This window comes from Amycolatopsis sp. VS8301801F10, assembly GCF_046195355.1.
Taxonomy (GTDB): domain Bacteria; phylum Actinomycetota; class Actinomycetes; order Mycobacteriales; family Pseudonocardiaceae; genus Amycolatopsis.
In genome coordinates this window covers 8,411,162-8,637,217 of the sequence record NZ_CP176065.1, presented here as the reverse complement: position 1 = coordinate 8,637,217, position 226,056 = coordinate 8,411,162, and the positions used below count along the sequence as shown (strand labels likewise).

Sequence of the window (226,056 nt, the reverse complement as noted above, 5' to 3'; positions counted from 1 at the left end):
CCGGCCAGCACCAGCCCGCTGGGCTTGGCCGACTTGTGCTGCGCGGCGATCCACTGCACGGCGACCGGCAGCAGCGAAATCCCGATGAGCGTGATGACCGTCCCCGTCACCACCGGCGGGAAAAACCGCGTCAGCTTGGAGAAAAACGGTGCGGCGAACACTACGAACACGCCGCCGGCGAGCGTGGCGCCGTAAACGACGCCCAGCGCGTTGCCGTCGCGATGCTGCGCCGCGATGGACAGGATCGGTGCGACCGCGGCGAAAGTGACGCCGTTGACCAGCGGCAGTCTCGCGCCGAAGCGCCAGAAGCCGAGGGTCTGCAACAGGGTGGCCAGTCCCGCGGTGAACAGCGCCGCGCTGATCAGCAGCGCGAGCTGGCCGGGGGAGAGGCCGACGGCCGCGCCGATGACGAGTGGTGGCGCCACCACTCCGGCGTACATGGCCGCTACGTGCTGGATTCCTCCGAGGATCAACTGCGGCAGCGGAGGCGCCGCGTCCACGGGGTGCCGAGAAGGAGGTGCCTGTGTGTCTGACATGCGCTCTCCCGGGGAGTGTCGTGAGTGGCGTTCACGGTTAGAACCGTGATTGCCACTCACGAGGGGCGGGGCTAGAGCACGGCGTCGGTCCAGGCCGGGCCGGGCTCTTCGGCTTCGTCGCGGACCACCGTGCCTTCGATGAGGCCGTACGGGCGGTCGGCGGCGTAGAACACCTCGCCTGAGTTCTCGAGGCCGAAGGGGCTTAGATCGACGAGGAAATGATGCTTGTTGGGCAGGGAGAACCGGATCTCGGCTACTTCCGGCCGTGCCTTGAGCACGGCTTCGCCCATCGCGTACAGGGTCTGCTGCAGCGAAAGACTGTGCTTGGTGGCGAACGTTTCCAGAAGCGTCCGCCGGATCTCCCGATGGCTCTTGGCCCAGTCGATCCCGGTGAATCCCTCGTAGCGCCAGCGCGCGGTCACGGCGGTGGCGAGAATGCGGTCGTCGGTTTCGGCGAGCGTGGTGTATTCGTCTTTCGGGAAGCCGTGGAATTCGGACCCGGTGGACTTGAGCACGGTCAGACCGTCCACTCCGGACACCACCCAGGCGCGGTCGGCGTGCACGGTGACGGTCGTGGTGCGGCGCTCTCCGCCGGAACGGCTGAACGAATGGTCGTGCGGCGCGCCGTCCACCGTGATGCGGTCCCATTCCTGCTCTTCGATGGAGATCCGCGCGCCGGTGATCTTTTCCTGCGTGCGGACGAAGTGCTGGCCGAGCCGCAGCGCGAAGTCTTCGATCTCGCCGACGTCCTGCTGCTTGGCGAACGCGTACACGGTGTTCTTCTGGGTGTCGGTGGCCAGCACGGCGGAGTTGTCGCCGGTGAGGTGCGTGGCCGACAGGTCGCCGCGCAGGGCCGAGGACACCGTGAGGTCGCGCAGGTGGTGCACGCCGCCGGTGCGCCGGACGGTGACGAGGCGGACCTCGGCTTTGCCGTACTGGTTGGGGCCCAACGAGATTCCCATGTCAGCTCCCGCGATAGGTGGAATAGGCGAACGGGCTCAGCAGCACCGGCACGTGGTGGTGCGACGTGCCGTCGACGATCCGGAAAGCGATCGTGACGTCGGGGAAGAACGCTTCCGGGCCGAGGTAGCTCCCGGTGTCGAAGACCAGCCGGTACACCCCGGCCTCGAGCGTGTCCGGGCCGAGGTCGCGGATGCGGCCGTCGTCGTCGGTGCTGCCCTCGGCGATCAGTGAGCCGTCTTGGCGTTCGAAGCGCACGGCGATCCCGGCGGCGGGTTTGCCCGCGGAAGTGTCCAGAACGTGCGTCGTCACGAGGCTCATGCTGATACCGCTTTCGCCAGGCGCAGTTGCGCGATCTTGGCCAGCTCCGCGCCGGCGACGTCGAGTTCGGTCTCCGGGTCGTTGCCGAGCCGGGACCGCAGGTTCGCGAGCAGCTCCTCGCCGCTGCGCCCGCTCGCGCACGCCAGGAACACGTGGCCGAACCGGGCCTCGTACTCGGCGTTGGCGGCGGCGAATTCGTCCGCGTTGTCCACGCCGGACTGCTCCGAACGGGACCAGTCCGCGTCGCTGCCCGTGCCCTTCGGCCGTTCCCCGATTCTCGGATGCGCCGCGATCGCGTCGCGGATCTCGTTGCGGCGCAACGGGGTCGCGCTGTCCGCGGCCTTGCTCAGCGCGGCGAAATCGGCGTACGGGCGGCCCTCGAGCACCGTGTCGACCCAGCGCGGCACGGCCAGGCAGGCGGTGAGCGTCGGCCGGAGTTCGGCGGCGGGGGCGGAGTTGAACTCGGCGAGTGCGAGCGGCAACGGAATCTCCTCCGGGGAGGTGGTGTTCCGCTGACCGTACGGCCGGGCCGAGCGTGCGTCAACACTTTGTTGAATCGCAACCCGCGCCTGGTTCAGTCGGCTTCCCGGTTGAGGTAGTTGTAGACCGTGAACCGCGTGACGCCCAGTTCCTCGGCGACGGCCGAAACCGATTTCCGCAGGTTGAAGGCCCCTCGCTCGCGCAGCAGGCGGACCGCGCGCTGTTTTTCCGGGCGGTCGAGATCGCGGAGTTTCGAGCCGAGTTCGCGTTCCACGTCGGAGATCAACCGCGCCAGCGCGCTGTTGAGTTCGACGGCCGGGCTCGCGTCGGAATCGTCGGTCCGGCGCAGTTGCAGCGTCACCCGGGTGGCCCCGCCTTCGAGGGCGGCGCGGGCGATCGACGGCAACGCGGCGAACAGCTCGTCGGCGCTCCCGCGGGCCAGGGTGCCGAGCGGGCCGAAGTCGGTGTCGAGCCCGGCCGCGTCGGCGGCGTCGCGGGCGCGGACGGCGTGCTCCGGCGGCGCGCCCTCGCCGCGGAACGGCTCGCTGGTGAACTCGGCTTCCAACTCCACCGGGTGACCGTAACGTGGGAGGGACGGCGTTGACGAGCCGGGAAGGACGTGTCTAATCTCGGTGAGCGAAAGACTATTTCCGTAACGTGGAACTGGAGGGTGCCGTCGATGGACCTCGTGGTGCGGGCCGCGCGTGCGGTGACCCCCGGCGGTCTCGGGCCGGCGACGATCGGCGTGCGCGACGGCCGGATTGTCGCCGTGGAAGCCGGGGTTGTCGAGATGGCGGGCACGCGGGTCGTCGAACTGGCCGAGGACGAGGTGCTGCTGCCCGGTCTCGTGGACACCCACGTGCACGTCAACGACCCCGGCCGGGCCGAGTGGGAGGGCTTCGAAACCGCGACGCGCGCGGCCGCCGCCGGCGGCGTCACGACGATCGTGGACATGCCGCTCAACAGCCTGCCGCCGACGGTCGACGTTGCCGCGCTGGAGGTCAAGCGCAAGGCGGCGAGCGGTCGCGTGCACGTCGACGTCGGGTTCTGGGGCGGCGCGATTCCGGGCAACGAAGGCGATTTGCGCGGGTTGCACGACGAGGGCGTGTTCGGCTTCAAATGCTTCCTGCTGCACTCCGGCGTGGACGAATTCCCGCCGCTGGACGCGGCCGGCCTGGAATCGGCGATGCGCGAGCTGAAGTCGTTCGACGCGCAGATGATCGTGCACGCGGAGGATTCCGACGCGATCGACGCGGCGCCCGATCCGCACGGCGAGAAGTACCAGGACTTCCTCGGTTCCCGTCCGCGCGGCGCGGAGAACCTGGCCATCACGCACGTGATCGAGGCGGCCCGGCGCACGGGCGCCCGCGCGCACATCCTGCATCTGTCCTCTTCGGACGCTCTGCCGCTGATCGCCAGTGCCCGGCGCGAAGGGGTCGCGCTGTCGGTGGAAACCTGCCCGCATTACCTGTCGTTCGTCGCGGAGGAAATCCGGGACGGTGCAACGCAATTCAAGTGCTGCCCGCCGATTCGCGAGGCGGCGAACCGGGAATTGCTGTGGCAGGGGTTGGCCGACGGGGTGATCGACACGATCGTGAGCGACCATTCGCCGTGCACTCCGGAGCTGAAACGCTTCGACACCGGCGATTTCGGACTCGCTTGGGGCGGTATTTCCAGTCTGCAGCTCGGGTTGCCCGCGATCTGGACCCAGGCCCGGCAACGCGGCTTCAGCCTGGTCGACGTGGTGCGCTGGATGGCCGAGCGGCCGGCCGCGCAGGTCGGGATGACGCGCAAGGGCAAACTCGAAGCGGGCGGCGACGCCGATTTCTGCGTGTTCGCGCCGGACGAAGCGTTTGTCGTGGACGTCGCGAAACTCGCCCACCGCAACCCGGTGAGCGCGTACGACCAGCGTCCGCTGGCCGGCGTCGTGCGCGGCACGTGGCTGCGCGGCGAACCGGTGACCGGCGACGAACCGAGGGGGACTTTGCTGACCCGGGGCGATTGCTGAAGAGATGGAGGAGCACGTGTCCGACCGTCCGGAGTGGACTGCCCAGCCCGATCTGGCCTCGCGCCTGTTCGGGGGCACCGTGATGTGGGCGAGCGACGAACTGTTCGCCGAAAAGGAAAACCTGGTCAACCCGTGGCGGCCGGCGCACCGCGCCGAAACGTTCGGCCCGAAGGGCCAGGTGTACGACGGCTGGGAGACCCGGCGGCACCGCGAACCCGGCGACGACCACGCCCTGGTCCGCCTCGGCCTCGGCGGCGTGGTGTCCGGGGTGGTGGTGGACACGGCGTTCTTCAAGGGCAACTACCCGCCGTTCGTGTCCGTGGCGGCGACGTCGGTTCCCGGCTACCCGAGCGCGGCCGAACTCCACGACGCCGACTGGGACGTCCTGGTCGACCACGAACCGGCGGTCGGCGACTCGGAGAACTTCTACAAGGTGACGTCCCCGCGCCGCTACACCCACGTGCGCCTCACCCAGCACCCCGACGGCGGCGTCGCGCGACTGCGCGTGCACGGTTCGCCGGTGCCGGATCCGGCGTTGCTCGACCCGCGCTCGCTGGACTTGGCGGCGCTGGAGAACGGCGCGGTCGTCACCGGATGCAGCGACATGTTCTATTCGTCGCCGAACAACATGCTGTCGCCGGGTCTGGCCGCGCACCAGGCGGAGGGCTGGGAAACCGCCCGCCGCCGCGACGACGGCAACGACTGGGCGACGGTGCGCCTGGCGGGCGCGGGCTTGATCCGGTTCGTGGAGCTGGACACCAGCAACCTCAAGGGAAACGCGCCCGGCTGGGCGTCGGTGAGCGGCCGCCTGGACGAGGGCGAGTGGGTGGAACTGTTGCCGCGCACCAGGTTGCAGCCCGACACCCGGCACCGGTTCGCCCTGGCGGACGACGGACCAGAGGTAACCGAAATCCGGCTGGACATCTACCCCGACGGCGGCCTCGCCCGGCTGCGGCTGTTCGGCGAACTGAGCAAACGCGGCCGGGAAGCCATGACCGCGCGGTTCGCCGAGACGTCCGACTGAGCCTCCCGCCCCTTCCGATCTCTGCTGGCAAACGTCCGTGAGGGCCGCCTTGAGGGAATCAGATTCCCTCAAGGCGGCCCTCGGTCTGTCACTCCGCGCCGGCGGGGTCCGGATGCTCCTGGCGCCACTGTGCGTCCGAGGCCTTCCAGGCTTCCTCGGCCTGCATGTGGATGTCGGTGATCGCCTTGTCGAAGTTGATCGCGTCCTTGCCGACCCAGCCGACGAAGTTCTTGCTGCTCTTGGCGTCGGCGAGGCCCTTGAGGAAGGGGTAGACGTCCGGGTGCTTCTTGAAGTACTCCTCCGGGGCCTTGACGATGTCCTTCCAGACGTTCTTCCCGCCGGTGTACTTCTGGACCTGGGGGAGGTTGCACATGTTCTCGAGCCAGCTTTCGTGCTTCTTCATCCAGCTGAACTCGTACGGCTTGAACGGGGACTGCGGGCTGGACCCGCCTCCGCCGCCTGTGTTGCCTCCGCCGCCCGTGCCTTGGGGGTTCTCGTGGTTGCCGCCGCCCGGGGTGTCTTCGTGATTGGTGTTGTTCCCGCCTGGCGTGTCTTCGTGCGGGGTGCTGTTGCCCGGCGGATCCTCGTGGTGGTTGTTCCCACCGGGAGTGTCCTGGTGGTGGTTGCCGCCGGGCGGGTTTTCGTGGTTCGTGTTGCCGCCGGGCGGGTCTTCGTGATGGTTGGTGCCGCCAGGGGCGTCCTCGTGGTGACCGTTCCCGCCCGGGGTGTTGTCGTGGCCGGAGCTGTTGCCCGGCGAATTCTCGGGGTGGTTGCCGCCGGGGGAGTCCTCGTGGTGCGGGGTGTCGTGCGGACGGTTGGGCGGCGGGTTGAAGTGCTGGTCCGCGGCCAGCCAGGTGTCGAACGGATCGTCCTCGTGCGGCTGGTTGTTCGGCCGCTCCTCGTGCGGATTGTTGTTCCCGCCCGGCGAGTCCTCGTGATGGTTGTTCCCGCCCGGGGTGTCTTCGTGGTGGTTGCCGCCGGGCGTGTTGTCGTGGTTTCCGCCTCCGGGAGTCTCTTCGTGCGGCGTGTTGCCGGGGGCGTCTTCGTGCGGGGTGTTCCCGCCTGGCGGGTCTTCGTGGTGGTTGTTGCCGCCCGGCGGATCCTCGTGGTGGTTGTTGCCGCCCGGCGGATCCTCGTGATGGTTGTTCCCGCCGGGAGCGTCTTCGTGCGGCGTGTTGTTCCCGCCGTGCCCGCCCTGGCCGCCGGTTCCCCCGCCCCCGCCGCCGTGGTTGCCGCCCAGGTCGGTCATCTCGTGGTTGTTCCCGCCGCCGTGCGAGCCGCCGCCGCGCGAGGGCTTGACCTTCTCCGCCAGTTGCGCCAGGCGGCTCGCGGTCCGGCCGCCGAGGCCGACTATCCGGGCGATCTTGGACGTGATCGTCAGCGCCAGCGAGATCCCCGACCGGATCACGTTGCCCACCCCGACGACGATCGACGCGCCGAACGTGAACGCCGCCATCGCGAGCGCGATCAGCATGGTCGCGATGACGTCGCCGAGGAACGTCGTGATCAGGTCGCGGATCAGCGAGCGCACCACGGTGACCAGGGCCATCGTCGTCTCCACGACGTAGCCAGCGACGTCGACCGCCTGTCCGGCGCTGTCGATCTGGCCGCGCCGGTCGCCGATGTTCTTCTTGAATGCCTCCGCGCCCTCGCCCTGCCAGCTGACGACAGTCTGCTGCAGCTTGGTGTCGAGGTCCTTCGCCGCGTTGCGCAGGTTCTGCGCGGTCTTGTGCAGTTCCTCGGCCATCTTCTTGATCGCCGCGGGGTCGCCGGCCAGCTTGTCGAGGCCTTCCTTCAGGAAGGAAATGTGCTCGATCAGCCAGCCGAGCCCGGCCGCGATCAGCTTGCCGAACGGGTCGAGGACGAAGGCCGCGGTGTCCGCGATCGCGCCGACGATCGACACGCCCAGTTCGACCCCCACCGCGGCCGCGTCCGCGCCGTGCAGGTGCTGGATCTCCTGGATCGACGAGACGACGCTGTGCCAGCTGTCCGCGACGCCCGCGCCGGTGGTGCTGTTCGACTCGGTGATGGGAACGACGGCGCTCATTTCACCTGCTCCGGCTTGAACTTGTCGAACGCCTTCGCGAGGTCCTGGTCGCCCTTGCGGTACTGCTCGCTGGCCTGGCGCGTCTTGTCCGCGCTGTCGGTCACGTCCTTCGCGACGCCGTGCAGATTGTCGGAGACGGCCTTCAGCGCGATCCGCGCGGGAATGGCGAGCACCTGCGCGAGCACGACGCCGAACGCGTCGATGTCGCCGCCGTTGGCGTCGTCCACCGCCTTCGCGGAGTCGTCCACCGCGGGCACGGTCGTCTTGTCGAGGTACTCGCTGAATTTGTGCAACTCGTCCGGGTGGACGGTGAAGCCGTTCCCTGTCACCAACACTCCTTCGCCTGCCGCGATCGGGCCGCGCCGAGTAGAGCAGCGGCGGCTGAACCGGAGGCGACGTCCGTGCGGACGACGGCTGAACGGGACGATCTTCCTGCCCGAGCGTCCGGGCCGGGCTGCCCGGACGGGTCAGCCGCGCGCGCTGGGCCGGTTCAGGTAGGCGGAGAAGGACGACAGCAGAGCCGCGACGCCGACGATCGCGGTGACCCACCACGGGCCGCCAGTCACCAGGTTGAACACGAACGCGGCAGCCATCAGGACGGCGGCGACGATGTTCCTGATCTGCAGCCCGGAGGGTTTCGCCATGCCTCCACCCTCTCATGGCGGCCTTCCGCCGCCCTTGCTTGCCGTCGGCTAGGTTGCTAGCATCCTAGAATGACCGGTGAAGAGGTCAAGCAATTCAACGTCTACCTGCCGGTAGAGCTGATCAAGCAGGTGAAGTACCGGGCGATCGAGACCGAGCAGTCGCTGTCCGCGCTGGTCGCCGCGGCCTTGCGGGCTTATCTCGGCTCCCCGCCGGAACAACGAGAGGACGGCTGACATGAGCGACGGCATCACCACGCTCTTCCTGGAAACGCACAACTGGGGCAAGACCGCGAAGTTCCTGCAGCGCGTCGGTTTCAGCCTCGATTTCGAGACCGACCACAACTCGGGCCAGCTGTCGAACGGCGACGGCCCGCCGGTGTTCGTCGCCGAGGTCCCGGAAAGCCAGGAGCCGCGGACGAGCCTCGTGGTGGCGGTGCCGGACGAATCGGTCGACGCGGAACTCGACGTCGTCACCCCGTTCGAAGACACCCACTACGGCACGCGCGAGATGACCGTGCGGGATCCGGACGGCCGCACCTGGGTTCTGCGGGCCCCGAAGTGAGCGAGCCGGACCACACCGCGGTGCGCGTGGCGTTGTGGCGCGCGCTGCACGTGCTCGCCGATCCGCCGCCGCACGTGCTGGTCGACGAGATCGGCCTCCGGCTGGCCGATCCCGGTCCGGACTGGCGGTCCCGGCCGGACATGGACCTCGCTTTCACCCGCGGGTTCCGCGCGGGAATCGCGGTGCGCAGCCGGTTTGTCGAGGATCTGGTGCGCGAACGCGGGGTCTCGCAGTACGTCTTGCTCGGCGCCGGGCTGGACACGTTCGCGCAGCGCGAGCCGGAACTGGGCGTCCGGGTGTTCGAGATCGACCAGCCGGGCACGCAGGAGTGGAAGCGCGCGCGGCTGGCCGAACTCGGGCTGCCCGCGCCGCACCGCTTCGTGCCGGTCGACTTCGAATCCGGCGAACAGTGGCCGGAACGCTTGGCCGCCAACGGTTTCGAGGTCTCGAAGCCTGCCGTGGTGGCGTCCACCGGAGTCAGCATGTACTTGACGCGTGAGGCCAACGCCGCGACGTTGCGCGCGCTCGCCGGGTTCGCGCCGGGCACCGTGGTGGCGATGACGTTCCAGATGCCGGAGGAATACCTGGACGAACCCGACCGCGCGGCCCGGGCGGCGGCGATGAAGGGCGCGAAGGCGGCCGGGACGCCGTTCGTGAGCTTCTTCGCGCCGGACGAGATGCTGGATTTCGCCCGGGAATGCGGATTTGAGGACGTCCAGCACGTCAGTGCGGCCGAGCTGAGCCAGCGGTATCTGTCGGGCCGTCCGGACGGGCTGACGACGTCGGGGGAGGAGTTCCTGGTGGCGACGGTCAACTGAAGCCGGTCTCGCGGTATTCGACCGGAAACCCTTCCGCGGTGGGAAAGCGTGGAGCTGGGTACCCGGCAACCGTAGCCGCCTTGGTCAGGGTGCGGTCTGCCGCCGGGAACTGATCACCCCGGTGTTGAACCCGGCGAGATGCAGCCCGCCCGCGAAGCGCGCGTGTTCGATCTTCACGCAGCGGTTCATCACCACGTCCAGCCCAGCCTCGCGGGCGCGGTCGGCCACCGGTTCGTGCCACAAACCGAGCTGGAGCCACAACGTCCGCGCCCCCGCGTCGATGACCTCCTCGGCCACCCCGGGGAGGTCGTCGTGCTTGCGGAACACGCTCACGAGATCCAGCTCGCCCGGCACGTCCGCCAGCGACGGATACACCGGCCGCCCCAGCAAGGTGTCCAGTCGCGGGTTCACGAAGTTGACTTCATACCGCGTCGAAGACAGCAGATACGTCGCCACGAAGTAACTCGGCCGCGCCGGATTCGCCGACGCGCCCACGACCGTCACCGATTTCGTGCGCCCGAGAAGACGCCGCCGCTCGACTGCTCCGACGTCGTAGCTCACGCGTTCACCGCCTTGCCGAGGGCCTGGTCGAGGTCCCACAGCAGGTCCTCGACGTCCTCCAGCCCGACCGACAGCCGGATCAGGTCCGCGCCCACGCCCGCCGCGGCGAGCTGGTCCTCGGACAACTGCGCGTGCGTCGTCGAGGCGGGATGGATCACCAGCGTCCGCGCGTCGCCGACGTTCGCCAAGTGCGACAGCAGTTCCACCGACTCCACGAACTTCTCGCCCGCCGCGCGCCCGCCCTTCACCCCGAACGAAAACACCGCGCCCGGCCCCTGCGGCAGGTACCGCGCAGCCCGCTCGTGGTCCGGATGATCCGGCAACCCGGCGTAGGACACCCACGCGACCCGCGGGTCCGCGTTCAGGTACTCCGCGATCGCCCGCGCGTTGACGACGTGCGCGTCCATCCGCTGCGGCAGCGTTTCCACGCCCTGCAGCAGCAAAAACGCCGAATGCGGCGACAGCACCGCGCCGATGTCGCGCAACTGCTCCGCGCGCAGCCGCGTGCAGAACGCGTACTCGCCGAAGTTCTCCCAGTATTTGAGCCCGCCGTAACTGTCGACGGTCTCGGTCATCCGGGGGAATTTTCCGTTGCCCCAGTTGAAAGTCCCGGCCTCGACGACGACCCCGCCGAGCGTCGTGCCGTGCCCGCCGAGGAACTTCGTGGCCGAGTGCAGGACGATGTCCGCGCCGTGCTCGATCGGACGGCAGAGGTACGGCGTGGCGAGCGTCGCGTCGACCACGAGCGGGATGCCGTGCGAATGCGCGAGATCGGCCAGCCCGGCGAGGTCCGCGATGGCGCCGCTCGGATTGCCGATCACCTCGGTGTAGATCAGCTTCGTGCGGTCGGTCACCGCTTTGGCGTAGTCCTCGGTGTCGCCGTGCACGAACGTCGTCTCGACGCCGAACCGCGCGAGCGTCCCGGTGAGCTGGGTGACCGTGCCGCCGTACAACCCGGCCGCCGACACGATGTGGTCGCCGGCCTCCGCGAGCGCGGAGAAGGTGAGGAACTCGGCCGCCTGCCCGCTGGCCGTCGCGACCCCGCCGATAGCGCCCTCGAGACTGGCGATGCGCTCCTCGAACGCCGCGACGGTCGGGTTGCCGATCCGGCTGTAGACGTTCCCGTACTTCTGCAGCGCGAACAGATTGGCCGCGTCGGCCGCGTCCTCGAACACGAAGCTGGTGGTCTGGTAAATCGGCACCGCACGGGCCCCGGTCGTGGGATCGGGAGTGCCGCCGGCGTGCAGGGCGCGGGTGCGGAAGCCCCAGGTACGTTCGCTCATCGAGCGCCACGCTAACCCAGCGCCGGGGGTGGCGGCCATTCCTCCCGGAGAGTGATCGGACGGGCTCTCCAGACCACGGCCAGCGCCGGATCCCCGCCCGGATCCGGTTCGATCCGCTCGACCGCGAAACCTTCCCGTTCATAGAACGCAGCGGCTCGCTCGTTGGCGGCGAAGTGCTCGATGCGCAGCTGGTCGACGCTGTGCGGCAGTTGGCTGGCGAGGGCGTCGAGCAGCCGCGGGCCCAGGCCGTGGCCGCGGTGCGCCGGGTCCAGGTAGAGCTTGTAGACGACGTGGTCCGGCCCGAGCTGCCCGACGCCCACGACGCGTCCGCCGATTTCGGCGACGACGACCCGACCGTCGGCCACGGCGGCCGAGAGATGTGCTTCGTTCCACCACTGGCGGACCTGACGCTGAGCCGCCGCTTCGCCGATCAGCGGCGTGTAGTGCGGCGGGATGTGCGTTTCGCCGAACCGGCAGATCGCCTCGACGTCGTTCAGTTCGGCTTTTCGGATCCGGCTGTCCGTCATGTCACGGACCTTCCACCCGCCGCCAAGTGCTCACCGAAACCGCCAACGTCACGTCCCGCCCCTCGGCCGCTTCGAGCCGCTCCCGACGCCCGTCCCGGTCCAGATGGAACCCTGCGGGCCCCATCGCGACCACATCCCGCACCTGAGCCGCGCTGAACGTCTGCGTCCGGACCACCTCCACCCCGGACTCCCGCGCGAACAACCCGCCCAACGCCGCTTCGAGCCGTTCTTCCTTCCGCGAGTCCACCGCGAGCACCAAATCGCCCAGCTCCGCGAGGTGTCCCGGCAACGGCGACGCCACCACCAGTTTCCCGCCCGGTTCGAGCACCCGGTGGAACTCCGCGGCGTTCCGGGGCGAGAACACGTCCAGCACCACCGAAGCCACCCCGTCGCGCACCGGCCACGGTTCCCACAGGTTCCACACCGCCGCGCCCAGCCGCGGATGTGCCCGGGCGGCCCGCCGCAACGCGATCGCCGACACGTCCAGCGCGAGTCCGACCGCGTCCGGCGCGGCGTCCAGTACTCGCGAGAGGTAGTAGCCCGGCCCAGCCCCGGCGTCGATGATCAATCCAGACGCGGCACCGGCCTCGGCGACCGCGTCGGCGAGCGGCTCGTACGCGCCCGAAGACAAGAACGCCGCCCGCGCGTCCACCATCGGCGCGGTGTCGGCCGTTCCCGCCGGGATGCGCGCGTGCAGGAGGTTGACGTAACCCTGCCGGGCCAGATCGAAGGCATGCCGCCGCTCGCAGCGCAGCGTCCGGCCGGTCAGCGAGACCGGCTCCGCGCACACCGAACAGCGCAGTGCATCAATCACCCGATCAGGCAAAGACATGACGGTATTCGACCATGAGGTTGCCTGACCGGACATTTCGCCCCGGGTCCGCGGAAACGTCCCCGTAACAACCACCGCACCGGAGTTCACGCGCGGGAAACGTGAACCGAAGCCTGGCGAAACACCCGCGGCCAACACTTCCTCTGCAGTTGCCCACGGCACGGGAGGACGATTGTGCTGAACGCCGGAGACACCGCCTGGGTGCTGATCAGCGCCGCGCTGGTCATGCTCATGACCCCGGGCCTCGCGTTCTTCTACGGCGGCATGGTCCGCGCGAAGAGCGTTTTGAACATGTTGATGATGAACTTCATCGCGCTCGCGATAGTCGGGGTGCTGTGGGTGCTCTTCGGGTTCTCGCTGTCCTTCGGCGACGACGCTTTCGGCGGCCTGGTCGGGAACTTCGACTACGCCGGCCTGTCGGACGCGTTCGGCAAGCTCGTCGGACTCGCCAGCGCGGGCCCGCCGCCCGTTCCGTGGCCCGGTCCGGACGCGCTGCCGCTGCTCGCGTTCTGCATGTTCCAGCTGATGTTCGCGATCATCACCCCGGCGCTCATTTCCGGGGCCATCGCGGATCGCGCGAAGTTCTGGGGCTGGACGCTTTTCGTGGCGATCTGGGTGATTGTCGTGTATTTCCCGGTCGCGCACTGGGTGTTCTCGTTCGACGGTTTCACCGGCAAGGATTCGGTGGGCGGCTGGATCGCCAACCAGCTCAAGGCGCTCGACTTCGCGGGCGGCACGGCGGTGCACATCAACGCCGGCGCCGCGGGTCTCGCCCTCGCGCTGGTGCTCGGCAAGCGCAAGGGCTGGCCGAAGGACACCGGACGGCCGCACAACGTCCCGTTCGTCCTGCTCGGCGCGTCGCTGCTGTGGTTCGGCTGGTACGGCTTCAACGCCGGTTCCGCGCTGGGCGCGAACGACCTCGCGGGCGTCGCGTTCACCAACACCACCGTCGCGACCGCGGCCGCGGTGCTCGGCTGGCTGCTGGTGGAACAGCTGAAGTTCGGCAAGCCGACCACGCTCGGCGCGGCCTCGGGTGCGGTCGCCGGGCTGGTCGCCATCACGCCCGCCTGCGGTTTCGTGAGCCCGCTCGGCTCGATCGCGATCGGCGTCATCGCCGGGGTGCTGTGCGCGCTGGCCATCTCTCTCAAGTTCCGCCTCGGCTTCGACGACTCCCTCGACGTCGTCGGCGTGCACCTCGTCGGCGGTCTCGTCGGCACCGTGCTGATCGGCTTCTTCGCCACCAAGAGCGTGAACTCGGCCGGCGCGGACGGCCTGTTCTACGGCGGCGGCTTCAAGCAGCTGGGCATCCAGGTGGTCGCTGCGCTTGCGGTACTGGGCTACTCGTTCATCATGACGTTGATCATCGGCTTCGCGATCAAGAAGGCGGGCGGGTTCCGCGTCAGCACCGAGCACGAGGTCAGCGGCATCGACGAGGGCCAGCACGCGGAGAGCGCCTACGACTTCACCGGCATGGGCGGGCTCGGCCACTCGACGACGTTCCCGGTCAAGCCCGTCACGAAACTCGAGGAGACCAAGGCATGAAGCTCATCACCGCGATCGTCAAGCCGTTCACGCTCGACGACGTCCGCTCCTCGCTGGAGCAGCTGGGCGTGCTCGGGATGACGGTGAGCGAGGTACAGGGCTACGGCAGGCAGAAGGGCCACACCGAGGTCTACCGGGGGGCCGAGTACTCGGTGGATTTCGTGGCCAAGCTGAAGATCGAGGTCGTGGTGGACGACGCCGTCGTCGAGAAGGTCCTCGACGCGGTGACGACCGCCGCGCACACCGGCAAGATCGGCGACGGGAAGGTCTGGGTGACGCCGGTGGAGACGGTCATCCGGGTCCGCACCGGCGAACGCGGCACGGACGCGCTGTAGCCGATGACCGACGGGGGAGAACTCGCCCGAGCCACTGCGCTGCTGCTCGAAGGACGGCACGGAGCGCCCGCACTGCGGACGTCCCTGGTCGATCTTTACGAGTTCTGGCTCGGGAAAGGAGCCGCGGCGGCCGGCGTCGACACTGCGGACCCAAGTGTCGCGCTGGTCGCCGTAGGGGGGTTGGGACGGCGGGAGCTGGTGCCGTACTCCGATCTCGATTTGGTGTTGCTGCACAACGGAAACAGTCAGATCGGGAAGATCGCCGACGCGTTGTGGTACCCGCTGTGGGACGCGCGGGTCGGCCTCGACCATTCGGTCCGCACCCCCGGCGAGGCGCTGAAGGTCGCCGCGGAGGACCTGCGCACCGCGCTCGGCCTCCTCGACGCCCGGCACCTCACGGGCGACCCGGGCCTCACCGAACGCCTCGCGTCCGCCGCCCGGGACCAGTGGCGGCGCACGGCCCGCAAACGCCTTCCGGAGCTGGCCGAATCCGTCCACACGCGGTGGCGGCGCAGCGGCGAGATCGCCCAATCCGCCGAACCGGACCTCAAACACGGCCGCGGCGGCCTGCGCGACTTCGGCGTGCTGGAAGCGCTCGCGGCCGGACAGCTCACCGCGCGGCCGGGCGAAGAACTGTTGGCAGCCAAGCAACTCCTGCTCGATGTCCGCACCGAACTGCGCCGCGAATCGCGTCGCGAACGAGACATCCTCGGTGCCGCCGACGCCGACGTCGTAGCGCACGAACTGGAACTGGGCGACCGATTCGCCTTGGCACGCAAGCTTTCCGGGGCGGGCCGAACCATCGCGTACGCCGTCGACGTCGCCCTTCGGTCCACTGTGGAACAACCACGCCCACGTTTCGGCCGACGCCCGGTCCGCCGCCCGCTGGCGGAGGGCGTCGTACTTCACGGCGACGAGGTCGCACTGGCCCGAGACGCACTCCCCGCCCGAGACCCGGCACTGTTGCTCCGCGCCGCAGCCGCCTCCGCGCGTACCCGAAAGCCCATCTCACCAGGTACTTTGCGCACCCTCGCGGAGTCCGCACCCGAACTGCGCGAACCGTGGCCGGACGACGCCCGCAACGCCCTCGTCGAGCTGTTGGGCGCGGGGGAGGGCCTGGTCGACGCGGTCGAAGCACTCGACCGCACCGGCCTGTGGGCGCGCCTGTTCCCGGAATGGGGTGCCGTACGCGACCTGCCGCCACGGTCGCCAGTGCACCAGTGGACGGTCGACCGGCACCTCGTCCAAGCGTGCGTCGAAGCAGCGAAACTGACCACCACCGTGTCGAGGCCAGACCTGCTGCTGATCGGCGCACTGCTGCACGACATCGGCAAGGGCCGCGAAGCCGACCACTCCGAGCTGGGCGCGAAGATCTCCGCCTCGGTAGCGCAACGCCTTGGCCTGCCGCCCGCCGACGTCGCGACAGTGTCCGCGATGGTCCGCCACCACCTGCTGCTGCCGCACACCGCGACCCGGCGCGACATCGGCGACCCCGCGACCATCTCGCGCGTGGTGAGAACCCTGGACCGCGACGTCGTCCTGCTGGAACTCCTGCACGCCCTCACCCGGGCCGATTCGCTGGCGACCGGCCCCGGCGTCTGGACCGACTGGAAGGACCGCCTGCTGGCCGAACTGGTCAGCGGCTGCGAGGAAGCAGTGCACGGCAAGGGGTTCACCCCGCCGGAGCCGCTGGACGACGACCAGCGCGAACTCCTCGCCGAGGCCGCCCGGACCGGCGTGGGCCAAATCCGGATCTCCGCACACGGCAAGGTCGTCACGGTCCTGCTGGCCGTGCCCGCGGATCGGGAACTGCTGGCCCCCGCGGCCGGAGTGCTGGCACTGAATTCGCTGGAGGTCCACTCCGCAGTCCTGCGCGAACACTGCGGCCGAGCAGGCGTGTTCACCGCGTCCCCGAAGTTCGGTTCGCTACCTGATCCCGCGCTGTTGCGGGAACAATTCGCCCGCGCGGTAGCCGGAACAATGCCGCTCACCCAACGCCTGGCCGCGAAGGAACGCGACTACGCCACCTCGTCGCCAGTAGAGGTCAAGCCGATGGTGCGCTGGTTCGACGACGAAACAAGCGGCCCGGACGCCGTCGTGCTCGAACTGCGCGCCGCCGACCAGATCGGCCTGTTGTTCCGCGTGGCGAGCGCCCTGCGCCGTGCCGAGGCCGACGTCCACTGGGCGAAAGCCGCGACCCTCGGAGGCGCGGTAGTCGACTCTTTCGCCCTCTCGCCGCGCTCCGGCCAGGTCACTCCGTCGTGGCGAGCGAGCATCACCGACGCCGTGCTGGCCGCGGTCTCCTGAAGGCCCTCACGGACAGCTGGTCAGCGCCAGCAGACCCGGCCGGATTGCGCCATCCGGGCTCACCCGTCCGGGGTGTCGGAAGCGACAACACCGGTTCCGGTGGCAGGATGGCAGGTCCGACCAGGGGGCGAGGTGAACGCGGTGCGAGGTCACGAGAACCTGCCCGAGCTTTCGCTGCCGCCGACAGTCGTGGCCGGGCACCTGAGAACCTGCGCCGAAGAACTCTCCGCCCTCCTCCGCGGCGACGGCTCCGCGGCCACCCTCAGCGAACTCTCCGAGGTTGTCACCCAACTGGTCGCCGGGCAACACGCCCTCTCCCACGCCCTGGCGGGTCTCGCCGGCCGGATGGACGTCCGCAACCCAGCGCTGGCCACCGTCTCGCCGTCGGAAGTAGAAGTCCTCACCGAAGTCCTCCAAGCCGCGGCCTGCGCGGTCAGCTGCTCCGCCGAGGAACTCTCCGACGCCGAACCGCTCTTCGAGTTCACGAGCGACTCCGCGGGCCCCGACACCCGCGTTTGAGTAGTTCTACTCAGCCCCGATTGAGGGACTTCACGCTGCCGCGCGCCCGCACCCGGACGGCAGACTTCTCGCCAACGCCGGGTGGTCGAGGGGGAACCGCTCCGCGTGCCCGCGGCGGAAGGCCTCCTGGGGAGGTGAGCTCTTCCGCCACGGTTCCGGGGACGGCCGTGGGGAGCGGCCGCCCCGGAACTCCCGGGCCTCAGGAATCCGCGATCCGCGTCAGCAGCCCGGCCGCGAGCCGGAGCAGTTCCCGTTCGGTGGGGCTGAGCGTCCGTTCGACGGCCGCGGCCAGCCAGTTCTCCCGCGCGATCGAGTAGGCGCGCAGCTCCCGCAGCCCGGCCGGGGTGATCTCGATCAGCGACCGCCGCCCGTCCGCCGGGTCCGGGGTGCGGCTGATCCATTCGCGTTCGGCGAGCGAGGCCAGGATCCGCGTCAGCGACTGCGGATGGATCCGCTCGGCCTCGGCCAGCTCGCCCGGCGTGTGCGTGCCGCCCCGGTACAGCCGCGACAGCACCGCCAGCACGGCCGGTCCCGGGGCGGGGGAGCCCGCCTCGGAGCGCATCCGCCAGTTCAGCCGCCCGACGCCCTCGCGCACCGCCCGCGCCAGCGTCGCCAGCTCGTCGGCGGATTCGGTCTGCATAAGGCCACATTAGGCGGTTTCTCCCCGCACCAGCGCGGCATACCTGCCGTCCGCCGCGAGCAGTTCCGCGTGCGTCCCCCGCTCGACGATCCGCCCGGCGTCCAGCACCGCGATCTGGTCCGCATGCTCCACAGTGGACAGCCGATGCGCGACGGCGATCGTCGTGCGGCCCGCGGCGAGCCGGTCCAGTTCCGCCTGCACGGCCCGCTCCGTGCGGTTGTCGAGCGAACTCGTCGCCTCGTCCAGGATCAGCACCGGCGGATTGCGCAGCAGGATCCGCGCGATCGCCATCCGCTGCTTCTCCCCGCCGGAAAACCGGTAGCCGCGTTCCCCGACCACCGTGTCGTAGCCCTCCGGCAGCGCGGCCAGCGTGTCGTGGATGTGCGCGGCTTTCGCGGCGTTCTCCAGCTCCTCGTCGGTGGCGTCCGGCTTCGCGAACCGCAGGTTGTCCCGGACCGACGCGTGGAACAGATACGTCTCCTGCGACACCAGCCCGACCCCGGCCGCCAGCGACGCGAGCGTGACGTCCCGGACGTCCGTCCCGTCCACGCACACCTTTCCCTCGGTCGCCTCGTACAGCCGCGCGACCAGGTAAGCGAGCGTCGTCTTCCCGGAACCCGTCGGCCCGACCAGTGCCGTCGTGGTCCCGGCAGGCACGTCGAGATCAATGTCGCGCAACGTCCATGGCCCCTCGTCGTCGTAGCGGAACGACACCCCGCGCATCGAAACGGCCCCGCCGCGGAGAACCAGCTCACGCGCGCCCGGCCGGTCGTCGATCTCCACCGGCAGATCGAGCACCTCGAAGATCCGCCCGAGCAACGCCTTCGCCGACGCGACGTTCTGCCCCACTGTCTGCATCGCCGTCGCCGGAGCGAGCAGCCGGTTCAGCATGCTGGTGAACGCGACGACAGTGCCCAGCGAAATCGGAGCCGCACCGCCAGCGAGTTCGAGCCCGGCCGCCCAGTAGACCAGGGCCGGAACGATCGTCAGGCTCATCGTCCTCGCCGCTCGCTGCCACCGCCCGGCCAGCGCGGCACTGCGTTCCAGCGCCGCGACCTCGCGCGACTCCTCGGCGAACCGGTCGCGCATCAGCTTCGCGTTGCCCATCGTCTTGGCCAGCAGCACGCCGGTGACCGACAGCGATTCCTCGACGATCGTGGTCAGCCGCGCCATCCGCCGTGTCCGGCCGCGGGCGAGCTTCCGCTGCTTGCCGCCGAGGCGCAGCGTGAACAGCAGGAACAACGGCACGACGACCAGCGACAACAGCCCCAGCTGCCAGTCCATGACCAGGATGGCCGCCGCGATCGCCAGCGCCGTGGTGCCGTTCTGCACGATCGCCGCGGCGGTCCCGGTCACGACGTTGTCCACGCCGCCGATGTCGTTGAACACCCGAGACAGCACCTCGCCGGTCTTGGTCCGGGTGTAGAAGCCCAGCGACATCCGCTGCAGATGGCTGTACACCGCCACCCGCAGCTCGTTCATCACGCGCTGGCCGATGGTGTTGGACAGCCCGGTGGTCCGCACGCTCAGCGCGCCGGACCCGAGCGCGGCGGCGATCATCCCGGCGGCCAGCAGGCTCACCAGCAGCGCGTCGCGGTGCGGCAGCGCGTCGTCCAGCATCTCCCGCAGCAGGAACGGCGGGGTCACGCCCAGCCCGGCCTGCAGGACCAGCAGCGCGCACAGCCCGGCCAGCGCGCTCCGGTGCGGCCGGAACAGGGCCGCGATGCGCCGGAACGGGACCGGTTCGTCCTCGTCTCCTGCCGGTTCGGCGAGCGTCGGACGCCGGGCAGTAGCTGATGTCATACGCCTATGTTTACTGAAGTGCCGAGGCTGGTCGAGCAGTTTTCGCGTGGTTGACCCGTTGCCGCTCGGCCAATTAGTACGCGCTTGCGTAGTACCCTTCCCGTACCCGTGAAGGCCAGGCAGCCGGGGCGGCTACCCTCGGAAGATGCCGGGGGTGCCGAGCACCGCCCGGCACGCGAACTTTCGACCCAGCTGGAGCGTGCACCCCCGTGTTCGACACCCTCTCCGATCGGCTCACCTCGGCCCTGCAGTCGCTCTCGCGCAAGGGCCGGCTGTCCGACGCCGACATCGACGCCACCGCGCGCGAGATCCGCATCGCGCTGCTGGAAGCGGACGTCGCGCTCCCGGTGGTCAAGGCGTTCATCGCGAAGATCAAGGACCGGGCGAAGGGCGCCGAGGTCTCCCAGGCGCTGAACCCCGCGCAGCAGGTCGTCAAGATCGTCAACGAGGAGCTCGTCGGCATCCTCGGCGGCGAGACGCGGCGGCTGCACCTGGCGAAGAACCCGCCGTCGGTGATCATGCTCGCCGGCCTCCAGGGCGCGGGTAAGACGACGCTCGCCGGGAAGCTGGCGATGTGGCTGAAGAAGCAGGGCCACGCGCCGATGCTGGTGGCCTGCGACCTTCAGCGGCCGAACGCGGTCACCCAGCTGCAGGTAGTCGGCGAGCGCGCGGGCGTCGTCACGTTCGCGCCGGAGCCGGGCAACGGCGTCGGCGACCCGGTCGACGTCGCCCGCCGCGCGATCGAAGAGGCCAAGCGCGCGCAGCACGACATCGTGGTGGTCGACACCGCCGGTCGCCTGGGTGTCGACGAAGAGCTGATGAAGCAGGCCGCGGACATCCGTGAGGCCGTGCAGCCGGACGAGGTCCTGTTCGTGGTCGACGCCATGATCGGTCAGGACGCGGTCACCACGGCCGAGGCGTTCCGCGACGGCGTCGGCTTCACCGGCGTGGTGCTCACGAAGCTCGACGGCGACGCCCGCGGTGGCGCCGCGCTGTCCGTGCGCGAGGTCACCGGCCAGCCGATCCTCTTCGCGTCCAACGGCGAGAAGCTCGAAGACTTCGACACGTTCCACCCGGACCGGATGGCCTCGCGCATCCTGGGCATGGGCGACGTGCTGACCCTGATCGAGCAGGCCGAACAGCACTTCGACCAGGAGCAGGCCGAACAGGCCGCGCAGAAGCTCACCAGCGGCCAGCTCACGCTGGAGGACTTCCTCGAGCAGATGCTCGCGGTGCGCAAGATGGGCCCGATCGGCAACCTGCTCGGCATGCTGCCCGGCGCGGGCCAGATGAAAGACCAGCTCGCCGCGGTCGACGACAAGCAGCTCGACCGGCTCCAGGCGATCATCCGCGGCATGACGCCCGCCGAGCGCGCCGACCCGAAGATCATCAACGGCTCGCGCCGGCTGCGCATCGCGAACGGCTCCGGCGTGACCGTCCGCGAGGTCAACGACCTGGTCAACCGCTTCTTCGAGGCGCGCAAGATGATGGCGCAGATGGCCGGCCGGTTCGGCTTCGGCGGAGGCGGCGGGAGCAAGAACCGCAAGGGCAAGAAGGGGAAGAAGGGCAAGAAGGGCCCGACGCAGCCGAAGATGCGCGGCGGGCTGCCCGGCGGCATGCCGATGCTGCCCCCCGGCGGCGGGATGCCCGGCGGGATGCCGGACCTGTCCCAGCTCGGCGGCATGAACGACGTGCCCGGCTTCGACCCGTCCAAGTTCAAGCTGCCGAAGGACCCGAAGAACAATTGAGCCCGCTGCACCTGTCCGGCACTGTCCTCCCCGACGGCGAACCGCGTGACCTCTGGATCCACGACGGAAAGCTGTCCTTCGAGCCGATTCCCGGCGCGGAAACGCTGGCAGGCGGCGGATTCGTGGTCCCCGGGCTCGTCGACGCGCACTGCCACCCGGGCCTCGGCCCGAGCGGCGGGCTGTCGGTGGAGGAGGCGGCGGACCAGGCCGCGACCGACCGCGACGCGGGCACGCTGCTGATCCGCGACTGCGGCCTGCCGCTCGACGTCCGGCCGCTGCAATCGCGCGCCGACCTGCCCACGATCATCCGCTGCGGACGCCATCTGGCCCTGCCGAAGCGGTATCTCCCCGGGTTCGCGATTGAACTGGACGACCCGGCTTTGCTGCCCGAAGCGGTCGCCGAACAGGCCCGCGACGGCGACGGCTGGGTCAAGCTCGTGGGCGACTGGATCGACCGCGGCCAAGGCGACCTCGCCCCGCTGTGGCCGGACGACGTGCTCGCCGAAGCCATCCAGGTTGCCCACGACCTCGGCGCACGCGTCACCGCACACGTCTTCGGCGAAGCGGCGTTGCCGGGTTTGATCGGCGCGGGCATCGACTGTCTCGAACACGGCACCGCGCTGTCGTCAGACCAACTCGCCGAACTCGCGCGCCGCGACGTCGCGTTGGTGCCCACGCTCATCAACATCGAGAACTTCCCGGGCATCGCGGACAAGGCAGGCAAGTACCCGACGTACGCGGCCCACATGCGTGCACTGCACGCCGGTGTGGCCGACATGGTGTCCTCGGCCGTCGAAGCGGGCGTACGCGTCTTCGCGGGCACGGACGCGGGCGGCATGGTCGCGCACGGCCGTATCGCCGACGAGGTCGAAGCGCTCCACCGCGCGGGAATGTCGCGTACGCAGGCTCTCGCGAGCGCGTCGTGGGAAGCCCGCGAATGGCTGGGCCACCCCGGCATCGAACACGGCGCACCGGCCGACCTGATCGTGTACGCCGACGACCCGCGCGCCGATCTCGCCGCCCTGCACCACCCGACCCACATCGTCCTGGGCGGCACCGTCTTCCACTGAGCACCCGCGCGCACGGACTCCTCAGCGGAAGAGGCGGAAGAATCCGCGTACCTGGTCGACCAGTGATTCCGGTTGTTCCAGTGCGGCGAAGTGGCCGCCTCGGGGCAGTTCCTCGAACCAGCGCAGGTCGGTGAACCGCAGTTCGGCCTCGCGTCGCGATGGGCGGGTGATGTCGCGTGGGTAGATCGACAGCCCGGACGGGGCGGTGACCTGGTCCCGGAAATGGGCGAAGCTTTCCCAGTACAGGCGTGCCGAGGATGTGGCCGACGCGGTGAACCAGTAGACGGAGATTTCGTCGAGGATGGTCTGCCGGGATAGCGCGTCCTCGGGGTGTCCGTTGTTGTCTGTCCAGGCCCAGAATTTCTCGGCGATCCAGGCGGCTTGGCCTGCTGGGGAGTCGGTGAGGGCGTAGCCGAGGGTCTGCGGCCGGGTGGACTGGATGGCGGAGTAGCCGCGGCCGGTGCGTTGCATCTCTTTCTCGGCTTGGAGGTTCGCCAGTTCGGCGGGTGTCGGGTCGGCGAAGGCGCCCGCGGCCACGGATCCCAGGTTCAGGTGGACGGCGGCGACGCGTTCGGGCGCCGCTTCGCCGAGCGCGCCGGACACTGCCGAGCCCCAGTCGCCGCCCTGTGCTCCGTAGCGGTGGTAGCCCAGCGAGGCCATCAGCGTGTCCCAGGCGCGTGCGATGCGGGTGACGCCCCATCCGGTCGTGGACGGTTTGTCGCTCCAGCCGTAGCCGGGCAGCGACGGCGCGACGACGTGGAACGCGTCCGCCGGGTCGCCGCCGTGCGCGCGGGGGTTGGTCAGCGGGCCGAGGATTTCGAGGAATTCGAGCACCGAGCCCGGCCACCCGTGTGTGAGCACGAGGGGGAACGCGTCCGGTTCCGGCGAGCGGGCGTGCAGGAAGTGGATGCCCAGTCCGTCGATCGTGTCGCGGTATTGCGGGTAGGCGTTCAGCCGCTTGGCGAATCCGAAGTCGTAGTCCTCGGCCCAGCTGCGGCACAGTTCCCGCGCGTACGCCAGCGGCAATCCTTGGGACCAGTCGTCCACCGGCTCGGGCTCGGGCCACCGCGTCCGGCGCAACCGTTCCCGCAGGTCCGCGATCTCGGCGTCAGTGACGCTGACCTTGAACGGCTCGGCGGCCATGGTGGGCTCCTTTACGGGTTTTTCTCTCCGAGTACCGTGTGACACGTGAGAGCGGCTATGAGTGTCACAGTAAAGACCGGTGAGGAGACACGTCAAATGCTTGATGCGTGTTACACCGCCTCGGCGGTCCAGACGGCCGTCGACCTGGCCAACACCCTGCGGCCGGTCAAGGGCGAGGACGCGCTCGAGACCGTGGAACAGCTCCGGGACTTCCTCGCCGACCACCCCGCGGGCAATCCTCAGAGGACCGGCCTACGCCAGCTCACCCGCGCTGACCTGGCAGAAGTCCGCGCGGTGCGCGAGACAGTGCGTGAGGTGCTGGAGCTAGCGAGCGCGGACCCTGGCGAAGCTGCGGCTCTGCTCAACGACGGTCTGCGACACAGCCGTGCCACCCCGGTACTGCGCCACGAGGACGACCGCTGGCGGACCGAGGTGACCTCCGACACCGACCGCTGCGCGGCGCACCTTGCCGCGACCACGCTCAGTGCACTGGCCTCCGTGATCGCCACGCTCGGCCCCACCCGTCTCGGCGTCTGCGCCGGACCGACCTGCCGCGCCACTTTCGTGGATCTCTCACGCAACGGCTCGAAGCAGTACTGCACCCGCACCTGCGCGCACCGGGCCAGCGTCGCGGCCTACCGGAGCAGGCGCAGCGCACGTTGAAGCACCCGCCGTGCGCCGGGAGAAACGAGGCGACCCCGCCTCGATGCGCCACAGCACAGGCACATAGCGTGAACCCGTGGCCGAAGACGGTGGGGGAAAGCGAATTCTGGGCGCGCACTGGGCGTTCGCCGCGTTCTTTTTCGGAGTAGCCGGCTACTACCTCGTCACCCTCCTCACCGCGGCCGCGTTCAACCGGCACGTCGGCGAGGACGACCCGGTCGAGGCGTACGCGGGACCGTTGCTGCTGCTGGCGTTCCTGCCGAACCTGGTCCTCGGCCTCGGCCCGGCGATCTCCTCGCTGCGGTACGGCTCCGGCCTCGAACGCGACTTCGGCCTCCGCACGCGGGGCCGCGACCTCCGCGTCGGCCTCGCCTGCGGCCTGCTCGCGCTCGTCGTCGGCTTCGTGCTGAACGCCGCCGAGATCGCGGTCTTCGGCGGCGACGAGGTGTCCGACAGCCCGCTCACCGACCTGCCCGACGTGTCCGGCGGCAGCCCGGTCTGGCTCGTCGCGACCGCGCTGGTGCTGGTGGTCGCCGTCCCGCTCACCGAGGAACTGCTTCTGCGCGGCGCGCTGTGGAACGCCCTGCTGCACTACAAGATCCCGCCGTGGGTCGTGCTGGTGCTCACCTCCCTGGTGTTCGCGCTGCTGCACGGCGAGACCACGCGCACGATCGCGCTGTTCGGCCAGGGGCTGGTCCTCGGGCTGGCGCGGCATTATTCGGGCCGGACCTCGGCGAGCGTGCTCGCGCACGCGGCCAACAACCTGCCGCCAGCCGTGCTTCTCTTCACCGGACATTGAGGGAAACCGGTGACCGGTCGAGTACTGTGCGAAACCATTTCGGCCGCTAGGCTCGACCGGTGAGCAGAGCGAGCACGGGGAGGCGGGCGTGACCACATCACAGCCCCGTGAACCACTTTCTCGCGCGCTCACCCCGGAGGACTTCGTGGCCGAACCGACCGCGTTTCCGGCGCACCGCTGGGGATTCGGGGCGTTCCTGCTGGTCGAAGCCGTATTGCTGGCGTCGGCCGCGTTCATCGGCGCGTTGTCCGGTCCGACCGCCCCTGGCCGGCCGCTGCCGATCAGCACGGTGCTGCTCGGCACGATGCTGCCCACCATGATCGCCGCCGGAGCCGCGGTGCTGATCACCGTCGTGCGCGGCAACGGCCCGAAACTCGACCTGCGGCTCGAATGGCGCTGGGCGGACGTCTGGACCGGGCTCAAATTCGGCATGCTCGGCCTCGTGCTCACCTCGCTGAGCGCCTACGTGTGGACCCAGCTGGTCGGCACGGCGGACGCGACCTCGGCGATCAGCGCGCTGGTCGACGACCGCAAGATGTCCGTGCCCGCCGCCGCGGTGATGTTCGGCTACCTGTGGCTGCTCGGGCCGATCTGCGAGGAGATCATCTACCGCGGCCTGCTCTGGGGCGCGGTCGAACGGCTGCAGTGGCGCAGCGAGCGCTTCGGCCGGGTCGCCGCGTTCCTGCTGTCCACCGCGGTGTTCGCGGCCAGCCACCTGGAACCGCTGCGCACCACGCTGCTGCTGGTGATCTCCATCCCGATCGGGCTGGCCCGGCTGTCCACCGGAAGGCTCGCGGGCAGCATCGTCGCGCACGCGGTCAACAACTTCCTCCCGGCGGTCGCGATCCTGCTCGGCGCGCTCGGCGTCGCGTCCTTCTGACGCTGGTCACGCCCGCCTAACCGGGGCCTTGTGCGTGCGCCGCGCCGGGCATCTGGCAGAATGTTTGCTTGCCCGCTTCCGCCGGACCCTCTCGCCGTGTGGAAGCTCCTGACCTCCGGGCGTCGCAAGCCTGTCCCCACGGGCTCCGCGCGCGTCCTGCACCACACAGCACTGAGGAGTACCCACACCCGTGGCCGTCAAGATCAAGCTGCAGCGCCTCGGCAAGATCCGTGCGCCGTACTACCGCATCATCATCGCCGACGCGCGCACCCGCCGGGACGGCAAGGCCATCGAGACGATCGGCAAGTACCACCCGAAGGAAGAGCCGAGCTTCATCGAGGTCGACACCGAGCGGGCGCAGTACTGGCTGGGCGTCGGCGCGCAGCCGACCGAGCCGGTCCAGCGCATCCTCGAGATCACCGGCGACTGGCAGAAGTTCAAGGGCCTGCCGGGAGCCGAGGGCACCCTGAAGGTCGCCGAGCCGAAGCCGTCCAAGCAGGACCTGTTCAACGCGGCGCTGGCCGCGGCGGGCGAGGAGCCCTCCACCGAGGCCGTCACGCCGAAGAAGAAGTCGGCCCCGAAGAAGGCCGACAAGGCCGAGGCCGGCGAAGCGGCCGAGGGCGAGAAGTCCGAGTGAGCTTCCTCGCCGACTCCCTCGAGCACCTGGTGCGCGGGATCGTCGACAACCCGGACGAGGTCCGGGTCGAGCTGCTGACCACGCGTCGTGGCCGCACGCTCGAGGTGCACGTCCACCCCGACGATCTCGGCAAGGTGATCGGCCGGGGCGGGCGCACCGCGACCGCTCTGCGCACCGTGATGGGCGGCATCGGCGGCCGCGGCGTCCGCGTGGACGTCGTCGACACCGATCGCTGACCCGAGATTCTCGGAAACGGTCAGGTATGGACGTCGTAGTCGGCCGTATCGCGAAGGCGCACGGCATCCGCGGCGAGCTCGCGGTCGACGTGCGCACGGATTCGCCGCGGGAGCGGTTCGCGATCGGTGCGGTCGTCACGACGAAGCTGCGCGACGGCAGCACGAGAGAACTCACCATCGCAGCCGCCCGCGAACACAGCGGGCGGCTGCTGGTGCGTTTCGAGGAAGTGCTCACGCGCGACGTCGCGGAAACCCTGCGCGGCGCCCTGTTGCTGGCGGACACTGACGCGCTGCCCCCCACCGGCGACCCGGACGAGTTCTACGACCACGAACTGGCCGGTCTCCGCGCCGAACTGACGGACGGGACGGTCGTCGGCAAGGTCGTCGAAGTGGTCCATTCGCCGGCCGGGGAATTGCTCGAACTCGATCACGACGGACGCTCGGTGTTGGTACCTTTCGTCCGCGCCATCGTCCCGGTGGTGGACGTCGCGGGGGGCCGGGTCGTGCTCGATCCGCCCGAAGGCCTCCTCGACGCTGACTGAGGGGGAGTTCGTGAAGTTCTGGATCAAGGCCGCCTTCGCGGCAGTTCTGGCCACCGCTTTCGCCGCGCCGCCCGCGCAGGCCGCTTCGCCGGCGTACGGCGACTTTTCGCTGATGTTCCAGCGCAGCGCCGGCCAGTACGCACCGCCGGGGGAGAAGGCGTTCCAGTGGGCCTGGTCGCCGCAGTCGGCCACCGAATCGCAGATCACCTGGGGCGACCCGGTCACGTGGCCGCCGGCGACCGCCGAGCACTTCGTCCGCTCGGGCGACTGGGTGCTGATCGACGGCTGGGACGGCAACGGCACGTACTACTCGGAGCGGGTCACCGAAGAGTTCGCGTGCACCGGTTCCACCTGCACGCCGATCCCCTCCGACGGCGGCCGCCAGCACTACGTGCGCTGGACCGTGCCGTCCGCCGACTACCGGCTCATCGCGCGCGGCACGATCACCGAGCAGAGCTCGGGCAAGGTCGTGCACTTCGAACATCTGCAGACCTGGGGCGCGCCCGCTCCGTGCTCCAGCGCCCGCTTCGGGGCGCGGACGTGCATCACGCAGACCGAGACCTGGTCGGACGACAACGGGCTGCCCGCCGGGTCGCCGATCCGCAAGACGCTGCACCGCAGCATGAAGATCGCGAAGGGGCTCGGCATGGCCTTCGCGATCGACCAGGACTTCCCGAGCCCTTGGCACGCCCAGGCCACCGAGTACTGGAACTGGTAACCGCTTGCGCATCGACGTCGTCACCATTTTCCCCGAGTACCTGGACCCGCTGCGCGCCGCGCTGCTGGGCCGGGCGATCGACCGCGGCCTGATCGAGGTCGGCGTGCACGACCTGCGCGACTGGACCCACGACGTGCACCGCGCGGTCGACGACGCGCCGTACGGCGGCGGCCCCGGCATGGTCATGAAGCCGCAGATCTGGGGCCCGGCACTGGACGACGTCTGCGGCGAAGGGACCCGGCTCGTCGTCCCGACCCCGGCGGGCAAACCGTTCACCCAGGAACTGGCGCACGCCTACGCCGAGGAAAAGCACCTGGTGTTCGCCTGCGGCCGCTACGAGGGCATCGACCAGCGGGTCGTCGACGACGCGGCCCGCCGGATGCCGGTCGACGAGGTGTCCATCGGCGACTACGTGCTGGTCGGGGGAGAGGCCGCGGTGCTGGTGATCGTCGAGGCGGTGGTCCGGCTGCTGCCCGGCGTGCTCGGCAACGCGCGCTCGGCCGCCGAGGACTCGTTCTCCGACGGCCTGCTCGAAGGCCCCAGCTACACCCGCCCGGAGGTGTGGCGCGACCTGGCGGTGCCGGACGTGCTGCGCTCGGGCAACCACGCGCTGATCGACCGCTGGCGGCGCGACCAGGCACTGGAACGCACCGCGCGGCGGCGGCCGGATCTGCTGGCCCGGCTGCCCGAGGGCAGCCTGGACAAGCGGGACCGCGAGGTGCTCGAAGGGCTGGACGAGGATCCCAGCTAGACCCCCTGGCTTGGTGGCCAGCCACCAATGTCATAATGATTCGGTTGGCGTGACGCGCGACCGTTGGCACCTGTCAGGTGTCGATAACCGCGACGCCGATTGTGAATGCCATCAGCCCCGGGCTAGTCGCAGTGAGCTTCACTGCGCGCTCAAGCTGTACGTAAGCCACACGAATACGAGGACGGACCACCGATGAACACCCTGGACGCGCTGGACGCGCAGTCACTGCGTTCCGACATCCCGGACTTCCGCCCCGGCGACACGCTCAAGGTGCACGTCCGCGTCATCGAGGGCAACCGCGAGCGCAACCAGGTCTTCCAGGGCGTCGTGATCCGCCGTCAGGGCGGCGGCATCCGGGAGACCTTCACCGTGCGCAAGGTTTCGTTCGGCGTCGGCGTCGAGCGCACCTTCCCGGTGCACTCGCCGAACCTGTCGCAGGTCGAGGTCTTCAAGCGCGGCGACGTCCGCCGGGCGAAGCTGTACTACCTGCGCGAGCTGCGCGGCAAGAAGGCCAAGATCAAGGAGCGCCGCGAGAACCGCGAGACCACCTCCGCCTCCTGAGTGACGAGCCGGTTACCGGTAGCCTGGCGACGTGGTCGAACCTGTGTCGCGGAACGCCGATGAGGACGGCCCCGAACGCCCGGAGGAGGACCAGGAACGGTCCGGCGGGCGTCGGGGGTCGCACCGGCGGGGCAAGTCCTCGAAAAAGCGGTCGTTCTGGAAGGAACTGCCGATCCTGATCGTGATCGCGCTGGTGCTCACGATCGTGATCCAGGCGTTCCTCGCCAAGGTCTACATGATCCCGTCGGGGTCCATGGAGTCCACGCTGCACGGCTGTCCCGGCTGCACCGGCGACCGGATCCTGGTCGACCGCGTCACCTACGACTTCACCGACCCCTCCCCGGGGGACGTGATCGTGTTCAAGGGCCCGCCCGCGTGGACCGAGAACGAGATCGCGCCGCAGGAGTCGAGCAACATCGTCGTGCGCGCGCTGCGCGGGCTCGGCTCGCTGGTCGGCTTCGCGCCGCCGGACGAGCGGGACTTCGTCAAGCGCGTCATCGCCACCGGCGGCCAGACCGTCCAGTGCTGCGACGACCGCAACCGGGTGATCGTCGACGGCAAGGCCCTCGACGAGCCCTACATCCACTGGGAAGACCCGAATCACCGCGTGCAGGAGTCGTTCGCGCCGGTGAAGGTCCCGCAGGGCGCGGTCTGGGTGATGGGCGACAACCGCAACAACTCCGCCGACTCGCGCTACCAGGGCGGCGGCGGACCCAACGGCGCGGTGCCGGTGGACGACGTCATCGGCAAGGCCCGCGTCATCGTGCTGCCGCCGAGCCGCTGGGGCGGGATTTCGGACCACAATCCGCAGCAGAACGCCCAGCCGGTCGCGCTCGGCGCGCCCGCGTGGCAGCAAGGGCTGCCGCTCGGCATCGGCTTCGCCACCGCGGTGCCGACGCTTTTCGTCGGACGCCGGTTGAAGGCAGGCCTCCGCAAGGCGGCCGGCCGGAGACGGTAAGCGGTGCGTTCCGTCGTCCGCGACTCCCGGGTGGTGTTTCGGTGACTCTCCCTCCTCCCCGTACTCCGGCAGAACCGCTGCGCCCGCCGCGGGCAGTGGTGCGCGGCGAGCTGTTCTGGGGTCTGCAAGGCGCACTCGAACGCCGCGGTCTCGGCCCGGTCGCCGGGGTAGACGAGGCCGGTGCGGGAGCCTGCGCGGGCCCGCTCGTGGTGGCTTCCTGCGTGCTCCGTCCCGGCGACGCCGCGCGATTGCCCGAGCTGACCGATTCGAAAATGCTCACCGCGAAGGCCCGGGACCGGGTTTACGACCGTGTCCTGCAACGCGCCCTCGACTACTCGGTGATCGTCATTCCCTCCGAGCAGGTGGACCTGCTGGGCATCCGGGTGATGAACCTGGAGGGCATGCGCCGCGCCGTCGCCGGTCTGCGCACCCATCCCGGATACGTCCTCACCGATGGCTTCCCCGTTCCCGGCATCCCCGCGCCGAATGTCGCGGTGATCAAGGGAGACCGCAGTGTCGCGAGCATCGCGGCGGCGTCGGTGCTGGCGAAGGTGACGAGGGACCGGATCATGGCCGGCCTGCACGAAGAGTTGCCGGTGTACGGGTTCGACGTGCACAAGGGCTACAGCACCTCGGACCATCTGGCTGCGCTGAGTGAGCACGGCCCGAGCCCGGTGCACCGCTGGTCCTACACGAATGTCGCCACCGTCGCGCTCGCGCACGGACTCACTGCCCCGCATCCGGTCGTGCTCACCTACGCTGCACTGGAGAATGCCCTGGAAAAAGCGGGCGGGCCGGTCCGTGCCCCGGGCCGCTCGGTGGGTAAGAATGAACGCTCCGCCGCCGGAGCAGGACGAATGCGAGGAGGGGCGCGGATTTCATGAGCGCAGAGGATCTCGAGAAGTACGAGACCGAGATGGAGCTCTCGCTGTACCGCGAGTACCGCGACATAGTGGGCCAGTTCTCGTACGTGGTGGAGACCGAGCGGCGGTTCTACCTGGCCAACGCGGTGGACGTCCAGGTCCGCGACGGCGGGGGCGAGGTGTATTTCGAGGTGCGCATGTCGGACGCCTGGGTCTGGGACATGTACCGCCCCGCCCGGTTCGTGAAACACGTCCGGGTGATCACCTTCAAGGACGTCAACGTCGAAGAACTGGACAAACCCGACCTGCGGCTCCCCGAGGACGGCCCGTTCTCGGGCTGATCCCCGCTTCGGCCACAAGGCCACCCGGCACTTGCCGGGTGGCCTTCGTCGTTCTCCAGCCCCCCGCACACCGCACCGACAATCCGGCTGACTTTCTCCCTCTCCGGCCAGTGCTGATCCACAACCCCCGGGTTATCCACAGCTGCGCTGAATTCCCCTGGCGCGGGGTTTGATCACGCTGCGATGGTGACAGCACACGCACCGTGATCGGCGGTGCTCACGCTTGTCCGAGGGGGACACCATGAACGACGGCCCGCACCCCGGCGCGCATTGGCGCCGGACGTTCGGCCGCTGGGGTGAGGACCTGGCCGCCCGGCATCTGCAGGCCGCCGGCATGGTCCTGCTCAGCCGCAACTGGCATTGCCGCGAGGGCGAACTGGACCTGGTCCTGTCCGAGGGCGACCGGGTGATCTTCTGCGAGGTCAAGACTCGCTCCAGCACCGCCTACGGCACTCCGGCGGAGTCGGTCACTCCGGACAAGATCGACCGCGTCCACCGAGCCGCCATGCGCTGGCTGAAGGAACACCGGGTCGGCTGGTGCCGCGTCCGCTACGACGTCGTGACCGTCTACGCGCCGGCCGGCGAAGAGCCCGTCGTCCGGCATCTGGTCGGAGCTTTCTGATGCCCCACGCCAAAACCTGGTCCGTCGCGTTGCTCGGCATCGAAGGCCGCGTAGTGGAAATCGAAGCCGACCTGGGCGGCGGCCTGAGCCGGGTCACGCTGGTCGGCCTCCCCGACGCTGGCCTCCGCGAAGCGAAGGACCGAGTCCGCTCGGCAGTCCGCAACTCCGGCCAACCCTGGCCGGACGGCAAAATCACGCTGGCCCTGTCGCCCGCCAACCTCCCGAAAATGGGCTCCGGCTACGACCTGGGCATCGCCGCCGCGGTCCTGGCCGCCATCGGCGCTGTCCCAGCCCGCAAACTCCTGCACACGATCCTGCTGGGAGAACTGGCTCTGGACGGCCGAATCCGCCCCGTGCGCGGGGTCCTCCCCGGCCTGCTCGCCGCCAAAGCCGCGGGCCACGAACGCGCCGTGGTCCCCACCGAATCGCTGGTGGAAGCCGCCCTGGTGGACGGCTTGGAAGTCTCCGGAGCAACCCGCCTGGCCGAACTCATCGCCTGGCTCAAAGACGAAGGCGAACTGGAACCGCCCGCCGCCCCTGCCGCGGCCGCCCCCGCGGCAGTCCCCGATCTGGCCGACGTAGTAGGCCAGCCAGAAGCGAGATGGGCCCTGGAAGTCGCCGCGGCGGGCGGCCACCACCTCCTGCTGACCGGCCCGCCCGGAGTCGGCAAAAGCATGCTCGCCAGACGCCTCCCCGGCCTGCTGCCTGATCTGTCTCCGGAGGAGTCCCTGGAAGTAACCGCCATCCACTCCGTAGACGGCTCCCTGTCGAAGTCGTCGCCCCTGGTGAAAGTCCCGCCGTTCGTCGCCCCGCACCACTCGATCAGCCCGCCGGCCCTCATCGGCGGCGGCACCGGCCTGGCCGCCCCCGGTGCCATCAGCCGTGCCCACCGAGGGGTCTTGTTCCTGGACGAGGCCTGCGAATTCGGCAACCAGCGCCTCGACTCGCTCCGCACCGTCCTGGAAGAAGGCGAAGTCCGCATCGCCCGCGCCAAAGGCGTCGTCCGCTATCCCGCCCAGTTCCAGCTTGTGCTCGCCACCAACCCGTGCCCCTGTGCTCCGCCCCGAGAAACCGACTGCACCTGCTCAGTCACCACCCGCCGCCGCTACCTGTCCCGCCTCTCCGGCCCTCTCCTGGACCGAGTAGACCTCCGCGTCCGCCTGCGCCCCCTGACCGCCATTTCCGCGCACCAATCCACCACCCCCGAACCGTCCTCAACGGTCCGAGCCCGAGTCCTGGCCGCCCGAGACCGCGCCAAACACCGCTGGCGAGAACACGGCTGGCAATCCAACACCGAAGTCCCCGGCCCGGTCCTGCGCCGAGATTTCGCGCTGCCGCCGCCCGCCACCGCAGTACTGGACCGAGCACTGGACCGCGGCCTGCTGACCGCCCGAGGAGCCGACCGATGCCTGCGCATCGCCTGGACCTTGGCCGACCTGGCCGCCCTGCCCCAACCCGACACCGACCACGTCACCGCGGCCCTGGACTTCCGAGAACGCAAAACCGGCTGACCCCGTCCCGGGAGCACCGAACTCCACGCCAAGCCCGGCCCTCGAAACCCGGTGGCAGCAGCTCGCTCGGCCCAGCGGCAGGGTCCGCCCTCTATGGACCGCTGTTCTGCCATCGAGCCTTGGCCGCGGGTGTCTCGTCGCTCGACCCTGCCCGACCGCTTCCGGCTCGGGTTTCGCGCGGCTTGGGCATTGCCGCGGCGGATCGCCCGGCCGCGGCAGGTGGTTCTGGTGCTCCGCTCAGCCGCGCCTGGCGAACCCGTCCGGCGGCTGTTCGCCCCCCACCGCGGCGAATAGCCGCACCCGATCCGCCTGCCCGACCAGATGTCCTAACCCCGGAAAGGCAAACCCGCCCGGACCTTTACCGACCCGACCCCCATGGCGGACCAGATGTCCCAACGCCGGACAGGCAAACCCGCCCGCCCGGACCTTCACCGAAAGGAAAACACCATGTCCCACCGAGCCATCCCCTCCTCCTCGCCGCGCGCCCGGCACCGCAGGCCGAAGACGCCCCAGCACAAGATCGTCCGGCATCTGCATCCGGTGCGGCACCGGGAAGTCCGTCCCGAACACGACCCGGTCCGGGTTCGAGAACGGCTGGCACTGCATCGCCACCTCGCGGTCGTCCGCTCTGAAAACCCTGGCGGCCGAAGAGGTGCGGCGTGAGCATCGCCGTCGAGGACCAGACCGCGGCGACCGACTCCGAGAGGCTCGCTCGCGCCTATCTGCTCGGTGTCGCCGAACCACCGGCACCGCACTTGCTGGAGTTCGTCGGCACACACGGCCCGGTCGCGGCGGCCGAGCGGGTCCGGGCCGGGGACTGTCCCGAAAAGGTTTTCCGCGAAACGGCCGCGCGGCGGGAATCCACGATCGCGGAACAAGATCTCGAAGAGGCCGCCAAAGCCGGCGCCCGGCTCATAGTTCCGGAAGACCACGAATGGCCTGCGTGGCCGTTGTTGTCGCTGGCGGTCGCGAGCGGAAACGGCGTGAAGCACGTGGCCGCGCCACTCGGGTTGTGGGTGCGCGGCCACGCGAGCCTGGCCGAAGTCGCGGACCGCGCGGTGGCGGTCGTCGGCGCTCGGCTGGCCACGGACTACGGCCTGCAGAACGCCCTCGAGATCGGCCATGCGTTGGCAACTCGACAAGTACCGGTTTTCTCCGGTGCCGCCCTCGGCATCGACGCCGCCGCCCACCGAGGCGCGCTCAGCGGCGGCGGGGTCACGGTCGCGCTCCTCGGTTGCGCGGTCGACCACGCCTATCCCACCGGAAACAGCGGCTTGCTGGACCGCATCGTCGCCGAGGGCGGGGCGATCGTCAGCGAGTACGCGCCTAAGACACCGCCCGCGCGGCATCGATTCCTGGTGCGCAACCGCCTTATCGCAGGTCTCACCGACGGCACACTCGTTGTGGAGGCTGGGATCCGCAGCGGCGCGCGCAACACCGCCACCATCGCGGGCGCGCTCGGCAAGGTGGTGATGGCGATGCCGGGATCGGTGCATTCAGGCAGTTCAGCCGGTTGTCACGCGCTGATCCGGGAATGCAAGGCCACGTTGGTCACCTCAGTCGACGAGGTGCTCGAAACCGTGGGCCGATTCGGCACCGCGGCTCCGGCGGCCGAGCAGACTCGGCGGCCGACGGACAATCTCGGTCCGGAGGCCTCGAGGGTCTACGACGCGTTGCTGCCCCGGGCCGGACGGACGCCGGAGGAGGTCGCGGAAAGCGCGGGAGTACCCGTTTCCCGAGTTCGCGCCTTGTTGCCCGCACTGGAAATCGACGGCTTCGCGGTGCGCGGCGAGACCGGCTGGCGGCAGATAGTGCGAACGGCCAGCCGATGATGGGCGTGGCGATGCTTGACCAATGGCGATGGTTCGCGCAGCGTAATCGTCATGCCCTCAGCGAGTGCGCGCAAGGACGCGGTCCCGCGTCCGGGTGGACACCGGAAACTCCCGCCACGACCCGATCTTCGTGCTCTTCGCGCCGAATTGCCGGAGTCGGCCGAGTCGGTGGTGGCCGATTACGAACGGCATCTGTCGCTGGAGCGTGGGCTGTCGCCGCACACCGTGCGCGCGTACGTCGGCGACGTCGTTTCGCTGTTGGCGTTCCTGACCGTGGGGGAGGACGACCGTCCCGCGCGGCGCTTTGAGGACCTGGACGTCACGCAGCTGCGCGCGTGGCTCGCGAGGCAGCGCTCGGACGGTGCCGGGCGCACCACCCTCGCGCGCCGCGCCGCGGCCGCGCGCACCTTCACGGCTTGGGCGCACCGCACCGGTGTGCTGAAGTCGGACCCGGGCGGCCGGCTGGCCGCGCCGCGCACCCATCGGACGCTGCCCGGCGTGCTCCGCGCCGAGCAGGCCGACGCGCTCATGGACGCCTCCGCGAAAGGGGCAGCCGAACGGGATCCGGTTGCTCTGCGTGACCGCGCATTGGTCGAATTGCTGTATGCAACCGGCATTCGGGTGGCGGAATTGTGCGGGCTGGACGTCGGCAGCGTGGACTTTTCGCGCCGCGTGATTTCGGTGGTCGGCAAGGGAGACAAGGAGCGGACCGTCCCGTTCGGCGTCCCGGCGGCCGAGGCGCTGACCGCGTGGCTGGAGGACGGACGGCCCGCCCTGGCTGGGGAAACGCCGCCGGCGGCGTTGTTCCTGGGCGTCCGCGGCAAGCGGCTGGACCCGCGCGCGGCGCGCCGCGTGGTGCACGAGGCGGTGGCCGCGGTGCCCGGCGCAACGGACATGGGGCCGCACGGGCTAAGGCATTCCGCCGCGACGCATCTGCTCGAAGGAGGTGCCGATCTCAGGAGCGTTCAGGAACTGCTTGGTCACGCTACGCTGGCCACGACCCAGCTCTACACTCATGTGACCGTCGATCGGCTGAAGGCGATCCATGACCGAGCACACCCGCGGGCCTGAAGAGGCCGGCGGCGGCTCGGCCGGGGACGGCAGGGCCGAACCGTCGGCGCACGCGCATCCGCACGAGCACGGAGACCACACTGAGCAGCACGCCGAGAACGACCGTGCAATGACTTCCACGTCGCAGGTCACGGAAGCCGGGGCGGAACGCCCCGGCGTGCAGGACGCCGTCAATGGGGACGGTCGTCCTGGTCAGGACGTCGACGCGGGGATTCAGGCGCTGTGGCAGCAGTTCGCCGACAAACCGGACCAGACCTCGCGCGACCGGCTGGTGCTGCACTACGCACCGCTGGTGAAGTACGTCGCGGGCCGGGTCGGCACCGGTCTGCCGACGCACGTAGACGTCGGCGACCTCGTGCAGTCGGGCATCTTCGGGCTGGTCGACGCGATCGAGAAATTCGACCCGGAACGCGGCCTGCGCTTCGAGACGTACGCGATGCAACGCATCCGCGGCGCGATCCTGGACGACCTGCGCTCCCAGGACTGGGTCCCGCGCGCGGTGCGCAGCAAGGCGAAGGAAACCGCCCGAGCCCTGGAACGCCTGGGCGCCCGCCTGCACCGCACCCCGACCGACGCCGAACTCGCCGGCGAGATGGGCATCAGCCTGGACGACCTGCGCGACTTCTACGGCCAGCTCCGCCTGACCAGCGTGGTGGCACTGGAAGACCTAGTCGCCGCGGGCAAAGACGCCGGCTCGCTCGTCGACACGTTGCCCGACGACGGCGCGGTCGACCCGGTGGCCGTCCTCGTGGACCAGGACAACCGCCGCCAGCTCGCCGAAGCCATCGCGCAGCTCACCGACCGCGACAAGATCGTCGTCAGCCTTTACTACTTCGAAAGCCTGACCCTGGCGGAAATCGGCAAAGTCCTCGGCGTCACGGAATCCCGCGTGAGCCAACTGCACACCCGCGCGGTGATGCGGCTGCGCGCCAAGCTGATGGAACAGCCCAGCGGCTGACCTCCGGCCGGGATCGACCAGACCGCGACAGGCTGGCTGCTGGACCGCCGCGAGGGTTTGCAGCGGGCTGCCTGGTGCCACTCCGGCCACGGCGAAAGCGGTTTTGGCTGGAAATCACCCCGACGGCTGGAAGCCGACTGCGTTGTGACGGCCTGGCTGCCAGACCGTCGCGACGGGTTGCCGCGGCCAGCGGTGGGCCACCTTGGGTGGCGTAGGTGGTTTCGGCTGTCGGCCTCCCACGGAGTTGTCGGTTGAGGATTGGTCTGCCGGGCCGGGCGGTTTGGCTCGGGCTCGCTCTACGGTCGGCGGTCGCGAGTGGCCCCTGCCCGGTGCCCGGTGCCCGGTGGCCGGTGGCAGGCGTGGCTGGTTGTTCTGGATCGCCCCGCTGCGAATGGCCCGGTTGGTAGACGCCTGGCCAAGATTGCTCGCGGAGCAGGCCGTTGGCGGCGAGTTGGGCGCCTCTGAGACCGACCCCCCTTATCGTCTCGTTCCCTGCGCACACCTCCTTCCGGGGACTGGATTTCGCGAGCAATCTCGGCTCTGGCGGGTGGGAGTGAGCGGACCGTCACGGGCCTTCGGCCCACGGCTTGAGCCGCACCCGGCTTGGGGTGCCGACCAAGGCCAGCGGGTCGATGTATTCCGTGCCGCGGCGGGCTCCCCAGTGCAGGCAGGCGGCGGTCGGGCAGCCGGGGTGGCCTGGAGCCGCCGTTCCCAGGGGCTGGCCCCGGTAGATCTGGTCTCCGGCGGCGACCGTCGGGGTGATCGGGAGATAGGTGGTGTGGAGGCCGCCGTCGTGGTCCAGGGCGACTACTCCCTGGCCGGCTACTTGACCGGCGAACACCACTACTCCCTTGTCGGCCGCCAGTACCTGTTGTCCGGCGGCAGTTTCCAGGTCTACGCCTCGGTGGCCGGGGCCGAACGGGGTCGCGGGTGGTTCGAAGTTGCGGGTGACGTGCGGGCGGGGCGTCAGGGGCCAGGCCAGGCGGCCGGGTTCCTCTGGGGAGGGCTGGAAGGAGGCGGCGTCGGCTCGGGCGTTGATCAGGGCTGCCGAACCTGCGGACAGAGTCAAGACCGTCGCCAGGATCAGCCACGTTCGGGTGGTGCTTGTGCGGCTGCGCTGGCTGAACAACCGGAGTTCGCCGCCTGCTCCGGCCAGGCGCAGGGGCGGGTGGCCCCAGCTGAAATCGCACGGCAGGGAGATCCGGATGCTCGGCAAGAGGGTCGTTGCCGTCGGGGAGTGCGGTGGGCGGACGAGCCTCCGGGAGATGAAGAGAGTGTGGCGGGCGGCGGAGGTCGCGCGATTCCAGACGCGGCGGAAAACGGTGCGGATTCTGGGCGGTCTGGCGGGTGTTCTGCGGTGACGGCCGGTCCTGGGGAGCGGGCGCGTCGAAACGGCGGGCCGGGCGGTATCGCCTGGGTTCAGGAGAGCGGTGGCCGCGGACGGCTGCTCAGCGAGCAGCGCGGCGGTTGCCAGAACTACCGGGTGAGGCGTCTCCGGCCCCGGGGACACCAGCGGTGCCGAGGGACTGGACTCGCTGCTCGCCTCTCGGTCCGGGCGAGGTGCGGACGAGTGCGCGGCACAGGCCGCGCGCGATTTCGAAGCCGGATTCGGCGAGAGTTTGGATTGGCTGCTTGCCTCTCGGTCTGGGCGGGGCACAGGCGACGGTGCCTCGCCCGCTGTGTTCGGGGTTGGGGATGGATTCGACGAGCGGCCGGACTGGCCTCTGCCCACGCCGGGCACAGGCGAGACCTCCGCACCGGCCGCACTCGATGTCGAAGACGAACCCGGCGCGGCAGCAGCAAGGGAATCAGCGGGACGGAAACCTGCGGAAAAAGAACGAGTCGTGGTCATGTCCCCATCCTCGACCACCGCCCGACGGAAACCGGCTGATCAGCGGGGGTTGTCCACAGGCAGGCACAGTTGTGGACAACCCCCGGCGGGGCGAAGGCCGCCCGCGGGGGCGGGCCTGGTGGCAGGGGGTAGAATCAATTCCGCAGTCCACTCGCTGGGCTGACTTCGCGTGCACGTGCGCGCGTCCCCGGACGGGCCGCTTCTGGCGGGAACCCGGACGGAGGGGCGCACGGTGTCCGGCGGTCCCTGGGGGTTGCGCACTTCGAACCCGCGGGTCCGGGCATCGGTCGCGGCACCAGGGCCCATGACCTCCCGGTCGCGGGCGACTAACCGGAACAGCGCCTCCGCGGGCGGGTCGAAACCGACAGCGGGAGCGCGCGAGTACAGAAAAGGTGTGATTCCGGCAATGGCCGTCGTCACCATGAAGCAGCTGCTCGACAGCGGCGTGCACTTCGGGCACCAGACCCGTCGGTGGAACCCGAAGATGAAGCGCTACATCTTCACCGAGCGCAACGGCATCTACATCATCGACCTGCAGCAGACGCTGACCTACATCGACCGTGCGTACGAGTTCATCAAGGAAACCGTCGCGCACGGCGGCACCATCATGTTCGTCGGCACCAAGAAGCAGGCTCAGGAAGCCATCGCCAACGAGGCCGCGCGCGTGGGCATGCCCTACGTGAACCAGCGCTGGCTCGGCGGCATGCTGACCAACTTCCAGACCGTCCACAAGCGCCTTCTCCGCCTGAAGGAGCTCGAGGCCCAGGAGCAGACCGGCGGCTTCGCCGGCCTGACCAAGCGCGAGATCCTCACGCTGACCCGCGAGAAGGACAAGCTCGAGAAGACCCTGGGCGGCATCCGGGACATGGCCAAGGTGCCGTCCGCGGTGTGGATCGTCGACACCAAGAAGGAGCACATCGCCGTCGGCGAGGCTCGCAAGCTCAACATCCCGGTCGTCGCGATCCTCGACACCAACTGCGACCCGGACGAGGTCGACTACCCGATCCCGGGCAACGACGACGCGATCCGTTCCGCCGCGCTGCTGACGAAGGTCGTCGCCGAGGCCGCCGCGGCCGGGCTGATGGCCCGTTCCGGCCGCAACGGCGCCTCGGCCGACGCGAAGCCGGAGACCGGTGCTTCGGACGAGCCGCTGGCCGAGTGGGAGAAGGAGCTCCTCGCGGGCTCGGAGACCGCCGCCGCCGACGCGACCGAGGCCGCTGCCGCGACCGAGACCGCCGCCGCGGCCGAGACCGCGGAAGCGACCGGCGAGCAGGCTCCGGCCAACTCCTGATCCACCCCGTCCGGGCGGTCCGCGCAGGGCCGCCCGGACGGCGCTCACCGCACACGTACCTGAAACGGACGGATTCAACACGATGGCGAACTACACCGCCGCTGACGTGAAGCGCCTGCGCGAGATGACCGGCGCGGGCATGATGGACTGCAAGAAGGCCCTCGAGGAGAACGACGGCGACTTCGAGAAGGCTGTCGAGTTCCTGCGCATCAAGGGCGCCAAGGACGTCGGCAAGCGCGCCGAGCGCGCCACCGCCGAGGGCCTGGTCGCCGGCGACGGCGGCGTCATGATCGAGCTCGACTCGGAGACCGACTTCGTCGCCAAGAACGACGAGTTCCAGCAGCTCGCGGCGAAGATCGTCGAGACCGCGAAGGCGCTGAAGACCAGCGACGTCGAGGCGCTGAAGGCCGCTGACCTGGGCGGCAAGCCGGTCAACGAGGTCGTGCAGGAGCTCTCGGCCCGCATCGGCGAGAAGCTCGAGCTGCGCCGCGTGGTGTCGTTCGAGGGCCAGACCGCGATCTACCTGCACCGCCGCGGCTCCGACCTCCCGCCGGCCGTCGGCGTGCTGGTCGAGTTCACCGGCGACGACGTCGACGCTGCCCGCGGCGCCGCCATGCAGGTCGCCGCGCTGCGCGCGAAGTACCTGACCCGCGAGGAGGTGCCGGCCGAGATCATCGAGAACGAGCGCCGCATCGCCGAGCAGACCGCCCGCGAGGAAGGCAAGCCCGAGCAGGCGCTGCCGAAGATCATCGAGGGCAAGGTCAACGCGTACTACAAGGACAACGTGCTGCTCGAGCAGCCGTCGGTCAAGGACAACAAGAAGACCGTCAAGGCCCTGCTCGAAGAGGCCGGCGTGACCCTGACCCGGTTCGCCCGGTTCGAGGTCGGCCAGGCCTGAGCGAGGCACTGGGACTAGGTTCTGGCACTGTGCCCCGTCTCCGCGCATCGGGGACGGGGCACAGTCGGGTCTACCGAGGGGCAGGAGGCGACAGACATGGGTGAGGACCGGGTCGAGGGCGGATACCGCCGGGTGCTGCTGAAACTGGGCGGCGAGATGTTCGGCGGCGGCGCGGTGGGCGTCGACCCCGACGTCGTGCACTCCGTCGCCCAGCAGATCGCCGACGTCGCGCGCACCGGAGTGCAGATCGCGGTGGTGATCGGCGGCGGCAACTATTTCCGCGGCGCGGAGCTGTCCCAGCGCGGCATGGACCGCGACCGCGCCGACTACATGGCGATGCTCGGCACCGTGATGAACTGCCTCGCGCTGCAGGACTTCCTCGAAAAGGAAGGCCTCCCGACCCGCGTGCAGACCGCGATCACGATGGGCCAGGTCGCCGAGCCCTACATCCCGCGCCGCGCGGAACGGCACCTCGAGAAGGGCCGCGTCGTGATCTTCGGCGCCGGCGTCGGCATGCCGTACTTCTCCACCGACACCGCCGCCGCGCAGCGCGCGCTCGAACTCGGCTGCGAAGCCGTGCTGATGGCCAAGGCCGTGGACGGCGTCTACACCGCGGACCCGAAGACCGACCCGGACGCGAAGATGTTCCACGAGATCAGCCACCGCGAGGTGCTCGAGCGCGGCCTCAAGGTCGCCGACGCCACCGCGTTCAGCCTCTGCATGGACAACAAGATGCCGATCATCGTGTTCAACCTGCTCACCGAGGGCAACATCGCCCGCGCGGTGGGCGGTGAGAGGATCGGCACGCTGGTCTCGACCCCCGCCGACGAGGCGTCCGCCTAGACCTGCTGGGATCAAGCTCAGGTCCGACAACACAACACCGGGAGTAGCCGTGATCGACGAGACCCTCCTCGACGCCGAGGAGAAGATGGAAAAAGCGGTGTCCGTCGCGAAGGAAGACCTCACGTCGGTGCGCACCGGGCGGGCCCACCCGTCGATGTTCTCCCGCATCGTCGTCGAGTACTACGGTGCGCCGACGCCGCTGAACCAGCTGGCCAGCGTCAACGTGCCGGAGGCCCGGATGGCGTTGATCAAGCCTTACGACCAGACGCAGCTGAACGCCATCGAGAAGGCGATCCGCGAGTCCGACCTCGGCGTCAACCCGAGCAACGACGGCAACGTCATCCGCATCGTCATCCCGCAGCTCACCGAGGAGCGGCGCAAGGAGATGGTGAAGGTCGCGAAGGGCAAGGGCGAGGACGCCCGCGTCTCGATCCGCAGCATCCGCCGCAAGGCCAAGGAAGAACTCGACCGCATCGCCAAGGACGGCGAAGCGGGCGAGGACGAGGTCGCGCGCGCCGAGAAGGAGCTGCAGAACCTCACCGACACCTACGTGCACCAGGTCGACGAACTGGTGAAACACAAGGAAGCAGAGCTGCTCGAGGTCTGATGAGCCAGGTGAGCGAGGAACGCGACGAGCGGGTGAGCGACACCCCGCCACCGGGCCCGGCCGCCGAGCCGGACCCGGTTTCGCGGCTGGAACCGGCTCCGGAACCGCCTGCCGCGCAGCGGAAAACGGACTCCGCGGCGGATGCGCGCGCGGAATCCGGTGCTGCGCTGGGGAATCAGGCGGAGACCGCGGACCGGCTGGCGAAGGGCGCGAAGGGCGTTTCCGCGGGCGGATCGGACGAGGGCGCGAAAGGCGTTTCCGCGGGCGGGCTGGGCCAGGGCGGGAAAGCTGCGGGCGGGCCGGACACGGGCGCGAAAGCTGCGGTTGGGCCGGGCCAGAGCGGGAAAGCCGCGAGCGGGCCGGGCACGGGCGCGAAAGCTGCGGTTGAGCCGGGCCAGGGCGGGCAAGCCGCGACGGGGCCGGGCAAGGGGACGAAGGGCATTCCTGCGGGCAGGCCGGGCAAGGGCGCGAAAGCCGAAGCCCACCCCGTGAATGGCGAAAAGCCCGAACCGGAGAAGAAGGCGTCCCGGGCCGGGCGGAATCTTCCCGCTGCGATCGGCGTCGGGCTGTTGCTCGGGGCCGCGATCATCGTTTCCCTGCTTACCGTTCGGTTTCTCTTCATCGGGGTCATCGCCGCCGCGATCGCGGTCGGCACTTTCGAGTTCTCCGGGGTGCTGCGGCGGGTCGCGGACACCAAGGTCGCGCTGATTCCGGTGCTGGTCGGCGGGCAGGCGATGATCTGGCTGGCCTGGCCGTTCGGCCGGGAAGGCGCGCTCACCGCGTTCGTGCTCACCGTGCTCGCCTGTCTGCTGTGGCGGTTGCCCGGCGGCGCGAAGGGGTACGTGCGCGACGTCAGCGCCTCCGTTTTCGCTGCCGCGTACCTGCCCTTGTTCGGTGCGTTCGCGGCCATGCTCGTGCCGCCGCACGACGGGGTCGGGCGGGTGCTCACGTTCCTGATCGGCGTGGTCGCCTCCGACACCGGCGGCTACATCGCCGGCGTGCTCGGCGGCAAGCATCCGATGGCGCCCACGATCAGCCCGAAGAAGTCCTGGGAGGGCTTCGCCGGTTCGATGATCGCGGGCATCGTCGCGGGCGTGCTCACGATCAGCCTGATGCTGGACGGCCACGCCTGGCAGGGCGTCATCTTCGGCGCGGCCATCGTGCTCACCGCGACGCTCGGCGACCTCGTCGAATCGCTCATCAAACGCGACCTCGGCATCAAGGACATGGGCACCCTGCTGCCCGGCCACGGCGGCATCATGGACCGTCTCGACTCGCTGCTTCCCTCGGCCGTCGTGTCCTGGCTGCTGCTGTCGGCCTTCGTCCCGGCCTGAATCCCTCAGTCGTCGTACGGGTCGTCGACCTCGGCGCGGCCCACGTCTTCCAGCACCCGCGAGTGGTCGATCACCGCGAACACCGCGCCGTCCGGATCGGCGAGGATCGCGGTGCGGCCGAACGGGGTGTCGTACGGCTCGATCACCACCGAACCGCCCAGCATCAACGCCTCGCCCGCCGCCGCGTCCGCGCCGCGCGCGGGGTCGACCTCGAAGTACACGAGCCAGTGCGGGGGAGTGTCCCGGCGGTATTCGGGGCCCATCACGTAGCGGTACAGCACCGCCGTGTGCTCAATGGAATATTCCGCATAGTCCACGCTTTCGCCGTCTCCGACCTGACGGCTCGAGTAGTTGAACAGCTTGGTGTAGAAGTGGTCCGCGGCGACGCCGTCGTGTGTGTTGAGGTCCGCGCCGCTGAACGTGTTGGGCACGCCGCTCGCGAACTGCCAGTCCGGCGGGGCTTCCCAGAACACCACCGGCGCGCCGCACGCGTCGATCGCGTGCACGATGCTGCCCCGTTCGGGGATCGCGATCGGCCCGAGCGTCACCTGGCCGCCCAGGTGTTCCACCCATTCGGCCGCGCTCGCGGTGTGCGGCACGGCGAGCTGCAGCGTCCAGCCGGGCGCGCTGCGGGGCCCGGCTTGGTACAGACCACCGGCGGCCACCCCGTCGCTCGAGGCGATGGAGTACCGGCCGGTGGGCGACGCGGGATCGCGCCGGGTTTCGTAGTCCCAGCCGAAAAGGCGGGAGTAGAACTCTTGGGTGCGAGCTTCGTCGTGGCACGCCACCTCGATCCAGCAGGGCAACCCTGCGGGGATCGTGCGGGAGCCTGGCCAGCCGATCGACATTGCGTGTCTCCTCCCCGACGAGGGAGAAGTGTATTCGGACGGGCGGGGTTCTACGCTCTGAGCGGGAAAGCCGCCGCGCCCGCCGGCGCCCCCGAGACGGAAAGGAGTGCCGTGCGCTGGTTGTTCCGCGGTCCGGCGGCGTCCGAAGAAGTCGTTCCCAGCCCGAACATCTGGTATCACCAGCACGTCTACGACGTGGAGAACCGGGCGCAGGACGCGGACGGCGAGATTTGGCGCGTACTGCGCGAAGAGCGCGACTGGACCGGTCTCGACGTCCTCGATCTCGGCTGCGGCGACGGATACCACCTGCCGCTTTTCGCCGAGGACGCGCGTTCGGTGCTCGGGATCGAACCGCACCCGCCGCTCGCGCGGGACGCGGAACGACGGGTGCGGGACCTGGAGAACGTGCGGGTTCGCGTGGGACGAGCGCAGCGGTTGCCGGTGGACGACGCCAGTGTGGACATCGTGCACGCGCGCACCGCGTATTTCTTCGGCCCTGGCTGCGAACCCGGATTGCGCGAAGCGGAACGGGTGCTGCGGCCCGGAGGATCGATCATGATCGTCGACCTCGACGTGACCAGTGAGCCGTACGGCGGGTGGATGCGGGCAGATTTGCCGCACTACGACCCGCCTGCGGTAGAACGCTTCTTCGCCGCGCACGGCTTCAACTGTCGGCGCGTACGCACGCGTTGGCGCTTCGCGGACTTCGCCGCGGCGGAATCAGTGTTGAAGATCGAGTTCAGCGCGAAGGTCGCGCAGCGGGCGATCGCCGACACGCGCCGGTTGAACCCGGGAGCGGGCAAGGTGACGCTGCCGGTGGGCTATCGCGTGCATTGCCGCGTCAAGCCCACCGGCCTCGTCCTGCCCGGTCACTCGGCTGCCTCGCCGGAGCCCGGCTCGTCGTCTTCGACTTCGCCGAGGATCGAGTAGATCGACCGGCGTGCTTCGTTGAGCACGTCCACCGCGCGGGCCTGCTGGTTCTCGCTGCCCGCGCGCATCACCTGCACAACGGCCGCGGCGAGCGTCGCGCCTGCCTTGCGCAGATCGTGCTCGACCGGTTCGACGTCGTCGGTGAAGTGCTCCCACGGCGGGGTGCCGGTCTGCTGTTCGGCGGCGGCGCGGCCCTCGTCGGTGAGCTCGAAGAGCTTCTTGCCGCTCTCGTCGCGGCTCACGACCAGGCCCTCGTCGGCCAGCATCTGCAGGGTCGGGTAGATCGAGCCGGGGCTGGGCTTCCAGAGCCCGCCGCTGCGCTCGCCGATCTCGCGGATGATCTCGTACCCGTGCCGCGGCTGTTCCGCGAGCAAGACGAGGATCGCCGCCCGCACGTCGCCGCGCCGTCCGCGCCTGGGGCCGCGGCGTCCGCCCGGACCGTGGCCGCGCCTGCCGCGCCCGCCAGGTCCGCCCGGCCCGAAGCCGAACTCGCCGAATTCCCGGCCCCACGGCCCGAACGAGGACCGTCCGTGCCTTTCGTGCTCGCCGTGTTCGTGATGTCCGCCGGGGAACGAGCGTCCGCCGGGGAAGGGGTGTCGTCGTCGGTTCATGGTCTTGGTTCCTTTCTCGAACTGTTGCGACACGTTCACGATATATCGGAACCGGTCGGTTGGCAACCTTAGCGACAACCCGGGGACCTGACCGACCGGCGGACACCGGGGTCGGCGATACTCGAAGCACTAGCGAAAACACCCGAACGACCTGGGAGACCCGACCTCCGATGCTGGACCGTGCGGTCATCGACGCCCTGTTCCCCGCGGATCTGCCCGAGCCTGAGCACTGGGAACAGCGCTATCCGGCCCGGCAGCTGCCCGACGGCGCGAAGGTGACCCGGTTCGGCCCGTCGCCGACCGGCTTCGTGCACATCGGCGGCATCTACGTCGCGACGATCGACCAGGACGTCGCGCGCCGTTCCGAGGGCCGCTACCTGGTGCGCGTCGAGGACACTGACCAGTCGCGCGAGGTCGAGGGCGCGCTGGAGCAGTTCGAGCGCGGCTTCGCGTACTTCGGGCTGAAGGCCGACGAGGACGCGGTGCGCGGCGGCGACTACGGCCCGTACCGGCAGTCCGAGCGCGAGCAGATCTACCTCACCTACGTACGCCACCTTCTGCGCGAAGGCCGCGCGTACATCGACTTCGCGACGAAGGACGAGCTGGCGGCCATCACCGCACGGCAGCAGGCCACGAAGCTCCCGACGGGCTACTACGGCTCGTGGGCGATCTGGCGCGACGCCGACCCGGCCGACGTGCAGGCGAAGCTCGACGCGGGCGAGCCGTGGGTGGTCCGCTTCCGCGCGCCCGACGACACCGGCCAGCGCGTGCGCTTCACCGACGCGATCCGCGGCACCATCGAGGCCGAGGCCAACCGCAACGACGTGGTGATCCTCAAGAGCTCCGACCAGAGCCCGCGGCTGCCGACCTACCACTTCGCGCACGCGGTCGACGATCACCTGATGCGGGTGAACCTGGTGATCCGCGGCGACGAGTGGATCTCGTCGGTGCCCACGCACCAGCAGCTCTTCGAGGCGCTCGGCTTCGAGCCGATCCAGTACGCGCACATCGCGCCGCTGATGAAGCAGGAGGGCGGCAGCAAGCGGAAGCTGTCCAAGCGCAAGGACCCGGAAGCCTCCGTCGACTTCTACCTCGAAGCCGGCTACCCGGTCCCGGCGGTGCTGTACTACCTGCGCGGCCTGGCGAACGGCCGGCTCGCCGAGATGCCGCTGCCCGAAGCGCTCGACGCGCCGATCAACCTCGACGAATGCGGGGTCGCCGGTCCGCTCGTGGACCTGGTGAAGCTGGACGACCTCGCCGCCGACTACGTCGCGACGCTGTCCGGCGAGGAGATCCTCGCGGCGGTGCTCGAATGGGCGCAGCGGTTCGACCCGGAGCTGAAGGCGGTCCTGGAGTCTTCGCGGGAGCTGGCGTTGCGCGCGCTGGCGGTGGAGCGCGAGGGCGTCGAGAACCCGCGCAAGGACTTGAAGAAGTGGAGCGAGTTCCGCGCCGTCTACGGGTTCTTCTTCCCGCAGCTGCACCAGGCGGCGACCGGTCCCGACGACGAGCGGATCGCCGCGCTCGGCGTCCCGGCGGACGTCGTGCGCGCCGTGGCCTCGGACTTCGTGTCCGCCTACCAGCAGCTCGACGACGGCCAGGAGTGGTTCCAGCAGATCCGCGACGTCGCGGCGAAGCACGGGTTCGCCAAGAACGCCAAGGAGTACAAGAAGGATCCGGACGCCTACCCCGGTTCGATCCGCGAGGCGTCGCAGATCATCCGGATCGCGATCACCGGGTCGACTCGCAGCCCGGACCTGCACTCGATCACGCAGGCGCTGGGCGCGGAGGAAACGTTGCGCCGCTTCGGCAATCTGGTGTCGTGAGTGTTGATCACGGTTCTAACCGTGATCAACACTCACGAGTTGAGGTAGGTCAGCCGGCGATGGCCGCGTTGGACAGGCCTTCCGCCATCAGCTCCAGCACCGAACGCTCGCGTTCGGTCAGCGAGCCGAGGCGCTGATCCGGTGATCCGCTCGTGAGCAGCTTCGAGATCACCGCCGGGTCCATCGCCGTGCCGCCTGCCGCGACGCGTTCGAGGGCGTCGATGAACTGTTCGGCCTCGAAAACGCTGTCCTTCAACAGATATCCGACGCCGCTGGCCCCGGCGGCCAGCAGCTCGCGGGCGTAGAGCTGCTCGACGTGCTGCGACAGGATCAGCACCGGCAGCCCGGGCGTCTCGCGGCGCGCGGCGAGCACCGCACGCAGGCCCTCGTCGGTTTGCGTCGGCGGCATCCGGACGTCGACCACGGCGACGTCCGGCCGGTGTTCGCGCAGCACGGCGACGGTTTCCGGACCAGTCGTCGCGGTCGCCACCACCTCGTGGCCGTACGCCTGCAGGAGCCGGACGAGCCCGTCCCGCAGCAGGTAGAGGTCTTCGGCTACGACGATGCGCAGGGCACCATCATCCACGCTCGGGTCGGCCCGCCTTCCGGGCTGGTGATCTCCACGGTGCCGTCGAAGACCGCGAGGCGGCGGCGCAGTCCGGCGAGTCCGCCTGCCGGGCGGATTTCGGCCCCGCCGCGGCCGTCGTCCTCGACCTCGGCGCACAGCCGGTTTCCTTCCTGCAGCAGGGAAACCCGCACCCGCGCCGCGTGGGCGTGCTTCACCGCGTTGGCGAGCAATTCGGCGATTCCGAAGTACAGCGCGGATTCGATCGGCGGATCGAGCGGACGGGGCAGATCGGCTTCCACGGTCACGTCGAGCGGCAGGTCCATCGCCATCGCGCGGACCGCGTCGACGAGACCGCGTTCGTTCAGCACCGGCGGGCTGATGCCGCGGACCAGCTCGCGCAATTCGGCGAGCGACGTGGCCGCGCCGGCCCGGGCGTCGCGCAGCAATTCCTTGGCCTGCTCGGGATTCGTCTCCATCAGCTTCTCCGCCGTCGCCAGCGCGAGGCCGAGCGCGACCAGCCGGGCTTGCGCGCCGTCGTGCAGATCCCGTTCGATACGGCGGATTTCCGCGGCTTGCGCGATGGTCGTGTCCGCGCGCAACGCCGTCAGGGTGTCGACCCGGTCGGCCAGCTCCATGGTCGCGGACGCGCCCAGGAACCGGGTGGCCACCGGGGCGACGCTCCGCCACGCGTAGGGCGCGGTCGCGATCGTGACCAGAAGACCGGCCGCGTAGCCGCTCGGGAGGTTCGTCAGTGCCAGGAAGGCCACGACGACGCCGGCCAGCGGCACGAGCGCGACCAGGACCGCAGTACTCGCATCGGTTCGTCCCCTTGTCCCTCCGGCTTCCCGGTCCACTGTGCACCACGAACCGCCGGATTCCCGCCGCCCGAGGACAGGAGTGGGTCCAGGCCCACCTGCTCAAGCGGCCAGGCCCATACCGGGCCAGGCCGCGGCTTCCTAGCGTTGCTGGCACAACGGGAAACCACAAGGGAGAACAGTGATGCAGACCATCGAACGCCCCGCCGCACGGGACTTGCTCGGCTTGGCGAAGGGGTTCGTCGTGGCTTACGGAGCGGTGAGCGCGGTCGTGCTCGGCGCGATCGCGGCGCTGGCCCTCTCCGGCGGAGAGGTGTCCAGCTTCATGTGGATCCGGTCCGGGGTGGTGGCCGTCAGCGCCGCGGTCGCGTGGTGGCTGGTTTCGGCCGCGGCACGGGGATCGCGCAAGGCTTACGAGCGGATGCGGTTCGTCGCGATCGTCGCGCCGGTCGCGATCGTCGGCGTCGACCTGATCCCCGGCGTGTGCCCGCTCTGGTTCCTGCTGGCGCAGACCGGCTGCGCGATCGTGCTGGCGGGCGCGGCGGTTCCGCTCGTCCGGTCGCGGGCTACCTTCCCGAAGTGACCCGCGGGATCAGCCGGATGCGGGTGTCGAGGTTGCGTTCGACGGCCGGGCGGCTCGACAGCAGGGGGAACGAGCCGCCGGACGCCCACAGGTCGTTCAGGTCGCGGTAGTGCGGGCTGCGCGGGTCGCCGGACTGGCCGGGCGCGTTGATCGCCCGCGACGCGTCCCAATTGCCGACGTCGAGCGCCATTTTGAAGGTCGCGCCATTGAGCTGCTGGTAGGTGAACGGATGGAAGAACGACGGGTGGACGGTCTGGTAGTCGCCGCCTGCCGGGTTCGGGCCGACGTTCGGGCCGCCCGCCGGGTGCACGAACTCCTGGTACTGCAGCGAACCCCAGCGCCATTTCGCCGGGTCGCCGCCGAGTTTTCCGGCGACGTCGCGGAAGGCGAGCGGGAGGGTGTCGAGGATCAGCTTGTCGCGTTTGGCCGCGCCGCCCGGGCCGAACCACGCGTCCGGGTCGGCGAAGGACGCGAGCACGAGGCTGAAGTCCGGATTGATGGTGCTGGAGAGGATGTCCGCGGCGGCTTGCGGGAGCGTCGCGTGCGCCCAGCCGCTGTGGAGGTACTTCAGCAGCCAGGTTTCGTACAGCGCGGCGGGCGCGGAATCCACCGAGGCGAAGCCGTCGAAACCGCGCAGCAGGTCGAGCGCTTTCGCGGTGTCCGCGTCCGTCGAGGAGAGATTCCGCAGGAACGGGACGAGCCTCGTGGCCAGCAAGGATTTTTCGTCGCGCTGGATGGCGAGCGAATCGGCGACGCGGGCGCGCGGCGTCGACGTGATCAGCTCGTCGATCCGCTCCTTGCGATAAGGCAGCTGCCATTCGTAGTTGGACACCACCGGGAAGTTCGGCGGGAGGTTGTAGTCGTTGGCGGAGGAGAAGAATCCGGCAGGCGGGTTGTGCTGCCACGGGAGTTCGGAGTTGGCGTGGAAGCCGTTCCACTCGTAGCGGCCGTCGCCGGGGACGGGCAGCAGGCCGTCGTATCCGGTCCCGGTGCGGCGCGGGGTCAGCGCGCCGGGGACGTAGCCGAGGTCGCCGTGGACGTCGGCGTAGACGAGGTTCGACCCGGGCGTGCCCCAGGTGCGCATTCCGGCGGTGAACTCGCTGAAGTCGCGGGCCCGCTGGTAGTTCAGGCTGCCGAGATACGCCGCGCTGCCCGGTTCGGTCCACGCGGTGCGCACGGCGAACGCCCGGTGGGCCGCCTCGTCGACCTTCACGATCGGGCCGTGCCGGGTGAAGGACAGTTCGCGGGTCACCGGCTGGCCGCCGAGCACCGGGATGGTTTCGGTGATCTTGGTGATCGGCTCCCAGCCGCCGCGGTAGCGGTACCGGCCATGGTCGGCGGGGTCGAGGTCGTAGACGTAGAGGTCGGTCTGGTCGACCGGCAGGTTGGTCAGGCCGAACGCGACGGAATCGTTGTGTCCGATGGCGATGCCCGGGTTCCACGGTTCGCCCGCGCCGGTGAGGTTCAGCCCGGGCGCGGAAAGCTGGGCGACATAACGACCGGACGGCAGCGAGTCGGAGCGGCGGTGCGGGTCGCTGGCGAGGATCGGCCGTCCGGTGGCGGTGCGGCCGGGGCCGATCGCCCACGAGTTGCTGCCGCTGGTGGCGTCGGCGATGTCCTGCGACCCGGCGACGCCGTGGGGGAACGTGACGGCCGCGGTCGCCTTGTTGTAGACGGAAAGCACGTCGCCGGGGACGGAACAGGGATCGAGGCCTTCGGGCACCGCGGCCTCGTGGTCGGGGTGCAGGCTGCGGAGGTATTTGCTCGCCTTCGGCCCGGCCTGGCACACCATTTGCGCGCGGACCACCTCCCACGTGAGGTTCTCGCCGATCGCGTGCGTGCGGATGCGGACGACGTCCTCGGGCCGCCAGCGCGACGGCTGGTACCCGAGCCTGCCGAACTCCGGCGGGACGGCTTCGGGGTGCTTGGCGAGCCAGTCGACGTAGGAGTTGATCCCCTCGGCGAACCGGGTGGCGGCGAGTTTGGCCTCGGGACCGTAGGCGGCCCATTCCCGCTGCATGTCGCCGCGGTAGAGAAACAGCCGGGCCGCGCGGTCCTGGTCCACATAGGACTCGCCGAGCACCTCGCTGAGCAACCCGAGCCCTCGGCGGCGCCACGTGTCGAGCTGGAAGAGCCGGTCGCGGGCGACGGTGAATCCCTGTGCGTAGAACAGGTCCGAGGTGTTGGCGGCGTAGATGTGCGGGACGCCCCATTTGTCGACGAGCAGGTCGACCGGACGGCTGAGACCGTCGAGCGCGACGGTGCTCGTGGAGGCCGCGGCTGGGGCGGTGCCGAGCAGCGTCAGAACGAGTATCAGGACGGTAGCTTTGGACCGCATTTCCCCACCCCCGGCAGCAGTGTTGACCCCGCGCACGCTAATCGCGGCCGGGGCGGGGACCCACCCCTGAACCGGGAGGAGTAGGGGGAACCGGACTCCGGGTGCCGTACTGTCCCTGCGCATACCGAACCCCGGGGGGAATCGATGCGCAATGTGGCAGTGCCGGCCGCTGTGGTCCTGGCAGGTGTGCTGGGGCTCGCGGCCTGCGGCGGCAGCACCGAGGGAGGCGACCAGACGGTCCGGACCGCCGACCGCGGTGCCGCGCCGGACGGCAAGACCGACACCCCGCTCGCGAACACCGACCCGTGCAGCCTGCTCAAGCCCGCCGACGTGCCGGAACTCAGCCAGAAGAGCGGTGCCGCGGCCAAGACCGCCGGTCGCTGGTGCCAGGGCAGCGGCTACGGGATCTTCATCTCCGAGGTCGATCTCAAGGGCTACTTCGGCCTGTTCAAGAACCCGACGGTCAAGCCGATCCCCGACATCGCCGGGTACCCGGCGGGCACGATCGAGGTCGCCGCCTCGGGTGCCAGCACCTGCGCGGTCCTCCTCGCGGTGACGACGCACGAGGTGGTGACCGTCACCGCGGACACCTGCGACATCGGCAGGAAGGCGGCGACCGCGATCGCGGGCCGCATCCCGCGCTGAGCTACGAGACGTCCCCGATCGCCTCGTCCAGAATGGACAGTCCGAGGTCGATCTCGCCGTCGGCGGCGGTCAGCGGCGGCGCGATCCGGAACACCCCTCCCATGCCGGGCAGCTGCACGATGTTCAGGTGCAGCCCGAGTTCGAGGCACCGCTGCGTCACGCGCGCGCCGAGCTTGTCCGCGTCCGGTCCGCCGCCGCTCAGTTCCAGTCCGGCGAGCAGGCCACGGCCGCGGATCTCGCCGACCGCCTCGTGCCGCGCCGCGATTTCCTCCAGCCCGGTGCGCAGCCGGTCGCCGAGCTGGCGGGCGCGTTCGTCCAGGCGGTCGCGGAGCAGCACGTCCAGGACAGTGTTTCCGACTGCGGCCGGGAGCGGATCCGAGACGTGCGTGGTGAAGAACAGGTACCCGCGTTCGTGGGCTTCCTGCTCGATTTCCGCGCTCGTCAGCACCGCGGCTAACGGCAGACCGGCACCGAGCGTTTTGGACACCGTGAGGATGTCCGGAACCACGCCGTCGTGCTCGAAGGCGTACCAGGTTCCGGTGCGGCACAACCCGGTCTGCGCCTCGTCGAGGATCAGCAGCATGCCGCGTTCCCGGCATTTCCGTTGCAGCGCGGGGAAATAGCCCGGCGGCGGCACGAGAATTCCGCCGGAGCTGAGGATCGGCTCGACCAGGCAGGCGGCGAGGCTGCCGACCGACTGCGCGTCGATCAACTCGAACGCCAGGTCCAGCTGCTGCGGCCAGTCCGGCCCGCTGGGCACCGGAATCGCGAAGTTGCCGGGCGCGCCCGGACCGTAGCCCTTGCGGCCCGCGCTGTAGGTGGCGCTCGCCGCGGCCTGCGTCATCCCGTGCCAGGACCGGGCGAACGAGACGACCTCGTGCTTGCCGGTCACCAGTTTGGCCATCCGCAGCGCGGCCTCGTTGGACTCGGCGCCGGTGGTGAGCAGCAGCGCCTTCTCCAGCGGGTCCGGCAGTGTTTCGGCCAGCCGCCGGGCGAGGTCGACCACCGGACGGCTCAGCATCCCGCTGAACAGGTGGTCGAGCTTCGCCGCCTGCTTCCGGACGGTCTCGACGATCTCCGGATGCGCGTGCCCGAGGATCGCGCTCATCTGCCCGGACGTGAAGTCGAGGATCCGCCGCCCGTCCTCGGTGAAGACGAAGCTCCCCTCGGCGCGGTCGATGATCTCGCCGGTGAACGAGCCGGGGCCGGCGTAGCGGACGAGGTGCCGGTCGACGTCGGACCAGAAGGTGTCGGTGGCCATGTCTTCGACGGTAGAGCCGGTCCGAGCGCCGCGTCCATCTCACGGTTTCTGCTTGCTTGTGCGATGGAATCGAACAACGATGGCGGCATGTTGAACCCGTGGCGGCTGCGGCTGTTGAGCCGGCTCGCCGTGCTGGGCACAGTTCGCGCGGTGGCGCAGGACGTGAATCTCAGCGCTTCGACGGTGTCGCATCAGCTCGCGCTGCTGGAGACCGAAACCCGCACCCGGCTGCTGGAACGCACCGGCCGCCGCGTCCGGTTGACTCCCGCCGGGGAGAAGCTGGCCCGGCAGGCGCGCGCGATCCTCGACCATCTCGACGCGGTCGAGGCCGAACTGCGCGGCGACGAACCGGCCGGGCTGGTGCGGATCGGCGCGTTCCAGAGCGCGATCCACACGTTCGCCGTGCCCGCCGCGACCCGGCTCGCGCGGACTTATCCGCGGCTGGAAACCGAACTGGCGGAACGGGAACCGCACGAAAGCGTCCCCGCGCTGCGGGCGGGCGACAGCGACGTCGTCATCACCACGACCGATTTCGCCGACCTGCCGCTGGGCCCCGATCTCGAGATCATCCGGCTGGCGACCGATCCGATCGTGCTGGTCACCGCGCTCGACCGGCCGGAGCCGCCCGGACCGGCGGTGCTCGCGGACTACGCGGGCGAACCGTGGGCGCTCGACATTCCCCCGTCGTACATGGCGAATCTGACGCTGCGGCTCTGCCGGGAATCGGGGTTCGAGCCGCGCGTGGTGTGCCGGTTCAGCAACTACCTGATGACGTTGCAGCACGTCGAGGCCGGGCTGTCGATCGCGTTGCTGCCCGGGCTGGCGGTGGATCCGCGGTATCGGGTCGCGACGAGGGCGCTGGCGACGCCGGTGACGCGCACGATCGTCGCGGTCACCCGGCGAGGTTCGCCGCGGCGGGCGGCGGTGAACGCGGTGCTCGACGCGCTGCGGCAACCGGTCGAGCTTCCGGCGATGGTGGAACAGGCTTAAGGGAGTTCTGCTCTTCGCCGGCTCCGGCGGGGAGAGCCCGGCAGGGGCGCTGGGGGACGCCCCTGCCGGGAGGAATCACTCGCTGTGCTGGGAACGGCGGCGCAGGAGGAACGCGCCGCCCGCGGCTGCCGCGGCCGCTCCGCCGATGGAGAGCGCGATGGCCGGGCTTCCGTCCCCGTCGGTGTTCGGGGCGTTGACGGCGTAGCCGCCGCCCGCGCCGGTCTTGTCGTAGGTCGAGCCGGGCAGCTTGTCGCCGTAGCGTTTCTGCAGTTCGGCCCGGTAAGCAGCCAGGGTCACCCGGGTGCCCGCCGGGACGCCGGAGACCGCGCCGTCGAGGACGGTCACGGTGTTGCCGGTGACGGAGTACCACGCGTTGACCTGCGGTTCGTGCAGCAGGTAGCCGCCGTGCGCGGCCGCCGCGTGGACCTGTTCGTCGTTGCCCGAGGCGACGTTGACGACCTGCCACCCGGCCTTGCTGGGCTGCGCCCACACGGTCGCGGCGCGGCCGTCGGCGAGGTGGGCGGGGGAAGCGACGTAGGCGAGTGCGGCGGGGACGTCCGATTCGCCGGCGATGAAGGCCGCGGTCGGTTCGTAGACCGGGATCTGCGTGGTGGCGTCGGCGGCGGCGCGGGTGGCGTGCGCAGCTGCCGGCGCTGCGCCGGGGAACTTCGTGTGCGCGAGACGGGCGGCGGTGTCCGGGCTGGCGAGCAGGCCGGAGATCGCCGCGGTGTCCGACGGGGACGGTCCGGTCGGCGATTCGGCGGCGGACGCCGGGTTCGCGGCGAACACCGCGGCGGCGATGGCTCCCGATGCGACGGCGGTGCGGAGGATGGTTCGCAGCATGAGTCAGCCCACCATTCCGTAGACGGTGTGGGTCCAGGCGAATTGGTTGTTGGAGACGTAGTAGCTGTAGTTCATGGAGTTGTAGCGGTTGTTCGACGGCCACGGGTCGCCGTATTCGACGATGTTGCCGTCGGAGTCGTCGTAGCCGTAGAGGACGTGCATGTGGCCGCCGCCCGACGTCCAGCCGATCCGGGTGCCGATGGGCTGCCCGGCGTCGATCTGGTTCTTGATGCCGGAGAACGAGAGCCGGTATCCGTTGGAATTGTAGTTGCCGGCGTTGCGGAAGCCGAGGTAGCGGAAAACTCTTTGCTGGTCGCTGAGATAGCCCTGCCGGTTGGCGCAGTCGCTGCCGGATTCGTTGTGCGCGATCTGGCAGAACCGGGTCTGGGTCAGGGAATAGCCCCAGAACGCGGCGATGGTGTTGCCGCTGGCGTCCCAGCACCACTGGTCTTTCTGCTGGGCCTGCATCGAGATGTTCGTTTCTCCCGCGTCCGCGGCGGCGGGAACGGCGAGCGCGGCCGTCGCGGCGGCGGCGACCGCCGCTATCGCGCGCAGAATCGAAGAAGGCACTTTCACGGGTCCTCCAATGGGGAAGCCCGGCCGGGCCGGGGAATTCCCGGACCGGTGGGGAAGGGGAGCGATGCGCCCGGAACGCTACGCGCGCGAAGTTTGCGGAGACTACCGACGAACGGCGGTATTCCGCTGCTGTTCCCGCGGCGGCGATATTTCTACGCCGGTCGATTATGTGCGCGCCCGGCGTCGACTATAAGGCAATTCATTCCGGAAAGCATTCGGCAATCCGGCTTTCGTAGGGTGTTTTTCCGTTGAACCGCGCCCGTCGTTCGTCGGCGGCCGATCCGGCGACCCGGCGGCCGGATCGCGCCAGGTCGGGCCGCTGCCCCGGTCCGCCCGCCGCGCGCGAGGGGGAGGAGAGCCGGTTTCGGGGGTATGAGACACTTGATCGGTCATGACTGCCCTCCCTCTTGTTTTCGACGCGCCCAAGCGCGGCCTGCCGCCGCGCCATCTCGCCGACCTCACGGTGGCCGAGCGAGCCGAGGCCGTCGTCGCGCTGGGGGAGAAGGCGTTCCGCGCCAAGCAGTTGTCGAACCACTACTTCTCGCGGCTCACCGTCGACCCGGCGGAGATGACCGACATCCCGGCCGCCTCGCGCGAGAAGCTCGTGGCGGACCTGATGCCGCCGCTGCTCACCGAGGTCCGCGCACTGGCCGCGGACGGCGGCGCGACCCGCAAGACCCTGTGGCGCGCGCACGACGGGACGCTGCTGGAAAGCGTGCTCATGCGCTACCCGGACCGCGCGACGCTGTGCATCTCCAGCCAGGCCGGCTGCGGAATGGCGTGCCCGTTCTGCGCGACCGGCCAGGGCGGCCTCGACCGCAACCTCTCGACCGCGGAAATCGTGGACCAGGTCCGCGACGCCGCCGCGGTCATGCGAGACGGTTCGATGCCCGGCGGCCCGGGGCGGCTGTCGAACATCGTCTTCATGGGCATGGGCGAACCGCTGGCGAACTACAAGCGGGTGGTGGCGGCGGTGCGCCGGATCACTGATCCCGCGCCGGGTGGCCTGGGGATTGGTCAGCGTTCGGTGACGGTGTCGACGGTGGGTTTGGCTCCGGCGATCCGGAGGCTGGCGGACGAGCGGATGCAGGTTCGGTTGGCGGTGTCGTTGCACACGCCGGACGATGAGCTGCGGGACACGCTGGTGCCGGTGAACAGTCGTTGGTCGGTGGACGAGGTGTTGTCGGCTGCGCGGTATTACGCGGATACGTCGGGTCGGCGGGTGTCGATCGAGTATGCATTGATCCGCGATATCAACGATCAGCCCTGGCGGGCGGAGTTGCTGGCGAAGCGGCTGCGGAAGCACTTGGGCCAGTTGGTGCACGTGAACGTCATCCCGTTGAACCCGACGCCGGGCAGCAAGTGGGATGCGTCGCCGAAGCCGGTGGAGCGCGAGTTCGTGCGGCTGGTCAACGCGGGCGGGGTCGCCTGCACCGTGCGGGACACCCGCGGTCAGGACATCGCGGCGGCCTGCGGGCAGCTCGCCGCCGAAGGTTGAGCGAACAGTTCAGAGTGGAGTAGTTGTCTTGTTGTGTGCGCCGAGCCTGCTCGATCCGGCGGCTGAGGAACTGAAGCTGGCTGACGTCAACGGCCGCCAGACCGCGGTGGACGTGGCCCGGACGGCCCGCACCCTGCTGGGCGAGCGGTTCGATTCGGGAAGCTTCACCTACGTCCTGATGCGCGCGTTCGAGGTCGACTACCACGCGGCCCGCGAGGCCGCCCGGTGGCACGAATTCCACGGCGGAGCGGCCGCGTTGTCGGACGACGCGCTGGAGAAGCTGCTCGCACCGTGGCTGGGTCGCTGACCGTAGCGAGCACCGGCGGGCGGTGAAGCGCGCCGCGGGGGGATGGTGCCGGGTGCACCACCCGGCGCGAATCGGGGTGCGGGGTGTCGTACCCAAGCGCGAACGCGATGGCGACAGTGGGCCTCACGTTCGAGCGACAAGGACACCCAGATGCCCCCTCAACGACGAGTGCGTGGTGCTGCCGCCGCAGGCGTGGTCGCGGTCGCCACTGTTGTGATCGGAAGCTCCGTCCGCAGGCGGGACGCTTCGTACGGTCTGTCCGCTCCGCGCCGAAAAGTCCGGGTCGTGCGCGAAATCCCGCGGGTGCGGGAGCAGGCGAAGAGCCGGTGGACGGTCTTTCTCGCCTTCGGGATGCTGGCGGTCGCGAGCCAGGCGCTTTTCGTGAACTACGCGCCGGTGACCGCGGACGCCGCCCGGCATTTCGGCGTTTCCGTCAGCGATATCGGCTGGCTGTCTCAGGTTTTCCCGCTGATCTACGTGGTTCTCGCGATTCCCGCGGGGATCGCGCTCGACCGGTTTCTCCGGCCGGCGCTGATCCTCGGGGCGGTCCTGACCGCCTCGGGAGCGTTCCTGCGGCTGGTCGGCGACGACTTCACCTGGGCCTTCATCGGGCAGGTCGTCGCCGCGGCGGGCCAGCCGTTCGTCCTCAACGCGATCCCGGGTCTCGCCGTGGGGTACCTGGCCGCGAAGGACCGTGCCACGGGCATTGCCGTCGCGTCCTCGGCGACCTTCGGCGGCATGGTTCTCGGCTATCTGCTCGGCGCGTTCTTGCCTGGTGAGGGCCACATTCGCACCCTCACGCTGATCACCGCGCTGATCGCACTGGACGCCGGCCTGTGTGTGGTCGGAGCACTGCGCGTGCCACCGGCGCAGGCCAGCCCCAGTGGTGGCCTGCGGGCTTTCCGCGCGGCGTTCGGGAATCGCTACGTCCGCCGGTTGTGCGCGGTCGTCGCCATCCCGATGGGCACGTTCATCGCGCTCGCGACGTTCGCGCAACCGCTGCTGGCGCCGGCCGGAATCCCGGAATCCACCGCGGGGCTCATTCTCGCGGGCACCATGATCGCCGGGGTGCTCGGCTGCGCGGTCGTGCCGGTGTGGGCGGACCGGCGGGGCCGTGAGGTCGGGCTCATGGGCGCGGGGATCGCGTTCACGGCCGTGGCCTGCCTGCACCTGGCACTGGTGCCGAGCGTCCCGATGGCCTTCCTCGCGTTGCTGGGGACCGGTTTCGTGCTGCTGCCCGCGTTGCCGATCGTGCTTTCGCTGAGCGAACGGCACGCCCTCGACGCGGAGAGCACTGCCGCCGGGCTCATCTGGATGGCGGGCAATCTGGGCGGAGTGGTGCTGGCGACGGCAGTCGGTTTCCTCGTCGCCAGCCCGGCTCTCGCGTTCGCAGGGCTCGCCGGGGCGACCCTGCTGGCGCTTCCGGCACTGCACTGGTTCCGGAAGCTGGAGAACTCGTAGCTTCAGCTGGGGCCGGCGGTCATGACTTCCGGCGCGATGTCCAGCACCAGCAGCGCGGCCGCGACATGGGTGGGGTTGTTCTCGACCTTGACGACCGACAGCTCGTTGGCGCGCGAGACTCGCCGTTCGACGGTGTTGCGGTGGGCGTAGAGGTTCGCGGCCGCGCGCGTGGTGTTGAAACCGCATTGCACGTAGGTGAGGAGTGCCTGCCGTAGCGCCGGATCGGCTTCGGCCAGCGGGCCGAGAGTGTGGACGACGAACCGGCGGGCGCTGGCTCGGTCTTTCGTGAGGGCGTCGATCAGCTCGACGTCGGCGTAGGCCGTGAACCGCCGGTCGGAGCCGAGCCGGACGATCAGCGCCTGTGCCGCGAGAGCATCCTGGTGGCTGGACCGGAATCCGTCGAGCCCGCGGCCCGGCCTCCCCGCCGCGACGCGTACGTCGTCGGCCGTCGTCACGATCTTCTCGGCCGGGTGCAGGTCCGGGGTCTCCGCTCCGGACAGCCAGATCCAGCGCGAGGTGGCACTGGCCCGGGCGACCAGCGTGCTCCGGTCCGCGTCCGCGGAGCGCAGCGACGCGGTCGCGTGGTCCAGCGCGCCCTGCTGGCCGGGATCGTCGACCCACAGCACGAGACCCACGTGCCACCGCGCCATCCGGTAGCGCAGGCGGCCCTCGGCGAAATCCTCGGACATCGGCGCCCCGCTGGCGATCATCTGGATCAGGGAGATCGCCTCGGCGTCCGCGTTGCCCATCGCCGCGGCGAGGCTGGCCTCGCGCAGGGTCGCGACCGAGTCGAGGGCGTACTGGAACATCGACTTCGCCGACACGTCCAGTACGCCTACGAGAAGCTCGCGGTCCGCGCAGTGCGCCGTGCATTCCTCCAGCCACCGGCGCCAGCCGAGCCCCAGCGCCGCCCGCCACCCCTCGGCGAAGTCGGGCGCGATCCCGCGGGCGGCGAGATCGCCGATGTACGCGGTGATCCTCGGGCCGAGGTAAGGCTCCACCCGCTGTCCCGGGCGCTGGATGTTCGAGGTCAGCCATTGGACGAGATCCGAGCGGTTGAGTTCGCGGTCCTCCTCGCCCAGCGACGCGTCGGTGAGCACCGCCGGGTTGTACGGCACCCGGCGGGTGGACCTGGTGACGGCGTCGACCAGCGCTTCCGCGTCCGCCAGGAGTCGCTGGCACACGGACCGGATCGCCTCGGCGACCTCGGGGGGCGGCGGGGGCCACAGCTCTTCCATCCCCGAAGTGTGCCTCGCGCCCGGCGAGTCGGCACGGCCTGTGCCGGGGGAGTGCATCGTGCACCGGCTCCGGGCGAAGCCGGTGCTCGCTGTCGTTGTGACCGGCGTCGCGGCTGGCGACAGTGAAGCCTCATCAGCAGCCGGCTCAGCGAGGAGAGGCAGACATGACAGCTGAGGTGTCCGACGCGGTCGAGGAATTCGACGTCGTCGTCATCGGAGCCGGAATCTCCGGAATCGGCGCGGCGACCTATTTCAGCCGGGAACTGCCCGGAAAATCGCTCGTCGTGCTGGAGGGCCGCGACAACATCGGCGGCACCTGGGATCTTTTCCGCTACCCGGGCATCCGCTCGGATTCGGACCTGCACACCTTCGGGTACGAGTTCAAGCCGTGGCGGCACGAGTCGGCGATCGCCGACGCTCCGCTCATCCGGGAGTACCTCCAGGAAACCGTGGAGGAGAACGACCTGGGGCGGCTGATCCGGCTGCGCCACCGGGTCGTCCGGGCGGAATGGTCCACAGTGGACTCGCGGTGGACGCTGCTCGTGGAGGTCCCGGATCCCGCCTCGGGATCGGCCACGACGAAGACGATCCGGGCGAGGTGGGTGTTCGCCGCCACCGGCTATTACCGGTACGACAAGGGGTTCACCCCGGAGTTCCCCGGGCGCGAAGACTTCGCGGGGACGATCGTCCATCCGCAGCACTGGCCCGAAAACCTCGACTACCGCGGCAAAAAGGTCGTCGTCATCGGCAGCGGCGCGACCGCGGTGACGCTGGTGCCCGCGATGGCAGGCACCGCTCAGCACGTCACGATGCTGCAGCGCACGCCCACCTACATCATGGCGCTGCCCCGCGTCGACCGGGTCGCCGCGCTTCTCACGAAGCTGCTGGGAGAAAAGCGCGGATACGCCGCGACGAGGTTCAAGAACATCTGGGTCGAACACGGGACGGTCAAAGGCCTGCGGGCGTTCCCGAAGCTCGGGCGAGCGCTGATCCGGCGCGAGAACCTCAAGCGGCTGCCCAAGGGATTCGACGTCGACAAGCATTTCAACCCGCCCTACGACCCGTGGGACCAGCGGCTGTGCGTGGCGCCGGACGGAGACTTCTTCGACGCGCTCAAGGCCGGCACCGCTTCCGTCGTCACCGACGCCATCGCGAGGTTCAGCAAACGCGGCATCGTGCTGGAATCGGGCGAGGAGCTGGAAGCCGACATCATCGTCACCGCGACCGGGCTCAACCTGCGGCTGTTCGACGGCATGCCGATCGTGGTCGACGGGCGCGAGGTCGACATCGCGGACTCGGTCTCCTACCGCGGGATGCTGCTGAGCGGGATTCCCAACTGGGCGATGGCGATCGGCTACACGACCTCGTCCTGGACGCTCAAGGTGAGCCTGATGTGCCGCTACTTCATCGATCTGGTCCGGCACATGGACGCCCGCGGCTACGACCGCGTGGTCGCGGTCGCGTCGCCGGGGATGCCGCACCGGCCGGTCATGGACCTGAAGGCCGGCTACGCCAAGCGCGCCGAGAAACGGCTGCCCAAACAGGGGCAGGCGGCCCCGTGGCGGATGGCGATGTCCTACCCGGAGGACGCCAAGGCGCTGCGCGGCCCGGTCGCCGACGAGCACCTCGAGTTCGGCGCCGCCCGGCCGGCGGTGGCGCCCGGGGAGAGGCGGTCGGCCCGTGTCTGAGGAGAACCCCGACCAGTACGCCGCGCTGCCGTCCGGCATCACGATCTGCTTCCGCGACCACGGCGACCCGGCCGACCCGGCGATCCTGCTCGTCGCCGGTCTGGGCGAGGACCTCACGTTCTGGCCCGTCTCGTTCGTCGATTCCCTGGTGGCTCGGGGTTTCCGTGTCGTCACGATGGACAACCGCGACGTCGGCCAGTCCACCTTCGTGGCCGCCCCGCCGCCCGCGCTGTGGCGTCAGCTGCTCGCCCGTCCCCGCGGCGACGCCTATTCGCTGGCGGACATGGCCTCCGACGCGCTCGGTGTTCTCGACCACCTCGGGATCAGCCGGGTGCACCTGGTCGGCCGGTCCATGGGCGGGATGATCGCGCAGACGGTCGCGGCGGCCGAACCCGCGCGGGTCCTCTCCCTGACCTCGATCTTCTCGACCACGGGCGCGAAGAAGGTCGGCCAGCCGGCGCTGTCGACGATGCGGTTGCTCGCCGCCCCGCCGGCGCGGACCAGGACCGCGGCGGTGCGCGCCCACCTGCGGATCACCAGCCACATCGCCGGAACGGGATACCCCATCGACGACGCGGCCGAGGCCGCCGTCGCGGCCCGCGGCTGGGACCGTGCCGCCGGCGACCTCGCCGAGGGCACGGCCCGGCAGATCCAGGCGATCCAGGCCTCCGGGGACCGGACCGCGCAGCTGAGCCGGATCACCGCGCCCACCCTGGTGCTCAACGGCGACCGGGACCTGCTGGTCGCCCCCACCGGAGGCGCCGCGACGGTGAAGGCGATCCGCTCCGCGCAGCACGTCGTCATTCCCGGCATGGGGCACCACATTCCCGAGGCGCTGGTCGAGCCCATCACCCAATACGTCTCGGAACACGCCAAGCGCGTCACCGAAGGGGGAAACCATGCCCGGATTTCCTGAACGGAGCGCGGCCCGATGAAGATCGACAACGTCGAGTACAGCACTTTCAGCGGCTGGATCGACCCGCCCGCGGACATTCTCCCCGGCCTCGACGGCGACCTCGCGTGCGATGTCGCGGTCGTCGGCGGCGGCATGGGCGGCATGGCGACGGCGCTGCGGCTCGCCGAGCGCGGCCAGGATGTCGTGCTGCTGGAGGCCGAGTTCTGCGGCTACGGCTCCAGTTCGCGCAACGGCGGCCAGATCGCGAGCGTTCCGGGCGGGGACCTCCGGCTGCTGAGCCTCTTCTATCCCAAGAAGGTGCCCGGAATGGTGCGGCTGGCCGAGAATTCCGCGAGCTTCGCCGAAGACCTCATCAAGACCCACGGCATCGACTGCGACTACGAGCCCAACGGCCTCGCGTTCGCCGCCGTGGGACACGGGCAGATGCTCCGGACGCGGACCCTGGCGGCGATTCTCCGGCGCGCGGGCGGACGCGGTCGCGTCGGCACGAGCGAGGAACTCGGCATTCCCCGCGCGTTCGTCGGCGGCATGCGCGAGGCCGTGGGCGGAATGCTGAACCCGGGCAAGCTGAGCCGGGGAGTGCGCCGCGCCCTGATCTCGTCCTCGGCCCGGGTTTTCGAACGGACCAAGGTCACCGAGGTGCGGCGGCACGGCGGCAAGGTCGTGCTCTCGACGCCCGGCGGGACTGTGCGGGCGAACAAGGCGGTGCTCGCCACGAACGCGTATTCGGGGGAATGGGACATCACCCCCAAGCGGCTTTCGGTGCCGATGTGGCTCATCGAGATGGAGACCGAGCCGATCGCCCCGGAGCGGCTCGCCGCGCTGGGCTGGACCAGCCGGTCGGGCGTCATCACCCAGCACCAGGTCATGGAGCACTACCGGCTCACCGCACGGGGCACGATCGTGTTCGGCGTCCGGCGCGTCGAGCGCGGCAAGACTTACCCGTTGCCGGCGAAGGCCCCGGACCGGGCGATGGTCGAAGAACTCGCCGGTGCGTTCGCGACCCGGTTCCCCTCGCTCGCCGACGTCGCCGTGGCGCGGGCGTGGGGCGGCTGGATCGCGATCACCTCGTCCTGGCTGTCGATCGCCGGCCGGCTCGAGGACGACATCTACTACTCGATCGCGTGCAACGGACACGGATTGGCTCAGGCGCCGTACGTCGGATCGCTCCTGGCCGACCTGATCGTGGACGGATCTCGGCACGAGGATCTCGACGGCATCTGGGCGGAGAAACCGAAATTTCCTCCCTTCGCGATGGTCGGCCCGCTCGGCTTGCGCACGGTGTGGGCACTCGACCGCTTCACCGATCTGATCAACGGCAGCCGGCGCCGGGCCCTTCGAGCGGCCGCCCGGGTGCGCTGAACCGATTCCCTCACCTCTCACCGCACGCGAAGCCGCGTGGGCAAAGGAGAAAATCATGTCGAGTTCCCGAGCGGCCCGCCCCCAGGTCGCTTCAGTCGATGTCGTGGTCGTCGGCGCCGGGTTCGCCGGCCTGAGCGCCGCCGAGCGGCTCGTGAGCACCGGCCAGTCCGTCCTCGTCCTCGAAGGCCGCGACCGGGTCGGCGGCCGGTCGCTGTCCGGCGAAGTGGCCGGGGTGCGCGTCGATCTCGGCGCGACCTGGGTCTCCCGGCGGCACACGGCGATCCGCGACCTCGCGAGCCGGGCCGGGTGCACCCTGACCGGACAGTTCGCCGAAGGCCGCAACGTGCTGTGGATGGCCGGACGGCGGCGCACCTACCAGGGCACGATTCCCCCGGTCTCGCCCGCGGCGCTGGTCGACATGGCCCGCGTGCAGCAGGCGCTGAACAAGCTGGTCGCGAGCATCGACGCCGAAGCGGCCTGGAATTCTCCCCAGGCCGGCGAACTCGACGCGATCTCGTTCGGCGAATGGCTCGACCGGAAGCACGCGCTGGCGGCCACCCGCGCCCTGATGACCATCGTCAGCAAGGTGCAGTGGGGCTGCAGCCCGGGAGACGTCTCGCTGCTGCACGCGTTGCGCTACATCCGCGCGGCGGGCGGCGTGGACCACATGCTCGACGTGGAGGGCGGCCAGCAGCAGGAGCGGTACGTCGAAACGACCCAGGAGATCGCGAAGCGGGTCGCGGAGCAGCTGGGCGACCGGGTCGTGCTCGGGACGCCGGTTCGCCGGATCTCGCAAGACGGCCACGGCGTCACGGTGCGCACCGATTCGGCGGAAATCAAGGCGAAGTACGCGATCGTCACCGTCGCGACGCCGCAACGCGCCGAGATCGAATTCGACCCGGCCCTGCCCGAACAGGCCGAGGGACTCGCGAAAACCTGGCGCATGGGCGTGCTGAGCAAGGCGTTCGTCGCCTACGAAAAGCCGTTCTGGCGGGCCAACGGACTTTCCGGCGAGGCACTGACCGACACCGGAACCGTGTTCATCACCTTCGATGTTTCGCCCGATGCCCACGGGCCGGGCATCTTGATGACGTTCTGCGACCCTCGGGTCTTCGACGGGTTCAGTCCGCAGCTCCGGCGCGGCAGGGTCGTCCAGCAGCTCGTCCAGCTGTACGGCACGCAGGCGAGCGCGCCCATCGACTACCTGGACCACTGCTGGGGAGCGGAACCGTTCGCTCCCGGAGGCCCGAACCCGGCCGTCGCCCCTTACGCGACCACGACTTACGGCCCGGCCCTCACCGAACCGCACGGGCGCGTCCACTGGGCGGGCACCGAAACGGCGGGCGAATGGGCAGGCTGCATGAACGGCGCCGTCCTGACCGGTCAGCGCGCCGCCGAGCGCGTCGCGGCCGCCGCGGCGCGCGAACTCCAGGAGGTGCCGGTGCGATGAAGGACGTCCTTTTCCTCCTCGCTGATGTGTGGATGATTTTCTGCGGCTATTTCTTCGGCTGGAAATTCATCCGCCGCTACGGCAATTACCTGCTCGGCCTCGAATGGATGGTCGTCGCGACTTCGGGCAGCAACTTCCTCGTCTGGTCGCTGCTCGGTGCCAGCGAGGGCAGCATCCTTTACGACATCGCGTATTTCTTCGACGCCTTCTCGCGGTCGGTCGGCATCACGCTCATTCTGGTCATGGGCTTGATGAAGGTCACCCGGCACTACAAGCCGAGCCTCGCCGTCGACATCGGCGTGTTCGCGTTCGCCACCGCGGCCGGGCTGTTCCTCCGGCACTTCCACGGCGAAGACCCCTGGGTCGACCACGGTGCGTTCGCGGTCGCCGCCTTCTACGTCGTCGTCAACCTCGCCACGGCAGGCTTCCTGGCGTACTTCGTGAAGCGGCTCTGGACCGCCGGCGCGAAATGGCCGGCGATCTGGACCGGACTGGTCACCGCGGCCGCCACCACCATCGCGATCACCTACGACTTCTTCCCCTTCTCGTTCGACGACGCGAACCGCACGTTCTTCTACACCGCCGCGCTGGCGACGTGGGGCACCCAGGGCTTCGTCTACTTCTTCGCCTACCGCGCGCTGCACAACCACAACGTGGCCTCGGGCGCGAAGAAAGCGCAGGAAGCGGGTGCGGCGTCATGAACTCGCCGTCGTACGCCGTGGTCGATCCAGCGACCGGCGAGCTGGTGCGGGAGTATCCGGCCGCGACCGACGCGGCGATGGAGTCGGCACTCGAGGCGGCCGCGAATGCCTACCGCGACTGGTCGAAGCAGACCACTCTGGCTGAGCGGGCCGAGGTGCTGCGGACCGTCGCCGCCCTGCACGACGAGCGCAGCGGCGAACTCGCCCGCATCGCGCAGCGGGAGATGGGCAAGCCAGTGGCCGAGGCCGTCGCGGAGGTCGAGTTCAGCGCGTCGATCTACGCGTACTACGCCGCGAACGCGCACAAGTTCCTCGCCGACGAGCCCGTCGAGCTGCTCGAGGGGGAGGGCGCGGCGTTCATCCGCCGCCAGCCGATCGGCCCGCTGCTGGGCATCATGCCCTGGAACTATCCGTACTACCAGATCGCCCGGTTCGCCGCGCCGAACCTCGTGCTGGGCAACACCATCGTGCTCAAGCCCGCGCCGCAGTGCCCGGAATCGTCCGCGGCCCTGCAGCGGATCTTCGCCGACGCCGGCTGTCCCGAGGGCTGCTACGGCACCGTCTACGCGACCAACGACCAGGTCGCCGACGCCATCGCCGACCCCAGGGTGCGCGGCGTGTCCTTCACCGGTTCCGAGCGGGCCGGTGCGGAAATCGCCGAAAAAGCGGGCCGAAACCTCAAAAAGGCGGTGCTCGAACTGGGCGGCTCCGACCCGTTCCTCGTGCTGTCCTCCGCCGACCTGGAAGCCACCGCCCAGGCGGCGGTGGACGCCCGGTTCGAGAACGCCGGGCAGGCTTGCAACGCGGGCAAGCGGGTCATCGTCGCCGCCGATCTCTACGACGAATTCCTTGACATATTCACGAAAAAGGTGCTCGCCACCGCTGGCGGGCTGGCTCCGCTGTCCTCGGCAGCAGCCGCGGAGCGCCTCGAAGCACAGGTGCAGCGGGCTGTCGACGACGGCGCGACCCTCATCGGCGAAGGACGCCGCGAAGGCGCGTTCTTTCCTCCTGGCGTCCTGACCGGGGTGTCGCCGGATTCGCCGTCCGCCGCCGAGGAATTGTTCGGCCCGGTCGCGACGGTCTATCGAGCGGAATCCGAAGCCGAAGCAGTCGAGCTGGCCAACAGCACTCCGTACGGGCTGGGTTCCTACGTGTTCACCACGGATCCCGAGCAGGCGATGCGGGTCGCCGACCAGATCGAGGCGGGCATGGTCTTCGTCAACGGCGTCGGGCTCGAAGGCGCGGAACTGCCGTTCGGCGGGGTCAAGCGGTCCGGCTTCGGCCGGGAACTCGGCCGGGCGGGGATCGACGAGTTCGCCAACAAAAAGCTCATCCGCACGGCTCGGGCCTGAACCAGAGGGGAATCTGCGATGACCGTTGAATTCGACGCCGCCGTCTTCACCGCGCCGGACGCGCCGCTGACCATCGAGCGGGTTTCGCTCCCCAGCACGCCGCCGCCCGGCGAGGTGCTGGTGCGGCTCAAGGCGAGCGGGGTGTGCCACAGCGATCTGCACGTGGTCGCCGGGGAATGGGAGACGCCTTCGCCGATGATCCTGGGCCATGAAGGGGCCGGAATCGTCGAAAGCGTGGGCGAGGGAGTCACGAACCTGGCCGAGGGCGATCACGTAGTCCTGTCCTGGACCCCGTCCTGCCGCCGGTGCCGCTACTGCGTCAGCGGCCGTCCGGTTCTCTGCGACCTGGTCAGCCGGCACTCGGCCAACCACCTGTCGTTCGACGGCCGGACTCGGGTCGTCTCGGCGGACGGACGGGACGTCTACAGCTTCGCCGGCCTCGGCACGTTCGGCCAGTACACGCTCGTGCCCGAATCGGCCGCGATCGCGGTGCGCCGCGACGCCCCATTCGAACAGGCTGCCCTGGTCGGCTGCGCCGTGACGACCGGAGTCGGGGCCGCGGTCAACACGGCGAAGGTCCGGCCGAGCGACACCGTGCTGGTGCTGGGCTGCGGCGGTGTCGGCCTGAACGCGATTCAGGGCGCCCGGCTGTCCGGCGCGCGCACGATCATCGCCGCGGACCTCTCCGACGAGAAGCTGGAGCAGGCCCGGGTTTTCGGTGCGACCGAGGTCGTCAACAGCGGGCGGGACAACCTCGCCGACCGGGTCCGGCAGCTCACCGACGGACGCGGGGTGGACGTCGCCATCGAGGCGATCGGATTGCCGCGCACCATCGAGGCCGCCTACGAAGTGCTGGCGCGGGGCGGAAAAGCCGTCGTGGCCGGGCAGGTGCCGGACGGCGTGCGGATCTCGATCGACCCGTTCGTGATGTCCGATCAGGAGCTTTCGCTCGTCGGTTCCAACTACGGCTCGAGCCGGCCCGACGTCGATTTCCCGCTGCTGCTCGAGCACTATCTGCACCACCGCATCGACCTCGACTCGCTGGTGACGCGCGTGATCGACCTGGCGGACGTCAACGAGGCGTTCGGCGAACTCGAGCGCGGCATCGGCATCCGCTCGGTGATCAAGTACTGACGCCCGGACTTCTCCCGAAAGGCACGGACCCTCGCATGGCTCTGGAATCGTCGCGCACCGCCTTCGAACGAGCCCGCCGCAGCGTCGGCGGCGGCGTGGGGTCCGGCCTGCGGGCCGCGATGCGCCCCCACCCGCTCTTCGTGCGGGAGGCCCGGGGCGCGCACGTCTGGGACCTGGACGGCGACCGGTACGTCGACTACGTGCTGGCCTGGGGCCCTCTCGTGCTCGGACACGGCGACCCGCGAGTGCTGGCCGCCGTGTCCGAGACCGCGGCGAAGATGCAGGTGGTCGGCACCGGCCACGCGCTCGAGTACCTCGCCGCGGAGGCGGTCCTCGAAGCCGTTCCGCACGGCGAGCGGCTGGTGTGGAGCAACACCGGAACCGAAGCGGTGCAGGTCGCCCTGCGCCTGGCCCGAGCCGCGACCGGCCGCCGCCGCGTCCTCAAGTTCGCCAAGAGCTACCACGGCTGGCACGACACCGTGTACGCCGGAATGTCCGAAGAGGACAGTGACCGGCCGGCGCGGCCGGGCGGCGAAGGACAGTCGCCCAGCGTGCTGGACGACCTGGTGGTGGGGCGCTTCAACGACGTGGCTCTGGCCGAACGTCTCCTGAACGAGGCCGCCGAACGCGACCTCGCCGCGGTGCTCGTCGATCCGGTGATGAGCAACGCCGGGGTCGAGGCGCCGGCCCCGGAGTTCCTGTCCGCCCTGCGAACTCTCTGCGACCGCCGCGGCGTCGTCCTGATCTTCGACGAGGTGATCGCCGGGTTCCGGATCGCGCGCGGCGGCGCGGCGGAGAAGTACGGCGTGCTTCCCGACCTTTCCGTGTACGGGAAGGCGATGGCCGGAGGATTCACCCAGAGCGCCGTCGTCGGCCGGGCGGACCTGATCGACCAGGTGACGGCGGGCGTCACCCACGCCGGGACCTTCAACGCCAATCCGGTCGCGCTGGCCGCCGTCGAGGCGACGATGCGCGTCTTGGCCGATCCGGAAGTCTACGAGGCGCTTGAGCGGACGTCGGCCGCCTTCGAAACCCTTGTCGGCGGCGCGCTCGCTGCGGTTCCGGGCAGCGGCGGCTTCAACCGGGTCGGCTCGCTTCTCCAGTATGTCCCCGCGGGCGGGGCGACCGGGCTCCACGGGACGGGAGGGCTCTGGACGGTGCTCCTGGAAGGGATGCTGCGGGAGAAGTTCCTGTTCATGCCGTCCGGCAAGGTTTTCCTGAGCACGGCCCACACCGCGGCGGACCTGGAGGCGACGGCGGAGGCGCTGGAGAAGGTGTTGCGGCGGGCGTGAGCCGCGGGATCCGCTGGTCAGCTCGGCTGCCAGCCGGGGTCGCGGCCCAGCAACCGCAGCAACCGGTCCTGCCCGGACGCTGACTCGCTCGGCGTCCCCGGAGCGGCGAAGAACCGGTGCGTCGTCTCGGCGGCGACCGGAGACTCCGCCAGCCCGGCATAGATCGTTTCGAGATCCTCGCTGATCCACGTGACCAGGGCCGGGTCGAGACGGTCGTTGCCGCCCAAAGCCCGCGCGAGATCCCAGGCGTGGATGGTCGAATCCGCGGCCCGCACGGCCAGCGCCTGGCGGCCGGTGACCTTGCCGAGCGGGTAGTCGAGCACCTCGTCCAGCGCACCGGGACGGCCGAAGGCGACGGCGACCAGCCGCACCGACGCGGGATACGCGGTGAGCGGGTCGTCGCCCAGGGCGTCCACGTCGCGCATGCGCAGGAACTCCTCGCGGGTGCCGCCGGCCAGGAGGTCGACGTAGTTGAGGTTGCCGCGCACCAGATGGTTCACGAGCTGGCGCACGTTCCATTCCGCGCAGGGCGTCGGAGCCGCCCACTGTTCCGGGCGGACGGACGACAGCCGCTGGTCGAATTCGGTGCTGGCGGCGAGGAACCGGCCGAGGACATCGCTCATGCTCGCCAGTCTGGAACCGCCAGGACGCTCTCGCTGGCGCAAATCCGACGTGGCGTTACCCGGCGGCTGCGACGAATTCGGTCAAGGCGGCCACGACCGCGTCCGGTTGCTCGTCCGGGATGAAGTGTCCGGCGTTCGGGAGGACGACTCCGGTCGTGTTGTCCGCCCACGGACGGAGGGACGCGGCCATGTCGGGGATCGAGCCGTGGGAGCTGGAGATTCCGAGGACGGGGACGGTCAAATGCTGTCGTTCTAGCGCGGCCCGGTTCTGGCGTGCTGATTCCGCGGCCTCCCGGTAGTAGGCGAGGGACGCCCGGAGACCGCCCTCGGCGGCGAGCGCGGCGGCGTAGTGGTCGGTTTCGGTGCTGTCGAACGGGGTCAGGGATTTGGCGTTCAGGAACCAGTCGACGTACTCGCGTTCGCGGCCGGCGAGCAGGGTTTCGGGAAGGCCGGCCACGAGGTGGAACGCGAAGTGCCAGGTCTTCCAGGCTCGCTCGGGGTCCGTGGGGATGGACTCGGGGAGGGTGATTCCGGGGATGCCCGCGTCCAGCAGGGCGACTCCGTGCAGGCGGTCTTCGTGTTTCAGCGCCAGCGAGAAGGCGACCCACGCGCCGATGTCGTGGGCGGCGAGCCAGTACTTCGGCACGCCGAGCGCGGTCACCGCGGCCTGGACGCGCGAAGCGACGGTGTGCGTGTCGTAGCTGTCGTGCGGGCGCTCGGAGTGGCCCTGTCCGGGCAGGTCGATCGCGACCACGCGGAAGCGCTCGGCGAGGCCGGGCATCGCTTTGCGCCAGGCCCACCAGGTCTGCGGGAATCCGGCGAGCAGGACGAGCGCGGGACCGTCCGTCCGGCCGCCTTCCACGGCATGGATCCCGTCGACCCAGCGGTGGGCGAATCCGGGCAGGTCGGGCAGCGGCAGTTCGGGGATCGGGTTCATGTCTCGAGCGTAACCCATCTTGAACCGATCAGTTCAAGATGGTTAGCATGGACACCACGACGGAGGTGCGGAATGGCCGGGAAGAAGCAGTTCGAGATGGACGTCGTGCTCGACGCGGCGATGGTCCAGTTCTGGCGGGCGGGGTACGCGGATACCTCGCTGGACGACCTGTCCAAGGCGACCGGGTTGAACCGCAGTTCGATCTACTCCTCGCTCGGTGACAAAGACGCGCTGTACCTGCGCTGCCTGGACCGCTACGCCGCGCGTTACGGAGACAAGTACGACCAGGCCCTGTCGAACGCGGCCGAGGATCCGGTGCGGGCGGTGCGGGAGTTCTTCGAAGTCACCCTCGGCCGCATCGCCGATCCAGACGTGCCGGACGGATGTCTCGTCGCCCAGACCGCGATGGCCATCCCGGTGCTGAGCCCGGAGATCGCGGCGCGTGCTGCCGAAGCGCTGGGCCTGCAGCACGCTCGGTTGCGGACCGCGTTGCGGGCCGCGAAACTGCCGCACGCCGACGATTTCGCGGTGCACCTCGCGGCGGTGAACCAGTCGCTGGCTGTGATGAGCCGGGCTGGGACGAGTCCGAAGCAGCTCCGCGCGATAGTCGAGATCAGTCTGGAGGCGCTTTCGCGATCTCACAGAGCGAAGCCCGCAACGGAGAGCTGCCGCTGATCGGATCGCTCGGGCCTTGGCTCAGCACGAGGTTGAGGTTTGCGCTGCCTTCGCCGAACGGCGGATAGCCGGGCTGGCCGAGTTCCCCCGCGGGCTGCCACCAGCCGTGCTGGCCGCAGACGACATTCGGGCGCAGGTTGCCGTTGAACTTCGCCTTCGCGCGGACGCTCCCCAACGGCGTCTCCAGCCGTACCCAATCCCCGGCGCCGATCCCGCGGGCGGCAGCGGTTTCGGGATGGACTTCGACGGTCGGCTCGGGCGCGGATTTGCGCAGGCTGGTGATTTCCCGATGCTGGGTTTCGCAGAAGAACAACGACTTCGCGCAGGTGAGGATCAACGGGTACCGCGTCGCCAGATCCGGGCGGGAAACCGGGCTGATCGACGGCTCGGTGAAGGTCGGCAGCGGCGGATATCCGTGTTCCAGGAACGCTTCTGAGTACAACTCGACGAGGCCGGACGGGGTGCGGAAGCCGCGTTGCTCGTACTTGCGGTGGACTGTTTCCAGCGGCAGCCGGATTCCCTCCGGGGCGGCGCGCAGCCGGTCTAGCGTGAGACCGCTGGGTTCGAGCTGATATCGCCAGGCCGCCTCGATGTCTCCGTGGAAGAACTGATCGCCGAGACCGAGCGCGACGGCGAGGTCGAAGACGATCCGCAGATCCGGCCTTGCCTCGCCGCGCGCCGCCACCAGCGGCTGTCGCAATTGGACAGTCGACTGCGCGGCCTGGCTCGTCTCGAACCCGATCCGCAGCGCTTCGGCTTCCCACGCGCTGGTCGCGGGCAGCACGAGGTCTGCCTGTTCCGCGGTCGGGTTGAGGAACAAATCGGTGTGGACAAAGAAATCCAGCGCGCGGAGAGCGTCTCGGCCTCGTGCGCTGTCGCCGTGTGCCATGACCAGGTTGCCGCCGAAGTTGACCAGCGCGCGGGCCCGGTAAGGCGCGCCCTCCAGAGCCGCGCGGTAGAAATCCTCGCCGGTGACGAACTCGAACCTCGCCGGGCCGAGCGGACGGTCCTGCACCCCGATGGCCTTGGCTCGCTGCTCGGGCGACAGCAGTTCCCGGCCGTCGATCGGGTTGGTCGGCACGGGGGTGAACAGCACGTTCCCGCCGGGCGCGTCGATGCATCCGGTGAGCGCGTAGAGCTGGCCGATGGCGCGTACGGTCTGGGTCGAGTTGCTGTGCTGCTCCAGTCCGCTCCAGGTGTAGAACGCGACCGGACGTTGTTCCCGCAACAGCCGGGCTGTGGCGACGATCTGCTCCGCGGGCACGCCGGTGATTTCTTGGGCGACCTCGGGCGGATACTTCGCGCATTCCTCGGCAATGAGGTCCCATACCCGGCTCGAGGTACCGACCGGCTGCCCCGCGTTGGTCCACCGTTCGACGAATTCCTTGTCGTACCAACCGTTGTCGATCATCACGTGCGTGAGCGACAACGCCAGCGCCGCGTCCGTTCCGGGACGCACACGCAGCCATTGGTCGGCCTTGCTGGCCAGCCCGGCGCGCCGCGGATCGACCACGACGAGCTTGGCCCCGCGGCGCAGCGCGGCGGTGGTCGCGGTGGCGTGCGCGAGCCGCGAGACCGACGGGTTGTAGCCCCAGTAGAGGACGCACTGCGCGTGGTCGAGATCCGGCAGGTACGCGCCGGGCACCGGCTCGCCCCAGGTGTAGAGCGTGGCCAAGCGCCGGCCCCAGCCGCAGAGTTCCAGGTAGCTGACGAAGTTGGGACTCCCGAAGGCGCGCCGCAACCGGGTCAGCCATTCGACGGTGTCCGACATCGCCGACGTGGAGGGCGAGGAACTGCCGAACACCACCGCTTCCGGGCCGGATTCCTCGGCGATCGCGGTCAGCCGGGACGCCACGGTCGCCAGCGCCTCGTCCCAGCCGATGCGCTCCCACCCCGGGTCGGCCGCGCCTTTCGGGGCGGTGCGGCGAAGGGGATGCAGCAGCCGGTCCGGATGCGCGACGATCTCCGGCGCGGCCTTGCCTTTGACGCAGATCGCGGCACCGGTCGGATGGCCGGGCAGCGGGCGGAGCGCGAGCAGCCGCCCGTCCTCGACCGTCGCGGTGGCCCCGCACCTCGACACGCACAGCGGGCAGAACGTCGGCACTTCGGTCGCCATCGCGCACCTCCTTGCTCGTGAGTGCGCGTGCCGGTTCTAACCGGCATAGCCACTCACGAAGCCAGTACCGAAGTCTCCCACACGAATCCGTCCGGGTCCGTGATCCGCCCGGCGTCCCCGCCGATGGTCAGCAGATGCGCGCCCGAACCCTCTACCGGCACCCCGGCGTCCTTGGCCAGTGCCTTCCGGCCGTAAAGCGCCAGCTTGATCGGGCTCGTCTCGAATTCCACATACTTGCGCCCGTAGCTCTTGCCGACCGCGAGCCCGTGCGAGACGTAGAACTGCTTGGTCGCCGCGACATCCGAAGCGCCCAGCAGCAGCACCATCTGGTCGTACTCCCGGACGCCCGGGCCGGAGTCCTTCTTCGTGGAGGTCGCGACCTTCCAGATCGCGCCGTCCGGAGCCTGCACCACGCCGCCGAAACCCCACAGCGACTTGGCGGCCGGCTTCAGCGAAGTGGCCCCCGCGGCGAGGGCGGCGTCGAGGTAAGCGACGGCGTTGGCGGGCTGGGAAACGGTGAGCGACAAGGTGAATCCGCGGAACCCGGTGCTCGGCGCGGCGGCCTGCCGGAAGCGGAGCCGGTCGCCGAGGTCGAACGCGGCGGTGTAGAAGCGCTCGGCGGCGGCGACATCGGGAACGTCGAGGGTGACGAAGTCGAAGGAAGTCATGCCGTGAACGCTAAGTCCGGCACCAGCCCCGACGCTTCTTGATTCCTGATCGCTTATCGAGCCGGGCGCCCAGCCAGCCACGCCTCGCGCCGGCGCGGGGACGCCCGGGACAGCCAAGCGTCCTCGACGACCTCGGCCAGCTCCTGCCGGGTCAAGGAGCCGAGATGGGCGGCGCGGATCAGCACCGACGGGTGGCCGTCGAAATGCGGGGTGGTGAAAAACGGGCTGTCCGGGTCCTGGACCAGCGCCTGCTTGTCCGATTCGGACGGTACCCAGAACACGATCACGTCCGGGTATTTTTCCCCGGTCTCCGGATCGAACGCGTCCGGCCGCGGCGTCCGGAAGAACACGAACGACTTGCCGCCGACCTGGTAGACGGGGTTTCCTCGGGAGCCGCGCACCACCGTGACGTGGGGCATCCCCAGCGCCAGCTCGTGCACGTCCTCGACCCGCGCCCGCATGACCTGCACGATACGGCTCGAACCGCAGCGCGTCAGGTATGAACAGGGCATGGTCACGCTGGATCGGCTCGTCAACGTCCTCGGTGGGTACGGCGCGCGGTTGTGCTGCTGTCCCGTCGCGCGCGAGGTGGCGCTGCGGGACGTGGTGATGGACGATCCCGCCGACCCGCGCGGGTTGCGCGGCGACGTCTACCTCGCGGTCGGCGTCGATTCGGTGCTCGAAGCCGTCGAACGGGCTGCCGAAGCGCGGGCGTCGGTCGTGTTGGTGCGCGGAGCGACGGTGCCGGGGCCGGAGGCGGTGGCCAAGGCGGAAGACGGCCGGGTCGCGGTGCTGCTCGTGGACCCGGAAGTGTCGTGGGGACAGCTCGCGGGCGTGGTCTACGGCCTGGTGCTCGAAGGCCGCGAGACGGAATCCGGCCGCGGTCCGACCGATCTGTTCGCGCTGGCCGACAGCCTCGCCGACGCACTCGGCAGCGCGGTCACCATCGAGGACCAGCTGTCGCGAGTGCTCGCGTACTCCAGCCGTCAGCAGGGCGCGGACCGCGTGCGGCTGGAGACGATCCTCGGGCGGCGAGTGCCGGACCAGGTGCGCGAGCTGTTCGAGCGCCGCGGAGTGTTCGCGCATCTCGCCGGGTCGGACGAGCCGTTGTTCGTCGAGCCCGATCCCGAGCACGGGCTCACCGGGCGCATGGTCGTCGCGGTCCGGGCCGGGCGCGAGACGCTCGGGTCGATCTGGGTGGAGTGCGAGGAGCCGCTGTCCGACGTCCGGCGCACCGTCCTGCACGACAGCTCCCGCACGGTCGGGCTGCATTTGCTGCGGTCGCGGGCGAGCGCTGACCTCGAACGGCAGGTCGAATCGGACCTGGTGATCCGGCTGCTGGAAGGCACTCCGGACGCCGCCGCCGTGCTGAGCAGGCTCGGCTTGCCGCCCGGCCGGTTCCGCGTGGTCGCGCTCCAGGCGCACATCGCCGACGAACGGCATGCCGCGCTGCTGCTCGCGTTCGAGCGCGCGACCACCGGGTTCGGCTGGTCGCGGCCGGGCCGGAGCACGTTGTTCAGCAACACCGTCTACACCGTCCTGCCCGGCGAGGACGTCGAGACCGCTCGCGCGTGGATCGACGGGATCCGGGACGCGTTGCCCGCGCAGGTCACCGTCGCGGCGGGGATCGGCGCACCCGCGTCCACCGCGGAATTGCCCGCCAGCAGGCGGGAATCCGACGAATGCCTCGCGCTGCACGACGTCCGCCCGGAACCCGGCGCGACCGTCGCGTACGACGAGTCCTGGGACGACATCCTGATCCTCCGCCTGCGCGCCGCGGCGGCAGCGGGCCGGGCCCCGGCACGCGGTCCGATCGCCGACCTGGCCCGGCACGACGAGGCCAACTCGACCAGTTACGTCGCGACCCTGCGCGCGTGGCTGGAGACCCAGGGCGACCTCACCGAAGCCGCCGAACGGCTCGGCGTGCACCCCAACACCATCCGCTACCGGCTGCGCAAGATGGCCGACGTGACGCCGCTGCGGCTCGATCTGCCCGCGAAACGGCTGGCGATGATCATCGAACTGGCCGTCGCCGATCCGCAGGATTGACCGATCCGGACAAACCGGCCTGCGCCGATTGGCCGAACTCGACAAAGACCATCCGCCGGATCCGGGTCATCCTGGCCGCATCAGCACAACCAGCGGCACGGCATCGGCGGAGGAACACATGGGCGATCTCGACCGGAAAGGCGGCGAGCCGCGTTCGGCGATCGTGGTCGGCGCGGGCATCGTCGGCCTGTCGACCGCCTGGTTCCTGCAGGAACGCGGCGTGCGGGTGACCGTCGTCGACCGCGAGGGCATCGCGGCGGGCTCGTCGTGGGGCAACGCCGGCTGGCTCTCGCCAGGGCTGTCGATCCCGCTCAACGAACCCGCCGTCCTCCGCTACGGCCTGCGCACCCTGCTTGACCGGCAGGCTCCGCTGCACGTCCCGGCCACTCCGGACCCGAGGCTGTGGCAGTTCCTCGCCCGCTTCGCGGCGAACTGCACCCACCGCTCCTGGAACCGGGCGGTGCGCGCGAACCTGCCGTTCAACGAGCAATGCCTCGAAGCGTTCGACATCCTGACCGCGAACGGCGTGGACGCGCCGACCATCGACGCGCCGATCACCGCTCTGTTCGAAACCTCGGCGAAGGCGCAAACGCTGGTCAAGGAACTGGACCGGCTCGGCGACGCCGGGCAGAAGGTGTCCTGGACCCAGCTCGCCGGACCGGAGCTGCGCGAGCACTTCCCGCAGGTCACCGACCGGATCGGGGCCGGCATCCGGATCGACGGCCAGCGGTACGTCGACCCCGGCCGGTTCGTCGAATCGCTCGCCCGCGCGGTGGTCGGCCGCGGCGGCACGATCCGGCACCGGTTCGAGGTCGCCGCGATCCGCCGGCACGAGTACGCCTACACCGTGCTGTCGGCGAACGGCCAGACCGTCAACGCCAACGCCGTCGTGCTCGCCACCGGCGCGTGGCTCGGGCAGCTGGCGCACAAGTGGGGCGTGCGCGTTCCGGTGCGCGCCGGCCGCGGCTACTCCTTCACCGTGCCGACCGACGAGCCGGTGCCGAGCCCGATGTACCTGCCGGACATCCGGGTCGCGTGCACGCCGTACCAGGGCGGGCTGCGGGTGGCCGGGACGATGGAGTTCCGCAAGCCGGACGACCCGCTGTACCCGGCACGCGTCGACGCGATCGTCGCCTCGGCCCGGCCGCTGCTCAAGGGCCTGCGCTGGGACCGGCGCACCGACGTCTGGGTCGGCTCGCGCCCGGTCAGCGCCGACGGGCGGCCGGTGATCGGCCGGACCGGCGCGCCCGGGATGTACGTCGCGGGCGGGCACGGCATGTGGGGCCTGTCCCACGGCGCGATCACCGGGAAGCTGCTCGCCGAGCAGATCGTCACCGGCAGGCAGCCCGAAGCGCTGCGGCCGTTCGATCCGCTGCGGTGACCCGCGGTGGCTGAGCCGAGATTGCCCGCCGACCCCGCCGGTCCGCCGCTGACCGGGGACGAGCACGCCGAGCTGCTCTTCCTCCGCGCGGAGAACGCCTTGCTGCGCACCGAAAGGGACATCCTGGTGAAAGCAGCGGGCTGGTTCGCCGCCGACGCCGGCGTGCTCGACCGCCGCACCGAGCCCGAGCCCCGCTGACCGCCGCGGGACTCCTCGAAAGTCCGTGGGGGCTGGACGCCTCCTGCTTGCCCGGCCCCCACGGACGTCCTCCGAAAGGCGCCTCTCATGTCGACCACCTCTTCGCGTCCCTGGCTGACCGCCGACGCGCACGCCCGCCTCGCCGCGGAACTCGCCGCCCTGCAGCGCGAACCCGGCCTCGACGAGGGAGCGGCCGAGCACGACCGGCTCGACCGCAGGCAGCACCGGCAAGCGCGGATCCGGCAGCTCCAGGACCTGCTGCGGAACGCGGTCGTCGGCGAAGACCCGCCCGACGACGGGATCGCCGAGCCCGGGATGGTCCTGACCGTCCGCTACGACGACGGCGGGGTCGAGACGTTCCTGCTGGCCGCGCGCGCCGAGGCCGCCGCCGGTCTCGAGGTCTGCTCGCCGGACTCGCCGCTCGGGCGGGCGCTGCACGGCGCGAAGCCGGGGGAGCAGCGGGAGTACGAGGTGCCCAGCGGCGCGCTCGTGCGCGTCACCCTGGTCGAGGCTTATCCCTACGGGCGCTATCGGAACGACGGCTGAACCCGGTTTGGCGATTACCCTGACAGGGGTGACCGACGAAGAGCTCATCATCGAGTTCGCCCTCGCCCGGCTCGACAACCCGAGCCTCGACCTCGAGGAGGTCGCGGCGCTGCTCGTCCGCCGCGTCGGGCCGGACCGGATGCTCGACCTCGCCGCGCGCAACCTCGAGACGCGCGGCGAACTGCGGGGCGCGATGTTCGAGTCGGCGGTCGAACACGTCTTACGCGTCGTCCTGACGCTGCGCGGTCCGGCTGACTGAACCCTGGACAATTCGCTGACCTGCGCGGACAACCCCGGCCATTGACCGTGGACAGCCAGCGGTTGAGGACAAAACGGGCGGCGCGCTGGGATGAGTGCACCGGGATTTCCCGGCTGTACTCCATTTCCGAATCCGTCCGAGGGGACATCCATGAAGATCGGCAAGACGCTGACGGCCGCCTCCGTGCTGGGGATCGCACTCGCCGGGATCGCCGCGCCCGCCGCGTCGGCGGAGACCGCGGCCGCGGCTCCGGCGAGCGCGCAGAGCAAGCACACCGCGAGCATCAAGTGCTCGAAGCCGTCCGGGAAGAAGGCCAACTACTCGTGGGGCGACGGGTTGACGAACGTCACCGTCTACTTCAACAACCACTGCTCGCACAAGGTGTCCGCGGGCATCGTGCTGAAGGACATGGACGGCGCGTTGAGCGTGCAGTGCATGACCACCAACGGCGGCACCAGCGGCAAGAAGAAGTTCCACATCGGCGCGGACCACACGGTCGCGCGGATCCAGAAGGGCTGCAAGCTCTGAGCACCGGCCGCTGAACCGCGGGCGGGCCCGGGCTGCGCCGTCCCGGGCCGCCTGGCAACCTCCAAGGGTCGATGTCGATCACGGGAGGTGTCATGAGCGAGCCCGCGGCCGGGCAGCCCCGGGCCCGCCGAGGCCGCAAGCACATCGTGCCCGACGCCGGCGCGGGTCCGGTCGCCCGGTTCGCCCGCGCGCTGCTGGACCTGAAGCGGGAAGCAGGCGACCCGTCCTACGACCGCATGCGCACCGAACTCGGCGCGGCCGCGTCGAAGTCCGCGCTTTCGGCAGCTACGCGCGGCCGCAGCGCCCCGTCCTGGCCGACGACCTGGGAGTTCGTCCGCAGCCTCGCAGTGACCGGTCTCGCCCGCGACGAGGAGACGGTGCGGCGCGAGTGGCTGGCGCGCTGGGAAGAAGCGGTCGAGGGGCAGTTGTTCGCGGATCCGCCCGGCGCGGAGGCGCGGACGTCTTCGGTGGGCGCACCTTCTGCAGCCCCGGAATCCTCGGCTGATGCTGGTGCGCCGCCGCCCGCTCCGGAATCCTCGTCCGATGCCGGTGCGCCGTCTCCAGCCCGGGAATCTGGGGCTGATGCTGGTCTGCGGTCTTCAGCCCGGGAATCCCTGTCCGATGCCGGTCCGCGGTCTTCAGCCCGGGAATCTGCGGCCGCCGCCGGTCCGCCGCCCCCAGCCCGGGAATCCGCCGCCGATGCCGGTCCGCCGCCGCCAGCTCCGGCCTTCGCCGCCGAACCGGCCGCGGCCCAGCCCCGTCGCTGGGGGTCGATCGTCGTCGCCGCGGCCGTGCTGGTCGTGCTCGGGCTCGTGGCCGCGGTGGTGGTCCTGGCCGCTCCGTCCTCTCGCGAGCGCGGGACCGCCGCCCCGGACTACCCGCTGCCCGGCGACGCGTCCGGCTTCGGCGGCGACGGCCTGCCCGGCGACGTCACCTTCCCGGACGGCGCGAAAGCCCGCTACGGCCAGACTTTCACGAAGACCTGGCGGCTGAAGAACACCGGCTCGGTGCCGTGGCGCGGCCGCTACCTGCAGGTCGCCGGAGGCACCACCGTGCTGTGCCCGTCGCCGCCGCGCGTCCCGGTCCCGGACGCCGAACCGGGCCAGCTGGTCGAGGTGAGCGTCCCGGTGACGCCGACCGGCACCGGAATCTGCCACGTCCTATGGAAGATGACCGACGAACGGGGCGCGCTGGTGTTCCCGGACCGGACCGGGATTTTCTATCAGGTCACCGTCGCGGTGGAGTGATCGAGCGGCCAGGACAACGCGCCCGAGTCCGCAATCGCGGGTCGTCGCTGGTCACCGCCCCAGGAAAGAAAACCGTACCCTTTTCCCTGTTCGCTCGTTTCGCTCCCGCGCATTCCACTGTGGACAATTTCTGTCCGCGCCCGCCCCGTTCCCGGCGCGAATTGGCGGACCCGGAATGGGGCGGTAGCGGTCACATTACGGCGGGTGTCCGGCGCGGACCCTCCGAAGGATCACTCCTCCGGGTGGACCGAGGCGCAATCCGCCATCGGGGCCTCGGTTCCGGTAGCTCAGCGTGAGAAAACTGCCGCGAAGCCGCCGCGTTACATCACTCTTTAGTGGTGAAATTGCGATAATTGTGGTCACTGGAACCGTCCGGCGGGCGCGCTGCGCGACGGATCTTGCTTTGCGTTTCCCGGGCGCCTTGATAATGTCGCGCTCTGCCCGGGACCGGCAGTTGTGCTCGGTCACGCGTGGATTCGGGGATCCGTGCGCCGGCTTCATTCTTGATGTTCGGAAGGACAATTCATGCGTTCTGCCCTGCTGCGCGGACGGACCGTAGCGGTCGCCGTTCCCGCGCTGGCTCTGCTCGCCACCGCCGCCGCCCCGTCGGCGTTCGCCGCCGAGGCGCCCGCCGGCTCGGCCTACGGCGCTTCCGCCTCGGTCTCGCTGCTTCCCGGCGTGCTCGGAGACAAGGGGATCACCGTCGACACCGGCAAGATCGCGCCCTCCTCGACCGCGGGCCCGGAGTCCGCGCAGGTGGTGAACGTGCCGCTGAAGGGCCTGGTCACGGCCAAGGTGATCAGCAGCTCGGCGAAGCAGGACGGCAGCACCGGGCCGGTCGACTCCAAGGCCTCGATCGTCGACGCCGCGCTCCCGGTGCTCGCCCCGCTCGCCGGCTCCACCCCCACCGCCCGCGTGATCAGCTCCGAGTGCAAGTCCACTCCGGACGGCATCACCGCCTCGTCCGAGCTGGCCGGCCTCGACCTCGGCAAGATCGGCAAGCTCCCGGTGTCGACCAAGCCGAACCAGAAGCTCGGCGTCGACGGCGTGCTGCAGGTGATCGTCAACGAGCAGATCAAGCACTCCGACGGCAGCCTCACCGTCAACGCGCTGCACATCAAGCTCCTCGGCGGCGACGTCACCGGCGCGCTCGGCAAGGGCGACATCGTCCTCGCCTCGGCCACCTGCGCCAAGGTCGCAGGCAACCCGAGCACCCCGCCGACCACCACGCCGCCGACCACCCAGCCGAGCAAGCCGGGCACCCCGCCCGCCGAGGGCCCGGGCCAGGTCAAGGTCGTGCCGGTCGGCGCGCCGGAGACCGGCGACGGCACGCTGGCCGCGGTGACCGCCCGGTGACGCGTTCCCGGTTCGGGCTTTTCGCGCTCCTGCTGGCTTTCGTCGCGAACTTCGCCCTGCTGGGCTGCGGTTCGGCGGATCAGGCTCCGCCCGCCGCGGCCCCGGCGAGTGCCGCGGCGGCCGCCCAGGAGGTCGCGGACCCGGTCTCGCTCGACGTTCCCAGCATCGACGCGCATTCGTCGCTGGTGCCGCTCGGCCTCAACGACGACAAGACCGTCCAGGTGCCGCCGGTGGACCAGCCGCTGCAGGCGGGCTGGTACCACTTCGGCCCGAAGCCGGGCCAGGTCGGACCGGCGGTCGTCCTCGGCCACATCGACGGCAACCACCAGAAGGGCATTTTCTGGCGGCTGCACGAGATGAAGAAGGGCGACAAGGTCGTCATCGGCCGCAAGGACGGGTCGAAGGCCTCGTTCACGGTGACCAAGGTGGACCAGATCGCGAAGAAGACATTCCCCACCGAAGCCGTGTACGGCAACACGCCCGATTCGCAGATCCGGCTGATCACCTGCGGCGGCGCGTTCGACCCCGAGAAGAAGAGCTATCTCGACAACATCATCGTGTACGGCACGCTCGACAGCTGAGCGACTGATACCGGGGCCTCGTCGTTTCGCGCTCGGGCGAAGCGGCGAGGCCCTTCTTCATTCCCCGGAAAGCTCGTCGGTCGCGGCCCGGCCCGCTTCGGCGGTGCGGCGCAGGAATCCGGCGATCAGCAGGAGTTCGTCCTCGGTGTACCCGGCGCACAGGTCGTCCATCGCCGAGCTCATCCCGCTGTACGCGCGGAACAGCTCCTGCGTGCGTCCCGGCACCGCGCGCACGGTGACCGCGCGCCGGTCGGCCGCGTCGGGATCCCGTTCGCGCACCACCCATCCGCCGCGCTGCAGCCGGTCGAGGATGCCGGTCACGGTCGCCGGGTGCAGGCCCGCCCGGCGGGCGAGCGCGCTCGGGCTCAGCGGTCCGGCCGACGAGATCAGTTCGAGGCAGTCGAGGTCGACGTCCTTGAGCTTCAGCCGTCCGCCGACCTGGTGGTTCAGCAGCGACAGCTGATTGCGCAGTTCCCGCAGGGACTCCTTGAGAGTCACCGTGGTGCGCCGCCTGCGCCGCGCCGTCTCCGTCCCGGATGCTCCGGACGCCATCTGCTCCGCCCTCCCGTTTCTCGCCGGTCAGCGTAGCCGGGTCAGGCGGCGGCGAGCAGCGCTTCCCCGGCCGGGGTCAGCACCGCGGGCACCGGCTGGCCGAGCGGCCCCGGTTCCGCGGCGCGCAGCAGACCGGCGCGCGCCAGCGCGTGCGCGGTGAACTGGTCGCTGCACGGCAGGCCGTCCACGAACAAATCCGGTTCGCAGCTGCAGGTCAGCCGTCCGCGCCCGGCGGCGACGGCACGCAGCATCGCGATCCCGCGGCGGGTGACGGTGGTGGTCATGGCTGCCTCCTCGAAGGTCGCTCTCACCGATACGTCGGACGAGCCGCCCGGATTTCGACCTAACCTGGCGAGGAAAGCAGACCGGAAGAAGGCGGGAGCCCCATGCTGATCGACGACCTGCACACCGTCTTGCCGGACGACCGGATCGTGCGGGACCCCGACGTGCTGCGCGGCTACGCGCACGACGAAGCGGAATGGGCCCCGTACGGCGAACCGGCGGTCCTGGTCCGCCCGCGCACCGCGGACGAAGTGCAGGCGACCGTGCGGCAATGCCTCAAACACGGCACGCCGGTGGTGCCGCGCGGCGCGGGGACCGGGCTGTCCGGCGGGGCGAACGCGCTGTCCGGCTGCGTCGTGCTGGCAACCGACCGGATGACCGCGATCAAGGAAATCGACCCGGTGGAACGGCTCGCCGTGGTCGAACCGGGCGTGGTCAACGACGATCTGCGCGCGGCCTGTGCCGAACACGGGTTGTGGTATCCGCCGGACCCGGCCAGTTCGCCGTGGTCGACCATCGGCGGCAACGTCGCGACCAACGCGGGCGGCGTGTGCTGCGTGAAGTACGGCGTGACCCGCGACTACGTGCTCGGGCTGCAAGTCGTGACCGGCACCGGCGAACTCGTCCGGCTCGGCCGCCGCACCGCGAAGGGCGTGGCCGGGTACGACCTCGCCGGGCTGATGGTCGGGTCGGAGGGGACGCTCGGCGTCATCACCGAAATCACCGTGCGGCTGCGGGCGAAGCGCGCTCCGGAGGCGACCGTCGCCGGGTACTTCGACTCGACGGTCGCGGCGGGGGAGGCGGCCGCGGCGATCCGCGCGGCCGGGATCGTCCCGTCGGCGCTCGAGCTGGTGGACCGGCATTGCCTGGCCGCGGTGGACGCGTGGAAGAACATGGGCTTGTCCGCCGACGCGAACGTGGTGCTGCTCGGCCGCAGCGACGTGCCGGGCGGGCACGAGGCCGCGGTGATGGTGGAGTGCTTCGAGAAGGCGGGCGCGACCTGGGCCGCGCAATCGACCGACGAGGCCGAGGCGGACGCGTTGTTCGCCGCCCGGCGGCTGGCCTACCCGGCGCTCGAACGGCTCGGCCCGGTGCTCACCGAGGACGTCTGCGTTCCGACGCATGTGGTGCCGGAAATGCTCGCCCGGATCGACGCGGCGGCGGAACGGCACAATACGCAAATCGCCAATATTGCCCATATCGGCGACGGAAATCTGCATCCGCTGCTGATCACGCCGGCCGGGGACGACGCCGCGGAGCGCCGCGCGCAGGCCGCGTTCGACGACATCGTCGCCGACGCGCTCGAACTCGGCGGGACGGTCACCGGCGAGCACGGCGTCGGCCTGCTGAAGCGGCCCGGCCTCGAAAAAGAGCTGGGACCAGCGGTTCTCGGCCTGCACCACGCGGTCAAGAACGCCCTCGACCCGCACGGGATCCTCAATCCGGGAAAGGTCGTGGCAGGTCCCGTCCCAAGGTGATTCAGGGGCGGAGTAAATAGTCCACAAAGGATAGTCACGCGTTTGTGACCCTTGTCTCCCCATCGTTTTCCGGCATTGATTGCCTGCCGCAACCAACTTGCTTAGCCTAGCTAAGGGAAGCGGCTGGGAGAGGGGTTTTCGACAGTGGCGGAGCGCAGGACGTATTCGATCGCGGAACTCGGTCCGCGGTACAAGTGGATCGCGCTGTCCAACACGACGCTCGGGATGCTGATCGCGACGATCAACTCCTCCATCGTGCTGATCGCGCTGCCCGACATCTTCAAGGGCATCGGCATCAACCCGCTGGAGCCGTCGAACACGAGCTACCTGCTGTGGATGATCATGGGCTTCCTCGTGGTCACCGCGGTGCTGGTGGTGGCGTTCGGCAGGCTCGGCGACATGTACGGCCGGGCCAGGATGTACAACCTCGGCTTCGCCGTGTTCACCGTTTCCTCGATCATGCTGGCGATCACCTGGTTCGACGGCGACGCGGCCGCGCTGTGGCTGATCGGCTGGCGGATCGTGCAGGGCGTCGGCGGCGCGTTCCTGATGGCGAACTCGTCGGCCATCCTCACCGACGCCTTCCCGGCCAACCAGCGCGGCCTCGCGCTCGGCATGAACGGCGTCGCGGCCATCGCGGGCTCGTTCCTCGGCCTGGTCGTCGGCGGCGTGCTCGCGCCGGTGAACTGGAACCTGATTTTCCTGGTGTCGGTGCCGTTCGGCGTGATCGGCACGGTGTGGGCGTACGTCAAACTGCACGACACCGGCGTCCGCCAGCACGCGAAAATGGACTGGTGGGGCAACATCACCTTCGCGGTCGGCCTCATCGCGGTGCTGGTGGGGATCACCTACGGAATCCAGCCGTACGGCACGTCGCAGACCGGCTGGGGCAGCCCGATGGTGCTGTCCTGCCTGATCGGCGGGGCCGCGGTGCTGATCGCGTTCGTGGTGATCGAGACGAAGGTGCCGAACCCGCTGTTCCGGCTGTCGCTGTTCCGGATCCGCTCGTTCAGCTGGGGCAACCTGGCGAACCTGACGGCGTCGCTCGGCCGCGGCGGGCTGCAGTTCGTGCTGATCATCTGGCTGCAGGGAATCTGGTTGCCGCAGCACGGTTTCACGTTCGAGCAGACGCCGCTGTGGGCCGGGATCTACATGCTGCCGCTGACCATCGGCTTCCTGGTGGCCGCGCCGACGTCCGGCATCCTGTCCGACCGGATCGGCAGCCGCGCGCTCGCCTCCGGCGGCCTGGTGCTCACCGCGCTCACATTCCTGTTGCTGACGCTGCTGCCGGTGAACTTCGACTACTGGGCGTTCGCCGGGATCCTGCTGCTCAACGGCATCGGCATGGGCATGTTCTCCTCGCCCAACCGCGCCGAGGTGATGAACAGCCTGCCCGCCGACGCGCGAGGTTCCGGCGCGGGCATGATGACGACCTTCCAGAACGCGGCGATGGTGCTGTCGATCGGTTTCTTCTTCAGCCTGATCATCGCCGGCCTGTCGGATCACCTGCCGGTCGCGATGTCGCAGGGCCTGACCCAGCACGGCGTCCCCGAGGCGGCCGCGAACCAGGTCGCGCACCTGCCGGCGGTCGCGGTGCTGTTCGCGGCGTTCCTCGGATACAACCCGATCCAGGAGCTGCTGGGCGGCCAGCTCGCGCACCTGCCCGCGGACCAGGCGAGCTTCCTGACCGGCCGCAGCTTCTTCCCGAACCTGATCTCGGGCCCGTTCCAGGACGGCCTCGCGGTGGCGTTCGGCTTCGCGATCGCGGTGTGCCTGATCGGTGCGGTGGCGTCGCTGCTGACGAAGGACCGGAAGAAGGCGTCGGAGTCGGTAGGGGAGGAACTGGCCGCGGTGGCCGGGGAATCCGGTAGCGGGCCTAGCGAGCTGGTTGCTCCGCAGAGCGATCGGTAGCGGGCCATGGTGTCGTGAGTGCTAATCGCGGTTCTAACCGGGATTGCCACTCACGAGGCCCTCCGCACCAGCCACGCCGTCCCGAGCGCCCCCACCGCTCCTACGCTGATCGCCAAGAACCCCAGGCGGAATGCCGTGTCCACATCCGGCAACCGCCCCGCGATCAGTACCGCGAACACCGCGCCCCCGAGAGATCCGCCCACCCGCAGCAGGATCGTCACCTGCGCGGCAGCGTCCGGAAGCCGAGCCGGTTCAACGGTCTTGTACGCCGCGATCCCCATCGGCATGCTCACCAAAGCCACCGAAGCCCCGAACCCGGCCAGCAAAACCTGCACCAAAACCCCCGGCGCATCGACCGGCAGGAACACGAACGGCACCGTGCTCGCCACCGCCAGCACCGCGCCCGCCAAAGCAACCGGTGCGGCGCCGTACCGATCCACCGCTCGCCCGGTCATCGGCGCGGTCGCCGCCGTGGCACCGGCGAAGCCGAGCAAACTCAAGCCAGTGTCAACGAAATCCAGGTGCCGACCCAGCTGGAAGTACAGCGTTACGACGATCCCGCTGCCGAAGATCAGCGCGCCGTTGAAGGCCGCGGCCAGGCTCGCCGCGCGGTAAAGGCGGTTGCGGTACAGGGAAAAGTCCAGCAACGGATGCGGAACCCGACGGCACCGCGCCACGAACCAAGCCAGCAAAACGAGACCCGGCAACAGGATCGGCCAGTCGAGCCGTCCGGTGTCGCCCCACGTCGTGACGGTGTACAGGACCAGCGGCAACCCGGCGGCGATCAACGCCAGCCCGGCCCAATCGATCCTGCCGGTGACCTCTCGGGAGCCGCGCGGCACGTACCGGAGGCCGAGGAACAAGCCGACCGCTCCGATCGGCAGGTTGATCAGGAACAGCCACGGCCACGAAAGACCGTGCAGGATCAGGCCTCCGGCAAGCGGGCCGAGCGCGGGCGCGACGCTCACCGCGATCCCGAGCGTCGCCATCACCCGGCCCAGCCGTTCCGCGCCGACCTGTTGTCCCAGAACGGTTTGCCCGGCCGGGATCAGGATGCCGCCCGCCAAACCTTGCAGGAAGCGGAAAGCGATGAGCAGCACGACGTCCGGCGCGACCGCGCACAATCCCGACGCCACGGTGAACCCGGCCAGCGCGACCAGCCACACGCGGCCGGCGCCGAAGCGTCGGGCCAGCCAGCCGGTCAACGGAAGCGAGAGGGCGAGCGCGAGCAGGTAACCGCTCGCCACCCATTGCGTCACCGAGAGATCCGCGCCAAGGTCGCTGCTGATCGAGTCGAGGCCGATCGTCACGACGGACGCGTCGAGCCCGCTCGCGAACGCGCCGAACACGATGATCCAGCAGATCCGCCAAGTCGCGCGGTCGATCGGGGCGGCGGTGGCGGTGGTCACCGCGAGACCCGTAGGGTGCGCAGCGCGGTCGACCAGTCGACAAGTTCCCCCAGCATCCGCGTCAGGATGCCTTCGTGGTGGTCGGCGGGGGCGAAGGTACCGGGCTCGGCCAGGTCCGGAATGACGAAGTCGGTGAACAAACCCAGCGCGACCTGCGAGCGCACGCAGGCGACCTTCACCTCGGCGAGGGTGAGCCTCAGGTGTTCCACCGCGCGCGTGCCGCCGTTGGTTCCGTAGCTGACGAAACCGGCGGCCTTGTCGGCCCATTCGGAAAACAGGAAGTCGATGGCGTTCTTGAGCGCCGCGGGCATGGAGTGGTTGTACTCGGGGGTCACGAAAACGAAGCCGTCGAAGCTGTCGACGAGCTGTGCCCAGCGCTGCGTGTGCTCGTTGCGGTAGCCGCCGATCGCGGCGGGCATCGGCTCGTCCAGGAAGGGCAGGTCGATCTCGGCGAGGTCGAGCACCCGCACCTCGGCCCGGTCGCCGAGGAAGGCGGCGGCGCGGTCGCGGGTCCATTCGGCGACCTGCGTGGCCCGGCGGCCGGGACGGGTGCTTCCGGAGATGACGGCGATGCGAAGCGGTGAAGTCATGTCCCGAAGGTACAACGGCCGTTGTAGTTTTTGCAACGGTCGTTGTACTTCGGCATACTGAGCCAGTGCGGACGGACAAACAACGCGCTCTGCTCGACGGCGCCCTGCGGGTTTTCGCCCGGGACGGCTACTCGCGCGCCAGCATCGACGTGCTCGCGGCCGAGGCGGGCGTGTCCTCGCGGACGATCTACAACCACTACGGCGACAAAGCCGGACTGTTCCGCGCGGTGATCCTGGACAGCTCGGACCGGGTTGCGCAGCGGCAGATCGCGGTCGCCGACAAACTGCTCGGCCGGATCGTCGACCTGGAGGCCGACCTCGTGGAATTCGGCCTCCAGTGGGCGAAACGCGACCCGGAAACCGAACCGCACTGGGCGCTGGTGCGGCAGATTCAGGCCGACCTGGACCACATCGACCCGGAGACGGTCGCGGCCTGGAAGGAACGCGGCCCGACCCGGGTGCGGCTCGCGCTGGCCGGGCATCTGCGCAGGCTCGCCGCGGAAGGGCACCTGGAACTGGAAGACCCGTCGCTGGCCGCGGTGCACCTCGTCCAGCTCACCGCGGGCAGCGCCGCGGCGGCCGAGCCGGGGGAGGACTGGGAAACGGTGATCCGGTCCGGCGTGGGCGTTTTCCTGCGCGCTTACGCCCGGCCCTCGTGAGTGGCGATCCCGGTTCTAACCGCGATCGCCGCTCACGAGACCCAGCCCACCCGGATGCTTGACGGCCCCCGGCGAGGAGCCGGACCTCAGAAGCCGTAGGTGGCTCGCTCGATCCTGACCGGCTTGGCCGGGAGCCCGTCGAGCGGACCGCGTTCGCTCGGGATGATCCCGGCCGCCACGATCCGGTCCAGGACGTCCATGCCGCGCACCACCTTGCCGAGCACCGAATAGTTCGCCGGGATGTGCGCGAACGAGTGCACGATGAAGAATTCCGACCCGTTCGTGCCCGGGCCCTGGTTGCCCATCGCGACGGTGCCGCGTTCGTAGGTCTCCGCGCCGGTGACCTCGTCCGGGAATTTGTAGCCCGGGCCGCCCTTTTCGACCTCGTAGATGTCGCCGCACTGCAGGACGCCGAGGCGCGCGGAGTTCGTCAGCCGCCAGCACTGCGAGCGGTCGTAGAAACGCTGCAGCACCAGGCTGGCCATGTTCGCGACGGCGCACGGGGCGGCCCCGGCGCGGTCGAGCCGCACGGTGACCGGGCCGTAGTTGTAGTGGAAGGTGACGTCGACCGTTCCGCGGGTGAGCGCGAACGGCAGCGGGCGCAGCACGGGACGCGCCGCCGGGTTGTCCGGCGTCGGGGTGAAGGTGCAGCGCACCACTGGCGGCTTCATCGAGGGGGCAGCTCCGGCCGGGCTCGCGGTGCACAGGGAAAGACCGGCGATGACGGCGGCCGCGAGCGCGGCCCAGCGTGGCTTCATGGGCCCGGAAACTAGCGAAAGCGCGGTCCGGGCGCCAGGGCTTACTTGCGCCAGGCGGTGCGGCTCTTGCGCAGGTCGAGCAGCAGGAGCAGGACGATGAACGCGGCGAGTCCGACGAGCCACACGTTCTCGGTGTTGTTCTCGTGGTTGCCCTTGATCATCACGAGCAGGATGGCCGCGGACACCCAGCCGGCGATGCGGGTGGCCTTCGGGAACGAGCCGTGCCAGCCCCATTCCGCCGACGGCTCGTCGCGCGGGTCGACCTCGGGGCGCTTCTCGACCGCCTTGCCTGCCACGACCACTCCTTCACACCGCCTGACATTGTGCCCTCGCATGATCCCACACCGCTGGCCGCCGCACGGACACGACCCGGGCCATAATGCTTGCTGATGACTACTTCGCGAAGCGTCCTCGTGCTGGGTTCCACCGGGTCGATCGGGACCCAGGCGCTCGACGTCGCCGCACGTAACCCGCAGTTGTTCACGATCGCCGGCCTCGCCGCCGGCGGTTCCGATCCGGCGGCGCTCGCCGAGCAGGCGATCGCGCACGAAGTAGCGGCCATCGCCGTGACGAAGCCCACGGCGGTCGAAGACGTGCAGCTCGCGCTGTATGCCGAGGCGCAGCGCCGGGGGTACTCCCAGGGCGAGTTCCGGCTCCCGCGCATTCTCGCCGGAGCGGACGCGGTGGCCGAGCTGATCGATTCGGTCCCGGTCGACGTCGTGCTCAACGGGCTGCCCGGGTCCCAAGGCCTCGACCCGACGCTGCGCGCGCTCGCCACCGGCGCGACGCTCGCGCTGGCCAACAAGGAATCCCTCATCGCCGGCGGTCCGCTGGTGCTCGCCGCGGCGAAGCCGGGACAGCTGGTGCCGGTCGACTCCGAGCATTCGGCGATGGCGCAGGCGCTGCGGTCCGGCGACGGCAACGAGGTCGCACGGCTCGTGCTCACCGCGTCCGGCGGCCCGTTCCGCGGGAAGAAGCGCGAGGACCTCGGCGAGGTCACCGTCGAGCAGGCGATGGCGCATCCGACGTGGTCGATGGGCCGGTTGGTCACCATCAACTCGGCGACGCTGGTGAACAAGGGCCTGGAGCTGATCGAGGCGTCGCTGCTGTTCGGCGTCGAACCGGCCCGGATCGACGTCACGGTGCACCCGCAGTCGATCGTGCACTCGATGGTCACCTTCGCCGACGGCTCCACGATCGCCCAGGCGAGCCCGCCGGACATGCGGCTGCCGATCGCGCTCGCGCTGAACTGGCCGCACCGCGTGCCCGGCGCAGCAGCCGCGTGTTCCTGGGACACGGCGGCGAGCTGGACCTTCGAGCCGGTCGACAACGAGGCGTTCCCGGCCGTCGAGCTGGCGCGCGAAGCGGGCACCGCGGGCGGGTGCCTTCCCGCGGTTTTCAACGCGGCGAACGAGGAATCGGTGGCCGCGTTCCTGGCGGGCAAGGCCAAGTTCCTGTCGATTGTGGACACTGTGGCGCAGGTGGTGTCCGACGCGGGCGAATGGCGGCGCGAACCCCGCGACGTCGCCGACGTGCTCGCCGCCGAGCAGTGGGCTCGCACGCGGGCCGCCGAGCTGCTGGGATGAGCGCGACCGGTGCGCGAAGCCGCGCCGGACGATGCAACACTGGTTTCACGCTGGCGGCGGATACTTGAACCCGAAACTTCCCGGGTGGTCTCACCGCCGGAAGCCGTGGAAGACGACGAAACCTGCCGCCACCGCCTCGCGGGTCGCGGCTGAGGGGTGAGGTGCTGGGCCCGTGCTTGCCTATGTGATCGGCGTGGTGCTTTTCGCGCTCGCGATCTGTGTTTCGGTCGCGTTGCACGAAGCGGGCCACATGGTCACCGCCCGGATGTTCGGGATGCGGGTCCGCCGGTACTTCGTCGGCTTCGGCCCGACGGTGTTCTCCTTCCGGCGCGGCGAGACCGAGTACGGCCTCAAGGCGATCCCGCTCGGCGGCTTCTGCGACATCGCGGGCATGACCGCGCTCGACGAGGTCACGCCCGAAGAGGCGCCGCGCGCGATGTGGCGGTTCAAGGCCTGGAAGCGGACCGTCGTGATGTCGGCCGGTTCCATTACGCACTTCCTGCTCGGCTTCGTCGTGCTGTATGCGATGGCGGCCACGATGGGCCTGCCGAACGTCGACCAGAAGCCGATCGTCTCCACCATCTCCGACTGCGTGCGCGGCGGCACCACGGTCGCGCAGGTCAACAACCCGGTCTGCCAGCCCGGCGACCCGGCCCCGGCGAAGAAGGCGGGCCTGCTGCCCGGCGACGTCGTGGTCTCGGTGGCCGGCAAGCCGACGCCGACCTGGGACGCGATGGTGGCCCAGGTCAAGGCGGTCTCCGGGCCGGTCCCGGTGGTCGTCGAGCGCGGCGGGGCGCAGCAGACGTTCGTCGTGGACGTGCCGAAGGTGACCCGTCCGGCCGCGAACGGCGGCACCGAATCGGTGGGCGCGGTCGGCGTCGGGGTCGCGCGGAGCATCCAGTACAGCGCGGTCGGCGCGTTCGGCGGCGCGGCGGCGTTCACCGGCGACATGTTCGCCCGCACGTGGGACGGGCTGATGGCCTTCCCGAAGCGCATCCCGGCGGTCTTCAACTCGATCTTCGGCGGCGAACGCGACCCGGACACCCCGGTCAGCGTCGTCGGCGCGAGCCGGCTCGGCGGCGAGGCGGTCGAGGCCGGGCTCTGGCAGGTCTTCCTGCTGCTGCTGGCCAGCCTGAACTTCTTCATCGGCGTGTTCAACCTGCTGCCGCTGCTGCCGATGGACGGCGGGCACATCGCGATCGTCTGGTACGAGCGGGTGCGCGACTGGCTGCGCGGCCTGCGCGGCAAGCCCGCGGGCGGCCCGGTCGACTACACCAAGCTGTCCGCGATCACGATGGTGCTGGTGGTGATCGGCGGCGGCGTCACGCTGCTCACCGTCACGGCGGACATCGTCAACCCGATCCGCCTGCAGTAACCGCGCGCACCGGCCGGGTCACGCACGCGTCCCCGGCCGCCCGACCGGGGGTAACGCTGCTCACCGCGTCGGCTGACTTCGTTGAACCGCGCCCGGGTGGGGTGGGTACGCTGGAAGCGTGACCGTCGCGTTAGGTATGCCCGCTCTGCCCCCGCCCGTTCTCGCCGAGCGTCGCAAGACCCGCCAGCTGATGGTGGGGTCGGTGGGAGTCGGCAGCGACCACCCGATCTCGGTGCAGTCGATGACCACGACGCTGACCTCCGACGTCAACGCCACCCTGCAGCAGATCGCCGAGCTGACCGCGGCCGGCTGCGACATCGTGCGCGTCGCGTGCCCGTCGGCCGACGACGCCGAGGCGCTGCCCGCGATCGCGAAGAAGTCGCAGATCCCGGTGATCGCCGACATCCACTTCCAGCCCAAGTACGTGTTCGCCGCGATCGAGGCAGGCTGTGCCGCGGTGCGGGTGAACCCGGGCAACATCCGCAAGTTCGACGACCAGGTCAAGGAGATCGCGCAGGCCGCGAAGGACCACGGCACGCCGATCCGGATCGGCGTCAACGCCGGGTCGCTCGACAAGCGGCTGCTGGAGAAGTACGGCAAGGCCACCCCGGAAGCGCTCGCCGAATCGGCGATGTGGGAGGCCTCGCTGTTCGCCGAGCACGATTTCCACGACATCAAGATCTCGGTCAAGCACAACGACCCGGTCGTGATGGTGCGCGCCTACGAGATCCTCGCCGAACAGTGCGACTACCCGCTGCACCTCGGCGTCACCGAGGCCGGGCCCGCGTTCCAGGGCACGATCAAGTCCGCCGTCGCGTTCGGCGCGCTGCTGCGCCAGGGCATCGGCGACACCATCCGGGTGTCGCTGTCCGCGCCGCCGGTGGAGGAGGTCAAGGTCGGCACGCAGATCCTGCAGTCGCTGAACCTGCGGCCGCGGAAGCTGGAGATCGTGTCGTGCCCGTCGTGCGGACGCGCGCAGGTGGACGTCTACACGCTCGCCGACCAGGTCACCGCCGGGCTGGAGGGGATGGAAATCCCGCTGCGCGTCGCGGTGATGGGCTGCGTGGTGAACGGCCCCGGCGAGGCGCGCGAGGCCGACCTCGGCGTCGCGTCCGGCAACGGCAAGGGCCAGATCTTCGTGAAGGGCGAGGTCATCAAGACCGTGCCGGAGCACGCGATCGTGGAGACCCTGATCGAAGAGGCCATGCGCATCGCCGAGGAATCCGGCGAATCGATCGGCGAGGGCACGCCGAGCGTCACCGTCGGCTGAGTTTTTCTTCGCGGAAAGGGCTTCTCGGCTTGCGGTCGAGTAGCCCTTTTCTTTTGGGCCGAAGCCGTGTGCCAGGCGGCGATCGAAGCGGAGGACCCGTTCACGGACGCTAGTCGGCCGCCTCGGTTCTGAAAGCGATCTCGAAGACGACGCCGCGTTCGTGTGTCCGCCAGGACCAGTGCAGGCTCCTCGCTTTCGTACCGCTTAGGAAGAGCCGCGTGCCCAACTCCACGGACGCGGGGGCCGGGGCTCTTCACCCGGCCACCTCAGCCGCGCAGGTGGTGTTGCGCCGCCTCGCGGATCTGGATCCGGACGTTCTCCAGCGAAGCCGCGACCTCGTCGATCTGCCGGATCGCGATCTGCACCGAACCCTGGATCGCGGTCGCGGTGCCGGTTTCGCCGAGCAGGCCGAGGACCTGGGCCTGCAGGTCTTCCAGCTCGCCCTTGGTGGCGAGCGCGATTCCGGTCGGCACCTGGTCGGCCAGCAGTTCGAGCTGCTGCGCCTGTTCCTGGATCGTCATCGGGGCTTCTCCTCGTCGTGGGGACCGCTCTCCCGTGGTAGCAGAATCCGCCCGCTTCCGGGCTAGCCTGGTCGCGTGAGTCACAGCTGGGCCGTCCGTCCGCCGCATCCGGTGCTGCGGGGCCTGGTCACGCGGTACGTCGGCTACGCGCAGGAGAACGTCACCCTCGAGGTGCACCGCGGGTTGCCGTCGCGGCATCTCACGCTCGTGATCAGCCTCGAGGAGCCGATCCGGTACGCCGGGCTGGCCGGGGCCGGAGCGCTGCGGAGCGTGGTCGGCGGCCTGCACACCGAACCCGCGCTGATCACGCAGGATCGCGTGCAGCGCGGGGTGCAGCTGGAGCTGGATCCGCTCGGCGCGCGGACGCTGCTGGGTGTCACGGCCGCCGAGCTGACCGGCCGGGTGACCGACCTCGCCGACTTCGGCGGCGACCTCGCCCGGCTTCCGGACCGGCTCGCCGAGGCAGGCGATTGGCGCACCCGGTTCGCGATTCTCGACGAGGTACTGGCCGCGCGGGCGGTCGAGCCCGCCGAGCAGCCGCCGGAACTGGACCGGGCGTGGCACGAACTGCGCCGCAGCGGCGGACAGGTGCGGGTTAGCGAACTGGCGCGCGAGGTCGGCTGGAGCCGACGGCACCTGGGAGAGCGGTTCCGCGCCGAACTGGGCCTGCCCCCGAAACAGGCGGCGCGCGTGCTGCGCTTCGAACGCGCGGTCCGGCTGCTGCGGACCGGGCACCGCGATCTGGCTGGGATCGCTTACGCCGCCGGGTATTACGACCAGGCGCACTTCTCGAACGAGTGGCGCGCGCTGGCCGGGTGCTCGCCGCGGACGTGGATGGCCGAGGAACTCCCAGCATTGGGATATCAAGCCGACGATGACGATCCCGCTTGACCGCCGCTGCTGAGCGAACGCCGAAGGGACGCCGCAGCTCAGGGCAGGAGTGCCTCCGGCGAGAACGAGGTGCTGGACGAGCCGGGCCAGCAATCCTCAGGCATCGCCGATCTGCGCAGCGTCTGGCGTTCTCCCCGCAGAGCTCCCGTTTCTCCAAGACGAGACGAAGCTCGCCACCACAGAATCAGTGGCATGACTCCACCACCGACAGTCTGGCCAGCCTTCCGCTACGACGACGCCCGCGGCGCGATCCGTTTCCTCACCGACGTTCTCGGCTTCGAAGAAACCCTCGTGGTCCCGGGAGAAAACGGCGTCGCGCACGCCGAACTCCGTTGGCCGGAAGGAGGTGCCGTGATGCTGGGCAGCTGCGGCGGCCCCGCCGACGGCGTGCACGACGACATGAAACCCGGTGCCAGCGCGGTGTACGTGGTCTCGGACCGGGTCGACGAGATTTACGCGCGCGTGCGCGAAGCCGGTGCCGAGATCAGCCTGGAGCTGCACGACACCGGCTACGGCTCGCACACGTTCACCGTCCGCGATCCCGAAGGGAATGCTTGGACGATCGGGACTTACCGGGGCGCTCAGCCTTCGGGGTAGAAGACGAACAGCGTGCAGCCGGTCTCCGTCGCGGGGACATGCCACGACCCGGCCGGGGCGTGGATGAACGTGCCCGCCGGGTAGTCGCGGGCGCCGTCGTTGAAGGTGCCGGACACGACGAAAACTTCTTCGGGACCCGGTTCGTGCACGTCGCGCTCCGGCCACGTGCTGCCGGGATCGAACTCGACCACGTTGGCGTGCGCGCCGTTTTCGCCTTTCCACAGCGGGCGGAGGCGGATGCCGGGGAACAGGGCCTTCACCGGGGCTTCGTCGACCGGGACCGACGTGTAGCCCGGCTGAGCAAGGATTTCGGAATGCATGGGTCCCAGCTTGGCTCCCCGTGCGCGCGCGGGACAGTGTCAGGAAAGACGTCATAGGGTACTTTCTTGCCATGCATCGCGTGGTCGCTCTGGTCCGGCCGGTGCAGTCGACGTTCGAACTCGGCTGCGGCGCCGAAGTGTTCGGCACACCGCGGGACGGCGTGCCCCAGTACTACGAATTCGACGTGTGCACCGAGAATCCCGGCCCGGTGCCGACCTCGGCCGGGTATTCGATGCACGTCTCCCACGGGCTATCCAGGCTCGCCACGGCCGACACCGTGCTGATCCCCGGCTGGCTGCCGGTCGAGACGCCGCTGTCTCCGAAGGTGCGCCGGGCTTTGCTGAACGCGCACAAACGCGGCGCCCGGCTGGTCACGATCTGCTCGGGCGTTTTCGCGCTCGCTCAGACCGGGCTGCTGGACGGAAGATCGGCGACCACGCACTGGGCGCGAGCCGAGCAGCTGCGACGCGATTTCCCGGCAGTGCGCGTGGAACCGGACGTGCTCTACGTGGACCACGGCGACGTCGCCACGAGCGCGGGCGCGGGTGCGGGCATCGACCTGTGCCTGCACCTGGTCCGCCAGGATCACGGAGCGGCGCACGCGGCCCTCGTCTCGCGGCACATGGTGATGCCGACGCACCGCGAGGGCGGGCAGGTGCAGTACGCGCCGCCGCAAGCGTCCGCGGACGCGCTGGACGGCCTGCTCGATTGGGCGGGGGAGCGGCTGGACACGCCGTTGTCGGTCGAGGATTTGGCTGCCTACCTGCGGGTCTCCCCGCGGACGTTGGCCCGCCGGTTCGCGGATCAGCTGGGGACGAGTCCGGGCGCGTGGCTGCTGTCGAGGAGGGTGGCCGAGGCGCGGCGGTTGCTGGAGGAGACCGATCTGCCGGTGGACGCGATCGCGACGCGGGTCGGCCTGGTGTCGGCGGTGAATTTGCGCCGCCGGTTCCGCGCGCGGGTGGGGACGACTCCGGGGGCGTATCGGCGGGCCTTCCGCTTGCGGTGATCGGCGCGCACCGGCAGGGAGGTCCGGTACGCGCCGATCGACCGGGTTACGCGGTGGTGGTTTGCACCGCCACCGCGGGGCCGACGCCGGTTCCGGTGACGGCGGCGATGGTGAACGTGTACGCGGTGCCGGGCTTCAACCCGTCCACCACGCGGGTCAGGCCCTTCTGCGTGGGCTGGCTGACGATCGTGTCGCGTCCGGTGACCTCGATGGTGCGGCCGTCGGACACGGTGATCCGGTAGCCGATCACCGGGGTGGACCCGGTTTCCTTCGGCGGCGTCCAGCGGATGCTCGCCGCGTCGGTGCTCGGCAGCGCCTTCGCCCCGGTCGGGACGGCCGCGAGCTGGGTGCCCGGCTGCGCGACGGTGACCGGTGCCGACGGCAGCGACGGCAGGCCGATCCCGTACCGGTTCCGTGCGGCGACCGTGACCGTGTACGTCTGGCCATCGGTCAGCTTCGGGATCACCGTGTACCCGGTGCGCGCGAAGTCCTTGGCAGACACCGAAGTCGTCACGCTGTGCTTGCCGTCCGAAGCGGTCAGCACGTAGTCCTGCACCGGTGCGCCGTTTTCCGCGACCGTCGGGTTCCAGGTCGCGTACAGCTGCCCGGACACCGAGAAGGTGCCGATCCGCGTCGGGGCCTGCGGAGCGGACGCGCCGTCGATCCGGCGGTTCAGCACCGAACGATGGCCCGGTTCGATCCCCGCGTTGTCCACAATGGACTTAGGTGCGGCGGCCGGGTTGTTCAGCAGGTGGTTGCCGGACGTGATGACGCCCTTCTTGTTGCCGTCCGGATCGCCCTGTTCCCAGTAGTTGCCGGAGATGACGGTCGGGTCGTTGTTGCCGAGCGAATCGCGGTAGTCGACGTGCGTGGAGGCGACGTTGGCGTACGCCGCGTGGTAAAGCACGTTGCCGGAAACGGTTTCGTAGGTGCATCCGTTGTCGGTGTAGACCGATTTCCCGAGTCCCCACTGGTCGTAGATGACGTTCCCGGTCACCTTCTCGCCCTCGGCCTGCGACGGGCCGGTGATGCCCTGGGTGTAGATGCCGCCGCCGTCGTCCAGCGAAAGCATGTAGTCGTGGATCAGGTTGTTCGACACCACGTTGTTGCGCGAAACGTTCGGCGTCGCGGGCTGCTTGATCTTGTCCGGCCAGCCGCCCCAGCCCATCGAAATGCCGGAGTACGCGACGTGGTCGATCTGGTTGTGCGACACGACATTGTCCTGCGAATACCCGTTGACGATCGGGACCCCGCCGGTGAATTCGCGCGGCATGCCGTACAGATGGTTGTTGGTCACCTTGACCCGCGCGGTCAGGTCCGCGCCCGCCGCGTCCGGCTTGCTGACCCCGCCGATTTCGACGCCGTTGCCGGAGATGTCGGTGAACACGCTGTCGGACACGGTGCTGTCCTGCGCGCCTTCGCCGAGGTCGAGCCCGGCCGCGCCGAGGTGTGCGAAGACGGTGTCGGTGAACTCGATCCGGTGCCCGTGCGACATCGAGACGTTGCCGGGTTCCTTCGTCCAGTCCGCGTACGGGCAGGTGCCGCCGGGCGTGAACTGGCACAGCCCCTGCGTGGCCCAGCCGCGTTCGCCGGTGATCCGGTAGCCGGCCTGGATTTCGGAGAAGCCTTCCGGCGACGACGGTTCCAGCCAGGTCGCGTAGGAGAACTGGATGCCGCGGAACGAGATGTCGTGGATCGGCGCTTCGGCGGTGCCGCGGCCGTCCACCAGCTTCTCCAGCGCGGGCATCTCGACGTCGGCCCAGTGCAGGTTCTCGCCCTTGCGCGGCAGGTAGTACACGGTGCGCGCGGAGCGGTCGAGGTACCACTCGCCAGGGGTGTCCAGCAGCTCGAACGCATTCTCCACATAGGACGGCTGGCGTCCGTTGGTGAGATCCCCGGGGCCGACCATGTTGACCGAACGGCCGGGGATGTCGGCGAACATCACGCGCCGGGTCGAGTTGTCCCAGCACGGCTGCGCCATGGTGATCGTCGTGCCCTGCGCCGAGGCGATCGGGCAGCGCGGCTCGGTCCACTGGCCGAGGCCGTTGCGCTCGACGTTCCACAGCTCCTCGCCGCTGGTGTACACCAGTTCGAGGTCGCTCGGGTTCCGCCAGTGCGCCATGGTGTCCGCGGAGGCGGTGTATCCGGTGTCGGTCGCCTTCACGCTGACCGGGAGCCGGCCGGACGCCCGCTGCGCGCGGACACCGTCGACGTACAGCTGGCGGGTGTTGTCCAGCCCGGCGGGCGCGGGCGCGGAGTAAAGCCCCGGCCGCCCGGCGACCGGACGCCAGCCGGTGACCTGCTTGCCGCCGCTGACCACGGTGCCCGGCGAGCCCTGCCAGACGACCCGGTGGCCGTTCGTGCCGGAATCGGCCGCGTCGAGTTGCAGCGGTTTGTCGAGCCGGTAGGTGCCGGAGGCGACGTGCACGGTCAGGTCGGAATTCAGGTGCGCGGCGCGTTGCCGGACCAGCTGCTGGGCGCGGGGGAGCGTGCGCACCGGCGACCAGGCGGCCCCGGACCCGGAGTCGTTGCCCCACGGCGAGACGTACACGTCCTGGCTGCCCGGCCACGCCGCGGCCGCGCCGGCGGGCAGCAGCGCGGTCGCCGCCACCACCGCCGCGGCCAACCCGAGGGAGCGCGCTGGTCTGAGCTTCATCCGGGACCTCCGTGTTCGCCAGTGAACGACGCGAGCCTGCGCCGCAAGAAAGATAGGATCTATTGTCGACCGTGTCGAGAGGTCGCGAGCGAATATTCCCGGCATTCACGGTGGTGAACAGGGGTGGTCCGGTCGGCGGGTTCCGTCCCGGTTAGCGGGCATTGATCCGATGAATCATTGCTGACCCCGGTTCGGCGCGCGTACAACGAAGCGATCCCCGGGAGAGGTGGTCGCGATGAAGCGAAGTCGGATCGGTGTGCTGGCCGCGGCGGCAGCGGTGCTCTTCGGATCGCTGGCCGGAACGGCCGCGGCGGACAGCCAGTCGGTCGAGTCCTGGACGCCGGTGGCGAGAACGCCGCCGATGGGCTGGAGCAGCTGGAGCGCGCTGCGCCGGAAGTTCACCGAAGAGACGATCAAGGCGCAGGCCGACGTCATGCACGACCAGCTCGCCAAGTACGGCTACCGGTACCTCAACATCGACGCGGGCTGGAACGACCACGTCGACGAGTTCGGCCGGGTCGCGGCGGACCCGAAGAAGTTCCCGAACGGCGTCGCCTCGCTGGCCAGGTACCTGCACCAGCGCGGCCTGAAATTCGGCATCTACCTGGTGCCCGGCGTTCCGGCGCAAGCGGTCGCGGCCGATTCGCCGATCGAGGGCACGCCGTACCGCGTGCACGACATCGTCATGCCCGGCGCGGGCAACACCGCGGACGACAAATCCGCGAAACTCGACTTCGGCAAGCCCGGCGCGGCCGCGTACGTCCGCTCGCAGGCGCGGCAGCTGGCGTCGTGGGGCGTCGACTACATCAAAATGGACTTCGTCGGCCCCGGCGGCGGAAAGATCCCCGCGGACAACCGCGAGGACATCCGGCAATGGCACGCGGCGATCCAGGCCACCGGCCGCCCGATCCACTTGGAACTGTCCAATTCGCTCAGCATCGCCGAGGCCGCGACCTGGCAGCGCTACAGCAACGGCTGGCGGATCGAGGGCGACATCGAGTGCTACTCGCACTGCGTCGGCCTGACGAACTGGGATGTCCGCGTCAAACTGCGCTTCGCCGACGCTCCCAAGTGGACGCAATTCGCGGGTCCGGGCCACTGGAACGACCTGGACTCGATCGAGGTCGGCAACGGCGAAGCGAACGGCATCACCCCGGACGAACGGCAGAGCGTCATGACGCTGTGGGCGATCGAAGCCTCGCCGCTGCTGCTCGGCACCGACCTGACCAAACTCGACCCGGACGACCTGAAACTGCTCACCAACCGCGAGGTGCTGGCTGTCGACCAGGCAGGACGGCCGGCGCGTCCGGTCTCGCAGGCGACCCAGCAGCAGGTGTGGTTCAGTCCCGACGGCCACGGCGGCGTGACGGTCGCGCTGTTCAACCTGGGTTCGACGGAAGCCCCGGTGACCGCGTCCTGGGCGGACCTGGGGCTGCACGGCCCGACGGCAGTGCGGGACCTGTGGACGCATCGGAACCTGGGCGTGAGCCGGGACAGCTTCACCGCGACGCTGGCGCCGCACGCTTCGCGGCTGCTGCATTTGGTTCCGCGGCACCACTGAGCCCAACGTCCGTGAGGGAGCCCTTCACGGACTCTGATTCCCCCAGGGTTCCCTTCACGGACCGCTGGGGAGAAGCTCCGGAGGCGCCCGGGCGGGGTGCCTCCGGAGCGCTTCGGCGTGCGCGCACCCGGTCCGGGCACGGTCGGTGGCGAGGCTCGCCGGGGCGCCGCCGTTCGGGTGCGAGGGCTGTTCATCTCAGCGTGTCGGCCGGCTCGCGTTCCGTTCACCCGGTTCATCTGGCACTCTGGACCCCGTGTTGCGGCTTGCAGGTGCACGGCTGCTCGACGATCGGGACTATCCGGCGGTGCGCGCTGCACTCGCCGCCGACCCGGTGGGCAGCTGCATGGTCAGCGCCCGGGTCGAGGCGGCCGGTCTCGACCCGTGGCGGCTCGGTGGCGAGCTGTGGGCGGCCGATTCCCGTCCGGTGCGCGCCGGACGGCTCACCGGGCTGTGCTTCGCCGGGCCCAACCTGATCCCGTTGCGCGGCAACGCTTCGGCGCTGCGGTCGTTCGCCGACCGGGCTCTGCGCCGCCAGCGCACCTGCTCCTCGCTCGTCGGTCCGGCGCCGCAGGTGCTCGGGCTCTGGGACGAGCTGTCGGCGGAATGGGGACCGGCCCGCGAAGTGCGCGGCGACCAGCCGCTGATGGCGCTGGAAGGCGACCCGCTGGTGCCCGCCGATCCGCAGGTCCGGACCGTCCGCCCGCACGAACTGGACCGCTACCTGCCCGCGGCCGTGGCGATGTTCATCGAGGAGGTCGGCGTCGACCCGCGCGCCGGCGACGGCGGGGCCAGCTACCGCGCCCGGGTCAGCGAGCTGATCTCCACCGGCCGCGCGTTCGCCCGGTTCGAGGACGGCGAGGTCGTGTTCAAGGCCGAGATCGGCTCGATGTCCGCGCGGGTCGGCCAGATCCAGGGCGTGTGGGTGCACCCGGACCGGCGCGGCAGCGGGCTCGGCACCGCTGGCACGGCGGCGGTGGTGAATCGCCTGGTCCACGGCCTCGGCCGGACCGCGAGCCTGTACGTGAACGGGTTCAACGCGCCCGCGCTCGCGGCGTACCGGCGGATCGGGTTCCAGCAGGTCGGCCAGTACGCGACGGTGCTGTTCTGAGCTGGCTGCGCCGCGGCCGGACGAGGTCGTAGGCTGGGGACATGTCCGTTCGCGCCCCGTTGAAGCCCGGTGTCCAGACGCCGCGCCGTGCCGTCCCCGCCGAAATCGCCCGCCCCGAGTACGTGGACCGGCCGGCGCCGAAACGGGACACCGGCAACGGAGTGCGCACGCCCGAGGTCATCGAGGCGATGCGGGTCGCGTCGAAGATCGCCGCGCAGGCGCTCGAAGAAGGCGGCAAGGCGGTCAAGCCGGGCGCGACCACCGACGACATCGACAAGGTCGTGCACGAGTTCCTGCTCGACCACCACGCGTACCCGTCCACGCTCGGCTACCGCGGCTACCCGAAGTCGTGCTGCACCTCGCTGAACGAGGTGATCTGCCACGGCATCCCGGACTCGACGGTGATCGAGGACGGCGACATCTGCAACATCGACGTGACCGCCTACATCGGCGGCGTGCACGGCGACACCAACGCGACCTTCCTCGCCGGCGACGTCTCCGAGGAGGTGCGCCTGCTGGTCGAGCGCACCCGCGAGGCGACCGCACGCGCGATCAAGGCGGTCCGCCCCGGCCGTCAGCTCAACGTGATCGGCCGGGTGATCGAGGCGTACGCGAAGCGCTTCGGCTACGGCGTGGTCCGCGACTTCACCGGCCACGGCGTCGGCCCGGCCTTCCACACCGCGCCGACGGTGCTGCACTACGAGGAGCCCTCGGTGCAGACGCTGATCGAGGAGGGCATGACCTTCACGATCGAGCCGATGATCACGCTCGGCACCATCGACTACGACCTGTGGGACGACGACTGGACGGTCACCACGAAGGACAAGAAGTGGACCGCCCAGTTCGAGCACACCCTCGTGGTGACGGCTGACGGCGCGGAGATCCTGACGCTGCCGTAGGGGGTGTCGTGAGTGTTGATCCCGGTTCTAACCGGGATAAGCACTCACGAGGCCCGAACCGGCTCTGCCGCTCACAACTCCTCGGCCCGCGCGATCAGCTCGTCCAGGAACCCGGCCGCCTCGGCGGCCGCCCGGTCGGCGTCGCGGGCTTCGATCGCGTTCACCAGCTCCCGGTGCCGGATCTCCTCCGCGTGCTCCGGATTGTCCGAAGTGGACGCCACGCTCGCGGTGATGGCTTCCATCAGTCCGCGGTACAGCTCCAGCAGCAGCCCGTTGTGCCCGCAGCGGACCACGACCTGGTGGAATTCCGCGTCGCTGCGGGCGAAATCGTCGAGGCGGCCTTCGTCCCAGTCGGTGTCGCGCCGGTTGAGCAGGACCCGCAGCTCGGCCAGGTCCTCGTCGGTGCGCGCGGTCGCGGCCAGCCGGGCGCCCTCGACCTCCAGCAGCCGCCGGACGTGCAGCACCTCGCGCAGTTCCGTCCCGCACAGGCGGCGGATCGCGCCGGACACTTCGCTCGTCGCGCGCACGTACGTGCCGTCGCCCTGGCGGACTTCCAAGATCCCGGTGTGCGCCAGCGCGCGCACGGCCTCGCGGACCGTGTTGCGCCCGACGCCCAGCTGCGCGGACAGCTCCGGCTCGGTCGGGATCCGGTGCCCGATCGGCCATTCTCCGGCGGTGACCGCTTCGCGCAGCTGCTCGATGACTTGGTCGACGAGTCCGGCGCGGCGGGTGGTGGCCAACGGCACAGCCTGATCCCTTCATCCAATCATCCTATGTATGGAATAGTAGCGCACATGCCCGCCGATTCCCCCGATTCCGCAGCCGTGTCCACCGCCACCTATTCCGACCGGCTCGAGCTCGAGCTGGAAGGCAGCCTCGAGGAGGAGGTGCCCGCCGGTCGCCGGCCGGGCGTGGTGGCAGGCGGCGTGCTGCTGGCGATCGCGGTGGTGCTGACGGCGATGAACCTGCGGCCGGCGATCACGAGCGTCGGCCCGCTGCTCGCGGAAATGCGCGGCACCCTCGGCGCGTCCGCGGTGTGGGCGAGCATCCTCACGACCCTGCCCGGCCTGTGCTTCGCCGGGGCCGGCCTGGCCGCGCCCGTGCTGTCGCGCCGTCTGGGCATCGGACCGGCGATCGGCCTGGCGCTGACCGTGCTGACCGCGGGCCTGGTGGTGCGGGTGCTCGACGGACCGTACGTAGTGCTCGGCGGCACGCTCGTCGCCACCGCCGGGATCGCGCTGGTCAACGTGCTGATCCCGGTGGTCATCAAGGATTCGTTCCCGGCCCGCGTCGGGCTCATGACCGGCGTCTACACCGCGGCGCTGCAGGGCGGCGGCGCGGCGGGTTCCGCGCTGAGCCCGCCGCTGGAATCGGCCCTCGGCGGCTGGCGGGCCGCGCTCGGCAGCTGGGGCGTGCTGTCGGCGATCGCGCTGGTCGCGTGGCTGCTCGCGGCGCGCGGGACCGGCCGTCCGCCGCGTCCGGCCGCGGGTTCGGCTCCCGCCCGGTCGCTGATGCGCAGCCCGCTGGCGTGGATCGTCACGATCTTCTTCGGCCTGCAGTCGTTCATCGCCTACGTCGTGATGGGCTGGCTGCCGCAGGTGTTCATCGACGCGGGCGTGAGCAAGGCCGACGCAGGCCTGCTGCTCGGCCTGATCTCGGTGATCGCGGTGCCGATCAGCCTGGTGATCCCGCCGATCGCGGCGCGGCAGAAGAGCCAGAGCCCGTGGATCGTCGGAATGGGCGTCTTCGGCGCGGCCGGGATGCTTGGTTTGGTCATCGCGCCCGGGTTCTCGCCGCTGCTGTGGAGCCTCCTGCTCGGCATCGGGATGAGCGTGTTCTCGCTGGCCCTGACGGTGATCGCGCTGCGAGCCCGCACCGGAGCCGAAACGGCGCGGCTGTCGGGAATGGCGCAGGGCTTCGGCTACCTGCTGGCGGCGGTGGGCCCGTTCGTCTTCGGCCTGCTGCACGACGCGACGGGCAGCTGGACGGTGTCGCTGATCGTGCTGCTGGTGGTGATGGTGACGCAGATGGTCTTCGGCGCACTGTCCGGGCGGCGGCGCTTCGTCTGACGAGGTTTCGTGAGTGTTCAAGCCGATTCGCCCCGGCTTGAACACTCACGCACCTGTCAGTTCAGCGCTGCCAGGAACGGCTCGGGCAACTGCCCGGTGCGTCGCACGTCGTCCAGTGCGGCCACCGCTACCGCGAGGCATTCCGCGGTCCATTCGGCCGGCTTCGCCCGCAGCTCCTCCAGCAGCGCCGCTGTCGCGGCCGTAGTCCCGAGTTCGGCTCGCCGCGCCGCGAACATCAGCTCGAGATCCGTGACCTCGCTCCAGCGAGCGGCCAATTCCTCCGCCGGCACCACGATTTCCCCGGCGATCATGTCCGTCATGTCAGTCCCCGCACCTCCGCGGGAACCCTAACAACGCGAGATCCTTGTTACCCGATTCGGGAATCGCTCCACTCTGGGTAGCCCCGGAGTCAGTCCAGCGGCAGATTCAGCAGCGCGTTCTCCACCAGTTCCGGCATCGCCGGGTGGATCCAGTACTGTCCGCGAGCCATCGACCGCGCGTCGAGGCCGAAGCTCATCGCCTGGATCAGCGGCTGGATCACCGTCGACGCCTGCGGTCCGATGATGTGCGCGCCGAGCAGCTGCCCGGTCGCCGGGTCGGCCAGCAGCTTCGCGAAACCGGTGGTGTCCTCCATCGCCCAGCCGTAGGCGATGCCCGCGTAGTCCTGCTTCGAGACCACAAAGGACAGTCCGCGTTCGGTCGCCTGCGCCTCGGTCAGCCCGACCGACGCCACCTGCGGCGAGGTGAACACCGCGTGCGGCACGAAGCGGTGGTCGGCCTTGATCCGGTCGTCCGGGTGCAGCAGATTGTGTTGCACCACCCGGGCTTCGTGGTTCGCGACGTGCTTCAGCTCCAGCGGCGACGAGATGTCCCCGAGCGCGTAGATGCCTTCGACGGACGTCTGCTGGTAGTCGTCCACCACGACGTGCCCGCGTTCGGTGGTGGCGACGCCGGTCGCGCCCACGTCGAGCAGATCGGAGTTCGGCTTGCGGCCGGTGGCGACCAGGATCAGGTCGGCCTCGACCGTCTCCGCGCCCTGCGGGCCTTCGAGGTCCAGCGCGACCCCGGTGTCCGTGCGGCGCGCGCGGACCGTCTTGCGGTCCAGCCGGACGTCGAACCGCTGCGAAGCCAGTTCGGTGAACCGGGCGCTGACGTCCGCGTCCTCTTGGCGCAGCAGCGCGCCGGAACGGTTGACCAGCGTGACCGCCACGCCGAACGACGCGAAGACGTGCGCGAACTCCGCCGCGATGTACCCGCCGCCGAGGACGACGATCCGCTGCGGCAGGTCGTCGAGCCGCATGATCGTGTCGGAGGTGTAGTAGCCGGTGTCGGCCAGTCCCGGCACGTCCGGGATCACCGGGCGCCCGCCCGCTGCGAGCACGAATTTCTCGGCGGTGACGACCTCGTCCGGGCGGCCGTCGGGGAAGCTGACGTTCAGCTGCCTCATCCCGGTGAACCGGCCTTCGCCGCGGTAGACGTCGACGTTGCGGTTGTCCTCGTGGTTCTCGCGGTACTCCGCGCCGCCCTCGGCGATCGGGTCGATCCGGCCGAAGATCCGGTCCCGGATGTCCGGCCAGCGCACCGCGGTGAGCTGCTCGTCCACGCCGAGGCGCGAGCTGCCCGCGGGCGTCGCGGCGACGTCGGCGGCGTAGACGAACATCTTCGTCGGGATGCAGCCGACGTTCAGGCAGGTCCCGCCGAACACGCCCTTCTCGACGATGGCCGTCCGGAGGTCGGCGAACTCCGGCCCGAGGATCGAATTGCCCGATCCGGTCCCGATGATCACCAGGTCGTAGTGCGGCACGGCGGTCCTTCCCGAAAGCGGTCTGCTGCCAGCCTAGTCAACTCCGGTACCCCGCCCGGGTGTTCCCGGATCACTCGCCGTTGGCTGTGAAGTGCATCCGGTCGACCGGCGACTTCCACGCCCCGCCCCACTGCCAGCCCGCCGCGGCGAACGCGCGCACGACCGGGCCGCCGGCGGTGACCATCCCCGGCCGCACCTTCGCGCGGTCGAGGTAGGCGGACGCGAGCTCCGGGACGACGAGATCGTCCTTGGTGTAGGGATTGCAGAACGGATTGACGTCGACCGCGAGCCCGTACGCGTGCGCGGACCAGTTCTTCTGCCCGCGCATCGGACGGCAGACGAACGCGCTGGTGTCGTTGCCGTCGCCGGTCGGCGGAGCGCCGAGTTCGGCGGGGGAGGTGATGCGCATTTCCTCGATCGGGAACTGCTGCGCGTACAGCTCGCTGAACGCCTTGACCACCGCTGCCGCGGCGTCCTTGCGGACCAGCAGCTCGCCGGTGTGCACGCGATGATCGAAGCCCCAGAAGGAAAGCGTGACGTACCGGAGGTCGGCCGCCGATACCGGACAGGCGGCCTGCCAGGTGCTGCGCTTGAGCACGGCGTCGGGTACTTCGGCGATCTTCGCGGTGTACGTCGTGCTGGCCGGCGGCGGGAGGAAGTCCTGGGTCGGCAGCGAACGGTTCACCAGTTCAGGTGGAGTCGGCTGGATCTGGCCGAAGCCGTCCGGGCGCAGCGGCAGCGGACGAGCACCCACCTGCCAGGTGACGACGGGTGCGCTCGTCGCTGTCCGAGTTGCCGGAAGTGTCGGGCTGGGCGGCGCCGACGGCGCGGTCAACGGGCTCGGCGGGGGCGCCGCGGGAGTGCCAGTGGCACATCCGGCCAGCAGAAAGCCGATCAGCGCGCCGGCCGTCGCGGCTGTTTTCCGTCGCATGACTCCAGCTAAGCGAATGCGCTCGGGGCAGAAAGAGTCCACCCGTTCCAGTGACACCGTTTTGGGCTTGGCCCGATTAGGGTAATCGCGGCCGTGTGTGCACGCGCCGGAGTCGGTTGATTCCCGAGCGCGTCCAGGCCGTGCCGTCGTAGTGCCGATGAAGGGAAAACCCATGCCCGCGAAGTTCCGTCGTCCGGTCCTGCTCGCGGCGGGGACGCTGCTCGCCGCCGCGATCGCGGTCCCGGTCGGTTCGGCCTGGGCGACGCCGTCGTCCGATCCCGGTTCGCACGCCCAGCCCCGCATCGTCGGCGGCAGCGAGGCTTCGCTGGCCGACCACCCGTACGCGGTGTACCTCACCGACCAGAGCGGTTCGCAGTTCTGCGGCGCGGTGATCGTGAGCCCGTCCGCGGTGGCGACCGCCGCGCACTGCGCGAAAGCCGTGCCGAAGTCGTCGGTCCGCGTGGTGGCCGGCCGCCAGGACAAGCGCAGCAGCGACGGCGTGGAACTCGGCGTCTCGCGGGTCTGGGTGAACCCGGACTTCAGCGACCCGACGAAGGGCGACGACATCGCGGTCCTCACCGTGCGCGGGCGGCTGCCGTATCAAGCGGCGAAGGTCGCGGGCAAGGACGACCAGGCGCGGTACGCGGAAGGCACGCGGGCGACCGTGCTCGGCTGGGGACGGCTTTCCGAAGGCGGGCAGCGGTCGGACGTGCTGCGCAGCGCCGAAGTGCCGCTGGTCAGCGACTCCGCCTGCAAGACGGCCTATGACACCTACGACCCGGCGAGCATGGTGTGCGCCGGCTACCCGCAAGGCGGACAGGACGCCTGCCAGGGAGATTCCGGCGGCCCGCTCGTCGAGGGCGACACGCTGGTCGGCATCGTGTCCTTCGGCGACGGCTGCGGAAAACCGGGCAAGCCCGGCGTGTACACGCGGGTTTCGCAGTTCTCCGACGACATCGCGGCGCAGTCCCAGCCGCGGCTGCTCGGCTGAGCTGTGTTAAGCAGGTGGCGTGACGACTCTGCACCGCGCCGCCGGGCCGGACCTCGCCGCTGCCGATCTCTACGGGATTCTCCGGCTGCGGTCGGACGTGTTCGTGGTGGAACAAGACTGCGTGTACGCGGATATCGACGGCCTCGACCTGCTTCCGGAGACGGAACATCTGTGGCTGACTTCCGGCCCGGAGGTCGTGGCCTGCCTGCGCGTCCTGGCCGAGCCGGGCGGCGGGCGGCGCATCGGGCGAGTGGCGACCGCGAAATCGGCGCGCGGGCAGGGGCTGGCGGCGCGGCTGATGGAGGCCGCGCTGGACGGTGCGACGGGGGAGTTCGTGCTGGACGCCCAGACTTACGCGCAGAAGCTGTACGCGCGCTTCGGGTTTGTCGCTGAGGGCGAGGAGTTTCTCGAGGACGGGATTCCGCACGTCACGATGCGCCGCCCGGCCTGATCGCAGGGTTGGCGGCGCGGTGATCGCGGTGGCGTACGTCCCGAGAACGCTCACCGCCGGGCTAGCTGCGGGGAGCGGTCGCCGCGATCACCTTCACCGCGCGGTCGACGTCCGCCTCGGAGAGGTCCGCGCGGGCGGTGAGCCGCAGCCGGGAAACGCCGTCCGGCACGGCGGGCGGTCGGAAGCACCCGACCTGGATTCCTTGCTCCGCACAGGCTTCCGCCCACGCGACGGCCGCTTGCGGCGACGGCGTCCGCACGGCGACGATGGCGGCTTCCGGGAGATCGACCGGCAGACCGGCGTTCTTCAGTCCCATCGCGAGGTTTCCGGCGTTCTCGACGACCTTTGACGGCAATTCCGGTTCGGATTTGAGCACCTGCAACGCAGTTAACGCGGCGGCAGCGCTGGCCGGCGCGAGCGCGGTGTCGAAGATGAAGCTGCGCGCGGTGTCCACGAGATGCCGGATCACGCGGCGCGGGCCCACGACGGCACCGCCTTGTGCGCCGAGGGCGTTGGAAAGCGTCAGCGTGGTGACGACGTCCGGTGCCGACGACAGACCGGCGGCATGCACCGCGCCGCGGCCGCCTTCGCCGAGGACGCCGAAACCGTGCGCGTCGTTGACCACCAGCGCGGCACTGTGCGCACGGCAGATTTCGGCGAGTTCGCCCAGCGGCGCGAGTTCGCCGTCTGAGGAGAAAACCGAGTCCGTGACAACGATCGCCCGCGGTTTGCGGCGCGTGGCAAGCGCGTGCTTGATAGCCGACGGAGACGCGTGATCGACGGCCGCGATGTCCGCGCGGGACAGGCGGCAGCCCTCGACGAGCGAAGTGTGGACGTATTTGTCGGTGACGATCGCCGATTCGGACCCGGACAGGGCTGTTACCGCGCCGAGGTTGGCGGTGAATCCGGAGGAGAACACGAGCGCCGCCTGGGCTCCGCAGAACCGGGCAAGCTCGTGTTCGAGCTCCGCGTGGAGTTCGGTCGACCCGGTGAGCAGCCGCGATCCGGTAGCCCCGGCCCCCCAGCGCAACGCGGCAGCGGCGGCTGCTCCGGCGACGCGCTTGTCGCGGGCGAGGCCGAGGTAGTCGTTGCCCGCGAGGTCGAGCAGAGAATGCTGCACGGGCCGCGGGTTCATCCGGCGGGAAAGACCGGCTTCCGCGCGCCGCTGGCCTTCGGTTTCAAGCCAGTCGAAGACGTTCTCAGGCAGCAGCGGCGGAGTGTCAGTCACCAAGGCAGTGTCGCATCCGGCTGGGTGACGTGTTTGCGGCCCCCGCCTCGAGAAGTGCGGGAAGCGGGGCGGGGCAACGGAAACCCGGGTGGGGTGGTGGCTTTGGGCCTGGTTGGGGTTAGTGGCGGGTTCGGGGGCGGTCGTTGTGCCGGGGTGCGGGGTTTTCGGGTGGTCGGTTTGGCGGGGTCTGGTGGGGGAGTCGCGTGTTCGGCGGTGGCCGTTGTGCCGGGGTTCGGGGTTTTCGGGTGCTCGGTCTGGCGGGGTGTTGTGGGGAGCCGTGTGTTCGGCGACGGTCGTTGTGCCGGGGCGCGGCTTTCGGGCGGGCGGTCTGGCGGGGGTGGTCCAGCGGGCGATTCGCCTGCTCAGCGGCAGCCGTTGTGCCAGAGGGCGAGCCTCCCGTTCGGCGGCGGTCGCTGTGGTGGGGTGCGGCTTTCAGGCGGTCGGCTTGGCGGGGATGGTCGAGCGGGCGAGTCGCTTGCCCAGCGGCGGCCGTTGTGCCGGAGGGTGAGCCTCCTGTTCGTCCGCGGTCGCTGTGGTGGAGCGGCTTTCGGGGCGGGGGGGCCGAGGGCTGGACTGCTGTTCAGTGACGACTGCTGCGTCGGGACGCGGCTTTCGGAGGCGCGGGCTGGCGGTAGGCGAAACTTCCGCTCATCGACGGCCGCTGCGTTGGCGAGCGGAGGAGACTGCTGCTTGGTGACGGCTCGTCTGCCGGAGGCGTGGGCTGACGGCGGCGCGAGGCCCCGCGCGGTGACGGCTCTGCCGAAGTGTGGGCTGATGATGGCGCGAGATCCTGCGAGGTGACGGCCCTGCCGGGGCGTGGGCCGACGGCGGCGCGAGGCCCCTGCTGAGTGACGGCTCGTCTGCCGGGCTATGGGCCGACGGCGGTGCGAGATCCCTGCTGAGTGACGGCTCGTCTGCCGGGCTATGGGCCGACGGCGGTGCGAGATCCCTGCTGAGTGACGGCTCGTCTACCGGGGTGTGGGCTCGCGGCGCGAAGCCCCGCTCGGTGATGGCTGCTCTGTCTGCGGTGTGGCCTGGGACTCCGCTCAGCGACGGTCCCTGTGCCGACGAGCGGCTTCAGGGTCCGGTGACCGTCGCGGGCCGATGGTGAGCCCGGGCTTGTCCGTTGTGGTGTGCGGCTCAGCAGGCGATACATGCCCGGAAACGGAGAACGGCCCCGCCGAAGCGGGGCCGTTCTTCTGAAATCACTCAGGCGTCGTGTCCGCGGCGCGGGCCGCGGCTCGGGCGCTGCGGGCGACCGGAGCCGCTGCCGAAGCGCGACTGCTGGCGGCTTCGGCTGTAACCGCCACCGCCGCGGTTCTCGCGGGAGCCGTAACCGCCTTCGCGTGCGTAGCCGCCTTCGCGACCGCCTTCGCGTGCGTAGCCGCCCTCGCGACCGCCTTCACGCGAGAAGCCGCCCTCGCGTGCGTAGCCGCCTTCGCGGGGGCTGCGGCCCTCGTACGAGCTGCGGTTGTAACCACCCTCGCGGGGAGCGCGGTCATCCCGCGAGCCGTAGCCGCCGCGGCTGCCTTCGCGCGAACCGCGGTAGCCGCCGCCTTCGCGCGGGCCTCGGAAGCCTCCGCGGTCGCCGCCGAAGCCGCGGCCGCCCGAGCGGCGCGGGGATTCCCGGCGACGCTCCACCACCGGCTCGCCGCTCGGCTCGCGGGCGCCGGTGATGCGGGACAGTTCCTCGTCCCCGGTGCGGATCATCGTGGTCTCGGCGCGCACGCCGGCCCGGTCGGTCATCCGGCGGACGGTGCGCCGCTGGTCGTGCGTCACCAGGGTGACGACGATGCCGGACGCGCCCGCCCGGGCGGTGCGGCCCGCGCGGTGCAGGTAGTCCTTGTGGTCCGCGGCCGGGTCGACGTGCAGCACCAGGGAGATGTTGTCGACGTGGATGCCGCGCGCGGCGACGTCGGTGGCGACCAGCACCGCCGCGTGGCCTTCCTTGAAGTCGGCGAGGACGCGGTTGCGCTGGCCCTGGGTCTTGCCGCCGTGCAGGGCCACCGCGTGCACGCCGCTCTCGCGCAGCCGCTCGGTGAGCCGGTCCACGTGGTGCTTGGTGCGGACGAACATGATCGTGCGGCCCTCGCGGGCGCCGATCCGGGTGATGATGTCCTGCTTGTCCGCGTGCGAGACCTGGAACAGGTGGTGGTCCATCGTGGTGACGCTCGCGGTCGACGGCGCGACCGAGTGCGTGACCGGGTCGGCCAGGTACTGCCGGACCAGCTTGTCGACGTCGCCGTCGAGCGTCGCGGAGAACAGCAGCCGCTGCCCGCCGGGCGGGGTCAGGTCCATGATCTCGCGGACCTGCGGCATGAAGCCCATGTCGGCCATCTGGTCGGCCTCGTCGAGCGCGATGAAGTTGCAGTCGCCGAGCGAGGCGGTGCCCTGGCGGACGTGGTCCGACAGCCGTCCCGGGGTGGCGATCAGCAGGTCGACGCCGCGGGCGAGCGATTCCGCCTGGCGGCCGAACGACATGCCGCCGACCGCGGTGCGGCACCACAGGCCGAGGGACTTGGCGAGCGGGGTCAGCGAGTCGGCCACCTGCATGGCCAGTTCGCGGGTCGGCACCAGCACGAGCGCACGAGGGCGCTTCGGGCGGGCCTTGCCGCCGTCGAGCCGGGCCAGGATGGCCAGGCCGAAGGCCAGCGTCTTGCCGGACCCGGTCTGGGCGCGGCCCAGCACGTCGCGGCCGGCCAGCGCGTCCGGGATGGTCGCGGACTGGATCGGGAACGGCGCGTCGATGCCCGCCTCGGACAGCGCCCGCAGCAGCGGCTCGGGCAGGCCCAGCTGGGCGAAGGTCTTCACGGCGGGGGTTTCCACCGTGTCGTCGTGGAGAACGTCTCCACCGGCAGGCCGGTGCCGCGGCTTGCGCTCGGGGCGGCCCGCGCGGGAGCGGGCGGACTGGCCGGAGTCGTACGTGATGGTCACAAATGCCTCTCGGACGTGGCACGTCGCAAGGAGGCCCGGGCTGCCCGCGCGCAGGCAGGGCAAGATGGTGTGGCGATGGGCGTTCACAGGGACGGACCCGGTGCGCCGAGCCATGGCGTGACGCACCGACGGAAATTGCTTCGGATGGCCGCGAGTCCTTCTGCGGACTGTGGAGGCGACGGACACCAACTCATCCACGCCGCCGTTGCGGTCTTGACACACTCTACCTGAGAGAGCGCGGTTGCCCCGCACCCAGGTGCGCGGTTGTGGGCGGGGTCGCAGGTGTGGCCTGTCGCACAGCCGCGGCCCCGCCCCCGCGCTCAGCCGAGACCGGCCGAGGTTTCCAGTTCCCGCACCAGGTCATCGGTGTCGGTGACCTGTTCGGACAGTCCGCGGCTGTGGAACCAGCCGGCGAGGTTCGCGACGTCGCGGGCCAGGAATTCCCGGCCGCGCGGGTTCGCGATCACGTCGACCGCCTGGGGCAGGTCGATCACCATCAGATGGCCTTCGTGCACCAGGAGGTTGTACGCGGACAGGTCGCCGTGCGCGAGTCCTTGTCCCGCCAGGAGTTCCAGCGCGGACACCGCCTGCCCCCACAAATCGGCCAGCTCGTCCGGTTCGGGACGCAGCTGCGCCAGCCGGGGCGCGGCGGTGCCGTCGGGTTCGCCGAGGAATTCCAGCAGGATCTCGGTGCCGTGCCGCTGCACCGGATACGGCACCGGCGCCCCGATCGTCCACAAGCGACTGAGGACGGCGAACTCCGCCACCGCCCACTGTTCGGCGATCAGGTTGCGGCCGAACGAGGTCCGCGCGGCCATCGCGCGCATCTCGCGGGAGCGGCGCATCCGCCTGCCCTCGAGATAACCCGCGTCGCGGTGGAACAGCTTGTGCTCGTCTGAGCGGTATCGCTTGGCTGCCAGCAGAACTCCTTCTTCTCCGGGAAGGTTGCGGCGCAGCAGATGCACGTCCGCTTCCTTGCCGGTCTTGAGCACGCCGAGATCGGTGTCGACCGCGGCGAGTTCGGTGACCACCCAGTCGGGCCGAGGATGCGGACCTTGGTCGGCGTCGTCCCAGGTGGTCCAGCGGTCGGCGCCGTCGGGCAGTTCGGTTTCGGTGTAGGCGTCCTCGCGAACCTGGGCGAGACGGACGCGCTCGGCTTCGGTAAGCCGCCCCCGGCGGGTCGGGGCGGGCATGTCGTCGTAACGGGGGCGACGGCGCATCCGGCGGTCGGAGTAGTCGGAGGCGTCGGAAAATTCGTCGAAATCGTGCTCGCGCACTGGTGGGTTCTCCTAGATCAGGGTGCCCACCGGGCGAGCGCGTGCTCTAGCCGAGGCGGGCGGGCGGAAGAGGGCAGGACAGCGCCCGGACAATCTCCACGACGCACCTCCCTTGCTTCCGGCAGCCGACGGCTTCCCGCCGGACGGCGACTACCTTGCCGCTCGTTGTGGACTCGCGCAACTGATTTATTTCGCTCCTTCCCGCTGCGGGGGTGTGGGGTTTCTGGCGGTGGCTCGGTGGACGCGGGGTTCTGGTCGGGGAGGGCTTGGTTTGGCGGTTGGAGGACTGGGCTGGGGCATGTGGTGTCTTCCGTCGGGTGGGTGTGGTGTCGAGGGGGTCTTGTCGGGGTTTGCGCGGCGTACTTGCGTGGTCGGGTGGGTGGAGGGGCTTGGCTCGTGGGTTGGGCCGTGGCTGTCCTGCGTGTGAGTGCGGTGTCGCGGGGCTCCTCATCCGCCGTTGCCGCGGCTTGTCCAGACGGTCGCGTCGTTGTCCGGGCGGGCGAGGCGGTGTGGTTTGGCGGTTGGGCCGCGGAGCTGGGTTATGTGGTGTTTCCGATCATGGTGGCGTGGTGTCGACGGGGTTCTGGCTGCGGTTTGCGGGACGTCCCTGGGCGGCCACGCGGGCTGGGTGGGCGAGGGGCCTTGGCTCGTGGCTGGGGCCGTGGCTGGCCTGCGGGCGAGTGCGGCGTCGGGGCTTGTGGCCCGTCGTCGCCGGGATTTGTCGGCGCGGTTGCGCCGTCCGGGCGGGCGAGAGGGGTGGTTTGGCGGCTGGCTCGTTCAGGCGAGTTATTTCGCGCCTGCCCAGCGGGCGAGTGCGGTGTCGAGGAGTTTCTGGTCGTCGGCTCCCGAACTTGCCCACGCGATTACGCCGTCTGGGCGGACCAGGAGGCTTGGCTCGTCGGCTGGGTCGGCGACGTAGGCGAGGCGGTCGGCTAAGTCGGGGGGTGCGAAGCGGCCGTCGGGGGAGCGGTCGATGAGTACGAAACGGCCGTCGTGGGCGTGGTCGGCCAGGCGGGTGCCGGAGGTCAGTTCTTCGTCTCCGGCGAGCGAGCCGACTGGTTCGGTGGCGTTGTCGGCGACCTCGTAGTGCTGCAGGATTCCGGACGACAGCGCCACGATCCGGTTCATCGCGGCGGGGACCTTGAGTAGTTCGCCGCCGACGATTTCGCGTAGTTGTTCGGTGCGTTCGTCGCCGCGCAGGAGTGCGACTTGGGCGCGGGTCCAGTCGAGTACTGCTGCGCCGATGGGGCGGCGTTCGGTTTCGTAGGTGTCGAGCAGTCCTGCCGGGGCCCAGCCTTGGACGGTCGCGGCGAGTTTCCAGCCTAGGTTCGCTGCGTCGCCGAGGCCGAGGTTCAAGCCCTGTCCGCCTAGCGGGGAGTGGACATGTGCCGCGTCGCCGGCCAGGAAGACGCGGCCGTGCCGGTAGTGCCGAGCCTGGCGGGCGTTGTCGGTGAACCGCGTGGCCCGGCCGTGGATTCCGGTGATGGTCACCGGGACTCCGGTGACGTCGCGGACGGCCTCCTGCAGCTCTTCGACCGACACCGGGGCGTCTCGGTCTTCCGGTGGCTGCCGGAAGCGGCTGAGGAAGATGCGGCCGGGGACCGGGCCGTATGCGTAGACGCCGCGCGGTGTCCAGGTCCAGCCGGGGCGCAGGCCGCTCGCGTCTTCGAAGTCGGCGATCGCCTGGTAGCCGGTCATTTCCGGGTCTGTGCCGACGAACTCGATGCCGAGCTGCTTGCGGATGGCGCTCCGCCCTCCGTCGGCCGCGACGAGCCAGGACGCGGTGAGCTCGCCCGCGCTTGTTTCCACTGTCACGGACTCGTCGGCGGGCCGCACGCCGTGTACTTCGACGCCGCGCCGGAGGTCGACGCCGAGCTTGGCGCAGTGTTCGCCGAGGATCTGCTCGACGTCCTGCTGCGGCACCCCGAGCCCGCTCGACACCGCCCGGTGCGCGGCGAGCACGGGGTCGCTCTGGTCGATCAGGTCGTTGTCGAACAGGAAACCGGCGAAGTGCCCGGCGGCCAGGAACCGGCGGCCGCCTCGGGTGGCGGCCTCGACCGTCGGGCCGAATGTGCCGACTGACGCGAGGAACCGCCGCTGCGCCGCCTCCGCCGCGGGCAGCAGGCCGCGGCGGTCGAACAGTTCGGCGCTGGCGACGTTGACCGACCCGGCCTTCACCGTCGGATCCGGCTCCGGCAGCCGGTCCAGCACCGTCACCGCCACCCCGCGCAGCGCCAGCTCCCCGGCGAGGAACAGCCCGGTGGGCCCGGCCCCCGCGACGATCACCTCAGTCCGCTCCATGTCGTGCTCCCCTTTACTCTGTGCCGGACGGCTTAACCAAGTGTGCTTACCAGGTAAGCTTACCAGGTAAAGGCGACACGGAAGGGTGGATCATGCCCAATCGCGGCGATCGAGGCGGGGCGAAGACGCGGGCGCGGATCGCCGAGGTCGCGACCGGGCTGTTCCTGGAGCGCGGGTTCGACGAGGTCACGATCGCCGAGGTCGCCGCCGCGGCCGGGGTGTCCAAGGTGACCGTGTTCTCGCACTTCGAGCGCAAGGAGGACCTGCTCCTGGACCGCTTGCCGGAGGCGATCGGGCTGGTGCGGTCGGCGGTTCGCGAACGGACTGGCGGCGTGGTGGACGCGTTGCGGCAGCTCGCGCTGACGATGCTGGAAGAGGGTCACGTGCTGTCCGGCGTCGCCGGCGACATCGAGCCGCTGATGCGGACGGTCGCGGAGTCGCCCGCGCTGATCGCGCGGCTGCGGGCGTTCGGGTACGAGATGGAAGCCGAGCTGGCTGCCGAGCTCGCCGCGGACGAGCGGTTCTCCGGGGACGCGCCGCTGGTCGCCGCGCTGGTGGTGGCGGCTTACCGGACGGTGGCGGTGGAGACGATCCGGCGGCGGCTGGAAGGGGAGGACCTCGCTGAGCTGGCGGAGTCGCATCGGGAGCGGTTGATGCGGGCGTTCGACGCGGTGGAGCGCTTGGTCGGCGGGTGAGGCGGACCGCGGCGTCCGGGTGATTTGCCTGGAGCGCGTTCGAGCGAGAGAAGCGTGGCGGGGCCTTCTCGGAAGCCATCAGCCCGGGAAGGTCGGCTGGAGGTCATAGCGGCCGCCGAAGATCCGGAGGGCCTGGGAAGAGGCGACGCTGGAACGCCGGTGCCCAGCGCCGCCTCGAGGTCAGCGGTTGACGAACGCGAGGTGTGCCGCGTCGTAACGTGCTCCGGCGAAGTTCTCCGGCGCGGCGACCTCCTCGATCGCGGCGAGATCGTCGGTGGTGAGGGTTATGGTCAGGGCCGCGAGATTTTCCTCCAGATACTGCTTCCGTCGCGTGCCTGGGATCGGCACCACGTCCTCGCCGCGCGCCTGCACCCACGCCAGCGCCAGCTGTCCGGTCGTGACCCCCTTCGCGGCGGCCAGTTCCTCGAGTTTCGCCACGATCGCGAGGTTCCGGTCGAGGTTGCCCTCGGCGAACCGGGGCTGGTAGCGCCGCACGTCGTTGTCCGCCATCGTTTCGGTGGTGCGGTAGCGGCCGGTCAGGAAACCGCGGCCGAGCGGGGAGAACGGGACGATGCCGATGCCGAGTTCGCGGCAGGCCGGCGCGATTTCCGCCTCCAGGTCGCGGGTCCACAGCGACCATTCGCTCTGCAAGGCCGCGATCGGGTGCACCGCGTGCGCGCGCCGGATGGTCTGCGCACTCGCTTCGGAAAGCCCGAGGTGCCGGACTTTTCCTGCCCTTACCAGTTCTGCCATCGCGCCGACGGTTTCCTCGATCGGCACGTCCGGGTCGACGCGGTGCAGGTAGTACAGGTCGATGTGGTCGATGCCGAGCCGCCGCAGCGAGGCGTCGCAGGCCTGGCGCACGTAGGCGGCGTCGCCCCGGACCTGGGTCGGCTCGCCGAGTCGGTTCGCGATGCCGAATTTCGTGGCCAGCACGACCTCGTCGCGGCGGTCGGCGATCGCGCGGCCGATCAGTTCCTCGTTGTGGCCGGAGCCGTAGAAGTCGGAGGTGTCCAGGAAATTCACCCCGAGGTCGATCGCGTGGCGCAGCGTCTCGATCGACTGCGCGTCGTCGGCCGCGCCGTAGCCGTGGCTCATTCCCATGCAGCCCAAGCCTTGCGCGGAAACCGTCAGTCCGCCGAGATTCCGGGTCGGGACGTCGGTCATGGTCGCTCCTTCTGCGCTGGATGCTGTCCCGGGCGACGCTAAGACCTGGAGCGCGCTCCGGGTCAAGCATTAGGCTCGCGGCGGTGGACTACGACGCGGTGATCGTGGGCGGCGGGCACAACGGACTCGTCGCGGCTGCCTATCTGGCCCGGGCCGGACGGTCGGTGCTGGTGCTGGAACGGCGTGCGGAGATCGGCGGGGCGGCGGTGTCGTTCCGCGCTTTTCCCGGCGTGGACGTCCGGCTCTCGCGCTATTCGTACCTGGTCAGCCTGCTGCCGAAGCGGATCGCGGCCGAGCTGGGGCTCGACGTCCGGCTGCGGAGGCGGCGGATGTCGTCCTACACCCCGGCCGGCGACACGGGTCTCCTTGTCGACACGGGGGACGGCGAGCGGACCGGTGCGTCGTTCCGCGCGGTCACTGGGTCCACAAAGGACTATGCGGCGTGGCAACGGTTTTACGCCTCGGCGGCACGGGTGGCGGAGGTGACCTTCGCTTCGCTGACCGAGCCGTTGCCGACTCGCGCCGAGCTGCGGCAACGGATCGGCGACGATGAGGCGTGGGCGACGTTCTTCGAGCGCCCGGCCGGGGAAACGCTGCGCGAGCTGTTCGACGACGACGTCGTGCGCGGGGTGGTGCTCACGGATGCGTTGATCGGCACTTTCGCTTCCGCGGACGACGAGCAGCTCCGGCAGAACCGTTGCCTGCTCTACCACCTCATCGGCAACGGCACGGGCGACTGGGACGTTCCGGTCGGCGGGATGGGCGCGGTCACCGATGCGCTCGCCGACGTCGCCCGTCGCGCTGGAGCGGTGCTGGTCACCGGCGCGGAAGTGCTTTCCGTGACGCCGGATGGCGAAGTTCGTTACCGCCAAGAGGATACGGAACGCGTGGCGGTCGGCGGGCGGGTGCTGGCGAATGTCGCGCCGCGCACGCTCGCCCGGTTGCTCGGTGACGAACCCGCGGAGTCGCCAGAAGGCGCGCAGCTGAAGGTGAACATGGTGCTGCGGCGGTTGCCTCGGTTACGTGACCGGGCGGTCGATCCGCGCGACGCGTTCGGCGGGACCTTCCATGTCAACGAATCGTTTGCCCAGCTCGAAACTGCCTACCGGGAGGCCGCGGCGGGCCGGATCCCGTCGGTTCCGCCGTGCGAGATCTACTGTCATTCGCTGACTGATCCCTCGATCCTCGGCCCGGCCGAGCGGGCGGCGGGGGTGCAGACGCTGACGTTGTTCGGCCTGCACATGCCGGCGCGGCTGTTCGAAGCGGACAACGACGGGGCGCGGGCGGAGGCTTTGCGGGCCACTCTGGCGTCGTTGGACAGCGTGCTCGCGGAGCCGATCGAGGACTGTCTGCTGGCGGATGGGGACGGGGAAGCCTGTATTGAAGCCAAGACGCCGTTGGATCTCGAGGCGGAGCTTGGGTTGCCGCGCGGGCATATTTTCCACCGGGACCTGTCTTGGCCGTATGGCGATGACGAGACGGCTGGGGGCTGGGGGGTTGAGACTGGGTACGAGAGGGTGTTGTTGTGCGGGGCTGGGGCGGTTCGCGGGGGCGGGGTTAGCGGGATTCCTGGGCGTAATGCGGCGATGGCGGTGCTTGGGCGGGGCTGAGTCTTCGGGCTGCTCGTCGCCTGGCGGCGACATTGCGGGCCGGGTGCGGCGGGGCACCCCGAAGCTTGATTGTGCTGACGGTCGGTGGGTGCTTGTCAAGGCGGGAAAGATGCCTTGACAAGCACCCACCGACCGCAGGGAGGCTTCGTATCGGGGTGCGGGGGAGGGGCTGGGTGCACCGATTGTTGGGTGCATCGGTGGCGGTTTCTCGGCCCCGGGGTGGAGTCGGTGTGTTCTGCGGCGCCGTTGTGGTCAGTCGGTGAGGAGTTCCAGGGCGTGGTCGCCGGTGCGTTCTACGGTTAGGCCTGCTTTGGTGATTACCCGTACTAGCTGGTCCACAGTGGACGGTTCGCTTCTCGAGGTGGCTAGTACCGCGGCCAGCTTGCCTTTGTAGGCCTTGTTGAAGTGGCTCACTGTGGTGCGGTTGCCGTTGGCGTCTTCGGTGACTACCCGGACGGTGACTGCGTCGGAGCGGAGCTTCGCGAAAGCGGCGTACGTGCCGGAGCGGAGGTCGACTATCAGGCCTTCCACGTCGCGCAGTACTGGTTCCAGGACCGGCTTCCACAGGCCTCTCACGGTGCCCAGTGCGGGGACCGTGTTGCCGCCCGAGAGGCGGTAGGCGGGGATGGGGTCGGTTGCGGCTACGACGCCGAACAGCGATGACGTGACGGCAAGGCGCCGTTGTGCTTTGGCCAGTCCGGCGCGGGTGAAGCTTTTGACGTCGAGCGCGTCGTAGAGGACGCCGGTGTAGCGACGCAGCGCGGGCATCGTCGGGGAGGTCCAGAGCTGGGCGTTGCGGGAGACCTCGTCGGACTGGCGCTCGGAGATCCCCAGCGCGGCGAGGCTCGCCGGGACGTCGGCGGCGAGTTCCACGAGGGCGTCGGCCAGTTTGGCGCGCACGGGGTTCAGCTCGGGGAACGACAGCGCGTCCAGGTCCAGCGGCGCGCCCTTGCCGCCGTCGGCCTTGGTTTCTGAAGGGGGGAGGAGCACCAGCACCCCCGGAGCGTAACCGCCGGGTAATCCAGGTGCGGCGGGCGTGTGCTGCTCCTTACTCTGGCCCGCATGGAACTCGCCTGGCGCCCGCTCACGCTCGCCGACGTCGGGGCGGTCGCCCGGCTCTGCACGGTCGCGGAGGAAGCCGACCGCACCGGGGAGCACTGGGACGAGAGCGACGTGCGGCAGGAGATGTCCGGCCCGTCGGTCGACCTGCCCGGCGCGAGCGTCGGGGCCTGGGACGGGTCACGGCTGGTGAGCTACGCCCTGGTCATCCCGCGCGACGCCGCGGAGCCGGTGCACCAGCCGCACGTGGCGTCGCTGACCGACCCGGAGTACCGGACCGACGAGGTCGCTTCGGTGTTGACCGAGTGGCTCGTGCGTACGGCCCGCAGTGTCCACGCTCAGCACTTCCCGGACGCGAAGCTCGAACTCCACGCGGGCGCGCACGAGAACGAGCGCTGGTACCTCTCGCTCCTCGAACGCGGCGGGTTCAAGCAGGAGCGCACCTTCGTGGAGATGCGCGCGGACCTGGCCTCGCTGCCACCGGCGCCGCCGCTTCCGGACGACCTTCCGCTGGCCGCCTGCGAGGAGCGCTACGACGCCTTGGTGCTCAACGCGCGCAACGCCGCGTTCTCCGGGCACTGGGGCAGCACCTGGCTCTCCGCCGACCAGTGGAAACACCGGTTTCGCGACAACAAGGACTTCCGGCCGGACCTGTCGTTCCTCCTCCTTTCGCCGGAACGCGACCGGGTGGTGGCGTTCGTGATGTCGTCGTTCTACGAAGCGGACGCGGCGGCGACCGGCGTGCGGGAGCTGCACGTCAACTACGTCGGCACCCTGGCGGAGGCTCGCGGCCGCGGCCTGGCGTCGGCGCTGCTGGCGCACACCCTCGAAGCCGGTCGCGCGGCTGGCTTCGAACGGTCGTCGCTGTCGGTGGACATGGACAACACGCACCGCGCGCTCGCGGTCTACGAGCGGTGCGGGTACCGGACGGCCGAGCGCAGTTACGGGTACGTGTTGCCGCTCAGCTGACCTCCGTCCGGATCGCTCGCTTCCCGATCGCCGCGCAGGTCGGCTTCGCCCGCGGACCGCGTTCGCCCGCGGCCCGACTGGTGCGCAGGTCGCACAGGCCGGGCCAGCCGCGATCACCCGGACCCAAACCGCCCCTCACCGCAGCCTCAATGCGCCCCCTTCCCGGACACGCAGAACACGTTCCCCTCCGGATCCTCCAAAACCGTCCACTCCAGCCCGGGAGCCGAATGGTTCCCCAGCTCCGCCGCGCCCAGCTCCACGAGCCGCCGGACTTCCGCCTTCCGGTCGTCCGCTCCGAAGTCCACGTGGACGCGGTTCTTCCCGGCCCGAGGCTCCGGCACGCGCTGGAACCCCAGCCGCGGCCCGCCCGCGGCCGGGCTCTCCAGCATCACGAACTCGCCGTAGTCCGCCGCCACCGAAACGCCCAGCGCCGCCGTCCAGAACTCCGCCAGCCGCCGCGGCTCGGCGCAGTCGACGGTGATCATGCCCATCTCCAAACCCATGCCCGCACGCTAACCGCGACCACCGACAAAAACCGGGCCCGCCGATAACCCGCATGCGTCGAGGCCGGGGGGTTGACTACTCTGTGCGAAACGTCTAAGGCCCGCTCAGCGCAGGGAGTTCCCAGTGATCACCAGGATGTCGTCGTTGTTCCTCCGCACGCTGCGCGAGGATCCGGCGGACGCCGAAGTGCCCAGCCACCGGCTGCTGGTGCGCGCCGGCTACGTCCGCCGGGTCGCCCCGGGTGGTTACTCGTGGCTGCCGCTCGGCCTGCGGGTGCTGCGCCGCGTCGAGCAGGTCGTGCGCGAGGAGATGAACGCGATCGGCGCGCAGGAGATCCAGTTCCCCGCGCTGCTGCCCCGCGAACCCTACGAGGCCACCAACCGCTGGACCGAGTACGGCGACACCCTCTTCCGCCTCAAGGACCGCAAGGGAGCCGACTACCTCCTCGGCCCGACCCACGAGGAGCTGTTCGCGCTCACCGTGAAGGGCGAGTACAGCTCCTACAAGGACTTCCCGGTCACGCTGTACCAAATCCAGACCAAGTACCGGGACGAGGCGCGCCCCCGCGCGGGCATCCTGCGCGGCCGCGAGTTCGTCATGAAGGACTCCTACTCCTTCGACCTCGACGACGAGGGCCTCGCGCGCTCCTACCAGGCCCACCGCGACGCCTACATCAAGCTGTTCGACCGCCTCGGCATCGAGTACGTGATCGTGACCGCCACGTCCGGCGCGATGGGCGGTTCGGCGTCCGAGGAGTTCCTCGCGGTCGCGGAGAACGGCGAGGACACCTTCGTCCGCAGCACCGAATCGGGCTTCGCGGCGAACGTCGAGGCCGTGGTCACGCCCGCGCCCGCCGCCCGCCCGATCGAGGGACTGCCCGAGGCGCAGGTCCACCACACCCCGAACACGCCGACCATCGAGACGCTCGTCGCGTTCTTCAACGCAGCCGGGCTCGGCCGCGAGTTCACCGCGGCGGACACGCTGAAGAACGTGCTGGTCAAGACGCGTCAGCCGGGCGCGAAGGAGTGGGAGCTGCTCGGCATTGGCATCCCGGGCGACCGTGAGGTGGACTTCAAGCGCCTCGAAGCGGCGCTCGAACCCGCCGAGGTGGAGCTGCTCGAGGAAGCCGACTTCGCGAAGAACCCGTTCCTCGTCAAGGGCTACATCGGCCCGAAGGCGTTGCAGGAGAACGGGGTCCGCTACCTCGTCGACCCGCGCGTGGTCGAGGGCACGGCCTGGCTGACCGGCGCCGACCAGCGCGACCACCACGTGCTCGACCTGGTCGTCGGCCGCGACTTCACCCCGGACGGCACCATCGAGGCCGCCGAGGTCCGCGAGGGCGACGCCTCGCCGGACGGGCACGGCACGCTCGTCGCCGCGCGCGGCATCGAGATCGGGCACATCTTCCAGCTCGGCCGCAAGTACACCGACGCCTTCGAGGTCGACGCGCTCGGCCCGGACTCCAAGCCGGTCCGGATCACCATGGGCTCCTACGGCGTCGGCGTCTCCCGGCTGGTCGCGGTGCTCGCCGAGCAGAACCACGACGAGCATGGCCTGGTGTGGCCGCGCGAGGTGTCGCCGTTCGACGTGCACGTGGTCATCGCGGGCAAGGACGAGACGGTGCGCGAGGGCGCGGAGAAGCTGGCCGCCGAACTCGACGCCGCCGGTCTCGAAATCATCCTCGACGACCGCAAGGCGACCCCGGGCGTGAAGTTCGCCGACGCGGAGCTGGTCGGCGTCCCGACGATCCTCGTCGTCGGCCGCGGCCTGGCGAACGGGCTGGTCGAGGTCAAGGACCGGCGCACCGGCGAACGCGAGGAAATCGCCGTCGACTCGGTGGTCGACCACCTCGCGAAGCTCGTCCGCGGCTGAAGCAGGTGGGCTGGTTCGGCCGCAAAAGCCGCGCCGACGGCGGGTATCAGGACAACGCCGCGCTGAGCGGTTTCGGCGGGTACGAGCCGTCCGACGCGCCGAAGTCCCCGAGCGCCGGGTCCGGGAAAACCGACCCGGCGCCGGGGCCGTCCGAACCAGCCCCGCAGCCGCCGAGACGCCCCTCTGCTCAGCGCAAGGTCAACCTCCGCCTGGTGAAGGCGGTTCCGCTCGTCCTCCTGATCGGGGCGTTCGGCTACAACGTCCTCGCCGGCAAGAGCCACCATTCCGCCAGCACGGACCACGCTCCGCACACCTACCAGCCGGAACCGCGCGTTGTCGTGCCGCCGGTGGTCCCGGGATGGCAGTCAGTGGCGGGCAAGGACGGCAGCTACGCCTACGACGTGCCGCCGTCCTGGGAGCCCGCACCGACCACGCTGCACGGCTGGGACCCCGCCGCCGGGTCGCCTGGAATCACCCTGGCCGCCAGCGCCTTCCTCGGCAAGCACAGCTGCAAGGAAGACGCGGTCGGCCAGATCGGCGGCGCGGGTTTCACCACCGAGAAGACCGCTGACGCCGCCGAAGCCGCTCGCAAGGCCGTCACCGATCTGGCCATCAGCGCGTACACCGGCGAAGGCGCTCCGCCCGCGAAGGTGACGCCTGGTGCGCCGGAAAAGAAAGACAGCGGCGAGGGCATGCTGGTCCTCGCCGAGGTGACTCCGAGCAACGCGCCGTGCCAGCCGAAGAGCGTGCTGGCCGGGGCACTAGCGCTCAAAGCTGGCGACAAATCGGCCGTGCTGGTCGCGTACTCCGAACAAGGCCGCCCGGGTTCCGCGTCCCGGGACGACCTCGTCCGGATTCTGCGCAGTTACCGCGCGGTCCCGGCCTCGGACCGGTCCACGACCACGCCGCCGCCGGCCACGCGCTGACGCCGCAGAGCCAGCTTCGCGAAGTCCATCAGCCCGGCGTTCGGCAGATAAGCGCGGCCGAGCGCGATCCCGATCCGCGGCAGATCGGCTTCATCGCGGTAAGCGAGGTACAGCGGTTCGTGCCGCGGCTGGAACTTCGCCTTGAACGCGTGCAGGGAACGGAATCCGTAGTACGGCTCCATCATCGACCCCAGCGCGTCCAGCATCCGGTCGACCATCTGCCGCGGCGTGCTGTCGTTGCTGCGGACCAGCGGCGCGCCCGAGAGCGACACGAACTTCGCGCCCTCCTCACGGAACGCCAGGCAGGTCGAGGCGATCAGGAATTCCATCACCGGCCGGAATCCGTGCGCACGGCGGCGCATCACGTCGAGCGTCCAGCCGCCGACCTCGCCGTCGCCGGTGTGCACTGGCAGCCACGACGTCACGCCGTGCACCGTGCCGTCCGCGTCGACCGCGAGACCGACCCGCGTCGCCGGGTCCATCGCCTGGTCCACGCCGCCGAGCGTGAAGCCCATTTCCGGCAGGCCCTTGTCGCAGATCCATTCCTCGGACAGCGCCCGCACCTGTTCGCGGATCGACCACGGCTGTTCGGCGAGCCGCACCAGCCGGAACTCGATCCCGTCCTTCTTGGCGCGGTTCAGCGCGGTCCGCACGTCCTGCCAGGCCTTGCCGCGGAACTCGAGGTTTTCCAAGTCCACCAACGTGTCCTCGGCGACCTGCACGTGCTGCCAGCCCAGTTTCTCGGTCTGCGCGGCGGTCGCCGCGGTCGCGGAGAACACGCACGGCACGAGCCCGGTGTTCTCGCACATCGCGGCGAACTCCCGCAGCGTGCGATCGCTCGTCCCGTCCGGCGCGACCGGGTCGCCGAGCGCCACCGCGACACCGGCGTGCCGCTGGTAGGCCAGGTACGACGCGCCGTCGGAGGCGACGAAGTAGGTGTTCTGCGGCCACGTCGTCATCCACGAGATGGTGCTGCCGCCGTTGCGGCCCAGCAGAAGCCGCGCGAAGGCCGGGTCCGGCCCGCCGCGGAACAGCTTGCGCCGCCTGCGCCGCGACGGCACGCGGAACGCGCGGCGCGCGGAGATCAGCAGCACCAGCTCGACCCCCCACAAGAGATTGTCCACGATGAACAGCGGCGGGTTGCTGAGGTCGTACTCCTCCCGGACGGCCTGGGTGATCGCGACGACCCCGGCCAGCACCGCCATCTGCGACGCGGCGAGCACGCACAGCGTGATCGCGCACCGCCAGGCGAACCGCGAACCGCGGCGCAGCCCGTTGAGGATCGGCACCGCGATGATGCACAGCGGAAGAAGTTCGTTGCCGGACAACGAGATCGAATCCGAGGAGCCGAACGGGCCGTCGCCGGGAACCAGCCACATCACCACTTCGGCGACGACCAGCAGCACCAGCCCGGCCGACGCGAGCAGCCGCCATTCGCGCAGCGACGGCTTGTTGGCGTTGCGCGCGGCGGGTCCGGCGAGCCGGCGGCCCAGCGGCAGCGCGAGGACGAGCGCGAAGAAATGCACGAGATCGGCGAGCGTGCCGACATAGACGATCGCTACCCCGGCGTACACGCACAGCGCGGCTCGCAGCCGCAGCCGCCACGGCGTGCGCAGGGTCGCGCTGGTGATGGCGATCGCGGCGAGCGCGCCGCCGGAGAAACCGACGTCCAGCGTGCCGGCGATCCGGTCGGCCCAGGCCCAGCCGGAATTGCGGGAAAGCTCGAGGAACTGCACCGCGACGACCGTCGACACCACTTGCCCGCCGATGGTCACCGCCATCGCGCGCCGCGTGCCGAGATGCCATTCCGCGAATCCCGCCATCAACGCGAAACTGCCCACCATCGGCAGGTAGAACCACGGGCGCAGCGCGTAGAACGGACCGGTGAACAGCGTCCACCAGCGGCCGTGCTCCAGCGACGGGAGCCCGTAGGCGTAGTAGTGGAAAGCGTGCTGGTGCTCGGCGGCGTGCCAGAGCGAGCCGGTCGCGACCCCCACGATCAGGATCGCGAGCACCACGGTCGTCGTGAACGGAAGCCGGTGCCACAACACCGCTAGGCGGCCGCGTGCCTCTCCGGCCGTGAGGCCGGTTCCCCCCTGTGCGATCGTCATGGGAGAAGTGTGGCGCGGCGATCTTAAGCGGTCATCGGCCGTCGGACCTACTTCTCCCCCTAAGGGACTGCTACCCCAGGGGGACCCGACCCTGGCCCCAAGACTGACCCGCCCTTCGGGTCAACGCTCTCACCAGCGTAAATGGGTTGGCATTCGGTCAATTCGAGGCGTATCCGACCCGGAACAGGGGTTGACAGCAGAACAGCCCGAACGAGTGATCCCAGCCGCTCGCCTCACGGCTCTCCGAGCACCGCCGCGCGGACCGCGGACAGGTCGGCGAGGTCCGGCAGAACCCGGTGCGCGCCGGAGTCCGTCAGCTGTTCGGCGGAAAACCGGCCGGTGGCAACGCCGATCGCCACCGCGCCGTAATCGAGCGCGGCCTCGATGTCATGGGGAGTATCGCCGAGAATGACTACGGATTCCGCGGAGAATTCGATTCCGTGCTTCGCTTCCGCGGCTTTGACGGCGTGCGGGACGAGATCCGAGCGGCGCGGCGAAAGCGAACCGTAGCCGCCGATCTCCAGATCGAGATGTTCCTCGAGACCGAGCGCGGCGAGTTTGTGCCGCGAAATTTCCGGCAGATTCCCGGTGATGAGGCTCTGCACGACCCCGTCGCGCCCGGCGAAATCGGCGAGCGCGGCCGCCGCGCCGTCGAGCGCCCGGCCTTGCACCGGCAGGCTCGCCCGGGCGCGTTCGACGGCCGCGATCAGCTCCCGCCACATCCGCTGGATGGTTTCCTCGTCCGGTTCGATGCCGTGCATCCTCAGCACGTCGGCGGTGATCGCGCGTTCGGTCCGGCCGCCGAAGTCCGGGTGCGTGCGGAACTCCGCGCCGGTCGCCGCGGCGAGCGCGGCTCCGTACCAGCCGATGCCCAGCCCGGTGTAGTCGACGAGCGTGTGGTCGATGTCCCAGAGCACCAGCCGGTGCGCGCGAATGGCGGTCACGCCAGCGATGCTACGGCCGGATCAGCCGGTGAGGTAGCTGAAGCGGACCCGGCGGACGGGGTTGTCGACGTTGGTGTCCACCAGGCACACCGACTGCCAGGTGCCGAGCAGCAGCACGCCGCCGAGCACCGGCACGGTCGCGTACGGCGGGAGGAACGCCGGGAGCACGTGGTCGCGGCCGTGCCCGCCGGTGCCGTGCTGGTGGCGCCAGCGGTCGTCGCGGGGGAGCAGGTCGTCGAGCGCGGCGAGGAGGTCGTCGTCGCTGCCCGCGCCGGTCTCCAGCACCGCGAGCCCGGCCGTCGCGTGCGGAACCCACACGTGCAGCAGCCCGTCGGTGGCGTCGGCGTCGCGCAGGAACTTCTCGGCTTCCCGGGTCAGGTTGTGCACGACCGCGGTGTTGCCGGTGCGCACCTCGATCTCGGTGGAGTACATACCGCCAGGGTAGGCGTCAGGAATCGAGATAGCGGAGCACGGCGAGCACCCGCCGGTTGTGCCCGTCCGACGGCGGCAGGCCCAGTTTGCCGAAGATGCTCGTCACGTACTTCTCGACCGAGCCCGCGGACAGGAACGCCTCCGCCGCGATCGCCGAGTTCGACCGTCCCTGTGCCATCAGCCCGAGGATCTCGCGTTCGCGCGGCGTCAGCTCGGCGAGCGGACCGGCCTGGCCAGTGGTCGCGAACAGCTGGCGGACGACTTCCGGATCGAGCACCGTCTCCCCGGCGGCGACGCGTTCGAGCGCGGTGAGAAAGTCCGACACCTCGGCGACGCGGTCCTTCAGCAGGTACCCGACCGCGCCTGCTTCACCGGCGAGGAGTTGCTTGGCGTAGTTGGTCTCGACGTACTGCGAGAAGACCAGGATCGCGCAGCCGCGGCGTTCGGCACGGAGGTCGATCGCCGCGCGCAGGCCTTCGTCGGTGTGCGTCGGCGGCATTCGGATGTCCACAATGGACACGTCGGGCCGGTGCTCGCGGACGGCGCCGCGGAGGTCGTCGGCGTTTTTCACTGCCGCGACCACCTCGTGGCCGCGCAGGCCCAGCAGTTCGACCAGGCCTTGGCGCAGGATGGCCGAATCCTCCGCGATCACGATCCGCACGATTTCCCCCTCCTTTCGCCGAGTTTAGCGGGGCAGCGGGAGCGTGGCGGTGACGACGGTCGGGCCGCCGTCCGGGCTCGACACGGTCAGTTCGCCGTCGGCCGGACGCAGTCGTTCGGCGATTCCGGCCAGTCCGCCGCCGGGGATGATCGCGGCACCGCCCGGGCCGTGGTCGAGCACGGTCAATCGCAGTACGGCTTCGCGGTCTTCGACCAGGACGGTGCAGCGTCCGGTGCCGTGTTTGGACGCGTTGGTCATGAGTTCGGCGGCGGCGAAGTAGACGATCGTTTCCAGCGACGGCGGCGGACGGCGGCTGAGTTCCACGGTGACTGTCGCGGAGAAGTCGGCAGAGCTGGCCAAAGTGGACAGTGCGAGGCCGAGTCCCTTGTCCAGTGCCGCGGGGTGGATGCCGCGGGCCAGGTCGCGGAGTTCGGTGAGGGCTTGTTTGGCGTTGCTGTGGGCGGCGTCGACCAAGGTGCGGATCTGGTCGAGGTCGACGCTGTCGGTGGCGAGTTCTTCCTTCGCCAGGCCCAGTTTCATGGCCATGGCGACCAGTTGGGCTTGGGCGCCGTCGTGGAGGTCGCGCTCGATTCTGCGGAGCTGCTCCGCCGCGTCGTCGAGTGCGGTGGCTCGGGTTTCTTCCAGGAAGCGGACTCGTTCGCGGAGGCCGGGGTCGGCTGCGAGGGTGCGGAGGAGCAGGCGGTCCGCGGAGGCGATCAGGTGGATGACGGCGGGCCAGGCGGCGAGGATCAGGATGCCGGAGATGCACCAGACGAGGCTGCCGATCCAGTTGTCGCTCTGGACGTTGAAGACCGGCAGGCCGTGGCCTGGCCTGGTCTCGAGGAGCCAGGTCAGCGGGTAGGTGAAGGAGGCGAGGCCGTAGAAACCGAGGGCGCCGGCGCCGAGCAGGGCCAGGAGGGCGGCGGGGAGGCGGACCAGGAGGTAGGCGACTGAGCGCCAGGCGGCGCGGTCGCCTAGGCGGGCGGTCAGCCAGTTCCAGAGGCCGGGTTTCAGGTCTGGTTTCGGCGGGGGCGGGAGGGGGAGGTCGAGGAGTTTCGCGGCCAGGCGGCGGTGGAGGGCGCCGAAGAGTTTCGCGAGGCGGAGGACGGTGGTGAGGATGCCGATGCCTAGGAGGAGGGGGGTCAGGGCTAGGCCTAGGGCGGTTCCGGCTAGGAGGATTAGTACGGAGAGTAAGGGGAGGAGGCCGGTGGTGGCCAGCCAGGTGGCTTCGGCGAGGGTTTGGCGCGCGGTTGCTGGCCAGAGGTGGCGGAGGGTCATTCGGTGACCTTGGGGGTGGTGGGGGTGGGTCACCTGGGTGAGTTTGCCTTGGGTTTGGGGGCGGGGGTATGGGGGTGGCTGGGGGTGGGGGGGTGGGGGTAGCCCCCGGCTCGTCGCCTGGCGGCGACATTGCGCCTTGAGTGGTTGCGTGGGGCACCCCGAAGTTTGATTGTGCTGACGGTCGGTGGGTGCTTGTCAAGGCGGGAAAGATGCCTTGACAAGCACCCACCGACCGCAGGGAGGCTTCGTATCGGGGTGCGGGGGAGGGGCTGGGTGCCACGCTCTTTGGGTGCAGCGGTGGCGGTTGGGGGCTGGGTGTCTCGCTCGTTGGGTGCAGCGGTGGCGGTTTTAGGGCTGGGGCTAGCGCCCCAGCGTGCCGGTGCGTGCGTTAGATGCGCCGAATGCCACGTCCTGGTGCGTGGGATGCGCCGGGACGTGGCATTGGGGGCATTGCCGCGCCGGGACGGGCGTGAGGGGAACCCTCAGGGGCTCTGAGTTCCCTAGGGTTCCCTCACGGACCTGCCCAGTGGGCTGCGGACTCAGTCTGCCTTGGAGGGTTGGTCCAGGCGGGCTTCGTCTTCTTGGGCGCGTTGGGCTGCTTCGCGCATTTCGATCAGGTCCGTGAACCAGTCGCCCGTTTCGCGGGCTATGTCGCGGACTGCGCCGGTGATGATGGTGGCTATGTTGCCGATGTGGGTGGCTGCTGACTCCGTCAGCTCCTGCACGGTGTCCTTGCCACTTTCGAATGGGCCGACCATGGGCTTCCTCAGGCTGCTCGGAGTTGCCGTTCCGGGTCCACGGTAGCGGGCTGGGCCGGTTTTCCGGGGAGGGCCAGCCGCACGATTTTCTTCGCTACCGACCACAGTTGCTTGTGCAGGGGGCCGGTGTTGTACGGCAGGCCGTAGCGTTCGCAGATTTCCCGCACCTCTCCGGCGATCTGCGGGTAGCGGCGCGCGGGCAGGTCCGGGAACAGGTGGTGCTCGATCTGGTGCGACAGGTTCCCCGACAGAATGTGGAACAGCGGGCCGCCGGTGATGTTCGCCGAGCCCAGGATTTGGCGCAGGTACCACTGGCCGCGCGTTTCGTTTTCGGTCTCTTCCTCGGTGAAGCTCTCGACGTCCGCCGGGAAGTGGCCGCAGAAGATGATCGCGAACGCCCACAGGTTGCGGACCAGGTTGGCGCTCGCGTTGCCCAGGAACGTCAGCGGCGCCAGCGGGCCGGTGAGCAGCGGGAACAGGACGTAGTCCTTGCCGATCTGGCGCGAGGCCTTGCGGACGATCCGGCGCAGCACCGGCACGTTTTCCGCCCACGTCTGCTCGCCCTTCACGACCCGTTCGACCTCCAGGTCGTGCAGCATCACGCCCCACTGGAACAGCAGCGCGAGCAGCGTCGCGTACACCGGGTTGCCCAGGTAGTACGGATGCCACTTCTGCGCCGGGTCCATCCGGAGGATTCCGTAGCCGACGTCGCGGTCCTTGTCGACGATGTTCGTGTACGTGTGGTGGATGTAGTTGTGCGAATGCCGCCAGTTCTCCGCCGGCGCGACGGTGTCCCATTCGAACCGCTGCGAGCTCAGCTCCGGGATGCGCGTCCAGTCGTACTGGCCGTGCATCACGTTGTGGCCGATCTCCATGTTGTCCAGGATTTTCGCCGCCGACAGCGCCGCGACGCCGGCCAGCCACGCGGGCGGCAGGAAGCCGGCGAACAGCAGGCCCCGGCCGGTCACCTCCAGCGCGCGCTGGGTTTTGATGATCTTGCGGATGTACTCGAGGTCCTCCTCTCCGAGGTCGTCGACGATCCGCTGGCGCAGCGCGTCGAGTTCGCGGCCGAATTCCTCGACCTGGGCGGGGGTCAGGCGGTCCTGCAAACCGGTCATGATGTTTCCTCCGGTGGTCAGGCGTCGATTTCGACGTCCCCGACAGGGACGCTGACGCAGAGCTGGATTTCTTCGTTCTCCTCGCCGGAGACCTCGCCGGTGCGGGCGTTGCGGACGCGTCCGGCGGTTTTGAGCTGCGTGCAGGAGAAGCAGATGCCCATCCGGCACCCGTGCTCCGGCGTCAGGCCCGCGTCCTCGGCCTGTTCGAGCAGCGGCTTGCCGGAGTTGTCGCACTCCCGGCCGCTGCGGGCGAACCGCACCCGGCCCTCGGCCGCCTCCGCGGCGAAGGTCAGTGGCGCCGCGGTGAATTCTTCGGTGTGCAGTTGTGCACTCAACCCTTCGGTTTCGAAGAGCTCGCGGGCGGCGGCCATGAGTGGAGCCGGGCCGCACAGGTAGGTCTCGGCCTCGCGGAACCACGGCGCGGCCTTCTCCAGGTGCTCGACGCAGAACAGGCCGTGCAGATCGCCGCCGCGGCGGGCGTGGGTGTGCGCGTGGACCACGCGGAAACCCGGGTGCCGGGCGGCGAGTTCGGCCAGTTCCTGCCGGTAGAGCGCGTCCTCGGGGGTGTTCGAGTAGTGCAGGAACACGATCTCGCCGGGGTGTCCCTCGGCGACGAGCGTCCGGGCCATCGAGAGCACCGGCGTGATGCCGCTGCCGCCGCTCATCAGCACGATCCGGTCCGGGCGCGGCGACGGCAGCGTGAACTCGCCGTCCGCGGGCGAAAGCCCGACCACCGCGCCGACGGCGGTGTCCTGCAGATGCCGCGACACCAGGCCCTTCGGATCGGCTTTCACGGTGAACTCCAGGTCGCCGCTGCCCTGCGCGCCGCACGGCGAGTAGCAGCGCGTCCGGCGCACGCCGTCGATCTCCACCTGCATCCGCACGTACTGCCCGGCGCGGAAGCCCTGCCACGCCCGGCTCGGCCGCACGGTGAAGGTGACGGTGTCCGGCGTCTGATGCCGCACGGCGGTGACGCGGCCGCGGATCTCGCGCCGCACCAGCATCGGGTCGACCAGTTCGAGGTACCGGTCCGCGCCGTGCGGGGTGAGCAGCGCCTCGGCGAGCGAGACGAGCCCGCGCACGCGGCGCGGGAGCAGTGCGGTCATCACCCCTCCAGAAGTTTGAGTGCACAGTCGTACACTGACTAGTGTGGGGGCAAGGCCCCGGGGCCTGTCAACGCGGAAGCGAGGTGATGTGACGTGGGCCATGCGGCGATCGCCAGTACGCTGCTCGACGTGTCCGCAGCCGAGGAGCCGGCCGGCCCGGTGAGCCGGCAGGAGCGCAAACAGCGCACCCGTCAGGCGCTGCTCGACGCGGCGCTCGACCTGCTCGCCGACCGGAGTTTCGCCAGCCTTTCGCTGCGCGAGGTCGCGAAGGGCGCGGGCATCGTGCCGACGGCGTTCTACCGGCATTTCTCGTCGATGGAGGAACTGGGCGTCGCGCTGGTCGAGGAGACCACGCGCACGCTGCGCGGCCTCCTTCGCGGCGCGCGCACCGAGCAAAGCGGCTACGGCGGGATGATCCGGGCTTCGGTGCGCACGCTGCACCGGCACGTCCGCGAGCACGAGGACCACTTCCGGTTCGTCACGCGCGAGCGCTACGCCGGTGCGGGCGCGGTGTCGCGGGCGATCGCGGTCGAGATGCGGATGTTCTCCAGCGATCTCGCGCTGGACCTGGCGCGCTTCGATCCGTTGCGCACCTGGCCGACCGAGGACCTGCACCTGCTGGCCGACCTCATCGTCACCGCGATGCTCGGCACGGTCGCCGAACTGCTGGAAATCCGCCCCGGCGACACCGCTGCCGACGAGCGGACCTTGGCCGCGGCGGAAAAACGGCTCCGGATGATCCTGCTCGGGGTGCCGCACTGGCAGCCTTAGCGGCATGTCTTTCCTGCACCTGACCGCGATCATCGTCGACGACTACGACGAGGCGATCGAGTTCTTCACCCGCGCGCTGGGCTTCGACCTGGTCGAGGACTCGCCGTCGCTCACCAACGACGGCCGCCCCAAGCGGTGGGTGGTCGTCCGCCCGCCGGGCGGCGAAACCGGGATCCTGCTGGCTCGAGCCGACGGGGAGCGGCAGTCCCGCGCGGTCGGCGAACAGCACGCCGGCCGCGTCGGGTTTTTCCTTCGGGTGGACGACTTCGACGCCAGTCACCGGCGGATGCGCGCCGCCGGGGTGAAGTTCCTCGGCGAACCGCGGACCGAACCGTACGGCCAGGTCGTCGTGTTCCGGGACGTCGCGGGCAACCGCTGGGACCTGCTCGGCCCGGCCGCGTCCTGAGCCTGCTCTACGATCCCGGGGTCCAGCTGATCGTGGAGGAACGTTATGCCGAGCGGGTCGGAAGTCCGAGCCGAATTCGCCGACCCCGCCGAAAACCTGGCGTTCGACGAGGCACTGCTGCGCGAGGGGCCCACGGGTCCGGTGGTGTGGCTGTGGCGGAACCCGGTGTGCGTCGTGGTCGGCCGGGGGCAGCGAATCGCGCGCGAAGTCCGCGTGGCCGAATGCGCCCGCGACGGCGTTCCCGTGCTGCGGCGGGCCAGCGGCGGCGGCACGGTGTTCCACGACCCGGGCAATCTCAACGTGACGCTCGTGCTTCCCGGTCCCGCGCCGCGTCCGCTGGAAATGCTCGGCCTGGTGATGTCCGCCGCGGTGGAGAAACTCGGTCTCCCAGCCAGAATCGGCGACCGCGGCATCTTCGTCGGCGACGCGAAACTGTGCGGCTTCGCGGTTTTCCGGACCAAAGACGTGCTGTTGGCGCACTCGACGTTGCTGGTCGACACCGATGCCGCTCGCGTCGGCGCGTACCTCACCGGTCCGCCGCCGGACCCGAAACCGTTGGATTCGCACCGGAGCAAGGTCGCGTCCCTGCTGGACCACGGGGTGCGGCTGCCGTTGAACGAGGTGGAAGACACCGTGCGCGCGGCCGCGGCGGGACTGCTCGGTCCGCTCCCGCCGCGCGAACCGACGGCGGGCGAGCTGGAACGCCAGCGGGCGTTGCTGTGGAGCCGTTACGAGTACCCGGAGTGGCACGCCGAAGGACGCCAGCGTTCGTAAACGCCTTGTGTCACCGGCATAGACACAGTGAAGGGCTCCTTGCGGAAACCGGATTTCCGCAAGGAGCCCTTCCTGGAACGGGTCAGCTGCCGGACGCGGAGAACAGCACCGGCGGCACCGCGCTGGCTGCCTTGCGCCGCGGCTTGGCCGGCGCCGGAGCGGCTGCCTTCACGGGCGCAGCAGCTTTCACGGGTGCGGACGTCTTGCCGGTCGCGGTCTTCGCCGTCGCCGCGGCAGGGGCCTTGACCGCGGCGGCCTTCGTCGCCTTGGCCGCGGTCTTGCTCGCCGCAGCACTAGTCGGCTTGGCCGTGGTCTTGCTCGCCGCAGCACTAGTCGGCTTGGCCGTGGTCTTGCTCGCCGCAGCACTAGTCGGCTTGGCCGTGGTCTTGCTCGCCGCGGCGCTCGTCGGCTTGGCCGTGGTCTTGCTCGCCGCGGCGCTCGTCGGCTTGGCGGTGGTCTTGGCCGCGACGGCCTTCGCCGGCTTGGCTGCCGCGGACTTGGCGGGAGCCTTGCGCGCGCCGCTCGTTCGGGCGGTCTTGGCGGCCGCGGTCTTCTTGCCGGCAACGGCTTTCGCGCCCTTGCCCGCCGCGGCGGGCTTCTCCGCCGCCGGCTTGGACTCGGCCTTCTTCGCCCCGGCGACGAGCCGCGGCCGCAGCTTGCGCCCGCCCGTCCGGCGGCCTGCCTTGGCGTAGCGCTCCAGCAGCCGCCGGAGCGCCGCCGCGTTGCGGGCGCCGAGGTCGATGTCGTACTCGACGCCGTCCAGCGCGAACGCGACGGTCTCGGCCGCGCGTCCTCCGGTCAGGTCGTCCTGCGTGCGGACAGCGGTGTTCCTCGCCATGGGAGCCTCCCGTGCTCGATCGTGGTCGTGCGTGCAACCGGCACGGCGACGACCCGGATTCCGCGGTGCCGCCGGTTTCTTGCAGCTCTCGGACGAGAATACCGGCAGGCTTGCGCGAACCCGCGCGGTGGTGTGCGCTGTGCGCATGGCAGCAGAGACTTTCGACGTCGTGGTCATCGGGGCGGGTCCGGTCGGGGAAGTGGCCGCCGAACGGGCGGCCAAGGGCGGGTTGAAGGTGGCCCTGCTCGAACACGAACGGTTCGGCGGGGAGTGCTCGTACTGGGCGTGCATCCCGAGCAAGGCGTTGCTGCGCCCGGGAAACCTGCTCGCCGCGGCCAAGCGGATGCCCGGGGTGCCGGTCGGCGACGCGCTCGATCCGGAGAAGGTGCTCGCGCGCCGCGACTGGTTCACCGGCAAGGGCGACGACTCCGGCCAGGTCGAATGGGCGCGCGGCGCGGGCATCGAACCCGTGCGCGGCTCCGGCCGGATCACCGGCGAGCGCGAGGTCACGCTCGACGACGGACGCGTTTTCGCCGCCCGGCACGCGGTGATCGTGTGCACCGGCAGCGTCCCGCGCACGCCGAAGATTCCCGGTCTGGACACCGTCAAGCCGTGGGGTTCGCGGGAAGCGACGTCGGCGACCGAGGCGCCCGGACGGCTCGGCGTGCTCGGCGGCGGCGTGGTCGGCGTGGAAATGGCGCAGGCGTGGGCCCGGCTCGGCGCGCGGGTCGACCTCGTGATCACCGGCGAACGTCCGCTGCCGAGGCTGCCGGAGTTCGCCGGCGACCTAGTGCTGGACGGTTTGCGCGAGGCGGGCGTTCGCGTGCACGTGAACTCCGGCTTGAGCGAAGTGTCCAGTGTGGACGGTGGAACGCGGCTGAAGCTGTCCGGCGGCGGCGAGCTCGTTGTCGACGAACTCCTGGTCGCCACCGGCCGCGCGCCCGCGACCAGCTCGATCGGACTGGACGTGCTCGGCCTGCCGACCGACCGCGCGCTCGAGGTGGACGAGAGCGGCCGAGTGTCCGCTGTGGAGGGTGGCTGGCTGTACGCCGCGGGCGACGTCACCGGCCGCGCTTTGCTGACCCACCAGGGCAAATACGCCGCTCGCGTCGTCGGGGACTCGGTCGCCGCCCGGGCTCGCGGCGAGGAGATCTCGACCGAACCGTGGAGCCGCTACAGCGCGACCGCCGACCATCACGCGGTGCCGCAGGTGGTGTTCACCGATCCGGAGGTGACGTCGGTCGGCCTGACCGAGGCCCGCGACGGATCCGCGGACCGGGTGGTGGACATCGACATCGCGGTCGCCGGTTCCTCCCTGCACGCCGACGGGTACCAGGGCAAGGCGCGGATGGTCGTGGACCCCGGACGCGGCGTCGTGCTGGGTGTCACGTTCGTCGGCCAGGACGTCGCGGAACTGCTGCACTCCGCGACGATCGCGGTCGTCGGCGAGGTGCCGCTGGACCGGTTGTGGCACGCGGTCCCGGCGTTCCCGACGATCAGCGAGGTGTGGCTGCGGCTGCTGGAGGCTTACGGGCTCTGAGCCGCGGTTCCGGTAGCGTCGGGGCATGACCAGTGCCCCCGTTCCCGGCCGCCGTGAACGCAAAAAGGCGGCGACCCGCCAGGCGCTGGCCGACGCTGCCCTGCGGATGTTCCTCGAACGCGGCTACGACCAGGTGACCGTGCGCGAGATCGCCGACGCCGCCGACGTGTCCACCACCACGCTGATGAAGCACTTCCCGACGAAGGAAGCTCTCGTGTTCGACCGGGAGCCGGAGGTGGACGAAGCGCTGGTCTCGGCGGTCCGCGACCGGCCGGAGGGCACGTCGGTGCTCGCGGCGCTCCGCGCGCACATGCACGAACGGGCGACCTCCGGCATTCGCGCGGAAGCCGCACCGCTGCTGCGGCTGGTGCGGGAGACGCCCGCGCTCGCCGAGTACTGGCACAAGATGTGGATGGGGCACGAGCACTCGCTCAGCCGCGTGATCGCGGCGGAAACCGGTGCGCCGGAGGACGATCCGCGGTGTGCGGTGCTCGCCCATTTCGCGTTGGAGACGGCCTCGCTGGCCGAACGCTCGGACGATCCGCCGCGGGTGGTCGACGCGGCGTTCGACCTGTTGGAGAACGGGTGGGAGTGAGCGGCGGCCGCTGAGCCGTCGCCTCAGGACGGCAGGTGCAGGTCGAGCGCGCCCTTCGCCGCACGGGCCAGGCCGGGATCGTCCGCAGTGGACGGTCCGGGTTGCCAGACCGCTTGCACGAGCCGCACGCCGTTCCCGTCGATCTTGCTGGCGTAGGCGGCGCCGTCGAACTGCGGCGGGCCGGACGGCCACTTGCCGGTTTCCGTGGCGACGTCCAGGATTCCGCCGCCGCCGGGGTTGTCCGCGATCTGCTTGAGGCGATTGGCCTGTCCGGCATCGGGGAACTCGACCACCGCGACGGTGACCGCGGCCGGCCGGCCGTCCACGAGCGCCGTGTAGCTCGCGCGGCGGACCGCGGAGCAGCTGGTCTGCTGGAGACTCGCTTGCACGTCCCCGAAAGCGTGCGAGGCGCACTTCTGGTCGGCGCTGCTCGCCCGGGGCTCGAAGGTGAGCGTCGGGGCAGGCGGGGCGCTCGACGTGACGCTGCTCGGCGCCGGGCTCGGCACGCTGCTGGGCGGCGCGCTGCTGGCGGGCGGTGCCGCGGTGGTTTCGTCACCGCCGCTGGTCGCCACGACGATCGCCGACACCACCAGGACGACCAGCAGGACGATCGCCGCGATGGGCACCCACTTGACGGTCCGGGAGGCCGGTTTTCCCGGCTCGGCTCCCGCGCTGGTCGCTCCGGCCGCGGCCACCGGAGCCGGCCGGGCGGGTTGCGGGGCACTGCTCGGCCCGGGAACGTGCACCGGGGCCACCGGCGGAACGGCTCCGCGCGGACGTTCCGTGCTTTGCGGCTTCGCCGGAGACGGCATCTTCTCGGTCGGAGCCTCGGGCGGATCGGTGGACTCGGTGGGCGCTTCGGCAAGCGAGTCCGGCTCGATCGACGGAATCTCGGGCCGCGGCGGCCGCACGGCGATGATCTTCGGCCGCGGAGCCGGGGGAACGGCGGGTTCCGGCGGCACGGAAGGGGTGCTGGGGGAAGCAACGGCGGATCCCGCGGCGATGGAGGCGTTGCTGCCGCCGGGGAAGACGGGGAGACCGGCGGGGGCTTGCGGCTTTGGCGTGGCCGTCGTGCCGCCGGGGACGGCGGACGGTCCGGCTGGGGTGGCGACTGCGGCTCCGGCACCGGAAGGACCCGAACCAGCGGCGGCGGAGCTGGAATTGGCCGGTTGACCGGTGGCGGCGGGGACGGGGCCGGAATTGGCCGGTTGACTGGCGAGGGCCGGGCCGGAGCTGGAACTGGCAGGTTGGCTGGTGGTGGGGGCGGAGCTGGAACTGGTCGGTTGACCGGCGGCGGCCGGGGTGGAGCCGGTACTGGTCGGTTGATTGGTGGCGGCCGGAGCGGAGCTGGAATTGGTCGGTTGGCCGTTGCCGACTCGGGCGGAGTCCGGAGTTGCCGAGCCAGAACCGGCTGCTCCTTCCGCCACCGCTCCCGGGGCGGCGGCGGCAGGGGCGCTGGTCGCGGGAGCAGCAACAGCGGGCCTCGGCGAGGAGACGGACTTCGGAGCAGCGACGCCATTGCTCGCCGGGGTCGCTGCCGCACCAGCCGTCGTCGCTATCCCAGCCACCCCAACCCCGGCGCCAGCCGAAGCCGTCACGGGAGAACGAGGCCCGGGCGGGACCGGAACGTCGTCGGCGAACCGCACGAACCCTTCCCCGCGCAGAACCTCGTCCGAAAGCTCCGGCGCGTCCGGAGCGAGCGCGGCGATCAACGCGCGTGCCTGGTCCACCGATCGCGGATGCCGGGCGGTGGCCAGGGAGACCGTCGCCGCCAGCATGGTCGTCGGCGTCGGGTGCAGGACCCGGACCGGGCCCGCGAGGTCGCCCGGCGGCTGGTCGACGGTCTCCACGTACGGGCCGACCGCGACGATCGTGCCGACCGGGCCGCCGCCGAGTTCCGCGATGCGGCGTTCGCATTCCTGGGACAGGTCGAGCGCTTCGGTGGCGGGATTGACGTCGTCGCCGTGGACCAGGGGCCAGCCGTCCGCTTTCCACGGGCCGCTCAGCGGGGCTTCGAGGCGCAGGGCCGGGTCGGGCAGGTCCACGCCGATCACGACGAGCACGCCCGTGGGCAGCACCACGACCGCCTCGACCGGACGGTCCCCGGTCGGGCGGGCGCCGACGAGCGCGACGCCGCCGATCACCGTGCTCCCCCGGCCGAGGGAGGCCAGTGCGGCCCGCACGTCTTCCGCGACGCGCGAGGGCTGCTGCCCGAGACGGACCAGTCGCACCGAAATTCTCCTGTCGAATCCGCAGCGTTTCCGGTGCACCACGCTAGCGTGCCGGGCCGCCGGAACCGCGCTCCGCGCCCTCGCGTCGGCGTGCCTCACCACAATGGGTCGTCCGCTGCGACTTGTGGTGTTCATGTGGCCAAACGGCACGGTTGGGGTGCAGAATGTGCTACACAGGTCGGGAACTGCCGTGGAGGCTACGCAACCTGCGCAGAGTTCGAGAGGTCGTAGGGGAAGACGTCCCTCGTCGAACAAGCGGAGGTCAGCAGTGAGCACCCGTGGCAGCACCCGAGGCGTGGTGTACGTCCACTCGTCGCCGTCTGCGGTATGTCCGCACGTCGAGTGGGCTATTTCGGGCACCCTGGGTGCCCGGGTCGAGCTGAAGTGGACGGCCCAGCCGGCCAGTCCCGGACAGCTCCGGGCCGAATGCAGCTGGAGCGCGCCCGCGGGCACCGCCGGCAAACTCGCCAGCGCGCTCAAGGCGTGGCCGATGGTGCGCTTCGAGATCACCGAGGAGCCCAGCGCGGGCGTCGACGGCGAGCGGTTCTGCTTCGCGCCCGGCCTCGGGCTCTGGCACGGCCGCACCAGCGCCAACGGCGACATCGTCGTGGGCGAGGACCAGCTGCGCGCGCTCGTCAGCATGACCCGCGGCGGCGAAACCCTCGCGCACAAACTCGACGAACTCCTCGCCGCCGCCTGGGACGAGGCGCTCGAGCCGTACCGGCACGCGGGCGACGGCGCCCCGGTCACCTGGCTGCACCAGGTCGGGTGAGCGGGGGCGGTACCCTCACCCGGGTGAGCGTTCAGCCGGCCCCGCCTTCCCGCCAGCGGTGGTTGATCCCCGTGCTCGTGGTGGTCCTGTCGATCACCGTCGCCGGGGGTCTGCTCGCCCGCGAGCTGTACCGCCGCCCCGATTCCCCGCGCGCGGCCGACGGCGAGGCCACGGCCCCGTCGGCCACGACCAGCGGCGGTTCGGCCGACAAGTCCGGCGCGGTCGAGGTCGGGGCCACCCCGGACGCCGAGAACCATCCGCAGGACGACGCCGTCCGCACCGTGCTGAAGGCCTATTTCACCGCGCTGAACAAAAAGGACTACGACGCCTGGACGGAGACGGTCAGCGACGCGCGCCGCAGCCGGACGCCGGAAGCGGACTGGCACCGCAACTTCCAGTCCACGAAGGACGTCGACATCCTGCTGTACCGCATCGAACCGGGCGCGCAGGGCACGCTGCGGGCTCTGGTCGGGTTCACCAGCACCCAGTCGCTCAACGAGGCCCCGGTCGACTTCCCGCACGAGTGCATCCGCTGGCGGCTGGTGCTGCCGATGAAATACGAGCACGGCTCGTACCGGATCGACACCGTCGACGGCACGGCGACCGAACACGACAAGTGTTGAAAAGCCCGGTGAAACGCCGAAGGCCCCGCGGGAAACTTCCGCGGGGCCTTCAGCGCGAAAAGGGGACTCAGTTGGCCGGCGTGAACAGCAGCGCCGTGTTGTGTCCGCCGAAACCGAAGGAGTTGGACAGCGCGGCGGTGAGTTCGACCTTGCGGTTCTCCCCGGCCACGACGTCGAGCTGCACCTTCGGGTCCTGCTCGGTGAGGTTCAGCGTCGCGGGCACGATGCCCTCGTACACCGCCAGAATCGTCGCGATGCCCTCGACCGCGCCGGCCCCGCCGACGAGGTGGCCGAGCGCGCCCTTCGGTGCGGTGACCACCGGGTGCTCGCCGATCGCCGACCGGATCGCGGCCGCCTCGCCGATGTCGCCGACCACAGTGGACGTCGCGTGCGCGTTCACGTGCCCGACGTCCGAAGGGGACAGTCCGGCCATCGCCATCGCCGCGCGCATCGCCGCGATCTGCCCGATGCCCTCCGGGTGGTTGCCGGTGATGTGGTAGGCGTCCGACGTCAGGCCGTAGCCGGCCAGCTTCGCGTAGATCCGCGCGCCGCGGGCCTTCGCGCGGTCGGCCCGCTCCAGCACGACGACGCCGGAGCCCTCGCCGAGCACGAAGCCGTCGCGGCTCACGTCGAACGGACGCGACGCCGCGGCCGGGTCGTCGTTGCGCGTCGACACCGTGCGCGCCTGGGCGAACCCGGCGACGGTGATCGGGTGGATGCACGCCTCGGAACCGCCCGCGACCACCACGTCGGCCCGTCCGGACCGGATCATCTCGAAGCCGTTCGCGATGCCCTCGGCCCCGGACGCGCACGCCGACGCGGGCGAGTGCACCCCGGCCCGCGCCTTGAGGTCGATGCCCACGTGCGCGGCCGGGCCGTTCGGCATCAGCATCGGCACGGTCAGCGGCGACACCTTGCGAAGACCCTGCTGGTGCAACAGATCGTTCTGGGTCAGCAGGGTCACCGGCCCGCCGACCCCGGTGCCGATCGAAACGCCCAGGCGTTCCGGTTCGACGTCCGTGTGCTCGTCGGTCTGCTCGGCGAACCCCGCGTCGGCCCAGGCCTGGCGGGCGGCGATGAGCGCCACCTGCTCGCACCGGTCGAGCCGGCGCGCCTGCACGCGGGGCAGGATGTCGGTCGGCTCGACGGCGAGCTGCGCCGCGATCCGCACCGGCAGGTCCAGCTCCTCCGCCCAGTCCGCCTCGATCGTGCGGATCCCGCTGCGGCCGGCCAGCAGACCGTCCCAGGTGGACGCGACGTCCCCGCCCAGAGGCGTGGTCGCGCCCATGCCGGTGATCACGACGTCGATGTTGCTCATGGGAGTCTCCCCAAGGTCGGCTCCGGACCGGGGCCCGGGTACGAAGAGGACTTACTTCGAGTTGGCGGACACGTAGTTCACCGCGTCGCCGACGGTCTTCAGGTTGGCCAGCTCGTCGTCCGGGATCTTGACGCCGAACTTGTCCTCGGCCTGCACGGCGATCTCGACCATCGACAGCGAGTCGATGTCCAGGTCGTCCACGAACGACTTCTCCTCGGTGACGTCGTCCTGAGCCACGCCGGCGACCTCTTCGACGATCTCGGCGAGGCCGGCGAGAATCTCAGTGTTGTCAGCCATCGGTGTTGTTCCCTTCTCGGTTCTTCTGCGGGTCCGCTCGCGGGCACGGCGCCCGCGGGGGAAGTATCGCTCAGGGCAGGACGAACGCCTGCGCGGCATAGGAAAGCCCGGCTCCGAAGCCGACCGCCAGCACCACGTCGCCGCTTTTCGCCGTCCCCGCCTTGCGCATGTGGTCCAGCGCCATCGGGATCGAGGCGGACGAGGTGTTGCCCGAGTACTTGATGTCGTCGGCCACCACCAGGTCCTCGCGCGCCCCCTTGGCGCGCAGCTTCTTGGCGATCGACTCGACGATCCGGAGGTTCGCCTGGTGCGGGGCCAGCACGTCCACATCGGACGGTTCCAGCCCGGCGGCTTCCAGCGCGCGCAGCGCGATCGGCGCGATCTGCGTGGTCGCCCAGCGGAAGACCGACTGGCCCTCCTGGTAGATCCACTGGTGGTCGCGCATGTAGATCAGGTCGACGAGGTCGCCCGCGCTGCCCCACACCACCGGGCCGATGCCCGGTTCGTCGGAACCGCCGACCACCGCGGCCCCCGCGCCGTCGGCGAAGATGATCGCGTTCGCGCGGTCGGTCGGGTCCACCACGTCGGTGAGCTTTTCCGCGCCGATCACGAGGACCTTCTTCGCCGAGCCCGCGCGGACGAGGTCGGAGGCGACGCCGAGGCCGTAGCAGAATCCGGCGCACGCGGCGTTGAGGTCGAACGCGCCGGGGCTCGGGACGCCGATCCGCGCGGCGACCTGTCCGGCCGCGTTCGGGATCGGGGACGGCATGGTGCAGTTGGGCACGATCACGGTGTCCACTTCGGACGCGTCGACGCCCGCGTCGGCGAGCGCGCTGGCCCCGGCGGCGACGGCGTAGTCGACCAGCACGTCGTCCTTCTCGCCGAACCGCCGCTCGATGATGCCGACGCGGTCGCGGATCCACTGGTCGCTGGTGTCCATGACCTGCGACAGGTCGTCGTTCGTGACGATCCGGTCCGGCTGGTAGCTGCCGAAGCCGAGGATGCGGGCGGCGGGCGCGCCCTGGGCGAGGCGCAGGGCAGGGCGGGCGGTCACTGGGCGTCCTCCTCGCGCAGCGCCGCCAGCTCGGCGGGCGACTTCAGCGCGGTGGTAGTGGTGACGACGCCCTTGAGCTGCCGCTTGACCAGGCCGGTCAGGGTGCCCGCGGGCGCCAGTTCGACGGTGCGGTCCACGCCGAGCGCGGCGAGCCCGTCCATGGTGAGGTCCCAGCGGACCGGACGGGTCACCTGGGCGACGAGCCGGCGCAGGTACTCCGCGCCGCTCGTGACGACCTGACCGTCGGCATTGGACAGCAGCGGGCGCGTCGGGTCGGCCGGGGACAGCGCGGCGGCGTGCTCGCGCAGGGCGTCTTCCGCGGGAGCCATGTAGGGCGTGTGGAAGGCGCCGGCGACCTTGAGGGCGCGGATCTTCGTGCCCTCCATCGGCTCGGCGATGATCCGCTCGATCGCGGCGGCGGACCCGGAGGCGACGATCTGCCCGGCCCCGTTGCGGTTCGCGGCGGCGAGGCCCTGGCTTTCCAGCCACGCGGCGACTTCCTCGGGGTCGCCGAGCATCACCGCGGCCATCGACGTCGGCTCGAGCGCGCACGCCTTGGCCATCTCCGCGCCGCGGACCGCGGCGAGCGCGACCGCGTCGGCGGGGGTGAGCACGCCGGCGATCGCGGCCGCGGCCAGTTCGCCGACCGAGTGCCCGGCGACCGGAGCGTCGTCGGCGACCGGCAGGTGCTCGAAGGACAGCAGGGACAGCGCGACGATCAGCGGCTGCGCGACAGCGGTGTCCTGGATCTCCTCGGCTCCGGCCTCGGTGCCGAGCCGGATCAGATCGAGCCCGGCGCGGGCGGACCATTCTTCGACGCGCGCGCGGGCGCCGTCGAGCTCGAGCCACGGAGCGAGCATGCCGGGGGCTTGGGAACCCTGGCCGGGGGAGAGGACTGCGACTGTCACGCTGTCTATGAGACCACGGGTCCCCTCGGGCTTCGGCTGCGGGCGGTCACCAAGTCCGTGCGGCGTTATTGGAGGAAACCTCCAAAGACCCGCCGGAGAACCCGGCCCTTAACCCATCCGCCTTGTGGGATTCAACCAGCGCTTGCCGTGAAGTCTGTCACCCGCCGCGGCTCGGTTCCGGGCACGGGCCGCCATGATCGCCGAGGCCGTCGCGGGCCGCTCACCACAGGCCGCGCGCCCGGGCGAGCCTGCCGACCGTCAGCGCGACCCGCAGCACCAGGGCGTCGCGGGCGTCGGTCGGGTTGCGGCCGGTGAGTTCGGCGGCTTTGCGCAGCCGGTACCGGACCGTGTTCGGGTGCACGAACAGCGTTTGCGCGCAGCGTTCCAGCACCCCGCCGGTGTCCAGATAGGTCTCGACGGTGCGCTGCAGCGCCGCGCCCGCCTCCTCCAGCGGCCGGGCCACCAGGTCGACCAGCAGCCGTTCCGCGCCGGGATCGCCGGAGAGGGCGCGTTCGGGGAGCAGGTCGTCGGAGCGCACCGGGCGCGGCGCGGCGGGCCAGCCGACCACCGCGCGCAGGCCGGACAGGGCCTCGGCCGCGCTGTGGTGCGCCTCGGCCAGGGTCGGCACGGTCGGTCCCGCGACGACCGGGCCGTCGGCGAACACCGTCGACATCCGGCTCAGGATTTCGCGTTCCTTCGGCCCGCCCTCGGTGGGGCCGCCGATCACGATCACCAGCCGGGAGCCCTGCACCGACAGCAGCACCGCGCGGCCGACGCGGGCGGCGCGGGCGCGGACGTCGAAAACCACCGTCGGCGGGTCTTCCGACGGCGGATTCCCCACCATGACTGTGGCCGCCGCGGCCGGATCCCAGCCCAGCGCCGCGGCCCGCGAGAGAACGGATTCCTCGGCGTCGCCGCGGACGATTCCGTCGACCACGAGCGCTTCGAGCCGGGCGTCCCACGCGCCGCGCGCTTCCGCCGCGGCGGCGTAGGAATTGGCCGCGGCGAAAGCGATTTCCCTGCCGTAGCGCAGAATTCCCTCGATCAGCGCGGCCCGCTCGGCTTCGGACGCGGCGAATTCGGGGAGCTGTTCTTCGAATACCTCGATCGCGAGCCGCACCATCGCCACGGCCTGGCGCAGGCTGATCCAGCGCGACACTTCGGTCGGCGCGTCGCGGAACGCTTCCGTGGTGAGCTTCAGCGCTTCCTTCGAATCGCGCAGCCACGCGACGAATCCGCTCGCGCCGGTCTGCGTGATCAGCAGCACGCTGGCGCGCTGGTCGGCGGGCAGCCGCGCGAACCAGACGAGGCGGCGTTCCATTTCCGCGACGCTCGCGCTCGCCAGCCGCCCGGAGGCGTGCTCCAGGCTGCGCAGCGTTTTCGCGGACAGCCCGTGGTGTTTGCGGGCGGGGCGTCCCGTGGTGTCGGCCATGTCGGATCCGATCCTACGTGCCGCGGCGGCCCGCAACTTTAGGCGGACGCGGCGGCGACCTCAGGCGGTGGGCGGCGGCCTGACGGAGTGCCTAGGATCCCGGGTGGACGGCAGGGGGCCGTCCCGGGGAAAAGAGAACAGGGGGACGGGCCATGCCAGAGCCCGGACTGGAGATCGACGGGATCTCCAAACGGTACGGCGCCGTGGTGGCGCTCGAGAACATGACGTTCGACGTGCGGCCGGGGGAGCTTTTCGGATTCGTCGGCAGCAACGGGGCGGGCAAGACGACCACGATGCGCATCGCGCTCGGCGTGCTGAGCGCCGACGCCGGCCAGGTGCGGTACGCGGGCGAGCCGGTCACGCACGAAACGCGCCGCCAGATCGGCTACATGCCCGAGGAACGCGGGCTGTACCCGAAAATGAAGGTCGGCGAACAGCTCACGTATCTGGCCCGGCTGCACGGAATGCCCAAGGCGGAGGCCAAGGCGTCGAGCGAACGGTGGACCGAACGGCTCGGCGTGGCCGCGCGCCGCGACGACGAGGTGCAGAAGCTCAGCCTCGGCAACCAGCAGCGCGTGCAATTGGCCGCCGCGCTGGTGCACGAACCGCGGATTCTCGTGCTGGACGAACCGTTTTCCGGACTGGACCCGGTGGCCGTCGACGTGATGAGCGAGGTGCTGAAGGAAAAGGCGGCCGAGGGCGTTCCGGTCGTGTTTTCCAGCCACCAGCTGGATTTGGTGGAACGGCTGTGCGACCGGATCGGGATTGTCCGGAGTGGACGGATGGAGGCGTCCGGCACGGTGGCGGAACTGCGCGCGGGCGGGACGACCCGGCTGCTCGTCGACGCGCCGGACGCTCCGGAGAACTGGGCGGCCGGGCTGGCCGGCGTGACGGTCGTGGGCCGCACCGGAGCGGTGACCGAGCTCGAACTGGCCGACGGCGCGGACGACCAGGCGGTGCTGCGCGCCGCGCTGGCGACCGGGCCGGTGCGGGAATTCGCCCGGAAACTGCCGTCCCTGACCGAGTTGTTCCGTTCCGTCGTGTCCGATCAGCAGGAGGCCGCGGCATGACCGGGTCGAACGTTCAGATGAGCCCGTTGTCCGCGGTCGGCCTCGTGGCCGGGCGGGAAATCACCACGCGCGTCAATTCCAAGGCCTACCGCATCACCACGCTGGTGATGGTGCTGATCGTCGTCGCGCTGGCGCTGGTCTTCAAGTTCTTCAGCGGCGGCGGGAGCGCCGACGCGACGGTCGGCTACGTGCCTGCCGCTTCGCAGCTGGCCGAGCCGCTGACCGCGACGGGGAAGTCGATCGGCCAGACCGTCGCGACGGAGCAGGTGCCCGACGAGCAGACCGGCCAGGCGAAGCTGCGCGACGGCTCGATCGACGCGCTGCTGGTGCAGGACGCGAAGCGGGTCCACGTCCAGGTGAAGAAGGACCTGGACGCGAAGCTGAAGAACACGTTCACCGTGCTCGAGGGGCAGCTGGCGCTCAACCAGCAGATCGAGTCCCTCGGCGGCGATCCGGCGAAGGTGCGCCAGGCGACCGCCGAGGCGACGATTGACGAACTGCCGCCGCTCGAGAAACCGTACGACTACAACGGGCAGCAGCTGGTGCTCGGCATCATCGCGGGCATCCTGATCTACCTGTCGCTGATGCTCAACGGGCAGGGCGTGGCACAGGGCGTCGTCGAGGAGAAGACGTCGCGGGTGGTCGAACTGCTGCTGTCGACGATCAAACCGTGGCAGCTGATGGCCGGGAAGGTGCTCGGCATCGGCACCGTCGGGCTGATCCAGATGCTGGCGATCGGCGTCGCGGGCGTGGCGGCCGGGCTCGGGTTCGGGGTGCTGACGATTTCGGTGAACGCGGCGGTCGGCACCGTGATCTGGCTGATCGTCTGGTACCTGCTCGGGTTCTTCATGTATTCGATCGTGTTCGCCGCGCTCGGCGCGCTGGTGTCGCGGCAGGAGGACGTGGGCGGCGCGACGATGCCCGCGCTGATGTTCGTGATCGCCGGGTACGTGGTGGGGATTTCGATCCTGCCGTCGAACCCGGGCAGCCCGCTGGCCGAGGTGCTCTCGGTGATCCCGGTGTTCGCGCCGACGCTGATGCCGATGCGGCTCGCGATGGGCGGCGTGCCGGTGTGGGAGGCGGTGCTGTCGGTCGGTCTGGTCGTCGCGCTCATCCCGGCGCTGATCTGGCTGGCCGCGCGGATCTACCGCAACGCGGTGATGCGCACCGGCGCGAAGGTGAAGCTGCGGGACGCGCTGCGCGCTGCCTGATCGCGAAGCACGGCGGGCCGCGGCGGATTGCCGCGGCCCGCTTTTTCCGGTGCCGGAAAGCCTCTACTCTCGGTGGCCGTGCCGACCGCCTGCGGGACCTGGGCAGCCGAGGTCCTAACCCACGTGGGTTAGCGGCAACGGGTGAGTTGCGTGAACGCCGCCCGCGCGAGCCCGCTGCTCCTTTTGCCCGCCACGCTTCCGTTAATGCCCTTCGCGCGGTGTCGCGCCCGCCCGCTATTGGCGCTTCGCAGTTATCCGGAGCCGCGCGGGAAGATCCGCGCAATTCGCCGTCGCGGGCTGCCCGGCACCGTGAATTCGCACCGCACAGACCGGGCCTCGGCGGGATTCCCGTCCGGACATCTTCGCGGCCTCGCCCAGGTCGGCGCGCAAATCCGCCGGCGGCCCGGCAATCGGGGCGAACATGAAGGCCAGATGAACGGCGGAGAAAACCCGAACCGCATTCGCCTCGGAAGGGCTGGTGAGCGGCGATAAAGAGCCGGAAATGTTCGAGGCCGCTCGGCGCTTGCGGTTTTCGCTGCGCCGAGCGGCCTCGTCTCCCCGGTCCCCACCGGTACGACAAGTATGGCGGCGATTGATCTTCTCGCGCCAGTCGTCTCACTCGATCGTGGTGCACAGCACCCGGGTGCAGTGGGTACCTGTCCTGCGACCCGGTGCGAGAAGGACGGCGCCGGAATCCACGTCGAACCGCGGCGAAGGGAGCCAGCGTGGGTGAACAACTCAAGGACGGACTCGGACAGGCCTGGAATCTGGTGGCCACGTTCGTCCCGAAACTCGTGGGTTTTCTGATCATCCTCTTGATCGGCTGGCTCATCGCGAAAGCCGTGTCCAAAGCCCTCGGGCTCGTTCTCGGAAAACTCGGTTTCACGCGGCTGGTGGAGAAGACCGGGCTGACCGGAATGGTGAAGGGCGCGAATCTCGACGCCACCACGGTGCTCGTGAAACTCGTCTACTACTTCATTCTGCTGATCGCGCTGCAGCTGGCGTTCGGGGTGTTCGGGCAGTCGAACCCGGTGAGCCAGCTGCTGAACGACATCATCGCGTTCCTGCCGAGGATCCTGGTCGCGGTGGTGCTGATCATCGTGGCCGCGGCGATCGCGAAGGTCGTGCGGGACGTCGTCGCCGGCGCGCTGTCGGGCCGTCCGGCCGGGCGGCTGCTGAGCACGCTCGCCTACTGGCTGGTGATGGCGTTCGGCATCATCGCGGCGCTGGGCCAGGTCAACATCGCGACCTCGGTGACCGGCCCGCTGCTGATCGCGGTGCTGGCGACCGCGGGCGGCGTGATCGTGGTCGGCTTCGGCGGCGGCCTGATCAAACCGGCCCAGCAGCGGTGGGACGGCTGGCTGGCCAACCTGCAGGGCCAGCTCGGCTCGGGCTCCGGCGGCGGCTCGCGGGAGCCGGGCCAGGTGAGCGGCCAGCACGCGCAGGCCGGGCAGACCCGGACGCAGGCCTACCCGCAGTCGCAGTCGGGCAGCCTTCCGCAGCCCGGCGAGCAGACCCGCCAGATGCCCGCGGACGGCGGCCGGCCGCCGGAGCCGCCGACCCCGCCTGCCGGGTTCGGGCGCGTGGAGCGCTGAGGCAGTACCGGCGGGAAGGGCGATCCGCGGGCAGCGAGCTGATCCGCGGGCCCGCGCCGGGGCCGTGCCGCTGACCGGATTCGAGCCCGGTCGGCCGCTTCGCTGACGGTCGTTCCCGATCCGCGGATCGGGGCCAGGGGCCGCGTTGCTTCGGCAGCGCGGCCCCTTCGGTCTGCCTCGCGTACGCGGGGCTTGCCCGGGACGGAGGCCCGGCGCCACCTCGGCGCCGGGCCTCCGCCGCGTCCGGCCCGGCGTCCACTGAGCGGGACTGTCTGCAGTCTCACATCGGCCCGGGAATGGCGGCTCCGTGCTGCATGTTGGGAGGCGTAGATCGGAAGGGGTGCCGACGTGGACTTCCTGTTGCACCACGGCGTGACCGTGTTCGGCCAGTGGATCTCGATCGCCGAGCTGGCCGGGCAGCTGTTCGCGCTCGCGGTCGTGTTCCTCGCGCAGCGGCGGACGCTGTGGACTTGGCCGGTGCAGGTCGGCGCGACCGTCCTGCTCTTCTCCGTTTACGCCTCCGCGCATCTCGGCGGGCTCGCCGGGCGGCAGGTCGCGATCCTGCTCATCTCGCTGTACGGCTGGTGGGCCTGGAATCGCCGGACCGACCCGGTGTACGGCGTCGTCGTGCGCAAGGGCCGCTGGACCGAGCGGGCCGTGATGCTCGGCGCGTTCGCGCTGGGCACGGTCGCGATGGCGCTGACGCTTCAGGCGCTCGACGCTTCGTGGGCGCCGTGGCCGGACGCCGCGATTTTCGTCGGGACGCTGGTCGCGTTCGCCGCGCAGGGCGTCGGGCTCGTGGAGTTCTGGGGCGTGTGGCTGGTGGTCGACGCGATCGGCGTGCCGCTGCAGATCAGCTCCGGGCTGTACTTCTCGGCCGCGATCTACCTGGTCTTCGCCGCGCTGGTCGTCCACGGCTGGGTCACCTGGAACCGCTCGGCGCGCACCGCGGCGGCCGCCGAGAAGGCCGTCGCCGCGGCGCGCTGATTCAGGCGCCGAGCGCGAGCTGCCCGTCCGGGGTCAGCTCGGCCGGGGTCCACTGCCCGACCGCGCCGCCCAGCGCCGACGCCGGGCGGACCAGGCCCTCCCGGACGAGGTCGTGCGCGGTCGTCTGGTCGCAGCAGGGCAGGCCGTCGACCCTCAGGTCGGGTTCGCAGCTGCGGGTGAGTTCGGCTCGGCCGGCGGCGATCGCGCGCAGCATCGCCAGTGCGCGGCGGTTCAGCGTGACGGACATGGTCCCTCCCTCGGATGCTCCGAAGGCAGGAGGCGTGATGTCCGTCACTGGATACCGGACTACGCCGAACTGACGCTCACCGGAGCGTCGCGTGGGTCGGGCGCAGGTCGTCCACCCGCCGGACCCCGAGCAACTGCATCGTGCGGACCATCTCGGTGCGCAGGATGTCCACGCAGCGCTGCACGCCGCGCTCGCCGCCCGCCATCAGGCCGTACAGGAACGCACGGCCGATCAGCACCGCGTTCGCACCGCGGGCCAGCGCGGCCACGATGTCGCCGCCGGACAGGATGCCGGTGTCGACCCACACCTCGGCGCTGTCCTGGATCTCGTCCAGCGTCGCGGGCAGCAGCTCGAGCGGCGTCGGAGCGCGGTCGAGCTGACGGCCGCCGTGGTTGGACAGCAGCACCGCGTCCGCGCCGTGTTTCACCACGTCCCGGGCGTCGTCGACGTTCTGCACGCCCTTGATCACGAGCTTGCCCGGCCAGGTCTGGCGCACCCAGTCGAGGTCGTCGAAGTTCAGCGTCGGGTCGAAAAGCTTGTCCAGCAGTTCCGCGACGGTGCCGCCGAACCGGTTGAGCGAGGCGAAGTTCAGCGGCTCGGTGGTGAGCAGGTTGAACCACCACGCCGGGTGCATCGCGCCGTCCACGAACGTCTTCAGCGTGATCGCCGGCGGGATGGTGAGGCCGTTGCGGACGTCGCGCAGCCGCTGGCCCGCGACCGGGGTGTCGACGGTCAGCAGGAGCGTGTCGTATCCGCTCTCCCACGCGCGATTCATCAGATCTTCGCCCGCGCCGTGGTCGCGCCACACGTACAGCTGGAACCACTTGCGGGCGTCCGGCGCGGCCGCCGCGAGGTCCTCGATCGACGTGGTGCCCATCGTCGAGAGCGCCATCGGCAGGTTGTTGCGCTGCGCCACCCTGGCCACCGCGCTCTCGCCCTCGGTCTGCATCATCCGCGTGAACCCGGTGGGCGCGAACGCGAACGGCAGCGCCGAGCGCTTCCCGAGAATCTCCCTGCTGGTGTCCACATCGGACACTCCGCGCAGCACGTTGGGCCGGAATTCCACCCGCCGGTAGGCCTGCCGGGCGCGGCGCAGGCTGTCCTCGAGCTCGGCCGCGCCGTCGGTGTAGTCGAACGCGGCGCGCGGGGTGCGCTTGCGCGCGATCATCCGGAGGTCGGCGATCGTGTGCGCGGCGGCGAGCCGCCGGTCGGTCGGGTTGAGCACGATCGGCTTCGGCCGCAGGATCTCTTTGAGCTCGCTGGGCCGGGGCAGGCGCCGCTGGGTCACGCTCGACCACCTTTCGTCAGGACATCGGATACATCCGATGTCTACCTTAAGGCAGAGGCCCCTCCGGAACACTGTCCCGGAGGGGCCTCTGGCGTCAAGCAGTGGTCACGCGTTGCCGGAGTCGGACGTCTGCGGCCCGGCGGCCGCCACGTCGTCGAGCCGGTAGCGGCGCGCCGCCTCGGCGACCTTCGCCTGGTCGAACTCGCCGCGCTTGGCGAGCGCGGACAGCGCGCCGACGGTGATCGACTCGGCGTCCACCAGGAACTTGCGCCGCGCGGCCGGGCGGGTGTCGGAGAAGCCGAACCCGTCGGTGCCGAGCGTGAGCATGTCGGTGGGCACCCACGGGCGGATCAGGTCCGGCACCGCGCGCATCCAGTCCGACACCGCCACGACCGGGCCGGAGACCTCGGACAGCTTCTGCGTGACGTACGGAACCCGCGGCGTCTGGTCCGGGTGCAGCAGGTTCTCGTGGTCGATCTCGACCGCTTCGCGGCGCAGTTCGCCCCACGACGTCGCCGACCACACCGCGGCCCGCACGCCCCACTCCTCGGCCAGCATCTTCTGCGCCTTGAGCGCGTCCGGCATCGTGACGCCGGAGACCAGCACCTGGACCTCCGGGCCGTCGCCCTCGGGCGCGTCGGAGTACCGGTAGAGGCCCTTCAGGACGCCGTCGACGTCCAGGTTCTCCGGCTCGGCCGGCTGCTGGTAGGGCTCGTTGTAGATGGTGATGTAGTAGAAGATGTTCTCGCCGTTGCCGTCCGGGCCGGTCTCGCCGTACATCCGGCGGAGGCCGTCCTTGACGATGTGCGCGATCTCGAACGAGTACGCCGGGTCGTAGGCCACCACGGCCGGGTTCGTCGCCGCCAGCAGCAGCGAGTGCCCGTCCGCGTGCTGCAGGCCCTCGCCGGTCAGCGTGGTGCGGCCGGCGGTGGCGCCGAGCACGAAGCCGCGGGCCATCTGGTCCGCCGCCGCGTACAGGCCGTCGCCGGTGCGCTGGAACCCGAACATCGAGTAGAAGATGTAGATCGGGATCATCGGCTCGCCGTGCGTCGCGTACGACGTGCCGACGGCGGTGAACGACGCGGTGGAACCCGCCTCGTTGATGCCCTCGTGCAGCAGCTGGCCCTTCTCGGACTCCTTGTACGCCAGCATCAGGCTCGCGTCGACCGAGGTGTAGGTCTGGCCGTGCGGGTTGTAGATCTTGGCGGTCGGGAACATCGAGTCGAGGCCGAACGTGCGCGCCTCGTCCGGGATGATCGGGACGATCCGCTTGCCGATCTCCGAGTCCTTCGCCAGCTCGCGGATGAGCCGGACGATCGCCATCGTGGTGGCGACCTCCTGCTTGCCCGAGCCCTTGCGGACGCCCTCGTAGACCTTGTCGCCGGGCAGCACGAGCGCCTTGGCGGCCTTCGGGCGCCGCTCCGGCAGGAATCCGCCCAGCGCCTTGCGGCGGCCGCGCATGTACTCGATCTCCGGCGAATCCGGGCCCGGGTGGTAGTACGGCGGCAGCTTCGGGTCGCGCTCGAGCTCCTCGTCGCTGATCGGGATCCGCTGGGTGTCGCGGAACAGCTTCAGGTCGTCGAGGGTGAGCTTCTTCATCTGGTGCGTGGCGTTGCGGCCCTCGAACGCCGGGCCGAGGCCGTAGCCCTTGATCGTGTGCGCCAGGATCACCGTCGGCTGGCCGGAGTGCTCCATGGCCGCCTTGTACGCGGCGTACACCTTGCGGTAGTCGTGGCCGCCGCGCTTGAGGTTCCAGATCTCCTGGTCGGTGAGGTCCTTGACCAGGTCCTTCGTCCGCGGGTCGCGGCCGAAGAAGTGCTCCCGGACGAAAGCGCCGTCGTTGGCCTTGTACGTCTGGTAGTCGCCGTCCGGCGTGACGTTCATCAGGTTGACCAGCGCGCCGTCGCGGTCGGCGTGCAGCAGCGAGTCCCACTCGCGGCCCCAGATGACCTTGATCACGTTCCAGCCCGCGCCGCGGAAGTACGCCTCGAGCTCCTGGATGATCTTGCCGTTGCCGCGCACCGGGCCGTCGAGCCGCTGCAGGTTGCAGTTGATCACGAAGGTCAGGTTGTCCAGGCCCTCGCCCGCGGCCACGTGGATCAGGCCGCGCGATTCGGCCTCGTCCATCTCGCCGTCGCCGAGGAACGCCCAGACGTGCTGGTCGGAGGTGTCCTTGATGCCGCGGTCGCGCAGGTAGCGGTTGAACCGCGCCTGGTAGATCGCGTTCATCGGGCCGAGGCCCATCGACACCGTCGGGTTCTCCCAGAACTCCGGCATCAGCCGCGGGTGCGGGTACGACGGCAGGCCGCCGCCCTCGCCGGCGTGGCTGTACTCCTGGCGGAACCCGTCGAGCTGCTGCTCGGTGAGGCGGCCCTCGAGGAACGCGCGGGCGTACATGCCGGGGGAGGCGTGGCCCTGGAAGAACACCTGGTCGCCGCCGCCGGAGTGGTCCTTGCCGCGGAAGAAGTGGTTGAAGCCGACCTCGTACAGCGCCGCCGACGAGGCGTAGGTGGAGATGTGGCCGCCGACGCCGACGCCCGGCCGCTGCGCGCGGTGCACCATGATCGCCGCGTTCCAGCGGATGTAGCGGCGGTAGCGGCGCTCGATCTCCTCGTCGCCCGGGAACCACGGTTCGTTCTCGGTGGGGATCGTGTTCACGTAGTCGGTGGACGTGAGCGCCGGGACGCCGACGTTGCGCTCCCGGGCGCGCTCGAGGATGCGCAGCATCAGGTACCTGGCCCGCTGCTGGCCCCCTCGCGCCAGCGCCTCGTCGAAGGAGTCCAGCCATTCGCTGGTCTCTTCCGGGTCGATGTCGGGAAGATGCGCCGCGAGTCCGTCACGGATGACGCGTACGCGAGCCGGGGTCTCCTTGCCGGAGGCGCCGTCGTTCTGCGGGGCCAAGGGGTCTCCTTGTAGCTGGTTGTAGCCGTTGTAGCTGGTGGGCGGGAGTGCTCGCCGACGTCCATGGTCGTCCCGGTTGGGGTTCCCGTCACCTGTACTGCCCGGTAACATCGGCCGCCCGAGTGTCGCCACTCCCCGCGCACGGTGTATCGCGCGCGCGTTTTCTCTCCTCCACCCTAAAGGAGGCTCCCGGGGAGGGCTTCGCAGTGGTGGGGTACTGAGTGCCACCCGGAGTCGGGCACGGGGGCGGCGGGCCCCTACGCTGCAGACACGACTTGCCAAAGATCCGGTGTGGACGGTTGCGCGCAGCGCCGCGTCAGTGTTCGCTGTTCGACAACCGAGTATCCGAGTGCGGCGGACCTACCGCCGCGCTCCGTCGTAGTTGGAGGAGTGGAAGCAGTGGTCGCCGCGGGAGACGCAGGCAACGCCGGCGTCGCCGAGAGCCTTGGCATCAAGCCGGACATGGTGGTCCAGGAGATCGGCTGGGACGAGGACGTCGACGACGACGTCCGCGCGGCGATCGAGGAAACCATCGGCGGTGAGCTCCTCGACGAAGACGCGCAGGAGGTCATCGACGTTGTGCTGCTGTGGTGGCGCGACAACGACGGAGACCTCGGGGACGCGCTGGTCGACGCGCGTGGTCCGCTGGACGAGAACGGCGTGATCTGGGTGCTGACCCCGAAGACCGGGCAGCCCGGGCACGTCGAGCCCAGCGACATCGCCGAGGCGGTGCCCCAGGTCGGGCTCGCCCAGACGGCGAACATCAGCGTGGGCCCCGGCTGGCTGGGCACCCGGCTGGTGTCGCCGAAGTCCTCGAAGGCCAAGCAGCGCTGAGGCCGCGATAGGGTGGGCGGCACGCTCGTGTTCGCTCTGGAGAGGAATCGCCGGTATGGCCGTCGAGGTCGGTTCGCAGGCCCCTGACTTCACGCTCAACGACTACAACAAGCAGCCGGTCACGCTGTCGCAGTTCAAGGGCGACAAGCCGGTGCTGCTGGTGTTCTACCCGTTCGCCTTCAGCGGGATCTGCACCGGCGAACTGTGCCAGCTGCGCGACGAGTTCGGCGACTACGACGGCAAGGGCGTCCAGGTCCTGGGCGTCTCGGTCGACACGCCGTTCTCGCTCAAGGCGTGGGCCGAGCAGGAGGGCTACCAGTTCCCGCTGCTGTCGGACTTCTGGCCGCACGGCGAGGTGGCGCAGAAGTACGGGGTGTTCAACGACCAGGCGGGACTCGCCGTGCGCGGCACCTTCCTGATCGACACCGAAGGCGTGGTCCGCTTCGCCGAGGTCAACGCGCCGGGCGAGGCGCGCGACCAGTCGGGGTGGAAGAAGGCGGTCGAGGAACTGACCGCCTGACCGGTTTCGTCCGCCGGGGCGGGGTTTCCCGCTCCGGCGCGCGGGCGCATAGCTCAGCGGGAGAGCACTCGGTTTACACCCGAGCGGTCGCAGGTTCGATCCCTGCTGCGCCCACCGTCGCCGATCGGCCCCCATCCGGTGAAGTCTTCACCGGATGGGGTCTTTGCGTTTTCCGGTCCGTTTCCGCGCCCGGGCCGTCCTGAAGCTGCTCCGAACGGGTAAAGCCCGGCGTCCGGCGTAATGGCGTTCGAGCCCGTGCCGACTAGCACAGGCAGCGCATCACCGAGGAGATCCTGACCGACGGTCCGGTGGCGAAGCATTCCGTCACCAAGGACATCCGGATCGCGAAGTGCCGGCGAAGGGCCCGCTGCCGGTGCCGGTGGCCGACTTCCCGAAAGGCTTGCTGCTGGACGGGCTCGAGGTGACAGTCGATTCGAAAACAGCCGCACCACGGCGCTGCACGGGTCGGAAGCGGTCAAGACCGAGAACGGACGGCGGCAGAACTGGGCGGCGGAAATCCGGGTTCAGATGGGGGCGGTTTCCGTCCCGGATCACCCTGACGACCCCGCTGATGTACAAATGCGAAAGCTATCATCTCCGGATTTCCCTGCCGCCGGGCTTTACGTGCACACCTACGAAATACACAAGCGAGCGAGGAACCCCGGCCCGGTCGATTTCGACAAGCCGATGATCCCGACCTATATGCGGGCCAGGGACCATCGGGCACTGCCGTACGCGCACTTTTACGCCCGCAACGGCTACGACATGGAACGGATTCTGCATACGCACGTGCTGAACGTGGTCGAAAACCCGTTCGCGACCTTGCGGCTCGCGGCCGCCCTGCTGTTTTTGTCCGCGTTGGGCCTGATCGTCGCCGGAGTGACTTTCGTGGACCCCGTCCCTGACGACGCAATTCGCCTTGCGCGCCACGAATGCCAGAGCGAGGCGTTCACGTATCCCGCGGTCCTCGAGGAGGACGTCGACGGCCGGGACCTGGCCAAGGCCACCAAGGTGCCGCCGCACATCAACAAGGACCACACCAGCCGCGGCTGACCCCGCTCGCGCGGAACCGCCTCCGGCTGACGTCTTCCGCGTAGCTGCCGCCGAAAGACAGCGCCGCGCGCGTCTCCCGGCCTGCCCCGAACACCAGAGAAGGCCCCCTGGGCCGGGTTCCCCCATCAATCCCGGCCCAGGAGGCCTTCTCTTTTCTCCCCCTGCCCCGTCGGGCCTGCCCCCTCGACAGGCCCGGCCGCAGCGCACTCCGCGGGTGTACGCGAGACAAGAGGCGGCTTCGGCGGTGCTGGATACTGCGCCAAACGGGTGATCTCGGCTCACCGCGCGAGCGCGGCGACCTCCGCGGTCAGCCGGTCGATTTCCTCCTCCGTGTTGTAGTAGTGCACCGACGCGCGGACCAGGTCCGGGAGGCGGCGGGCGGTGAAGTCGTACTGCGCCGACGACGCGTGCGCGACGCTCGTGTTGATCTTCGCCGCGTTCAGCCGGTCCTTGATGTCGTCTGCGGGCACTCCGTCGACGCTGAACGTCACCAGGCCGCACTTGCGCGCGCCCGCGTCGTGCACGGTGACGCGGTCCAGTTCGGCGAGGCGGGAGCGCAGGGTCGCGGCGAGGGCGGTGACGCGTTCTTCGATCGCGGGCAGGCCCCACTCCAGCGCGTAGTCCACTGCCGCGCCGAGGCCGAGCACGGCGGCGTAATCGCGTTCCCACACCTCGAAGCGCTTCGCGGTCGGGTCGACGACGTACTCGGCGGGGGAGGTCCACTTGGCCGAGTGCAGGTCGAGCATCGCCGGTTCGAGGCGGTCTCGCAGGCGCGGGTGCACGTACAGGAAGCCGGTGCCGCGCGGGCCGCGCAGGTACTTGCGGCCGGTGGAGGTCAGCGCGTCGCAGCCGATGCGTTCGACGTCGAGGTCCAGCTGCCCGGCGGACTGGCACGCGTCGAGCAGGAACGGGATGCCTGCCTCGCGCGCGACCGCGCCGATTTCCTCGGCGGGGTTCACCAGGCCGCCTTGCGTGGGCACGTGCGTGACCGCGATGAGCTTGACGTCGGAGTCGATCCGGCGGCGCAGGTCGTTGACGTCGAGTTGCCCGGTTTCGTCGTTGTCCACGACCTCGACGGTCGCGCCGGTGCGGCGGGCGATCTGGAGGTAGGCGATGGCGTTGCTGGCGTATTCGGCGCCCGCGGTGAGGATCCGGTCGCCCGGTCCGAACGGCAGCGCGTAGAAGATCGCCTGCCACGAGCGGGTCGCGTTGTCGCTGAGCGCGATGTCGTCCGGAGCGGCGTTGAGCAAGCGCGCGACCGAGGCGTACACGCCGTCGAGGCGGTCCTTCGCCTGCTCTGCCGCTTCGTAGCCGCCGAGCAGGGATTCGGTGCGCAGGTAATCGATCACGGTGTCGGTGACGCGCGCGGGCGGGAGGGCGGACCCGGCGTTGTTGAAGTGCGTGACTCCGACGCACCCAGGCGTTTCGCGCCTTGCGCGGTCGACATCGAAAGTGCTGGCCATATGAACTGAATACAGTACGTGCGAACTGTGTGCAATACTCGCCGGCATGGTCAAGAGACTCATGCGCGGTGAACTTCTCGAAGAGATCACCGCGCGCGTACTCGACGGGCGGCTTCCCGCGGACACCCGGATCAACGAGGTCCATCTGGCGAACGAGCTGGGCGTGTCCCGGACGCCGCTGCGCGAGGCGCTGATCGGCCTCGCCGACCGCGGGCTTCTGGTCGCCGCGCCGGGCCGGGGATTCCTGGTCGCGCCGTTCGACCCGCAGGAGGCGCGCCGGCTGTATCCGCTGGTCGCCGAACTGGAAGCGCTCGCGCTGCGCTGGACGTCGCCGCTCGAACTCGCCTCGCTGCCGGACGCGCTCGACCGGATTTCCGACGAGACAGCGGATTCCGCCGATCCGCCCGCGGCGGACGACCGCTGGCACGCGCTGCTCACGTCCCGCTGCGACAACCCGCATCTGCTGCGCTTGATCGAGCAGACGAAACCGTTGCTCAAGCGCTACGAGACGGCATACTTCGGCGGGCGGGACCGGGTGGCCGAGAGCGTGGCCGAGCACCGCGAGATCGCGGCGGCGCTGCGGGCGGGCGACTTGCCCCGCGCGTCCGAACTGCTGGTCCGGAACTGGGTGAAAGCGTTGACGTACTTGAAGGGGAGCTGATCCGGTGCGGGTCTTCGCGCATTTGTCCGACATCCACCTCGACGGCAGCGAGCGCGCCGACGCACGGGCCGCCGCGGTGACGCGGTACCTGCGAAACCTCGAAAAGCCGGTCGACGCCGTGTTCGCCACCGGCGACCTCGCCGATCACGGCCTGCCCGAGGAGTACCGTCGCGCGGCCGAACTGCTGGACCTTCCGGTGCCGGTAGTGGTCTGCCCGGGAAACCACGACGTGCGCGCGCCGTTTCGCGAGGCGCTGCTGGGCGAACCGGCCAGCGACGCCCCGGTGAACACCGCGACGAAGGTGGCCGAAGTGCTGCTCGTGTCGTGCGATTCGACGATCCCGGGCAAAGGCGCGGGCTATCTCGCCGACGAGACGCTCGCCTGGCTGGACGAGACGCTCGCCGGTCACGACGGTCCGTCGTTCGTCGCGTTCCACCACCCGCCGCTCGACGTCGGCGTGCCGCTGGTGGACGCGATCCGGCAGACCGGCGAAGACCGGCTCGCCGCCGTGCTGAAGCGGCATCCCGGCGTGGCGGCGTTGCTGTGCGGACACGTGCACACCGGCGCCGCGACGGAGTTCGCGGGCGTGCCGGTGCGGATCGCGCCGGGCGTGGTGTCCGGATCACTGCTGCCGGTGGAACCCGGCGCGAGCCGCGGCTGGGACGAAGGCGGGCCGCTGAACTTCGCCAGCCCGCCGTCGCTCCTGCTGCACGTGCTGCACGACGACGGCAGGCTGACGACGCATCAGCGCGCGGTCACCCCGTAAAGACCGGCAGCGTCACGCGCGACGGCCGGGTCTCGTCGTGGAACACCTCGAACCGGTTCGGCGTGCCGCGCACGGCGGACGAAACCCGTTCCCCCGTACCGTGATTGCGCGCGAACCGGGGGAACGCGCCGCCCGCGACCTGCACGCGCAACCGGTGCCCGCGACGGAAGCGGTACGCGGTCGGATCGAGTTCCACCTCGGCCCGCACCACGCCGTCGGCGTCGGCTTCCGGCTTGCCCGGACGCAGCCGCAGGATCCCGTCGGTGACGTTGCGAGAAATGCCGCCGGGGTCGACGTCGCACAGTCGCACGTACACGTCGGCGTGCGCCAGTTCGGTCCGCACGAACACGGTGGCGGACACGTCGCCGATCACGTCGACGTCGTGCACCAGCGGCTCGCCGGTGAACACCAGCACGTCGTCGCGCGCCTCGACCGCGGAATTGTCGCGCTGCTTGCTCTTTCCCATCAGCAACGGCCCGCCGACAGCCGGGGTCGGGTCGGCCGGGTCGTAGGTGAACGACGTGGGCCGGGCCTCGCCGGGCACCGTTTCGCCGAGGCCGCCGACCGGCCGCAGGTGCGCGTGCGTGGGCTCGGAAGCGGGCGGCCAGTGGTCGAAATCGAGCCACGTGGCCGCCTTCTGCAGGAAAATCCGCACCGGGGAGCGCTGGAGCTGGGTGCGGTCGCCGGCGAGATGCGCGCGCAGGAAGCCGAGCTGGTCCTGGACCATCGTGCGCAAGCTGGCCGGTTCGCCGTGCGACCACGGACCGACGGTGATCCGCGGCGACCGTCCGGCGTCCTGCAGCGTGCGGAAGTCCCGCAGCTGCGCGCGGACGAACAGGTCGTACCAGCCGGTGACCATGCTGACCGGCACCTCGAGCTTCGCGACTTCCGCGCTGTGGTCGGACATCTGCCAGAAATCGTCGTCCGGCTCCGCGTGCGCGGTGACGTCCTGCAGGAACTGCACCGGCTTGCCGATCGCCGCCACGTCCGCGCCCGCGATCGGCAGGGTCGCCATCGCGTTGCGCGTGCGCCGCGTCTGCAGCGGGTTCGGCAGCGCGGCGAACCGCTCCTCCTGCTTCCCGATCAGGGCCGACCAGGACACCATGTTGTCCGCCGCGAGGACCCCGCCCGGGTAGAACGTGCTGACGAATTCCGACGCGGTGATGGCGAGGCACATGGCCTCCAGCGGCGGGTCCAGGTACGGGCCGACCGCCCACTGGGTGTGGCCGAGGTAGCTCGCGCCGGCCATCGCGATGCGGCCGTCGCACCAGGGTTGTTCGCGCAGCCACTCGGCGGTGGCGATTCCGTCCTCGCGTTCGGTGTGGAACGGGCGGAACTCGCCTTCGGAGCCGAAGGTGCCCCGGGTGCTTTGGACGACGGTTTGCAGGCCGTGGCGGGCGAAGGTTTCGCCGAAGAGCTTGGCCAGCGGGCCGGTGCGGCCGTAGGGGGTGCGGATGAGGACTACGGGGCCGGTGTGCTGGCCGGGAGGGGCGTAGCGGTCGGCTAGGAGGTGGGTGCCGTCTCGCATGGGGACGCGGAGGTTTTTGGCGGCGGCGGGGGCGGGGGATTCGGCGGGCGGGAGACCGAGCAGTCGGTCGACGATTCGGTTCAGCACGTGATCGAATTTACGCTCGGGGGGGGGGGGGGGGGGGGGGGCGGCTCGTCGCCTGGCGGCGACATTGCTGCGGGGGCGCGTGGGGCACCCCGAAGCCCGATTGTGCTGACGGTCGGTGGGTGCTTGTCAAGGCGGGAAAGATGCCTTGACAAGCACCCACCGACCGCAGGGAGGCTTCGTATCGGGGTGCGGGGGAGGGGCTGGGTGCCTCGCTTTTTGGGTGCAGCGGTGCGGTTAGGCGGCTAGCGGTGCTGTTATTCGGAGGGTCGGGTTGGTGAAGGGGGTCAGCAGGTCCTTGTCGATGCCTGTTCGTGCCAGTGCTGCTGCTAGTACTGCTGGGCGGGCTCGGTCGCTGCCGTCGGCGATCTTCAGGGCTACTGCGGTTCCGTCTGGCAGCGCGGCTAGTTGGACTGCTTCGAAGCCGTCCTTCGCGATGAGTCCCGGTATTGCCTGCATCAGGCGGGTGACGTCGCGTCGGGTTCCTGCCACCAGGTCTGGATGCTGCCGAATTCCGTTGGCCACCAACGATTCCGGCGATCCTTCCGGTGCGGTGGCGATTCGCGAAGCTGCGCGCGCCAAGCCTCGCAGGGAGAGTGCGAACAGGGGTGCGCCGCAGCCGTCCGCGGCCACTCGCGGCACGGGTTGTCCGGTCAGTTCCTCCACGGTTGCCCGGATCGCGAGCTGCAGCGGGTGTGCTGGGTCGAGGTAGTCGTCGATGTCCCACTGCTGTTCCCGGCAGACGGCCAGCATCGCGGCGTGCTTGCCGGAGCAGTTGTGCGCGAGCTTCGACGGTTTTTGTCCCGCGGCGATCCAGGCGTCCCGTTCTTCCGGGTCGTACGGCAGGTCGGCGGGGTTGCCCAAGGCGGCTTCGGTGAAGCCGCGGCTGTCCAAAATCGCTTTGGCTGCTTCTAGATGCCGGGGTTCGCCGGAGTGGCTGGCTGCGGCGATGGCGAAACCGGAGGGGTCCAGGCGCAGTCCGAGCCGGGCCATCGCGGTGGCTTGCAACGGTTTCGCCGTCGAGCGCGGGTACATCGCGACATCCGGGTCGCCTGCCTCGAACAAGGTCGAGCCGTCGGGGGCGAGCACGACGACCGAACCGTGGTGGACGCCTTCGACCATGCCGTCTCGCAGGAGGTGGACCAGGGGGACGTGCCGCGGTTCGCGTTCCTGCGGGATCACGACGCTTCCGCCTTGTCGAACGCGCTCATGTCGATCCGCTTGCGTACGACGAACCAGCCGACCACCAGCGCGACCAGGATCACCGGCAGCGCCAGCAAGGTGATCCGGCCGGTCTTGTCGAAGCCCATCAGCACGACGACCGCGGCGAGGAAGGCGAGCGTCGCGATCTCGGTGTAGGGCGAGAACGGCAGACGGAAATGCGGCCTGGTCACCTCGCCGCGCTTAGCCTTGCGCACGAAAAGCAGGTGGCTGAGCACGATGATCGCCCACGTGCCGAGGATGCCGACGGCGGCGAAGTTCAGCACGATCTCGAACGCGTCCTTCGGCACCACGTAGTTCAGCCCGACGCCGACGACGCACACCGACGACGTGAGCAGGATCCCGCCGTAGGGCACCTGGTTGCGGTTCATCACGCCGGTGAACTTCGGCGCCGACCCGGCCAGCGACATCGAGCGCAGGATTCGCCCGGTCGAGTACAGCCCCGAGTTGAGGCTCGACAGCGCGGCGGTCAGCACGACCAGGTTCATGATGCTGTCCGCGCCGGGCACGCCCAGTTTCGCCAGCACGGTGACGAACGGGCTCTGGCCGGCGGAATAGGCGTCCCACGGCAGCAGCATCGCCAGCAGCACGACCGAGCCGACGTAGAACAGCGCGATCCGCCACATGATCGAGTTGACCGCCTTGGGCACGATCTTCTTCGGGTTCTCCGTCTCGCCCGCCGCGACGCCGACCAGCTCGCACGACGCGTAGGCGAACACCACGCCCTGCACGATCAGGATCATCGGCACGATCCCCGCCGGGAACACGCCCCCGTGGTCGGCGATCAGCTGCGGACCGGGCACGTGGCCGTCGATCGGATGCTGCGTCACCAGCAGGAAGATGCCGACGATCAGGAACAGCACCAGCGCGGCGACCTTGACGATCGAGAACCAGAATTCCATCTCGCCGAACAGCTTCACCGACACGAGGTTCAGCGACAGCACGACCGCCAGCGCGATCAGCGCCAGCACCCACTGCGGGATCGGCGTGAAGAACGACCAGAAGTGCGCGTACAGCGCGATGGCGGTGATGTCCGCGATGCCGGTGGTCGACCAGTTGAGGAAGTGCATCCAGCCGGCGACGTACGCGCCCTTCTCGCCCATGAACTCGCGCGCGTACGACACGAACGCGCCGGACGACGGCCGGTGCAGGATCAGTTCGCCGAGCGAGCGCACCACGAAGAACGCGAAGAGCCCGCACACCGCGTACACGATCGCGAGCGCCGGACCGGCCTGGGCGAGCCGTCCGCCCGCGCCGAGGAACAGGCCGGTGCCGATCGCGCCGCCGATGGCGATCATGTTGATGTGCCGGGATTTCAGCGCCTTGCGGTATCCGGCGTCGCCCGCGTCGGCGGGGCCCGCCTCGGCAGTAGCGGGCAAGGTTTCTTCAGTCACGCGGGGTACCTGTTTCTGCTTCGCCGGCGCGCGCCGGTCGGACGATCGTGGTCAGGGTCTTCTCGACGTGATCGAGATGCTCGGTCATCGCGGCCGCGGCCGCATCTTCTTCGCACTCGGCGATCGCCGTGACGATGCGCCGGTGCTCGACGTTCGACTGCGACCGCCGCCCGCCGAGCTGGTTCAGGAACGCCGACTGGCGGGCCAGCGCGTCGCGGATCTCTTCGATCACCTTCGCGAACACCGGATTGCCTGATGCCCGTGCGATCGTGACGTGAAACTGTGAGTCGAGCGCCACCCACGCGGCGTCCCCGGTCTCGGCGTCCATCCGGTCGACCAGGTCGCGCAGCAGGGCGAGCTGGCCGGCGTCGCGGCGGCGCGCGGCGAACGCGGCCACCGGGACCTCGACGTGCCTGCGCACCTCGACCAGGTCGCGGGCCGAGTAGTCGCCGAACGTAGGGTTCTCCGGCGGGCCGCTCGCGGTGACGAACGTGCCGCGGCCGGTGCGCGATTCGGTCAGCCCGAGCGCCTGCAGCCCGCGCAGCGCCTCGCGCACGACCGAGCGGCTGAAGCCGAACTCCCTGCTCAGCGCGGCCTCCGACGGCAGCTGGTCGCCGACCGCGTACTCGCCGCGCTCGATCGCCTGCCGCAGATGGCCGAGGACGGCCTCCATCGCGCTGACGCGCCGGGGGAGCGGTCCGGCTGCCCGGCTGTCAGACAGGTGCACGGACGGATCGTCGGGTCCGGCCCGGCCGCTGTCAAGCGCTGCCCCGGCCCCTTGCTCGGCGGTTGTGGCTTGGTTCACGCGTTCACGCTCCCGGGTGACTCTCCGCGACCCTGCTCCCGGCGCCCCGGTTTTTGTCGGTGCCGGGTGCGACCGTGTCCGGGTACTTGAGGGGCGCACCGGCGATCACCACGCCGAACGCGTCCCGGCGCGTCGCGGGCGCGCTCGGCCTACGGAAGAGAGAGGATCCAGACGGAACGGCCGGACCGCGGCGGACTAGGGTGGACAGCCCGGGCCCGCCGCGTCGACCGGAGCCGGGAAGCCGTCTGCCTAGGGGAGGTTTTCGCTGGTGTCGAACGATTCTTTCGTCCACCTGCACGTCCACACCGAGTATTCGATGCTGGACGGTGCGGCGAAGATCGGCCCGTTGTTCGCGGAGGCTGCTCGGTTGGGGATGCCCGCGGTGGGGATGACCGATCACGGGAACATGTACGGCGGGGACGAGTTTTATCAGACGTCGAAGAAGCACGGGATCAAGCCGGTCATCGGGATCGAGGCGTATGTGGCGCCGGAGTCGCGGTTTCACAAGAAGCCGGTGTTCTGGGGGCAGGCGTCGCAGCGGGGGTCGGACGAGTTCGGCGAGGGCGGCGACGTGTCGGGCGGCGGTGCGTATACGCACATGACGATGGTGGCGGGGAACGCGACGGGGTTGCGGAATCTGTTCAAGCTGTCGTCGCTGGCGTCGATTCAGGGGTATTACCGCAAGCCGCGGATGGATCGGGAGCTGATCGCGGAGAACGCGGAGGGGATCATCGCGACGACGGGGTGTCCGTCGGGCGAGGTGCAGACGCGGTTGCGGCTGGGGCAGCGGGAGGCGGCGATCCAGGCGGCGTCGGATTACAAGGACATTTTCGGCGCGGGGAATTTCTATCTGGAGCTGATGGACCACGGGTTGCCGATCGAGCGGTCGGTGCGGGAGGGGCTGCTGGAGATCGGGAGGCTGCTGGACCTGCCGCCGCTGGCGACGAACGATTCGCATTATGTGACGAAGGACCAGGCGGACACGCATTCGGCGTTGTTGTGCGTGCAGGCGGGGAAGACGCTGAACGATCCGACGCGGTTCAAGTTCGACGGGGACGGTTATTTCCTGAAGTCCGCGGAGGAGATGCGCGAGTACTGGGACAAGGAGGTCCCGGGGGCGGCGGACAACACGCTGCTGATCGCGGAGCGGGTGGAGTCGTATGAGGACGTGTACGCGCACAAGGACCGGATGCCGGTCTTCGACGTCCCCGAGGGCCACACCGAAGCCTCCTGGCTGCGCCACCAGGTCGCCGAGGGGCTCAAATGGCGGTTCCCGGACGGCATCCCGGACGGCTACGAGGAACGCTGCGACTACGAACTCAACGTCATCGAGGGCAAGGGCTTCCCGGCCTACTTCCTGATCGTCGCCGACCTGATCCAGCACGCGCGGGAGGTCGGCATCCTGGTCGGCCCCGGCCGTGGTTCCGCGGCGGGCGCGCTCGTCGCGTACGCGCTCGGCATCACGAACCTCGACCCGATCCCGCAGAAGCTGCTGTTCGAGCGGTTCCTGAACCCGGAGCGCATGTCGATGCCCGACATCGACATCGACTTCGACGACCGCCGGCGCGGCGAAATGATCCGGTACGCCACCGAGAAGTACGGCGCGGACCGGGTCGCACAGGTGATCACCTTCGGCACGATTAAGACCAAGGCGGCGATCAAGGACTCCGCCCGCGTGCACTTCGGCCAGCCGGGCTACTCGATCGCGGACAAGATCTCGAAGGCGCTGCCGCCGCCGATCATGGCGAAGGACATCCCGCTGTCCGGCATCGTCGACTCGAAGCACGAGCGCTACGCCGAGGCCGCGGAGGTCCGCACGCTCGTCGAGACCGACGAAGAGTGCAAGACGATCTTCGAGACCGCGCGCGGCCTCGAAGGCCTGATCCGCAACGCCGGCGTGCACGCCTGCGCGGTGATCATGTCGAGCGAGCCGCTCACCGACGCGATCCCGGTGTGGCAGCGCGACGACGGCTCGATCATCACCGGCTGGGACTACCCGTCGTGCGAGGCCATCGGCCTGCTGAAGATGGACTTCCTCGGCCTGCGCAACCTGACCGTCATCGGCGACGCGCTGGACAACATCAAGGCCAACCGCGGCGAGGAGATCGACCTCGACCGGCTCGGCTTCGACGACCCCGAGGCGTACAAGCTCCTCGGCCGGGGCGACACGCTCGGCGTGTTCCAGCTCGACGGCGGCGCGATGCGCGACCTGCTGCGGCGCATGCAGCCGACCGGGTTCGAGGACATCATCGCGGTGCTCGCGCTGTACCGGCCCGGCCCGATGGGCATGAACGCGCACAACGACTACGCCGACCGCAAGAACAACCGGCAGCAGATCAAGCCCATCCACCCGCAGCTGGAGGAACCGCTGCGGGAGATCCTGTCCGAGACCTACGGCCTGATCGTCTACCAAGAGCAGATCATGCAGATCGCCCAGAAGGTCGCGGGCTACACGATGGGCCGAGCGGACACGCTCCGCCGCGCGATGGGCAAGAAGAAGAAGGAAGTCCTCGAGAAGGAGTACGAGGGCTTCGAAGAGGGCATGCGGTCCAGCCCGCTGGTCGAGGGCGGCTTCTCGCCGGAAGCGGTCAAGGCCCTGTGGGACACGATCCTCCCGTTCGCCGGGTACGCGTTCAACAAGTCGCACGCCGCCGCGTACGGCCTGATCGCGTACTGGACCGCCTACCTCAAGGCGAACTACACCGCGGAGTACATGGCCGCGTTGTTGACGTCGGTCGGCGACAACAAGGACAAGTCGGCGATCTATCTGTCGGAGTGCCGCCGGCTGGGGATCAAGGTGCTGCCGCCGGACGTGAACGAGTCGGCTCTGCGGTTCGCGGCCGTCGGGAACGACATCCGGTTCGGCCTGGGTGCGGTGCGCAACGTGGGCGCGAACGTGGTGGAGTCGATCATCAAGACGCGCGAGGAGAAGGGGAAGTACTCCTCGTTCACCGATTTCCTGGACAAGTCGGAGCTGGTGGCCTGCAACAAGCGGGTGATCGAATCGCTGATCAAGGCGGGCGCGTTCGATTCGATGGGCCACACGCGGCTGTCGATGATCCAGGTGCACGAGGACGCGGTGGAAGCCGTCGTCCCGCTCAAACGCCAGGAAGCGATGGGCCAATTCGACCTCTTCGGGTCGTTCGGCGGCGACGACGACGCGGCCGAGGCGGCGCCGTCGTCCTCGCCGCTCGCGCACCTCAAGTTCGGAGAGGAGGAGTACCCGCGCAAGCAGCTCCTCGCCTACGAACGCGAAATGCTGGGCCTGTACGTGTCGGCGCATCCGCTCGACGGGGCCGAGCGCATTCTGCGCAAGCACGCGCCGAAGCCGATCGCCGCGCTGCTCGCCGATCCGCCGAAGGAGGGCGAGGTCGTCATCTCCGGCCTGCTCACCTCGCTCGAACGCCGGGTCAACAAAAAGGGCGAGCCCTGGGCGATCTGCACCGTCGAGGACATGGACGCCTCGATCGAAGTGCTGTTCTTCGCCAAGGCGTACTCGATGTTCGCCGCGGACCTGGTCGAGGACAACGCGGTGCTGGTGAAGGGCCGGGTCAACTGGCGCGAGGACAAGATGTCGGTGTTCGGCGGCGGGCTCGTGCCGCTGGACCTCTCCGAGGTCGGCAACGGCGACGAGGAACCGCCGCTGGTGCTGCTGGCCGCCGCCGAGAAAATCGACCACGCCGTGGTCAGCGAGCTGAAGTCGACGCTGCTGGCGCACAAGGGCGATACGCCGGTGCACCTCAAGCTCGTCGGCAAGAACCAGACGGTCTTCGCGCTTTACGATTACCCGGTGAAGGTCAGTTCGATGCTCATCGGTGAGCTCAAGGGCATCCCTGGGATCACCGCCAACACCTGATGAGCGGGGCGGAGCCGGATCCCCGCCGCTGGCGGGCGCTCGCGGTCACTCTCACCGCCGGGTTCATGACGCTGCTGGACGTCAGCATCGTCAACACGGCTCTGCCCTCGATCCAGCGCGACCTGAACACCGGCGCGGGCACCGTCCAGTGGGTGGTCTCGGGCTACGCGCTCGCCTTCGGCCTGGTCCTGGTCACCGGCGGCAGGCTCGGCGACGCGCTGGGCCGGCGCCGGATGTTCCTGATCGCGCTGGCCGCGTTCGTCGCGACGAGCGCGCTCGCCGGAGCGGCCCCCGACCCGGCGACGCTCGTCGCCGCCCGGCTCGCCCAGGGCTGTGCCGCGGGCATGCTGACGCCGCAGAACAGCGGCCTGATCCAGGACCTGTTCCGCGGCGCCGAACGCGGGCGGGCGTTCGGCATGTTCGGTGCGGTCGTCGGCATCTCCACCGCGGTCGGGCCAGTGCTCGGCGGCGTGATCCTCGCGCTGTTCGGCGACCCGGACGGCTGGCGGTGGGTGTTCTACGTGAACGTACCGATCGGCGTGCTCGCGTTCGGGCTCGCGATGAAGCTGCTGCCTCGTACGGACCGGCGGAAACTCCGGGTGCGCACGGAAATCGACTTCGTCGGGATCGTGCTGCTGGCCGTCGCGGTGCTGGGCGTGCTGCTGCCGCTCGTGCAATCCGAACGGGGCGGGCTCGGCAGGCTCTGGTGGCTGTTCGGGGCGGCGATCGTCTTCGGCGCGGCCTTCGTGTGGTGGGAACGGCGCGTCGTGCGAAGGAACCGGCCGCCGCTGCTGGACATCCGGCTCTTCACCGGCACTCCGGGTTACGCGAGCGGCGCGGCGGTCGGCGCGCTGTACTTCTGCGGATTCGCCGGGATCTGGCTGGTGTTCGCGCTGTTCTTCCAGCAGGGGCTCGGATACACGCCGCTGCAGTCGGGGCTGGCCGTCACGCCGTTCGCGCTGAGTTCGGCAGTGACGGCGGCGGTCGCCGGACGGCTCGTGGCCCGGTTCGGCCGGAAGCTGACGGTCATGGGCCTGAGCATCGTCGCGCTCTCGCTGCTGTCGGTGGGATTGGTCGTGCAGCTGGTGCCGCCGTCGGCCGCCGGGTTCGCGGTGGCCGGCCCGCTGCTGATCGGCGGGATCGGCGGCGGGATGGTGATCTCGCCGAACACGACGCTCACGCTCGAATGCGTGCCGAACCGGCTGGCCGGCGTCGCCGGGGGAGCACTGCAGACCGGCCAGCGGATCGGCACCGCGATCGGCACGGCCGTGCTGGCGTCGGTCTTCGAATCGGTTGTCGCGACGTCCGGGCACCAGACCGCGCTCACCGCGGCGATGTGCTGCGCGGCCGGCTTGACGCTGGTCGCGCTGGCTTTCGCGACCCTAGAACTCCGCGCCCGCCGACGGCGTGCCATCCTGACGGAGGACCAGCAAGCTGCGCAGTCCGCCGCGAATATTCACCGAACGTGACCTCGCCACGGTGATGCTCCCTATCCGGTGAGCTACTTACCGCCACCAGGTGATACTCCATCCGAGTGACAGGTGACCTTCGGCCCTAGTGCTACTCAGAGCAACCGAGTAGACCTTATGGAGCCTTCAGAACGACACTTTGGCTACCTACAGTGGCAATTCGCTCGATCGACCGGGGATGGGTCGATCGGCCGAGCGGCCCGGGAGTCCGAAGTTCCGGGGAATGGACACCCGGAGTCGCATCCCGGTACGAAATTCGTCGGCGTCCGCGGGGGACCGTACGGCGAATCGCCGGGGCACTGCCCGGAGTGGCCGGCCGAGTGCGCGCGAAGGCAACGGGGCGGGCCCGGGCGAGGGGGAACCGGGCCCGCCCGCCCTTTCCCGGCTCGCTTCCCGTCCGGTCCGGCGTCGCTCGTCCCCCATCCAGCCCGGCCTCACTCCTTCTTCGTCTGGCCCGGTGTCGTGCGTTCCTCGTCCGGTCCGGTCTCGTTCGTCCCCTGTCTAGTGCCGCTGGTTCCCCGCCTGGCCGGATCTCGCTCGTTTCTCATCCGGTCCGGTCTCGCTCGTTCTCCGTCTGGCCTGGCCTCGTTCGTTTCCTCGTCCGGTCCGGTCTGGTTCGTCCCCTGTCTAGTGCCGCTCGTTCCCGCCTGGCCCGATCTCGCTCGCAACCCCCGCATCCGCGCTTGACCTTCCCCCAGGGACCGGCCCCACGCTCAGAGCGTTCCGAACGAGGGAGGACCCATGACGGACCTGCTGGCCATCGGCGCGTTCGCGCACCTGGCCCGCCTTTCGCCCAAGGCGCTGCGGCTGTACGACGAGATGGACCTGCTGCCGCCCGCCCGCGTCGACCCGGACACCGGCTACCGCTGGTACTCGCCGGACCAGCTCGGCCGGGCGCGCCGCGTCGTCCAGCTGCGCCGGATCGGGATGCCGCTGCCGCGGATCCGGACCGTCCTCGGCCTGCCGGCGGAAGCCGCGGCGGCCGAGGTCCGCGCGTACTGGGACGAGCAGGAGCGGGAGTGGCGCGCCAAGCGGGAACTCGCCGGGTTCTTCCTCGACCAGCTGGCCGGGAAGGAAACCCCGATGTACGACGTGTCCGTTCGCGAAGTGCCCGCCCGCACGCTGCTCACCACCTCCGAGCACCTGACCGCTGACCGGATCGGCGAGTTCGCCGCCCCGCTGTTCGCCTTCTTCGGCGGGCCGGCGGTGCCGCGCCCGGAAGGCAGTGCCGGGCGGCCGTTCCTGCGCTATCACGGCGAAATCGGCGAGGACAGCGACGGCCTGGTCGAGTTCTGCTGTCCAATCGACCCCGAAGGCGGGGAGATCGCCTTCCCGGAGATGACGCGCAGCACCGACGAGGCGGGACGCGAGGCCTACGTCACCGTGCAGAAGGCGAACATGCTGACCGCGCTCGGGGCCGAGTCGCTGCACCGCTGGCTGACCGACCACGGCGAGCAGGCCGACTGGAAACCCCGCCAGATCTTCCTGTGCGACCCCGGGCAGGCCGACCTCGACGATCCGGTCTTCGAACTGGCGGTCCGGCTGCGCTGACGCGTCCGCTTTCACCCGGTTCCGGCTGCTCGGGGCGTCGCACTCGCGCCGGGCCGTCGATCATGTTGGGATGGGCCGCGTTCTGCGGAAAGGGGAGCGCACATGGCCCACGAGTCGTTGCCGGGCAACCGGATCCGGGTGTGGTACCGGCCGATGCGACCGCGCGACAGCGGCGAAGGACATCGCGTCTCGACGCCGCTGGAGCTGCTGTTCGACCTGTGTTTCGTGGTCGCCGTCGGCCAGGCCGGCGCGCAGTTGCACCACGCGCTGTCCGAAGGTCACGTCGGGCACGGGGTGCTCAGCTTCGCGATGGTGTTCTTCGCGATCTGGTGGGGCTGGCTGAACTTCAGCTGGTTCGCGTCGGCGTTCGACACCGACGACGTGCCGTACCGGCTCGCCACTCTCGTCCAGATCGCCGGCGGCCTGACCGTCGCGGCCGGCGTGGACAAAGCCTTCGAGGGCGACTTCACGATCGTGGTCATCGGGTACGTCCTGATGCGCCTGGCCGCGGTCACGCAGTGGCTCCGCGCCGCCCGGCAAGCCCCGGAGAGTCGCACGACCGCGTACTTCTACGCGGCCGGGATCACGCTCTGCCAGATCCTGTGGATCGTCCGGCTCGCGCTGCCCGGGACCTCGGGGTTGATCGGGTTCTTCGTGCTGGTCGTCCTGGAACTGGCGGTGCCGGTGCTGGCGGAGCGGCAGTCGGGCACCGCTTGGCATCCGCACCACATCGCCGAGCGATACGGCCTGTTCACGCTGATCGTTCTCGGCGAGACCGTGCTCAGCGCCACCAACGCGGTGAAGGAGGGGATCGCGGAGGGCGAGCACACCGGGGCATTGGTGTCGCTGGCCGCCGCCGGTCTCGTCCTGGTGTTCTCGATGTGGTGGCTCTACTTCGACCAGCCCGGACACGTCCGGCTCGAACGCGGCGACTCGCTGCGGACCGCGCTGAGCTGGGGCTACGGGCACTACCTGATTTTCGGTTCGGCCGCGGCGGTCGGCGCCGGGCTGGAGCTGGCGGTCGGGTTCGACAGCGGGCAGGTGCACGTCAGCGGCATCGTGACCGCGCTGGCCGTGACGATCCCAGTCGCGGTTTTCCTGCTGAGCGTGTGGTTGCTGCACATCGGCCCGACAAACGAATGCCGCCCGATCGCGATCGGCTTCCCGGTCGCCGCGGTGCTCGTGCTCGCCGCGTCGTTCGGCCCGGCGCCGATCCACGTGACGGCGGTCCTCGCGGCGATCCTCGTCGGGGTAACCGTGATCGCGACGCACGGGGAGCGGGAGCCGGGCTGACCGCGGTTCGCGCTGGGTCCCGGATCGACGCAGGTCAGGGGCTTGGCGCGAAAAAAGGGACCCCCCTGTTCGAGGGCTGTTTCGGGCCGTGTAATGTTCTCTTCGTCGCCAGGGAGACCGGGCGGCCACCGGGGCCACGAACCAAGCTCCCACAGTAGTGGTAGAGTGGGTGGTCCCAAAACCTCCGGAGCTGAACCAGCCCCCGACGAAGCCTCGAGCTTCAGAGGGTGTAGAGTTGGACTCCGGAAAAACAAAAGCTTGAAATAACGCATCGAGCTTGGCCTGGTTGATTCCGGGGCTGGTTCGGGGTGTGTTGCTTGAGAACTCAACAGTGTGCTAGTGAACTAAGCCAGTAGAGCTTATATGAAACCCCCTCGTCGGGGTTTCCTTTGAGAATATGATTGAGAGTAGTCTCGATCGAACTGTTCATTGTTGGAGAGTTTGATCCTGGCTCAGGACGAACGCTGGCGGCGTGCTTAACACATGCAAGTCGAACGCTGAACCGGTTTCGGCCGGGGATGAGTGGCGAACGGGTGAGTAACACGTGGGTAATCTGCCCTGTACTCTGGGATAAGCCTGGGAAACTGGGTCTAATACCGGATACGACCTTCGGAGGCATCTTCGGGGGTGGAAAGTTCCGGCGGTATGGGATGAACCCGCGGCCTATCAGCTTGTTGGTGGGGTAATGGCCTACCAAGGCGACGACGGGTAGCCGGCCTGAGAGGGTGACCGGCCACACTGGGACTGAGACACGGCCCAGACTCCTACGGGAGGCAGCAGTGGGGAATATTGCACAATGGGCGCAAGCCTGATGCAGCGACGCCGCGTGAGGGATGACGGCCTTCGGGTTGTAAACCTCTTTCGCCAGGGACGAAGCGAGAGTGACGGTACCTGGATAAGAAGCACCGGCTAACTACGTGCCAGCAGCCGCGGTAATACGTAGGGTGCGAGCGTTGTCCGGAATTATTGGGCGTAAAGAGCTCGTAGGCGGTTTGTCGCGTCGGCCGTGAAATCTCCACGCTTAACGTGGAGCGTGCGGTCGATACGGGCAGACTTGAGTTCGGCAGGGGAGACTGGAATTCCTGGTGTAGCGGTGAAATGCGCAGATATCAGGAGGAACACCGGTGGCGAAGGCGGGTCTCTGGGCCGATACTGACGCTGAGGAGCGAAAGCGTGGGGAGCGAACAGGATTAGATACCCTGGTAGTCCACGCTGTAAACGTTGGGCGCTAGGTGTGGGCGACATTCCACGTTGTCCGTGCCGTAGCTAACGCATTAAGCGCCCCGCCTGGGGAGTACGGCCGCAAGGCTAAAACTCAAAGGAATTGACGGGGGCCCGCACAAGCGGCGGAGCATGTGGATTAATTCGATGCAACGCGAAGAACCTTACCTGGGCTTGACATGCGCCAGACATCCCCAGAGATGGGGCTTCCCTTGTGGTTGGTGTACAGGTGGTGCATGGCTGTCGTCAGCTCGTGTCGTGAGATGTTGGGTTAAGTCCCGCAACGAGCGCAACCCTTATCCTACGTTGCCAGCGCGTCATGGCGGGGACTCGTGGGAGACTGCCGGGGTCAACTCGGAGGAAGGTGGGGATGACGTCAAGTCATCATGCCCCTTATGTCCAGGGCTTCACACATGCTACAATGGCTGGTACAGAGGGCTGCGATACCGCGAGGTGGAGCGAATCCCTTAAAGCCGGTCTCAGTTCGGATCGCAGTCTGCAACTCGACTGCGTGAAGTCGGAGTCGCTAGTAATCGCAGATCAGCAACGCTGCGGTGAATACGTTCCCGGGCCTTGTACACACCGCCCGTCACGTCATGAAAGTCGGTAACACCCGAAGCCCATGGCCCAACCCGCAAGGGAGGGAGTGGTCGAAGGTGGGACTGGCGATTGGGACGAAGTCGTAACAAGGTAGCCGTACCGGAAGGTGCGGCTGGATCACCTCCTTTCTAAGGAGCACAACACATCCATGCTCCCGGGATACCCGGGCCAAGGGCATGGGGTGGCCGGAGTTCAAAACCCGCACGCGGTTTTGCTCTGGTTGCTCAAGGAATTGTGGAACTACTGGTTAAGGCTTGTTCTGGTGGGCGATGCCCGCGGTAGTACTGACTCGCTTCGGCGGTCGTGGAACTCGTGGTCGGAGCCCGGGGATCAGGTTGTTCACTGCGCACTGTTGGGTCCTGAGGCAACACACGTTGTTTCTGGTGTGGTGTTTGAGAACTGTAGAGTGGATGCGAGCATCTTTGTGGTCAAGTTGTTAAGGGCACATGGTGGATGTCTTGGCTTCAGGAGCCGATGAAGGACGTGGGAGGCTGCGATATGCCTCGGGGAGCTGTCAACCGAGCTGTGATCCGAGGATTTCCGAATGGGGAAACCCAGCACCAGTGATGTGGTGTTACCCGCCGGTGAATATATAGCCGGTGTGGAGGGAACGCGGGGAAGTGAAACATCTCAGTACCCGCAGGAAGAGAAAACAAAAGTGATTCCGTGAGTAGTGGCGAGCGAAAGCGGAAGAGGCTAAACCGTTTGCATGTCAAGCTGTCAGGCGTTGTGCAGGCGGTGTTGTGGGACCCACCTTGGAGAGACTGACATTTCTCCGGATGTACGCGATGGTTAGCGGAACGCCTTGGGACGGGCGGCCGGAGCGGGTGAGAGCCCCGTACGCGAAAGCTGTCGTCGTAGGTCTTGGTGGTGTTCCCGAGTAGCAGCGAGCTCGTGGAATTTGCTGTGAATCTGCCGGGACCACCCGGTAAGCCTAAATACTTCCTGGAGACCGATAGCGGACGAGTACCGTGAGGGAAAGATGAAAAGTACCCCGGGAGGGGAGTGAAAGAGTACCTGAAACCGTGTGCCTACAAGCCGTCAGAGCCTTCGGGTGATGGCGTGCCTTTTGAAGAATGAGCCTGCGAGTTAGTGCTGCGTGGCGAGGTTAACCCGGGTGGGGTAGCCGTAGCGAAAGCGAGTCTGAATAGGGCGAATGTAGTCGCGTGGTCTAGACCCGAAGCGGAGTGATCTACCCATGGCCAGGGTGAAGCGACGGTAAGACGTCGTGGAGGCCCGAACCCACTTAGGTTGAAAACTGAGGGGATGAGCTGTGGGTAGGGGTGAAAGGCCAATCAAACTCCGTGATAGCTGGTTCTCCCCGAAATGCATTTAGGTGCAGCGTCGCGTGTTTCTTGCCGGGGGTAGAGCTACTGGATGGTCTAGGGGCCTTACCGGGTTACCGAAATCAACCAAACTCCGAATACCGGTTAGTGAGAGCGCGGCAGTGAGACGGCGGGGGATAAGCTTCGTCGTCGAGAGGGAAACAGCCCAGAACACCAGCTAAGGCCCCTAAGTGTGTGCTCAGTGGGAAAGGATGTGGGATTGCCCAGACAACCAGGAGGTTGGCTTAGAAGCAGCCACCCTTGAAAGAGTGCGTAATAGCTCACTGGTCAAGTGGTCCTGCGCCGACAATGTAGCGGGGCTTAAGCACACCGCCGAAGCTGTGTCATTCACACAATACATCCGCGAGAGCTTTCGGGCTCTTGTGCAGTGGTGTGGATGGGTAGGGGAGCGTCCTGCATCCAGGGAAGCGGCCGCGGAAGCGAGTCGTGGAGGGTGCGGGAGTGAGAATGCAGGCATGAGTAGCGAATGCAGAGTGAGAAACTCTGCCGCCGGATGACCAAGGGTTCCTGGGCCAGGCTAATCCGCCCAGGGTAAGTCGGGACCTAAGGCGAGGCCGACAGGCGTAGTCGATGGACAACGGGTTGATATTCCCGTACCCGAGCATGTGCGCCCATGGCGAGGCGGTTGACACTAACCACCCGAAGCCGCGGACGATGTCTTCGGACGGAGTTCGTGTGTGGAGCGTGGGACCTGATTCCGTAGTAGTCAAGCGATGGGGTGACGCAGGAAGGTAGCTCCGCCAGGCGATGGTTGTCCTGGTGTAAGCGTGTAGGCCGTCATGTAGGCAAATCCGCATGGCATATAGGCTGAGACGTGATGCGTAGCCGTTTGAGGCGAAGTGGGTGATCCTATGCTGTCGAGAAAAGCCTCTAGTGAGTGCATGCACGGCCCGTACCCCAAACCAACACAGGTGGTCAGGTAGAGAATACCAAGGCGATCGGGTGAACTGTGGTTAAGGAACTCGGCAAAATGCCCCCGTAACTTCGGGAGAAGGGGGGCCAAGCGCTGTGATGCCCCTTGCGGGCGGAGCGGTGGTTGGCCGCAGAGACCAGCGGAAAGCGACTGTTTACTAAAAACACAGGTCCATGCGAAGTCGCAAGACGATGTATATGGACTGACGCCTGCCCGGTGCTGGAACGTTAAGAGGACCGGTTAACTCCTTCGGGGGTGAAGCTGAGAATTTAAGCGCCAGTAAACGGCGGTGGTAACTATAACCATCCTAAGGTAGCGAAATTCCTTGTCGGGTAAGTTCCGACCTGCACGAATGGCGTAACGACTTTCCGGCTGTCTCGACCACAGGCCCGGCGAAATTGCATTACGAGTAAAGATGCTCGTTACGCGCGGCAGGACGGAAAGACCCCGGGACCTTTACTATAGTTTGGTATTGGTTTTCGGTTCGGCTTGTGTAGGATAGGTGGGAGACTGTGAAGCGGTGACGCTAGTCATTGTGGAGTCGTTGTTGAAATACCACTCTGGTCGGATTGGGAATCTGAACCTCGGACCATGATCTGGTTCAGGGACAGTGCCTGATGGGTAGTTTAACTGGGGCGGTTGCCTCCTAAAGGGTAACGGAGGCGCCCAAAGGTTCCCTCAGCCTGGTTGGCAATCAGGTGTCGAGTGCAAGTGCACAAGGGAGCTTGACTGTGAGACAGACATGTCGAGCAGGGACGAAAGTCGGGACTAGTGATCCGGCACCTCCTGGTGGAAGGGGTGTCGCTCAACGGATAAAAGGTACCCCGGGGATAACAGGCTGATCTTGCCCAAGAGTCCATATCGACGGCATGGTTTGGCACCTCGATGTCGGCTCGTCGCATCCTGGGGCCGGAGTAGGTCCCAAGGGTTGGGCTGTTCGCCCATTAAAGCGGCACGCGAGCTGGGTTTAGAACGTCGTGAGACAGTTCGGTCCCTATCCGCCGCGCGCGCAGGATACTTGAGGAAGGCTGTCCCTAGTACGAGAGGACCGGGACGGACGGACCTCTGGTGTGCCAGTTGTCACGCCAGTGGCATGGCTGGTTGGCTATGTTCGGAAGGGATAACCGCTGAAGGCATCTAAGCGGGAAGCCTGTTCCAAGATGAGGTATCCCACCCCTTTGCGGGTTAAGGCCCCCAAGAGACGATTGGGTTGATAGGCCAGAAATGGAAGCACAGTAATGTGTTGTCGAGTTGACTGGTACTAATAGGCCGAGGACTTGCCTACGAAGATGTTGCGCATCCACTCTACGGTTCTGAAACACCACACCGGTCACCCTTCACAGGGTGGGTGTGTTGTTTCGGAGTGTTTCGGTGGTTTTAGCGTCAGGGAAACGCCCGGTCCCATTCCGAACCCGGAAGCTAAGCCTGACTGCGCCGATGGTACTGCAACCGAAGGGTTGTGGGAGAGTAGGACACCGCCGAACTTAACGTGACAGTCTGGGCCCCGGTCCGAGAACCCTCGCTGGTTCTCCCGGGGCCCAGACTCATTTCCCGGTCGGAAAAGGCCCGGACCCCCGCGGGGGTTCGGGCCTTTGTCGTGTCCGGGTCACAGCGACAGCCCGCGGTGTTAGCGTCGGAGAGACGATGCGAGGAGAACGCGGCCAGTGACGGAGAATCGACGCGTCCACCGGGACGGGGCAACCAGCAACGCCGGGCTGGTGGACGGAGAATCGATGCCTCCGCCGCGAAGGAACTGCCAGCAACACCCGGGCTGATGGACGGAGGATCGACGCGTCCGCATCGAAGGAGCGGCCAACAGCGCCGGCCCGGTGGACGGAGAATCGACGCCTCCGTCGCGATGCGGCAGCCAGCAGCACCGGGCAGTGGCGAGCCGCCACCGGGCGCTGTCGCCTTCCGCTCAGCCCTTATCCGTACGGGGTTCAAGGGTTCCGGCAAAGCCTGCGGCGAAGCAACCGGGTGCGGACGCCGTCCCCTAACCCCGGCTTCGTCCTGTTCTGGGCAACAAGAAGAGGGTGCCGGAGCACGAAGCTCCGGCACCCTCTGTCGAACCGTCACCGAACCTGGCCCCGAACCCGGGCCGCTGGCTTACTTCAGGGCTGAGCCCTTCTGCCAGTCGGTCCAGGACTTGGACCAGTCGCCGTACAGGTCCCACACCGGGAGTTGCGGGCCGCCCGAGTTGGTGACCTCTACGACGTCTCCCAGGCCGAAGTTGTTGAAGAACCATTCGGCGTTCGCGGCGTTCAGGTTGATGCAGCCGTGCGAGACGTTCGAGTTTCCCTGCTGTCCGACGCTGTTCGGGTTCTCGTGGACGAACTCGCCGTCGTTCGAGATGCGTTCGGAGAACTTCTCGTTCGAGCGGTACGCCTTCGGGTCCGGCGGGCACACGCCGTACGTGCAGGAGTCCATCGTGTAGTTCGCCTGCTTGTCCGAGATGACGTGCGGGCCGAGATGGGTGGGGGTCGCGTCCTTGCCCATCGAGATCGGCATCGATTTCACCATCGAACCGTTGTGGAAGATCTGCATCTGCTCGCTGTTGCCGTCGGCTTTCGCGATCCACGAATCGTGCACCTTGTACGTTTCGGTGCGATCGTCCGCTCCGTACACGCCATTTCCGAAATCGACGCCGTAAATCTTCGCGGTGACCGTCAGCGTGGTGCCCGGTTTCCAGTATTCCTTCGGCCGGTAGTGGACGTTCTTGTCGTCCATCCAGTACCAGCTGCCGTCCTGCTTCGGCGACGACTCGACCGTCAGCGCCTTCTCCACGGCGGCCTTGTTCTTCACCGCGGTGCCGAAGCTGAAGACGATCGGCTGCCCGACACCGACGCCGGTGCTCTTCACCGCGTTCGGGGCCGGGATGAGGTTCGCGTTCGCCTGCTTCTTCGGCGACAGCGTGGTCACCTGGCCCTGCTGTTCGACGGTTTTCCCGTCCGCCCCTTGGGCATGCGCCTTCACCTGGTAGGTGCCGCCGTAGCCGAGCACCTCGGTGGTCGTCCAGCTGAGCTTGTCCGGAGAGAACTCGCCCGCGACGGGTTTGCCCTTGGCGCTCGTGACCGTGACGTCCGTGAGCTTCCCGTTCGCCGCCTTCACCACGATCGGCGTGCTCGGGCTGATGCCGGACGCGTTAGCCGGTTCGATCGACACCGACGCCGGCGTCGCGGTCTGGTTCGACCCGCCAGGAGAACCGGGCGCGCCGGCGTCGCCGCCGGAGGAACAGGCGGAAAGCAGCAAGGTCGCCGCGAGAATTCCGGCGAGCGGAAAAAATGTCTTCTTCGGGAACATTATGTCTCTTTTGTGAGGGTCCAGGAACGGCAGGTTCAGCTGCAAAACTACGCGATCGGAAAGACGCCTCGACCGGCGGATCGGTGCATTAGGGTGACGCGGATCACCCTCGCGATTCCGCGGCGGATCAGGACCGCAGCAAACCGGGTGCTCCGTAGAGGCCGGGGCCGTCGACGGTCAGCTCCTTCAGATAGTCCCGGGCGGCGTGATAGGCCTCTGACGCCAGATCGTCGGTGCGCGAGAAGTCCAGCGGGCTCACCCGGACCGGCGCCGGGCCGGGCAGGTAGACCACCGGCACCGACCGGGCGGCGACCGGGGCTTCCAGAACCGCCTGGTTGCGCATGCTGATCATCGCGGTGAACATCATCACCTCGGCGAACGTCCGCGGCGCGCCGGGCATTTTGCCGGGAAACGCGCAGTCCAGGACGACCAGCGACTTCGCGCCCATGCGCAAGGCCTGCCGCATCGGGACGTTGGCGACCAGGCCGCCGTCGTAGAGGAGCCGGTCCTCGTGCGGCACCGGCGGGTAGATGCCGGGGATCGCGCAGCTCGCCAGCAGTGGGGCTTGCAGCGGCCCGGAGGTGAGCAGGACCGGCTCGGCGGTGTCGACGTCGGTGGTGACGACGCCCAGCGGCAGCGCCAGGTCCTCGAACCGGCGGCCGGCGCCGAGGTGGTCGTCGATGATCTTGGCGAGGCCGGTGTTCGGGAACAGATGGGTTTTGCTGTGCCGGAGCGTGCGGACCTGGCTGAACACGCCGCCGGGGAAAGCCTCGGCTTTCGTCATGTGCGCCCAGATGTCGCGCAGCCGCGGGAGCCGGTCGTCGCCGGGAAGGGACAGCACCGCGGCGTTCAGCGAGCCGACGGACGTGCCGACCGCCAGATCCGGCGTGATGCCCGCTTCGTCCAGGGCCTGCAGCATGCCCACCTGCAGCGCGCCGAGACTGCCGCCTCCGCCGAGGACGAACGCGACCGGCTTCGGGAGGTCTAAGGCCTGCATACGGTCGAATCTAATCCGCTGACCGGCTTCCGGGCGGGTGACTTCGGGTGAGCTAGGTCAATTGCCGGTGCGGGCGGGCTCTTCCGGCTGCTCGTCCGGGGACGGGGACGCGGACGACCCGCCCAGCGCCTTGCGTTTCTTCAAGCGCAGCAAGAAGAACACCAGCACCCCGACCACCAGCGCGGCCACCACGAGGAACCCGGTGTTCATCGCGCTTTCGACCTGCTTGGCCGCCTCACCCAGCGCGGCGCCGAGACTGATGTGCACGAGCGACCAGCAGAGCGCCCCGGCGGCGGTCGCGGGGAGGAATTTCCGGAACGGCAGGTTCGACGCTCCGGCGGCGGCCGGGGTCAGCGTGCGCAGCACGGGCAGGAACCGCGCGAAGAACACCGCCCACGCGCCGCGGCGTTCGAGCACGCCGGTGGCCTTGTCCCAGGCGTCGAGCCCGTATTTGCGGATGAGCTTCGTCTCGCGCAGCCTCGGCCCGAACTTCCGGCCGAGGGCGTAGCCGATCGAATCGCCCAGCGCCGCGCAGACGGTCACGACCGCCCACAGCGTCAGGAAGCGGGGCACGGACGTCGCCGTGGTCGCCGCGATCAGCAAGCCCGACTCGCCCGGGGCGATGAAGCCGAGGCCGATCGTGCACTCGGCCAGCACGAGCCCGCCTGCCGCCGCGACGAGACCCGGTTGGGGGAGTGCCTGCAACCAGTCCAGGATGTCCGTTACTAAAGCCACACCATCACTTTACTGATTCTTGGGAATCGCGTGCCACGTTAGGGGAACCCGGAGACGACTGAGGGGCCCCGGTGCGTAACCGGGGCCCCTCGGCGGGACGGCTTCAGCGGGACAGCAGGCTGCTGGCTTCTTGAGCAGCGGGTCCTTCGGCGGCGAGGTGGGCGAGGTTCTCCGGGAGTGCCTCGCCGCGGTGGGCCTTGGTCTGGGCGTAGAGCCGTCCGGCGCGGTAGGACGACCGCACCAGCGGCCCCGCCATCACGCCCGGGAACCCGATCGCCTCAGCGGTCTTGGCGTGTTCCACGAACTCTTCCGGTTTGACCCACCGGTCCACCGGGTGATGCCGCGGCGACGGGCGCAGGTACTGGGTGATCGTGATGATCTCGCACCCGGCGTCGTAGAGATCCTGCAAGGCGACGCCGACCTCCTCGGGGGTCTCGCCCATGCCGAGGATCAGGTTCGACTTCGTCACCAAACCGGCCGCGCGAGCCTGCGTGATCACGTCCAGCGACCGCGCGTACCGGAAGCCGGGACGGATGCGCTTGAAGATCCGCGGCACCGTCTCCACGTTGTGCGCCAGCACCTCCGGACGCGACCCGAACACCTCGGCCAGCTGGTCGGGCTCGGCGTTGAAGTCCGGGATCAGCAGCTCCACACCCGTGCCCGGGTTGAGCGCGTGGATCTGCCGCACCGTCTCCGCATACAGCCACGCACCGCCATCGGCCAAGTCGTCGCGGGCGACACCGGTGATCGTCGAATACCGCAAACCCATCGCCTGCACGCTCTCGGCGACCTTCCGCGGCTCGGTGCGGTCCAGCGCAGCGGGCTTCCCGGTGTCGATCTGACAGAAATCACACCGCCGCGTGCACTGGTCCCCGCCGATCAGGAACGTCGCCTCCCGGTCCTCCCAACACTCGTAAATGTTGGGACACCCCGCCTCCTCGCAGACGGTGTGCAGGCCTTCGCGGCGCACCAGACCCTTGAGTTCGGTGAACTCCGGACCCATCCGCACCCGCGTCTTGATCCACGACGGCTTCTTCTCGATCGGCGTCTCGCTGTTGCGCACCTCAAGCCGCAACAACTTCCGCCCCTCCGGTGCAGCACTCACGGCCTCCACCCTACGCCGGGATTTTCCGGTGAACCGGACCCGATCCACCCCCTGGACGGCGCGGAATTCCCCGGAATCTCCCAGAAGCTCAGCGGGTTCCCCCGGACCGGCCCGGCACGCTCGCCGGCAAGACAGCGATCGAAGTACGCGGGCTCACGAAACGGTACGGGGCCGGCACCGTGGTGGACGATCTGTCGTTCAGCGTCGAGCCCGGGCAGGTCACCGGGTTCCTCGGGCCGAACGGGGCGGGCAAGTCCACGACGCTGAAGATGATCACCGGCCTCGCCGCCCCGACTCGCGGGTCGGTGACGATCGGCGGCCTGCGCTACCGGGACCTGCCGGCGCCGCTCACGGAGGTCGGCGCGCTGCTCGACGCGGGTGCGGTGCACGGGGCCCGCCGGGCGCGCGACCACCTTCTCGCGCTCGCGGCGAGCAACCGGCTGCCCCGGCGGCGGGTCGACGAGGTGCTCGCGCGCACCGGCATGGAGAGTGCGGCCGGGCGGAAGGCGGGCGGGTTTTCGCTCGGGATGCGGCAGCGGCTCGGCGTCGCGGCCGCGCTGCTCGGCGATCCCCGGGTGCTGATTTTCGACGAACCGGTGAACGGACTCGACCCCGAGGGCATCCGCTGGATCCGGGACTTCATGCGCTCGCTCGCCCGCGACGGACGCGCGGTGCTGGTGTCCAGCCATCTGATGGGCGAGATGGCGCAGACCGCCGACCGGCTGATCGTCATCGGCCGGGGCAAGCTGCTCGCCGACACCGCGACCGCCGACCTGGCCGGTCAGCCGGGCCCGGTGCTCGTCCGCGCCGCGCTCGACCCGTCACGGCTGGTCGAGCTGACCGGCCCCGGCGGCGAGGGCGGGCCTGGTCCGGCTCCGGTGAACGCTGATGAGGCGCGGTTGCGGCAGGTAGTCACCAACCTCGTCGGCAACGCCGTCGCGCACAACTCCACCGGGCACCGCGGTTCGCGTCGGGGTCGGGACCGTGGCCGGCCGGGCGGTGCTGGAGGTGGCCGACGAAGCCCCGGGAATCCCCGCGGCGCAAGCGAAACGGGTCTTCGACCGGTTCTATCGCGCGGACCGTTCGCGCGCCCGGACACCTGGGGCGAACGCGGGTCTGGGGCTCGCTATCGCCCGGTCGCTGACGCGCGCGCACGGAGGCGAACTCGAATTGCGCACCGGGTGGGGGAGGGCGCGTGTTTCCGGATCGCGTTGCCGCTGCTGGAGTTCAGCGCGGATCGGGAGTGACGCCGGTCAGCTCGGCGGTCAGCTCCCACAACCTGGTCCCGGCTTCCGGATCCCGGGCCGGGGCGAGGGTGCGCACCTTCGCCGGACGGCCGCGGACGGCGAAAACCGGTCCGAGGTAGTCGCCGCCTTCGACGTCCGGGGCGGTCGCGGCGTACAGCTGCGGCAGCGCGCCGTGCTCGACGCGCTGGGCCAGCAGCATTCCGCCGAGCTTGCCGATTTCCCGGAGTGCGGTGCGGAGCACGGGATTCCGGTACGAGCTGGCCATGTTCGTGGTCAGCCCGGTCGCGGTGTAGCCGGGATGCGCCAGCACGCTGCGCACGGTGGAACCCGCCGCGCGCAGGCGCCGGTCCAGTTCGATGCCGAAGGTTTGGTTCGACAGTTTCGCCTGGCCGTACGCGGCTGCCGCGCGGTACGGACGGCGTTCGGCGTTCGGGTCGTCCAGGTGCAGGTGCGCGCCGATGGCGGCGACGCTGGACAGCGTGACGACGCGTCCGGCCGGTGCGCCGCGGAGGGCGGGCATCAGCAGCCACGTCAGCGCGGCGTGCCCGAGGTGGTTCGTGCCGAATTGCAGCTCGAAACCGTCCGCGGTGCGGCCCTGCGCGGTGGCCATCACCCCGGCGTTGTTCATCAGCACGTCCAGCGCGTCGCCGGCGAGTTCGCGCACCTTGGCGGCGGCTTCGCGGACGGACGCCAGATCGGCGAGGTCCAGCCGAACGAGTTCGGGTTTGGCTCCGGAAGCCACGGCGCGGACCCGGTCGAGCGCGGTTTCGCCGCGCTCCGGCGAACGGCAGCCGAGCAGCACGCGCGCGCCGTGCGCGGCGAGGACTTCCGCCGAACGCAGGCCGAGGCCGGAATTCGCACCGGTGATCAGGACGGTCCGGCCGCTCTGGTCGGGGATCCGGGCCTCGGTCCAGCGTTCGCTCATCGGGCTAGCTAACTACACGTCACGCGCTCGGCGCGAGCAGGCGCAGCAGATGCCCGACCGGGCCGCGCCTGCGGACCGGGCCGGCGTCGCCGGCGCGCAGGAGCGCCTCGAGCGTCCGCCCGACCTTGACGATCTCGTCGGAGGGCTCGTCCGGTTCGGCGAGGCCCGCGGTGAGCGCCAGCATGTGCAGTTCGGTGCGGTGCAGCGGTTCCAGCGCCGGGCAGCGCTCGAGCGCGCCGTCCAGCACCGCCCGCAGGTCTTCGTGGTCGTGCTGCGCCTGCCGCCACGCCCGGGTGACGGCGTCGACCTGGTCCCCGGGCAGCTCCGCCTCGTCGGGGTCGGCGAACTCGGCGCGCAGGTAGCCGCTGAGCAGCTGCGTCCACTTGTACTGCAGCGCCAGCAGGAGGTTCTCTTCGGTGCCGAACTCTTCGGCGGCACCGGGGATCTCGGCCAGCGACAGCGGCGCTCGGGGCGCCCGCCTCGCCTGGCGGACAGCGGCATCGAGGATCTCTCGCCGCCGGTAGAAGTCGGTCCAGCTCATGGTGTGGCTCCCCTTCCGTGACCCGGGCCATACTGCCGGTCTGCGGCATACTCCCGGTACGGACCTGACGCGGCCAACATACCACGGGTATGGTCCGGCGACCCCCGGCGTAAGGTTGTGAGCGTGCCGACAATGAGGTCCCGACGACTCGACTACTCCGAGTCGACCCGCTCCGCCCTGGTCGACAGCGCGGTCGAACTGTTCACGAAACGCGGATACGCGGGCACCTCGCTCGACGAGGTGGCCAAACGCGCCCGCGTCACGAAAGGCGCGCTGTACCACCATTTCAGCGGCAAGCAGGCGCTCTTCGAGGCCGCGTTCGAACAGGTGGAAAGCCTGGTCTACGACCGGCTGCAGAAGATCATGACCGGCGACGGCGAGCCGTGGGAACGCGCGATGGGCGGGCTGCAGGCGTTCATCCGCAGCTGCCTCGACCCGTCGTACCAGCGGATCGCCATCCACGAGGGCCCGGTCGTGATGGGCTGGGAACGCTGGCGCGAGGCGGAGGAGCAGTCCAGCTTCGGGCTCGTGCGGTCCGGGCTGCAGCTGCTGGTGGACGCGGGCGAGGTGGAGCCGGTGCCGGTCGACCTCACCGCGCGGCTGCTGTTCGGCGCGCTGTCGAGCGCGGCTACCGAGATCGCCGGCGCGGCTGATCCGAAGAAGGTCGGGGCCGAGATCGAGGACGTCATCACGCGGATGCTGACCCGGCTGCGCCGTCCCGCGGAGCGGCCCGCCGCGGGGTGACGGATCCGCCGTTAGGCTGGCGGACATGGACTTGAGGATCTTCACCGAACCCCAGCAGGGCGCGAGCTACGACGACCTGCTGCGGGTCGCGCGGACCACCGAAGCCGCGGGATACGACGCGTTCTTCCGCAGCGACCACTACCTCAAGATGGGCAGCGCGGACGGCCTTCCCGGGCCGACCGACGCGTGGATCACCCTCGCCGGCCTCGCCCGCGAGACCGAGCGGGTCCGGCTCGGCACGCTCGTCACCGCGGCCACCTTCCGCCACCCCGGCCCGCTCGCGATCTCGGTCGCGCAGGTGGACCAGATGTCCGGCGGGCGCGTGGAATTCGGCCTCGGCACCGGCTGGTACGACGACGAGCACACCGCCTACGGCCTCACCCTGCCGCCGCTCAAGGAGCGGTTCGACCGCTACGCCGAGCAGCTCGCGGTGATCACCGGCCTGTGGAAGACCCCGGCGGGGGAGAAGTTCTCCTACTCCGGCGAGTACTACACGCTCGCCGATTCGCCCGCGCTGCCGAAGCCCGCGCAGTCGCCCGCGCCGCCGGTGATCATCGGCGGGGGCGGCAAGAAGCGCACCCCGGCGCTGGCCGCGCAGTACGCCGACGAGTTCAACCTTCCGTTCGTGGACTCCGACACCGCGCTCGCGCAGTTCGAGCGCGTCGACGCGGCGGCGGAGGCGATCGGCCGCAACCCCAAGGAAATCCTGCGTTCGGTCGCGCTCGTGCTCGCGGCGGGCCGCGACGAGGCCGAGGTCGCCCGCCGGGCCGGGGCGATCGGGCGCGAGGTGGACGAACTGCGGGCCAACGGACTGGCCGGGACCGCGGCGGAGATCGTGGACCGGATCGGGCAGTGGCGGGAGAAGACCGGGATCACCCGGCTGTACCTGCAGGTGCTCGACCTTTCCGACCTCGACCACATCGAGTTCGTGGCCTCCGAGGTCGCGCCGCAGCTGGACTGAAAGCGGTGAGGGGAACCCTGGGGGAAGCAGAGTCCCTCAGGGTTTCCCTCACGGACGGTCAGGTCAGTTCTGCAGGGCGAAGGTGACGCCGGGGGCCTTCGGGGCCTCCGGACGCGGCAGCCAGCGGTCGTCGCTCACCGGCAGTTCGCCTTCGAGCGCGGCCAGCACCAGCTCCTTCGCCACCGGCAGCACCTCGGCGACCGAGACGTCGCGCTGCAGTTCCCAGGACAGCGACGTGGTGCCCGCGTCGCGGATCCCGCACGGCACGATGTTGTCGAAGGCGGCCAGGTCGGCGTTGCAGTTCAGCTCGAACCCGTGCATCGTCACGCCGCGCTGGACGCGGATGCCGATCGCGGCGATCTTGCGCTCGATCCCGCGCTCGTCGGCCGGGATCCACACGCCGCTGCGGCCCTCGACGCGGCCGGAGCGCACGCCGAACCGGTCGCACACCGCGATCAAGGCCTCCTCGAGGCGGCGCACGTAGTGCATGACGTCGATCGGGTCGGCGAGCTTCAGGATCGGGTAGCCGACCAGCTGGCCGGGGCCGTGCCAGGTGATCTTGCCGCCGCGGTCGACGTCGATCACCGGGGTGCCGTCGGCGGGCCGGTCCTCGGGTTCGGTGCGCTTGCCCGCGGTGTAGACCGACGGGTGCTCCAGCAGCAGCATGGTGTCCGGCCCGGTTTCGTCCGCGCGCGCGGCGAGGATCTCCCGCTGCAGGTCCCAGGCCTCGGTGTAGTCGATCGTCCCGATCTCGCGCACGACGAGGGGCTCGGTGGCGATCCGGCAGCTTGCGCTCGAAGAACTCACCGTTCGAGGCTACGCCTTTCGCCCGGCGGAACGGGAATCAGCCGGAGTGCGGTCGCTGACACCAGCCCCACGCCGAGCACCGCGAGCACGGCCCCGACCGTGTCGGTGACCCAGTGCACGCCGAGCACGATCCGGCAGGCCGCGGCCAGCACGGTCGCGGCGGCGGAAATCCCGATCGCCCACCGCACGAACCGCGGCCGGAGCCAGGCGCAGAGCAGGACCACGACCAGGCTGGTCGTCGCCACGGAAACGACGTGGCCGCTGGGGTAGCTCAGATCCGGGTACACGCGCGGACGCTGGCGCTGGAACACCGGTTTGAACGCCAGGCTGGTGAACCGGCACAGCAGGAGAACCACGGCGAGCCGCACGCACAGCGATAACCGCGACCGGTCCCGCAGCACGATGGCCAGCAGCACCGCGCCGAGCACATACGGCAGCACCGGACCGAGGACGTTCGTCACCACGCCCGCGATCTGGCCGGCCAGGCGAGTGTCCTGTCCCCGCAGGGCCGTGGCGACCTCGGCGTCGAGCTGCAGCGGCTGCCGGTCCACGAGCAAGCCGAGCCCGAGGAACGCGGCGAACAGCACCACGCCGACGACGATCCACCGGACGCGCGGCATCGTCACATCGCCGCGGCGAGCGCGCTGTCGACGGTGCGGTGCCGGAATTCGTACCCGCTCGCCTCCAGCTTCCGCGGCACCGCGCGCTGCCCGAACAACGCCATTTCCTCGGCGGCCTGGCCGAGAGCGAGCTTCATCGCGATTTCCGGCACCCACCACGGCGCCGGCCGGTGCACGGCGCGGCCGAGGGCGCGGGTGAACTCGGCGTTGGTGACCGGGATCGGGCCGGTGAGATTGACCGGTCCGGACAGCGAATCGTGCTCCAGAATGTGCAGGAGGGCACCGATTTCGTCGTCCAGCGCGATCCACGGCAGGTACTGGCTGCCGTCGCCGAGCCGTCCGCCGAGCGCGAGGCGGAAAAGCGGGCGCAGTACGTCGAGCAGGCCGCCGTGGCGGGCCAGGACGAGACCGGTGCGCACCGAGACCACGCGGGCGTTGGCCGCCGCGGCCGTCGCGTTCTCCCATTCGACGCACATCTCGGCGAGAAAACCGTTGCCGGCCTTGGTGTTCTCATCGACCACAGTGGACCCGGTGTTGCCGTAGTAGCCCACCGCGGAGGCATTCACCAGCACGCCGATGCCATGCTCGGCGACCGCTTCGGCGAGCACTTCGGTCGGCTCCACGCGGCTGTCGAGCAGCTGCTGTTTGCGCATTCCGCTCCACCGCCCGGGCAGCAGCGGTGCTCCGCACAGGTTCACCACCGCGTCGACGCCGTCGAACGCGCCGTCGTCGATCCGCCCCGACGGCGGGTCCCAGCCGCTCTCGTCTTCCGCCCGCGCGGTGCGCCGCACCAGCCGGCGCACGTCGTGCCCGGATTCGCGCAGCCGTCCGGTCAATGCGGTGCCGAGGAGACCGCCGGAGCCCGCGATGAGTACCCGCATGCCTCTGATCGTGTCCTATCGGCCGGGCTCGCGCACACCCGGGCGGAGCTGACCGGCGACGTCGGCGGCGGCGGTCAGCAGCACCAGCGCGGGAATCGCGGCGGTCGGCTTGAGCCGGTAACTGCCGCGCCGGTCCTGCTCGACCAGTCCGGCCGCGGTGAGCGCCTTGAGGTGGTGATAGAGCCGTCCCGGAGAGCTGAGTTCGGCGGCTTCCCGCAGCGCCGCCCCGGTCTGCGCGCCGTCGCGGGCGAGCAGCCGGACGAGCGCGATCCGGTCGGTGTTCGCCAGCGCGGCCAGCACCTCGGCGCGCGGCGCGTCCGGCAGCGACAGCGCCGCCGGGACGGCGAGCCGGATTTCCCACCGCAGCTCGGGATCGGTCAATTCCCCCTGATAGCCGACGATCCCCTGCGGACTGTCCAGGACGGGTTCGGCGGGCCGTCCCTCCAGCGCGGCCATCCGGCGTTCGAGCGCCGCGACGCGCTCGGCGAGGTCCTCGGTCATGCGGGTCAGTGTCCCAGCGCGCGCTCCAGTGCGGCGAAGGTGTCCGGGAGGTACAGCGCGTCGACGCACAGCCGCATCAGCCCTGGCAACTCCCGCAGATCGGCGGCCGTCGCGTTCTGGAGCAGGATCGTGCCGGTGCTCGGAGCGCGGTCGGGCCACAGCACATCGAACGCCAGCACCAGGACGGTGGACAAGGTGCCGCCTTTGAACAGCAAAGCATCCGCACCCGGCGGCTTCCGCTCCGGGAACTGGGTGAGGATCTGCTGCGCGAGGACAGCGGCCCGGTCTTCGCTCCCGGCGATTTCGCGGTGCAGCCCGAACAACTGCGCGGCAGTGCCCTGGCCGGTTCCCGCCTCCCAGCTCCTGGTGTGCTCGGGCGTCGGCGGATGGGCGAAGACCCGCGGAATCACGGTGGCGCGGAACGCCGCGTCGCGGACGAACCGGTTCGTCAACGCGTCGCCAAGGGCGCGGCGGACCGCGCTCGGGGTGCCGGGCGGCGGACAGTACTCGGGGAACACCCACATCAGCGTTTCCCCGCAGAACATCCGGATGTCGGGGCGATGCCAGCCACCGCGCGCGGCGGCGCGGCGCAGCGCCGCGTCACCGAGCCGGGCGTGCAGGTAGTCCGCGGCGGCGTTGTCGCTGACCAGAATCATCAGTTCGGCGATCTGGTGCAGCGGCACTCGCTGCTCCGGGTCCTTCGCGATGCCGAACTCGTCGCACGGGATTCCCAGCAGCGTGAGGGCTTCGTGGTGCGTGCCCTGGCCGAGGACGCCGTCGCCGAAGAACGGATGCCGGGCATCCCAATCGCCGACGCGCACCGGCTCGTCCGGATCAAGCCGTCCTTCGGCGACCGCCGTCGTGTAGGCGAGCAGATGCACCGCCTTGACCGCGGAGGCGAGCGGGCGTTGCCGGTCTGGCAGGTGCTCGAAGCGCCTGCGGTCGGAGAAGACCGCGGACACGTCGTCGCGATGCGCCGCCAGCCGGGCGAGCCAGCCGTCGGGAGTGGATGGGTCCGGGGGAGCGGCCAGCGCGAGCGAGGGCAAGACGAACGTGGCGGCCCCCGCTGCTGCGACCGACGTGAGCAAGCTTCGCCGAGTGAGCATGAGACCAGGTTACTCCGGAATTCCGAAGTTCCGGAATGCCTGAATATTCGAAAACGGCGAAGGCCCCCGCACCCGTGGCGGGTGCGGGGGCCTTCGGCCGAGCGGGCTGCCGGGTCAGAGACCCAGCTCGTCCTCGAAGTTGCCCTCTTCCAGCCGCTGCTTGATCGTGGTCAGGAAGCGGCCGGCGTCCGCGCCGTCGACCAGGCGGTGGTCGTAGGTCAGCGGCAGGTACGCCATCGAGCGGACCGCGATGGTGTCGTTGCCCTCGGCGTCGCTCACCACGACCGGGCGCTTCACCACGGCGCCGGTGCCGAGCATGCCGGACTGCGGCTGCACGATGATCGGCGTGTCGAACAGGGCCCCGTTGGAGCCGATGTTCGTGATGGTGAAGGTGCCGCCGGTCAGCTCGTCCGGCTTGACCTGGTTGGCCCGGGCCCGCGCCGCCAGGTCGGCGATGCGGTGCGCGAGACCGGCCAGGCTCAGCTCGCCCGCGTCGTGGATCACGACCGAGAGCAGGCCGCGCTCGGTGTCCACCGCGATGCCCAGGTGCACGGCGCCGTGGTAGGTGATCTCCTTCGTGTCCTCGTTGTAGGACGCGTTGACGTTCGGGTGCTGCTTGAGCGCCTCGACCGTCGCCTTGGCGAAGAACGGCAGGAACGTGAGGTTGACGCCCTCGCGCTCCTTGAACGCCGCCTTCGCGCGCTGGCGCAGCTTGGCGATCTTGGTGACGTCCACCTCGTGCACCTGCGTGAGCTGCGCGGAAACCTGCAGCGACTCGCGGGTCTTGGTGGCGGTGATCTGCCGGATCCGGCTCGCCTTCTGCACGGTGCCGCGCAGGGCGGCGACCTCCGGCGAAACCGCGGCGGCGCGCGGCGCGGCCGGAGCGGCGGCGGCCGGGGCAGCAGCCGGGGCGGAAGCGGCCGGGGCCGGAGCCGCCTTCTGCTTGGCCTCGGCCGCGGCGAGCACGTCCTGCTTGCGGATGCGGCCGCCGACTCCGCTGCCGGTCAGCGACGCGAGGTCGATGCCGTGCTCGGAGGCGAGCTTGCGCACCAGCGGCGTGACGTACGGGCCGTCCGCGGAGCCGTTGTCCGCCGGGGCCTGCGCGGCCGGAGCGGGCTTGCTCTCCTGCGCCGGAGCCGGAGCCGGCTTGCTTTCCTGAGCCGGAGCCGGAGCGGGCTTGCTCTCCTGGACCGGGGCCGGGGCGGGCTCGGGCTTGCTTTCCGGAGCGGGCTTGCTTTCCTGGGCCGGGGCGGCGGCCGGGGCGGCGCCCGCGTCGCCGATGACCGCGAGCACTCCGCCGACCTCGACGGTCTCGTCCTCGCCCGCGCGGATCTCCAGCACGGTGCCGGCGACCGGCGACGGGACCTCGGTGTCGACCTTGTCGGTGGAGATCTCGAGCAGCGGCTCGTCGACCTCGACGGTCTCGCCGACCTGCTTCAGCCAGCGGGTGACGGTGCCCTCGGTGACGCTCTCGCCCAGCTCGGGCAGCTTCACCTCGGTGCCCGAACCGCCCGCGGCCGGAGCGGTGTCCGGCTGCGACGGGGCGGACTCGGCGGGGGCGGCGGATTCGGCCTGGGCAGGGGCTTCCTGCTGCTGGGCGGGCTCGGGCTCCGGCTCGGCCTGCTGGGCCGGAGCGGAGGACTCGGGCACGCCGCCGGTGCCGTCGTCGATCACCGCCAGCTCGCCGCCGACCTCGACGGTGTCGTCTTCCTTGGCGCTGATCTTCACGACCGTGCCTGCCACCGGCGACGGTACTTCGGTGTCGACCTTGTCGGTCGAGATCTCGAGCAACGGCTCGTCGACCTCGACGGTGTCGCCCTCCTGCTTCAACCACCGGGTGACGGTTCCCTCGGTGACGCTCTCGCCGAGCTCCGGCAGCGTGACGGAGTAGGCCATTGTTCGCTGGCTCCCTTGATCGCTAAGACGTGGTCTGGATTGTGCTGGTTGCGCGTCAGCTGTGCACGTGCAGCGGCTTGCCCGCGAGGGCGAGGAACGCTTCGCCGAGTGCCTCGGTCTGCGTGGGGTGCGCGTGGATCAGCGGGGCGACGTCCTCCGGGAACGCCTCCCAGCTGTAGATCAGCTGCGCTTCGCCGATCAGCTCGCCGACCCGGTCGCCCACCATGTGCACGCCGACGACGGGGCCGTCCGGCGCCTTCACCAGCTTCACGCCGCCGGAGGTCTTGAGGATCTGGCTCTTGCCGTTGCCGCCGAGGTCGTAGGTGAACGTGGTGACGTCCGAACCGTACTTCTCCTTGGCCTGGGACTCGGTGAGCCCGACCGAGGCGACCTCGGGGTGCGAGTAGGTGACGCGCGGGATGCCGCGCTCGTCGATGGCGCGCGGGTTGAGCCCGGCGATCTCCTCGGCCACGAAGACGCCCTGCTGGAAGCCGCGGTGCGCGAGCTGCAGGCCCGGCACGATGTCGCCGACCGCGTAGACGCCTCCCAGGTTGGTGCGGAGCCGGTTGTCGGTGAGCACGAAGCCGCGCTCCATAGCGACGCCCGCCTCCTCGTAGCCGTGCCCGGCCGAGTTCGGGCCGCGGCCGACGGCGACCAGCAGCAGGTCGGCCTCCAGCGTCTCGCCGGACTCCAGCGACACGCTGACGCCGTTGTCGTCCTGCTTCGCGCCGGTGAACTTCACGCCGGTCTTGAAGGCGATCTTGCGCCGGCGGAACGCGCGCTCGAGCTGCTTGGAGGCGTACTCGTCCTCGTTCGGGACCAGCCGCGGGAGCGCCTCGACCACGGTGACGTCGACCCCGAAGGAAGCCCACACGCTGGCGAACTCCACGCCGATCACGCCGCCGCCGAGCACGACGACCTTCTTCGGCACGTAGTCCAGCGTCAGCGCCTGCTCGCTCGCGATGATGCGGCCGCCGAGCTCGAGGCCGGGCAGGGTGCGCGAGTACGAACCGGTGGCCAGGATGACGTTCTTGCCGGTGTAGCGGGTGCCGTCGACCTCGACGGTCGTGCCGCCGACGAACCGGCCGGTGCCCTCGACGAGGTTGACCTTGTGCGCCTTGGCCAGGCCCTGGAGGCCCTTGTACAGCCGGGAGACGATCCCGTCCTTGTACTTGTTCACCCCCGCGATGTCGATGCCCTCGAACACGGCCTTGACGCCGAAGGTCTCGGCGTCGCGGGCCTCGTCGGCGACCTCGGCGGCGTGCAGCAGGGCCTTGGTCGGGATGCAGCCCCGGTGGAGGCAGGTCCCGCCCAGCTTGTCCTTCTCGATCAGCGTGACGGAAAGGCCCAGCTCGGCCGCGCGGAAAGCCGCGGCGTAGCCGCCCGATCCGCCTCCCAGGATCACGAGGTCGGCGGAGGTGTCGCTCACTTCAATAACTCCTCGGCAGCGATAGGGGTGGAGCTTCGGTCGCCGCGGCACCCGGTATAACCGCGCGCGCGACAACCGCCATCTTGTCACTACGCCGATCGGCGTTGCGACCTAGCCGGGCCAAGGCGACGCTGCGACACCGGCCACACACGCGACTGGGAATAATGAAGTCCGGACTCTCGCCGGAAGAAAGGTGGTCGAAGTGGGGATCTTCGACTCGTTGCGCCGCCGCGGAAGACGCGGCCCGGCCGCCGGAGCAGGACGCTCCGGAGGCTCGGGCGACACCCGCTACCTGGAGGAATGGGCCGCCGCGCGCCGCGGGGTGGAGGCTTTTGTCGAGCCGAAAACCACGGTGACTGACACCACTGTGGTGCTCGTCGCGCACGACGGCGAATGGACCCGCCGCCGGATCGGGAGTCTCGATGCCGCGCAGCGGTTCGGGAGGAAGCACACGATTCCGGTGTACGAGGTCGCGCGGGTGGGTTATCCGAAGCGGATGCGGGAGTACACCGAGCGGCGGAAGCGGCGGGCGGGTGGGTGAGTTGGTGCTCGGCTCGTCGCCCTGGCGGGCGACATTGCCGGTTAGTGGTTGCGTGGGGCACCCCGAAGCCCGATTGTGCTGACGGGCGGTGGGTGCTTGTCAAGGCGGGAAAGATGCCTTGACAAGCACCCCCGAACCGCAGGGAGGCTTCGTATCGGGGTGCGGGGGAGGGGCTGGGTGCCACGCTGTTTGGGTGCAGCGGCGGCGGTTTTAGGGCTTGGTGCCTCGTTCGTTGGGTGCGGCGGTGCGGTTTTAGGGCTGGTGCCTCGTTCGCTGGGTGCGGCGGTTGCGGTTGGGGGCTGGGTTTTTGTGCATCGGCGGCGATTTTTGGGCTTGGGAAATCGTGCGGGGAGCCCTGAGGGCGTGAGGGTTGTCCGCACGGATTGCAGCGGGTGGGCGGGTCAGGCGCTTGCTTCCAGCAGGCGGTGGTGGTGTTCCAGCAGTGCGCGGAACGAATCGTGTGCGGTGCTGCCGTAGGTGAGGTCCACTTCGACCGTTCGCCAGCTGTCGCCGGTGTGGGTGAGCAGGATCGTGGCGGGGTCGGAGACGATCACGACTGTTCCGTCCGCGCGCAGTTCGCGGGCGGGCAGCAGGCGGGGGAAGACCACATCCGCGGGTAAGCCGTTCGCTAGCGACAGGAATTCTCGGTAGTCGTCGGGCAGGTGGAAGCCGAGGCGTTGTTCGGCGGCGGCGAGGTCGGCGGGCGATGCCGGGGCGGGGGCTCGTTGGCCGCGGAGCCGGAGGATCGACTCGATCAGTTCCGGCAGGCTGGCCGGGCCGGTCGGATAGCGTTCGCGCAGGGCGGCGATCAGTGCGCCCGCGCAGTGGTCCGGCCATTCCGGGCCGAGGCCGAGCGGGTCCGCGCCGTCGACCAGTCGGGCGGCGAGCGGGCGGGTGGCGGCGAGTGTCGCGACGTCCGGGTTGGGGTGGTTTTCTACGAGTGCGGCCCACGCGTCAAGGTCGGCGGCGGCGAGTGCGTCGCGCACTGGGTCGGGCCGCTTCGGCGCGATCGCGGAGACCACGCCTGCGACTGGAGAGCCGTCGAAAAGACCGTCCAAATCGGACGATCGGCGGGCGAGGAAAGCTTGGTGGGCTTGTTCTTCCGCGTCTAGGTCGAGCGGGACTAGTGCGTCTGCCCATTGTGGACGGTTGCCGCGAGCCTCGAAAAGCATCGCCCAGGCGCGGGCGCGCACCGCGTCGTCGGCGAGTACGGACGTCGGGCGTCCGGTCACCGCGTGCCATTGCGTGGCAAGGCGATCCGCGGCGGTGAACGCGCCCGCGGTCGCGAGAAGGAGTGCGGCGTGCCCGATCCGGCGGTCAGCGGCGGCCTCGTCGGCGGTGAGCACCTCGCGGACGGCGGTTTCGAGGTAGTCGTCGCGCTGCATGAGCGCGAGCGTGCCACAACGCCGGAGGCCCCGCACCGAGCGCGGTGCGGGGCCTCCGGTCTAGTGCGTGAATCAGCCCTGGCCGGCGATGTCCGCCAGGACCGCGGCGATGGTGCGGACCGGGACGCCGGTGCCGCCCTTGCCGGTGTAGCCCCACGGGGCGCCGGAGTTGAAGGCCGGGCCCGCGACGTCCAGGTGCACCCACGGCAAGTCCGCGGGCACGAACTCGCGCAGGAACACGCCCGCGACGAGCATGCCCGCCCAGCGCTGGCCGGTGACGTTCGCGATGTCCGCGAGCCGCGAGTCGAGGTCGCCGCGCAGTTCGTCGGGCAGCGGCATCGCCCAGCCGCCCTCGCCGGTGGCCTGCATGATGCCCGCGACGCGGTCGCGGAACTCGTCCGAGCCCATCACGCCGGAGATCCGGTTGCCCAGCGCGACGACCTGCGCGCCGGTCAGCGTGGCGGTCTCGATCAGGTAGTCCGGGTTCTCCTCGGCCGCGCGCACGATCGCGTCGGCCAGCACGAGCCTGCCCTCGGCGTCGGTGTTGAGCACCTCGACGGTCTTGCCGCCGTACATGGTCAGCACGTCGCCGGGGCGGTAGGAGGTGCCCGAGGGCAGGTTCTCCGCCAGCGGGATGTGCGCGGTGACCTCGAGCGGGTACTTCAGCTTCGCGGCCAGCACGACCGACGCGAGCACGGCGGCCGCGCCCGACATGTCGGAGGTCATGTGGTCCATGTTCGCGGCGGGCTTGAGCGAGATGCCGCCCGAGTCGAACGTGATGCCCTTGCCGACCAGCGCGACCTTCTTGCGCGCCTTCGCCGGCTTCCAGCTGACCCGCAGCAGGCGCGGCGGCCGCGACGAACCGCCGCCGACGCCGAGGATGCCGCCGAAGCCCTTGCGCTTGAGGGCCTTCTCGTCGAGCACCTCGAACTCGAGGCCGTTCGCGTCGGCGAGCTTCTTGGCGCGGTCGGCGAAGGACGCCGGGAACAGGTCGTTCGGCGGGGTGTTGATCAGGTCGCGGGCGATGAGCACCGACTCGGCGATGAACCCGGCCGCCTTCAGCGTGGCCTTGTGCTCGCGCGCGGTGCCCTCGGCCGGGCTGACCAGGTCGGCCTTCGCCAGCGGGCCGTCGCCCTTCTCCGAGCGGTACTCGGTGAAGACGTACGCGCCGAGCGCGATGCCCTCGGTGGCGGCGTGCAGGTCCACGGCCGAGAGCGTGACGAACGCCCGCTCGGTGCCGCTCAGCGCACGGGCCGCGGCACCGGCCGCGCGGCGCACCTGCTCCGGGGTGATCGCCCCGTCCTTCGGCTTGCCGAGGCCGACCGCCAGCACGACGCCCGCGGGCAGCTTGCCCAGCGTCGGCAGCTTCACGACCTCCTCGGCCTTGCCGGTCGCGCCGAGCGTGCCCAGCACCTCGGCGAGCTTGCCGTCGAACGCCGCGTCGGCCACCTCCGCGCCGGCGGCCAGCTCGAGGCCGTCCTCGCCCTGCAGGGTGCCGATCACGACGACGTCGGCGCGGGTCTTGCCCAATGCCGCATCCGTGTTCTCGGAGAGGGCAAGCTTCGGCACGGTCACTTCTGGCTCCTCGCGACGTCGCGGTGGCGCCGGGCGATCTGCCCGGTCGATCGTGAGCCATGCTAATGACAAAGCCATCCGGACGGGGGAAGGGGGATCGAGGTGCGGCTCGCGGGAGCACTCCTGGTGACGCTGGCGGCGGGGGCCGCCGGGGCCGGGTTTTGGGTGCTCGCAGGGGTTGTGCTCGCCGCGCTGGCCGCGATCGGCGGTTCCCGGCTGCCCGCGCTCGCCGACGATCCGGGTGGCCGGATCGTCGGCGGATTATCCCGGCTGGCGCAGGTCGTCGTGCTCGCGCAGGCATTCGGCGCGTACGTGTTCCCGCTGCAGCCCGGCTACGCCGCCGCGGCGCTGGTCGTCTTCGTCGCCGCTGCGGACTTCGCGGGGCTGCGCCTGCCGAACCTGCTGGTCAAGTGGATTCTCGGCGTGCTGCTGGCCGCCGCGGCGGTCCTCGTGGCGATGTGCCTGGCGGTCGATCCGGTGTCGCCTGCGGGCGGAATCGGGACGCCGGACGTCGCCGGGATCGTCGTCGCGGCGTTGTTCCTGCTGCCGTTCCTAGTTCCGGAACCGGGGGAGCGCGGCGCCGGACGCGCACTCGTCCTGGGTCTTGTCGCGGTCGTGGTCACGGCGGTGACGCTGCTGCAGCTGGGTCCGGTCCGGCTCGGGTTGTCCGGGACGGCGATGCGGGATCTGCTCTCCGCCGCGGACGCCGGACAGCTCCAGCCGTTGCTCACGGTGATCGCAGTCCTGGCGACTCTCCCCGCGGCATTCACGACTTTCGTCGGTGCGCGACAGCGGTTTGCGCCGTCCGGCGGGGCTCTCGGCGCGGCGGGCGCACTGCTGGCAGCGGCCGCCGCGGCGTTCGTCCCGCTGTCGACGGTGCTGCTCGCGGCCGGGCTCAGCGCAGTTGCGGAACTGCTGCTGCGGATGCGGGTTCGTCGCTACCGTGGCGTCCATGACTGAGCACCGCTGGGCGCCGGGACAGACAGTCGTCGAACGTTTCGTCCGCCCGGACGGCAGCATCGGCCAGCACCATCCGCTGCGGGTGGTCGCCGACGACGGCGAGACGCTGCTCGGCTGGCTCCCGCTCGGCACGCCGATCGTCGGCAGCAGGCTCGCGGACGGCCGGTCGCTGCGGGAAGCGCCGCTGGAACACCGGTTCCGCGAGCCGCGCGTGCGGGTGCGAGACATCTGGCACGGCACGTCGACGCTGCGGCTGATTCCCGACCGCGCCTGGTCGTCGGTGTGGTGGTTTTTCGAGGCGGACGGCCGGTTCCGCGACTGGTACGTGAACCTCGAGCTGCCGCGCGGGCGCACCGCGACCGGCCCGGACCGGATCGACGGGATCCTCGACCTGGTCGTGACGCCGGGCGCGGGCTGGAAGTGGAAGGACGAGGACGAAGCGGAGGCGGCCGTCGAGGCGGGGCGGCTGACCGCGGCCGAACTCGGGAAGCTGCGCGCCGAGGGCGAACGGCTGGGCGCGCTGGCCGAGCGGGGCGCGTTCCCGTTCGACGGCACGCACACGGACTTCCGGCCGGACCCGGACTGGCCCGCTCCGGAGCTGCCCGCCGGGTTGTGCTGACCTACTGGGCCAGCAGGACGAGCCCGATGAACAGCACGATGTTGACGACGAGCAGGATCACGACCGATTTGGTCGGCACGTCCTTCGCGATCACCTTGCCGTGCAGGTTCTTCCACCAGTAGATGCCGAACCCGGCGACGACCAGGCCGAGGAAGAAGCCGAACCCGCTCGACAGCAGGCCCCAGCCGACCATTCCGAGCAGCCCCGCGCCGAAGGTCAGCAGGGCGGCGGTGCCGAAGGTCTTGACGTCCGGCCCGGCTCCGGGCCCGGCTTGGCGTGCTGGTTGAGTGCTCACGGCCGCCATCGTAGTGGGGTGACGCTGCGAGCGGGGGCCGGTGCAGCGAGTAAAACCACAGGACTTCCGACTAACGTGCTTCCGACCAAGCGCTATCGTCTATGCATGACCACAGCGACGCAGTTCACCCACGTTCCGAACCCGAGCCCCGCGAGTCCTGAACGCGTCGCCGAGGTACTTGCCAAGCCGGGGTTCGGCACGTACTTCACCGACCACATGGTGACCGTGCGGTACAGCACCGAAAAGGGCTGGCACGACGCCAAGGTCGGGCCGTACGAACCGTTCACCCTCGACCCGGCCACGTCCGTGCTGCACTACGGGCAGGCCATCTTCGAGGGCCTCAAGGCCTACCGGCAGCCGGACGGCTCGATCGCCGCGTTCCGGCCGGACGCCAACGCGGAGCGGTTCCGCGACTCCGCCGATCGGCTGGCGATGCCGAAGCTGCCGGTGGAGACCTTCATCGACGCGCTGCGCGAGCTGATCGCGGTGGACGAGCGCTGGGTGCCGACCCGCGAGGGCGATTCCCTGTACCTGCGCCCGTTCATGATCTCCACCTCGGCCGGCCTCGGCGTGAACAGCCCGGCCGACGAGTACGTCTTCGCGGTGATCGCCTCGCCGGCCGGCTCGTACTTCAGCGGCGGCGTGAAGCCGGTCAGCGTGTGGCTGTCGACCGAGTACGTGCGCGCGGCCCCCGGCGGCACCGGCGCGGCGAAGTGCGCGGGCAACTACGCGGCGTCCTTCGTGGCGCAGGCGCAGGCCGTCGAGAAGGGCTGCGACCAGGTGGTGTGGCTGGACGCGGTCGAACGCCGCTGGGTCGAGGAGATGGGCGGGATGAACCTGTTCTTCGTCTTCGGCTCGGGCGACGACGTCCGCGTGGTGACGCCGGAGCTGACCGGTTCGCTGCTGCCGGGCGTCACCCGGAAGTCGTTGCTGCAGCTGGCGAAGGACGCCGGGCACAAGGTCGAGGAACGCCGGATCTCCACCGACGAATGGGAGAAGGCGGCCGCCTCGGGCGAGCTGACCGAGGTCTTCGCGTGCGGCACCGCGGCGGTCATCACGCCGGTCGGCCACGTGAAGCACGGAGGCGGCGAGTTCTCGATCTCGGGCGGCCGCCCGGGCCCGGTCACCATGGCGCTGCGGGAGCAGCTGGTCGGGATCCAGGAAGGCACCCGCCCGGCTCCTGCGGGGTGGATGGTTCCGCTCAGCTGACGTTTCAGCTCTCCGTGAGGGGAGCCCGGAGGGAATCTGCTTCCCTCCGGGCTCCCCTCACGGCTTTCAGGACGAGAGCGGCCCGGAAACCCCGGATTGCTCGTGGGTGGTCATCTCGGCGAGCACCCGCGCGGCCATCATCAGCAGCGGGAGCGCGGTGACCGCTCCGGTGCCTTCGCCGAGGCGGACGTCGAGGTCGAGCAGGGCTCCGAGGTCCAGGTGTTCCAGCGCGAGCGCGTGCGCGGGTTCGCCGGTGAGCTGTCCGGACATCCACCAGCGCCGCGCGCCCGGTGCGAGTTCCTCGGCGACGAGCGCGGCGGAGCAGACCACCAGCCCGTCCAGGACCACCGGCGTTCGGCGGACCGCCGCCTGCGCGAGGAAGCCCGTCATCGCGGCGATGTCGGCCCCCGAGGACGTCCGCAGCAGGGCCAGCGGGTCGGCCAGCACCGCGCGGGCCCGGCGCAGTGCGTCGCGGACCGCGGCGGCCTTGCGCATCCAAGTGTTGTCGTCGATGCCCGAGCCGCGGCCCACCACGGCGACCGGTTCGCTTCCGGTCAGTGCCGCGACCAGCACCGATGCCGGGGTGCTGTTGCCGATTCCCAGGTCGCCCGCGATCAGCAGGTCCGCGCCGCCGTCCACCTCGGCGTCGGCGATCTTCCGGCCGGCGTCGACCGCGGCGCGCACCTCGGCGTCGGTGAGCGCGTCCTCGACGTCGATCGAACCCGAACCGCGGCGCACCTTGAACTCGCCGATCGACCGCATCGCCGATTCCTCGGTGTCCACGGCCATGTCGACCACGCGCACGCCCGCGCCCGCCGCCGCGGCGAGCACGTTGATCGCCGCGCCGCCGGTCAGCATGGTTCCGACGAGCTGCGACGTGACTTCCTGCGGATACGCCGAGACGCCCTTCTTAGCGATGCCGTGATCCCCGGCGAACACGACGACCCGCGGCCGGGTGAACGGCCGCGGCGGGGCCTGACCCTGGCACGAGGCGATCCAGACGCCCAGCTCTTCCAGCCTGCCGAGCGAGCCCGCGGGTTTGACGAGCTTGTCGTGCAGCGCGATCGCGCCCGACCGGGCCTGGTCGCTCGGCGGTTCGATCTCGCCGAACTCGATGCCCGTTTCGCCGGTGTCCACAGCCAGGTTTCCTTTCGCCGCTGGGCGTCCCGGCGCCCAACCTACCGCCGCCCGGACCGGGCCCTTAGGGTCGGTCGGCGTGCGGGAATCGACGGCGGCCGGGGTCGTGCTGGCCAGTGGTGCGGGGACCCGGGTCGGGGCCGCGCTCAACAAGGTGTACCTGCCGGTCGCGGGCAGGCGCGTGGTGGCGTGGTCGCTGGACGCGTTCGCCGCCGTGCCCGGGATCGGCGTGCTGGTGCTGGTGATCCGGCCCGAGGACGCGCCGCTGGCCGAAGAGGTGCTGGCCGGGATGAGCGTCCCGGTGGAGATCGTGCCCGGCGGCCCCACGCGGCAGGCTTCCGAACTGAACGCGCTGCGCCGCCTCGCGCCGCGAATCGCCGACGGGACAGTGGATTCCGTGCTGCTGCACGACGGGGCCCGCCCGCTGGTGAAGCCGGAGCTGATCTCCGCGGTCCTGGAACGGACCCGGGAAGACGGGGGAGCGGTGCCGGGCCTGGCCGCGGACGACGTGGTTTCGATGGCCGGACCGGACCGGGTGGCGGGACCGCTGCCGGGCGCGATCCGGGTGCAGACCCCGCAGGGCTTCCGGGCGGAACCGCTGCTCGCGGCGTACGAACAGGCTGCCGCGGAAGGATTTCTCGGCACCGACACGGCTTCGTGCATGGAGCGGTTCTCCGCGCTGCCGGTGCGCTGGGTGCCCGGCAGCGCGGAGAACGTGAAGATCACCTATCCGCACGACCTCGCGGTGGCGGAGCGGTTCTTGCGGCGGTGATCAGGGGGAAACGGTCAACGCCGGGTCGGTGACCACGACGTCGCCCAGCGCCTCGTCGATCGCCTTGAGCAGCTCCGGCTCCAGCTTGACGCCGGCCGCCTTGACGTTGTCCTGCACCTGCTCCGGCCGCGAGGCCCCGATGATCGCCGACGCCACGTTCGGGTTCTGCAGCACCCACGCGATGGCCAGCTGAGCCATCGACAGCCCGGCGTCGGCAGCCAGCGGCTCCAGCTTCGCGACCGCGGTCAGGGTCTTCTCGTCGAGGAACCGCTTCACCATGTTCGCGCCGCCGTTCTCGTCGGTCGCGCGCGAACCGGCGGGCAGCGGCTGGCCCACCTTGTACTTGCCGGTCAGCACGCCCTGTGCCACCGGCGACCAGACGATCTGGCTCAGGCCCTCGCGCTCGGAAGCGGGCACGACCTGGGACTCGATGACGCGCCACAGCATCGAGTACTGCGGCTGGTTCGACACGAACGGGATCTTCAGCTCGCGGGCGAGCGCCGCGCCGCGGGAGATCTGCTCGGCGTTCCACTCCGAGACGCCGATGTAGAGCGCCTTGCCCTGGCGGACCAGGTCGGCGAACGCCTGCATCGTCTCCTCCAGCGGCACCGTCCGGTCGAACCGGTGCGCCTGGTAGAGGTCGACGTAGTCGGTGCCGAGCCGCTTGAGCGACGCGTTGGCCGACTCGATGATGTGCTTGCGCGAGAGGCCCTTGTCGTTCGGGCCCTTCGGACCGGTCGGCCAGAAGACCTTGGTGAAGATCTCCAGGCTCTCCCGGCGCTGGCCCTTGAGCCCGCGCCCGAGCACCGACTCCGCCGCGGTGTTGGCGTAGACGTCAGCCGTGTCGAAGGTCGTGATCCCCGCGTCGAGCGCCGCCTTGATGCAGGCCTGCGCCTGGTCCTCCTCGACCTGGGACCCGTGGGTCAGCCAGTTGCCGTAGGAGATCTCACTGATGTTGAGGCCGCTGCGGCCGAGACGTCGAAACTCCATGCCGACAGCGTAAACGTTTCGTTCGCGAGGCTAACGACCTGTGTGCCGCACGGCTCAGTTCGGGATCGGGTCGCCCGGCTTCAGCCGCGGCTTCGGGACCCGCAGCTTGCGGATCTGGCTCGCCCGGACGAAGGCGTACCAGCCGATGCCGCGGAACGCGGTGGCCGGCTCCTTCGGGAAGCGGGCGCGGGCCAGCTTCGAGATCTTGCGGCCGTTCACGACGCCCTCGATGGCCATGACCAGCAGCATCGCCATGCAGACCAGCGTGACGTACTGCTGCACCGCCACCGCCGCCGCGGGCACCAGCAGGGTGAGGAACACCAGGATCGCCAGCGGCATGAACAGCCCGAGGAGGTTGCGCCGGGAGTCGACCAGGTCGCGCACGTACGCCTTGACCGGGCCCTTGTCGCGCGGCGGCAGGTACTTGTCGTCGCCCGACATCATCCGCTCGCGGCGCTGCCGGGCGGCCTCCCGGCGCTCTTCCTTGCTGACCGGGTTGGCCTTGCGCAGTTCCTTGTTGCGCTTCATCGCCTCGCGCATCGAGGTGGGCGGCGGCGCGACCGGGCCGCGCTTGCGTCCCTCGGCCTCGCGCCGCTTCGGCGTCGCCTTGCCCTTCCCCGGCGTGTACGCCTTGCTGGCGACCGGGGATTCGACAGTGGCGGCCTCGGCCGCGGACTCGTCGGCGGCGGGGTCAGTGGTGCTTCGGCGCAGGAACCTCACCTCACCAGGGTATTGCAGGCGTCACGGCTTTGTTCACCAGGTCGTTCCATATGCGACGATGGAGGGGAACAGATCGGGCGAGTCCCGTGTTGTGCCTAGGACACGAGATGTACCCGCAGCGAGTTCGACCAAAGAGGGAGTGCCATGACGACCGCTGAGCAGACCGGTGCGGCTGCGGCCGAGACCGCCGAGGAGACCCACGGCGTGACGTTGACCGACGCCGCGGCCGCCAAGGCGAAGGCGCTGCTCGAACAGGAGGGCCGCGACGACATGCACCTGCGCATCGCCGTCCAGCCCGGCGGCTGCGCTGGCCTGCGCTACCAGCTGTTCTTCGACGAGCGCACGCTCGACGGCGACCTGTTCCGCGACTTCGACGGCCTGCGCGTCGCGGTCGACCGGATGAGCGCGCCGTACGTGTCCGAGGCCGTGATCGACTTCGTCGACACCATCGAGAAGCAGGGCTTCACGATCGACAACCCGAACGCCACGGGTTCCTGCGCCTGCGGCGACAGCTTCCACTGAGCCCAGAGCCACGAAAACGGGCCCTCGCGCGAGTGCGCGAGGGCCCGTTTCGGTGTTCGGGGGCTCAGACGTACGCGTCGAGATCGGCGACCTGCGCGTGGCAGGCGTCGTCGACCGCCCACGGCCGAGCGGCCCGCGGGAGCTGGTCCTGCTCGGAGGGCTGCTCGGGCCGCAGCGTGGACGGGAGATGGGCGCAGTCGGCGATCAGGTCGCCGATGGTTTCCGGTTCGGTCGCGAGGTTCACGAACCTCACGCTATTCAGCCGGACTTGAACGGAAAACGAGTACCGGCCGGTAGTGTCGGAAGGTGGCGCGAAAACTACCCGGAAGGGTCATGACCAGCGGGTAACTTGCGTCAGGGCGCGAAAACGACAGTTCATCCACCCCGTGAGGAGAACCGGTGGCAGACAAGCCCAGGATCGCCGTGTCCGGCAGCATCGCGACGGACCATCTGATGCACTTCCCGGGGAGGTTCGCCGAGCAGCTCGTCGCCGAGCAGCTGCACCGGGTGTCGTTGAGCTTCCTCGCCGACGACCTCGTCGTGCGCCGCGGCGGCATCGGCGCGAACATCGCGTTCGGCCTCGGCGTGCTCGGCGTGCGGCCGGTGCTGGTCGGGGCCGTGGGCCAGGACTGGGCGGACTACCAGTCGTGGCTGCAGCGGCACGGCGTCGACACCTCGGGCGTGCTGGTGTCCGAGGTCGCGCACACCGCGCGCTTCGTGTGCACCACCGACGAGGACATGTGCCAGATCGCGACGTTCTACGCGGGCGCGATGGCCGAATCCCGCAACATCGAGCTGGGGCCGATCTCCGACCGCGTCGGCGGGCTCGGGCTGGTGCTGATCAGCCCGGACGACCCGGAGGGGATGGTCCGGCACGCGCAGGAGTGCCGGCAGCGGGGGTACACGTTCGCGGTCGACCCGTCGCAGCAGCTGGCGCGGATGGACGGGGCGCAGGTGCGGTCGTTCGTCGAGGGGGCCAAGTACCTGTTCAGCAACGACTACGAGTGGGAGTTGCTGCTGCAGAAGACCGGCTGGTCCGAGGCCGATGTGCTGGAGCGGGTCGGGCTGCGGATCACCACGCTCGGGGAGAAGGGCGTGGAGATCGTCGGGCGGGACGGGACCGCGCTGCAGATCGGGGCGGTGCAGGAGCGCGGGAAGGCTGATCCCACCGGGGTGGGGGACGGGTTCCGGGCCGGGTTCCTCGCCGCGATCGACGGCGGGCTGAGCTTGGAGCGGGCCGCGCAGTTGGGGTGTTTGATCGCGGTGCTGGTTTTGGAGACTGTGGGGACGCAGGAGTGGACTTTGGAGCGCGAGGAGGCGCTGGGGCGGTTGGGGGAGGCGTTTGGGCCGGAGGCTGCTGAGGAGATTGCTTCGGTTTTGCCTGGGTGAGGTTTGAGGCGGGCGGCTCGTCGCCTGGCGGCGACATTGCGCCTCGTTGGTTGCGTGGGGCACCCCGAAGCCCGATTGTGCTGACGGTCGGTGGGTGCTTGTCAAGGCGGGAAAGATGCCTTGACAAGCACCCACCGACCGCAGGGAGGCTTCGTATCGGGGTGCGGGGGAGGGGCTGGGTGCCTCGCTCGTAGGTGCGCTGGTGCGGCTTTTTTGGTGTGTGGGAACCCAAGGGAAACTGATTCCCTAGGGTTTCCTCCTGTCTTGTTAGAGCTTGACTGGGTAGGTCGGTTCTGGGATTTCCGGCTTGATGCGGTGTTCCACGAAGATGCCGTGCCACAGCATGAAGACCAGCAGTGCCCAGAGTTGGCGGCTGCGGTCCAGCTGGCCTTCCTTGTGTTCGTCCAGCAGGCGCAGCACCGCGTTTTTGTCCAGCAGCTCGTCGGTCTTCGAGTCGCTGATGATGCCTCGGGCCCAGTCGTACATCTCGTTGCGCAGCCACAGGCGGATCGGGACCGGGAAGCCCAGTTTCTTCCGGTTCAGCACGTGGCCGGGGATGATTTTCGCCAGGGCCTGGCGCAGCGCGTACTTCGTGGTGCCGTGGGCGAGTTTCTGGTCCAGCGGGATCGAGGCGGCGACCTTGAACACCTCGGCGTCCAGGAACGGCACCCGCAGTTCCAGCGAGTTCGCCATGGTCACTTTGTCCGCCTTGACCAGGATGTCGCCGCGCAGCCAGGTGTACAGGTCCACGTGCTGCATGCGGGCCACCGGGTCCCAGCCGCGGGACACGTCGTACCAGGGGGCCGTCACGTCCTTGAAGCCGACGCCTTCCTGGTACGTCCGCAGGACCGCGCGCAGCTGCTCGTCGCGGAAGTTGCGGGCGTTGCCGTAATAACGGTCTTCCAGCGGGAGCGCGCCGCGGCGCAGCAGGTCCTTGCCTCGGGTGCCTTCCGGGATTTTCGTGGACACCTTGCCCAGCAGCTTGCGCACGCCGCCGGGGATTTTCTCGAACGGGGCCAGCGAGATCGGCTCGCCGTAGATCGTGTAGCCGCCGAAGAGTTCGTCCGCGCCTTCGCCGGACAGCACCGCCTTCACGTGCTTGCGGGCCTCGCGCGCGATGAACCACAGCGGGACCAGCGCCGGGTCGGCCACCGGGTCGTCCAGGTACCAGACGATGAGCGGCAGCGCCTCCATCATCTCGTCCGCCGACACCGTGCGGACCACGTGCTTCACGCCGATCGCCGCGGCCGACTCGGCGGCGACGTCCACCTCGGAGTAGCCCTCGCGCTCGAATCCGGTGGTGAACGCGATGAGGTTCGGGTTGTGCTCCTTGGCGAGCGTCGCGGTCGCGGTGGAGTCGATGCCGCCGGAGAGGAACGCGCCGACCGTCACGTCCGGGTCCGAGATCATGTGCTTGCCGACCGAGTCGCGCATCACGTCGGCGATGCGCTCGTACAGCGCCTCGGCCTCGGCGGGGCCGTTCACCGGCTTCGCCGCGAACTTCGGGTGGAAGTAGCGGGTGAACTCCGGCTTCCCGCCTGGCGAGAGCCGGAACGAGGTGCCGGACTCGACGCGGCGGATCGCGGTGTGCAGCGACTCCGGCTCCGGCACGTACTGCAGGACCAGGTAGTGCTGCAGGGCCGTGCGGTCCAGCTCCTGCGCGACGCCGAGCGTGTCCGACAGCTCCAGCAGGCTCTTCTTCTCGCTGGAGAACGCGGTGCCCTTCGGGCCGGTGCTGTAGTAGAGCGGTTTGATCCCGAACGGGTCGCGCGCGCCGAAAACGACCTTTTCCGCCGAATCCCAGATCAGGAACGCGAACATGCCGCGCAGCTTTTCGACCGCTTTGTCCCCGAGGTAGTGATAAGCCGCGACGATCGCCTCGCCGTCGCCCTCAGTGGCGAATTTCGCACCGAATTTTTCGGCAAGCTCGTCGCGCAGCTCGCGGTAGTTGTAGATCTCGCCGTTGAAGTTCAGCGTGTACCGGCCGGGAGCCTCGGCCGGGCCCCACACGAGCGGCTGGTGCGCGTGGTCGACGTCGATGAAGGCGAGCCGGTTGAAGCCGTACACGACCTCGGCGTCGGCCCAGGTGTCCTGCTCGTCAGGGCCGCGGTGGCGCTGGCAGCGCATCGCCGCGCCGACGCTGCCGCGGGCGTCCGCGGCGTCGTTTTCGGTCGCGCAGATCAGTCCAAGCAGGCCGCACACGTGTACTCACACACCTCAGGGTCGGGCCGGTCCGGGGAAGGGCCCAGTATGCCGGTGCCGGACCCGCCGCCCGGAAAGCGGGTGACGCGTGGCGCAACTGGTTACCCCTTGGTCAGCGCGAGCGGCGAACTCGGCTAGGCTCCGCCTGTCACGAAGATCGGTCGAAGAAGGCTCGGTGTGAGAGGGCCTGTTGGGTGAAAGGGCAGGGCGCAGTGGGAAAACCAGAGCGCACCCCGGTGGGTAAGCGGGTCGGGCGGGTCGCCGCGCTGGCCGTGCTGGTGGCGCTGACCGCGACGGGCTGCTCGGGAGACGAGATCCTCCGTTTCGGATGGCCCAAGGGCGTCACGCCGCAGGCCGACCAGATGCGCACCCTCTGGACGTGGACGGTCATCGCCGCGCTCGTCGTCGGCGCGATCGTGTGGGCCCTGATCTTCTGGACCGCGATCTTCCACCGCAAGAAGAAGGGCGCGGCCGCCGAAGGCCCGGACGACCTGCCCCGGCAGTTCCAGTACAACATCCCGCTGGAGATCTTCACGGTCGTCCTGCCGACGATCATGGTCTGCGTGCTGTTCTTCTTCACCGCGACGACCGAGAGCAAGGTCCTCGACAAGAAGCCGAACCCGGACGTCGTCGTCGACGTGGTGGCCTTCCAGTGGAACTGGGAGTTCAAGTACGAGGGCGACAACGCCAAGCGCCCCGACGGCACCCAGGTGAGCACCGTCGGCTCCTCCGGCGAGATCCCGCTGCTCGTGCTGCCGACGAACAAGACCATCGAGTACCGGCTCCGCTCGACGGACGTCATCCACTCGTTCTGGGTCCCCGAGTTCAACTTCAAGCGCGACGTCATGCCGGACCCGGAGAAGAACAACCAGGACAGCTCGTTCCAGAACTCGATCGACCGCGAGGGCTCGTTCGTCGGCCGCTGCGCCGAGCTGTGCGGGACGTACCATTCGGTGATGAACTTCGAGGTGCGGGCGCTGTCCCCGGACAAGTACGACCAGTACCTCAAGCTGCGCACGGAGACGAACCCGAAGACCGGCAAGCCGAACACCGCGTCTGAGGCGCTGGCTTCGATGAACTGCGGCGAGCTGTGCAGCCCGTACGCGGTGACCACGAAGCCGTTCAACACCGACCGCACCGCGCGCACCGCGTCCAACTGACGGCGAACCAGAAGGAGCAGGGGACCAATCCCATGAAGGTCGAAGCCCGGATTTTCTACATGGTGGCGGGGTTTGCCGTCCTCATGACCGCCGTCTACTGGGTCATGACCGCGCTCTTCACCACCGACCAGAAGGCGGAGCCGGTCGGCATCGTCGCGCTGTTCCTGACCGGCGGGCTGGCGTTCCTCGCCGGCAGCTACATGCAGTTCGTGTCGCGCCGGATCGAGGAGCGCCCGGAGGACCGCGAGGACGCCGAGATCAGCGACGGCGCCGGCGAGCTGGGCTTCTTCAGCCCGGGCAGCTACTGGCCGGTCGCGCTGGCCGCGGCGGCCGGGCTGGCCGGCCTCGCCCTCGCGTTCTTCCACATCTGGCTGCTCGTGATGGCGATCGTGGCGCTGCTCATCGCCGTCGGCGGGCTGGTGTTCGAGTACCACACCGGTCCCGAGCACGACTGAGTTCTTCCGCTTCACCGCGACGCCCGGCTGGGAATCCCCGGCCGGGCGTTTCGCGTTTCCGCGCGCTGCGGGGCCAGCGCGGCGGCGAGCACGGCCAGCATCCCCAGGCCCTCGGCCCAGGTGAGCCGGTGCCCGAACGCCAGCAGGTCCACCACGACCGCGACCACCGGGTACAGGTAGGACAGTAGCGCCACCGTCGTGGTCGGCAGTTTGCCGATGCTGGCGTACATCAGCACGTACATCACCGCCGTGTGCGCGGTGCCGAGGAGCACGAGCCACAGCAGCCCCGGCGCCGAACTCGGCAGCGGCGTGAACAGCAGCGCGGGCGCGAGCACGATCGCGCCGACCGTCAGCTGCACCGCCGCGAGCAGATGCGGCCGGATGTGCTTGAGCTGCTTCGCGATGAAGGACGCACCGGCGTAAAGCAGGGCCGCGCCGAGCGCGAGCGCGATCCCGGCGAACCGCACTGGTTGCCCGTCATCTCCTTGTGCGGAAAGGGAAATCACCACCACTCCGGCGAAGGCGACGCCTGCTCGCGTGAGATGGGAACGGCCGACCTTCTCGCCGAGGAATATCGCCGCCATTCCGACCAGGAGCAGCGGCTGCGTGTGGTAGACGACAGTGCTGACGCCGATGGACGACAGCGAGTAGGACGCGAACAGCAGCACCCAGTTGCCGACCAGCAACAGGCCGCCCGCGACGGCGAGCAGCAGGTCGCGCCGGGCCGGCCGCCAGTCGCGGAACCAGCCTCGGGCAAGGGACCACAGGACCAGCAGGACACCGCCGACGAAGCAGCGCGCGAACGCGACCGCCGGGGCGGCCGCGCCGCTTTCGAGCACGACCGCGCCGATCGTCCCGGACAACGCCATCGCCGCGGACCACTGCAGGACCGGGCGCGATTCGGGGTTCTTCATGCGCCCCAGACTCGCCTTCGCGGCGACGCTCAACCAGTGTCAGAGATGACAATGACCGCAAAACTTGTGACATGCTGGCCGGCATGGACGTGCACCGGGTGGCCGTGCTGCTCGCGGACCGGGTTTCGCCGTTCGAGCTGGGGGTCGCGTGCGAGGTGTTCGGCACCGACCGCAGCGCGGACGGCATGCCCGGGTGGGACTTCGGCGTATGCTCGCCGGACGGGGCGGAAGTGGCCAGCTGGTCCGGATTCGGCCTGTCCGGACTGCGCGATCTCAGCTTCGCGGCGTCCGCCGATTTGGTGATTGTGCCCACCCAAGCACCGCGGACCGCGCCGCCGCCGGAGCCGTTGCTGGACGCGTTGCGCGCCGCCCGGGAGCGCGGCGCGTGGGTGGCCGGGTTCTGCGCGGGAGTGTTTTCCCTTGGCTACGCGGGGCTTCTGGACGGTCGACGCTGCACAGTGCACTGGATCTACGAACCGGAATTCCGCCGGTTGTTCCCTGCCGCGGAAGTGGACCCGCAAGCGCTTTACGCGGACGACGACGGCGTGTTCACCAGCGCCGGGACGGTCGCCGCGGTGGACCTGTGCCTGCACCTGGTGCGGCGGTTGCGCGGAGTCGCGGCGGCGACGGCGTTGGCCCGGCGGATGGTGGCCGCACCACACCGCGCCGGTGGGCAGGCGCAGTTCGTGCAGGCCCCGGTGCCCGCGACGGCCGCGCCGGACGACGCGGTGGTCGCCGAAGCGCTCGAATGGGTGGAACGCCGGTTGGACCAGCCGTTCACCGTCGCGGAGCTGGCCCGCCGCAGCGGACTGGGGGAGCGGACGTTCCTGCGCCGGTTCTCCGCCGCGACCGGGACGACTCCGCACCGCTGGCTGACCGAACGCCGCCTCGACCGGGCGCAGGCGCTGCTGGAGGAGGGCTCGCTCTCGGTGGAGGACATCGCGGTGGCGTGCGGGTACGCGTCCGCGGCGGCGTTGCGGCACCAGTTCTCGCGGCTGCGCTCGACTACGCCCAGCGCTTACCGGACCGCCTTCCGCAGAAGTCCGTGAGGGGAACCCCGAGGGAATCAGGGTCCCCCTCACCGACGTTGGCTGCGTCGAGGTCAGCGCTCCGCCGAGGAGAACGCGATCCAGCGGTCCAGCAGCGCCGCTGCCGCACCGCTGTCGATGGCCTGGCGTGCTCGGTCCAGGCCCGCCGCCAGATCGTCCTCGAGCGAATCAGAGAAGCCGGTGAAGGCGGCCAGCGCGGCGGCGGCGTTCAGCACCACCGCGTCGCGCACCGGGCCGGTCTTGCCGCTGACCAGTTCCCGGACGACCTCCGCGTTCGCCGCGGCGTCGCCGCCGCGCAGGTCCTCGGCGGTGGCGCGCGGGATGTCGAGCGACTGTGGGTCGAGGGTGCGTTCGGTCACCGTGCCGCCGGAGACCACCAGCACCGACGTCGTCGTGGTGGTGGTGATCTCGTCGAGGCCGTCGTCGCCGCGGGCTACCAGCACCGACATGCCGCGGGTGGCGAAGATCTCCGCCAGGGCACGGGTTTTGTCGGCGTAGGCGCATCCGATCAGCGCGCTCTGCGGCTGCGCCGGGTTGGTGAGCGGGCCGAGCAGGTTGAACGTGGTCGGCACGCCCAGTTCGCGCCGCGGCGGGCCGGTGTGCCGGAACGCCGGGTGGAAGGCCGGCGCGAAGCAGAACCCGATGCCGATCTCCTCGAGCGACGCGAGCACCGCTTCCGGCGGCAGGTCGATCTTCACGCCGAGGGTTTCCAGCACGTCGGCCGCGCCGGACTTCGACGACGCGCTCCGGTTGCCGTGCTTGGCCACCGGCGCGCCCGCCGCCGCCGTGACGATCGTCGCCATCGTGGAGATGTTCACCGAATTCGACCGGTCGCCGCCGGTGCCGACGATGTCCACCGCGGGACGGCTCAGCGTGATCCGCCGGGCGTGCGCCAGCATCGCGTCGGCCATGCCGGAGATCTCCGCGGGCGTTTCGCCCTTGGCGCGCAGCGCGACCGCGAAGCCGCCGATCTGCGCCTGCCCGGCGCTGCCGGACATGATCTGGTCCATCGCCCACGCCGTGTCCTCCGCGGACAGGTCCTCGCCGGCGATGAGCCGGGTGAGCAGCGCGGGCCAGGTGTGCTGGGTGGCGCCCACCGGGCTCAGCCGCCGTTGACGGCGGGGACCCGCCCGGCGCGCAGCACGCCGGCGACGGTTTCCGCCGCGGTCAGCGGGTCGAGGGGGTGCACCAGCACGGCCTCGGCCAGCGCCCAGGTGGCGAGCCAGCGGTCGTCGCGGCGGCGGACGGCGACGACGATCGGCGGGCAGTCGTCGATCTCGTGCTTGAGCTGGCGGGTCAGGCCGATGCCTCCGGTCGGCTGCGCCTCGCCGTCGAGGATCGCGAGGTCGACCGAGCCCGCGTCCATCTCGGCGAGCACGTCGGCGATGCCGGCCGCCTCGACCCACTCGACGCGGCCGAGGTCGGCCGCCGGGCGCCTGCCGACGGCGTTCATGATCGCCTCGCGGACCTCGGCCTTGTGGCTGAACACCAGGATCCGCTGGGACTGCTCGCTCATTGAGCACGCCTCCGTCTCGTCACGGGTGGAACAGCCGCGATCGTATCGGCCGAGACGCATCTCACGCGGACGCGGTGGGCGAGTCACCCGGTTGCCGAGCCTCCCACCCCGGAGCGTCGCCGCCGAGCCGCTGCGCCAGCCCGGCCATCCGGGACCGTTCCTGGGCGCAGTGCAGGGCGTCCAGCACCTGCACCCGCCGCGCGTGCGCCAGCACCCGGTCGCCGTCGCGGCTTTGCTCGCGCAGGTCGTAGCCGTCCTGCGCGAGAATCGCCGCCGCCTCTTCGATCCGGTCCGCCGGAAGCACGAGGTGATGGACGAGCACCGCGGGCGCTTCGCTTGCCCAGCCGGGTGAATCGGCGAGCACCGCCGAGTCCGCGACGGCCGGATCGAACGCCGAAACGACGGTCCGCAGACCGGGCGCGTCCGGGTCGAGAACCGCTTTTCCCGGCTTTCTCGCCAGGTCACGGAGCTTCTCCAGCCAACTCACCAGTAGCTCCTTCCGCCGCCGGCCCGCGCCTCGCGCGCGGGTGTGACGCGAAGCTCCCACGACCCGCCGCAGACCCGGCGGGCGGGGTGCCGTCGCGAGAGGACATAATGCGATCCGTGACAACGGCAGCTCCCACCATCAGCCAGCGGGTCCACTCGCTGAACCGGCCGAACATGGTCAGTGTCGGCACCGTCGTGTGGCTGTCCAGCGAACTGATGTTCTTCGCCGGACTGTTCGCCATGTTCTTCACCGTCAAGGCGCAGAACCCGGCCGGGGCGTCCTGGCCGCCGCCGTTGCACGGCGAGGAGTTCCACCTCAACGTCGCGTACGCGATCCCGTTCACGGTGATCCTCGTGCTGTCGTCGCTGACCTGCCAGTTCGGCGTGTTCGCCGCGGAGCGGGGCGACGTCTACGGCCTGCGGCGCTGGTACATCGTGACGCTGATCATGGGCGCGATCTTCGTGTTCGGGCAGGCGAACGAGTACCACAACCTGGTCGAGGAGGGGCTCACGATCCCGTCCGGCCCGTTCGGCACGGTGTTCTACCTCGCGACCGGTTTCCACGGCCTGCACGTGATCGGCGGGCTCATCGCCTTCGTGTTCCTGCTGGTCCGCACGAAGCTCAGCAAGTTCACTCCGGCGCAGGCCACCTCGGCGATCGTCGTGTCGTACTACTGGCACTTCGTCGACATCGTGTGGGTAGGCCTCTTCGCGGTGATCTACATCCTCCCCTGATCTCCGCACCGCCCACCACAAAACGGCCTGAACTGACAGCAAGGGTTGCCGCAAGATGACCACCAGCACCAAATCCTCGGAGCGCCGGTTCCGCGCGCGCTCGAAGATGCGCAGGCGCCTCGCGGGCGTGCTCGCACTCGGCGTCGCCCTGGTGGGGGCCGGCGCCCTGTACGCCGTCTTCGCCCCGGAACCGCAGACCGCGCAGGCACAGGGCGACCCGGCGCTGCTGCGCCAGGGCGAGCAGGTCTACAACAACACCTGCATCGAATGCCACGGCGCGAACCTCGAGGGCGTCAAGGACCGCGGTCCGAGCCTCATCGGCATCGGCGACGCGGCCGTCTACTTCCAGACTTCCTCCGGCCGGATGCCCGCGGCGCGCCAGGAGGCGCAGGTCGCGCGGAAGCCGCCGAAGCTGACCCCGAGCGAGATCGACGCGGTCGGCGCGTACGTGCAGGCGCACGGCGGCGGCGCGCAGCGTCCGGAAGAGCGCGGCGAAGCGCTGCGCGGCAACGACCCGGCGCGCGGCGGCGAGCTGTTCCGCCTCAACTGCGCCTCGTGCCACAACTTCACCGGCCGCGGCGGTGCGCTGTCGGCGGGCAAGTACGCGCCGCCGCTCGACCCGGCCACCGAGGAGCAGATCTACGACGCGATGCTCACCGGGCCGCAGAACATGCCGAAGTTCTCCGACCGGCAGCTCAGCCCGGAGGAGAAGAAGGACATCATCGCCTACGTGAAGTCGGTGTCCGACGGCAACAACGACCCGGGCGGCAACGGTCTCGGCGGGGTCGGCCCCGCCTCGGAAGGCGTCATCGCCTTCGTCGTCGGAATCGCCGCTCTCGTCGGCATTACGCTGTGGATTGGATCGAAGGCATGAGTGCCGAAGGGCCCAAGCCGCCCTCGGAGGCGGAGCTGGCTGAGATGGACCGCGACGAGCTGCTCAAGCTCGGCGGTCAGCTCGACGGCGTCGAAATCGTCGAGTACCCGGAGCCGTGGCCGGTCAAGGACACCCGCGCGGAGCGGCGCGCCCAGCGCCACGTCGCGTTCTGGTTCGCCCTGTCCGCGCTCGCCGGCCTGGCGTTCGTGGTCGTGATGGCCTGGCCGAAGTGGTGGGAGTACAAGGACCCGAGCGACCCGAGCGGGCACGCGACGTACAGCCTGTACACCCCGGCGCTCGGCGTCACGCTCGGCCTCGCGGTGCTGGCGCTCGGCATCGGCGTGATCCTCTACACCAAGAAGTTCGTCCCGCACGAGGTCGCGGTGCAGCAGCGCAGCGACGGCCCGTCGGCGGAGGTCGACCGGGCCACCATCCTGGCCCACCTGGCCGACGCCGGGACCCGCAACGGCATCGCCCGCCGGTCGCTGATCAAGCGCACCGCCGGAGCCAGCGCGGGCGCGCTCGGCCTCGCGGTGGCGGCCCTTCCGATCGCGTCCTTCATCAAGGACCCGTGGAAGGACACCGAGAACAAGGACGGCCTCTGGCACACCGGCTGGCAGCCGAACTTCCCGGGCGAGAAGGTCTACCTGCGCCGCAACACCGGCAACCTCGAAGAGGACGTCAAGAACGGCGTCGCGCTGGTCAAGGCCGAAGACCTCGACGCGGGCGCGATGGAGACGGTCTTCCCGTACCGCGAGTCGGAGAAGGGCGACGAGAAGAAGCTCGCCGCCGCGCTGATGCGGGTCGACAACCCGGTCATGCTCATCCGGCTGCGCCCGACCGACGCCGCGCGCGTGGTCAAGCGCAAGGGCCAGGAGGACTACAACTTCGGCGACTACTACGCGTACACGAAGATCTGCAGCCACGTCGGCTGCCCGACCTCCCTGTACGAGCAGCGCACGAACCGCATCCTCTGCCCGTGCCACCAGTCGCAGTTCGACGCCCTGCACTACGCGAAGCCGATCTTCGGCCCGGCGACGCGTCCGCTGGCCCAGCTTCCGATCACGGTTGACGAAGAGGGATACTTGATCGCGAAGGGCGACTTCAACGAGGCCATCGGACCGGCCTTCTGGGAGCGTAAGTCATGAGTTCACTCACCACGCCGACCAAGGGCACGAGCGCACTCCAGAAGCACCTGGGCGAGGCCGCGGACAACGCGGACCAGCGGTACAAGCTGGCCAAGGGCCTGCGGCACCAGATGAACAAGGTGTTCCCGACCCACTGGTCCTTCCTGCTGGGCGAGATCGCCCTGTACAGCTTCATCGTCATCCTGCTGTCCGGGGTGTACCTGACGCTGTTCTTCGACCCCTCCATGCAGGAGGTCACCTACCACGGCAGCTTCACGAACATGCAGGGCATGCAGATGTCCCAGGCGTTCAAGACGACGCTGGACCTCTCGTTCGACGTGCGCGGCGGCCTGTTCGTGCGGCAGCTGCACCACTGGGCGGCGCTGATCTTCGTCGCGTCGATGATGGTGCACATGCTCCGGATCTTCTTCACCGGCGCGTTCCGCAAGCCGCGCGAGGCGAACTGGGTCATCGGCGGCCTGCTGCTGATCCTGGGCATGTTCGAGGGCTTCTTCGGCTACTCGCTCCCGGACGACCTGCTGTCCGGCACCGGTATCCGGGCGACCCTGTCCGGCATCGTGCTGTCGGTGCCGGTGATCGGCACCTGGATCCACTGGGCGCTGTTCGGCGGGGAGTTCCCCGGCGACCAGATCATCCCGCGCCTCTACACGCTGCACATCCTGCTGATCCCGGGCATCATGCTGGCGCTGATCGGCGCGCACCTGGCGCTGGTCTGGTACCAGAAGCACACCCAGTTCCCCGGTGTGCGGCGCAAGGAGACCAACGTCGTCGGCGTGCGGATCATGCCGTACTTCGCGCTCAAGGGCGGCGCGTTCTTCACCCTGGTCGTGGGCGTGCTGGCGTTGATGTCCGGCCTGTTCCAGATCAACCCGGTGTGGAACTTCGGGCCGTACAACCCGTCGATGGTGTCGGCGGGGTCCCAGCCGGACTTCTACATGGCCTGGGCGGACGGCATCCTCCGGATCTGGCCCGCCTGGGAGCTGTACCTGGGCAACTACACGGTCCCGGCGGTGTTCTTCGCCGGCGGGCTCGGCATGCCGATCCTGTTCGCGCTGCTGCTGACGTATCCGTTCCTGGAACGCAAGCTGACGAAGGACAACGCGCACCACAACCTGCTCCAGCGGCCGCGCGACGCACCGGTCCGCACCTCGCTGGGCATGATGGCGCTCGGGTTCTTCATGATGCTCGAGCTGTCCGGCTTCAACGACATCATCGCCGACCAGTTCGACATCTCGCTGAACGCGACGACGTGGGCCGGGCGCATCGGCGTGCTGATCGTGCCGCCGCTGGCGTACTTCTTCACCTACCGGATCTGCCTGGGCCTGCAGCGGTCCGACCGGGAGGTGCTGGAGCACGGCGTCGAGACCGGCATCATCAAGCGGCTGCCGCACGGCGAGTTCATCGAGATCCACCAGCCGCTGGCGGGCACGGACAGCCACGGCCACGCGATCCCGCTCGAGTACCAGGGCGCGGCGGTGCCGAAGAAGATGAACAAGCTCGGCACCGCGGGCACCGCCGTCCCGGGTTCGTTCTGGACCCCGGACCCGGCGGAGGAGACGAAGGCGCTCGAGCGCGCCCGCGGCAACGGCCACGGGAGCGGGCACGGGAAGCTCGAAGGCTCGCAGGAGTCGACCACCGAGGTCGGTTCCGGGCACTGAGCCCCACGCAGAACGCCGGAAGGCCCCTTCCTCATCACGAGGGAGGGGCCTTCTTCGCTGTGCTAGAGCCGGATGCGGGCGACGATCTCGTCGTCGTCCATTTCGCCGGTCGGCTGGAAGCCCAGCCGCTCGTAGAAGGGCCCGGGGCTGTGCTTGCCCGGCATCCAGCTGACCGTCACGGACTCGGCGCCGCGGCGGCGCGCCTCGGCGAGCACCTCTTCGACCGCGAACCGTCCGTAGCCCTTTTTCTGGTGTTTGGCGGCGATGTTCAGCCGCCAGAGGTAGGAGCGGTAGTAGTCGGTCGGATTGTCCGGGTCGAAGGCGGCCATGACGAAGCCGACGAGTTTCTTCCCGGCGTAGATCAGCCTCGGCCAGGCGATGTCGTACTGGACATAGGCTTCGGCGAGCGAACAGGCGACCGGGGCCACATAGTCCCGCTGGTGCTTCGCCACTTTGAGCTCGCAGGCGTCTTCGACGTTGTCGACCGTGACTTCGACCAGTCTCGGGGTCGTCATGCGAAGTACGGTAGCGCGGTCAGGCCCCTTCGACGCCGATCTCGAACGCGGAGTCGGTGTCGGCACGCGAGTAGGACCGGAACGCGATGTGGGTGACGGTGTCGAGCACGCCGCGAACCTTGCCGATCCGCCCCGGGATGAGGTCGGCGAGGTCCTCGTGGGCCTGCACGCGCACGGTGGCGATGAGGTCGACGTCCCCGGCGCACGAGTAGACCTCGGACACCTGGTCGAGATCCGCGATCGTCTGCGCGGCCTGCGGGATTTCCTCGGCCTCTACGTTGATCAGCACGATCGCCGTGATCACAGGGTTCCTCCCGGTTGCTGGCGGTAACTCGTCGAGCGCGATCGTAGCCGGGAACGCGCCCGAGCACGCCGCTGCGGTGCACCGTGTTTCAGGGGCGGCCGGTTCCGGCTTCTCGGCGCTTCAGCCCGCGACGTGTTCGAGAGACCGCGCATCAGCGACCCGGGCGAGCCACGATTGCCATCCCGCGACCGCGGCGG

The 226,056-nt window shown here is 69.8% G+C and carries 214 protein-coding genes, 1 tRNA gene, 3 rRNA genes and 3 pseudogenes (1 of these 221 running past the window's edge); 121 read left to right on the top strand and 100 right to left on the bottom strand.

Translation table 11 applies throughout. The annotated features are described in order from the left end of the window. The 5 genes from F9C11_RS39610 to F9C11_RS39590 form a co-directional block, all read right to left on the bottom strand. Positions 1-536: the start of a nucleobase:cation symporter-2 family protein gene (locus tag F9C11_RS39610; RefSeq protein ID WP_409182450.1), read on the bottom strand. The gene continues 811 nt to the left of window position 1, outside the view; 536 of the gene's 1,347 nt are visible here — the first part of the coding sequence; its start codon is at positions 534-536; the stop codon falls past the left edge of the window. A gap of 71 nt (positions 537-607) precedes the next feature. After that, positions 608-1,498 (bottom strand): factor-independent urate hydroxylase, encoded by an 891-nt coding sequence (gene pucL, locus F9C11_RS39605; protein WP_409182449.1) that lies wholly within the window; start codon positions 1,496-1,498, stop codon positions 608-610. Between the two features lies 1 nt (position 1,499). Next, the gene (uraH, locus tag F9C11_RS39600; protein ID WP_409182448.1) at positions 1,500-1,817 is read right to left on the bottom strand and encodes a hydroxyisourate hydrolase; all 318 of its coding nucleotides are present in this window, start codon (positions 1,815-1,817) and stop codon (positions 1,500-1,502) included. After that, a complete protein-coding gene (gene uraD / locus F9C11_RS39595; protein WP_409182447.1) occupies positions 1,814-2,299 on the bottom strand; it encodes a 2-oxo-4-hydroxy-4-carboxy-5-ureidoimidazoline decarboxylase in 486 nt (161 codons plus the stop codon). Before uraD ends, uraH begins: the two co-directional genes overlap by 4 nt. 92 nt (positions 2,300-2,391) lie before the next feature. Then, the gene (locus F9C11_RS39590; protein WP_409182446.1) at positions 2,392-2,868 is read right to left on the bottom strand and encodes a helix-turn-helix domain-containing protein; all 477 of its coding nucleotides are present in this window, start codon (positions 2,866-2,868) and stop codon (positions 2,392-2,394) included. 108 nt (positions 2,869-2,976) lie between these two features. Here F9C11_RS39590 and allB point away from each other — a divergent pair, with 108 nt between their 5' ends. Together allB and alc are read left to right on the top strand one after the other, a co-directional pair. Then, positions 2,977-4,305 carry an allantoinase AllB gene (gene allB, locus F9C11_RS39585; RefSeq protein WP_409182445.1) on the top strand — a complete coding sequence of 443 codons (1,329 nt, stop codon included), beginning with the start codon at positions 2,977-2,979 and terminating at the stop codon, positions 4,303-4,305. Positions 4,306-4,309: 4 nt separating this feature from the next. Further along, on the top strand, positions 4,310-5,329 hold the full coding sequence (gene alc, locus F9C11_RS39580) for an allantoicase (protein ID WP_409182444.1): 1,020 nt from the start codon (positions 4,310-4,312) through the stop codon (positions 5,327-5,329). Between the two features lie 88 nt (positions 5,330-5,417). Here alc and F9C11_RS39575 read toward each other — a convergent pair whose 3' ends face one another. From F9C11_RS39575 to F9C11_RS39565, 3 genes are all read right to left on the bottom strand, one after another. Continuing rightward, positions 5,418-7,376 (bottom strand): hypothetical protein, encoded by a 1,959-nt coding sequence (locus F9C11_RS39575; protein ID WP_409182443.1) that lies wholly within the window; start codon positions 7,374-7,376, stop codon positions 5,418-5,420. Then, on the bottom strand, positions 7,373-7,705 hold the full coding sequence (locus tag F9C11_RS39570; protein ID WP_409182442.1) for a type VII secretion target: 333 nt from the start codon (positions 7,703-7,705) through the stop codon (positions 7,373-7,375). Before F9C11_RS39570 ends, F9C11_RS39575 begins: the two co-directional genes overlap by 4 nt. A 138-nt stretch (positions 7,706-7,843) precedes the next feature. After that, positions 7,844-8,020 (bottom strand): hypothetical protein, encoded by a 177-nt coding sequence (locus tag F9C11_RS39565; protein ID WP_162836019.1) that lies wholly within the window; start codon positions 8,018-8,020, stop codon positions 7,844-7,846. Between the two features lie 69 nt (positions 8,021-8,089). On the opposite strand from F9C11_RS39565, the gene F9C11_RS39560 reads away from it, so the two are divergent. Genes F9C11_RS39560 through F9C11_RS39550 form a run of 3 tightly spaced genes read left to right on the top strand, consistent with a single transcriptional unit; the run spans position 8,090 to position 9,400 of the window. Continuing rightward, a complete protein-coding gene (locus tag F9C11_RS39560) occupies positions 8,090-8,254 on the top strand; it encodes a ribbon-helix-helix protein, CopG family (protein ID WP_409182441.1) in 165 nt (54 codons plus the stop codon). 1 nt (position 8,255) lies between these two features. Beyond that, complete coding sequence (locus tag F9C11_RS39555; protein WP_409182440.1) at positions 8,256-8,582, top strand: VOC family protein; 327 nt, start codon at positions 8,256-8,258, stop codon at positions 8,580-8,582. Next, positions 8,579-9,400, top strand: coding sequence for a class I SAM-dependent methyltransferase (locus F9C11_RS39550; protein ID WP_409182439.1), 822 nt, complete (start codon positions 8,579-8,581; stop codon positions 9,398-9,400). The genes F9C11_RS39555 and F9C11_RS39550 overlap by 4 nt, the downstream gene beginning before the upstream one ends. Positions 9,401-9,484: 84 nt before the next feature. On the opposite strand, the gene F9C11_RS39545 is transcribed toward F9C11_RS39550, so the two are convergent. Genes F9C11_RS39545 through F9C11_RS39530 form a run of 4 tightly spaced genes read right to left on the bottom strand, consistent with a single transcriptional unit; the run spans position 9,485 to position 12,603 of the window. Continuing rightward, positions 9,485-9,961 (bottom strand): CoA-binding protein, encoded by a 477-nt coding sequence (locus F9C11_RS39545; protein ID WP_409182438.1) that lies wholly within the window; start codon positions 9,959-9,961, stop codon positions 9,485-9,487. Continuing rightward, a complete protein-coding gene (locus F9C11_RS39540) occupies positions 9,958-11,244 on the bottom strand; it encodes an O-acetylhomoserine aminocarboxypropyltransferase/cysteine synthase family protein (protein WP_409182437.1) in 1,287 nt (428 codons plus the stop codon). The genes F9C11_RS39545 and F9C11_RS39540 overlap by 4 nt, the downstream gene beginning before the upstream one ends. Before the next feature lie 11 nt (positions 11,245-11,255). Then, positions 11,256-11,771, bottom strand: a complete 516-nt coding sequence (locus tag F9C11_RS39535) for a GNAT family N-acetyltransferase (protein WP_409182436.1) — start codon at positions 11,769-11,771, stop codon at positions 11,256-11,258. Position 11,772: 1 nt separating this feature from the next. Continuing rightward, entirely contained in the window at positions 11,773-12,603 is an 831-nt protein-coding gene (locus F9C11_RS39530) for a putative RNA methyltransferase (RefSeq protein WP_409182435.1), read from the bottom strand. 174 nt (positions 12,604-12,777) lie between these two features. Here F9C11_RS39530 and F9C11_RS39525 point away from each other — a divergent pair, with 174 nt between their 5' ends. From F9C11_RS39525 to F9C11_RS39510, 4 genes are all read left to right on the top strand, one after another. Then, on the top strand, positions 12,778-14,145 hold the full coding sequence (locus F9C11_RS39525) for an ammonium transporter (RefSeq protein WP_409182434.1): 1,368 nt from the start codon (positions 12,778-12,780) through the stop codon (positions 14,143-14,145). Beyond that, positions 14,142-14,480, top strand: a complete 339-nt coding sequence (locus tag F9C11_RS39520; RefSeq protein WP_037358212.1) for a P-II family nitrogen regulator — start codon at positions 14,142-14,144, stop codon at positions 14,478-14,480. Before F9C11_RS39525 ends, F9C11_RS39520 begins: the two co-directional genes overlap by 4 nt. A gap of 3 nt (positions 14,481-14,483) precedes the next feature. Further along, complete coding sequence (locus F9C11_RS39515) at positions 14,484-16,787, top strand: [protein-PII] uridylyltransferase (protein WP_409182433.1); 2,304 nt, start codon at positions 14,484-14,486, stop codon at positions 16,785-16,787. A 141-nt stretch (positions 16,788-16,928) separates the two neighbouring features. Next, the gene (locus tag F9C11_RS39510; RefSeq protein WP_409182432.1) at positions 16,929-17,306 is read left to right on the top strand and encodes a hypothetical protein; all 378 of its coding nucleotides are present in this window, start codon (positions 16,929-16,931) and stop codon (positions 17,304-17,306) included. 199 nt (positions 17,307-17,505) lie between these two features. On the opposite strand, the gene F9C11_RS39505 is transcribed toward F9C11_RS39510, so the two are convergent. Continuing rightward, positions 17,506-17,946, bottom strand: coding sequence for a MarR family winged helix-turn-helix transcriptional regulator (locus F9C11_RS39505; protein WP_409182431.1), 441 nt, complete (start codon positions 17,944-17,946; stop codon positions 17,506-17,508). 9 nt (positions 17,947-17,955) lie between these two features. Further along, positions 17,956-19,749, bottom strand: a complete 1,794-nt coding sequence (locus F9C11_RS39500; protein ID WP_409182430.1) for an ABC transporter ATP-binding protein — start codon at positions 19,747-19,749, stop codon at positions 17,956-17,958. 209 nt (positions 19,750-19,958) lie between these two features. Between F9C11_RS39500 and ffh the strand changes: the two genes are divergently transcribed. Both ffh and F9C11_RS39490 read left to right on the top strand, forming a co-directional pair. Beyond that, complete coding sequence (gene ffh / locus F9C11_RS39495; protein ID WP_409182429.1) at positions 19,959-21,497, top strand: signal recognition particle protein; 1,539 nt, start codon at positions 19,959-19,961, stop codon at positions 21,495-21,497. Further along, positions 21,494-22,567, top strand: coding sequence for an amidohydrolase family protein (locus F9C11_RS39490; protein ID WP_409182428.1), 1,074 nt, complete (start codon positions 21,494-21,496; stop codon positions 22,565-22,567). Before ffh ends, F9C11_RS39490 begins: the two co-directional genes overlap by 4 nt. A 21-nt stretch (positions 22,568-22,588) precedes the next feature. Here the strand turns inward: F9C11_RS39490 and F9C11_RS39485 are convergent, their stop codons facing one another. Further along, on the bottom strand, positions 22,589-23,710 hold the full coding sequence (locus F9C11_RS39485) for an epoxide hydrolase family protein (RefSeq protein ID WP_409182427.1): 1,122 nt from the start codon (positions 23,708-23,710) through the stop codon (positions 22,589-22,591). A 96-nt stretch (positions 23,711-23,806) separates the two neighbouring features. Between F9C11_RS39485 and F9C11_RS39480 the strand changes: the two genes are divergently transcribed. The 17 genes from F9C11_RS39480 to F9C11_RS39400 all read left to right on the top strand — a co-directional run bounded on the left by F9C11_RS39480 (position 23,807) and on the right by F9C11_RS39400 (position 37,653). After that, positions 23,807-24,373, top strand: coding sequence for a CGNR zinc finger domain-containing protein (locus F9C11_RS39480; protein WP_409182426.1), 567 nt, complete (start codon positions 23,807-23,809; stop codon positions 24,371-24,373). A gap of 76 nt (positions 24,374-24,449) precedes the next feature. After that, entirely contained in the window at positions 24,450-25,172 is a 723-nt protein-coding gene (locus F9C11_RS39475) for a lysostaphin resistance A-like protein (RefSeq protein WP_409182425.1), read from the top strand. Positions 25,173-25,260: 88 nt separating this feature from the next. Beyond that, entirely contained in the window at positions 25,261-26,052 is a 792-nt protein-coding gene (locus F9C11_RS39470) for a lysostaphin resistance A-like protein (protein WP_409182424.1), read from the top strand. Positions 26,053-26,242: 190 nt separating this feature from the next. Continuing rightward, entirely contained in the window at positions 26,243-26,689 is a 447-nt protein-coding gene (gene rpsP / locus F9C11_RS39465) for a 30S ribosomal protein S16 (protein ID WP_409182423.1), read from the top strand. After that, positions 26,686-26,925, top strand: a complete 240-nt coding sequence (locus tag F9C11_RS39460) for an RNA-binding protein (RefSeq protein ID WP_003103110.1) — start codon at positions 26,686-26,688, stop codon at positions 26,923-26,925. Before rpsP ends, F9C11_RS39460 begins: the two co-directional genes overlap by 4 nt. Positions 26,926-26,951: 26 nt before the next feature. Continuing rightward, positions 26,952-27,467, top strand: a complete 516-nt coding sequence (rimM, locus tag F9C11_RS39455) for a ribosome maturation factor RimM (protein ID WP_409182422.1) — start codon at positions 26,952-26,954, stop codon at positions 27,465-27,467. Between the two features lie 10 nt (positions 27,468-27,477). After that, positions 27,478-28,185: a hypothetical protein gene (locus tag F9C11_RS39450; protein WP_409182421.1), complete on the top strand. Its 708-nt coding sequence runs from the start codon at positions 27,478-27,480 to the stop codon at positions 28,183-28,185. Between the two features lie 4 nt (positions 28,186-28,189). Beyond that, the gene (gene trmD / locus F9C11_RS39445) at positions 28,190-28,936 is read left to right on the top strand and encodes a tRNA (guanosine(37)-N1)-methyltransferase TrmD (protein WP_409182420.1); all 747 of its coding nucleotides are present in this window, start codon (positions 28,190-28,192) and stop codon (positions 28,934-28,936) included. 192 nt (positions 28,937-29,128) lie between these two features. Next, positions 29,129-29,497, top strand: coding sequence for a 50S ribosomal protein L19 (rplS, locus tag F9C11_RS39440; RefSeq protein ID WP_037366629.1), 369 nt, complete (start codon positions 29,129-29,131; stop codon positions 29,495-29,497). Between the two features lie 31 nt (positions 29,498-29,528). Then, positions 29,529-30,455, top strand: coding sequence for a signal peptidase I (lepB, locus tag F9C11_RS39435; RefSeq protein ID WP_409182419.1), 927 nt, complete (start codon positions 29,529-29,531; stop codon positions 30,453-30,455). A 95-nt stretch (positions 30,456-30,550) separates the two neighbouring features. Continuing rightward, positions 30,551-31,339, top strand: a complete 789-nt coding sequence (locus F9C11_RS39430) for a ribonuclease HII (RefSeq protein WP_409187078.1) — start codon at positions 30,551-30,553, stop codon at positions 31,337-31,339. Next, positions 31,336-31,659, top strand: a complete 324-nt coding sequence (locus F9C11_RS39425; RefSeq protein WP_003096226.1) for a DUF2469 domain-containing protein — start codon at positions 31,336-31,338, stop codon at positions 31,657-31,659. The genes F9C11_RS39430 and F9C11_RS39425 overlap by 4 nt, the downstream gene beginning before the upstream one ends. Before the next feature lie 241 nt (positions 31,660-31,900). Continuing rightward, complete coding sequence (locus F9C11_RS39420) at positions 31,901-32,281, top strand: YraN family protein (protein WP_409182418.1); 381 nt, start codon at positions 31,901-31,903, stop codon at positions 32,279-32,281. Beyond that, positions 32,281-33,792: a YifB family Mg chelatase-like AAA ATPase gene (locus F9C11_RS39415; RefSeq protein WP_409182417.1), complete on the top strand. Its 1,512-nt coding sequence runs from the start codon at positions 32,281-32,283 to the stop codon at positions 33,790-33,792. The genes F9C11_RS39420 and F9C11_RS39415 overlap by 1 nt, the downstream gene beginning before the upstream one ends. A gap of 659 nt (positions 33,793-34,451) precedes the next feature. After that, the gene (gene dprA, locus F9C11_RS39410; RefSeq protein ID WP_409182416.1) at positions 34,452-35,624 is read left to right on the top strand and encodes a DNA-processing protein DprA; all 1,173 of its coding nucleotides are present in this window, start codon (positions 34,452-34,454) and stop codon (positions 35,622-35,624) included. Between the two features lie 51 nt (positions 35,625-35,675). Next, positions 35,676-36,695, top strand: a complete 1,020-nt coding sequence (locus F9C11_RS39405; RefSeq protein ID WP_409182415.1) for a tyrosine recombinase XerC — start codon at positions 35,676-35,678, stop codon at positions 36,693-36,695. 109 nt (positions 36,696-36,804) lie between these two features. Further along, on the top strand, positions 36,805-37,653 hold the full coding sequence (locus tag F9C11_RS39400) for a FliA/WhiG family RNA polymerase sigma factor (protein ID WP_043827786.1): 849 nt from the start codon (positions 36,805-36,807) through the stop codon (positions 37,651-37,653). A 565-nt stretch (positions 37,654-38,218) separates the two neighbouring features. Here F9C11_RS39400 and F9C11_RS39395 read toward each other — a convergent pair. Continuing rightward, a complete protein-coding gene (locus F9C11_RS39395; RefSeq protein ID WP_409187077.1) occupies positions 38,219-38,740 on the bottom strand; it encodes a murein hydrolase activator EnvC family protein in 522 nt (173 codons plus the stop codon). A gap of 1,171 nt (positions 38,741-39,911) precedes the next feature. Between F9C11_RS39395 and rpsB the strand changes: the two genes are divergently transcribed. The 5 genes from rpsB to F9C11_RS39370 all read left to right on the top strand — a co-directional run bounded on the left by rpsB (position 39,912) and on the right by F9C11_RS39370 (position 44,478). Further along, a complete protein-coding gene (rpsB, locus tag F9C11_RS39390) occupies positions 39,912-40,796 on the top strand; it encodes a 30S ribosomal protein S2 (RefSeq protein ID WP_409182414.1) in 885 nt (294 codons plus the stop codon). Between the two features lie 82 nt (positions 40,797-40,878). Further along, positions 40,879-41,694 (top strand): translation elongation factor Ts, encoded by an 816-nt coding sequence (gene tsf / locus F9C11_RS39385; protein WP_409182413.1) that lies wholly within the window; start codon positions 40,879-40,881, stop codon positions 41,692-41,694. Between the two features lie 96 nt (positions 41,695-41,790). Continuing rightward, positions 41,791-42,537 carry a UMP kinase gene (pyrH, locus tag F9C11_RS39380; RefSeq protein ID WP_101435129.1) on the top strand — a complete coding sequence of 249 codons (747 nt, stop codon included), beginning with the start codon at positions 41,791-41,793 and terminating at the stop codon, positions 42,535-42,537. A gap of 49 nt (positions 42,538-42,586) precedes the next feature. Beyond that, a complete protein-coding gene (frr, locus tag F9C11_RS39375) occupies positions 42,587-43,144 on the top strand; it encodes a ribosome recycling factor (RefSeq protein ID WP_009074501.1) in 558 nt (185 codons plus the stop codon). 488 nt (positions 43,145-43,632) lie between these two features. Then, positions 43,633-44,478 (top strand): phosphatidate cytidylyltransferase, encoded by an 846-nt coding sequence (locus tag F9C11_RS39370; RefSeq protein WP_409187076.1) that lies wholly within the window; start codon positions 43,633-43,635, stop codon positions 44,476-44,478. Positions 44,479-44,483: 5 nt separating this feature from the next. Here F9C11_RS39370 and F9C11_RS39365 read toward each other — a convergent pair whose 3' ends face one another. Then, on the bottom strand, positions 44,484-45,326 hold the full coding sequence (locus F9C11_RS39365) for a VOC family protein (RefSeq protein ID WP_409182412.1): 843 nt from the start codon (positions 45,324-45,326) through the stop codon (positions 44,484-44,486). A gap of 111 nt (positions 45,327-45,437) precedes the next feature. Between F9C11_RS39365 and F9C11_RS39360 the strand changes: the two genes are divergently transcribed. Then, on the top strand, positions 45,438-46,256 hold the full coding sequence (locus tag F9C11_RS39360) for a class I SAM-dependent methyltransferase (RefSeq protein WP_409182411.1): 819 nt from the start codon (positions 45,438-45,440) through the stop codon (positions 46,254-46,256). Here the strand turns inward: F9C11_RS39360 and F9C11_RS39355 are convergent. Further along, positions 46,196-46,867, bottom strand: a complete 672-nt coding sequence (locus tag F9C11_RS39355; protein ID WP_409182410.1) for a PadR family transcriptional regulator — start codon at positions 46,865-46,867, stop codon at positions 46,196-46,198. The two genes, F9C11_RS39360 and F9C11_RS39355, sit on opposite strands and share 61 nt — an antisense overlap. A 170-nt stretch (positions 46,868-47,037) precedes the next feature. Between F9C11_RS39355 and F9C11_RS39350 the strand changes: the two genes are divergently transcribed. Further along, on the top strand, positions 47,038-48,690 hold the full coding sequence (locus tag F9C11_RS39350; RefSeq protein ID WP_409182409.1) for a glutamate--tRNA ligase: 1,653 nt from the start codon (positions 47,038-47,040) through the stop codon (positions 48,688-48,690). A gap of 55 nt (positions 48,691-48,745) precedes the next feature. Here F9C11_RS39350 and F9C11_RS39345 read toward each other — a convergent pair. Together F9C11_RS39345 and F9C11_RS39340 are read right to left on the bottom strand one after the other, a co-directional pair. Continuing rightward, positions 48,746-49,261: pseudogene (locus F9C11_RS39345) on the bottom strand (response regulator); the annotation flags it as partial. Next, positions 49,246-50,046: a sensor histidine kinase gene (locus F9C11_RS39340; protein ID WP_409182408.1), complete on the bottom strand. Its 801-nt coding sequence runs from the start codon at positions 50,044-50,046 to the stop codon at positions 49,246-49,248. The gene F9C11_RS39340 and the pseudogene F9C11_RS39345, both read right to left, overlap by 16 nt. A 211-nt stretch (positions 50,047-50,257) precedes the next feature. Between F9C11_RS39340 and F9C11_RS39335 the strand changes: the two genes are divergently transcribed. Beyond that, positions 50,258-50,656: a hypothetical protein gene (locus F9C11_RS39335; protein ID WP_409182407.1), complete on the top strand. Its 399-nt coding sequence runs from the start codon at positions 50,258-50,260 to the stop codon at positions 50,654-50,656. Here F9C11_RS39335 and F9C11_RS39330 read toward each other — a convergent pair. Continuing rightward, a complete protein-coding gene (locus tag F9C11_RS39330; RefSeq protein WP_409182406.1) occupies positions 50,640-52,994 on the bottom strand; it encodes a penicillin acylase family protein in 2,355 nt (784 codons plus the stop codon). The genes F9C11_RS39335 and F9C11_RS39330 overlap by 17 nt on opposite strands. A gap of 144 nt (positions 52,995-53,138) precedes the next feature. On the opposite strand from F9C11_RS39330, the gene F9C11_RS39325 reads away from it, so the two are divergent. Next, positions 53,139-53,639 carry a DUF3558 domain-containing protein gene (locus tag F9C11_RS39325; RefSeq protein ID WP_409182405.1) on the top strand — a complete coding sequence of 167 codons (501 nt, stop codon included), beginning with the start codon at positions 53,139-53,141 and terminating at the stop codon, positions 53,637-53,639. Position 53,640: 1 nt separating this feature from the next. Here the strand turns inward: F9C11_RS39325 and F9C11_RS39320 are convergent, their stop codons facing one another. After that, positions 53,641-54,900 (bottom strand): aspartate aminotransferase family protein, encoded by a 1,260-nt coding sequence (locus F9C11_RS39320; protein ID WP_409182404.1) that lies wholly within the window; start codon positions 54,898-54,900, stop codon positions 53,641-53,643. Between the two features lie 87 nt (positions 54,901-54,987). Here F9C11_RS39320 and F9C11_RS39315 point away from each other — a divergent pair, with 87 nt between their 5' ends. Continuing rightward, positions 54,988-55,890, top strand: coding sequence for a LysR family transcriptional regulator (locus F9C11_RS39315; protein WP_409182403.1), 903 nt, complete (start codon positions 54,988-54,990; stop codon positions 55,888-55,890). A 75-nt stretch (positions 55,891-55,965) separates the two neighbouring features. Here F9C11_RS39315 and F9C11_RS39310 read toward each other — a convergent pair whose 3' ends face one another. Together F9C11_RS39310 and F9C11_RS39305 are read right to left on the bottom strand one after the other, a co-directional pair. Then, positions 55,966-56,733: a hypothetical protein gene (locus tag F9C11_RS39310; protein WP_409182402.1), complete on the bottom strand. Its 768-nt coding sequence runs from the start codon at positions 56,731-56,733 to the stop codon at positions 55,966-55,968. 3 nt (positions 56,734-56,736) lie between these two features. After that, positions 56,737-57,309, bottom strand: a complete 573-nt coding sequence (locus F9C11_RS39305) for a papain-like cysteine protease family protein (RefSeq protein WP_409182401.1) — start codon at positions 57,307-57,309, stop codon at positions 56,737-56,739. A gap of 391 nt (positions 57,310-57,700) precedes the next feature. Between F9C11_RS39305 and rlmN the strand changes: the two genes are divergently transcribed. The 3 genes from rlmN to F9C11_RS39290 all read left to right on the top strand — a co-directional run bounded on the left by rlmN (position 57,701) and on the right by F9C11_RS39290 (position 60,575). Further along, positions 57,701-58,807 (top strand): 23S rRNA (adenine(2503)-C(2))-methyltransferase RlmN, encoded by a 1,107-nt coding sequence (gene rlmN, locus F9C11_RS39300; RefSeq protein WP_409182400.1) that lies wholly within the window; start codon positions 57,701-57,703, stop codon positions 58,805-58,807. A gap of 28 nt (positions 58,808-58,835) precedes the next feature. Further along, entirely contained in the window at positions 58,836-59,114 is a 279-nt protein-coding gene (locus tag F9C11_RS39295) for a hypothetical protein (protein WP_409182399.1), read from the top strand. A gap of 285 nt (positions 59,115-59,399) precedes the next feature. After that, positions 59,400-60,575, top strand: a complete 1,176-nt coding sequence (locus F9C11_RS39290) for an MFS transporter (protein WP_409182398.1) — start codon at positions 59,400-59,402, stop codon at positions 60,573-60,575. Between the two features lie 2 nt (positions 60,576-60,577). Here the strand turns inward: F9C11_RS39290 and F9C11_RS39285 are convergent, their stop codons facing one another. Further along, positions 60,578-61,813 carry a helix-turn-helix domain-containing protein gene (locus F9C11_RS39285; protein WP_409182397.1) on the bottom strand — a complete coding sequence of 412 codons (1,236 nt, stop codon included), beginning with the start codon at positions 61,811-61,813 and terminating at the stop codon, positions 60,578-60,580. A 164-nt stretch (positions 61,814-61,977) separates the two neighbouring features. On the opposite strand from F9C11_RS39285, the gene F9C11_RS39280 reads away from it, so the two are divergent. The 8 genes from F9C11_RS39280 to F9C11_RS39245 are packed head-to-tail and all read left to right on the top strand — an operon-like array spanning position 61,978 to position 71,708. Then, a complete protein-coding gene (locus F9C11_RS39280) occupies positions 61,978-63,501 on the top strand; it encodes a flavin-containing monooxygenase (protein ID WP_409182396.1) in 1,524 nt (507 codons plus the stop codon). Further along, positions 63,494-64,417, top strand: a complete 924-nt coding sequence (locus F9C11_RS39275) for an alpha/beta fold hydrolase (RefSeq protein WP_409182395.1) — start codon at positions 63,494-63,496, stop codon at positions 64,415-64,417. Before F9C11_RS39280 ends, F9C11_RS39275 begins: the two co-directional genes overlap by 8 nt. 15 nt (positions 64,418-64,432) lie before the next feature. Then, positions 64,433-65,779 (top strand): NAD(P)/FAD-dependent oxidoreductase, encoded by a 1,347-nt coding sequence (locus F9C11_RS39270; RefSeq protein WP_409182394.1) that lies wholly within the window; start codon positions 64,433-64,435, stop codon positions 65,777-65,779. A gap of 55 nt (positions 65,780-65,834) precedes the next feature. Further along, on the top strand, positions 65,835-67,229 hold the full coding sequence (locus F9C11_RS39265) for a flavin monoamine oxidase family protein (protein WP_409182393.1): 1,395 nt from the start codon (positions 65,835-65,837) through the stop codon (positions 67,227-67,229). Then, positions 67,226-67,930 carry a transporter gene (locus F9C11_RS39260; protein ID WP_409182392.1) on the top strand — a complete coding sequence of 235 codons (705 nt, stop codon included), beginning with the start codon at positions 67,226-67,228 and terminating at the stop codon, positions 67,928-67,930. Before F9C11_RS39265 ends, F9C11_RS39260 begins: the two co-directional genes overlap by 4 nt. After that, complete coding sequence (locus F9C11_RS39255; protein WP_409182391.1) at positions 67,927-69,282, top strand: NAD-dependent succinate-semialdehyde dehydrogenase; 1,356 nt, start codon at positions 67,927-67,929, stop codon at positions 69,280-69,282. The genes F9C11_RS39260 and F9C11_RS39255 overlap by 4 nt, the downstream gene beginning before the upstream one ends. An 18-nt stretch (positions 69,283-69,300) precedes the next feature. Continuing rightward, positions 69,301-70,416 (top strand): Zn-dependent alcohol dehydrogenase, encoded by a 1,116-nt coding sequence (locus tag F9C11_RS39250; RefSeq protein WP_409182390.1) that lies wholly within the window; start codon positions 69,301-69,303, stop codon positions 70,414-70,416. Positions 70,417-70,451: 35 nt separating this feature from the next. Beyond that, the gene (locus F9C11_RS39245) at positions 70,452-71,708 is read left to right on the top strand and encodes an aspartate aminotransferase family protein (RefSeq protein WP_409182389.1); all 1,257 of its coding nucleotides are present in this window, start codon (positions 70,452-70,454) and stop codon (positions 71,706-71,708) included. 17 nt (positions 71,709-71,725) lie between these two features. On the opposite strand, the gene F9C11_RS39240 is transcribed toward F9C11_RS39245, so the two are convergent. After that, entirely contained in the window at positions 71,726-72,331 is a 606-nt protein-coding gene (locus F9C11_RS39240; RefSeq protein ID WP_409182388.1) for a TIGR03086 family metal-binding protein, read from the bottom strand. A 55-nt stretch (positions 72,332-72,386) separates the two neighbouring features. Next, positions 72,387-73,268 (bottom strand): alpha/beta fold hydrolase, encoded by an 882-nt coding sequence (locus tag F9C11_RS39235; RefSeq protein ID WP_409182387.1) that lies wholly within the window; start codon positions 73,266-73,268, stop codon positions 72,387-72,389. A gap of 72 nt (positions 73,269-73,340) precedes the next feature. Between F9C11_RS39235 and F9C11_RS39230 the strand changes: the two genes are divergently transcribed. Continuing rightward, positions 73,341-73,943, top strand: a complete 603-nt coding sequence (locus F9C11_RS39230; RefSeq protein WP_409182386.1) for a TetR/AcrR family transcriptional regulator — start codon at positions 73,341-73,343, stop codon at positions 73,941-73,943. Here the strand turns inward: F9C11_RS39230 and F9C11_RS39225 are convergent. Genes F9C11_RS39225 through F9C11_RS39215 form a run of 3 tightly spaced genes read right to left on the bottom strand, consistent with a single transcriptional unit; the run spans position 73,882 to position 77,188 of the window. Then, positions 73,882-76,059, bottom strand: a complete 2,178-nt coding sequence (locus F9C11_RS39225; protein ID WP_409182385.1) for a molybdopterin-dependent oxidoreductase — start codon at positions 76,057-76,059, stop codon at positions 73,882-73,884. The genes F9C11_RS39230 and F9C11_RS39225 overlap by 62 nt on opposite strands. 53 nt (positions 76,060-76,112) lie before the next feature. Beyond that, a complete protein-coding gene (locus F9C11_RS39220) occupies positions 76,113-76,727 on the bottom strand; it encodes a glyoxalase (protein ID WP_409182384.1) in 615 nt (204 codons plus the stop codon). A gap of 53 nt (positions 76,728-76,780) precedes the next feature. Further along, complete coding sequence (locus tag F9C11_RS39215) at positions 76,781-77,188, bottom strand: MmcQ/YjbR family DNA-binding protein (protein ID WP_409182383.1); 408 nt, start codon at positions 77,186-77,188, stop codon at positions 76,781-76,783. A gap of 49 nt (positions 77,189-77,237) precedes the next feature. Here F9C11_RS39215 and F9C11_RS39210 point away from each other — a divergent pair, with 49 nt between their 5' ends. From F9C11_RS39210 to F9C11_RS39170, 9 genes are all read left to right on the top strand, one after another. Further along, entirely contained in the window at positions 77,238-78,776 is a 1,539-nt protein-coding gene (locus F9C11_RS39210) for a PucR family transcriptional regulator (RefSeq protein WP_409182382.1), read from the top strand. Between the two features lie 118 nt (positions 78,777-78,894). Further along, on the top strand, positions 78,895-80,157 hold the full coding sequence (locus F9C11_RS39205; RefSeq protein ID WP_409182381.1) for an NAD(P)/FAD-dependent oxidoreductase: 1,263 nt from the start codon (positions 78,895-78,897) through the stop codon (positions 80,155-80,157). A 6-nt stretch (positions 80,158-80,163) separates the two neighbouring features. Then, the gene (locus F9C11_RS39200; protein WP_409182380.1) at positions 80,164-80,355 is read left to right on the top strand and encodes a hypothetical protein; all 192 of its coding nucleotides are present in this window, start codon (positions 80,164-80,166) and stop codon (positions 80,353-80,355) included. Between the two features lie 87 nt (positions 80,356-80,442). Then, positions 80,443-80,901 carry a GreA/GreB family elongation factor gene (locus tag F9C11_RS39195; protein WP_409182379.1) on the top strand — a complete coding sequence of 153 codons (459 nt, stop codon included), beginning with the start codon at positions 80,443-80,445 and terminating at the stop codon, positions 80,899-80,901. Between the two features lie 28 nt (positions 80,902-80,929). After that, positions 80,930-81,160, top strand: a complete 231-nt coding sequence (locus F9C11_RS39190; protein WP_116200055.1) for a hypothetical protein — start codon at positions 80,930-80,932, stop codon at positions 81,158-81,160. Between the two features lie 150 nt (positions 81,161-81,310). After that, positions 81,311-81,688 (top strand): hypothetical protein, encoded by a 378-nt coding sequence (locus F9C11_RS39185; protein WP_409182378.1) that lies wholly within the window; start codon positions 81,311-81,313, stop codon positions 81,686-81,688. Between the two features lie 92 nt (positions 81,689-81,780). After that, positions 81,781-82,935: an NBR1-Ig-like domain-containing protein gene (locus F9C11_RS39180; protein ID WP_409182377.1), complete on the top strand. Its 1,155-nt coding sequence runs from the start codon at positions 81,781-81,783 to the stop codon at positions 82,933-82,935. 525 nt (positions 82,936-83,460) lie between these two features. Further along, positions 83,461-84,291, top strand: a complete 831-nt coding sequence (locus tag F9C11_RS39175) for a choice-of-anchor P family protein (RefSeq protein WP_409182376.1) — start codon at positions 83,461-83,463, stop codon at positions 84,289-84,291. After that, the gene (locus F9C11_RS39170) at positions 84,288-84,872 is read left to right on the top strand and encodes a class F sortase (RefSeq protein WP_409182375.1); all 585 of its coding nucleotides are present in this window, start codon (positions 84,288-84,290) and stop codon (positions 84,870-84,872) included. The genes F9C11_RS39175 and F9C11_RS39170 overlap by 4 nt, the downstream gene beginning before the upstream one ends. Before the next feature lie 57 nt (positions 84,873-84,929). Here F9C11_RS39170 and F9C11_RS39165 read toward each other — a convergent pair whose 3' ends face one another. Then, entirely contained in the window at positions 84,930-85,424 is a 495-nt protein-coding gene (locus F9C11_RS39165) for a MarR family transcriptional regulator (RefSeq protein WP_409182374.1), read from the bottom strand. 41 nt (positions 85,425-85,465) lie between these two features. Beyond that, complete coding sequence (locus F9C11_RS39160) at positions 85,466-85,708, bottom strand: hypothetical protein (protein ID WP_409182373.1); 243 nt, start codon at positions 85,706-85,708, stop codon at positions 85,466-85,468. 102 nt (positions 85,709-85,810) lie between these two features. Here F9C11_RS39160 and F9C11_RS39155 point away from each other — a divergent pair, with 102 nt between their 5' ends. Beyond that, positions 85,811-87,184: an FAD-binding oxidoreductase gene (locus tag F9C11_RS39155; protein ID WP_409182372.1), complete on the top strand. Its 1,374-nt coding sequence runs from the start codon at positions 85,811-85,813 to the stop codon at positions 87,182-87,184. 144 nt (positions 87,185-87,328) lie between these two features. Further along, entirely contained in the window at positions 87,329-89,095 is a 1,767-nt protein-coding gene (locus F9C11_RS39150) for an MFS transporter (RefSeq protein WP_409182371.1), read from the top strand. Positions 89,096-89,145: 50 nt separating this feature from the next. Here F9C11_RS39150 and F9C11_RS39145 read toward each other — a convergent pair whose 3' ends face one another. Then, positions 89,146-90,504 (bottom strand): DHA2 family efflux MFS transporter permease subunit, encoded by a 1,359-nt coding sequence (locus F9C11_RS39145; RefSeq protein ID WP_409182370.1) that lies wholly within the window; start codon positions 90,502-90,504, stop codon positions 89,146-89,148. Beyond that, a complete protein-coding gene (locus tag F9C11_RS39140; protein WP_409182369.1) occupies positions 90,501-91,094 on the bottom strand; it encodes an NADPH-dependent FMN reductase in 594 nt (197 codons plus the stop codon). The genes F9C11_RS39145 and F9C11_RS39140 overlap by 4 nt, the downstream gene beginning before the upstream one ends. Before the next feature lie 65 nt (positions 91,095-91,159). Between F9C11_RS39140 and F9C11_RS39135 the strand changes: the two genes are divergently transcribed. Beyond that, positions 91,160-91,753: a TetR/AcrR family transcriptional regulator gene (locus F9C11_RS39135; protein WP_409182368.1), complete on the top strand. Its 594-nt coding sequence runs from the start codon at positions 91,160-91,162 to the stop codon at positions 91,751-91,753. A gap of 86 nt (positions 91,754-91,839) precedes the next feature. On the opposite strand, the gene F9C11_RS39130 is transcribed toward F9C11_RS39135, so the two are convergent. Together F9C11_RS39130 and F9C11_RS39125 are read right to left on the bottom strand one after the other, a co-directional pair. Further along, positions 91,840-92,511 carry a peptidylprolyl isomerase gene (locus F9C11_RS39130; protein WP_409182367.1) on the bottom strand — a complete coding sequence of 224 codons (672 nt, stop codon included), beginning with the start codon at positions 92,509-92,511 and terminating at the stop codon, positions 91,840-91,842. Positions 92,512-92,552: 41 nt separating this feature from the next. Next, positions 92,553-92,807, bottom strand: coding sequence for a DUF2631 domain-containing protein (locus F9C11_RS39125; protein WP_237598549.1), 255 nt, complete (start codon positions 92,805-92,807; stop codon positions 92,553-92,555). Between the two features lie 93 nt (positions 92,808-92,900). On the opposite strand from F9C11_RS39125, the gene dxr reads away from it, so the two are divergent. The 3 genes from dxr (at position 92,901) to ispG (ending at position 96,742) form a co-directional block, all read left to right on the top strand. Beyond that, on the top strand, positions 92,901-94,097 hold the full coding sequence (gene dxr / locus F9C11_RS39120) for a 1-deoxy-D-xylulose-5-phosphate reductoisomerase (protein WP_409182366.1): 1,197 nt from the start codon (positions 92,901-92,903) through the stop codon (positions 94,095-94,097). A 172-nt stretch (positions 94,098-94,269) separates the two neighbouring features. Beyond that, on the top strand, positions 94,270-95,472 hold the full coding sequence (locus F9C11_RS39115) for a M50 family metallopeptidase (protein WP_409182365.1): 1,203 nt from the start codon (positions 94,270-94,272) through the stop codon (positions 95,470-95,472). Between the two features lie 118 nt (positions 95,473-95,590). Then, positions 95,591-96,742: a flavodoxin-dependent (E)-4-hydroxy-3-methylbut-2-enyl-diphosphate synthase gene (gene ispG, locus F9C11_RS39110; RefSeq protein WP_409182364.1), complete on the top strand. Its 1,152-nt coding sequence runs from the start codon at positions 95,591-95,593 to the stop codon at positions 96,740-96,742. Positions 96,743-97,008: 266 nt separating this feature from the next. Here the strand turns inward: ispG and F9C11_RS39105 are convergent, their stop codons facing one another. Next, a complete protein-coding gene (locus F9C11_RS39105) occupies positions 97,009-97,263 on the bottom strand; it encodes a hypothetical protein (RefSeq protein ID WP_009074603.1) in 255 nt (84 codons plus the stop codon). Between the two features lie 75 nt (positions 97,264-97,338). Between F9C11_RS39105 and F9C11_RS39100 the strand changes: the two genes are divergently transcribed. Further along, on the top strand, positions 97,339-98,154 hold the full coding sequence (locus tag F9C11_RS39100) for a helix-turn-helix domain-containing protein (protein ID WP_409182363.1): 816 nt from the start codon (positions 97,339-97,341) through the stop codon (positions 98,152-98,154). A 192-nt stretch (positions 98,155-98,346) separates the two neighbouring features. Continuing rightward, positions 98,347-98,751, top strand: a complete 405-nt coding sequence (locus F9C11_RS39095) for a VOC family protein (RefSeq protein ID WP_409182362.1) — start codon at positions 98,347-98,349, stop codon at positions 98,749-98,751. On the opposite strand, the gene F9C11_RS39090 is transcribed toward F9C11_RS39095, so the two are convergent. After that, a complete protein-coding gene (locus F9C11_RS39090; RefSeq protein ID WP_409182361.1) occupies positions 98,736-99,071 on the bottom strand; it encodes a cupin domain-containing protein in 336 nt (111 codons plus the stop codon). The two genes, F9C11_RS39095 and F9C11_RS39090, sit on opposite strands and share 16 nt — an antisense overlap. Before the next feature lie 71 nt (positions 99,072-99,142). On the opposite strand from F9C11_RS39090, the gene F9C11_RS39085 reads away from it, so the two are divergent. Beyond that, positions 99,143-100,078: a GlxA family transcriptional regulator gene (locus F9C11_RS39085; RefSeq protein ID WP_409182360.1), complete on the top strand. Its 936-nt coding sequence runs from the start codon at positions 99,143-99,145 to the stop codon at positions 100,076-100,078. Positions 100,079-100,124: 46 nt separating this feature from the next. On the opposite strand, the gene F9C11_RS39080 is transcribed toward F9C11_RS39085, so the two are convergent. Beyond that, positions 100,125-102,734, bottom strand: coding sequence for a fibronectin type III domain-containing protein (locus F9C11_RS39080; RefSeq protein WP_409182359.1), 2,610 nt, complete (start codon positions 102,732-102,734; stop codon positions 100,125-100,127). A gap of 235 nt (positions 102,735-102,969) precedes the next feature. On the opposite strand from F9C11_RS39080, the gene F9C11_RS39075 reads away from it, so the two are divergent. The 3 genes from F9C11_RS39075 (at position 102,970) to map (ending at position 106,302) form a co-directional block, all read left to right on the top strand. Further along, positions 102,970-104,295, top strand: coding sequence for a glycoside hydrolase family 27 protein (locus tag F9C11_RS39075; RefSeq protein WP_409182358.1), 1,326 nt, complete (start codon positions 102,970-102,972; stop codon positions 104,293-104,295). Between the two features lie 253 nt (positions 104,296-104,548). Continuing rightward, the gene (locus F9C11_RS39070) at positions 104,549-105,403 is read left to right on the top strand and encodes a GNAT family N-acetyltransferase (RefSeq protein WP_409182357.1); all 855 of its coding nucleotides are present in this window, start codon (positions 104,549-104,551) and stop codon (positions 105,401-105,403) included. 41 nt (positions 105,404-105,444) lie between these two features. Beyond that, positions 105,445-106,302, top strand: a complete 858-nt coding sequence (map, locus tag F9C11_RS39065) for a type I methionyl aminopeptidase (RefSeq protein WP_409182356.1) — start codon at positions 105,445-105,447, stop codon at positions 106,300-106,302. Positions 106,303-106,373: 71 nt separating this feature from the next. Here the strand turns inward: map and F9C11_RS39060 are convergent, their stop codons facing one another. Beyond that, positions 106,374-107,048 (bottom strand): FadR/GntR family transcriptional regulator, encoded by a 675-nt coding sequence (locus F9C11_RS39060; RefSeq protein ID WP_409182355.1) that lies wholly within the window; start codon positions 107,046-107,048, stop codon positions 106,374-106,376. A gap of 48 nt (positions 107,049-107,096) precedes the next feature. Between F9C11_RS39060 and F9C11_RS39055 the strand changes: the two genes are divergently transcribed. Beyond that, positions 107,097-108,371, top strand: coding sequence for a CynX/NimT family MFS transporter (locus F9C11_RS39055; RefSeq protein WP_409182354.1), 1,275 nt, complete (start codon positions 107,097-107,099; stop codon positions 108,369-108,371). A 56-nt stretch (positions 108,372-108,427) separates the two neighbouring features. Here F9C11_RS39055 and F9C11_RS39050 read toward each other — a convergent pair whose 3' ends face one another. From F9C11_RS39050 to F9C11_RS39040, 3 genes are all read right to left on the bottom strand, one after another. Then, positions 108,428-108,691, bottom strand: a complete 264-nt coding sequence (locus tag F9C11_RS39050) for a hypothetical protein (RefSeq protein WP_409182353.1) — start codon at positions 108,689-108,691, stop codon at positions 108,428-108,430. Between the two features lie 89 nt (positions 108,692-108,780). Then, positions 108,781-110,175, bottom strand: a complete 1,395-nt coding sequence (locus F9C11_RS39045) for a mycothione reductase (protein ID WP_409182352.1) — start codon at positions 110,173-110,175, stop codon at positions 108,781-108,783. 70 nt (positions 110,176-110,245) lie between these two features. Further along, positions 110,246-111,106, bottom strand: coding sequence for a M15 family metallopeptidase (locus tag F9C11_RS39040; RefSeq protein WP_409182351.1), 861 nt, complete (start codon positions 111,104-111,106; stop codon positions 110,246-110,248). 172 nt (positions 111,107-111,278) lie between these two features. Between F9C11_RS39040 and F9C11_RS39035 the strand changes: the two genes are divergently transcribed. Together F9C11_RS39035 and F9C11_RS39030 are read left to right on the top strand one after the other, a co-directional pair. Beyond that, positions 111,279-112,097 carry a S1 family peptidase gene (locus tag F9C11_RS39035; protein WP_409182350.1) on the top strand — a complete coding sequence of 273 codons (819 nt, stop codon included), beginning with the start codon at positions 111,279-111,281 and terminating at the stop codon, positions 112,095-112,097. Positions 112,098-112,116: 19 nt separating this feature from the next. Then, positions 112,117-112,548: a GNAT family N-acetyltransferase gene (locus F9C11_RS39030; RefSeq protein ID WP_409182349.1), complete on the top strand. Its 432-nt coding sequence runs from the start codon at positions 112,117-112,119 to the stop codon at positions 112,546-112,548. A gap of 61 nt (positions 112,549-112,609) precedes the next feature. On the opposite strand, the gene F9C11_RS39025 is transcribed toward F9C11_RS39030, so the two are convergent. The 4 genes from F9C11_RS39025 to F9C11_RS39010 all read right to left on the bottom strand — a co-directional run bounded on the left by F9C11_RS39025 (position 112,610) and on the right by F9C11_RS39010 (position 120,288). Continuing rightward, positions 112,610-113,776 (bottom strand): 8-amino-7-oxononanoate synthase, encoded by a 1,167-nt coding sequence (locus F9C11_RS39025; protein WP_409182348.1) that lies wholly within the window; start codon positions 113,774-113,776, stop codon positions 112,610-112,612. A gap of 1,209 nt (positions 113,777-114,985) precedes the next feature. Next, positions 114,986-116,710 carry a DEAD/DEAH box helicase gene (locus tag F9C11_RS39020; protein WP_409182347.1) on the bottom strand — a complete coding sequence of 575 codons (1,725 nt, stop codon included), beginning with the start codon at positions 116,708-116,710 and terminating at the stop codon, positions 114,986-114,988. A gap of 320 nt (positions 116,711-117,030) precedes the next feature. Further along, on the bottom strand, positions 117,031-117,987 hold the full coding sequence (locus tag F9C11_RS39015) for a serine protein kinase RIO (RefSeq protein ID WP_409182346.1): 957 nt from the start codon (positions 117,985-117,987) through the stop codon (positions 117,031-117,033). Between the two features lie 786 nt (positions 117,988-118,773). Further along, positions 118,774-120,288 (bottom strand): FAD-dependent oxidoreductase, encoded by a 1,515-nt coding sequence (locus F9C11_RS39010; protein ID WP_409182345.1) that lies wholly within the window; start codon positions 120,286-120,288, stop codon positions 118,774-118,776. 92 nt (positions 120,289-120,380) lie between these two features. Between F9C11_RS39010 and F9C11_RS39005 the strand changes: the two genes are divergently transcribed. Then, the gene (locus tag F9C11_RS39005; RefSeq protein ID WP_409182344.1) at positions 120,381-120,983 is read left to right on the top strand and encodes a TetR/AcrR family transcriptional regulator; all 603 of its coding nucleotides are present in this window, start codon (positions 120,381-120,383) and stop codon (positions 120,981-120,983) included. Between the two features lie 180 nt (positions 120,984-121,163). Here the strand turns inward: F9C11_RS39005 and F9C11_RS39000 are convergent, their stop codons facing one another. Beyond that, positions 121,164-122,150 carry an aldo/keto reductase gene (locus F9C11_RS39000; RefSeq protein WP_409182343.1) on the bottom strand — a complete coding sequence of 329 codons (987 nt, stop codon included), beginning with the start codon at positions 122,148-122,150 and terminating at the stop codon, positions 121,164-121,166. An 83-nt stretch (positions 122,151-122,233) separates the two neighbouring features. On the opposite strand from F9C11_RS39000, the gene F9C11_RS38995 reads away from it, so the two are divergent. Further along, entirely contained in the window at positions 122,234-123,760 is a 1,527-nt protein-coding gene (locus F9C11_RS38995; protein WP_409182342.1) for a phytoene desaturase family protein, read from the top strand. 252 nt (positions 123,761-124,012) lie between these two features. Here the strand turns inward: F9C11_RS38995 and yaaA are convergent, their stop codons facing one another. Next, positions 124,013-124,756: a peroxide stress protein YaaA gene (gene yaaA / locus F9C11_RS38990; RefSeq protein WP_409182341.1), complete on the bottom strand. Its 744-nt coding sequence runs from the start codon at positions 124,754-124,756 to the stop codon at positions 124,013-124,015. A gap of 66 nt (positions 124,757-124,822) precedes the next feature. On the opposite strand from yaaA, the gene F9C11_RS38985 reads away from it, so the two are divergent. Beyond that, positions 124,823-125,788 (top strand): GNAT family N-acetyltransferase, encoded by a 966-nt coding sequence (locus F9C11_RS38985; RefSeq protein ID WP_409182340.1) that lies wholly within the window; start codon positions 124,823-124,825, stop codon positions 125,786-125,788. A gap of 146 nt (positions 125,789-125,934) precedes the next feature. Here the strand turns inward: F9C11_RS38985 and F9C11_RS38980 are convergent, their stop codons facing one another. Further along, positions 125,935-126,291: a VOC family protein gene (locus tag F9C11_RS38980; protein WP_409182339.1), complete on the bottom strand. Its 357-nt coding sequence runs from the start codon at positions 126,289-126,291 to the stop codon at positions 125,935-125,937. Positions 126,292-126,415: 124 nt separating this feature from the next. Between F9C11_RS38980 and F9C11_RS38975 the strand changes: the two genes are divergently transcribed. Next, on the top strand, positions 126,416-128,164 hold the full coding sequence (locus F9C11_RS38975; RefSeq protein ID WP_409182338.1) for a proline--tRNA ligase: 1,749 nt from the start codon (positions 126,416-126,418) through the stop codon (positions 128,162-128,164). 5 nt (positions 128,165-128,169) lie between these two features. Beyond that, positions 128,170-129,090, top strand: coding sequence for a hypothetical protein (locus F9C11_RS38970; protein ID WP_409182337.1), 921 nt, complete (start codon positions 128,170-128,172; stop codon positions 129,088-129,090). Here the strand turns inward: F9C11_RS38970 and F9C11_RS38965 are convergent. The 8 genes from F9C11_RS38965 to F9C11_RS38930 all read right to left on the bottom strand — a co-directional run bounded on the left by F9C11_RS38965 (position 129,030) and on the right by F9C11_RS38930 (position 137,498). Further along, complete coding sequence (locus tag F9C11_RS38965) at positions 129,030-131,201, bottom strand: bifunctional lysylphosphatidylglycerol flippase/synthetase MprF (RefSeq protein WP_409182336.1); 2,172 nt, start codon at positions 131,199-131,201, stop codon at positions 129,030-129,032. The genes F9C11_RS38970 and F9C11_RS38965 overlap by 61 nt on opposite strands. 233 nt (positions 131,202-131,434) lie before the next feature. Further along, positions 131,435-132,136, bottom strand: coding sequence for an HAD family hydrolase (locus F9C11_RS38960; RefSeq protein WP_409187075.1), 702 nt, complete (start codon positions 132,134-132,136; stop codon positions 131,435-131,437). Positions 132,137-132,166: 30 nt separating this feature from the next. Then, positions 132,167-132,577, bottom strand: coding sequence for a YjbQ family protein (locus F9C11_RS38955; RefSeq protein ID WP_409182335.1), 411 nt, complete (start codon positions 132,575-132,577; stop codon positions 132,167-132,169). Between the two features lie 16 nt (positions 132,578-132,593). Further along, complete coding sequence (locus F9C11_RS38950) at positions 132,594-133,238, bottom strand: response regulator (protein WP_409182334.1); 645 nt, start codon at positions 133,236-133,238, stop codon at positions 132,594-132,596. Positions 133,239-133,262: 24 nt separating this feature from the next. Further along, entirely contained in the window at positions 133,263-134,516 is a 1,254-nt protein-coding gene (locus F9C11_RS38945; protein ID WP_409182333.1) for a sensor histidine kinase, read from the bottom strand. Between the two features lie 539 nt (positions 134,517-135,055). Further along, positions 135,056-135,274, bottom strand: coding sequence for a hypothetical protein (locus tag F9C11_RS38940; RefSeq protein WP_409182332.1), 219 nt, complete (start codon positions 135,272-135,274; stop codon positions 135,056-135,058). An 8-nt stretch (positions 135,275-135,282) separates the two neighbouring features. After that, on the bottom strand, positions 135,283-136,392 hold the full coding sequence (locus F9C11_RS38935; RefSeq protein ID WP_409182331.1) for a fatty acid desaturase family protein: 1,110 nt from the start codon (positions 136,390-136,392) through the stop codon (positions 135,283-135,285). 17 nt (positions 136,393-136,409) lie between these two features. Continuing rightward, entirely contained in the window at positions 136,410-137,498 is a 1,089-nt protein-coding gene (locus F9C11_RS38930; RefSeq protein WP_409182330.1) for a ferredoxin reductase, read from the bottom strand. A gap of 93 nt (positions 137,499-137,591) precedes the next feature. Here F9C11_RS38930 and F9C11_RS38925 point away from each other — a divergent pair, with 93 nt between their 5' ends. From F9C11_RS38925 to F9C11_RS38915, 3 genes are read left to right on the top strand one after another with little or no spacing between them, the layout of a single operon-like run. Beyond that, complete coding sequence (locus F9C11_RS38925) at positions 137,592-138,269, top strand: TetR family transcriptional regulator (RefSeq protein WP_409182329.1); 678 nt, start codon at positions 137,592-137,594, stop codon at positions 138,267-138,269. Positions 138,270-138,273: 4 nt separating this feature from the next. Further along, entirely contained in the window at positions 138,274-138,675 is a 402-nt protein-coding gene (locus F9C11_RS38920; RefSeq protein ID WP_409182328.1) for a VOC family protein, read from the top strand. A gap of 45 nt (positions 138,676-138,720) precedes the next feature. Beyond that, the gene (locus F9C11_RS38915; RefSeq protein ID WP_409182327.1) at positions 138,721-139,449 is read left to right on the top strand and encodes a biotin/lipoate A/B protein ligase family protein; all 729 of its coding nucleotides are present in this window, start codon (positions 138,721-138,723) and stop codon (positions 139,447-139,449) included. 82 nt (positions 139,450-139,531) lie between these two features. Here F9C11_RS38915 and F9C11_RS38910 read toward each other — a convergent pair whose 3' ends face one another. Beyond that, positions 139,532-140,287, bottom strand: a complete 756-nt coding sequence (locus F9C11_RS38910; protein WP_409182326.1) for a histone-like nucleoid-structuring protein Lsr2 — start codon at positions 140,285-140,287, stop codon at positions 139,532-139,534. Positions 140,288-140,432: 145 nt separating this feature from the next. On the opposite strand from F9C11_RS38910, the gene F9C11_RS38905 reads away from it, so the two are divergent. Further along, positions 140,433-141,827 carry a dihydrolipoyl dehydrogenase family protein gene (locus F9C11_RS38905; RefSeq protein ID WP_409182325.1) on the top strand — a complete coding sequence of 465 codons (1,395 nt, stop codon included), beginning with the start codon at positions 140,433-140,435 and terminating at the stop codon, positions 141,825-141,827. 25 nt (positions 141,828-141,852) lie between these two features. Then, complete coding sequence (locus tag F9C11_RS38900) at positions 141,853-142,422, top strand: TetR/AcrR family transcriptional regulator (RefSeq protein WP_409182324.1); 570 nt, start codon at positions 141,853-141,855, stop codon at positions 142,420-142,422. Between the two features lie 23 nt (positions 142,423-142,445). On the opposite strand, the gene F9C11_RS38895 is transcribed toward F9C11_RS38900, so the two are convergent. Next, the gene (locus F9C11_RS38895; protein ID WP_409182323.1) at positions 142,446-144,653 is read right to left on the bottom strand and encodes a hypothetical protein; all 2,208 of its coding nucleotides are present in this window, start codon (positions 144,651-144,653) and stop codon (positions 142,446-142,448) included. A gap of 268 nt (positions 144,654-144,921) precedes the next feature. Here F9C11_RS38895 and F9C11_RS38890 point away from each other — a divergent pair, with 268 nt between their 5' ends. After that, the gene (locus tag F9C11_RS38890) at positions 144,922-145,425 is read left to right on the top strand and encodes a DUF3145 domain-containing protein (protein ID WP_101435050.1); all 504 of its coding nucleotides are present in this window, start codon (positions 144,922-144,924) and stop codon (positions 145,423-145,425) included. Positions 145,426-145,448: 23 nt separating this feature from the next. Then, positions 145,449-146,048 (top strand): hypothetical protein, encoded by a 600-nt coding sequence (locus F9C11_RS38885; RefSeq protein WP_409182322.1) that lies wholly within the window; start codon positions 145,449-145,451, stop codon positions 146,046-146,048. 67 nt (positions 146,049-146,115) lie between these two features. Here F9C11_RS38885 and F9C11_RS38880 read toward each other — a convergent pair whose 3' ends face one another. The 5 genes from F9C11_RS38880 to F9C11_RS38860 form a co-directional block, all read right to left on the bottom strand. Continuing rightward, a complete protein-coding gene (locus F9C11_RS38880) occupies positions 146,116-147,366 on the bottom strand; it encodes a beta-ketoacyl-[acyl-carrier-protein] synthase family protein (RefSeq protein ID WP_409182321.1) in 1,251 nt (416 codons plus the stop codon). A gap of 51 nt (positions 147,367-147,417) precedes the next feature. Then, positions 147,418-147,663, bottom strand: coding sequence for an acyl carrier protein (locus F9C11_RS38875; RefSeq protein WP_009074690.1), 246 nt, complete (start codon positions 147,661-147,663; stop codon positions 147,418-147,420). A gap of 70 nt (positions 147,664-147,733) precedes the next feature. Further along, positions 147,734-148,717 (bottom strand): beta-ketoacyl-ACP synthase III, encoded by a 984-nt coding sequence (locus F9C11_RS38870; protein WP_409182320.1) that lies wholly within the window; start codon positions 148,715-148,717, stop codon positions 147,734-147,736. After that, a complete protein-coding gene (locus tag F9C11_RS38865) occupies positions 148,714-149,625 on the bottom strand; it encodes an ACP S-malonyltransferase (RefSeq protein ID WP_409182319.1) in 912 nt (303 codons plus the stop codon). The genes F9C11_RS38870 and F9C11_RS38865 overlap by 4 nt, the downstream gene beginning before the upstream one ends. Positions 149,626-149,845: 220 nt before the next feature. Continuing rightward, positions 149,846-151,057 carry a PucR family transcriptional regulator gene (locus tag F9C11_RS38860; RefSeq protein WP_409182318.1) on the bottom strand — a complete coding sequence of 404 codons (1,212 nt, stop codon included), beginning with the start codon at positions 151,055-151,057 and terminating at the stop codon, positions 149,846-149,848. Between the two features lie 152 nt (positions 151,058-151,209). Here F9C11_RS38860 and F9C11_RS38855 point away from each other — a divergent pair, with 152 nt between their 5' ends. From F9C11_RS38855 to F9C11_RS38840, 4 genes are all read left to right on the top strand, one after another. Beyond that, on the top strand, positions 151,210-152,127 hold the full coding sequence (locus tag F9C11_RS38855; RefSeq protein ID WP_409182317.1) for an ABC transporter ATP-binding protein: 918 nt from the start codon (positions 151,210-151,212) through the stop codon (positions 152,125-152,127). After that, entirely contained in the window at positions 152,124-153,338 is a 1,215-nt protein-coding gene (locus tag F9C11_RS38850) for an ABC transporter permease (protein WP_409182316.1), read from the top strand. Before F9C11_RS38855 ends, F9C11_RS38850 begins: the two co-directional genes overlap by 4 nt. A gap of 725 nt (positions 153,339-154,063) precedes the next feature. Next, positions 154,064-154,933 (top strand): mechanosensitive ion channel family protein, encoded by an 870-nt coding sequence (locus tag F9C11_RS38845; RefSeq protein ID WP_409182315.1) that lies wholly within the window; start codon positions 154,064-154,066, stop codon positions 154,931-154,933. A gap of 348 nt (positions 154,934-155,281) precedes the next feature. Next, positions 155,282-155,920, top strand: a complete 639-nt coding sequence (locus F9C11_RS38840; RefSeq protein WP_409182314.1) for a nicotinamide riboside transporter PnuC — start codon at positions 155,282-155,284, stop codon at positions 155,918-155,920. 1 nt (position 155,921) lies between these two features. On the opposite strand, the gene F9C11_RS38835 is transcribed toward F9C11_RS38840, so the two are convergent. From F9C11_RS38835 to aceE, 3 genes are all read right to left on the bottom strand, one after another. After that, positions 155,922-156,167, bottom strand: a complete 246-nt coding sequence (locus F9C11_RS38835; RefSeq protein WP_009074705.1) for a hypothetical protein — start codon at positions 156,165-156,167, stop codon at positions 155,922-155,924. Positions 156,168-156,243: 76 nt separating this feature from the next. Further along, the gene (locus F9C11_RS38830; protein ID WP_409182313.1) at positions 156,244-157,455 is read right to left on the bottom strand and encodes an alpha-hydroxy-acid oxidizing protein; all 1,212 of its coding nucleotides are present in this window, start codon (positions 157,453-157,455) and stop codon (positions 156,244-156,246) included. A 105-nt stretch (positions 157,456-157,560) separates the two neighbouring features. Next, positions 157,561-160,356 carry a pyruvate dehydrogenase (acetyl-transferring), homodimeric type gene (gene aceE, locus F9C11_RS38825; protein ID WP_409182312.1) on the bottom strand — a complete coding sequence of 932 codons (2,796 nt, stop codon included), beginning with the start codon at positions 160,354-160,356 and terminating at the stop codon, positions 157,561-157,563. Between the two features lie 399 nt (positions 160,357-160,755). On the opposite strand from aceE, the gene F9C11_RS38820 reads away from it, so the two are divergent. The 4 genes from F9C11_RS38820 (at position 160,756) to F9C11_RS38805 (ending at position 162,763) form a co-directional block, all read left to right on the top strand. Further along, complete coding sequence (locus F9C11_RS38820) at positions 160,756-161,190, top strand: DUF3052 domain-containing protein (RefSeq protein ID WP_009074710.1); 435 nt, start codon at positions 160,756-160,758, stop codon at positions 161,188-161,190. 55 nt (positions 161,191-161,245) lie between these two features. Next, positions 161,246-161,710 carry a peroxiredoxin gene (locus tag F9C11_RS38815; protein WP_409182311.1) on the top strand — a complete coding sequence of 155 codons (465 nt, stop codon included), beginning with the start codon at positions 161,246-161,248 and terminating at the stop codon, positions 161,708-161,710. Between the two features lie 42 nt (positions 161,711-161,752). After that, positions 161,753-161,824: transfer RNA gene (locus tag F9C11_RS38810), tRNA-Val, on the top strand. 573 nt (positions 161,825-162,397) lie between these two features. Continuing rightward, on the top strand, positions 162,398-162,763 hold the full coding sequence (locus F9C11_RS38805; RefSeq protein WP_409182310.1) for a hypothetical protein: 366 nt from the start codon (positions 162,398-162,400) through the stop codon (positions 162,761-162,763). A gap of 278 nt (positions 162,764-163,041) precedes the next feature. Here F9C11_RS38805 and F9C11_RS38800 read toward each other — a convergent pair whose 3' ends face one another. Continuing rightward, a complete protein-coding gene (locus F9C11_RS38800; RefSeq protein WP_409182309.1) occupies positions 163,042-164,226 on the bottom strand; it encodes an aminotransferase class V-fold PLP-dependent enzyme in 1,185 nt (394 codons plus the stop codon). A gap of 46 nt (positions 164,227-164,272) precedes the next feature. On the opposite strand from F9C11_RS38800, the gene F9C11_RS38795 reads away from it, so the two are divergent. Further along, on the top strand, positions 164,273-164,887 hold the full coding sequence (locus F9C11_RS38795) for a GntR family transcriptional regulator (protein ID WP_409182308.1): 615 nt from the start codon (positions 164,273-164,275) through the stop codon (positions 164,885-164,887). 4 nt (positions 164,888-164,891) lie between these two features. Beyond that, complete coding sequence (locus F9C11_RS38790) at positions 164,892-165,653, top strand: metallophosphoesterase (RefSeq protein WP_409182307.1); 762 nt, start codon at positions 164,892-164,894, stop codon at positions 165,651-165,653. On the opposite strand, the gene F9C11_RS38785 is transcribed toward F9C11_RS38790, so the two are convergent. The 4 genes from F9C11_RS38785 to F9C11_RS38770 form a co-directional block, all read right to left on the bottom strand. Next, positions 165,643-167,268, bottom strand: a complete 1,626-nt coding sequence (locus tag F9C11_RS38785) for a CocE/NonD family hydrolase (RefSeq protein WP_409182306.1) — start codon at positions 167,266-167,268, stop codon at positions 165,643-165,645. The genes F9C11_RS38790 and F9C11_RS38785 overlap by 11 nt on opposite strands. A 234-nt stretch (positions 167,269-167,502) precedes the next feature. Beyond that, the gene (locus F9C11_RS38780) at positions 167,503-168,447 is read right to left on the bottom strand and encodes an asparaginase (protein WP_409182305.1); all 945 of its coding nucleotides are present in this window, start codon (positions 168,445-168,447) and stop codon (positions 167,503-167,505) included. After that, positions 168,444-169,880 (bottom strand): amino acid permease, encoded by a 1,437-nt coding sequence (locus F9C11_RS38775; RefSeq protein ID WP_409182304.1) that lies wholly within the window; start codon positions 169,878-169,880, stop codon positions 168,444-168,446. Before F9C11_RS38775 ends, F9C11_RS38780 begins: the two co-directional genes overlap by 4 nt. Then, the gene (locus F9C11_RS38770; protein ID WP_409187074.1) at positions 169,873-170,553 is read right to left on the bottom strand and encodes a FadR/GntR family transcriptional regulator; all 681 of its coding nucleotides are present in this window, start codon (positions 170,551-170,553) and stop codon (positions 169,873-169,875) included. The genes F9C11_RS38775 and F9C11_RS38770 overlap by 8 nt, the downstream gene beginning before the upstream one ends. A 400-nt stretch (positions 170,554-170,953) precedes the next feature. On the opposite strand from F9C11_RS38770, the gene dnaE reads away from it, so the two are divergent. From dnaE to rrf, 7 genes are all read left to right on the top strand, one after another. After that, positions 170,954-174,541, top strand: coding sequence for a DNA polymerase III subunit alpha (gene dnaE, locus F9C11_RS38765; protein ID WP_409182303.1), 3,588 nt, complete (start codon positions 170,954-170,956; stop codon positions 174,539-174,541). Beyond that, positions 174,541-176,010: an MFS transporter gene (locus F9C11_RS38760; RefSeq protein ID WP_409182302.1), complete on the top strand. Its 1,470-nt coding sequence runs from the start codon at positions 174,541-174,543 to the stop codon at positions 176,008-176,010. The genes dnaE and F9C11_RS38760 overlap by 1 nt, the downstream gene beginning before the upstream one ends. Positions 176,011-176,751: 741 nt before the next feature. Then, positions 176,752-177,561 (top strand): MerR family transcriptional regulator, encoded by an 810-nt coding sequence (locus tag F9C11_RS38755; protein ID WP_409182301.1) that lies wholly within the window; start codon positions 176,752-176,754, stop codon positions 177,559-177,561. Between the two features lie 102 nt (positions 177,562-177,663). Next, entirely contained in the window at positions 177,664-178,854 is a 1,191-nt protein-coding gene (locus F9C11_RS38750) for a low temperature requirement protein A (RefSeq protein WP_409182300.1), read from the top strand. Between the two features lie 429 nt (positions 178,855-179,283). Then, positions 179,284-180,803, top strand: a 16S ribosomal RNA gene (locus F9C11_RS38745). Between the two features lie 298 nt (positions 180,804-181,101). Beyond that, a 23S ribosomal RNA gene (locus tag F9C11_RS38740) occupies positions 181,102-184,219 on the top strand. 82 nt (positions 184,220-184,301) lie between these two features. Then, a 5S ribosomal RNA gene (rrf, locus tag F9C11_RS38735) occupies positions 184,302-184,418 on the top strand. Together the 16S, 23S and 5S rRNA genes form the textbook arrangement of a ribosomal RNA operon. A gap of 622 nt (positions 184,419-185,040) precedes the next feature. On the opposite strand, the gene F9C11_RS38730 is transcribed toward rrf, so the two are convergent. The 4 genes from F9C11_RS38730 to lipA all read right to left on the bottom strand — a co-directional run bounded on the left by F9C11_RS38730 (position 185,041) and on the right by lipA (position 189,071). Then, positions 185,041-186,234 carry an Ig-like domain-containing protein gene (locus tag F9C11_RS38730; protein WP_409182299.1) on the bottom strand — a complete coding sequence of 398 codons (1,194 nt, stop codon included), beginning with the start codon at positions 186,232-186,234 and terminating at the stop codon, positions 185,041-185,043. A gap of 127 nt (positions 186,235-186,361) precedes the next feature. Further along, positions 186,362-187,231, bottom strand: coding sequence for a patatin-like phospholipase family protein (locus tag F9C11_RS38725; RefSeq protein WP_409182298.1), 870 nt, complete (start codon positions 187,229-187,231; stop codon positions 186,362-186,364). Positions 187,232-187,288: 57 nt separating this feature from the next. Beyond that, entirely contained in the window at positions 187,289-187,966 is a 678-nt protein-coding gene (locus F9C11_RS38720; RefSeq protein ID WP_409182297.1) for a DedA family protein, read from the bottom strand. A gap of 103 nt (positions 187,967-188,069) precedes the next feature. Then, positions 188,070-189,071: a lipoyl synthase gene (gene lipA / locus F9C11_RS38715; RefSeq protein WP_409182296.1), complete on the bottom strand. Its 1,002-nt coding sequence runs from the start codon at positions 189,069-189,071 to the stop codon at positions 188,070-188,072. 137 nt (positions 189,072-189,208) lie between these two features. On the opposite strand from lipA, the pseudogene F9C11_RS38710 reads away from it, so the two are divergent. Further along, positions 189,209-189,883 (top strand): annotated as a pseudogene (locus F9C11_RS38710) (ABC transporter ATP-binding protein); the annotation flags it as partial. A gap of 172 nt (positions 189,884-190,055) precedes the next feature. Further along, positions 190,056-190,199 (top strand): annotated as a pseudogene (locus F9C11_RS38705) (ATP-binding protein); the annotation flags it as partial. Between the two features lie 99 nt (positions 190,200-190,298). Here the strand turns inward: F9C11_RS38705 and F9C11_RS38700 are convergent. Together F9C11_RS38700 and F9C11_RS38695 are read right to left on the bottom strand one after the other, a co-directional pair. Further along, positions 190,299-191,243 carry an oxidoreductase gene (locus tag F9C11_RS38700; protein WP_409182295.1) on the bottom strand — a complete coding sequence of 315 codons (945 nt, stop codon included), beginning with the start codon at positions 191,241-191,243 and terminating at the stop codon, positions 190,299-190,301. A gap of 19 nt (positions 191,244-191,262) precedes the next feature. After that, positions 191,263-191,784, bottom strand: a complete 522-nt coding sequence (locus tag F9C11_RS38695) for a hypothetical protein (protein ID WP_409182294.1) — start codon at positions 191,782-191,784, stop codon at positions 191,263-191,265. Positions 191,785-191,916: 132 nt separating this feature from the next. Between F9C11_RS38695 and F9C11_RS38690 the strand changes: the two genes are divergently transcribed. Then, positions 191,917-192,528, top strand: coding sequence for a TetR/AcrR family transcriptional regulator (locus tag F9C11_RS38690; protein WP_409182293.1), 612 nt, complete (start codon positions 191,917-191,919; stop codon positions 192,526-192,528). A 25-nt stretch (positions 192,529-192,553) separates the two neighbouring features. Next, positions 192,554-193,489, top strand: a complete 936-nt coding sequence (locus F9C11_RS38685; protein WP_409182292.1) for an LLM class F420-dependent oxidoreductase — start codon at positions 192,554-192,556, stop codon at positions 193,487-193,489. A gap of 63 nt (positions 193,490-193,552) precedes the next feature. Here F9C11_RS38685 and lipB read toward each other — a convergent pair whose 3' ends face one another. The 7 genes from lipB to lpdA form a co-directional block, all read right to left on the bottom strand. After that, on the bottom strand, positions 193,553-194,296 hold the full coding sequence (gene lipB / locus F9C11_RS38680; RefSeq protein ID WP_409182291.1) for a lipoyl(octanoyl) transferase LipB: 744 nt from the start codon (positions 194,294-194,296) through the stop codon (positions 193,553-193,555). After that, positions 194,293-194,916 carry a phosphatase PAP2 family protein gene (locus F9C11_RS38675; RefSeq protein WP_409182290.1) on the bottom strand — a complete coding sequence of 208 codons (624 nt, stop codon included), beginning with the start codon at positions 194,914-194,916 and terminating at the stop codon, positions 194,293-194,295. The genes lipB and F9C11_RS38675 overlap by 4 nt, the downstream gene beginning before the upstream one ends. Before the next feature lie 2 nt (positions 194,917-194,918). Continuing rightward, positions 194,919-195,797: a TIGR01777 family oxidoreductase gene (locus F9C11_RS38670; protein WP_409182289.1), complete on the bottom strand. Its 879-nt coding sequence runs from the start codon at positions 195,795-195,797 to the stop codon at positions 194,919-194,921. A 15-nt stretch (positions 195,798-195,812) separates the two neighbouring features. After that, complete coding sequence (locus F9C11_RS38665) at positions 195,813-196,298, bottom strand: ArsR/SmtB family transcription factor (RefSeq protein ID WP_409182288.1); 486 nt, start codon at positions 196,296-196,298, stop codon at positions 195,813-195,815. Between the two features lie 5 nt (positions 196,299-196,303). Further along, positions 196,304-197,404 (bottom strand): serine hydrolase, encoded by a 1,101-nt coding sequence (locus tag F9C11_RS38660; protein WP_409182287.1) that lies wholly within the window; start codon positions 197,402-197,404, stop codon positions 196,304-196,306. Positions 197,405-197,518: 114 nt separating this feature from the next. After that, positions 197,519-199,300, bottom strand: a complete 1,782-nt coding sequence (sucB, locus tag F9C11_RS38655) for a 2-oxoglutarate dehydrogenase, E2 component, dihydrolipoamide succinyltransferase (RefSeq protein ID WP_409182286.1) — start codon at positions 199,298-199,300, stop codon at positions 197,519-197,521. 55 nt (positions 199,301-199,355) lie between these two features. Beyond that, a complete protein-coding gene (lpdA, locus tag F9C11_RS38650; RefSeq protein WP_409182285.1) occupies positions 199,356-200,729 on the bottom strand; it encodes a dihydrolipoyl dehydrogenase in 1,374 nt (457 codons plus the stop codon). Positions 200,730-200,922: 193 nt separating this feature from the next. On the opposite strand from lpdA, the gene F9C11_RS38645 reads away from it, so the two are divergent. Then, positions 200,923-201,270: an oxidoreductase gene (locus F9C11_RS38645; protein WP_409182284.1), complete on the top strand. Its 348-nt coding sequence runs from the start codon at positions 200,923-200,925 to the stop codon at positions 201,268-201,270. Positions 201,271-201,671: 401 nt separating this feature from the next. Here F9C11_RS38645 and F9C11_RS38640 read toward each other — a convergent pair whose 3' ends face one another. Together F9C11_RS38640 and F9C11_RS38635 are read right to left on the bottom strand one after the other, a co-directional pair. Continuing rightward, positions 201,672-202,655, bottom strand: coding sequence for an SMI1/KNR4 family protein (locus tag F9C11_RS38640; protein ID WP_409182283.1), 984 nt, complete (start codon positions 202,653-202,655; stop codon positions 201,672-201,674). A gap of 72 nt (positions 202,656-202,727) precedes the next feature. Continuing rightward, the gene (locus F9C11_RS38635; RefSeq protein ID WP_409182282.1) at positions 202,728-204,230 is read right to left on the bottom strand and encodes a leucyl aminopeptidase; all 1,503 of its coding nucleotides are present in this window, start codon (positions 204,228-204,230) and stop codon (positions 202,728-202,730) included. Between the two features lie 102 nt (positions 204,231-204,332). On the opposite strand from F9C11_RS38635, the gene F9C11_RS38630 reads away from it, so the two are divergent. Continuing rightward, entirely contained in the window at positions 204,333-205,190 is an 858-nt protein-coding gene (locus F9C11_RS38630) for a sulfatase (protein WP_409182281.1), read from the top strand. Beyond that, positions 205,183-205,809: a DUF402 domain-containing protein gene (locus tag F9C11_RS38625; protein WP_409182280.1), complete on the top strand. Its 627-nt coding sequence runs from the start codon at positions 205,183-205,185 to the stop codon at positions 205,807-205,809. Before F9C11_RS38630 ends, F9C11_RS38625 begins: the two co-directional genes overlap by 8 nt. Before the next feature lies 1 nt (position 205,810). On the opposite strand, the gene F9C11_RS38620 is transcribed toward F9C11_RS38625, so the two are convergent. Further along, the gene (locus F9C11_RS38620) at positions 205,811-206,113 is read right to left on the bottom strand and encodes a hypothetical protein (protein ID WP_409182279.1); all 303 of its coding nucleotides are present in this window, start codon (positions 206,111-206,113) and stop codon (positions 205,811-205,813) included. 96 nt (positions 206,114-206,209) lie between these two features. On the opposite strand from F9C11_RS38620, the gene F9C11_RS38615 reads away from it, so the two are divergent. After that, entirely contained in the window at positions 206,210-207,313 is a 1,104-nt protein-coding gene (locus F9C11_RS38615) for a branched-chain amino acid aminotransferase (RefSeq protein ID WP_409182278.1), read from the top strand. Between the two features lie 66 nt (positions 207,314-207,379). Here the strand turns inward: F9C11_RS38615 and cobT are convergent, their stop codons facing one another. Beyond that, positions 207,380-208,450, bottom strand: coding sequence for a nicotinate-nucleotide--dimethylbenzimidazole phosphoribosyltransferase (cobT, locus tag F9C11_RS38610; RefSeq protein WP_409182277.1), 1,071 nt, complete (start codon positions 208,448-208,450; stop codon positions 207,380-207,382). Positions 208,451-208,529: 79 nt separating this feature from the next. Between cobT and F9C11_RS38605 the strand changes: the two genes are divergently transcribed. Beyond that, the gene (locus F9C11_RS38605; RefSeq protein ID WP_409182276.1) at positions 208,530-209,222 is read left to right on the top strand and encodes a 2-C-methyl-D-erythritol 4-phosphate cytidylyltransferase; all 693 of its coding nucleotides are present in this window, start codon (positions 208,530-208,532) and stop codon (positions 209,220-209,222) included. On the opposite strand, the gene F9C11_RS38600 is transcribed toward F9C11_RS38605, so the two are convergent. Continuing rightward, positions 209,223-210,212 carry an aldo/keto reductase family protein gene (locus F9C11_RS38600; protein WP_409182275.1) on the bottom strand — a complete coding sequence of 330 codons (990 nt, stop codon included), beginning with the start codon at positions 210,210-210,212 and terminating at the stop codon, positions 209,223-209,225. 54 nt (positions 210,213-210,266) lie between these two features. Further along, positions 210,267-210,932 carry a DUF3043 domain-containing protein gene (locus tag F9C11_RS38595; RefSeq protein WP_409182274.1) on the bottom strand — a complete coding sequence of 222 codons (666 nt, stop codon included), beginning with the start codon at positions 210,930-210,932 and terminating at the stop codon, positions 210,267-210,269. A gap of 144 nt (positions 210,933-211,076) precedes the next feature. Between F9C11_RS38595 and F9C11_RS38590 the strand changes: the two genes are divergently transcribed. After that, positions 211,077-211,454 (top strand): iron-sulfur cluster assembly accessory protein, encoded by a 378-nt coding sequence (locus F9C11_RS38590; protein WP_009074796.1) that lies wholly within the window; start codon positions 211,077-211,079, stop codon positions 211,452-211,454. 64 nt (positions 211,455-211,518) lie between these two features. On the opposite strand, the gene F9C11_RS38585 is transcribed toward F9C11_RS38590, so the two are convergent. Continuing rightward, positions 211,519-211,698 (bottom strand): hypothetical protein, encoded by a 180-nt coding sequence (locus F9C11_RS38585; RefSeq protein WP_409182273.1) that lies wholly within the window; start codon positions 211,696-211,698, stop codon positions 211,519-211,521. A 155-nt stretch (positions 211,699-211,853) separates the two neighbouring features. Here F9C11_RS38585 and F9C11_RS38580 point away from each other — a divergent pair, with 155 nt between their 5' ends. Beyond that, positions 211,854-212,843, top strand: coding sequence for a carbohydrate kinase family protein (locus F9C11_RS38580; protein ID WP_409182272.1), 990 nt, complete (start codon positions 211,854-211,856; stop codon positions 212,841-212,843). A gap of 267 nt (positions 212,844-213,110) precedes the next feature. On the opposite strand, the gene asnB is transcribed toward F9C11_RS38580, so the two are convergent. Next, positions 213,111-215,045, bottom strand: a complete 1,935-nt coding sequence (gene asnB / locus F9C11_RS38575) for an asparagine synthase (glutamine-hydrolyzing) (RefSeq protein WP_409182271.1) — start codon at positions 215,043-215,045, stop codon at positions 213,111-213,113. Between the two features lie 212 nt (positions 215,046-215,257). Between asnB and F9C11_RS38570 the strand changes: the two genes are divergently transcribed. Both F9C11_RS38570 and F9C11_RS38565 read left to right on the top strand, forming a co-directional pair. After that, entirely contained in the window at positions 215,258-216,205 is a 948-nt protein-coding gene (locus tag F9C11_RS38570) for a cytochrome c oxidase subunit II (RefSeq protein WP_409182270.1), read from the top strand. A 32-nt stretch (positions 216,206-216,237) separates the two neighbouring features. Then, positions 216,238-216,660, top strand: coding sequence for a cytochrome c oxidase subunit 4 (locus tag F9C11_RS38565; RefSeq protein WP_037809532.1), 423 nt, complete (start codon positions 216,238-216,240; stop codon positions 216,658-216,660). A gap of 11 nt (positions 216,661-216,671) precedes the next feature. Here F9C11_RS38565 and F9C11_RS38560 read toward each other — a convergent pair whose 3' ends face one another. Beyond that, positions 216,672-217,574, bottom strand: coding sequence for a DMT family transporter (locus F9C11_RS38560; protein WP_409182269.1), 903 nt, complete (start codon positions 217,572-217,574; stop codon positions 216,672-216,674). A gap of 83 nt (positions 217,575-217,657) precedes the next feature. Here F9C11_RS38560 and F9C11_RS38555 point away from each other — a divergent pair, with 83 nt between their 5' ends. After that, positions 217,658-218,623, top strand: a complete 966-nt coding sequence (locus F9C11_RS38555) for a GlxA family transcriptional regulator (protein ID WP_409187073.1) — start codon at positions 217,658-217,660, stop codon at positions 218,621-218,623. Positions 218,624-218,676: 53 nt separating this feature from the next. Here F9C11_RS38555 and trpD read toward each other — a convergent pair whose 3' ends face one another. The 3 genes from trpD to F9C11_RS38540 all read right to left on the bottom strand — a co-directional run bounded on the left by trpD (position 218,677) and on the right by F9C11_RS38540 (position 220,626). After that, entirely contained in the window at positions 218,677-219,720 is a 1,044-nt protein-coding gene (trpD, locus tag F9C11_RS38550) for an anthranilate phosphoribosyltransferase (protein ID WP_409182268.1), read from the bottom strand. A gap of 5 nt (positions 219,721-219,725) precedes the next feature. Then, positions 219,726-220,139, bottom strand: a complete 414-nt coding sequence (locus F9C11_RS38545) for a hypothetical protein (RefSeq protein WP_409182267.1) — start codon at positions 220,137-220,139, stop codon at positions 219,726-219,728. A 61-nt stretch (positions 220,140-220,200) separates the two neighbouring features. Continuing rightward, entirely contained in the window at positions 220,201-220,626 is a 426-nt protein-coding gene (locus F9C11_RS38540; RefSeq protein WP_409182266.1) for a ribonuclease E inhibitor RraB, read from the bottom strand. Between the two features lie 107 nt (positions 220,627-220,733). On the opposite strand from F9C11_RS38540, the gene F9C11_RS38535 reads away from it, so the two are divergent. From F9C11_RS38535 to F9C11_RS38520, 4 genes are read left to right on the top strand one after another with little or no spacing between them, the layout of a single operon-like run. Then, complete coding sequence (locus F9C11_RS38535) at positions 220,734-221,360, top strand: heme-copper oxidase subunit III (protein WP_009074819.1); 627 nt, start codon at positions 220,734-220,736, stop codon at positions 221,358-221,360. Between the two features lie 55 nt (positions 221,361-221,415). Further along, on the top strand, positions 221,416-222,234 hold the full coding sequence (locus F9C11_RS38530) for a c-type cytochrome (RefSeq protein ID WP_037358179.1): 819 nt from the start codon (positions 221,416-221,418) through the stop codon (positions 222,232-222,234). Then, positions 222,231-223,382 (top strand): ubiquinol-cytochrome c reductase iron-sulfur subunit, encoded by a 1,152-nt coding sequence (locus tag F9C11_RS38525; protein ID WP_409182265.1) that lies wholly within the window; start codon positions 222,231-222,233, stop codon positions 223,380-223,382. The genes F9C11_RS38530 and F9C11_RS38525 overlap by 4 nt, the downstream gene beginning before the upstream one ends. Then, complete coding sequence (locus tag F9C11_RS38520; RefSeq protein ID WP_409182264.1) at positions 223,379-225,040, top strand: cytochrome b; 1,662 nt, start codon at positions 223,379-223,381, stop codon at positions 225,038-225,040. The genes F9C11_RS38525 and F9C11_RS38520 overlap by 4 nt, the downstream gene beginning before the upstream one ends. A gap of 62 nt (positions 225,041-225,102) precedes the next feature. On the opposite strand, the gene F9C11_RS38515 is transcribed toward F9C11_RS38520, so the two are convergent. Further along, positions 225,103-225,555, bottom strand: a complete 453-nt coding sequence (locus F9C11_RS38515; RefSeq protein WP_409182263.1) for a GNAT family N-acetyltransferase — start codon at positions 225,553-225,555, stop codon at positions 225,103-225,105. Positions 225,556-225,574: 19 nt separating this feature from the next. Next, positions 225,575-225,859 (bottom strand): Lrp/AsnC family transcriptional regulator, encoded by a 285-nt coding sequence (locus F9C11_RS38510; protein ID WP_409182262.1) that lies wholly within the window; start codon positions 225,857-225,859, stop codon positions 225,575-225,577. Between the last annotated feature and the right edge of the window lie 197 nt (positions 225,860-226,056).

Coding starts and splice junctions, on each gene's coding strand:
- tsf (WP_409182413.1), top strand. CDS start 40,879: ATGGCGAACTACACCGCCGCTGACGTGAAGCGCCTGCGCGAGATGACC.
- F9C11_RS38615 (WP_409182278.1), top strand. CDS start 206,210: ATGACCACAGCGACGCAGTTCACCCACGTTCCGAACCCGAGCCCCGCG.
- F9C11_RS39425 (WP_003096226.1), top strand. CDS start 31,336: ATGAGCGCAGAGGATCTCGAGAAGTACGAGACCGAGATGGAGCTCTCG.
- F9C11_RS38600 (WP_409182275.1), bottom strand. CDS start 210,212: ATGGAGTTTCGACGTCTCGGCCGCAGCGGCCTCAACATCAGTGAGATC.
- F9C11_RS39160 (WP_409182373.1), bottom strand. CDS start 85,708: ATGACCACCACCGTCACCCGCCGCGGGATCGCGATGCTGCGTGCCGTC.
- F9C11_RS38985 (WP_409182340.1), top strand. CDS start 124,823: ATGGAACTCGCCTGGCGCCCGCTCACGCTCGCCGACGTCGGGGCGGTC.
- F9C11_RS39520 (WP_037358212.1), top strand. CDS start 14,142: ATGAAGCTCATCACCGCGATCGTCAAGCCGTTCACGCTCGACGACGTC.
- F9C11_RS38760 (WP_409182302.1), top strand. CDS start 174,541: ATGAGCGGGGCGGAGCCGGATCCCCGCCGCTGGCGGGCGCTCGCGGTC.
- F9C11_RS38910 (WP_409182326.1), bottom strand. CDS start 140,287: ATGGCGAGGAACACCGCTGTCCGCACGCAGGACGACCTGACCGGAGGA.
- F9C11_RS38920 (WP_409182328.1), top strand. CDS start 138,274: ATGTCTTTCCTGCACCTGACCGCGATCATCGTCGACGACTACGACGAG.
- F9C11_RS38725 (WP_409182298.1), bottom strand. CDS start 187,231: ATGCAGGCCTTAGACCTCCCGAAGCCGGTCGCGTTCGTCCTCGGCGGA.
- F9C11_RS38860 (WP_409182318.1), bottom strand. CDS start 151,057: ATGGCCGACACCACGGGACGCCCCGCCCGCAAACACCACGGGCTGTCC.
- F9C11_RS39270 (WP_409182394.1), top strand. CDS start 64,433: ATGAAGATCGACAACGTCGAGTACAGCACTTTCAGCGGCTGGATCGAC.
- F9C11_RS38670 (WP_409182289.1), bottom strand. CDS start 195,797: ATGCGGGTACTCATCGCGGGCTCCGGCGGTCTCCTCGGCACCGCATTG.
- F9C11_RS38565 (WP_037809532.1), top strand. CDS start 216,238: ATGAAGGTCGAAGCCCGGATTTTCTACATGGTGGCGGGGTTTGCCGTC.
- F9C11_RS38900 (WP_409182324.1), top strand. CDS start 141,853: ATGACCAGTGCCCCCGTTCCCGGCCGCCGTGAACGCAAAAAGGCGGCG.
- F9C11_RS38640 (WP_409182283.1), bottom strand. CDS start 202,655: ATGCAGCGCGACGACTACCTCGAAACCGCCGTCCGCGAGGTGCTCACC.
- F9C11_RS38700 (WP_409182295.1), bottom strand. CDS start 191,243: ATGAGCGAACGCTGGACCGAGGCCCGGATCCCCGACCAGAGCGGCCGG.
- F9C11_RS38855 (WP_409182317.1), top strand. CDS start 151,210: ATGCCAGAGCCCGGACTGGAGATCGACGGGATCTCCAAACGGTACGGC.
- F9C11_RS39485 (WP_409182427.1), bottom strand. CDS start 23,710: ATGGCCGCCGAGCCGTTCAAGGTCAGCGTCACTGACGCCGAGATCGCG.
- F9C11_RS39320 (WP_409182404.1), bottom strand. CDS start 54,900: ATGGCCACCGACACCTTCTGGTCCGACGTCGACCGGCACCTCGTCCGC.
- F9C11_RS38880 (WP_409182321.1), bottom strand. CDS start 147,366: ATGAGCAACATCGACGTCGTGATCACCGGCATGGGCGCGACCACGCCT.
- F9C11_RS38795 (WP_409182308.1), top strand. CDS start 164,273: ATGGTCAAGAGACTCATGCGCGGTGAACTTCTCGAAGAGATCACCGCG.
- F9C11_RS39560 (WP_409182441.1), top strand. CDS start 8,090: ATGACCGGTGAAGAGGTCAAGCAATTCAACGTCTACCTGCCGGTAGAG.
- F9C11_RS38620 (WP_409182279.1), bottom strand. CDS start 206,113: ATGGCGGCCGTGAGCACTCAACCAGCACGCCAAGCCGGGCCCGGAGCC.
- rplS (WP_037366629.1), top strand. CDS start 29,129: ATGAACACCCTGGACGCGCTGGACGCGCAGTCACTGCGTTCCGACATC.
- F9C11_RS39155 (WP_409182372.1), top strand. CDS start 85,811: ATGCTGATCGACGACCTGCACACCGTCTTGCCGGACGACCGGATCGTG.
- F9C11_RS38530 (WP_037358179.1), top strand. CDS start 221,416: ATGACCACCAGCACCAAATCCTCGGAGCGCCGGTTCCGCGCGCGCTCG.
- F9C11_RS39355 (WP_409182410.1), bottom strand. CDS start 46,867: ATGAACCGACGACGACACCCCTTCCCCGGCGGACGCTCGTTCCCCGGC.
- F9C11_RS39175 (WP_409182376.1), top strand. CDS start 83,461: ATGCGTTCTGCCCTGCTGCGCGGACGGACCGTAGCGGTCGCCGTTCCC.
- F9C11_RS38625 (WP_409182280.1), top strand. CDS start 205,183: ATGACTGAGCACCGCTGGGCGCCGGGACAGACAGTCGTCGAACGTTTC.
- F9C11_RS39245 (WP_409182389.1), top strand. CDS start 70,452: ATGGCTCTGGAATCGTCGCGCACCGCCTTCGAACGAGCCCGCCGCAGC.
- rlmN (WP_409182400.1), top strand. CDS start 57,701: ATGACTGCCCTCCCTCTTGTTTTCGACGCGCCCAAGCGCGGCCTGCCG.
- F9C11_RS39195 (WP_409182379.1), top strand. CDS start 80,443: ATGTCGACCACCTCTTCGCGTCCCTGGCTGACCGCCGACGCGCACGCC.
- F9C11_RS39315 (WP_409182403.1), top strand. CDS start 54,988: ATGTTGAACCCGTGGCGGCTGCGGCTGTTGAGCCGGCTCGCCGTGCTG.
- pyrH (WP_101435129.1), top strand. CDS start 41,791: ATGGGTGAGGACCGGGTCGAGGGCGGATACCGCCGGGTGCTGCTGAAA.
- F9C11_RS39050 (WP_409182353.1), bottom strand. CDS start 108,691: ATGACGGACATGATCGCCGGGGAAATCGTGGTGCCGGCGGAGGAATTG.
- F9C11_RS39210 (WP_409182382.1), top strand. CDS start 77,238: ATGGTCACGCTGGATCGGCTCGTCAACGTCCTCGGTGGGTACGGCGCG.
- F9C11_RS38770 (WP_409187074.1), bottom strand. CDS start 170,553: ATGGAGGCCGTCCTCGGCCATCTGCGGCAGGCGATCGAGCGCGGCGAG.
- F9C11_RS38525 (WP_409182265.1), top strand. CDS start 222,231: ATGAGTGCCGAAGGGCCCAAGCCGCCCTCGGAGGCGGAGCTGGCTGAG.
- F9C11_RS39240 (WP_409182388.1), bottom strand. CDS start 72,331: ATGAGCGATGTCCTCGGCCGGTTCCTCGCCGCCAGCACCGAATTCGAC.
- F9C11_RS39515 (WP_409182433.1), top strand. CDS start 14,484: ATGACCGACGGGGGAGAACTCGCCCGAGCCACTGCGCTGCTGCTCGAA.
- F9C11_RS38940 (WP_409182332.1), bottom strand. CDS start 135,274: ATGGTCGGCCCATTCGAAAGTGGCAAGGACACCGTGCAGGAGCTGACG.
- F9C11_RS39105 (WP_009074603.1), bottom strand. CDS start 97,263: ATGACGATCCAGGAACAGGCGCAGCAGCTCGAACTGCTGGCCGACCAG.
- F9C11_RS38750 (WP_409182300.1), top strand. CDS start 177,664: ATGGCCCACGAGTCGTTGCCGGGCAACCGGATCCGGGTGTGGTACCGG.
- F9C11_RS39260 (WP_409182392.1), top strand. CDS start 67,226: ATGAAGGACGTCCTTTTCCTCCTCGCTGATGTGTGGATGATTTTCTGC.
- dxr (WP_409182366.1), top strand. CDS start 92,901: ATGACTACTTCGCGAAGCGTCCTCGTGCTGGGTTCCACCGGGTCGATC.
- F9C11_RS38955 (WP_409182335.1), bottom strand. CDS start 132,577: ATGTACTCCACCGAGATCGAGGTGCGCACCGGCAACACCGCGGTCGTG.
- F9C11_RS39225 (WP_409182385.1), bottom strand. CDS start 76,059: ATGGCGACCGAAGTGCCGACGTTCTGCCCGCTGTGCGTGTCGAGGTGC.
- F9C11_RS39400 (WP_043827786.1), top strand. CDS start 36,805: ATGACTTCCACGTCGCAGGTCACGGAAGCCGGGGCGGAACGCCCCGGC.
- F9C11_RS38915 (WP_409182327.1), top strand. CDS start 138,721: ATGCCGAGCGGGTCGGAAGTCCGAGCCGAATTCGCCGACCCCGCCGAA.
- F9C11_RS39180 (WP_409182377.1), top strand. CDS start 81,781: ATGAGCGAGCCCGCGGCCGGGCAGCCCCGGGCCCGCCGAGGCCGCAAG.
- F9C11_RS39285 (WP_409182397.1), bottom strand. CDS start 61,813: ATGGAAGAGCTGTGGCCCCCGCCGCCCCCCGAGGTCGCCGAGGCGATC.
- F9C11_RS39185 (WP_409182378.1), top strand. CDS start 81,311: ATGAAGATCGGCAAGACGCTGACGGCCGCCTCCGTGCTGGGGATCGCA.
- F9C11_RS38695 (WP_409182294.1), bottom strand. CDS start 191,784: ATGAGCTGGACCGACTTCTACCGGCGGCGAGAGATCCTCGATGCCGCT.
- F9C11_RS38590 (WP_009074796.1), top strand. CDS start 211,077: ATGACGACCGCTGAGCAGACCGGTGCGGCTGCGGCCGAGACCGCCGAG.
- F9C11_RS39480 (WP_409182426.1), top strand. CDS start 23,807: ATGCTTGATGCGTGTTACACCGCCTCGGCGGTCCAGACGGCCGTCGAC.
- F9C11_RS39010 (WP_409182345.1), bottom strand. CDS start 120,288: ATGGAGCGGACTGAGGTGATCGTCGCGGGGGCCGGGCCCACCGGGCTG.
- F9C11_RS38660 (WP_409182287.1), bottom strand. CDS start 197,404: ATGCTCACTCGGCGAAGCTTGCTCACGTCGGTCGCAGCAGCGGGGGCC.
- F9C11_RS38935 (WP_409182331.1), bottom strand. CDS start 136,392: ATGACCGGTTTGCAGGACCGCCTGACCCCCGCCCAGGTCGAGGAATTC.
- F9C11_RS39080 (WP_409182359.1), bottom strand. CDS start 102,734: ATGAAGCTCAGACCAGCGCGCTCCCTCGGGTTGGCCGCGGCGGTGGTG.
- F9C11_RS39505 (WP_409182431.1), bottom strand. CDS start 17,946: ATGCAGACCGAATCCGCCGACGAGCTGGCGACGCTGGCGCGGGCGGTG.
- F9C11_RS38555 (WP_409187073.1), top strand. CDS start 217,658: ATGGACGTGCACCGGGTGGCCGTGCTGCTCGCGGACCGGGTTTCGCCG.
- pucL (WP_409182449.1), bottom strand. CDS start 1,498: ATGGGAATCTCGTTGGGCCCCAACCAGTACGGCAAAGCCGAGGTCCGC.
- F9C11_RS38805 (WP_409182310.1), top strand. CDS start 162,398: ATGATCCCGACCTATATGCGGGCCAGGGACCATCGGGCACTGCCGTAC.
- F9C11_RS39235 (WP_409182387.1), bottom strand. CDS start 73,268: ATGAACCCGATCCCCGAACTGCCGCTGCCCGACCTGCCCGGATTCGCC.
- F9C11_RS39500 (WP_409182430.1), bottom strand. CDS start 19,749: ATGACATCAGCTACTGCCCGGCGTCCGACGCTCGCCGAACCGGCAGGA.
- F9C11_RS38965 (WP_409182336.1), bottom strand. CDS start 131,201: ATGACGATCGCACAGGGGGGAACCGGCCTCACGGCCGGAGAGGCACGC.
- alc (WP_409182444.1), top strand. CDS start 4,310: ATGGAGGAGCACGTGTCCGACCGTCCGGAGTGGACTGCCCAGCCCGAT.
- F9C11_RS38875 (WP_009074690.1), bottom strand. CDS start 147,663: ATGGCTGACAACACTGAGATTCTCGCCGGCCTCGCCGAGATCGTCGAA.
- F9C11_RS39220 (WP_409182384.1), bottom strand. CDS start 76,727: ATGACTTCCTTCGACTTCGTCACCCTCGACGTTCCCGATGTCGCCGCC.
- F9C11_RS39205 (WP_409182381.1), top strand. CDS start 78,895: ATGGGCGATCTCGACCGGAAAGGCGGCGAGCCGCGTTCGGCGATCGTG.
- F9C11_RS39575 (WP_409182443.1), bottom strand. CDS start 7,376: ATGAGCGCCGTCGTTCCCATCACCGAGTCGAACAGCACCACCGGCGCG.
- F9C11_RS38930 (WP_409182330.1), bottom strand. CDS start 137,498: ATGACCGCACTGCTCCCGCGCCGCGTGCGCGGGCTCGTCTCGCTCGCC.
- F9C11_RS38850 (WP_409182316.1), top strand. CDS start 152,124: ATGACCGGGTCGAACGTTCAGATGAGCCCGTTGTCCGCGGTCGGCCTC.
- F9C11_RS38515 (WP_409182263.1), bottom strand. CDS start 225,555: ATGACGACCCCGAGACTGGTCGAAGTCACGGTCGACAACGTCGAAGAC.
- F9C11_RS39350 (WP_409182409.1), top strand. CDS start 47,038: ATGCTGGACCGTGCGGTCATCGACGCCCTGTTCCCCGCGGATCTGCCC.
- F9C11_RS39165 (WP_409182374.1), bottom strand. CDS start 85,424: ATGGCGTCCGGAGCATCCGGGACGGAGACGGCGCGGCGCAGGCGGCGC.
- F9C11_RS38545 (WP_409182267.1), bottom strand. CDS start 220,139: ATGAGCGAGCAGTCCCAGCGGATCCTGGTGTTCAGCCACAAGGCCGAG.
- F9C11_RS38835 (WP_009074705.1), bottom strand. CDS start 156,167: ATGTCCGTCACGCTGAACCGCCGCGCACTGGCGATGCTGCGCGCGATC.
- F9C11_RS39310 (WP_409182402.1), bottom strand. CDS start 56,733: ATGCTGCGAACCATCCTCCGCACCGCCGTCGCATCGGGAGCCATCGCC.
- F9C11_RS39250 (WP_409182390.1), top strand. CDS start 69,301: ATGACCGTTGAATTCGACGCCGCCGTCTTCACCGCGCCGGACGCGCCG.
- F9C11_RS39555 (WP_409182440.1), top strand. CDS start 8,256: ATGAGCGACGGCATCACCACGCTCTTCCTGGAAACGCACAACTGGGGC.
- F9C11_RS39330 (WP_409182406.1), bottom strand. CDS start 52,994: ATGCGGTCCAAAGCTACCGTCCTGATACTCGTTCTGACGCTGCTCGGC.
- F9C11_RS39000 (WP_409182343.1), bottom strand. CDS start 122,150: ATGACCGACGTCCCGACCCGGAATCTCGGCGGACTGACGGTTTCCGCG.
- F9C11_RS39280 (WP_409182396.1), top strand. CDS start 61,978: ATGACAGCTGAGGTGTCCGACGCGGTCGAGGAATTCGACGTCGTCGTC.
- rpsB (WP_409182414.1), top strand. CDS start 39,912: ATGGCCGTCGTCACCATGAAGCAGCTGCTCGACAGCGGCGTGCACTTC.
- F9C11_RS38520 (WP_409182264.1), top strand. CDS start 223,379: ATGAGTTCACTCACCACGCCGACCAAGGGCACGAGCGCACTCCAGAAG.
- F9C11_RS38675 (WP_409182290.1), bottom strand. CDS start 194,916: ATGCCGCGCGTCCGGTGGATCGTCGTCGGCGTGGTGCTGTTCGCCGCG.
- rimM (WP_409182422.1), top strand. CDS start 26,952: ATGGACGTCGTAGTCGGCCGTATCGCGAAGGCGCACGGCATCCGCGGC.
- F9C11_RS39325 (WP_409182405.1), top strand. CDS start 53,139: ATGCGCAATGTGGCAGTGCCGGCCGCTGTGGTCCTGGCAGGTGTGCTG.
- F9C11_RS38665 (WP_409182288.1), bottom strand. CDS start 196,298: ATGACCGAGGACCTCGCCGAGCGCGTCGCGGCGCTCGAACGCCGGATG.
- F9C11_RS39230 (WP_409182386.1), top strand. CDS start 73,341: ATGGCCGGGAAGAAGCAGTTCGAGATGGACGTCGTGCTCGACGCGGCG.
- allB (WP_409182445.1), top strand. CDS start 2,977: ATGGACCTCGTGGTGCGGGCCGCGCGTGCGGTGACCCCCGGCGGTCTC.
- F9C11_RS39365 (WP_409182412.1), bottom strand. CDS start 45,326: ATGTCGATCGGCTGGCCAGGCTCCCGCACGATCCCCGCAGGGTTGCCC.
- F9C11_RS38560 (WP_409182269.1), bottom strand. CDS start 217,574: ATGAAGAACCCCGAATCGCGCCCGGTCCTGCAGTGGTCCGCGGCGATG.
- F9C11_RS39040 (WP_409182351.1), bottom strand. CDS start 111,106: ATGCGACGGAAAACAGCCGCGACGGCCGGCGCGCTGATCGGCTTTCTG.
- F9C11_RS39035 (WP_409182350.1), top strand. CDS start 111,279: ATGCCCGCGAAGTTCCGTCGTCCGGTCCTGCTCGCGGCGGGGACGCTG.
- F9C11_RS39415 (WP_409182417.1), top strand. CDS start 32,281: ATGCCCCACGCCAAAACCTGGTCCGTCGCGTTGCTCGGCATCGAAGGC.
- F9C11_RS39530 (WP_409182435.1), bottom strand. CDS start 12,603: ATGTCTTTGCCTGATCGGGTGATTGATGCACTGCGCTGTTCGGTGTGC.
- F9C11_RS39130 (WP_409182367.1), bottom strand. CDS start 92,511: ATGAAGCCACGCTGGGCCGCGCTCGCGGCCGCCGTCATCGCCGGTCTT.
- F9C11_RS38815 (WP_409182311.1), top strand. CDS start 161,246: ATGGCCGTCGAGGTCGGTTCGCAGGCCCCTGACTTCACGCTCAACGAC.
- F9C11_RS39090 (WP_409182361.1), bottom strand. CDS start 99,071: ATGCATTCCGAAATCCTTGCTCAGCCGGGCTACACGTCGGTCCCGGTC.
- F9C11_RS39095 (WP_409182362.1), top strand. CDS start 98,347: ATGACTCCACCACCGACAGTCTGGCCAGCCTTCCGCTACGACGACGCC.
- F9C11_RS39265 (WP_409182393.1), top strand. CDS start 65,835: ATGTCGAGTTCCCGAGCGGCCCGCCCCCAGGTCGCTTCAGTCGATGTC.
- uraH (WP_409182448.1), bottom strand. CDS start 1,817: ATGAGCCTCGTGACGACGCACGTTCTGGACACTTCCGCGGGCAAACCC.
- F9C11_RS39085 (WP_409182360.1), top strand. CDS start 99,143: ATGCATCGCGTGGTCGCTCTGGTCCGGCCGGTGCAGTCGACGTTCGAA.
- F9C11_RS38945 (WP_409182333.1), bottom strand. CDS start 134,516: ATGACCCTCCGCCACCTCTGGCCAGCAACCGCGCGCCAAACCCTCGCC.
- F9C11_RS39255 (WP_409182391.1), top strand. CDS start 67,927: ATGAACTCGCCGTCGTACGCCGTGGTCGATCCAGCGACCGGCGAGCTG.
- sucB (WP_409182286.1), bottom strand. CDS start 199,300: ATGGCCTACTCCGTCACGCTGCCGGAGCTCGGCGAGAGCGTCACCGAG.
- F9C11_RS38730 (WP_409182299.1), bottom strand. CDS start 186,234: ATGTTCCCGAAGAAGACATTTTTTCCGCTCGCCGGAATTCTCGCGGCG.
- F9C11_RS39535 (WP_409182436.1), bottom strand. CDS start 11,771: ATGACGGACAGCCGGATCCGAAAAGCCGAACTGAACGACGTCGAGGCG.
- F9C11_RS38905 (WP_409182325.1), top strand. CDS start 140,433: ATGGCAGCAGAGACTTTCGACGTCGTGGTCATCGGGGCGGGTCCGGTC.
- F9C11_RS39565 (WP_162836019.1), bottom strand. CDS start 8,020: ATGGCGAAACCCTCCGGGCTGCAGATCAGGAACATCGTCGCCGCCGTC.
- F9C11_RS39215 (WP_409182383.1), bottom strand. CDS start 77,188: ATGCGGGCGCGGGTCGAGGACGTGCACGAGCTGGCGCTGGGGATGCCC.
- F9C11_RS39075 (WP_409182358.1), top strand. CDS start 102,970: ATGAAGCGAAGTCGGATCGGTGTGCTGGCCGCGGCGGCAGCGGTGCTC.
- F9C11_RS38755 (WP_409182301.1), top strand. CDS start 176,752: ATGACGGACCTGCTGGCCATCGGCGCGTTCGCGCACCTGGCCCGCCTT.
- F9C11_RS39055 (WP_409182354.1), top strand. CDS start 107,097: ATGCCCGCCGATTCCCCCGATTCCGCAGCCGTGTCCACCGCCACCTAT.
- F9C11_RS38980 (WP_409182339.1), bottom strand. CDS start 126,291: ATGGGTTTGGAGATGGGCATGATCACCGTCGACTGCGCCGAGCCGCGG.
- F9C11_RS39540 (WP_409182437.1), bottom strand. CDS start 11,244: ATGAGCGAACGTACCTGGGGCTTCCGCACCCGCGCCCTGCACGCCGGC.
- F9C11_RS39140 (WP_409182369.1), bottom strand. CDS start 91,094: ATGACTTCACCGCTTCGCATCGCCGTCATCTCCGGAAGCACCCGTCCC.
- F9C11_RS39420 (WP_409182418.1), top strand. CDS start 31,901: ATGAACGACGGCCCGCACCCCGGCGCGCATTGGCGCCGGACGTTCGGC.
- F9C11_RS38535 (WP_009074819.1), top strand. CDS start 220,734: ATGCGATCCGTGACAACGGCAGCTCCCACCATCAGCCAGCGGGTCCAC.
- map (WP_409182356.1), top strand. CDS start 105,445: ATGTCCGTTCGCGCCCCGTTGAAGCCCGGTGTCCAGACGCCGCGCCGT.
- F9C11_RS39335 (WP_409182407.1), top strand. CDS start 50,258: ATGCAGACCATCGAACGCCCCGCCGCACGGGACTTGCTCGGCTTGGCG.
- F9C11_RS38685 (WP_409182292.1), top strand. CDS start 192,554: ATGGACTTGAGGATCTTCACCGAACCCCAGCAGGGCGCGAGCTACGAC.
- F9C11_RS38800 (WP_409182309.1), bottom strand. CDS start 164,226: ATGGCCAGCACTTTCGATGTCGACCGCGCAAGGCGCGAAACGCCTGGG.
- F9C11_RS39005 (WP_409182344.1), top strand. CDS start 120,381: ATGCCCAATCGCGGCGATCGAGGCGGGGCGAAGACGCGGGCGCGGATC.
- F9C11_RS39405 (WP_409182415.1), top strand. CDS start 35,676: ATGCCCTCAGCGAGTGCGCGCAAGGACGCGGTCCCGCGTCCGGGTGGA.
- F9C11_RS38690 (WP_409182293.1), top strand. CDS start 191,917: ATGAGGTCCCGACGACTCGACTACTCCGAGTCGACCCGCTCCGCCCTG.